Here is a 230,686-nt window from a genome sequence, read left to right as displayed (position 1 = left end):
AATCACTTTGCCGATTTCAGCCGGATCAATATCAATATGGGCAATCGTCGCATGCGGCGCAAACTCTGGCGGACAACTTGCCAAGCGATCATCAAAGCGACTGCCAATATTTAATAGAAAATCACATTCCGCTAACGCCATATTTGCCGCATAGCTCCCATGCATGCCACCCATTCCTAAAAACTCAGGTGCGCCATTTGGCAAGACTCCTAAACCAAGTAACGTCGAAACCGTCGGAATATGATATTTGTCAACAAACGCTCGGAACAATTCTTCGCCACCAGCCGCCGTCACCCCAGCACCTACTAAAAGGACTGGGCAACTCGCCTTTTGCAATTGCGCCATCAATTTATTGATTTGTCCCTCAGAAGGATTCACATTTGGTTGATAACTTTCGATCTGAATCGGCGCCACTTCACGCACTTTATCCGTCACTGCCAAGGTCATATCCTTCGGTAAATCAATCACCACTGGACCCTTACGCCCCGTCGTCGCAATATGAAATGCTTCTGCCACCGTTTGTTCCAAATCTTCAATACAGCGCACTTGATAATTGTGTTTCGTAATCGGTAAGGTAATTCCTAAGATATCCGCCTCTTGAAATGCATCCTTGCCAATCACTGGACTCGCCACTTGCCCCGTAATCACGACTAGCGGTGTTGAATCCGCCATCGCGTCCGCAATCCCTGTCACCACATTCGTCGCACCCGGACCACTCGTCACTAACACCACACCAGGCTTGCCAGTCGATTTTGCGTATCCTTGCGCCGCATGAACCGCGCCTTGCTCATGACGAGTCAAAATATTCGGAATCTCCGCATCATATAACGCATCGTAAATTGGTAAAACGGCTCCACCTGGATAACCAAAGATCATTTCCACGTCCTGTTGTCCCAAACAACGCAACAACAGTTGGGCACCGGAGTACGATTGTTGGGCTTCGTCTTTAATTTGTCTATTCTCCATCAAAATTCCTCCTAATTTTTAAGTAAACAATTCAATCTCTTCTATTTGTGTTGTGGAAATTCTCATCTACCAAAATACAAAATATCGAATAAAAAAAGAGCATCCTTCTATCAATCAGATAGGATACTCTTTTGCGAGAATCCCATTTCGTAACACGAATAGGACTCAAACAAGTGGATTGTAGCTCCCCTGTGTTCTAAGTCCTTTACCTAATAATAATGACTAATAAATATAGGTCATTCGTGAATTGCATCGAAATCGTCTCCTCTTAAATGAATTTGTTTTAATGTCTTTATAATATACAGTTAACTTTATTAAAAGTCAATTAGTTTTGTCAGAATATTTAAAATTTAATGGAGAAATGGAAAAACTGTCTAACAAATACTGTTAGACAGTCGAAATCGCAATAATCATTCTATAGGATTTATCCCATAGATAGCTAAAAACAATAATATAATATTAAAAATCTAAACAGCATATAAAATATTATGTGAAAACAGAATTATGATCACAGAAATAATTGTGAATTAACATCGATTTATTTTTTAACAATTTATTGATCGCATTCAAAAAAAACATGGCTCTAAAACTTACAGGGTGCATGGATTGAAATTTTATAGACGCGTTTGGAAGCATTCGAAACAGCATGGCTCTAAAACAGTCCTCAAAATCTTCGATACTGCGCTCTTCGTTTTGGAAGTTTTGGAAGCATTCGAAACAACATGGCTCTAAAACCGATTGCGTGGGCGTTTTCTGGATTGTGTAGTTTTGAAAGCATTCGAAACAACATGGCTCTAGAACTTATGAATGTACGCAGGACGGAAAATTTTAGTTTTGGAAGCATTCGAAACAACATGGCTCTAAAACGGTTATGCAGGGTTGACCGTCACACCGCCGTGTTTTGGAAGCATTCGAAACAACATGGCTCTAAAACACAGAACCAATTTTTATAAAAAAAGACACCGTTTTGGAAGCATTCGAAACAACATGGCTCTAAAACACATTATGCAGTAAGACTTCCCACCAAGCAGTTTTGGAAGCATTCGAAACAACATGGCTCTAAAACCACTGAAGTATTCATATGTGAAGTACAGGAGTTTTGGAAGCATTCGAAACAACATGGCTCTAAAACCGGTTGAAATATATCGAGGTTTAGTTATCTGTTTTGGAAGCATTCGAAACAACATGGCTCTAAAACTCGACAAGGCTTTTACCTTTTTTTCCTTCGGTTTTGGAAGCATTCGAAACAACATGGCTCTAAAACGGCCGCTCTACTTTCAAAGTTTTATGCCAGTTTTGGAAGCATTCGAAACAACATGGCTCTAAAACATGCCGATTGACACATCACCTGAAAACATTGTTTTGGAAGCATTCGAAACAACATGGCTCTAAAACACAACCAAAGCTTTTGAATTAAAACCGCTAGTTTTGGAAGCATTCGAAACAACATGGCTCTAAAACAGTCAAGTTTACGTTCTTGTAATTCTGCCAGTTTTGGAAGCATTCGAAACAACATGGCTCTAAAACGAAGTGGCAGACGTAGTTGAAGAAGTCACTGTTTTGGAAGCATTCGAAACAACATGGCTCTAAAACAACTTTGCGGTCTTCACCTGTTAAACGTTTTGTTTTGGAAGCATTCGAAACAACATGGCTCTAAAACGTGCAATTCTGTTTTTCATAAGTTTGAATAGTTTTGGAAGCATTCGAAACAACATGGCTCTAAAACACAGCTACGGTATAATCACTTTTCCCAACAGTTTTGGAAGCATTCGAAACAACATGGCTCTAAAACTACATTGAGTACGATATTTTAAGCTCTCGTGTTTTGGAAGCATTCGAAACAACATGGCTCTAAAACAACAACTACACGAGGTTTCCATACGCCCAAGTTTTGGAAGCATTCGAAACAACATGGCTCTAAAACGTATGATCCAGCTGACGATTTAAACTTTATGTTTTGGAAGCATTCGAAACAACATGGCTCTAAAACTGCCTAATATTCGTGCAGGATTTTCTTTAGGTTTTGGAAGCATTCGAAACAACATGGCTCTAAAACTGTTATATTAGTACCATTCACAATACCAGAGTTTTGGAAGCATTCGAAACAACATGGCTCTAAAACTCGGGTATCAAAGTAGTGTCCGTCCGATTGGTTTTGGAAGCATTCGAAACAACATGGCTCTAAAACAACCTCTGATAAACCTTGCCTAACTGTAATGTTTTGGAAGCATTCGAAACAACATGGCTCTAAAACAGAGCCAGGGAAGAATAGATTGCTTTTTGTGTTTTGGAAGCATTCGAAACAACATGGCTCTAAAACTGGCTTTTAGGTGGTTTTAGCGCGATCAATGTTTTGGAAGCATTCGAAACAACATGGCTCTAAAACTTTGGCAAAAGAGCGATAAAAACAATAAAAGTTTTGGAAGCATTCGAAACAACATGGCTCTAAAACTTTGGAATGAAGTCATGACTTGGTTGGGTATGTTTTGGAAGCATTCGAAACAACATGGCTCTAAAACACGAAGAAAATGATTAATGTCAGCTTACACGTTTTGGAAGCATTCGAAACAACATGGCTCTAAAACATATCATGTAGATACGCGCGATCACGATAAGTTTTGGAAGCATTCGAAACAACATGGCTCTAAAACAACACTACTAGGCATCAACATAGAAGCCCCGTTTTGGAAGCATTCGAAACAACATGGCTCTAAAACATGACCTTAGCAAGTATAAAGGGCTAATCGGTTTTGGAAGCATTCGAAACAACATGGCTCTAAAACGGTCGAATGCAGCAGGCGTTAGAACACATGGTTTTGGAAGCATTCGAAACAACATGGCTCTAAAACCTCGTAGAACTTAAAAAGGTTTCGTAATCGCGCCATTTACCCATAGCAAAGTTTCAGTTCTCGAATACTTCTGATGATAAATTCACAACTATTCTGTTTTCAAAGAACAATACTACGGCTTTATTTCAAACAAACAATAGTCTTCATCCATCACATATTGTTGGAATTGATAGACTTCGTTAGGTTCGATAAATAAGACTGAAATATTCACTAAAGAGATTTCCTCTAGCAATGTAGCCATTTCTTTTTCTGTTAAATAGCTACAAATATTGATAAATACGAGCAATTTCTTTTTCCGAAGATACTTGAATACATGGATCAACTCTAAACATTTTTCAAAAATACTTTGATAATAAGTGGCTATTTTTACATTATAACTTGCAAATAAACTTGTCAAAGTAGGTTCTTGACTTTCCAAATTGAGTTCATGTTGTAGTAATTGTGTGGTAATCAGATTGTTAATTTCTATCGTTAAGCGCTCTAGTTCTGATTTAATTTCAGGAACGTCATTCAATTGACTCTCTAAATCGGTATAAATTAATTTTACCATAGATGTTGAATGGAATGAATAGCCTAATATATCTGTAATTACTAGAAGCTGTGATTCTTTTATTGAAGTATATTTATGATCATACAACTTCAGTTCGTTATCTTCTGTATATTCAGCAAACAATTTCACTATGTTACTAAATATTTCAGTTTTTTTTAACACTAGGATTGTCGAACAATTAAGTTGGATAGACGAATCTAGTAACGGAAAATTAAGACTCAGCATCTGGCGCCTCCCCTAGATAAATAATCCGAGCATCCGAGATGGCTACTCTATCATCCTTTTCACCATTTAGATAGACCATTCGAGCGAATTGTTTTTCGGTCACGGTCAAAACAGTAATATGCCCTTTTTTAGGATTCTTCGCTTTTAACCGATTAATCATCGCTTTATTCGCACTGTCATTCAGCAGCAATTTACTATAAACCGAAAACTGATGCATAATAAAACCTTCACTAATTAAAAATTTTCTGAATTGACGATATACCTTACGCTCATCAGCGGTTTGCGAGGGCATATCAAACATGAGGACCATTCTCATAAAACGATAACTCATAACCTAAATATGGGTATACTTTCTTGTTCATGATTCAAAACTTTAATCACTTTTTTCGTATAATCGCTGATGATATTTGTTAAAAACATTTCTTTATTTCGGTAATAGTATGTGCTGTTAAATAATTCAAATAAGTTGCGTTTCATTTTGGTGAAATTTTGGTTTCTTGACTCAAATATAATCTGATCGACTAGTGGTCTAAATGGTTCCATTAAATCACTTGCTAAGTTAAATTCATTAAATTGATTGGCATGTTTCAAGCCAAATTGAGTCATACAGCCTGATTTCACAATTTCTCTAGCAAATATACTCATTAGCAAGGTATAACCATAGTTCAAACCAGCATTAACATCATTATTTTGCTCCCTCGAAAAGTCATTACCAAACAACGTATTAAAATAAATCCTTGCTGCATGCCCTTCTCTGTTTGTTGGATCAAAAGGTTCTAATGTTTCGTGTAATGTCATTAGTGCATATGCTTTTTCATCGAAAATCCGCTGCGTTAAATGCTGTGTTTGGTTTAATATCTTTTGAGAAATGATAGCTGTCCATACTTCAATTTTTTTCTGTTGAGTCCATTCGAGCTGTCGCTTTAGCTGTAAACTTGAATCGTGTCGGGCGTAAAAAGGTAGGAGTTTACCTATTGGTAAGCGTTTGTCATCACAAAATAATAGTAAAATATTCTCATCAATCAATCGCTTAATCAACATTGTTGTGATGATAATATCTGTTGTTTCCAACAAGATAATATCAATTTCAGACAAATGAATTTTTTCTGTTGTTCTTGTATTTTTAAAAACCAAGTGATTATTGGAATATGATAATTTCGAATGAGTATTTACAACGATGGTTCGCCATCCCATAGCTATCCCTCCAAAGTTATTCTTGTTTCATACATACCTGTAATTGATTGGTGAATCACCGTGCCTTTCCAAGCTTCAGTGATTGTTGTATAACGGTATCTAGGCATTGTCTGATCAAAGAATTTAAAATCTGACGGTGCGCCTTGTGACGTTAATCCTAACAAATTCACACATGACTCTGCAATTTTTTTGACATCGCGATTTTTATTTTTTTCATATATTTCTAAGATATTTTTTTGATTTTTTTCAGCTAAGATATATTTTTGAGAAAAGTTAATCACTTGATTGACAATTTCCGAAAATTGTTCTTTGTGTGTATTAACGTAATTATAGCTTCTTGGATACTTCAGTTTATCGTAACGTAACGAATGATAGAGTAACGCTACCAAATGATCTGGCAAGACTAATTGATTCGCTTTTTGTGCTTCTTTACCTCCTGATATCAATCGTCTTCTGCCGTCCGGTAGAACATACAAAGAATATTTTGGTAATATCAATACGATTTGAGGATTCAGATATCCAAGTTTTTCTAAAAATAATGTAGTATTCGTTTCAAAAGCTTGACGTTGCATGATTGTAATCCCTAGTATTTGTTGCGCTCTCTTTTTAGCTTTTCCTTTTTCGTACGTAAATGCCACAGAGTATGAAATAATCGGACTATCAAACCCACCATATTTCGAGGGATTCCACCCCGTTTTTCGTGGAATTAATTTATTAGAATCTCCTTTAGGTTTAATTGTTTCTTTCGAAAATCCGCCTTTTTGTCTCTCCACTTTTTTGACAATATTCATTTGTTTAGACTGTAATACTTTTTTGATTGTTGAGATATCCGTTTTTTTATTCCAAATAACTTCTCCACTTTCTTTGTTGATTACGCGTTCATCGCTAGCAAAAAACAACATAATATTAGTATAGGTATTTTTCTTAGCTGTTGCTTTATTAGCTGCAAATGAATTGTATTTTAGGTAATCCCCATATACAAATTCTGGTTTTAGCTGAGGATATCTTTTAATCAACACATTCGCAACAATCGTATTAAGATAGGCATCATGAGCATGGTGATAGTCATTTATTTCTCTAACTTTATAAATATCAAATTGTTTTCGGAATTGACTAACTAAACTAGATTTTAGTGTAATAACGTCCACTTCTCTGATTTTTTTTCCTTCATGATTTATTTTGGTGTTATATCTTTTATCTAAAATTTGAGCAACATGTTTGGTAATTTGTCTTGTTTCGACTAGTTGGCGTTTAATAAAAATCGCCTTATCTTCATCAGTTAACCCCCCTCGAAGTGCTTTCGTTAGGTGATCATATTTTCGTTGGCTTATAAGATTAGATTTTTTTAGCTCGTTCCAAAGTGGAAGCATTTTGTTAACTATCGCCATTTTAGGTACGTCATTTGACTTGTCTCTATTTGATCTTGCGCTAACGAGAACTCTATTATCTAGCGAATCATCTTTAATAAAACTTTGTGGAATAATGTGATCGATATCATAGGACGATAAGTTTTCTAAATCTAAGTCTTCTCCCGTATACATATCTTTCCCGTTTTGCAAATAATATAAATAGACCCGATCAATTTGCAATTTCTTGTTATCAACGGGATTACGTGTCAACAAGTTACTACCTAATTCTTTCATAGCATCTTCCAGCGACTTCAATCTTGGTTTAGCGTTCTGTTTTCCTCGCGCAGTTGTTTGGTTTTCGCGTGCCATTTCGATTGTAATATTTTTTGGGACACTCCCCATAATACTAACAATTTCGTCGACAATTCTGATACTCTGTAGAATCCCTTTTTTAATAGCTGGACTACCCGTTAACTGATATACGATTTCCTCAATCGGATCATCATCCCCGATAAATTGAGCTTCTTTAATGATTGCTTTAAATGATAATGTATCTTCATTAATTAGTTGCATGAAATTACGATTAATATTTTTATTTTGCGCATCATCTTCAATCAGAAAGTCTAAAATAGTTTTATTTGTTTCTTGATCACGAATTCCATTGATTAATTTATATGATAAGCGTCCCCAACCTGTATATTTTTTTCGTGCTAATTCTTTTATCATTTTTTTAGTCAAGATTGTATCAAATTCAGAAATTTGATTCTCTATCATTTTACGATCTTCAAATAATGTCAATATTTTGATAATTTCTTCAAATATCTCATCATTTTCAGCTTGATCGAGTAGTTCTTTTATACCCGAAATTTTGCTGAAATCATGATATGTTGCGTAGTTACTATTAAATTTATTTTCAATGCCATGAACCGTTGGAGTTTCAATATGATATTCATTTTGCAAAAATTTTTCTAATTTTTTTTGCGTAACTTGACGTTCTACTTTGAATAACTTATTGAAAACATCAATTTTTTCTTCGCTCGAAAAATTTAATACTTTGCCTCTATCGTCGGTGTAACTTACTTTAGTCAATTCATTAAAAATCAAAAATTTTTGATACATCAAACTCTGTTTAGGTAATACTTTTTCATCCGGTAAATAAGTATCATGGTTCGTCATTCTTTCGATAAACTTCGTCGCTGATGATTCAAAGTCGATAATTTCTCTGATGTTCCAAGGTTGTATTTTTTCATCTGTTTTCCGAACTAACCAAGAAAATTGGCTATTCCCTTTGGCTAAGGGGCCAATAAAATATGGGATACGAAACTTAAACATTTCGATAATTTTCATGCAATTATCTTTCAAAGCAGGATAAAAATGAGATTGATTTTCTAGTATTGCATTTAATTCTGCCAAATGAATTTGATGCGGAATCGCTCCGTTATCAAACGTTCGTTGTTTTCTTAAAAAATTTTCTTGTTCTATTTTCTTAAGAAAATAGTCCGATCCATCGATACCCTCAATCAATTTTTTGACGTACTGATAAAAATCACCCTGTGAAACACCACCATCAATATAGCCCGCATATCCTTTTTGGGTATTGTCTTTAAACATGGCTGAATACGTTTCAGGTAAGTGTATTTTAATGAATTTTTTTAATTTTTGTAAATCATTTTTGTGTTCATCATAGCGTTGTATCATCGACGCTGATAATTTTGCTCTCGTCGAAGTATTGTCCACTACCAAAATATTCGACAGCACAATAGCATCATAAAGATTTTTAGTTGCGATAAATAATTCTGTATATTCATCACCAATTGTTTCTAATAACGTAGACAGATCTTCTTCATAGGATTCTTTTGGAATTTCTAGTTGAATTTTCTCGTCTAATTCAAAAACAGTTTGGAAATTTCCTTTTAATCCGATAATCAGTTTTAAAAATTGAGCAAGTGTACCATTTCGTTTTTCATTTGGAAATAAAGCTAATATATTTTCAACTTTCTTGGTCCGCGATACTTTCTCTTTTGTGATTTGACCAATTTCAATCGAATTATCCAAATAATTAATTAAACTCCCATCTTCTTGTACTGTAAACACACGGTTATACTCTTGTAAAAATATTTTGAATAATTCTTTAACCGATGAATTAGCGGGGTCTAAATCACCTTCAATCAAAAAATGACCTCGATATTTTAAAATATGCGTGCACGCTAAATAGACTAGACGGATATCAGCTCTTTCAGTTGAATCTGCTAGTTGTTTTCGTAAATGATAAATTGTCGGGAATTCTCTATGATATCGCTCTTCTTCTTCTAAGGTTCCAAAGACTGGGTACTGTTCACGTCTTTTTTCTTCTTTCACTAAAAAACTATCTTCTAATCGAATAAAAAAATTGCGATCAACTTTTTCCATTTCTCCATGGAATATTTTTTGTAGTTCTTCTAACCTTTTCCTTCTACGTGTGTAGCGTCGGCGCGTGGTTCGACTGAGACGTCTTGCTTCAGCAGTCAGCCCTTCTTCAAAAAGACGGACACCCCAAAAGTTTTTCTTTATGACCTTTTTATCAGTGTTTCCTAGTACCTTCATTTTTTTCATTACTAACGTATAATCATCTTTAACCACTGCGTAGCCCACACTGTTTGTCCCAATGTCTAACCCTATCGTATACCCATTACTCATTTAATTACCTCCATTTCTTTCTCAAAAATTATTTTTTCAATTTATAAAATGAATCGATTTGTTCATCACTCTAGAGAAAAAACATTTTCCTCACCCAATAAACATTTTATAAGAATATAGATACACAAAAAAACATCAAAAATTAATAACTCCACCTGTACATGATGAGAATATTTTTTCCTAGTTTGATGCCTCCTATCGTAGGATATTGCTTGAACTTTGTTTTAAATTTGGTATAATGAAATTGTTGGTAGCATTCGAATCAACATGGCGAGTTAAAATAAGGCTTAGTCCGTAATCAACTCTACTAGAGTGGCGCTGTCTCGGCGCTTTTTTTTTTGCTAAAAATTTTATTAAAACGTTTTCTAAAACTAATGTTATTATATCATATTTTCTCATCAAATAATCATTTTTAGAAATTTATCACTTTTAATATCATTTAATTCTAAATCGTACTATATTAAATAAGACTACTCCAAAAATTAACGTGAAATTTTTGGAGTAGTCTTATTTCTCTATTATTCATCCATTCCTTATAAAAACAAAAGAGTTGCTCTTATAGAGACATGTTCCTCAACGCTAAAAGTTGTAGAACCAAAAAAACCGCTGAAACCAAACGGTATCAGCGGTTTTAAACACGTTCTATTTCACTGCGTCTTTAAGAGCTTTACCCGGTTTGAATGCAGGTACTTTGCTTTCAGGGATTTGGATCTCTTCGCCAGTTTGAGGGTTACGTCCTTTACGCGCTGCACGAGAGCGTACTTCGAAGTTACCAAAACCGATTAATTGAACTTTTTCGCCGTTAGCTAAAGCGTCTTGAATTGTTGAGAATACAGCGTCAACTGCTGCAGTCGCGTCTTTTTTTGTTAAGTTTGTTGCTGATGCAACTTTTTCGATTAATTCTGCTTTGTTTGCCATGGATGGTTTCACCTCCTGAAAATTGGTCTATTGAATGACATGTTCGCAAGATTGAGTGGTCCAATCATTGCGAATAAATATTGATTTACCTCATCAATATTCTGTTATAACGTTATCACAAGAACCCTATAATATCAAGGGTTTTAACAATTTAAAGGCTTTTTTTTAGGATAATAAAAATTCCTTTGTCAAATTATCGCAACTATGGTAAAATCTTTATTTTCTTCGACGCGCAATGATTCGAATCGGCGTTCCTTCAAATGTAAAGGCATTGCGGATTTGGTTTTCCAAGAATCGTGCGTAAGAGAAATGCATCAGTTCTTCTTCGTTCACAAAGATTACAAATGCGGGTGGTTTTACCGCAACTTGTGTCGAATAGAAAATCTTCAAGCGACGGCCTTTGTCGGTTGGTGTTGGGTTAATAGCCACGGCGTCCATAATAACATCGTTTAAGACGGATGATGGAATCCGCAAGTTTTGGCTTTCACTCACTCTTTCAATTAATTCAGGGAGCTTATTCAAGCGTTGTCTCGTCACAGCTGAGACAAAAATGATTGGAGCATAGTCTAAGTATTGGAATTCATCGCGAATTTCTTGTTCAAAATCACGCATGGAGTTCGTATCTTTTTTAACTAAATCCCACTTGTTCACAACGATGATCAAGCCACGTCCTGCTTCATGTGCGTAACCAGCAATTCGCTTATCTTGCTCGCGAATTCCTTCTTCGGCATTGATGACGAATAACACAATGTCTGAGCGTTCAATCGCTCGCATCGCCCGCATGACACTATATTTTTCGGTACTTTCGTAAACTTTTCCTCGTTTACGCATCCCGGCAGTATCAATCATGGTGAATTTCTGTCCGTTTTCCCCAACGAAATGGGTATCAACCGCGTCACGTGTCGTTCCTTCGATTTCTGAAACAATCACGCGTTCTTCGCCTAAGATTCCGTTAATCAATGAAGATTTACCAACGTTTGGTCGACCGATTAAACTAAATTTAATCACGCCTTCTTCTTCTGGTTCGATTTCGGTGCTAAAATGTCTAATGGCTTCATCTAAGACGTCTCCTAGTCCTAAACCATGACTCCCTGATACAGGGTACGGATCGCCTAATCCTAACGAATAAAATTCATAAATTTCATTCCGCATCTCAGGATTATCGACTTTATTGACCGCCAAAATCACCGGTTTGTTGCTCTTAAATAAAATACGTGCCACTAATTCATCGGCATCGGTTACGCCTTCTTGTCCACTTCCGACAAAAATGATGACGTCTGCTTCTTCGATTGCGATTTCGGCTTGGTGACGGATTTGATCCATGAATGGTTCATCGCCTAAATCAATCCCACCGGTATCAATAATACTAAATTCTTTGCCTAACCACTCTCCTGTTGCATAAATCCGGTCTCTGGTTACGCCTGGGGTATCTTCCACGATTGAGATACGTTCCCCAGCAATACGATTAAACAGAGTCGATTTCCCTACATTCGGACGGCCGACAATTGCAATTGTTGGATTTGCCATGTTATTCCTCCATTAGTCATTTATTTTTCACTAAAAGTTATCCGATTCACTCAGACAGCTTCACTTGACTTTCAACTAACCTAGTTTACCTAATGAAAAGGAAACTTGCAAGTATTCCCTGTGATAAAACCGCTTTTTTTAATACAAAGAACAAGATTGCGCTTTATTCTTCCTTTATGAGCCTCACTCGACTTTATTTTGACAAGGATAAGATTTGTGCATACAAAAAGAGTCTGCGATTTCTCACAGACTCTCATTCATTTATTCATTATTATCTTTTAAGGCATCGCCTAAAATATCACCCATCGTAAAACCTGTTGATTCTTCAGGTAACACGTAGGCTTCTTCGGCTTCTTCGATTTCTTTGGCAACTTCGCTCTCCGGTTTTTCTTCGAGGGCTTTAATGCTCAACGCAATTCGATGTTCTTCTGGATGCACTTCTAAGACTTTCACTTGGACTTTATCGCCTTCTGTTAACACTTCATGCGGTGTTGCAATGTGTTTGTGTGAAATTTGCGAAATATGCACAAGTCCTTCAACGCCAGGGAAGACTTCAACGAATGCGCCAAAGCTTGTTAAACGCTTCACGGTTCCTTCTAAGGTCGTGCCAACACTTGCTTTGTTTTCGATATCAGACCATGGTCCAGGCAACGTATCTTTAATCGAAAGTGATACGCGATCTTTTAATGGATCAACGGATAAGACTGAGACTTGAACTTTGTCGCCAACAGTTAAGACATCGCTTGGTTTTGCAATGTGTGTATGTGCGATTTCTGAAACGTGAACGAGACCGTCTACGCCACCTAAATCAACGAATGCGCCAAAGTCTGTTAAACGTGCTACCGTTCCTTCAATTTGATCGCCTTCTTTGATAGTTGCAAGTAATTCTTCACGTTTGCTTGCTTTTTCAAGTTCGACAACGGCTTTGTGTGATAAAATTAAACGATTTTCAGATGGTTCAATTTCAATGATTTTAAAGGTCATAGTTTGGCCTTTATAACTTTCGAAATCATCGACAAAGTGATCTTCAACCATTGATGCTGGAACGAAACCACGAACACCCACATCAACGACTAAGCCGCCTTTAACGACGTTCGTAACAGGTGCTTCAATAATTTTTCCTTCTTTAAAATCTATTTCAATCTCTTCCCAAACTTTTTTCGCGTCTAAGCGACGTTTAGATAGTAAATAACTGCCATTTTCTTTATCTTTGCCAATAGTAGAGATAACGACTAAATCTAGGACGTCTCCCACTTTAACAACTTCATTGATATCCTCTACGGGTAAAGTCGATAATTCCTTCGCGGGAATTACGCCCTCAACACCTGCACCTTCAATCCCTACAATCGCTTGACGGTCTTCAAGGGCTAATACCTCACCTTTGACAACGTCTCCCACATTTACTTCTTGGAAACTTTCCAATGCGGCTTCCATTGATTCATTTCCAGATTCTACCTGATTGTTTTCAAATTCTGTCATGACAAGCGTCCTCCTAACAACATTCATTCTAATTTAAAACGGTTCTACCTTAAGTGTATGCTATTCTGAGATAAAAATAAAGCGATTTCTCATCTTTTCATCAAAAAAACTCTTTTCTTTTTCATTTGAAAGAAAAGAGCTCAAAATATCAACGATTTTGGTTATTTTTTTTTGTTTCCACGATTTGTTCGATGACACTTACGACTTCCGAAATACTCAAACCAGTCGTATCGACTTTCACTGCATCTTCGGCTTGGCGTAAAGGGGATACTTCCCGCGTCGAATCCAGATAGTCTCTTTGTTCAATTTCTTGTTTTAATGTGTCAAAATCGGTCATGATCCCTTTAGCTTGATTTTCCTTAAAGCGACGTTCGGCTCTTTCTAACACACTCGCGACTAAAAAGATTTTGACTTCGGCAGTTGGTAAGACGGCCGTTCCGATATCGCGTCCATCCATGACGACGCCTCCGTTTTTCGCGATTGCTTTTTGAACTTCAACGAGTTTTTCGCGCACTTTTGACCACGCGGATACCTCAGATACCCCATTGGTGACATCGTTTTGGCGAATCGCCTCCGTGATTTCTTCCCCATTTGCGTAGACTTTTTGACCATCGCTTGTTTGTTCGAACGTAATTGGATAGCGATCAAGCAATGCCACCAGTTCTTCTTCGTCTGAAAATGGCACGTGATGTTTAATCGCTAAATAGGTCACTCCTCGATACATTGCGCCGGTATCGGTATAAATATAGCCGTAATTTTTGGCTAAAATTTTTGCCACTGTACTTTTGCCTGATGATGCGGGACCATCAATTGCGATATTGATTTCTTTCATGATTTAAACCCCTTGTTTGTGTTTTACGTGAAAAAAAACCGCCGCGACGGTTTTTTAACGAATTCTTAGTTGTTGGCCTGGACTTAAGAAATAGTTATCTGGAGTCATGTTATTTAAACGATAAAGTTCATCCACAGAAATACCGGCACGTGCAGCAACAGCATTTGGACCTTCACCAGCTAAAACTTCAATATAATCGCCTTCGGTTGCTTGGTTTTGCTCTGTTTCAGCGTCCGTCGGTGTTTCAGGTGTTGGTGTCACTTCTGTTTCTGGTTTATCAACAGGAGGTACAACGACTTCTTGTGATTCAACAGTGGTAGATTCTGTACTTGTCTCACTTGTTTCGAGACTAGATGATTCTACTGTTGAAGATTCACTGCTAAATGAGCTCGAGTCAACCGTTGAACTCATTGTTGTCTCTGTTGTTTTTGAGGTTGCTTCGGGATTATTTTTTGTGTATAAAGCCCAGACTCCTGCTGAAATGGGAATGGCTACAATTAAGAAAATTAAGATTAATACAGTCGTCAGAAAGGCTGTATTGCTTTTCTTTTTGTTGCGTTTTTGAGAACGACTATAAGTCTCTTCTCCTTCAGTATCGTAGATCGGTTGTTCCCATAATTCGTTTGTTTCTTCTTGATTATCGTTGCGTTTCTTTTTTCTACTCAATATCTTTGCCCTCCTAGTTCTCTTCGCAGTATTATACCATAGGAAAATACTTCCTGTCTTAATAATTTCATAAGCTTTTTTAATCTTTAAACATTCTTTGTAATATTTCTTGCCAGTCTTTTGTTCCCCGTTTTTCTTTTTGACTTGTGGGCGTGCCGAGGTCCATGGTGGCCCCGTGATAATCACAACATTTGGCTGGAAAACGCGTAACACTTTCGTCTAACGAGGCGAGCATACGTTGTCTGCGGCAGCCTTGCCAATGGATGTAATCAAGCATTTCGCTTAATTTTTGTTGTTTTAACGTTTCGTTTTTTTTCAAAGAAGTTAAAAAAGTCGTCATCCCTTCAATCGCTCCTTGTTGGCGCCATTTTTCTTGTAAGTCATCTAAAGGGAGTTCGATTTGATGTTCGACTTGATAGGCTAATTCTTGTCGTTTTAGGCGTGTATGTTGTTGAAAATAATAGTGAATTTGTTCATCGCCTTCTTGATACAGTAAAATGGCATAGCTTTGTTGTTGATCTCTCCCCGCTCGTCCAATTTCCTGCATATAATTTTCCATACTATCTGGTAAATCATAATGAATCACCAGGCGGATGTTACTTTTATTGATCCCCATGCCAAACGCATTGGTCGCAATTAAAAACTGTAATTGTTGTTCTTGAAATTGTTTTTGTAAAAAAGCGCGCTGTTGATAATCCAGCCCACCATGATAATATCCGATAGCATATCTTTCTTTCAGTTCATGATAAAGCATTTCGACGTTTTTTCTGGTAGCACAATAAATAATCGCTGAGCCTTCAATCGTAGCGAGACGACTGGCGAGACTTGCTTTTTTGTCTTTCGTCATTTCGACAAATAACGCAATGTTTTCGCGATTGGCCGACTCCCGAAAGAGTTGTGCGTCTTCTTTTAAGAGCAATGTTTGGATATCGCGTTGCACGTCTGCATTCGCCGTTGCGGTCAAGGCTAACGTGACGGGGTTTCCTAGTTGTTGTTTCGCAATCGATAAATTGCGATACTCGGGACGAAAATCAATCCCCCACTGCGAAACACAGTGCGCTTCATCCACGACAAATAAGGCGATTGTTTGTGTTTTTAAGGCGGCTAAGACAGGTGGTTGTAACAACATCTCTGGACTTAAAAATAAAAATTTTAGTTGGTGTAATTGTTTTAAGATAAATTCTTTTTCGAACGATTGCAGCGTCGAATTGAGTGCCACGACTTTTTTTTCACCAAAGGATAACAGGGCGTTGACTTGATCTTCCATTAACGAAATTAAAGGAGAGACGACAATCACTAAGCCTTCACTTAAATAGCCCGTCAATTGGTAACAAAGGCTTTTGCCATTTCCGGTAGGTAAAATCCCCAACGTATCCTTTTTTTCAAGCAAGGATTGAATGATTTCTTTTTGATTTTTACGAAAAGTGGGGTATCCAAAATAGTGCTGTAAGGCTTGTTCTAGCATTTCGTCCCTCTTTTCTCTTGAATTTGATATAAGCGTAGTTCAAAAAATGAAATTTCTGGTGGTAAGTGGAGTGTGCGATAAGGATACTGCCATGAATTTGCCGGTAATTGCTGCAAGCGAGCGTAGTGTTCAGCGCTCAAAAATACCTGAAATGGGAACTGTTCATCACTGATCGCCCATTCAATCATATGATCATGCAACGTGCCTTGTTTTAACCGTCGCTGCTGACTAATTTGCGCAAGCGTCATCCCTTCTTTGAATCGTTGGATCGATAAAACGGCACTTTTATTACGGTTTTCGGCAAACAAATCCGCGACAAATTGATACAATAAAAACTCTTGGTGTTGTTCGAGTTCAGAAAAAAACGCATGAAGGCTATTCGAAACATAAAATTTATCTTGCGGAAAGGCTTGATATGCTTCTGGTAATAATTGAAAAAAGGCTGATCCATTTTGTTGATGACCGGTAAAGCTTTGGCTGAGGAAGTCCGCTTGTTCTTTTTCGAGTGCCTGCAATAAGACGGTTAATTCTTGGTAAATGGTCGCGCGCAGCACCTTTTTATGTTGTCTGACAAAATAGCGCATCCGTGCTAACAAATAAGGCGAACTCTCGATGGGCAGATACTCCTTGCTTTTTCCTAGATAAGAAGCGACTTGTATGAGTAATTGAATCAAGCGCCAGACTTCTTTTTCTTTTTTTCCAAAACGAAAATAATTCAAGTGTGAAAAAGTGGGTGTTTCTTCCTTTGGCTTTTTGGTGGTAATCTCATAATAATGGGGTTCTAAAGGGACAGCTTGCAGCCACCCTTGTTTCGTTAACGTTTGTAATCGTTGTTGAAAGTCGTTTTCACTCAGTTCTGGAAAACTTCTAAAGTACGGCAATAAGTCATTGAAATAGGCATAGCATAAAACCGAAGACGTTTGGCGTCCTATCAAGACTTGAAAAAGTGTCGTTGACTTTAGCTTGTGCTTTCGTTGAAATAAAGCTAAAATAAATGCATTCATAGTCATCCTCCAGAAAGTAGTGATTCCATGCCTCAATTATGTAAATTGGAGCCTGAACGTTGTATTGCTTGCGGGCTCTGTGCGGTTTATGCACCGACCATTTTTGATTACGATGAAGAAGGAATTGTCCTCTTCGCCCAAGATCCAAGCGCTCATCAACAGTTTATTCAAAAGAACCAAAAAGAACAAGTCCTTTCTGCTTATAAGAAATGTCCCACACGAGCGATTCTACTTGAAAATTAAGGTTTCTGTCTGATAAATACGAAAAAAGTGGTCCGTTATTCCCTTTTCAGGTAATGATGGACCACTTTTTTTATCTTTTTATGTTAAAACGATTGGTTTTGACTAAAATGTTGCTTTTTTGCTAACCATGGCAATAATTTGGCATGAAGCGCTAAAAAGACGAGACTCACCATCGTTCCTTTAATTAAGTTGAATGGTAAAATACCAACGACAATATAATTTGCGAGTGACATGCCTAAAAATTGATCAGCCGTTACACCGAAAAATATGAGGTACAGCGGTGTAATCACAAAGTAGTTCGCGATGCTTAAAACTAAACTCATGCTTAGCACGCCAGTTACCATTCCTAAAAACTTATTAAGCGGCGATGTTCCTCGACGGAAAATATAATAAATCGGCAAGGTAAAGATTGTTGTTGCGACAAAACTTGCCACATCTCCTACTAAGTTTTGTGGCGATAATCCAGTCGTAATAGTATGCAAGACGGAGCGTAAAAACGCAGTAGCGACTCCAGCCATTGGACCATATAAAAACATACTTAATAACACGGGAATATCACTAAAATCGATTTTTAAAAACGGGAATACTGGTAGAATCGGAAACGCGACGAACTGCATGACCAACCCCATTGCTGCAAACATTGACACTGAAACCATTTTTTGAACTTTGTTACTCATTGTAAATCCTCCTAATTGTTTAGGAAACATCTTCAAACGTCTTTATTCGTCTTGCCACGGTCAACTTGATAAAAAAAGTACCCTATTTTTCTGCGCAGAAAAATAGGGTACTCGATTGATCGTTTTAAGACAACCTAAATACGCCCTATCTTCTTTCATCCAGACTGTACTGTCGGTATTGGAATTTCACCAATTCAGCCACTTTTTCTTGCGGAAAAAGCAGGTCGTGGACTTTAACCACCGGTCGGGAATTTCACCCTGCCCTGAAGACGAACCTTTTTTATTTTTTGTTACAAATCTATTATAACTATATTTGTGAATAAATCAACTAGTTTGTTTGATTTATTTTTTTTGACTACTTTTTGACAATTCCATCAATTGACTTACTTCTTTTTTAGACAACTCGCGGGATTGCCCCGGTCTTAGTTTGTCCAAGTTTAAATGGCCATAACGCTCGCGTTTTAGTTTTTGTACAGGCAGTCCGACTGCTTTTAACATATTTTTCACTTGATGGTTTTTTCCTTCGTGAATCGTTAATTCGACGATACTTGTGCCTGTTTTAATATCATTTGAGATGACAACACATTTGGCAGGGGCCATTTTTTGGCCTTCAATACGAATCCCACGGGTTAACGGTTGTAGTTGTTTGTCATCGGCTTTTCCTTTTACTTTCGCGACGTATACTTTATCGATTTGATATTTTGGATGGGTTAATTTTTGCGAGAATGCGCCATCGTTTGTTAGTAGTAATAATCCAGATGTATCATAATCGAGACGCCCTACAGGATAAATACGCTCAGAAACACTTGGGAAAAAGTCTGTTACAACTTTGCGCCCTTTGTCATCTGAAACAGCCGAGATGACCCCTCTTGGTTTGTAAAATAAATAATAGACAGGCTCTTCTTGATAGATCGGTACATCATCAAAATCGATTTGATCTTTGTGGCTGACTTTTGTGCCAAGTTCTTTTGTGACGACACCGTTAACTTTCACACGTCCGGCTAAAATATATTCTTCCGCTTTCCGTCTTGAAGCAACACCTGCATGTGCCAATACTTTTTGTAATCTTTCCATTATACGTCTCCTCTTAATTGCTTCTCAGCAATTTCTTTTTGAAATTGGTCCAAAAATAAATCTTTTGGCATTTCTTCTGCTAAATCTGCTTCCATTTGTTGAATATCTGGTAGTTCATTCATGGTTTTTAATCCAAAATAATCCATAAAATAGGGGGTGGTGCCGTACAGAATCGGGCGTCCTGGTCCTTCGACACGTCCTTGTTCTTCAATTAATTGTAAACCGACTAAACGTTGAATCGAACCCGATGATTTGACACCACGAATGTCTTCAATTTCCATCCGAGTAATGGGTTGTTTGTAAGCAATAATCGCAAGCGTTTCAATGGCCGCTTGTGATAGTCGGTTCGATAGTGGCGACTGCGCATACCGCTTTAAGAGCGGTGCGAGCTCTTTTTTCGTCGTTAAGATAAACTGATTGCCCACTTCTAAAATTTGTAATGCGCGCTGCTGATCTTGTTGATACGTTTCATTTAATTCTTGAATGAACGTATAAACTTGAGCGGTGCTTAATTCGAGTAAATAACTTAATTCTTCTAACGCGATTCCCTCATCGCCTACGACAAAAAGGAGCGCTTCAATTTCGCTTTGTTTATTCATGTAACTCTCCTAATCTACGGCATAGACCATCATTGGTTGGTCATTACCTGCTTGTTCCACACAAACTTTTTGCTTTTTCATTAATTCGAGTAAAGCCAAAAAGGTCATGACGATTTCGCCTTTTGTATACGTCGTTAAAAAAGTCGTTAACGGACGCCCTTCTTTTGGTTTGAGCGCTTGTATTTGGTTTTCTAGCCAACTCATTTTTTCGGTTATCGTCACTTCTTCCGCACTAATGGTGGTTTCTGACGGTGTTTCTTGGCGTTTTTTTTCAAGCATTTGATGAAATGCTAAAAATAAATCGATTGTTGTCAGTTGATTAGCTTTTAAAATAGGTTGTTCTTCACTTTTAAAAGCCCCCACATTCATCGGTTCCTTGGTAAAATATTGACTCCGTTCTTCCGCTTTTTCAGCTAAACATTCGGCTGCATATTTAAATTTTCGATATTCTAACAGTTGCGTCACCAATGTTTCGCGTGGGTCTTCTTGCTCATAGTCTTCTTCAAAATCATAATCACTGGTCATCGTTGGCAGCAATGTTTGACTTTTAATCGCCATTAACGTCGCAGCCATCACCAGATATTCACCGGCAACGCCCAGTTCAAAAGCTTTCATCGCACGAATGTATTTCATATATTGATCGGTCACAGCCGCAATGGGAATATCATAAATGTCAATTTCTAATTTTTGAATTAGATGCAGTAGTAAATCTAACGGCCCTTCAAAGACATCTAATTTAATTTGAATCTCTTGCATCGTCTCATCCTTTTTTCTTTAGGCTCTTGGGAAAAACTGCTTATAGACTTCTGTCATGCGTTTTTTCGTAATGTGGGTATAAATTTGTGTCGTCGAAATATCTGCGTGCCCTAACAATTCTTGCACCGTTCGTAAATCCGCCCCGTTTTCTAACAAATGGGTCGCAAAACTATGACGCAACGTATGAGGGGTGACATTTTTATGGATGCCTGCTTGACGGACTAAGCCTTTCAAATTTTTCCAGATTCCTTGACGGCTCAACCCTTTCCCGTGGCGATTGACAAACAAATGGGTTTCATCGGGTTGTTTAGCGGTTAGAGACGGGCGTGATTGCGCAAGATAGCATTCAATCCACTCAATCGCTAAATCACCGAGTGGGACGATACGCTCTTTGTCGCCTTTTCCGATTGTTTTGAGCAGTCCCATACTCAAATGTAAATCTTCTAAACGCAGTCCGACCAACTCACTCACCCGTAAGCCTGTCGCATATAAGACTTCTAAGATTGCCCGGTCGCGAATGCCTAATATTTCATTCGTATCAGGTGTTTCAATTAACTGTTCCACTTCTGATAAGCTTAAAATATCCGGCAATTTTTGCGCTTTTTTTGGTAATTCAATGTGTTGCATGGGATTATGATCGGTAAAGCGTTCTTGTCTTAAAAACTGGTGAAATTGACGCAAACTCGTGATCATTCGAGCGAGTGTTGCGGGAGATTTTTTTTCTTCTTTTAATTCTTGTAAAAAATCAATGACAATAAAACGATCGACAGCTTGCCAACTCGGTACTTGGTGCAAGGTCAAGTAGGCTAAATACTTTTCCAAATCACGCCGATAATTGGTTTTGGTGTTCTCAGAGAGCCCACGCTCAATCGTTAAATAATGTAAATAGTCGATGATTTGTTCATTCATTTTCTCCACCCCACTCTCAACACCCTATCATACCAAATTTTCGTCGCTTCGAATAGTTCGACAACCAAAAAAGCTGAACTTCTCTGGAAATGAAAAGTTCAGCTTTGATTCAACGCTTGGCAATGTTGGCAAATTCCATGAAACGTTAGACGATGATCTTTGACTAAAAAATGAAAATCTTTTTCGACAATCTTTTCGACGTCCCTTAAAAGATCCTCTTCAATTTCTTCAATGTTTCCACATTCAAGACAGAGTAAATGATGATGAAAATGGGCAGCTCCTTCTTTTCTTAAGTCGTAGCGTGCCACGCCATCATCAAAACTAATTTTATCTACGATTTTAATATCGGTTAAAATTTCTAACGTGCGATACACGGTTGCCAAGCCAATATCAGCATTTTTCTTTTTAACAAAAAAATAAATTTCTTCGGCTGATAAATGATCCTTTTCATTTTCGAGTAAAACAAGTAAGGTCGCTTCTCGCTGGGGAGTTAACTTAAAACCTGATTCATGTAATTGTTTTTTCGTCTTTTTTAAAGAATCGCTAATCGACATTGTATCCCCCATCTCTTTATAATGATTCTAATCAATAAATTAATTAACATAAGAATCATTATAAAGTAGCCTTACGAATTACACAAGGGGAACTAGTCGTTTTTCTTTACTAAACGCGTCACGCCGTCTTGTTGTTCGACTAATCGTTGTTTCATTAAATTTCCCATCGCGCGCTTGAATTGTCCTTTACTAATCCCAAACATTTTTTGGATTTCTTCTGGATCGGATTTATCGGTATAGTTCATTTGATTTTCAGGTGCTCGATTTAAAAAGGCTAACAACATCGCAGCATCATCGCTAATCGCTTCGTGCGCTCGTGGTTTTAACGATAAATTTAACGAGCCATCTGGGCGAATGCCGATTACACGTGCGGCTACTTTTTCACCTAAACGCGGTTCTTGATAACGTTCAGAAGGATGGATAAACCCTAAATGATAATCATCGGTAATCACAAACGTTCCGACTAATTTTAAGCGATAAACCGTTGCAGCGACATCTTTATTTAATAATTCTTCATCCGCTGGTTTCCCTAACGCATGAAAATATTTTTCATCTGCTAAATTACCCCATAAACGACCTTTTTCATCAACACTTAACGTAATCATCACGTGATCGCCTTTTTTAGGCCACAATTCACGCATCACAGGCAATTCATCCAGTGAAACGGCAACATCTTTGTCTGGTAAGCCAATATTAACAAAGACGCCTAAATCACGTCTAGAGCCAACGACTTCACCTAAACCGTATTGATTTTTGCGAATGGTTGGAATGTTCGTTGTCATACACCATTCTTCTTTTTGGTTTTGATAGCCAAACCCTTCTACTGCGTCACCTAAAGCGTGCACGCCTTCTGTTTTTTCTAATCGAAACGTGATGCCATTTTTTTGAACAAAGTATGCTTGTTCATTTTCATCGATAATCAATCCGCTAAAAACGGATGCGACTAATTCATTCATATCTTGTCTCCTCATTCCTTTTATTTCTGAGAATTATCCGACGAGGCGGATAAGCGCTATTGTTATAATACCTGTAATAACGATTTTCATCAAATCTTTTGTGTAATAACCAACAATTAATGTTGGAATACAAGCGAGTGTTTCTTGAATTTTAAGCGTTGGTATTTCTTGATTCTCCACGGAAAGCAAACTTTGTAATAATAAGGCTGCTAAAATACATAATGGCAAATAATCTAAAAATTGACGAAAACGTGGAGAAAACGTGATGTTACGGGAAAAAATAAAGGGTAAGACGCGTGGAAACCAAGTAACGAAGCCACATCCTAAAATTAATAACCAATAGCGTTGATCAATCATTTAAAGACCCTCCAATCAATGAACCGATTAAAGTCGCACCAATTACGGCTAGTTCCGGACTAGTCCACCACATTAAAACATAGACACTGAGAAAAACACTCGCTAATACTAGCAATGTTTTTTTCGTACTGCGCTTTAGTTCTGCTTCGGCTTGAAACAAAAAAAGACCTAAAAACATCGCAACTAAAGCAAAATCAAGGCCTAAACTCTCAGGATGCGAAATAAAGCGTCCTAAAACGCCGCCTAAGACCGTGGCAACCACCCAAACGGTATAAGCTAACAGATTCAGTCCATTCATCCAAGAGACACTGACAACCCGATTTTGACGTAAATACGTCGTTAAGACTCCGTACGATTCATCTGTCAGTAACGAGCCAATCCCGATGTTCTCCCAGAGCGTTGCTTTTTGAAAATAGGGCGCAACCGATAAACTCATTAAAAAGTGACGTAAATTAATAAAAAAGACCGTCACAATAATCGACGAAATCGGTGCTTGGATCGCAAGCATGCCACAAATAATAAATTGCGCACTACCGGCATACACAATTAATGACATGAGAAAAATTTGTAAAATACTTAACCCGATACCTTTACCGACGACACCCATCGCAAAACCAATCCCCAAATAACCTAAAATTGTCGGAACACAAGCTCTTACGCCATCAGAAAATGTTGGCGCTTGTTCGACTTTTTCCATCAAAAAACCCCCTTTTTTTCGATAAGTGTATACACCATCATATCGAAAAGCAGGAGGAGTCTCAAGTTTTTTTTAATTAGGTCCGTTTCCTTTAAAGAAACCGGTCTTCGCATTGACTGTCACGAGATAAAATGGCAGACTCGATGACGACACGCCACTTAGTAAGCTCGACTGATTGCTCGTTGCATAAAGGTGGTAATAACCTTCCCCATTTTCAATCCGAGCAGGTTCTAAATAAAAACCATTTTCTACTACATAACCACGGCTAATAATCGTACTGATAAATTGTTCATACACACCCGGTGCCCAGACCCATGCTGCGTTATTCACGTCATTAATATCACTTTGACGCGAAGCAATAATCGGTTGGTTCTGATTATTCGTCGGTGTTTGAGGGCTCAATACGGCTTGACCTTGGATCGCATTCGCACTTGCTTGTTGTTCAGCCGCAATTCGCGCTGCTTCAGCTTCTTGAGCGGCCTTTTCGGCAGCCAGACGTGCGGCTTCCTCGGCTTCGGCTTTTTCACGTGCCACTAATGCCGCTTCAACCGGTTCTAAAGCCGCTATTAAAGTTGCTTTATCTGAAATTTCAAATAACTCGTTGACTTGTTTTTGCGCTGCTTCTACGGTTTTTCTCGTTAAGTCCGCCGAGATTTTCCCATCTTGGTATAAACGCGTCACTTCAGCGACAGCATCCTTGGCACTTTGAACTTGTTGCAACTGAATATTCCCCAGTTGTACGGCTTCATCCGCTAAATCCCAAAAGGCGCCCTCTTGATTCGGTAATGTCACATCGATGGGTTGCATTTCTTTAATATGAACCGTCCGATCCAATGTGTCCCCAACAATCATTGGTGCTGTAAAATATTGGTTAATGTTCTCAAGCGTCGTCATTTTTTGATAAAGCGCCTGACTGAACGCTTGAACGTCTGCATAATTTTCTTGTTGCTTAAAGGTCGACACCTGTTCCATTAACGGTTTCAGTTGCGCTAATGTTTTTTCGGGTTTGATAAATTGTTGCTGTGCATCGAGATAAAAATCTTGTAATTCCGCGCTTAATTCAGCGAAATCTTGCGTCTGTTGTAACTGTGCTTGTTGCGCTGCTTCTGATTTTTGCTTGGCATCGACATATAACCAGCCACCTCCAGCTGCAAATAAGAGTCCAGCTGCTGTTAAAAGATAGATTTTTTTCTTGTTCGAACTTGAAAGACGGGCTGACTTTGAAACGCGTTGGGCAGCTCCCTCTTCTACCTGGACCATCTCTTCTGGTGTCGCAGAAGGACTTTTAACAGTCGATTCTTCTGTTTTATCTTGATTTTCTTCAAAACGTTGAATAAGGGCAACTGCTTTATCGACTTCGGAAATCGCTTCGCTATCATGAACTGGTGCTACTACTTCTGAATCTACCGGACTCGTTATTTCCGCTTCTGCTTCATTTTCTGATTGCGAGATTGCATCGGTTACGATTGGCGCAATGGTTTCTTCTTTTGATTGTCCCTCTAGTTGTTCTTCTGAGCGTTCTTCTGGTTGCGCTACTTCCTTTTCTTGCTCTTTTTCTGACTCTTGCTTATCGACTTCACTCATAGCCGTTTCATCAACTGTGAAGGCTGCTTCTTTTTTCTCTTTAATCGTCAATTGTTTTTGCTCATGTTGCTTGATTGCCTCTACTAACATTTCTTCAGCATCTGGCGTGCCATCGCGGTGACGGCGCAAATAAGCTTGTAAAATAGGATTATCAGATAGTTCGTCCGTCGTTTCAGGAGAATCTTCCTGTTGCGTCAATGGTTGTTCCTCCGCTTGTTGGATAGGCTGTTGTTCCTCTGTTGACTCCGTCGTTTTTTCAGCCGATTCCTCATCTGATTCTTCAATAACATCCTTAAACTGCTCCATGACTGAACCTAAAGAAACCTCTTGATAATTTGACCAATTAATATTGTCATTCGCATCTTCTATCGGAGGTAACGTTGCTTGATCTTCTTTTATTTGTTTGGAGATATTTTCTTTTAATTCTGAACCGCAATTAGGACAAATCAATTGATCTGTGATGGGTTCAAACTCACAATGAGGACATTTTTTTATCACTTTTTGGACTCCTTTTTATTTCTTCAAAGATAAATTTAACATAGTTTTCAACTTGAGCCAAGATTAATTGAATTACGTTTTTATTAAGTTTATGACTACTCCTACTTATCGGAGATTACTTAGGAGAAATAAAGGTCTTGTTTCACCCAAGGGCTCGGGATTTCCCAACCCCTTCATTCCATAGAGGGAACAGTGAGTACGATAATGACGATTTCTTGTTCTTCAAAGTATTAAAAAAGGGCGACAAATGAGCTTGTCGCACCTTTACGGATGTTATTCTAAGAAGTCTTTTAGTTGTTTTGAACGAGAAGGATGACGTAATTTACGTAACGCTTTTGCTTCGATTTGACGAATCCGTTCGCGCGTCACACCAAAGACTTTTCCAACTTCTTCGAGCGTTCTTGTACGGCCATCGTCAATTCCAAAACGTAAGCGTAAGACGTTTTCTTCACGATCAGTTAACGTATCTAAAACGTCTTCCAACTGCTCTTTTAATAATTCATACGCCGCATGATCGGCAGGGCTCGTTGCATCTTTATCTTCAATAAAATCACCTAAATGAGAATCGTCTTCTTCTCCGATTGGTGTTTCTAATGAAACAGGCTCTTGTGCAATTTTTAAGATCTCACGCACTTTTTCAGTTGGCAAGTCCATTTCGGCCCCAATTTCTTCTGGCGTCGGTTCTCTTCCTAAATCTTGCAATAACTGTCTTTGGATTCGAATCAATTTGTTAATCGTTTCGACCATATGAACCGGAATACGGATTGTGCGGGCTTGATCGGCAATCGCCCGTGTGATCGCTTGGCGGATCCACCAAGTCGCATAGGTAGAAAATTTAAATCCTTTACGGTAATCAAATTTTTCAACGGCTTTCATTAATCCCATATTTCCTTCTTGAATTAAATCTAAAAATTGCATTCCACGACCGACATATCGTTTCGCAATACTTACGACAAGTCGTAAGTTCGCTTCAGCTAGGTCTTGCTTCGCGAGTTGATCGCCTTCTTCAATTTTCAAAGCAAGCTCAACTTCTTCGGCTGCTGTTAAAAGTGGCACACGACCAATTTCTTTTAAATACATGCGGACAGGATCGTTAATTTTTACGCCGGTTGGTGCTGAAAGATCTTCATGGGCAGCGTTTTTTTCTTTTGATTCCACTTTTTCTTCTGATTTCAAACTATAAATCGATGGATCGCCATTTTCATCAACGACACTGATACCCGCGTCTTCGATTTTTTGAATGAGCGTATCCATTGCGTCTGCATCAAGTTCAAATGGTGTCGCGAGTTGGTTAGACAAGTCGTCGTAGACCACTTGGCCTTTACTTTTGTTTTCTTTGATAAAATCTTTCACTGCTTGATCGTATCCTACTTTTATTTCTTCTGCCATGAGAGAAATCCCCCTTTTATGTCAAACTGTTACGCTTGCTTTAGTTGTTTCGTTAAGTGAATAATTTCCATTGCTAACTCTAATTCTAATTGTTGATTGCCTTGTTGACTAGCGAGTTGTTGCTGGATTTTCTTTTGTTGAATCGCTTCAACGATTCCCGCTGATTGCAGTAAACGAATCAAATCGTTTGTTTCTTGCTGGCTACTTTCAATTGGCACATTTAAACTCGCAATTTGAATGACTAGTTGCCGTAAATGCTCGTCTTGTAAAAAATCTAAAAAACGTGCGACTTCAAATTCGGCTTCGGTTGCAACATAAGTATCAAATAAAACATATAGCTCTTGATAAATTTCGTGCGGAAAATGAATTGGAAGGCTTTTAAAGCGCTGATTGAACCCTTCTTCATGAAACAAGCGATAGAGTAATAACTCTTCTGCTTTTTCGATTTGTGTTTTTTTTCGTGGTGCGACTGGTCGAACCGGCGTCGCAACGTCCGCTGCTATTTGCTGATGTTGTTGCCTTCGTTTTTGTCTTCCTTGTTGTTTCAGTTGCCGCACTTGTTGTTGCAAGACTTCACGACTGATTTGAAACTCCGTCGACAGTTGGGTTAAATATCGGTCTTGTTCAATTAAGGAATCGACTTCAATTAATTCATTTAGCAACACTTCAACGTATTCCAGTTGATCATTCTCATTGGACAAATTGCGATTTAATCGATGGTAAGCCATTTTAAAGGCAAAGACCGTCGCGCGTCCATGATTGGCCAATTGTTGAAAAGCTTCCCCACCATATTTCCTGATATAATCATCCGGATCAAGGCGTTCTGGAAACTGGAGTACGGTGACTTTTAGCTGACTGGCTTCTTTCAACAATTCAATTCCACGATGGGTCGCTTCCACTCCTGCATTGTCGCCATCATACGCAAAAATCACTTCTTGAGCCATCCGTTCAATCATGGTTACTTGTTGTTGCGTTAAACTTGTTCCCATTGAGGCGATGCCGTTTTGAATCCCTGATTGCCAAGCTGCTAACACATCCATAAAGCCTTCAAACAAAAACACTTCGCCTGTTTTGCGAATCGCACCTCGCGCTTTATCTAAGTTAAACAAGACTTCACGCTTATTAAAGATGGCTGTTTCTGGCGAGTTCAAATACTTCGGTTGATTCTCTGCTGGAAAATCGGGCGTTTCAAACCAACGTCCGGAGAACCCAATTGTTTTGCCTTGCGCGTTGCGAATCGGAAAGACAATTCTTTGATAGAAACGATCCAGCAACTGCCCATCATCGCGAACAACAAATAAACCGGAGTCTGCAAAAAATTCTGCTGATAATTGTTCATTTTTGAATATTTTTTCAAGAAATTCCCGTTGCATCGGTGCAAACCCGATTTGATACTCGGTAATGAGCTCTTCTGTGAGTCCTCGTTTGAGCAAATAATCGAGTGCTTCTTGTCCAGCCGTCGTATGCATCAATAAATGATGATAAATTTCGGCTGCTTTTTCATGCAACGTGATGAGTTGTCTCGTTTTTGAAGATTCACTTTCCGCGGATGATAATTGTTGATACTTGTCATCGATGGGAATGTGCTCGATTTCCGCAATTCGATAAACCGATTCACCAAAACTCAGGCCTTCAATTTCTTCGATAAAGCGAAAGACGTTTCCTCCACGACCGCAACCAAAGCAATAATAAAACTGCTTATCTTCCGCAACTGAAAAAGAAGGTGTCTTCTCATTATGAAACGGACATAAACCGGTATAATTGTGACCGCCAGATTTTTTGAGTTGGACATATTGACCGATAATTTCAACAATATTTGTCCGACTTCGAATATCATCAATCGTTTCTTGTGGAATTTTCGCCACTATTGACTCACCTCCTATCAAAAAATAGCGTTTAGGAGCCTGTCTTTATCGGTAAAAAATCGCACTAATCGGAATCAGTGCGATGTTCAAATAGACATTTTTCTACGTATTCCATTCTAACACAATTCGCAAAAGTTTCAAGTACTTTGCACGATGCTCTTGCGAATCTTAAACAGTTATTTCACCAGAGGTTTTCTAAATAATGGAAAAACTGCATCTTTTGCTGATTCCACTTAACAGAAGGCGCGTAAAAGAAATTTCCCCCATTATAATATAAGTAGCCCCCGTTATGAAAAACGGGAAAAAGACGCCAGTAGCGATACTGTTCTTGGTCATGATTCCCAAGTTGCGGGGCTAAATAATCACGGGAATATTCTTCTGCCAGGGTTAAGTCATTCACGCCCCCACGCGATTCCACAAAGTAAATATAATCTAACCCAAAATTATACGCTTGGACGGCTGTCCAAAGATCGACTCCTTGATCTTGTGCTAATGCAATGCTTTCGGCCAAATAAGAAACTCCTTGCGCAATGCTTTCTGACGGGTCACTTGTCCTGCCAGCTTCTCCATAGGCACTTTCAGAGCTTTGCATTGGATCGTTGCCTAACCCTTTTGATTCCGTTAAGATCATACTCAATATCAATTCACGATATTCTGAGATACCGTTTTTTTCTGCTTGTTTCACTACTTCACTTTCTAAAGCCATCACTTGTTGATATTGTTGTTTCGTTCGATAAAAAAAGACAACAGCGCCACAAATAGTGAGTAGAAGGAAAAGAAACAAAGCGGTTTTTAATGGTTTTTTCTTTTTTCTTCGCATGTTTCCTCACTCCTTTTAGTCAAACTTCAGACTACTATTTGCATGACTTCCTGTCTATTAAAAAGAAAAAACGCAAGAAATTTTTAACGTTTTATAAGCGATTGACGATCTCTTCAACATTCTTAATCGTCACTGACAACGTCCCGTCCGGATGATTCACAAATTCAATGAGATCAGGGTTTCGATAGACGTCAAGGGGAACAATGAGTTCAATGCCATTAGATAATTTCAACTTTTGTTTGCCAAATTTTTTCTCTGAAATTTCTTTGACTTCTTTGACTAACGGTGTTTGTTCGATAACCCCTTTTTCAGTCATTTCTTCTTGAAAAGCCATACGCGCAGAAACATTTTCTTTAAAGACTTTTTGCGCAATCTCAGCGGTATCTAACGTTCCTGTCTCTTCAATCGTATCGTAAACCGCTTCTTGAATGTTCGCCAACACGTCATAAGTCGGGGTTTCGAATTTCTCACTCATTTTTTTCGCTGCTTTTTTAATCACCGAAAGATGATCATCTAATGAGGGACGAGGGACGGATTCGATCACTTGGGTTGAAAAATAATACCGTTTGTCACCAGAAAATTGGTATTTCTTTTCAATTAACTCATAATCGAGCGTCTTTAAATCAATTGTCATTCCTTCATCTGGTTTTTGCGCTTTACCCGCTAAAATCGCACGATTCAAAATCAAACGATTGGCTAATCCTTCTTCGTTTAAATCCGTAAAATGAGTGTACGCTTCTTTATAATTCACTTTAATAAAAGCGACTTGGGCGAGCGCGTCTTCCTCATATAAGACGATAAAAACATCACTATTTGGTGCATCTTCACTTCCTTGATACATTTGATACCAATGCTTCACAAATGCCTCACTAAACGCAATAAAATCGTCCGTCGCGGTGGCTAACATCCGACTAACGACCGAATCAGCTACTAATCTTCCGGTTTTTGTTTGCGCGCTTGAAAGTTTTTGGATTTTTTTGGTTAAATAATCGCGAATATATTCGGCACTTAGATCAAGTGGTACTTGTGAAAAAACAGGATCGCCTGCTTCACGATCAATTAAATGCAAAATCGCTTGTTTCAAATAAATTTCCATCTTTGTTTCATCCCCTTACCTTCACTAGTATACTCATTTTTACAGAAAATGAACACTAGAAATCCAACGACTATTTTCTTGTTTTTCTTGTTTGTAATGAAGTATGTTATACTAAAAATAGATTCTTAATTGATCAAAAAGGAGGTCCGGTCATGACTATTTCTGAACGCTTAGCCACACTTAGTGAAGAAGTGCGGATGACGTTTCACCCCGATTTTATCTTTCTTGTACATCCTGATTTGGTGCAACACTTTCCTGCTCGTCAGTGGCAAAAAGAGCAATTTCTAGAGGCACTTGCGTCTCGTTTAGGTCCAGATTATACGCTAGACGTATGGGAAGAAAAGGTTATTGCGATTTCTGAAAATAAAGAAATTATCGCGATTTTACCTAAATATCCTTCGCTCCATGCCTTTGAGAGCGAATAACTCTTACATTCCCTTCACTTTACTCATCATTTTTTAATAAAATCATCTTTTTTCATGAAAACATCTTCCCATTCTTGCATTTTTTGCCTATAATTTACCTTGTATCGAAAGGAGATCATCATGAAAAAGAAACAATTAGCAAAATTAAAAAAACAATTTCGTCCTTCCTTTAATAATGCACGGGCATTGCTGTTTAGAGAAATGGAAAAACAAGCAATGGCGATGTACGAATTACCCGTTACAGTTGGGATTAAACTTGAAACGCCCAATGAAATGTCGATTGAATTTTTAGGCGAAACAACGCGTGATCAGATTATTTCTGTGCCATTAGATGAACACTTTAACCTTGTCGTTAAACGAATTCAATCTTCTGAAACAGGATTACTCGAACGCTTTAGTCGTAAATTAGTCAATGAATTTGCGAACTACTGGGGTTTTACGGACGAATCAGCTGTTACTAGCGAGAACGCTCCTACGTCAGCACCAAAGGAAAGTCCTGCAACTGAAGTTGAAATTGAAGCGGCACAAGACATAGAAGTTCCAGCAGCTGATACTGAAAGCTCTTTTGACGAAGACAGTGCATTCGCTACTTTCAAAGAAGCAATCACGGCTTTTCCAAAATTTGAAGTGATTGAACACTCTGACTCCGTTCAAGTGGTGGAAAAAACGGCTAAAGAAGAACGTTTACTCGCGACGATTTCCACGTCAGAAAAGAACGTTTTTACAATTGAACCTGCTTTAGAACGAAAATACAAACTTAAATTAGAGGTCATTCCAGTGATTGAGGCCTTTGCCCAAAGCATTACACCCGCATAAATCGAACAGACTCAGGTCCTATCGCCTGAGTCTGTTTTTTTGTTTATACGAGCACGATTCCCTGATTTACCAAAGGAACTAGACAACTCAAAAAGAATCACACTAAAAGAACAACGCCTGCTAGCTAGAATTAATCGAGTTGACAGACGTTGTTTTTTTGGTAAAGACCATTTGATTCTTACTCTGAACGCAATGCCGCTAAAATCGCTTTGGCATGTTGCTCATTCATGACACCTTTTTTTAAGGACGTCGCCACCGCAGTGACTTCCTCCCCTTTGGCACCGACACTCAGCGCTAACGAACGCGCCTGCAAAGACATGTGACCTTTTTGAATCCCTTCCGTCACCAACGCACGTAACGCCGCTAAGTTTTGAGCAAGACCTACCGCTGCAATGACTTCTGCTAGTTCTTTAGCCGAAGAGACTTGTAGCAATGCTAATGCTGCCTGAGCTTTTGGTAAAACGCGCGTCGCTCCTCCAACCGTTCCAATCGTTACGGGTAAGGTGATTTCTCCTCTTAGTCCATCCGCCGTCATGGTCCACTGGCTTAACCCACGATATTGACCATCTCTAGCAGCGTAAGCATGAGCCGCAGCTGCCATCGCTCGCGTGTCATTGCCAGTTGCTAAAACAAGTGCATCAATACCGTTCATAATCCCTTTATTATGCGTAGTCGCACGATAAGGATCCAGCTGAGCAAACGTCGAAGCTGCCGCGATTTTCATCGCAACTTCTTCCCCATCTCTCCCTTTGGATAAAGCGGAAAAAGGCACAAGGCATGTCGCAGTGACTAAGGATTCTGTCGCGTAATTACTTAAAATACTAAATAAAATCGTTTCATCAAACCACTCACGGAATAAATTCGCAGTACCTTCGAGAATCGTATTCATGATATTGGCGCCCATCGCATCTTTTGTATCAACGATAAAATCAACAGAAAGAAACATTGGATTTTCAACAAAACGACGAATCTGCACTTCGGTTAATCCCCCACCACGTTGTACAATCGAAGGATAGCTTTCTTTTGCTCGCTGAAAAATTGCTGCTTTGTTGGCTTCAATCGTTTCAACAAGCGTATCTGCTGCTTGAACATTCATGAAGACAATTTGACCTCTGAGCTCTTTTCGATGCATGCTACTCGTAAACCCTTCTGACTGGGCAACCATCTTGGCACCATTACTACACGCAGCTACGACAGACGGTTCTTCCGTCGCCAAAGGAATGACATAGTCTTTTTGATTCACCTTAAAATGACGCACGACCCCTAGCGGAATGGAGACATCACTAATTTGATTTTCAATCAAATGATTCGCCACTTCTTCCGAAAGCGCGGTTTGTTGTAAGGCTTGCAACATGTCTGGTGTGAGTTTACCTTCAAGGCTTAACTGAGCCAGTCTTTCTTTCGGTGACAACTGATAAAATTTTTTCTCCATCCTTACTGCTCCTTTGTGCGTTCAATCAAAACAGCTAGGCCTAGCCCGCCGCCAATACAAAGAGACGCAATCGCGTAATGCCCTTTGATCCGTTCAAGTTGGTGAAGCACTGTCGTTACAATTCGAGCACCTGTTGCACCGATTGGGTGTCCTAAGGCAACTGCTCCGCCACAAATATTGACTTTTTCAGCCGGTAATTGAAGTTCTTTTTCCACGACAATCGACGTTGCCGCAAAAGCCTCATTAATTTCAAATAAATCAATGTCTTCAGTCGTTAACTGATTGCGCTCAAGCAATTGACGAATGGCCTCAATAGGGGATGTGCCCATCATGCTTGGATCAATTCCGACTTCAGTCACATCACGAATCACACCTAAATAAGTAAGACCTAAATCATCCGCATATTCTTTTGAAGCCAAGATTAAAGCCGACGCACCATCGTTAATCGTCGACGCATTCCCTGCTGTGACACAACCCTCTTCTTTAAAAACGGTTCTTAATTTCGCGAGTTGTTCTAAGGTGGTGCCTCGACGCACACCTTCATCTTGCGTATACGTGACACCATTGACTTCTACTTCGATTATTTCTGCATCAAAGTATCCTGCATCTTGAGCTTTTACTGCTTTTTCATGCGACTGTAAGGCGAATTCATCTTGCGCTTCACGTGTCACTTGATAAACGTCTGCGACTTTTTCGGCGGTCAACCCCATATGTTTTTCGCTGAAAGCATCAGTTAACCCATCATGGACCAAAATGGATTGGGCTTTCGTTGCTTGATCCGTCTCTTTATCGTAATAATGAAATAAGGGTGCTTGACTCATACTTTCAATTCCACCTACTAAGACGACCTCAGCTTCTCCAAGTTGAATGGTTTGGCGCCCTAAAGCAATCGATTTTAAGCCCGATCCACAGACTTCATTAATCGTTGTTGCCGGAACAGATACCGGTAAGCCACTTTTTAAGGCAATTTGCCGTGCCGGATTTTGACCCGTCCCCGCTTGTAACACATTCCCAAAGATGACTTGTTTCATTTCACTTTTAAGCCCTTCATTTCGGGCGATTAGTTTTTTTGATACTTCCACACCTAACGCTACCGCACTTAAGTCTTTGAATTGCCCACGATACTTGCCAATTGGCGTTCTCAGGGCATCAATAATCACAACGTCTCTCATGTAGACACCTCCAAATTGAACTATAGCATGCCCTACAAAAAAAACAACTCCTCTTTTTAAAATATTAACAAGTTTGGTTGCTTTTTTAATAAACTTTAATTTCTTTCTTTTTCTTTTCAAATATTGTGGAAAATGTGGTAAATTGTATAAGATAGAAATCTAAAGGAGAGTAATACTATATGAACGTTGGTATTGATAAAATAAACTTTTATGTTCCGCCCTATTATGTGGATATGACCGAGCTTGCCTTTGCTCGGAACGTGGACCCAAATAAATTCTTATTGGGAATTGGGCAAGAACAAATGGCTGTGAATCCAAAAACACAAGATATCGTCACTTTTGCCGCCAATGCCGCGAAAAGGATGTTAACTCCTGAAGACTTAGCGACAATCGATATGATTATCGTGGGTACAGAATCGAGCATTGATGAGTCAAAAGCTTCAGCCGTAGTCTTACACCGTCTACTTGGCGTGCAACCTTTTGCTCGCTCGTTTGAAATTAAAGAAGCTTGTTACGGCGCAACTGCCGGATTACAACTGGCTAAAAATCATGTATCTGCAAATCCTACCAGTAAAGTCTTAGTCATCGCGACTGATATTGCCAAATACGGGCTCCAGTCTGGTGGCGAACCAACACAAGGAGCAGGAGCCGTGGCCATGTTAATTAGCCAAAATCCTCGCATCTTGAAGTTAGAAAATGAAACCGTGATGTTAACGCAAGATATCTATGATTTTTGGCGTCCTGTTGGGCATAAATATCCGATGGTGGACGGTCCACTTTCAAATGAGACGTACGTTCAATCATTCCAAAAAGTTTGGACTCGCTACCAAGAAAAACACCAACGTCATTTAACGGATTTTGCTGCCCTTGCTTTTCATATTCCGTATACTAAAATGGGGAAAAAAGCCTTACTCGCTATTTTAGAAAATGAAACGGAAGGCGAACAAACGCGCATGCTGGAACAATATGAAGCGAGCATTACGTATAGTCGCCGCGTTGGGAATCTTTATACCGGTTCTTTATACCTTGGTTTGATTTCGTTACTTGAAAATTCAAACTCACTGCAAGCGAACCAACGGATTGGTCTTTTCAGCTACGGTTCAGGCGCTGTTTGTGAATTGTTTAGTGGCCTTTTAGTAGAAGGTTTTGAAACATATTTAGAAAAAGATGCTCATTTAGCCTTATTAGAAAATCGTCAACCTTTAAGTATGGCTGACTATGAAACCATGTTTGCTGACGATCTCGATACGTCGATTACGGCAAGTTTTGACGATTTAACGCCCTTCAGTATTCAACATATTGAAAATACGATTCGCGTATACCGGGAATAACCAATAAAAACGACTCCTCCGAAATTCGGAAGAGTCGTTTTTTGGTTTAATGATGAGGATGAAAGTTCTCTCGCTCACGTAAAGGAATTCGTGGTTTTTTTCCAATAACTAAAGGAACGGTCTCACGTTTGATTTCACTATACTCTAAACCAAACCAATTCTCTGGTGATGTGGTATGTTTTTTGATGAATAGCTTCGTCTGCATGACTTGACGTTCCCAGTGACTTAATTCACTGTCATTTGATAACGATTCTTGAATCAACACAAACTGAAAATCGCCAATTTCACGATTAGGAATGATTGAATACCTTTGTGGTTGTTTTTCTAAGCGTCCATCTTGCATTAAATCTTGAATAATTTGACGTAAATAAACATTCACTTCTTGGCTGACTCGAAACCCTAGGAATAATTGGACTTTCACGACAAAATCAGTCCCCATCGTATCGACCGTAAATTCTTGCGTGTAGGGCTCATCGGTTACCACCACATTCAAGAACCAATAAACTTTCGCTCGTTTTGGTTTCTTATCCAAAATGGAATATAAAAATTGCTTACCAATTAAATCCCCGTCCATCCGTGGAACTAAAAAGACCGCGTTCGTTTGAAATATCGGAACCGTTGGGTCTAGATGCAACTCTTGTAGTTGTGGAATAAAATCTTTAAGATCGACTTCAACCGATTCTCTTTCTTCAATCACATTCCCCCATTGCCAAACACTCATCACAAATAGAATCATCAATGCCATGATTACTGCAACAAATCCTCCGTGGAAAAATTTAGCCGCACTCGAGATAAAGAAAATCGTTTCAATGATGGCAAAAAATGAGGTGATGACTATCGCCAGCACTTTCGAGCGTTTCGATTGAATCAAATAAAAATAAAGTAAAAAAGTCGTCATTAACATTGTAACCGTAATGGATAGTCCGTATGCCGCTTCCATATGTGAGGACGTCCGAAACGTAATCACAATTAAGGAACAGGCAATCCATAAAATAAAATTCACAGTTGGAATATAGACTTGTCCAATTGAGGTACCCGGATAAACGAGCTTCAATCGCGGTAAAAAGTGAAGTTTAATTGCTTCAGAGACAAGTGTGAAAGAGCCTGATAGTAACGCTTGAGAAGCAATGATCGCCGCGATTGTCGCAAAGAAAACACCAAAGATCAGCCAAGATTCAGGTAAAATCATAAAAAATGGATTTAAATTTTCAACTTCTGTATATTCCCCGCTGTCAATGGCGCGATTCAACCATGCTGCTTGTCCTAAATAATTAAGGATTAAACAAATTTTGACATACGGCCAACTTAAATGAATATTGCGTTTTCCAACGTGGCCCATGTCCGAGTATAGCGCCTCTGCTCCCGTTGTTGCTAAGAAAATATTTCCTAAAATCAGAATTCCTAAACGATTTTCAGGATTAAAAAGTAAACGGACCGCATAGATCGGGTTTAACGCACGAATCACGGATAAATCTTGCCCGAAATTCATAATTCCGACCAGACCCAAAAAGCTAAACCAACAAAACATGGCGGGTCCAAAAGCTTTCCCAACAACATCCGTACCAAAACGTTGTAAACCAAATAGCAACAACAAAATTCCTAACGTAATATAAATGATTATCGATTGATCCATTCCGAATAACTGATAAAAGGCTGGAATCCCTCGTAATCCTTCAACCGCTGTCGTGACGGTAACCGCTGGCGTTAATACCCCATCAGCTAGCAACGCAGCGCCGCCAATCATCGCTGGAATAATTAAAAACTTTCCATTTTTGCGAACAAGCGTATATAAGGAGAAAATCCCGCCTTCTCCATGATTATCTGCATTTAACGCAATCAAAACATATTTGACTGTCGTAAGAAAGGTCAGTGTCCAAAAAATTAACGAAACGGTCCCGAAGACAAAATTTTTATCAAGCGTCCCGATTCCACCATTCCCTTCGACAATTGCTTTCATTACATATAGCGGGCTTGTACCGATGTCCCCGTAAACAACCCCCATCGCCACTAATAATCCAGCAGCAGATGCTTTCCCCTTTTTATTCATTTCCTTTGCCAATCCTCCAATTTAATGATTCACATTCACTATTTTTAGCTCTTTTCGACTAAAATTATCTGGTACTATGACAGACTACTATTCAGGCGAATGCAATGTATTATGCACTTTTCAAGCATTAGGGTCAACATGAAAAAAATAATCGTAACTTCGCTTTCGATTGGGTTTCGTAATGGATGGAAAATCTGCCAAAACACTCCCGATAAGCTATCCGCAATTGGAGAGTTCACCTGCTGAAAACAAATTAGCTGCAAGACAATCATCACCTAAAAAGCCTCAATTGTTCAGATCTTGCATCTGGACAACACTAAATTGTTACATCTTTCTTACTATTGAAAGAATCTTTCATCCGTGTTAGTACAAAAAATGATTCTCTTGATGGTCTTGGTCCTACTAGATTCGCTCAAAAACAATCTGTTTCATGGCTCTATACTAAACCTTTTGCCAAGAAATGAACAGCAATACCACGACTGTCCATTCAGCCTTTCTCTCATCCAAAATTTTCTCCACTCTTTAGTTAGTATGAAGAGAAAATAGAATTTGAACTCATTCACTTCAATTCTTTAGTAAGGACGTTGCCTACAACACTGATTGACTAAGGAGTAATATGACGTTGCTAGGTAGTCTTACACGGAATACAGAGAAAGGGGGAATTCACTTGATAAAATCAATCCGTCTAATCAGTCCCATCACGCTACTATCATATGATTGATTTTGGATTAGTTTAAATTTTTTCCGCTAAAAAATAACAAAAAAACTCTGACTAAGAAAAATATCTTAATCAGAGTTCGACAGTTATAACTGGGGTAGCTGGATTCGAACCAACGCGTGAGGGAGTCAAAGTCCCTTGCCTTACCGCTTGGCTATACCCCAAAGAAAAAAGGCGACTGATGGGTTTCGAACCCACGAATGCCGGAACCACAATCCGGTGCGTTAACCCCTTCGCCACAATCGCCATGACATTAAATGTTGTTTTTTTATTGCTTTAACTCTAACAACAATTAATTATTATACACGACTTTTAGATAAATACAACCCCTTTTTTACATTTTATTTATTTTTAAAATAACAAATGATAATTATTTTTTAAATCGCTTTCTTTCTCTATATTATGCTTTTTTATCTCAAAATCTCCCCAAGAAAAGATGTCATCATTTAAATATCTTACTAAAAAAATAATCGTCGTTTGGGCTTCTTACTAAGGAAGCCCAAACGACAATGATCTTTCTATTATTTACTTTTCATCTTTTTTCCAAAAATCTGTGATTGCTCCTTTAGAGGAACTTGAAACGATGTGGGCATATTTTCCAAGCGCACCACGTGAATGAAGCGGTGGAATGACTAATGATTCTTGACGTTTGGCTAATTCTTCTTCTGAAACTTTCATTGTTAATTCTTTCGTATCTTGATCAATCAACACAGTATCGCCTGTTTGTAAGAGGGCAATCGGGCCACCATCTTGTGCTTCAGGTGCAATATGTCCGACTACTAACCCATACGTTCCGCCTGAGAAGCGACCGTCTGTTAATAATGCCACTGTTTCTCCTTGACCTTTCCCGACGATCATACTTGAAAGAGACAGCATCTCTGGCATTCCCGGTCCACCTTTTGGTCCAACGTAGCGAACGACAACCACATCCCCATCGACAATTTCATCGGTTAAGACGGCTTGAATCGCTTCTTCTTCCGTATTAAAGACTTTGGCAGGACCTTCATGACGACGAACCTTCACACCTGAAACTTTCGCTACAGCGCCATCTGGTGCAAGATTACCATGAAGCACAATCAGTGGACCATCTTTTCGTTTCGGATTTTCTAACGGCATAATCACTTGTTGCCCTTCTGTTAATGACGGAACTTCTGCCAAGTTTTCAGCTACTGTTTTTCCTGTTACCGTTAAACAGTCACCATGGATATAGCCATTCTCATAAAGGTATTTCATAACAGCCGATACACCGCCGACCTCATATAAATCTTGGAAGACATATTGACCACTTGGTTTTAAATCAGCCAAATGTGGTACTTTTTCTTGAAACTCATTAAAATCATCCAACGTTAATTCCACATTTGCGGCATGAGCCATCGCCATGAGATGTAAAATCGCATTGGTTGAACCGCCTAAGGCCATTACAACTGTAATCGCATTTTCAAACGCTTTACGCGTCATAATATCTTTAGGGTAAATCTTTTTCTCTAATAAATTTAAAACAGCCTCGCCTGCTGCTTCAACATCGCGTAATTTCGCTTCAGTTGTCGCTGGATTCGATGACGAACCAGGTAGACTCATTCCCATTGCTTCAATCGCAGAAGCCATTGTATTCGCCGTATACATCCCTCCACAACCTCCAGGGCCTGGACAAGCATTACATTCAATGCGACGAACTTCTTCTTCGGTCATGTCATTGTTATTCCATTTCCCAATCGCTTCGAAAACTGAAACAAGATCAATATCTTTGCCATCTAATTTCCCTGGCGCAATCGTACCACCATATACAAAAATCGCAGGAATTTCAGTATTCGCAATCGCAATCATACAGCCTGGCATATTTTTATCACAACCGCCAATCGCCACAAAAGCATCACAGTTATGACCACCAACCGCGGTCTCCACTGAATCCGCAATAATATCACGTGATGGAAGCGAGTAGCGCATTCCTGGTGTTCCCATCGCAATACCGTCTGCTACGGTAATCGTGCCAAATTGAACCGGCCAGCCGCCTGCCGTCATAATTCCTTGTTTCGCCACTTTTCCTAAATCATGTAAATGAATGTTACAAGGCGTATTTTCTGCCCACGTACTAATCACACCGATAAGTGGTTGATTGAACTCCTCATCCCCCATCCCCGTTGCGCGTAACATCGCTCGATTAGGTGATTTAACCATACTATCATATACGTTACTTCGAATTCTGATATCTTTTTTATTCTCATTATTTGTCAATTGACTATACTCCCCTCAGCCCTATCGATTCAATGATAAGACACTCATTTTTAGCATTTGTTTATTGTTTATTGTTTATTGTTTATTCTAACATACATATGAGATTTTTCTAGTAATAAGATGAAAAAATGATTAAATATTCTGCTTGCTAAAAGAGAAATTGTATGGAAAAATAGACAAGTATCCATTTTTAAGATTGAAAGGAAGAAGATATATGCGTGATGACATTAAATTGAATGAGCGAGCTGCAATACTGAGTGAGCAATTAATCGAAAAACTCCAAACGGTTTCAGATCATGAGATTGGTTTAGATATTTATAATTTAGGCTTTATTTATGAAATTGATTTAGATGAAAAAGGCCATTGTCGCATTGTTATCACCCTCACAGGAATTGGTTGTGATTGTGTGGAGTCGATTCCTTCAGACATTAAAACAGCTTTACTAACAATTGAGGAAATTCAATCCGTTGATGTGCAAATTGTCTGGTCTCCCGCATGGAAAATGACTCGCATTAGCCATTATGGTCGCATTGCTTTAGGAGTGAATCCAAACTAAGAGTTAACATAAAAAACGGATGAACCAATGATGGTCATTCGTTTTTTATGTTGATGAAATTGAAAAATCAGCAAACATACCTCTATTTCGTCCTGACTTTATAAAGTTTCTAATTTCGTTTTTAAGCATTGTGTTATGTGGTCAGCTGTCTTATGATCATGACTCGATAAATTCTGATTGGACTTCTCGAATCAACGCTTTTTAAGAATCGTTCTTGGTAAGCTACCCATTTACCAAACAAAATCTAGTGGCTACTGTTATGTTAGATTAATATCTTTGATAATCATTTCAACTACGTCATCTTGAGTTTGTTTTGCTGTAAATATAGTCTCATTCGGAAAACCTAACATATCCTTTTCTAACCACCAACTCTTCATTCTTTCAGCCCCAAAAACTTTAGACAAGTCTCTTTGATTATGACGAGTAAGGGTTTCTTCAAATGAGATATCATAGTAGTACGTATGAACTTCTCCTTGAAAAGTCTCATATAAAGAGATGAACATTTCCTTGTAAATATGAGAACCTAAAATACCCTCAATAACAATTATTTCAAATTTCTCTTTACCAAATTCAGCGATCTGTTGGATTAGTCCAGCTGTTGGATTGTCTACTCTATCTTTGACATTTAAAATACCTAACCGAATTTCATCTTGAGAAATCCTCATTACGGTTCCTCTGGGGTAGTAATTTTGAATTGCTTTCGCTGTAATAGTCTTTCCACTAGCTGAATTTCCTCTTATAATAACTAATTTACTCATCCGTTTTTTCTCCCAACTGATAAAAGAAATTAAGTAGATCATAATATAAAAGCTTATATATAGTCCACTGCTCGTGTTGAAACAGACATTGATAAATTCTCCAAAAACCAAGACAAAAAAATAGCATCAACGTATATTTTACGTTGATGCTATTTTTATACCGATGGCCGGGGTCGAACCGGCACGATCTTGCGATCACAGGATTTTGAGTCCAGCGCGTCTGCCAATTCCGCCACACCGGCAAATAGTATTGAAAGGCGGTAACCGGATTTGAACCGGTGATGAAGGTTTTGCAGACCTCTGCCTTACCACTTGGCTATACCGCCATTATATACAATGTTAAAACTGGGGTAGCTGGATTCGAACCAACGCGTGAGGGAGTCAAAGTCCCTTGCCTTACCGCTTGGCTATACCCCAAAAAAAAAAGGCGACTGATGGGTTTCGAACCCACGAATGCCGGAACCACAATCCGGTGCGTTAACCCCTTCGCCACAATCGCCATGGCAGGGACAGTAGGAATTGAACCCACACTAGCGGTTTTGGAGACCGCTGTTCTACCTTTAAACTATGTCCCTATATTAAATTTTAAAAAATGGAGGAGAGTGGATTCGAACCACTGAACCCGAAGGAACGGATTTACAGTCCGTCGCGTTTAGCCACTTCGCTACTCCTCCATAATGGCGCGAGACGGAATCGAACCGCCGACACATGGAGCTTCAATCCATTGCTCTACCAACTGAGCTACCGAGCCAATACAAAGTATTCATTATTTATTATTTAATTATAATAAAACGGTCTGGACGGGACTCGAACCCGCGACCTCCTGCGTGACAGGCAGGCATTCTAACCAGCTGAACTACCAAACCAATGGGGGTTAACGGGATCGAACCGCTGACCCTCTGCTTGTAAGGCAGATGCTCTCCCAGCTGAGCTAAACCCCCATTATAATAAAACAATGATCCGTACGGGAATCGAACCCGTGTTACCGCCGTGAAAGGGCGGTGTCTTAACCGCTTGACCAACGGACCATTTAAGGTACGGAGAGTAAGGGATTCGAACCCTTGAGACAGTGTAAACCATCTACATGATTTCCAATCATGCTCCTTCGGCCACTCGGACAACTCTCCAGGCTTAAAGAAGCAATTTTACTCTTCTTTTTTTCTCTTATCGAGAACTCCGGCAGTAGGACTCGAACCTACGACATCATGATTAACAGTCATGCGCTACTACCAACTGAGCTATGCCGGAATAAGTGTTACTTTTTATCATTTCACTTTCAATAAATTGAAAATGAAATTTGCGTGGCGACGTCCTGCTCTCACAAAGGGAAACCCTTCACTACAATCGGCGCTAAGAAGCTTAACTTCTGTGTTCGGCATGGGTACAGGTGTATCCTTCTTGCTATCGCCACCACACTATTTGATTATTTGAGTAAGTGTTGCTCACTCAAAACTGGATTTGAAGAAAATCATTGTACCGTACCAAGTTTTTATTTTACCATTTTGGTTAAGTCCTCGATCGATTAGTATCAGTCCGCTCCGTACATCGCTGCACTTCCACTCCTGACCTATCTACCTGATCATCTCTCAGGGATCTTACTTTCTTAAAGAAATGGGAAATCTCATCTTGAGGTGGGCTTCACACTTAGATGCTTTCAGCGTTTATCCCTTCCCTACATAGCTACCCAGCGATGCCTCTGGCGAGACAACTGGTACACCAGCGGTAAGTCCATCCCGGTCCTCTCGTACTAAGGACAGCTCCTCTCAAATTTCCAACGCCCGCGACGGATAGGGACCGAACTGTCTCACGACGTTCTGAACCCAGCTCGCGTGCCGCTTTAATGGGCGAACAGCCCAACCCTTGGGACCGACTACAGCCCCAGGATGCGACGAGCCGACATCGAGGTGCCAAACCTCCCCGTCGATGTGGACTCTTGGGGGAGATAAGCCTGTTATCCCCAGGGTAGCTTTTATCCGTTGAGCGATGGCCCTTCCATGCGGAACCACCGGATCACTAAGCCCGACTTTCGTCCCTGCTCGAGTTGTAGCTCTCGCAGTCAAGCTCCCTTTTGCCTTTGCACTCTACGAATGATTTCCAACCATTCTGAGGGAACCTTTGGGCGCCTCCGTTACCTTTTAGGAGGCGACCGCCCCAGTCAAACTGCCCATCTGACACTGTCTCCCATCACGATTAGTGATGCGGGTTAGAGTGGCCATAACGCAAGGGTAGTATCCCACCATTGCCTCCATCGAAACTAGCGTCCCGATCTCTACGGCTCCTACCTATCCTGTACATGCGGTACAGACACTCAATATCAAATTACAGTAAAGCTCCATGGGGTCTTTCCGTCCTGTCGCGGGTAACCTGCATCTTCACAGGTACTAAAATTTCACCGAGTCTCTCGTTGAGACAGTGCCCAAATCGTTACGCCTTTCGTGCGGGTCGGAACTTACCCGACAAGGAATTTCGCTACCTTAGGACCGTTATAGTTACGGCCGCCGTTTACTGGGGCTTCAATTCGTACCTTCGCTTGCGCTAAGCACTCCTCTTAACCTTCCAGCACCGGGCAGGCGTCAGCCCCTATACTTCATCTTTCGATTTTGCAGAGACCTGTGTTTTTGATAAACAGTCGCTTGGGCCTATTCACTGCGGCTGTTCTTGCGAACAGCACCCCTTCTCCCGAAGTTACGGGGTCATTTTGCCGAGTTCCTTAACGAGAGTTCTCTCGCACACCTTAGGATACTCTCCTCGACTACCTGTGTCGGTTTACGGTACGGGCCGTTGTTTTCTAACTAGAAGCTTTTCTCGGCAGTGTGACATCAGAAACTTCGGTACTTAAATTTCCCTCCCCATCACAACTTGTCCTTAATGAATGAAAGCATTTGACTCTCACTCGGACTTATTGCTTGGACAGACATTTCCAATCGTCTGCATTTCTTAGCCTACTGCGTCCCTCCATCGCTCAAACAAAAACAACGGGTACAGGAATATCAACCTGTTGTCCATCGCCTACGCCTATCGGCCTCGGCTTAGGTCCCGACTAACCCTGGGCGGACGAGCCTTCCCCAGGAAACCTTAGTCATACGGTGGACAGGATTCTCACCTGTCTTTCGCTACTCATACCGGCATTCTCACTTCTAAGCGCTCCAGCAGTCCTCACGGTCTACCTTCGACGCCCTTAGAACGCTCTCCTACCAGTGTACATACGTACACTCCACAGCTTCGGTAATATGTTTAGCCCCGGTAAATTTTCGGCGCAGGGTCACTCGACTAGTGAGCTATTACGCACTCTTTAAATGATGGCTGCTTCTGAGCCAACATCCTAGTTGTCTGTGCAACCCCACATCCTTTTCCACTTAACATATATTTTGGGACCTTAGCTGGTGGTCTGGGCTGTTTCCCTTTCGACTATGGATCTTATCACTCACAGTCTGACTGCCAGATATAAATGTATGGCATTCGGAGTTTATCTGAATTCGGTAACCCTAGACGGGCCCCTAGTCCAAACAGTGCTCTACCTCCATCATTCTTAAAATCTGACGCTAGCCCTAAAGCTATTTCGGAGAGAACCAGCTATCTCCAAGTTCGTTTGGAATTTCTCCGCTACCCACACCTCATCCCCGCATTTTTCAACATACGTGGGTTCGGTCCTCCAGTGCGTTTTACCGCACCTTCAACCTGGACATGGGTAGATCACTTGGTTTCGGGTCTACGACCACCTACTCATTCGCCCTATTCAGACTCGCTTTCGCTACGGCTCCGTCTCTTCGACTTAACCTCGCAGATAATCGTAACTCGCCGGTTCATTCTACAAAAGGCACGCTATCACCCATTAACGGGCTCTAACTTGTTGTAGGCACATGGTTTCAGGATCTATTTCACTCCCCTTCCGGGGTGCTTTTCACCTTTCCCTCACGGTACTGGTTCACTATCGGTCACTAGAGAGTATTTAGCCTTGGGAGATGGTCCTCCCGGATTCCGACGGAATTCCTCGTGTTCCGCCGTACTCAGGATCCTCCTAGGTGCTTTTCAAATTTCGTCTACGGGGTTTTTACCCTCTTTGACGGACTTTTCCAAATCCTTCGACTATCTGAAAAAACTACCATATCGGAGTCCTACAACCCCAACAAGCAAGCTTGTTGGTTTGGGCTGTTCCCGTTTCGCTCGCCGCTACTAAGGGAATCGAATTTTCTTTCTCTTCCTGCAGGTACTTAGATGTTTCAGTTCTCTGCGTCTACCTCTAATCAGCTATGTATTCACTGAAAAGTAACATCCTATAAAAGATGTTGGGTTTCCCCATTCGGAAATCTCTGGATCAAAGCTTACGTACAGCTCCCCAAAGCATATCGGTGTTCGTCCCGTCCTTCATCGGCTTCTAGTGCCAAGGCATCCACCATGCGCCCTTATTCACTTAACCTTCTCAACCTTGCGGTTGGGTTTTTGACGTTGTTTCTAGCGATAGAAACGCAATCAAAGATAAAATAAATAAAGTAATTGGAATCATGTAACAATCATCCAACACAATGTTCTTGGTTTGTTATATTTCTTTTCTTCAATATCCAGTTTTCAATGAGCAAATTCTAACAATCATTTTGTTAGAAATGGAGCCTAGCGGGATCGAACCGCTGACCTCCTGCGTGCAAGGCAGGCGCTCTCCCAGCTGAGCTAAGGCCCCAGAGCAAGTTAATTATTAAATTGAGAGTAGACCTCTCAAAACTGAACAAAGAGCAAACGATGTGTAGTTTCCGTGATGTTTGATTGGCAAATGATGAAACATCATTGCGTCAAACAAATTCCTTAGAAAGGAGGTGATCCAGCCGCACCTTCCGATACGGCTACCTTGTTACGACTTCACCCCAATCATCTATCCCACCTTAGGCGACTGGCTCCAAAAAGGTTACCTCATCGACTTCGGGTGTTACAAACTTTCGTGGTGTGACGGGCGGTGTGTACAAGGCCCGGGAACGTATTCACCGCGGCATGCTGATCCGCGATTACTAGCGATTCCGGCTTCATGTAGGCGAGTTGCAGCCTACAATCCGAACTGAGAGAGGTTTTAAGAGATTAGCTCAGCCTCGCGGCTTGGCGACTCGTTGTACCTCCCATTGTAGCACGTGTGTAGCCCAGGTCATAAGGGGCATGATGATTTGACGTCATCCCCACCTTCCTCCGGTTTGTCACCGGCAGTCTCGCTAGAGTGCCCAACTAAATGATGGCAACTAACAATAAGGGTTGCGCTCGTTGCGGGACTTAACCCAACATCTCACGACACGAGCTGACGACAACCATGCACCACCTGTCACTTTGTCCCCGAAGGGAAAGCTCTATCTCTAGAGTGGTCAAAGGATGTCAAGACCTGGTAAGGTTCTTCGCGTTGCTTCGAATTAAACCACATGCTCCACCGCTTGTGCGGGCCCCCGTCAATTCCTTTGAGTTTCAGTCTTGCGACCGTACTCCCCAGGCGGAGTGCTTAATGCGTTAGCTGCAGCACTGAAGGGCGGAAACCCTCCAACACTTAGCACTCATCGTTTACGGCGTGGACTACCAGGGTATCTAATCCTGTTTGCTCCCCACGCTTTCGAGCCTCAGCGTCAGTTACAGACCAGAGAGTCGCCTTCGCCACTGGTGTTCCTCCATATATCTACGCATTTCACCGCTACACATGGAATTCCACTCTCCTCTTCTGCACTCAAGTTCCTCAGTTTCCAATGACCCTCCCCGGTTAAGCCGGGGGCTTTCACATCAGACTTAAGAAACCGCCTGCGCTCGCTTTACGCCCAATAAATCCGGACAACGCTTGCCACCTACGTATTACCGCGGCTGCTGGCACGTAGTTAGCCGTGGCTTTCTGGTTAGATACCGTCAAGGGATGAACTTTTTACTCTCATCCTTATTCTTCTCTAACAACAGAGTTTTACGATCCGAAAACCTTCTTCACTCACGCGGCGTTGCTCGGTCAGACTTTCGTCCATTGCCGAAGATTCCCTACTGCTGCCTCCCGTAGGAGTCTGGGCCGTGTCTCAGTCCCAGTGTGGCCGATCACCCTCTCAGGTCGGCTATGCATCGTGGCCTTGGTGAGCCGTTACCTCACCAACTAGCTAATGCAGCGCGGGTCCATCCATCAGTGACGCAAAAGCGCCTTTCACTTTCTCTCCAGGCGGAGAAAAAGATTATGCGGTATTAGCACCTGTTTCCAAGTGTTATCCCCCGCTGATGGGTAGGTTACCCACGTGTTACTCACCCGTTCGCCACTCTTCTTTTTCGGTGAACCGAAGTTCGATGAAAAAGAAGCGTTCGACTTGCATGTATTAGGCACGCCGCCAGCGTTCGTCCTGAGCCAGGATCAAACTCTCATTAAAAAGTTGAAACAATCTTTCGATTGTTAAGCTCAAAAATTTTGCTAGCTAAATTGCTTGCTTGTAATGTTCACTTCTATCGAATAGAAGCGTCCTACACTTTTGGTTCGTTTTGCTTGCTTTGTTCAGTTTTCAAAGGTCTACGTTTTGTTGTTTTAGCAACTCTTATATATTAGCATCTTCATCTCTTAATGTCAACACTTTTTATAAAATAATTTAAAAGTTTTTATTTCATATACTTTTAAATCCGCTCTTCACAACTTCTATATCATAACAAAGTGCTATGTTATTTGTCAATGTTTTTTTAAAACATTTTTACTTGATTTATCAAGCGTTATTGGCGCTTTGCTCAAGTTCGACTTTGTTATATTATCATTCTTTTTTCGTCTCGTCAACTATTTTTAAAAACTTTATTTATTTAACGTTTTTATCGCTTTCGAACAATAATTAATATAACAATTATTCATCAAAAAATCAACTATTTGTTCGACTATTTTAAAATAAAAAAACTGAAGTGAATGTTTCATTAACTTCCACTTCAGTTCGTTCGATTTTAGCTTGTTTTTCTATATTATTTGTCTATCTTGACTTTAAATGTTCGTCTACTCTTTTTCGTCCGTATTTTGAATGGGAATAAATATTCTGAAAATCGTTCCTTTTCCTAAGCTACTCTCCGCAAAAATCCGTCCTTTGTAACTATCAATTAACTTACTCGCAATCGATAACCCTAATCCATTGCCGCCTTTCGTTCGTGCACGTGCTTTATCGACTCGGTAAAAACGATGAAAAATCCGCGAAACATCTTCTGGTGGGATTCCTTCACCGAAGTCTTGAATCGCAATTTCTAATTCTTTTAAATTCGTTGAAATTGAAATATGGACTTCTTTACGATCGGTTGAGTACTTGACTGCGTTGTCCATGACGATAATTAAAATTTGTTCAAAATGATTACGATAGATTTTTAAGATTTTCTCACTATATAAATCATCATCTAGCGTAAAGACAAATTCAGGATAAATCATTCGGAAATTATTGACAATTTGGTGAACGACTTCTTTCGCATTGGTGCGCTCATTACTATAATGAATATTCACTTGTTCAGCTCGAGAAAGATCAAGCATTTCTTGCACAAGTATTTTCATTCTTTTGATTTCTTGCATGCTAGCTTCTAAGGATTCCGCTAAAATTTCCGGATCATCTTTCCCCCAACGGTTAAGCATACTTAAATGACCTTCGATCACAGCGACCGGTGTACGCAATTCATGCGATACATCTTCCACGAATTGTTCTTGTAGTTCAGTATAAGAACGCATGCGATCTAGCATCTCATTAAAAATATCAGCCAAATCGGCTAATTCATCATTTGTCTCTAGTTTCCGCATATGAATGTCTGATTGAGGGTCTTTACGGATTTTCTCCATCGTATCGCGTAATAGTTTAATCGGTTTTAAAAAATAGGCAGAGAGTAAATAGCCTAAAATGCTACTTAGAATCAAGGAAACAATTTCCAAAATAATTAGTATCGAGATTAAACGATTCCGAATTTCATAAAAATTGGTTAATTCGTAAAAGGTCTGAGCATAGCCAATTAACTCACGCGTTTCTTTAGAGTAGACAGGTTGCACTAATAAAAATCCTGGTTTACCGCCAATTGTTTCAATCGTTGCTTCTTTAACAGTATGTTGTGCTAAATCGATATTTTTATTGCCAGTCATCATCACTAATTCCCCTAATGGGTTATAAACAAATAAGTTTAAATCAGGATTTCCCAAATCAGAAATAAAGGGATCAATGACAACTTTGATGCCGTCGATATACACGAGTTCGCTATCTTGGCTGATGGCAAGTGCTTGATGTGAAGATGTTTGATTTAACGCACTATTTTCATTGGCTAAGCGGGAAGTGATTTGATAGGTAACTTGTTCAATCCTTCTTCTTTCCTTGGCAACATACAAATTAATCGATGATTTATACGTAATGACTGCAAAAATGGTAAAAACCACAAATATAAAGAAAGAACTCGCAAAAGCCCATTTTATTGTTAAAGATGGGCTCTTCAGTTCTTTCCAGCGGTTCTTATTTTTCAAGGGACTCATGAGCGCATCACATACCCGGTACCTCGAACAGTTTGAATGTAGCTCTCATCGCCAGCTACATCAATTTTATTACGTAAGTAACGGATATATACATCGACAACATTGGTTTCGACTTCAGTTTCATAACCCCATACTTTATTTAATAAGACATCGCGTGCTAAGACAACATTGATGTTTTCCATCAAGGTCAGTAATAACTCATATTCACGCTTCGTTAATTCAATCATCTCTGACCCACGGCGCACCACTCGATTTTCTTTTTCGATCGTTAAATCACGGTAAGTTAAGGTCGTTTGTTTGACAACATTTTTATCGCCTTCAATATCAATCCGACGCAGTAATGCCCGTAAACGTGCTAATAATTCTTCAATTGCAAATGGTTTAACGATATAATCGTCAGCACCATGATCAAGTCCTGACACGCGATCAATGACTGAATCTCTCGCAGTCATCATAATAATCGGTGTGTTTTTCGTTTGACGAACACGGCGACAAACTTCTAGCCCATTTAATTCTGGCAACATTAAATCAAGTAAAATCGCATCCCATTCTTTGCTTAGTGCAGCATCCAAGCCTGTGCGACCATTATAATGAACTTCTGTAACATAGCCTTCGTGTTTTAATTCTAACTCAACAAAACGAGCTAGGTTCTTTTCATCTTCAATAATCAGTATATTCCCCATATCGACCCATCCTCTTCCTCTTTTTACTTCTATGTCATTCCTAATATTAACATGGAAGAACAAATTTAAAAAGAGATTCGTATAAACCTCGTAAGGCTTTACGTCTCTCTTTTTAAAATTCACATTGTTTTATTTTTCATCGTACCATGAATAGTGGAAAATACCTTCACGATCAGTCCGTTCATAAGTATGCGCACCAAAGTAATCGCGTTGAGCTTGGATTAAATTAGCTGGCAAACGTTTTGAACGATAGGAATCAAAATAGGCAATTGCTGATGAGAATGTCGGTACAGGAACACCTGCTTGTACTGCTAATGACACAACATCACGAACGGATTGTTGATATTTCTCGGTAATTTCTTTGAAGTAATCATCGAGTAATAAGTTCGCTAAATCTTCTTCACGCTCGTAAGCATCGGTAATTTTTTGTAAGAAACGGGCACGGATAATACATCCTTCACGCCAGATTTTTGCAATTTCACCAAATGGTAGATTCCAATCATATTCTTTTGAAGCTGTTCTTAATTGAGCGAACCCTTGAGCATAACTCATAATTTTACTGAAATATAACGCTTGACGAATTTTCTCAACTAATTCTGCTTTATCACCTGTATATTCAAAGTTCGGTTTTGATAAAATCTCACTTGCTGCAACACGTTCTTCTTTATAAGCAGAAATGTAACGTGCAAAAACAGATTCTGTAATTAATGGAAGTGGCACACCTAAATCTAACGCACTTTGACTTGTCCATTTTCCAGTTCCTTTGTTGCCGGCTGCATCTAAAATGACATCGACAATTGGTTGACCCGTTCCTAGGTCATCTTTACGTGTCAAAATGTCCGCTGTAATCTCAATCAAGAAGCTATCCAATTCACCCTTGTTCCATTCAGAAAAAGTTTCGGCCATTTCGTCAACAGATAAACCTAAAATATTTTGCATTAAATCATAAGACTCAGCAATTAACTGCATATCGCCATATTCAATTCCATTATGAACCATTTTAACGTAATGACCTGCGCCATCAGGACCGATGTAAACAACACAAGGGGTACCATCTTCCGCTTTTGCAGAAATTTGTTCTAAAATCGGCGCCACTAATTCATATGCTTCTTTTTGTCCGCCCGGCATAATAGATGGGCCTTTTAATGCGCCCTCTTCGCCACCTGAAACACCCGTACCGATGAAATTAATTCCGGAATCTGCGAGTTCTTTACTGCGGCGAATTGTATCTTCAAAGAAAGTATTTCCACCATCAATTAAAATATCACCTTGATCTAAATGTGGTAATAATGATTGAATCGTTGCATCTGTTCCATGACCGGCTTGAACCATCATGACAATTCGACGTGGCCGCTCAATGGATTGAATGAATTCTTCGACTGAATAAGTCCCTAATAAATTTTTATCTGGATTTTCAGCAAGTACTTCTTCGGTCTTAGATCCTGTACGATTATATAACGCAACAGAGTAACCGCGGCTTTCAATATTTAAGGCTAAGTTTTTTCCCATAACCGCCATACCGACTACACCAATTTGTTGTTTCGTCATTTCATTTCCCCCTACTCAATCGATAGTAAATTGTGATTCTTCATTATTATAGCTCAAATTCATCGCTAATAAAACAATTGTCTTGAAATATTCAGAATTTTCGATTAAAAAATAAACCTTAGGCTCCATGGTTAGCCTAAGGTTTAAAATATCCCTTCTGGAAAAGGGCTATTATGCTTCTTTCGTAGATACGTCTTTACCGTTGTAATGACCACAGTTGCTACATACGTGGTGGTTTTTTCTCATTTCTCCACAGTTCGTACATTCGCTTAATCCGTTAATTGTTAACTTGTAGTGCGTACGACGTTTAGCTTTTTTTGCTTTTGACGTTTTGCGTGCTGGTACTGCCATTTGCTACACCTCCTTGTAAATGAAAAACAACCATAAGGCTGCAATATATTCCAATCTTACTCATTTTCTTCCTCTGTTTTTTCAAACAGACTCGTTAATTTCGCAAGACGAGGATCAATTGTTGATTCTTCTTTTGATTCCTTTAGTTGCTCGTAATCTGCTTCTGAATAGACAACCCAGTCATTACCACTTGGATAATGTTCAGATTCTTTTTCTTCCTCAGATAAGACTTGCAACGGAATCTGTAATAAGATGTTGTCAGCGACAGATTCATCTAAATCAAGTGTTTGATTTTCTAAAATCAGAATTTCTTCCGCCTTGACTAAGTCATCAATACGCTGAAATTGCTCAGTCGTCATAAAGACTTCATCCACTGTGAATGCCATCGGTAACTCAACAGGTTCTAATGAACGGGTTGAGGGTAAAGTAATCATCGTCTTCAACGAATAATGCAACAAATATTCTTTGGGCGTTACCGTAATCATCCCTTCAACTTCGATTGGGGCGATATCAATGATTTCTTTTTCGCGTTTCAGCAATTCTTCTTTTAAATTCAGTGTTTCGTGAAACACCAGTGGTTCTTCATGATACTTTCGTAACTCTAGTAAAGACCATTTCATTTTCATCACTCCTAAGCAACAAAAGCTATTATACAGGCCTTATTTTCCTTTGTCAATGAAATTTTCTTGACACCTTACAAACAATGAAAAAGAGCTAGCCAATCATTGACTAGCTCTTTTTACACAGTATTTTATTCGTTATTTACGAATGTGTTAAAGTAGCAATTAGATTGCTGTTGTTTCTCCGCGATAAACAATTCCACGACGAGAATCAGCAGTCACAACTTCACCATGTTGAATGATTGTTGTTGCATCTTTCGCACCCACGATAACTGGTAAGTCTTTCGCAATTCCCACAACCGCTGCATGTGAAGTTAAACCACCATCTTCAACGATTACAGCTGCTGCTTTTTCAATTGCTGGCATATAATCTTTATCCGTTGTTGGCACAACTAAGATCATTCCTTCGTGTGCTTTTTCGATTGCTTCTTCTGCTGTTGTTGCAACAACGGCATTTCCGACAACCGCACGGCCACCGACACCTTGTGCTTCAAGTAAACGAGAACCGATTAATTGAATTTTCATTACGTTTGTTGTTCCGCGCTCACCGACTGGAACACCAGCAGTGATTAAGATTAAATCGCCTTCTGAAGCAAAGCCTAACTCAACTGCTTTTTTAGATGCTAAGTCAAACATTTCATCAGTTGTTGATGGTTTTTCAGCAACCGTCGGATGAACACCCCAGTTTAATGATAGGCTACGTTTTGTACGCTCATCAAATGTTACTGCTAAGATGTTTGCATCTGGACGGTATTTTGAAATCATTTTTGCAGTGTAACCAGATTCAGTTGCTGCAACGATACATTTCACGCCTAAATCTTTTGCTGCACGAGCAACTGCTAAACCAATTGTTTCGGTAACATCTGATTTATTAAATTGATTGATTTGGTATGTTCCAAGTTTTAACATTGATTTTTCTGCTTCTCTGTCGATACGAGCCATCGTTGCAACAGATTCAACTGGATACGCACCATTTGCTGATTCCCCAGATAACATCGTTGCATCCGTACCATCAAAAATAGCATTCGCTACGTCAGATGCTTCTGCACGTGTTGGACGTGGGTTTTGTTGCATTGATTCTAACATTTGTGTTGCTGTGATAACGGCTTTACCTGCAGCGTTACATTTTTTAATAATGTCCTTTTGAACCATTGGCACGATTTCAGCTGGAATTTCTACCCCTAAATCGCCACGAGCAACCATGATACCGTCAGAAACTTTAATGATTTCTTCGATATTGTCGATTCCTTCTTGTGATTCAATTTTAGAAATAATTTGAACATGATTCATGTCCATTTCTTCTAAAATTTCACGGATCTCTAACACGTCTTGTGCTTTACGAACAAAACTTGCAGCGATGAAGTCAATATCGTTTTCTAAACCAAAACGGATATCTGCCGCATCTTTTTCAGTAATTCCTGGTAAGCTGATTGAGATTCCTGGTGCATTCACACCTTTACGTGAACCCAATACGCCAGCATTTAAGACTTTTGTTACTAATTCACGATTTGCGCTGTCTTTTTCAACAATTTCCATGTCGATTAAACCATCATCAAATAAAATATGGCCGCCTACATGAGCATCGTCGTATAAACCTGGGTAAGTCACAGCAATTTTTTCTTTTGAGCCAAGTAGTTCTTCGTCCATTGAAATACGGACAATATCATTAATAGCAAAAGCGATTTTTCCGTTTTCTGTTCCTTGAACAGTTGTACGGATTTCAGCACCTTTTGTATCTAATAAGATTCCGACACTTTTCCCAGTAATTTTCACTGCGTCACGAACTAAGTTCATACGCGCTAATTGCTCGCTGTGATCACCATGTGAAAAGTTAAAACGGAAGACGTTTGCTCCAGCTTCGATTAACTCAGAAATGATTTCAACTGTGTTACTTGCAGGTCCTAATGTACTAACAATTTTTGTTTTTTTCATGAAAAAAATACCCCAATTCGTTTATTTTTAATAGCATCACGCTTTTAAATTCATAGATAGTGGAAACGATTAAAAAGATAATTCTTTATTTAGTGCATATAAAGACAAGTCTGGTTTGTGTTTGCCCTGTTCGAGTGTTTCAACAATGCTTGCTGAGACCACTTCATTTTGAAGCATTCCCACACATAATCCACCTTTACCTTCAAGTAATAAATCAACGGCATGGCCGCCAAACTTACTTGCAAGAACCCGATCACGAGCAGTTGGTGAGCCACCACGGACAACGTGACCTAAAATCGATACACGTGCATGGAAATCGCCATGTTTGGAAAGTTGCTCAGCAAATTCATTTCCACCCATTACACCTTCAGCTAAAATAATGAGACAGTGCTTTTTACCGCGATCGCGGCCTTCTTTAATTCTTTTGGCAACAGAAGTCATATCAAAATCATGTTCTGGGATGATAATTTCATCTGCTCCGCCTGCGACACCCGCCCAAAGAGCGATATCACCTGCGTCACGACCCATTACTTCAATAATAAACGTACGGACGTGAGAAGTAGCTGTATCACGGATACGGTCTAACGATTCTAATACAGTATTAATTGCGGTATCAAAGCCGATTGTAAAATCAGTTCCTGGAATATCGTTATCAATCGTTCCTGGAATCGCAACAGCTGGAAAACCATGTTTTGTCAGTGCCATCGCACCATGATAAGAACCGTCACCACCAATCACAACTAACCCTTCAATACCGAATTTCTTTAGTTGTTCGATTCCTTTCAATTGCCCTTCTTGTGTTGCAAATTCTGGATAACGAGCAGAATATAAGAATGTTCCGCCACGTTGGATTTTGTCGCCAACATCAGCAATTTCTAATCGACGAATGTCTCCTGCAACTAAACCCGCAAAACCATAGTTGATACCGAATACTTCCACGCCATGAAAAATTGCTTTACGCGTTACCGCTCGAATCGCAGCATTCATGCCGGGAGCATCCCCACCACTGGTCAAAATACCAATGCGTTTCATATTGTTTTCACCTCATCAAATAATAATAATAATCGTACTTTTATTCGTTGGTAGTTCTTTACTTACAATTTCCTTATAAATTTTACCCACACTCTGTATTTTAACATTATTTACGCCAAATGTCTTGGGATATCTTAAAAAAAACTGAAAAAGTAGAAAGCGTTTTGTAAACTTCCTGAAAATTATTTAAAAACGACATTTTCTTCCCCAAAAAGCAACTGAAGTTCTTGCTTAAGTTCACTTGTCGCTTGAACCCAATATTCCGATTCTAATAAGACTTGCTTGTTCCTTTCTTCGTAAAATAAAATGACGGGGACATTTCCTGAATATTTTTTGACTAATTGGCGGAAACTTACGAAGTGTTCACTCGGATTTCGGTCCTTCACAATCTTAATGTAACACGTTTGTTCGGAAATACTCTCTTCCACTTCTCGCGCAGGGAATACGGCTGTTGGGAAGATTTGCAATTGATCATTGTAGCGATTTTTTTGAACCTTACCTTCGATATAGAGTACTTGATTCAACCCAATCGCCTTGCGCATTTTCCGATAATCTTCAGGGAACAATGTCATGCTGCTAGCTTGACTCTCATCATCGCCTTCCACAATGGCCATTAATTCCCCTTTTTTCGTCCGTATTTCTTTGATGTTTTTCACATAAAACAAGACATTTACCGTTTGATTTTCAGAAATCTCTGCTAGCGCATCAATTTTCTTGCGTTTTAGTATTTTGACAAATTGGCTACACGGATGACCGGAGAGATAAACGCCTAAATATTCTTCTTCAAATGCTAAACGCTCGGTTAACGGATACTCTTTAATTTCACGCTCTTTTAATTGGAGCATTGAGAGTAATTCTAAACTACCACCACTGTATAAAATATTTTGAATTTTATCTTCTAATTCTACCAGCAGTTGATGGCGATTCGGATGTAATTCGTCAAAAGCACCAACCAAGATCAGTGGTTTGATGTTTTCCTGTTTCAACCATTTACTATTGCTTGCATTCAATCGATATAAAAATTGTTCAAAAGAAGTATAATAACCATTTTCACGGCGTTCTTGTAATATCCCTTGGATGACGTCTCGTCGCACGCCTTTAATATTACTAAGACCAAAACGAATCTCGCTAGCCGTCTGCAAGCTAAAGCCATAATGACTTTGATTGATAGAAGGTGCGCAAAGTGTGAGGCCTCTTTTTTTGGCATCATGGATATATTCTTTCATCTTCAAGGTTTGATGTTGCGCTGATTGCAGTAACGCTTTATAGAAGGGTCCTGGATAGTTGGCTTTTAGGTATGCCATTTGAAATGCCACTACCGAATAGGCAAAGGCATGCGATCGATTAAAGCCATAGTTGGCAAATTTTTCGATATAGTGGTAGACCTTATTCGCCACGTCTTCTTCATAGCCTTGATCCATTGAACGTTTGATAAAAGAGGCACGTTCCGATTCTAATAATTGCGCATTCTTCTTACTAATCCCTCGGCGCAATAAGTCGGCTTGCCCTAAACTATAACCGGCCATCACTTGGGCTACTTGCATAATTTGTTCTTCATAAACCATAATGCCATAAGTGTTTTGCAAGACTGGCGCGAGACTATCTACCGGGTATTGGACCGCTTCTACTCCCTTTTTACGCTTCACAAAATGATCAATGTTTTCCATCGGTCCCGGGCGATATAAGGCGTTAACGGCTGCGACTTCCTCAATATTTTCCGGGACTAGTTTTTTCAATACTTTACGAATACCCGCGGAATCAAATTGAAAGATACCTAAGGTTTCACCTTTTTGAAACAACGCTAAGGTCGCTGGATCATCTAAAGGAATCGTTTTGATTGCGATGTCTTCGCGTTGCACTCGTTTAATGGTTTTTAAGGTATCATCAATAATACTTAAATTACGTAACCCTAGAAAATCCATTTTCAATAAACCGATTTTTTCGACATCTTTCATCGTAAATTGGGTTAACCACAAATCACTTTGACCTGCTTGCAAAGGAACTAAATCAATGAGTTTTTGATCGACAATCACAATCCCAGCGGCATGGGTAGAAACGTGCCTTGGTAATCCTTCCAAGACTTGAGCCACTTGATACATTCTTTGGTTACGTTCATTTGCTTGAACGAGTTCCTGGAAGGTTTTTGACTGATGATAGGCTTGTTTTAGTGTAATCCCCAAGCCCTTTGGAACGGCACTTGACCAACGATTGGCTTCACTTTGCGACATTCCAAAAACGCGCCCCACATCGCGTAACACCATTTTAGTGGCCATCGTCCCAAACGTCCCGATTTGCGCAACGTGTTCTTGCCCATATTTTTCTTTGACGTACTGAATCATCTCTTCCCGGCGATTATCTGGGAAATCCAAGTCAATATCGGGCATCGTTTGGCGTTCAGGATTTAAAAAGCGTTCAAACAGTAATTGATAGGCAATCGGATCCACATCTGTGATCGATAAAACATACGCCACTAACGATCCAGCTGCTGAACCACGACCTGCTCCTGTCACAATTTTTTGCTGGTGTGCATAATTCATGACATCCCATACGATTAAAAAGTAATCGTCAAAACCCATCTTATGAATAATGGATAACTCATACGCCAAACGTTCTTCGTAGACGGCGGTGACGTCTTTGACGCGCTGAGGCAATCTCTCTTGACACAGCTGTTGTAAGTAAGTTGCAGGATTTTCTCCTTTTTCTAATGGATAATGCGGTAATAATTTTTGATGGAGCGCTACGTCTACGTGACAATTTTGAGCGACGAAAAGACTTTGTTGAAGCGCTGCTTGATAGTCATTTTCTTCAAACCACGTTTCAAACTCAGTAGGCGAGACTAAATACCCTGTGGCTTGGTGGTCATGAATTTCTTGGCGTAAGTCTTGAATCTGTGTTCCTTCTTTAATATGTTTTGCGACGCGAACGGCAAAACTATCTTGCGCTTCAAGAGAAGTAATCGCATGATACGCAAGTGGTTTCAACTGATTCGCTTGGTACCAGGGCCAAATTTCTTGTGGTCCCATCCCTTGATAAGCAATCCCATAAAAAAGGTTTTCAATCCCAAATTTAGCGATCCAATCCTTCAATCGTCGGTCAGCTTTTACAGTTGCCTCATTGAATAAAGGGATCAGCTCATTTTTTTCGGGCAATAATATGACTAAATCTGAACTTAATGGCAATTCCTCCCAATCAATCGTGCCATTGATTTCTTTGGTACTAGAAATTGTCATGAGTTGTTTTAAGCCCTGATTATTTTTGGCATATAGATACATTTCATAGGAATCTTCTTGCTCACTGACGTGGTAATCTAATGACAAACCAATAATCGGATGAATCCCTTCTTTTTGGCAACAGTCGATGAACTCCAACATACCAGACAGATTACCTTTATCGGTCATTGCTAAATACTGGTACCCCAATTCTTTTGCACGGCTCACATATTGAGGAATTTTGATAATACTTTGTAATAATGAATACGATGTTATTGTTGTTAATTGTGGGATACTCATAGTTCCTCCTTATATAACGTCACTACCGCTATTAATTCTTTACATAAAATGATAGACAAGGATTCTTTACATTGTGAAAAAATGTGATAAACTAGACTCTAGGATATCAAGTCGTGAAAGAAGGTGTTTCAATGCGTTATATCATCACTTTATTGTGGAGCTTTGCTCTTGGCCAAGTCGTTGGATATTTAGGTTCTGCTCTTAGTAGCCAACCTTACAATTTCATCCAAACAAGTATTTTTTCGGTCATTTGCGGACTTATGATCATTGCCTTAGGACGACTCACTCCTACTACCGAAGAAAAAATATCCTAAACATCGAAAAATTCTTAATCAAAGGAGTTGCAACGCGATTTGTTGCAACTCCTTTTTTGATTGTTCTTTCACGTAAACGAAGTGACATGCCTGTTCTGGACATTTGATTTGTTTCCCTTACCCAATATCCTGATGTTTTAAATCATGGCGGAAATTAAATAATGAAAGGAAGATATTCAACAACACAAAGCCCGCGGTCACAAAGAATACCGCTGAATAACTGTAGGCTTGCGCAACAGCTGAACCGACTAACGGACCTAAGACTTGACCAAAATTATTAAACATTTGATTGTAGCCAAAAATACGGCTGACACCTTCGGGCGGGGTAATTTTACTAATCAACGTATTGACGGATGGCATGAGTGCACCTGTTGAAAAGCCTAATAAAAACCGCAAAACGCCTAATTGCCAAGGTGCAGTCACGAGTCCCATCGGAATGAAACAACAAAAAGAAAAGACTAAGCCTAATAATAAAATCTTGTGATTCCCGATTCGATCCCCTAATCGACCGAGATACGGAGAAGAAATGACTGCTGAAACCCCCGCTACTGAAACAATCAGCCCGCTTAAAAACAAAACACTTCCAGTATCGGTACTTAATTCACGGATGTACAGCGTTAAAATTGGGCTGATACTTGTCATCCCTAATTGTAAAATCAAAGACGTGAAAAACAAGCCGAATAATACCGAGCGGCGAGTAGACTGACCTAAAATTTCTTTTGTAGACATTAGATCTTTCTTTTCAATGGGTTCAAAAGTTTCCTTCACTAAAAAAATGGTTAATAAGAGCGTGATAAATAAGATCATACCAGTAATAATAAAGACATTTTTCATACCTAATAATTCAGCTAGAATCCCGCCCATTAATGGACCAATTAAATTCCCCGCAATCGCTCCTGTCGCTAACGTTCCAATCGCCCAACCACTTTTTTCCCGTGGTGCTTGATACGCAATTAACGCAGTCGCATTGGGAATATAGCCTGATAATACCCCTGTGAAAAAACGCATCACTAGTAACCAATAGACATTCGGGACAAACGCTAACGCCCCCATCGTCACCGTCATTCCAGCAGCCGCACGAATCATCATTAAACGCCGACCTTTTCGATCGGCTAAATTACCCCAAATCGGTGCAACGATCGCTGCCGCTAAAGCAGTAATTGAAATCGCTAAGCCGGAGAGTAGTGGCACTTGACTTGCTGGCGCACCCAATTCTTCGATGTAAAGTGGAATAAAAGGCATCACCAGGCTAAAACTTGCTCCCGTGAAAAAACAACCAATCCATGAAATCAACAAATTTCGTTTCCAATTAATTTCCATCTCGAACCTCGCTTTCTCTACAACTATAGCTCATTTTGGGTATTTTTCAAACAAAAAAAGTGGTGATTGACTATCACACCACTTTTTTTCATTTATTCTATTAACCTAAGATCGCCATAATAATAAAGTTTAAAATAAATAGAACATTGACAATCCATAAGACAGGCGATACTTCTTTTCCTTTACCTTTGACTACTTTGACAATTGCAAAGAAAATAAAACCTGCGGCAATTCCGTATGAAATACTGTAACAAAGGCCCATAAAGATTGAGGCAAAGAAAGCAGGTACCGCTTCTTCTAGTTGTGTCCAGTCAATATCTTTAAAGGAAGCCATCATCATCACACCAACTAAAATTAAGGCAGGTGCAGTTGCTTGTGCAGGGACAATGGAAATAATTGGAGAAAACAGGCTGCTTAGTAAGAACATGCCCGCAACGACTACAGATGTTAATCCTGTACGTCCGCCAGCCCCAATACCTGCGGCTGATTCAACGAAGGTTGTCGTATTTGATGTTCCAAAAACCGCACCAATTGAAGTTGCTACTGCGTCTGCAAATAACGCGCGGTCCATTTTTGTTGTAAAACCTTTACTATCTTCTAACGCATCCTCATCTTCTTGCGAGAAGATTCCTGTGCGACGACCAGTACCGATAAACGTGCCAATCGTATCGAATGTATCAGATAAACTAAACGCAATAATTGTCATGATCACTTGTGGGATTTTAGCAGAATCCGCAAATAACGACTGCATCCCTTCTGGACCAAATGCCGCTCCAAACGTAACACCTAACTCATTAATTGAATTTCCTAATGAATTAGCTTGCCAGTCAATGGCACTTAAATCAACAACACCCATTAAAATTCCGATAATCGTTGTACCGACAATCCCAATTAAAATAGCGCCACGAATATTCATCACGACTAAAACAGTCATTAAGACTAAACCAATAACAGATAAAAGTACTTCTGGATTATTAAAGTTGACTAAAGCAGGTACTACGCCACCATTCATCGTGACGTTGGTTGCGACATCGCCATCAACCATCGAACTCGTGATTGTCGCAGAATCTGCTGAAAAACTGATTAAGTTCGCATTTTTAATCCCGACATACGCGACAAAAATACCAATCCCGCCACCAATTGCATGTTGCATACTTTCAGGAATCGCATGGATAATTAACTTACGAATTTTTGTGACCGTAATGAAAATATTAATTAGCCCACAAATAAAGACCATCGCTAATGCTTGTTGCCAAGTGTAACCTAGACCAAATACAACCGTAAACGTAAAGAATGCATTTAAACCCATCCCCGGAGCTTGCGCATAAGGTACGTTAGCAAACAATCCCATAATCAATGTCCCTACCACAGAGGCAATGATTGTTGCTAAGAAGACTGCTTGAAATGGCATTCCTGAGGCAGACAAAATCGCTGGATTGACAAACAAAATATAACTCATTGCAAAGAACGTTGTGACACCCGCGATTACTTCAGTCGAAACCGTTGTCCCGTTTTCCTTTAATTTGAAAAATTTTTCCATGAAAATTTTCACTCCTATCGTTTTTTATCAAGGGAAAATGAAGGAATAAATAATATCTTAATATAATGTTCTTTTCCTTGACCAATATAGAATTATAAAGACATTTCTACTCTACATCAATCATTTGTTAACATATTATGAAAAAAAATCTATCAATGTTCGTCTTTTACTATGATTCATCCTGAATTATCAAGAGATCATTCTTGTCAATCCTCGAGAATGTGATACACTATTGCCATATTAGATATTTTCATGAACTTTTCATAGGATTTATGAAATAGATAGACGAAATAGATAGACGAGGAGAATACGATGACCAAAAAATTGATTGCTATCGATTTAGATGGCACTACTTTAAACAGCCACTCTTTGATTAGTCCACGCACGGCAAGTGTCATAAAAAAAGCGACGGCAGCTGGCCATTACGTGAGCATCGCAACGGGACGTCCGTATCGTATGAGTGCACAATTTTACCAACAGTTACAATTAGAAACGCCAATGGTGACGTTTAACGGAGCTCTCGTGCATAAGCCTAATATGGTTTGGCCTTACGAACGTGAGTTATCCATTCAAAAAGAAATTGCTTTTGAAATTTTAGCTCAAAAAGAAAAACTCCAATTAGAGTTTGTAGCGGCAGAAAACCGCGAAACGTTTTTTATTGATCGTCTAGATAATTTTGAAGGAGAGTTTTTTGCAACCGAAAAAATTACGGAAGCCAATCTATTCAAAAATTTGACCTCTAATCCCACATCCTTACTTGTGAAAACACAAAAAGAGGTGAGCAGTCTAGTATCCGCTTCACTTATTTCACAATTTAAAGATTCAGTGGATGTTCGAACTTGGGGTGGTCCAAATGCTATTTTGGAAATTGTTCCTAAAGGCGTTCAAAAAGCGATGGCCCTTTCCATTGTTGCTCATTCATTAGATGTTCAACCAAAAAATATTATAGCTTTTGGAGACGAACACAATGATTTAGAATTGTTGGATTATGCTGGTTGGGGTGTCGCGATGCAAAATGCTACGAATCAATTAAAAGCTGTCGCAAATGATGTGACACCAAAAACAAATGACGAAGATGGTTTGGCTGATTATTTAGAAGAATTTTTAGCGCTATAAAATAAGTAAAAACACGCCACACAAAGAAGAGATGTTCTCTTTGTGTGGCGTGTTTTGATTTATCTTGTCTTTTCAATTCATATAATCATGTTTTAAGAGTTTGTTTTTTGTTTATTTATTTCTAAGATACCGTCAATGGAGTGCTGGATAATCTCCACAATTTGTTGACGATTGGGTGTAATAAAGCCAGATGCCATCAAGGAGGCTACACCTGTAATGGTAATCCATGTACCATCATGTAAGGCTTCTATAAAGTCAGCTGGTAAGTCTTTATACGTTGGATCTTCTTTAACGACTTCTTTAAAATACTGGTAGGAGACATCGTACATTTTTTTACCCCCACCGGATTCATCAATGAACAACGAAATAAAAAGCTTTGGTTTTTTTTGAGAAAAATCAATATAGTTAATACAAACGTCTACTAGTTTATTGCCTGTATGCTCTTGAGCGAATACTTTTTGTTTCAATTCTGTAAAAATCTCATCAATCAAGGTATCTTTCAAATCTTGCATATTTTCAAATTCAAGATAGATTGGTTGGGTTGAAACCCCCATTTTTTTTGCCACGTTTCGTGCGGTAAAATTCCCAAATCCCTCTTTCTCTACTAATTCATAGGCAGATTTCAAAATATAGTCTCTCGTGTAAACTTTTCGTCTCATGATAAACCTCCTAGCCAGAATTTATTTACTAATGTTATTTTAACTTAAAACAACAAATATTAAAAGGATTTTAATCGATTTCTTAAGACTTTCTTCTTATTCTCTCTCGATAATCGCCCTTAGCGAATGATTCTTAGATAACATTTCGCTTATTTTCATTTATTCTTCTTGTCGCCTTTCCGATAAAAAGGTAAACTGAACGTATTCTATTTTACATCAAAGGAGGCGTACTTTGTGAGTACCGAAAATCGATTATTAGAAACGTGTCTTCTTGCAGGAAAAATTATGATGGAAAGTGGTTCTGAAGTCTATCGCGTAGAAGACACGATGAATCGGATTGCCTTGAGTGGTGGTCGGTCCGACAGTGTCAGTTACGTCACCGCTACCGGAATTTTCATTAGTTTAAAAGATAGTCATCAAACACAAATCGAAAATGTGAGCGAGCGCTCGATTAATTTGGAGAAAATCGTAGCCGTTAATCAACTCTCGCGAGATTTTTCAGCAAAAGTGATTACATTAGATGAGTTATCGCACGCTTTAAAAATCATTGATGAAAAACATATCGATTTTCCCCTATGGCTAAAAACTCTTAGTGCAGGAATCGTCAGTAGTACCTTAATGTATCTTTTTGGAGGAGGCTGGTTTGATTTTATCGCCACTTTTGGGATTGGCTGTTTCGGTTACTTATTGAAACATTATGTTCGCGTGTATTCTAAAACTTCTTACTTAGATTATTTTATCGCCTCATTAGGAATTGGGATTATGGCGATTTTAGCGGTTCATTATCATATAGCGCAATCAGTCGACCATTTAATCATTGGTTCTGTGATGCCCTTAGTGCCAGGTGTTGCCATCACGACTTCTTTTCGGGATATTTTAGCCGGTCATATGATCAGTGGCTTAGTGCGCGGAACCGAAGCCATTATTGTGGCAATCGCAATTGGTGTAGGGATTGCCACTGCCTTGATGACGGTAGGAGGAATGTTATAATGTTGATTCAATTTTTATTTAGTTTCTTAAGTACTATCGCTTTTGGTGTCATTACCAACGTCCCTCGTCGCACGTTGCTGGCAAGCGGTGTGACAGGTGCCCTGGGTTGGATGATTTATATTTTGCTAAAACAAGCGAACTTTCCTTTAGGTTTTGCTAATTTTGTTGCTGCTTTCATGATTGGGTGTGCCAGTATTTTCTTTTCACGTCAAAAGAAAATCCCGATGTTGATTTTTATTGTCCCTAGTTTAGTGCCCCTTGTTCCTGGAGGTCCTGCTTATTTAGCGGTCCGTGAGATTGTCTTAGAAAATCTCAGCCAAGGTATTCATTATATGACGGTTGTTGTTGTGACAGCTGGCGCAATTGCCGCAGGTTTTGTGATGACTAGCCTCGTAGAAAAAATCGTAGTGAATTGGGAAAATTTCCAAAAAAAATAAGAGAATGATAATTTTTTTTAAATCCGTCTCAAGTCGCATGACATTCTGATGGCTTCCTTGGTATACTAAAATCAAATGTTGCATTAAAGGAGTGGACTGCATGAATGTCACAACATCTAGAAGAATCATAAATTGGATTTCCATTATTGGAATGGGTTTTTCAGTCGCCTTAGCGATTTACTTTTTCAACCTTGGACTCTTTGATGATTTAAATGCTTTACAAAATCTAGTTGGAGGGTCATTGATTGTCGGACCACTTATTTTTATCAGTCTCCAAATTCTTCAAGTGGTCTTTCCGATTATTCCAGGAGGCGTTTCAACCGCTGCTGGGGTCTTCATGTTTGGTCCTGTTGCCGGATTCTTTTATAATTATATTGGCATTACAATAGGCTCCATGATTGTTTTCTTACTCGGACGCTACTATGGCAAACCTTTTGTCTTGAGTTTTATCAGTGAAAAACAATATGCTAAGTATGTTTCCTATCTCGATAATCAAAGTCGTTTTAACAAAATCTTTGCTTTAGCAATCTTCTTCCCACTTGCGCCAGACGATGCGTTATGCTTAATGGCCGGTTTGACAGACATGTCTTTTAAAAAGTTTAGTTGGATTATTCTATTAGGTAAACCGGCGTCTATCTTTATCTATAGTTTATTGCTCGTTTATGGCACGAATTTTATTACTCAATTTATGTAACATCACTAAAACACTTTGAAGAAAGCATTTTTCAAAGTGTTTTTCTATACTTCTTATTAGAATCGAGGGATTTTCATGCTTCCTATGTTAAAAGAAAACACAAGCCAATTGATCGGTTTTTTAAAGCAGACGACAAGATACTTCCGTGATGTCTTATTGATGCACGGACTGTTGTTATTTATAATCATTCCTCTCTTAAGTAATGGGACAAAATTGCTATTTCAACTCGCTGATATCCCTTCCTTTACGCTTGAACTTTTCTATCCTTTTATTTTCCAACATCCTTTTATCACTTTTAGCTTAATCATGATTTTACTAAGCGTTGTGGTTCTGATTTATTTTGAATTTACTTTTTTACTATTAAGTTTATATTTTATTTGTAAATTTCAAGTTTAAATTAGCCACCCTTGGTGACTAAAAAATTCTGTACCACTATTGATCGATTGTTATGAAAGGTAGTGAATCCTTGATAATGAGCTGAGGTATGGTAATCTGCCGATGGGATGGCCTCAGGTCAGCTCCCAGACAACAAGCCATGCCGAGGAAGGCTCGTTGTCAAGGGTTCACGGGTAAATCCGCTAATCGCTCTTGTTTGAATGCATGGGCGAACATATCATATGGTGTCGCGTATCCCAAAATTTTCCGAGGATAACCGTTCATCCAACGTTGGATTCGCAAAATATGTTTCTCGCTCACCTCACTAATTGGGCTACCCTTCGGGATAAAACGGCGGATCAACTTGTGTTGGTTTTCACTCGTCCCGCGTTCCCAAGAAGCATAGGGGTGACTGAAATAAACATCTGCCACATTCTGCAAGACTTCGTGTAACCCGGCAAACTCTGAGCCATTATCTGAGGTGACGGTTTTAAATAGCTGGTCAAAGGCATCACCAGCCCTCTCCTTCAGGCTGTGTATTGCTTGATCCACCGATTGAGCATCTTTCCCAGCCAATTTCAGTATGACTTCAAAGCGTGTCTGCCGTTCTGCTAGTGTCAGTAATACGGCATCCGATTTGGTTTTGTTTCCTATGACTGTATCGATTTCCCAGTGTCCGAAAGTTTCTCGGGTTTCAATTTCTTTAGGGCGTTCTTCAATTGATTTTCCGAGAATACGCTTGTTAGAACGATAGCTAGAACGAACCGTTTTGATTTTACGCGACAGTTTTTCGAGCAAATCAATATTCTTTGTTTTCATGATGCCCCGGTCAATCCATTGATAGAGTGTGGTTGTACCAGGAATGATGGGAAAATCGAATAGCTTATGTTTTCTGGCAAATCCGACTACGATGTCCGGTGACCATTTTTCATTTAACATTTTGTCATCTGCCCAGTCAATGAAAGCATCTGTTTTAGCCCATTTGGGGCGTCTACCACAATTCAGTCGTTGCTTTTCATAGAAGGCTTGTCCTGCGTCAGCATCATAAACAGAATAGTAAGTCTCATAGACTTTTCCATTTTGTATTTGGCGTTTTAGTTGGGTGATGGTCCCGCGACTAATCTCATTATTTATTGTTTGTGGAACACGCCCTAGGACTTTGGCGATCTGACGGTTGGAGTAGCTTTCTTTTTTCAAAATGGCAATTTGACAACGTTCTGAGTAGGAGAGATGTTTTCCCTTGCGTAAATTTGTGTTACTATAGGTTTGCGTCATGTGAAATCATCCTTGTCTATTGTTAGTTAGTGGTAACTTCAATATAACATGGAATTCACGTGGCGTTTTTTTTTATTTCAAATGGCTAAGTTAATTATATAATCCACCTTTATATTTTATTAAAAAAGAGCAGCCCATTAGCTTAAAGCAGCTTTTATCTTTGACCTTCATGCAAATCAAAAAATTACGTCCAGCAGTCATTCTTTTTTTCCTTTTTTATTTTTTCTTAGTCCTACCTCTTGGTGGATTTTCATTGCATTCAGAGTTGTTAGCGAAAATAAAACTCCCGGCATTCATCATTGATTTTATTTTTATCAATCGGTTGTTTGTCATCATACTATATTTGATGATTTATCTGTTATTGAGTTACATCGCGTTAAGGCTGACGTTTACATTACCGGCAATGATCTTATTGAATGCCTCATTACGACAAGCCATTCGTCATAGTCTCCTCTTAACACGCAAAAACTTTTGGAAAATCATCTCCCAGCTTGTTTTTATTACCATCGGGATTACCTTTCTTACGTCAGTCTCTTTTTCCCTCGTTTTAGGCATACAGCGGCTAATCGAACTATTTTTCCCTTCTAAAGCACTGCCTTTTGCCGTCGTCAGTTTATTAGCTTTACAACTAATTTATGTTATCAATCTCGTCTTATCCACGATTATCATTTTTTATCTCATCATCGAATGGCTGGATCGTGAAAATTATTTATTTCCTTTGCCATCGATGAATGCTTTATTCAAGAATCCAGACACAAAACGGCGGATGAGACTAAAATGGCCTTACGTGACACCATTCATTCTAATGTCAATGATCATTCTTTTGCATTACAATTATACGTACTTAACGAATGTGTCAAGTCAACCCATTGTCACGATTTCGCATCGCGGTGTCTCTCAAGCCAACGGTGTCCAAAATTCAATTGAAGCATTGCGCGCTACTAGTCAATACTATCAACCAGATTTTATCGAAATGGATATTCAAATGACGAAAGATCAGCAATTTGTCGTTTTTCATGATTTTAACTTACGATCGTTAACTGGACTGAATCAAATCGTCGAAGAAAGTACGTTGAGTGAGATTTTGCCGCTAACGGTGCGTGAAAATGACCAACAAGCAGCAATCCCCACCTTTGATGCATACTTAGAACAAGCGAAAATGAATCAGCAAAAGTTGTTGATTGAAATCAAAACGCAACGAAAAGATGAAGCGGTGATTGTGCAGCAATTTTTACAACAATACAAAACGCGTATTCTGGAAGAGGGACATCTTATTCAGGCACTCTCGCTTGGATTGGTCGAAACGTTTAAAAACGAAGCACCTGAATTAACAATCGGCTATATTATTCCTTTTCATTTTGTCGGACTGCCCGTTTCACAAGCTGATTTTTTTATGATGGAATATAGTACGCTTAACCGCAGCTTTATTGACGCGGCACATAACGAAGGAAAGTTTGTTTTCACCTGGACTCCGAATCAAACTGAAACGATGGAACGCATGATGTTCTATGGTGTCGAAGGGATTGTGACGGATCGGATGGATTTATTAACTGCTCAAAAAAGGCTGCCTGAGACGATGAGCTACGCAGACAAATTGGCTTATTTCTTAATTGGGATTGGATAATTCTACGCATTCTTCCATTGCAATCTCACTAAAAATGATTAATAATAGTGAAGTTAGTTTTTATTTAAATGGAGGTGTCTTTTTGAATACTGATCTATTGATCCAAATGACGAAAAAAATACCTGTCTTACCGGGTTTAATTCTTGCCATTACCGTAGCTGGTTTTGCTAAATTTCTAGCGATTTTTTTGCCGCAACTCGGTGGGGCGACAATTGCGATTTTATTGGGTATTTTTCTCGGAAATGTTTTTTTTAAGCAGTCCTATTTACAAATTGGGACAAAATACGCTGAAAGTCGCTTGCTTGAATTTTCGGTCGTGCTCTTAGGTTTAACCGTAACCTTTCAAACCATCGCTGAAATGGGTGTTCAAGGGATTCTTTATATCGCTTTAATCATGACTGGAACGATTGTCTTTGCCTATTATATCGGCTTAAAATTAGGATTTAATCAACAGATGTCCTTATTAATGTCCGGCGGTAATGCGGTTTGTGGTTCTTCTGCGATTGCCGCAATTGCTCCGTCGATTCACGCGAAAGAAGAAGAAAAAGGACAAATCATTACTTTAGTCAATTTACTCGGGACTGTCATGATGTTAACTTTGCCTTTTCTAGCAAATGGTCTCTTTGGTGATAACGTGCTTGCAAAAAGTGCGCTCATCGGAGGAACCTTGCAATCAGTGGGGCAAGTCGTCGCTGGCGCAAGTTTAATTGATGAGCAAGTCTTAAAATATGCGATGCTTTTTAAAATTATCCGGATTATGGCTTTAGCACTCGTTGTTTACGTCTTCGGACAAATAGCAAAAAAAGGGAATCTGGCGGACGCTGACGTGCAGGTTGTGAAAAAGAAAGCTCCCTTACCTTGGTATGTAGTCGGGTTTTTAATTTTTTGTCTTTTAAATAGCCTAATCGTTCTCCCACCTATTTTTGTGGATAGCGCAAAATGGCTTAGTTCTTGGTTTGAAACAACGGCTCTCGCTGCAATTGGTCTGCGACTTAATTTAGTGAAATTTATCCAAGAGGGACCTCGATTCTTAATCTACGGGTTGTCGGTTGGGACTTTTCAAACAATCGCAGCTGTCATTCTTATTTTTCTCTTTTTTAGTTAATTCATCAAAACGAACACTCGAGAAAGATTTTTTGGCTTGAGTGTTCGTTTTTCTTTTGAATCATGGAACGAACCAAAAAAAGCACTCAATAAATGAGTGCTTTTTTTGTGACGATTTGGTTAACGTGTTCGTTTATAGACGTTCGTTTAATTCTTTTGCTAATTCTTCAAATCCAGGTTTGCCAAGTAAAGCAAACATGTTTGCTTTGTAAGCTTCTACTCCTGGTTGGTCAAATGGATTCACGCCATTTAAGTAACCTGAAATTCCAACCGCAATTTCAAAGAAGTACACAAGGTAACCTAACGTGAAAGCATCCATTTCTGGTAATTTCACTAAGAAGTTTGGTACATTACCATCTGTGTGAGCCAAGAGTGTTCCTTCGAACGCTTTGGTATTCACAAAATCAATGTCTTTTCCTTCTAAATAGCCTAAGCCATCTAAATCGGCATCTTGTACAGGGATTGCCAATGATTTGCGAGGTTTTTCAACTTTAAGCACCGTCTCAAAGACATTGCGTTGACCATCTTGAATCGTTTGACCGATTGAGTGTAAGTCAGTTGAGAAGTTCGCGCTTGATGGATAGATTCCTTTTTGGTCTTTTCCTTCTGATTCACCGAAGAGTTGTTTCCACCACTCAGAGAAATATTGCATGCCTGGTTCGTAATTCACTAAAATTTCGATTGCTTTTCCTTTACGGTATAAAATATTACGAAGTGCCGCATATTGGTAAGCGCCATTTTTCGTTAAGTCAGGATCAGTGTATGCTACCTGAGCTTCAGCTGCACCCGCCATTAACGCGTCAATATCCGCCCCACTTACCGCAATTGGTAATAATCCTACTGGTGTTAAGACTGTAAAGCGTCCACCTACATCATCTGGAATCACAAATGTTTCCCAGCCTTCAGCATCGGCTTCGACTTTGACTGCCCCTTTCGCACGGTCAGTTGTCGCATAAATACGTTTGTTCGCTTCTGCCTGACCATATTTTTTAATTAATAATTCTTTAAAGACACGAAACGCAATCGCAGGCTCTGTTGTTGTTCCTGATTTTGAAATCACGTTCACAGAAAAATCACGATCGCCAATTAGTTCAATTAAATCAGCCAAGTAAGTTGAAGAAATTGAATTTCCGGCAAAAAGGATTTGCGGTGTTTGACGCGCTTCTTTTGGTAGTTCATTGTAAAATGAATGTTGTAAAAACTCAATTGCTGCACGCGCACCAAGGTATGAACCACCAATTCCGATAACAACTAACACTTCTGAATCTGCTTGGATTTTTTTTGCGGCTGCTTTAATGCGGGCAAACTCATCTTTGTCATAATTTGTTGGTAAATCAATCCAACCAACGAAATCATTCCCAGGACCTGTTTTTTCACGCAATGCTTTATCCGCTGCTGTTACTTGTGTTTGCATGTAAGCTAATTCATGATCTTGCACAAATGTTGATACTTTTGAATAATCAAATTGAATATGTGACATTCAATATCCCCCTTAACGCTCAATATTTTCACTACAATACTACTTTACTTTTTTTAGCGGAAATTATCAAGTAGAAGTTGGATTAGACCAGTCCTTGAATGACCATCGCTTCGGCCACTCGCTTAAAGCCAGCAATATTGGCACCTAGCATAAAATTGTTTTCTGCTTGATGTTCTTTGGCTGTATCACGACAGTTCTCATAAATATTTTTCATAATTTTATCTAATTCTTTATCAACTTTCTCTGTTTCCCATTGCAAACGTTGCGAATTTTGACTCATCTCTAAAGCAGAAACCGCTACGCCTCCTGCATTCGCCGCTTTACCAGGACAATAATACAGACCTTCCTCAATAAAATAATCGGCTGCTTCAAGAGAACTTGGCATGTTCGCTCCCTCAGCCACGATTCTCACGCCATTTTTTACTAACACTTTTGCTTGATCCAAGCCAATTTCGTTTTGCGTTGCACACGGGAAAGCTAACTCAGCAGCGACTTCAAAGTCCCATACCGTCTCGCCTGGAAAATACTTCGCGTTTGGCCGTGCTTTGACGTATTCCGTTAAGCGTTCGCGACGAACTTCTTTAATATCTTTTAATAGCGCTAAATCGATACCTTCTTCGTCATAGATAAAGCCAGAAGAATCCGAACAAGTGACAGGTAACGCGCCTAATTGATATAATTTTTCAATACAATAGGTCGCCACATTCCCACTACCAGAAACCATCGCCACTTTTTGATGGAAATCTTCATTCAAGTCGTTTAATAAATGTTTAACAAAATAAACAACGCCATAGCCTGTCGCCTCCGCGCGGCCTTTACTACCCCAAAACTCTAGTGGTTTACCCGTTAAGACACCCGCGTCATATTGTTTGATGCGTTTGTAAGTGCCGTAGAGGTAACCAATTTCACGTTTTCCTACACCAATGTCACCAGCAGGAATATCGGTGTTGGGGCCAATATATTTTGAGAGCTCTAACATAAAACTTTGACAAAAACGCATGATTTCTCCGTCAGATTTCCCTTTCGGATCAAAGTCACTTCCGCCTTTTCCGCCACCAATTGGTAGGCCAGTTAAGGCATTTTTAAAGATTTGCTCAAAGGCTAAAAATTTTAAAATACTAAGATTAACCGACGGATGGAAACGCAGACCGCCTTTATAAGGTCCTAAGGCAGAATTAAATTGAATGCGGTAGCCGCGATTGACTTGCCAATTGCCTTGGTCATCTTGCCACGGTACTCGGAATTGAATCACTCGTTCTGGTTCAGTGATGAGCGAAACAAGGTTTTGTGCAGCGTACTCTGGGTGATTTTCTAAAAAAGGAATGATCGTTGGTAAAAATTCATCGATTGCTTGTAAAAATTCGGTCTCGTGTGAATTTCTTTGATGAATTTTTTCTTGAACATTTTTAGCGTATTCTGATGCGTTTGTCATGAAAGTCCCCCCTTAATTTGGTAGTATGATTTTATCAGATAATTAGAAAATTTTCATTCATTATTACTGAAATTAATGAAAAAATTTTTAATTTTCACATTTTTTGCTTAAATAACTAGAAATTCGAGGTGTTCATATGGAAAAATCTTACGATGTCATCGTTGTTGGTGGCGGTACAAGTGGCATGATGGCAGCAATCGCCGCTGCTGAAGCTGGTGCGAAGGTTTTAATGATTGAAAAGAATAAACGATTTGGAAAAAAATTATTAATGACCGGTGGCGGTCGCTGTAATGTGACAAATAATCGGGATGTAGATGATTTGATTCGACATATTCCTGGAAATGGAAAATTTCTTCACAGCACTTTCTCACAATTTAACAATTTTGATGTGATGGCTTTTTTTGCCGAACAAGGTGTCGCCTTAAAAGAAGAAGATCACGGCAGAATGTTCCCAGTAACCGATAAGTCTATGACGATTGTCGAAGCACTTGTCAATCGGATGAAAACGCTCGGTGTCACTTTTGCCATGCAAACAACGGTTCAAAAATTACTGCGCGACGACAATCATATTACAGGCGTTGAAACAGAATTTGAGAACTTTTACGCGCCTTGTGTGGTCTTAACAACGGGGGGGCGGACGTATCCTTCGACGGGATCTACGGGTGATGGCTATCGCTTAGCTAAAAAAGTCGGCCACACCATCAGTCCCCTCTACGCGACTGAATCCGCCTTGCTATCAGATGAACCCTATATTATCGATAAAACGCTCCAAGGGATTTCGTTGCGCGATATTGTCTTACGCATTGAAGATGACAATGGAAAAATGGTCACTGAGCATAAAATGGACTTACTTTTCACCCATTTTGGTATTTCCGGTCCTGCAGCACTTCGCTGTTCTTCTTTTGTCAATCAATTACTCGAAAAACAAGAAAATGTTTCGGCCGTTTTAGATTGTTTCCCTGACGTATCAGAAGCCGATCTTTTGAAAAAATTAAACGAAGCGCTTCAGGATACCAAAAAAAACGTTAAAAATGCTTTAGCTTCATTTTTACCAGAACGACTCCTAACTTTTTATCTTGATCGGTTAGGACTGACCGATTGCCCTAGTCAACAATTGTCGCAAGAGCAAGTAGAAAGTATCCGTCACCTCTTCAAACACTTTACCATTAAGATTCATAAAACGTTGCCCCTTGAAAAGTCATTTGTGACAGGTGGCGGTATTCACTTAAAAGAAATTAATCCAAAAACGATGGAAAGTAAATGTTTGCCAGGCTTATTCTTCGCTGGAGAATTAATTGATATCAATGGCTATACCGGTGGCTTTAATATTACGGCCGCTTTTTGTACCGGACATAGCGCCGGCGTCCATGCGGCGCAAACCGCCAGTTACTTTTCCTACTAGGAATCTTTTATGAGCAGTCTTCCTACATAGAGAGACTGCTCACGATAAACAGTAAGGTTGCTTCACTCAAATAATGATTTGAACGGCACGCTTTACGATGCAAAAAAACCTTAGGATCAGTATCTCTGGCTCCTAAGGTTTTTCGCATTTTTTAGACAATTGTTCCGACGATTGCCTTGGTCAAACGGATTAATGCTTGGGGCGCTAGTCCCATCTGTATGCCCCGACGCCCTGCTGAGACAATCATTTCATCCCAGATTTCTATACTTAAGTCAAGATATGTAGGGAATTGCTTTTTCATTCCTACAGGTGAACAACCACCTCGGATATAGCCAGTCGTTTTTTCGAGTTCCGTTAAATGGAGTAGCTCCACTTTTTTATTTCCACTCAGTTTTGCTAATTTTTTTAAATCTGCTTCTTGATTACTTGGAATGACTGCCACGATTGGACCCGTGACGTTTCCTACAAAAAGCAATGTCTTAAAGATTTGTGCTTCTTTTTTTTCGTGCAATTGATCGGCGACATGATTCGCACTGACCGCGTCTTCTGACCAAGTATAATGATACAGTGTATACGGAATTTTTTGCTGCTCAACGATTCTTAGTGCATTCGTTTTACTTTCTTTCTTTTTTGCCATTTCGAATAATTCCTCCTATGAATAAGCAAGGATCTCCAGCGTTTGAGCGAGCTGTTCGACTGGAATTTGCCCTGGAGCCGACGCTTCTCCGATAGCACCAAAAGTCAAAACAGACCCGGTGACGGCGCCGCTCACCCGACTAATCTTGCCTAACTCGCCCATTGACATTGTAATGAGTGGCAGCTGATTAAAGCCTCTTGCTTTCGTAATTAATCCCATGAGCCGTAAGACATCATTCAAGTCTTGAGGCATCGTGGCAATTTTGCCGATATCGGCGCCCATTTGATTCATCACACCGATTTGAAAAATCAATGTCGCGTCATCAGGTGTTTTCTCAAAATCATGACTACTTAAAATAACGATAATCGAAGCGGCTTTCATTTCTTGAATCAGGGATCGTCCGAGAAATTCGATTCGTTTTAATTCAATATCCACCATATCGACCATTCCTGTTGGCGCAATCGTTTGATAAAGTGTTTTATATGCTGCTAAGGAGATCGCTTTTTCGCCACCTTCTTCTAACGTACGAAAAGTAAAAAGGAGTAATTGATCGACCAATTGCGCTTTAATCGCAGCTAAAGTAGCGCAGACTTTTTCAAGATCATCGCTCTCTTCAAAATAATCAACCCGCCATTCTACGACGTCTACCGGTGATTGATTAATGAGCTCTACTTGTTGTAAAAGAGCTTCTTGATTAGTAGCAGTTAATGAGACACATATTTTTGGCTTACCGTTTATTTGTTCTAATCTTTTCATTTAAAGTTCGCCCCTTTATTTTTTGACTTCATAACAATAAACTTTTAGATAATCCCCTTCTGGGAAAGTAGCCACCGTAGCAAAATCGCTTGGTAGGGAATAGTGCTTGATTTTTTGATAATGCACCTCTTTTTTAGCAAAGGCTTTTTCAATCATTTGTTGAAACTGGCGCGGTGAAACATTCGCAGCATTTGTTGAGGCGATGATGATCCCTTCGTCGGTCAATAGATCGACACTATCTTCAATTAACTCGCCGTAGTTTTTTGCGACACTAAACGTTTTCTTCTTATTTCGTGCAAAACTTGGTGGATCTAAGATAATGACTTCAAACGTTAATTCCTTGCGTTTGGCATATTTAAAGTATTCAAACGTATCCATGACATGAATTTGTTGTGTATCCGGATCAATACCATTCACTTCAAATTGTTCGCGTGTTTTTGGAACACTACGCTTGGCTAAATCGACACTCGTGGTTTTCGCTGCGCCGCCCATCACTGCTGCAACCGAAAAAGCACCAGTGTAACTAAACATATTTAAAACCGTTTTTCCACTCGCTAGTCCATCCACAAGTGATCCGCGGACTTCTTTTTGATCTAAGAAAATGCCGGTCATTAAGCCTTCATTCAAATAGGTCGCATACGTCACGCCATTTTCTTGAATGAGTGTAGGTTCTGCCGCTGTTTCACCATAAAGGTGTAGACTTTCGGGGTAGTCTCCTTCAAAGCGAATTTTTTCATACGCGCCTTTGATTTCAGGGAATGCTTGCTGAAAGGCTGCAACAATCGAAGGCTTCTTTTGGTATAACGTTTCGTTGTACCATGAAAACACAGCATGTTCGAGGTATAAATCAATAATTAACCCTCCTAGACCATCTCCTTCGCCATTAAATAAACGAAAAGCACTTGTCAGAGGATCTAAATAATACGGTTGTCGTTTCTTTTTTGCTTGTTCAAAAAGCGCTTGAAAAAAAGAATCATCAATCGGCGTTTTTTCGCGTGTGAGCACCCAACCAATCCCTTTATTTTGTTTTCCTAGATACCCAGTGCCGACGTACTCTCCTTGTGGATTCATCAGTTCTACCCAATCATTGGACCATTTGGGGTTCACAAGATCTTCCAACTGAATCAAAGGATACCCTTGCTTGATCTTTTTACTGCCATTTAATGTGAGTTGTATTTTCATAATTTCCCTACTTTTCAAATATTCTTTCTTGTTTTATTTCATCTTAACATAGCTTTTCCTCTTCGGATAGTTGCGAGTGAAAAGTTCAAGTAAAATTGAGATAAACATTGATTCATAAAGAAATAATTAAGATTCAATGGCATTTATTTGTGCATTAGTTGACAGTCATTTCGAGGATGAGTAGAATGATTAGTGTAGATTGAAATAAGTTTCATTATATTTCAAGAAAGTGAGGACTGTTTTTTGAAAAACTTAAAAATATCCAAATATCTAGACACACGCTTAGGATTCTTTAGTCTGTTAGCGGTCTTGTTTTGGCTAAAAAATATTTTCGCCTATTTTACCGCCTTTAATTTAGGGATTGAAAGCCCCTTTCAATATTTTATTTTATTGATTAATCCGATTGCCACGACTCTTTTCTTACTTGCAATTGCATTATACGTGCGACGAACCAAAACGTTTTACGTTACCATTATGCTGATTTATTTCATCATGAGTTTACTGCTATTTGCAAACGTCGTGTATTATCGTGAGTTCACGGATTTCATCACGATTAATACTATTTTAGGCGCAGGAAAAGTTTCAAGTGGTTTAGGAAGTAGTGCTTTGAAACTTTTTGATCCTTTAGACGCTGTTTATTTAATCGATTTCTTTGTTTTACTCTACGCGCTAGGGCGTCGGAAAATTAAACAAGATGAAACTGCGATTAAAGGACGTTTCGCTTTTGCGATGTCAATGTTGGCGGTCGTAATTTTCTCAGGAAATCTTTTCTTAGCAGAAACGGATCGTTCAGGTCTATTAACAAGAACATTTTCTCGAGACTATCTCGTAAAATATCTGGGAATCAATGCTTTTACCGGTTATGATGCGATTCAAACGTATAACACCAACCAAGTCCGAGCAGAAGCAAGTCCCAATGACATGAAAGAAGTCGAAGAATACGTCAAGGAACACCACGCGGCAGCAAATCCAGAAACATTTGGGATTGCTAAAGGAAAAAATGTCATCTATATTCATTTAGAAAGTGTGCAACAATTTTTAATTGACTACAAATTAGTCGATGAACTTGGCGTAGAACATGAAGTAATGCCTTTTATTAACTCATTGTATCATTCTGATAGTACCTTTAGTTTTGACAATTTTTTCCATCAAGTAAAAGCTGGTAAAACGAGTGATGCTGAAACGTTACTCGAAACGTCTCTTTTTGGATTGAATCAAGGAGCGTTCTTTGCTCAATTAGGTGGTAAAAATACGTTTGAAGCAGCACCTAACATTTTAGCTCAAGAAGCTGGCTATTCAAGCGCCGTCTTCCACGGGAACTCTAAAACGTTTTGGAATCGTAACATTACTTACACGCATTTTGGCTATGAAAACTTCTTCGATGCTTCTTACTATGATGTAAACGAAGAGAATTCTTTCCAATATGGCTTACACGATAAACCATTTTTCGAACAATCGATTCCTTATCTTGAACGATTGCAACAACCGTTTTACACAAAATTCTTAGCCGTTTCCAATCACTATCCTTATGCTGAATTTACAGATGAAGAAGCCGGCTTCCCAATGGCCACTACTTCAGATAATACGATCAATGGCTACTTTGCAACAGCAAATTACTTAGATACAGCCGTTGAAGAATTCTTTAACTATCTCAAAGCCTCTGGTCTCTATGAAAACTCGGTAATTGTTCTTTATGGTGATCATTACGGTATTTCGAATGGTCGCAATCAAACCTTATCAGAACTCGTAGGGAAATCAAGTGATACATGGACTGACTATGACAATGCACAAATGCAACGAGTCCCTTACATGATTCATATTCCTGGCCAAACAAACGGCGGCATTAATCATACGTATGGCGGTCAAGTTGATGCCTTACCAACGCTGTTACACTTGTTAGGCATTGATACACAAAAATACATTCAATTAGGACAAGATTTATTTTCAGAAGAGCATGAAGAACTCGTTGCTTTTAGAGATGGTTCTTTTATGACACCTGATTATACTTTTTACGGTGGTGTCTTGTATGACAATACAACCGGTGAAATAGCTGAAGAGTTATCCGAAGATGAACAAGCTAAAATCGATGGCTACCAAGAACGTGTCAATCGTCAACTAGGCGTTTCTGACCAAATTAATAATGGTGATTTACTTCGATTTTATACCGGTAGCGGGCTTGAACCGATTGATCCCGAAAGTTTTAATTATAAAGATAGTTTGACGCGCTTAGTATCGCTCGAACAAGCGTTGGGTAATGACTCGACTTCACTTTATTCTCAACATAAGCAACAATCAACGGTTGAACTCTATCAGTCAAAATCCTATCAAGAATATGTTGCCCCAAATGAAGCACAAGATACTGAAGTAACCCCTTCTTCTGAAGTTGTTGCTCCAGCAAAATAAGATCAAAAGCGAATTCCCTTGAATAAAATCAAAGGAATTCGCTTTTTCTTTAACTGTCCTTCATAATTAATTCAAACCTTTTCTTTATATTTAATGTCAGAGAAGGTGATTCGTACAAATGATGACGCATGCAGTAACTAGTCTTAAAAAACACATCATTTATAACTGCTTGTTTTTCTTACTACTAATAGTTCTTTTTACGACGCTTTATTTAAATAATACCTTAATTTTATCCTTAGCAACCTTAGAAACCCAACCACTGATTTCAGATTCTTTTCTCGCCTTTTTAACCAAACTCAATCAACGCTATTTAGCCTTTTACCAAGTCATGATATTCGTGATAGTTGTATTAGTATCGCTCTTTTGTTTCGGAAAAACAGCCTATCGAAAACAAGAAATACAACAAACAATCAAATCAGGTATCTCTCCTTTTGCTCTCATCTGGAGCCACCTGATTGAGAGTTTCCTGATTTTTTCTTCTTTGCTTGTTCTGTTTTTTATTTTTATCTTACTCTTCCAAGTCTTTCTCGAAAAAATAGTGATTCATTTTCATGTTGTCATGACGGAGTCGATTCAAGGATTTCCTTATGAGTTAGAGAAAATTATGAAAACCGATAGCACGGACCCCTTTGTTATTCGCATCACTAACACGAAACAAGTCTTTGAATACTTATTATATCTTTCTGAAGAAGGCTGGTCCCGTCTTTTCTTGATTGCCTATGTACAAACGACGACAGTGATTGGCGCTTGTCTTATCAGTAGCCATGTATGTTTCTCTTGGTTTTATATTTATTGGCAAAAGAAAAAATCTTAGAATGGCACAATGCCGGTTCTAAGATTTTTTTTTGGTATTCGTAACTAATCCGTTTCTTGACATTCAGTATTAGGAAAAGCAATCCGAAAAGTAGTTCCTTTCCCAAGTTCGCTAGTCACATCAATATGACCTTTATGCAAACGAACAAGTTGCTGGACAATTGGTAAGCCTAAACCAGATTCACCGAATTTGCGATTTTTACGCGATGGATCGACTTTGTAATAACGATCCCAAATATTCTTTAATTCTTCCTCTGCCATCCCTATTCCCGTGTCAGAAATAGAAATCACCGTTTCCAACTCTTCTTTTTCAATTTTCACTCGAATCTCGCCATTTTCCGTAAATTGAATCGCATTTTGTAAAATGTTGACCATGATTTGTACAAAACGATCATAATCGGCAAAAATATCAATTTCTTCTTGTGTTTCTAAAAGAAGTTGATTGTGCGAAACTTCCGCTTTGCTTTCCAACTGCGCAAGCAACTGTCTCATCGTCTCCGTGGCATTGAATTTTTTAATCACCATTGAAATTTGATTGGTTCGAATTTTTTCATAATCTAAATTCTCACTCACTAAACGAATTAAACGTTCTGTTTCATTTTTCATGAGACGAATGGCATTATCTTTTTGGCTTTCTGGAATCATCTGGTGCTCCATTCCTTCTAACAAGCCATTAATCGTCGTCAGTGGTGTCCGCATTTCATGGGAAGCATCTGCCATAAATTGACGTCGTCTTTCTTCTTGGCGGTCAATTTCTTCATTTGATTCTTTGAGTGAAATGGTCATTTTATTAAAATCTTCTGCGAGTTCATCAAACTCATCGCGATGATGAACGGGTAAGATACTATCAAAGTTCCCATTTGCGACCGCTTTTGTCGCTTTTTTCATGCGATTAATCCGCCGAACTTGGAACGTCGCAAACGCATAACTAATCACGATCGCCAAAATTCCAGACAAAGCAAAGCCCTTTAATAAGTTGACACTAAACTCACTAACGACTGCATTAATATTTTGGGCAGGTTGCGTCACAATTAAGGCCCCATAAAATTCCCGATTTAAATTAAAGGGCACTAGGGCATAAGCGGTTGCCTCCTTGTCGCCAAAAATATTTTTATTGGACGTCAGTTGTTGCTGTTGACCATTTTTTAGTTGCTTCCACGATTCACTCGGCAACTCGAATTTAATCGGACGCTCATTGGTTGCTGGATAGGTCACTTCGCCTAAATTATTTACAAAGACAAAATTTACTCCTTGTTGATTGAGCATCGTTTCTGAAATGGTCAACGCTCGGTGAATATTCAAGTCCCATTCATGCGCACTGGTTGCATTCGAACTCTCATTCAAATCAGAAGTAACTTTACTGACTGCCGTTGCATAGCCAAATAACTGACGGTAATTACTCGTCTCAAGTGATTGCTTTGTAAACTGGGTAAAGGCAATACCTGACGTCATCAAGGTCATAAATATGACAAACAAAAAAGCTAACAGCTGTTGATATAAATAGCGCATCAGGCAACACCTGAATCATCAAATTTATACCCGACACCCCAGACAGTCTGAATCACTTGCGGTCCCACTTTTTCAATTTTTTGACGTAATTTTTTGATATGCGCATCAACCGTTCGTTCATCGCCGAAGTATTGATAGTCCCATACGAGTTCTAATAACTGCTCACGAGAAAAGACTTGTCGTGGTTTTTTTGCTAACGTATACAATAAATCAAACTCTTTAGGTGTCAGTCCTTCAATCGCCTGTCCATTCAAATACGCTTCTCGCGTTTTCGTATTCATTTGAAAATGCTTCGTTTCGATATCAAACTCTTTATTTTCATTTTTTGATGGTTGAGCCACTTCTAGAATTTCACTCCGGCGATATAAAGCTTTCATACGCGCGATTAACGTCAGTGGGCTAAAGGGTTTCGTCACATAGTCATCCGCTCCCATTTCAAGACCGATGACTTGATCACTTTCTGAGTCACGCGCTGTTAACATAATAATCGGGACAACTTGCGAAACTTTCCGAATTTCACGTGCGACAAGCATTCCATCCATACTCGGTAAATTCAAATCAAGCGTGATCATATCCCATGCTGTTGGATCGGCTAAAAAGGCGTCTAGCCCTTCTTTCCCATCAAATTTAAACGTCGCATCCCATCCTTCATTCAAAAAAAACATTTGCATCATTTCCGAAACGGATTCATTATCTTCAATCATTAATATTTTCATTCAAACACCTCATCTATTAGGTTTTCTACCTTCTATTTAGTATACTCGAATTTACTCGTTCTACCAAGTTCTTCTCAAATAATTTAGACTTTATTTGCTTTTCCTTCACATTTTATTTGAAAGATGAGATTTGTTAGAACACATCCATAGACTATTGAAGTATAGACGGATATTCGATGAATCAGTCGTGTCAGTTTTTGTTTTGATGTATTGTTGAGGTGACATGTGCAGTAAAAACAACATTTCCGAGAAAAAAAAAGTGTATAAACGTTGTTTTAACAACATTTATACACTTTCATCCATCTTAGGAAAACCTAGTATGGAGACGGCGGGAGTTGAACCCGCGTCCAAACATATCGCTACCTAAAAGTCTACGCTCATAGTCAGTTCAATTAGAATTTCGCTTGGAAACTTGCCGAATGACAGGCCAATCTCTTCGCTAGTCTGATTATCTCTTCTGTGCTTTCCAGACGGAAAAGACACAGCGTATCCCACTTAATTAGGACCCTGATCTGGCACATGGGTGATGACAGGAGGATCTACGCTAACTGTTTTTAGGCAGCTAAAGCGTAAGAGTTATTATTGTTTGCAGTTATATTAACTGTAACGTTTTAACGTAGACGTAACCTACGGAGCGCAATTCAGGCTCAAACTATGCCTGTCGAATCCGTAACGTCCCCTTCATAAAAGGAAATTACTGGTACCAAAAGAGTATAACATAAAATAACTTTTGTGAAAAGCGATTTGATCAATAATGGTCAACAAATACGGACACAACTCTCTGGCTTGACAAGCATTTTGTAACATGCAGTTTTCGATTCAACTATGCTTTTCCAATGTAAAAAGGATTACTGATGACAAGACGCTTGTTTGAATGACCTTTCCCGCGACCAAATATTTCGATGCGTAAATAACCAGGTACTAGTTCTAAAGACAACTCTTTTTCAATCCCTTCCTCGATGGTTTCACAAGCAATGATTTGATCATTTTGCCATACCACAAGATACTCGCCGACAAAGTTAAATGCCTTTAATTTTGCCTGCTCTGTCGGTTCAAGTGTTATCTTTAACGTGCTGTCGCCCACACGTAGTTCATCGCCCATCACATACGTCTTCCCTGCTTGTTTCATGCTTAAATGGATCTTAGGACCTAAGGTGATATAGTAATTTCCTTTTTTTAAGTTCGCAAGTAACGCATCAGCATGACCCACACTTGCTCCTACATAGGTCAGCGCCGTCGTATCGCTCTCGTCTTCTTGGCGGTGCCAATCCCGACCAGCACTACAAGAAATTCGAAAGCCTTGATTTAATAAATCCACCCACATCTCATAAGCTTGTTGGCTACGAAAGTCTTCATCTGGATTGAGACGATTCCACACTTCAATAAAATCAATTAAGCCATAATCTTGGACATGAAAATCCCAATGACATCCGGTGCATATTGGACTTCCAATCGAAAATGGATGTGCGATTCCTGTCAGGCCACCTGCTGCCTTGATTTCTTCTAAAGAGGAATCAATCGTTTCAATCGTCGCCTTTCGCCAATCCACTACTTTTCGTGCACCAATAACGAGTAAATGCCCGAAAAAGGTCGTCCATTCCATTCCCGAAAGAATCACTAATTCGTTCGAGTCCCACGTTTTGGCCTCTTCTAACGGTGCCGTCGTATTATGATCTGTGATCACAATGGCATCATATCCAAACGCGAGCGCTGCATCTAATAATTCATGTGTTGTAAAATCCCCATCACTATGTTTAGTATGGGCGTGTAATTCGGTTAAATAATACTTCATGCCATTTCCTCTCCACTCACCCTCATCGTTACCGCAACATCCGAACGGACACTATGTAAATTTAGTTGTATCTCCCACTGTCCGGCTGTAATAGCACACGGTAGAAATCCCTCACTGCTTTCTTTTTCCGAAAGATAAATCACTTGTGCCGGCGCTTTATGGTGACGACACCCCACATAGTTTTCTTCTTGTGCGATTGAAATCGTCAATAAATTGATTAATGGTAAAAACGTTTCAACTTTAGGTAACTCTCCTGGAAAATAGCGTGGTAAAGCTTCTGCGATCCACTTTCTCGCTTGGATATCGGGGACAATTTGTGGATCATACCCCCACTCAATTGTGAGCGATTGATAGGATTTCTCTAAGAAGAGTGGCACTTTCACGTGCGTTTGATGGTCCATCGTCGTGAATATGATTTGTTTTTGCAACAATGGTATGATATTTCCTGCCATCGTCCCCCTCCATTCGCTTTTTCTTTTTGCCATTCTACTGTTCTTATCTTTTTTGCTTCAAATTACTCATAATATAAAACGTTGCTGCAACAGAACAAATTAAAAACATGATCACCGATAAGGCGGCTGTTCGTTCATAATCCATGTAGCTATTAAATTGATCATACAACGCAATCCCTAACATTTTAGGATGGTTTCCTCCCATTAAAAAAGGCGTTGTAAATGACCCCACATTCCCCATGAAGACAAAAGTCATGGCGACTAAGATTTCTTTATACGTCATGGGTATGATAATTTTTTGTAAAATCACCAAATTACTAGCGCCAATATCTCGGGCTGCCTCGATGGAAGAACGTTTGACATTGGAGAGACTCGCTAAAATAATGAGGGAGACAAATGGGATATTGAACCAAAGATTCATCAAGATAATCCCTATCTCATTAAATAACCAGCCTGGTTTAAAATCATAGCCAAAAAGTTTGCTGATCCGATTAAGAACACCGGAATCGCGAATAATCATCATCACCGAATACACCGCGACTAGCCCAGGAATAAAGCGTGGAACCAAATTTAATGTACTCATGATTCGACTAAATCTTGAGTTGCTGAAACGAATATAAAGGGCCAAACCATAACCGAAAAACAAGGCTAAAACAACGGTGATAAGCACAATTTTCAAAGTATAGATTAAATTGCTTTGTTGAATCGGGTCCATTAAGAAATAACGGTAATTTGCCCAAGTAAAGGCGTTGGTTTCACTATCTTGAAAGCTTCGCACAACCGTTGTAAAAATGGGATAAACAATAAAGAGTAAGACTACGCTAAAGGCGGGAAATAATAAAACATACGGTAAGAGCACTTTTTTAATGGTTGCGAAACGCCATTTTTTCGTCCGTTGTTGTACTTGCTCGTTTTCTTGTATCAACGCTTCTTTACTAATCATTGTCCCATCGTTCCAATCGTTTGATCCCATTCCTCATTCAACTCATTCGCTAATGTCCCTAAACTACTTGTCCGGAAAGAATCAATTTTTAAATCTTTTAAATAGATAGAGTTATCTGAAGAAATCAACGAGCTGTCAATTACTGGGATTGCCGCCATTGTATCGAGTAAAATTTGTTGCGCTTGCGTCGTTAACATAAAATCCATGACTGCTTGTGCCCCATCAATGTTTGAACCAATACTTGGAATCGCTAAACCATCCACATTGCCTGTAAATCCTGGTTCCACTTGAGTCATTTTAATATTTTCAGGCAACGTGCCATTGGCTAAGTTAGTAATCACCATATCGGCCCAAGCTGGAATCATATCGACTTCTTGATTAATCAATAAATCTAACGTTCCTTGGTTTTTATTGGGATAAATCGTTTGCCCACCGGTTTGATACATAGAAGAATGCAACGACTTTAAACGTTCAAATCCTTTTGACCACTCTGCTTTCCATTTTGCATCACTCGAAGTCAATGCTTCTTCTGGCAATTCATTGTATAAGACGGTCTGAACAAAGGAACTTCCTGCACCTCCAGATCCCGGAGTATTGTAGGCAAAGCGTCCTGGATTATCTTCAATCCACTGGTAGAGTTCCGCTGCTGTTTCAGGAACCGATGAAACATTCTCCGAATTGTAGGCAAGTACAACCGTCGTACCTCGATAAGGGACCAAGACGCCTTCACCACTCGAAACTTTTGTTTGAACGTTCGCTAAATTAGGAATCTGTGTTTCCTCATAAGGAACAAAAATATCTTCTCCGCCTTCTTGTAAATAAACGCCTACTTCCGCATCGGAAACTAAAATGAGATCGTAATCCGTATTTGACTCCCCCGCTTTTTTCGCAGCAATAATCCGATCTGATAAACTTTGAGACCCTGAGCCGGACATAATAAATTCTAACTTTAACTGATACTCCTCTCCTTTTTCACTCGCATTAAAAGCTTTCACAATTTGTTCCATTCCAACTTTGACATTATCCGAACCTCCCGCCCATAACGTAACCGTTTGTTGCGCTTCTTCACTGGCATCTCCTTGTTGACCACAAGCAGATAATGCTCCGAGTGTGATTGTTGCCATTGTGCCTACGAATAAGCATTTTTTCCATTGATTCATTGTCTTTTCCTCCTAGTAAACCTTAAATTTATTAATCGTAAAGTACAGTGATTCTTGTTTTTCATATTTTTTCGCTTCTTCTTTATTTAAATAGAGTTTTAATGACTGCTCACCATGTGCTAAATAAAGAATGGAATAGTGGCCTGCATTCATAATTTCTTGAACAGTCCCTTGATAGTCGCCATTTGACGAAGATAACGCCATATCTTCTGGTCGAAACGCTTTGACTTTGCCATCATGGGTGGGTAAAAAGTTCATTTCGCCAATAAACGAAGCCGTGTAGCGATTAATTGGATTTTCATAAATTTCAGCCGGTGTGTCTACTTGTGCGATTTTTCCTTTTTCCATCACGACAATCCGATCAGATAACGACATCGCTTCTTCTTGATCATGTGTCACAAAAACCACTGTAACATTCGTTTGTGCTTGAATCCGTTTCAATTCTTCGCGCATTTGTTGGCGAATTTTGGCATCTAATGCGGAATAAGGCTCATCCATTAACAACACTGCGGGCTCCAAAATCAGTGAACGACCGATAGCAATCCGCTGTTGTTGGCCTCCTGATAATTCACTTGGATACTTCTTCTCAATATTTGGTAATTTCAGTAGGTCTAACATCTCATGAACTCGTTGCTTTATTTCTTGTTTGGGATATTTCCGTAATTTTAATCCAAAGGCTAAATTTTCATAAACTGTCATATGATTCCAAAGATTATATCCTTGAAAAACCATACTGGTAGGACGTTTTTCGGGTGGCAAAGCTGTCACCTCTTGTCCATCAATGTAAATCCTTCCTTGATCTAGCGCTTGAAATCCACCTAAACACCGTAAAATAGTACTTTTCCCACATCCAGAAGGACCGAGTAAGGTTAAAATTTCACCTGCTTGAATCATCAAATCAATATTCTGAATGCCATCACCATTTTCATAAACTTTTGACATATTCCTAATCTCTACTTTTACTTTACTCAACGTTTTCCTGCTCCTTTATTGATTATTTTCGATTACATCGATATTCCACCTGAAAATATTTCTTTGCCAAATATCTTTTGACATCCCCACAACAAGAGAATCGTTGGAATGACAAGTAATATTGAAAAGACTGCACCAGCCATTGGTGGGTAATCCAAAATAATGCCATACATCGAAGTCGCCATTGTTTTGATTTCCGGAAAACCAACTAATAACGTTCCTTGCGCTTCTTCTAATGATCCTAAAAATGTATACATCCCCGATACAGCGATACCTGGAACTGCTGCGGGCATCGTAATCTGCATGAAGGTACGAATCGGTCCTGCTCCCATGTCACGAGCTGCCTCTTCTTGCTGAATTGGGATACTTTGAAAGGAACTAGATGGAATCCAAATCATAAAAATCATGGTATTTAAAATATGGACAATAATAACGCCGGCCAACGTTCCCATTAATTGAAACTTGTAAAACAAAATACCTAACGCGGTATACAACCCAATTTTAGGAAAGGCATTCGAGAGCAAAAAAGAGAAGAGAAAGAATCGCTTGCCTTTAAACTCAAACCGCGCCAGTGCATATGCAGCCGGTAAACAAATAATCATCGATAAAATGGTGGTAAATAAGGCAATCAAAAACGAAGAGAAAATCGATTGTAATAAATTATCTTGCGAAAGAATATACTGCCACCACTGAAAGCCAAACTTAGTCGGAATCACATGCGGTACTTGATATTGCTCCGCAAAAGCTAACATTAAGGTGTTCATTAAAGGCCCATAAAAAAAGAGAATAAAAAGAGAAAAAATCAGTGTTTCAAAAAAAAACTTCTTACCAAAACTACGATAGATTCGCCTTGGTTGTAAATATTTCATCTAAAAACCTCCTGTTGATTCAGATATTCCATTGCCCTTCTGGTTGTCACATTAAAAATGCCTTGGTCCTGATAGCGACGAATGTCGGCTAGATCATCGACTGTCCATAATGAGAAAGATAATTCCAATTCGTTGCCTTTTCTTGCTAAGCGTTCGGTGTAAAAGAGATGTGAGAGGTTAATCACTCGTGCTCCTTGTTGTCCTAACCATTCTAATTTCTCACACGCGTCGTCTTCTTCCCACATAGGTGACTGTCCTTGGTGACCGACAAAATTTTCAAGATTTATTAATAATTGTTCCGGCCAGTTTTTTAAATAGTTGAGGGATACGTTGCCACTTAAATAAATCTGTGACCACTGATTATTTTTTTGAGCTAACTGATAGACTTTTTGTTCAAGATTGGCTTCTTTCAAATCACAATTAAGCTTTATCGTGGTCCCTTCGAGTATCAATAATAGCTCCGACAACCGTACATACTCTTTTTTTTCGAGTGCATCATGACTTAGCACCAACTCTCCTTGAGGATTGCATCGAACGTCCACTTCAATCACATCGATTCCTTTTTTATCCTTAAAAAAATTGGCAAAGGCCAGACTATTCTCTGGCGTCTGATCACTTCCTGAATGCGCCGTTAAGTACATCACTTATTAACCACCTTCTTTCACTAACAAAGTATAAGGTCGGTTTATTAACTTTAGACAGATATTGTGTAAAGTAAGTGTAAACCAAAGATAATTTCTGTAAATTTTTCAAAAAATGATTTCATTCAAAAAAAAAAAGAAAAGACCGCTAAGTCTTTTCTTTTTTGAAGTGGCCAAACTGTCAGGCTCACGATTTATTTTGTTCGATTGCTACTAAGATCTGCATTGGATTATCACCACAAACGGAATTATCTTCTGATTTTTTCATAAAGAAATGATTTACTGCCATTTGGGTACTCTTTTTCGCCTACTTTTGCAAAATCGAGTTTTTCATAAAAAGCATGATTACGAGTAGAATATGCCGGTGTTTCTAGGAACCAGGGACGATGACCAAAGTGTTCTTCGATTTTTTTCCACGTTTTTGTCCCCAGCCCTTGGTTGATAAACAAAGGGAACAAGCAAAAATACTGTACTTCCCATTTTTGCGAATCGATCGTCAGAAAACCAGCGATTTCCCCCTGATATGAGATCAGCCATGTTTGACTCGTAGAATCGGTTAATATTTTGGTGGCTAATGAACCATCTGAATAACCTTCTGGCCCATCTGTCGCATCCTTCCCAAAATAAAAGGCCGTATCATAATTAAATGAAGCTGTCATAATTTCGGTAATTTTTTCTTGTTCTTCGATTGTCGCTTCGATTAATTCAATCATTATTTATCCTCTTTATTCTGGTAAAATTGACAATAAGATTTCTACATAACGTTCTAAAAATTCTTGATCGATTTCATCATAACTCGCTTTATTACCACTATCGATATCGAGCACACCAATTAACTGACCGTTCTTCACCATTGGCACCACAATTTCGGATTGAGCAGCAGCATCACATGAAATATAGTTTTGATGCGTCGTCACGTCATCGACAATCAGTGTTATTTGTTTTTCGGCCGATTCGCCACAGACACCTTTTCCTAACGCGATGCGTGTACAAGAAACACGTCCTTGAAACGGTCCTAAGATGAGTTCCCCGTCTTCAAATAAATAATAACCAGCAAAAACTGTTTCTTTTAATGTTTCATTTAGTAACGCAGAGGAATTACTTAAACTGGCAATCCAATTTGTTTCCATTTCAAGTAGCCCTTGCTGTTGCAGTAACAATAGCTCATAGGCTGCTCTTTTTTCTTCTTTATTCCACATATTTATTCCTCTTTCCTTCTATCAATCAATATCTCAAATAAAACAGAATTATTTCAATTAGATTAAATCTAACAATTTTCACCATTTTTTTCAATGTTTTTCTGTTTTTTTTTATAATATGTGTATAATTAACAATGAATCTAAAAACAAATTGCGAGGTAACTCATGTTTAATATAAAAAAAATCACTTTAATAACATTTAGTTCTCTTTTGATGTTTAGTCCTGTGCTAAGTATTCAAGCAGACGAATATGATGATAAAATTCAAGCACAAACTGAAAAAATTTCAACCCTTGAAAATGAACAGACAGCTGCAGAAAATGCGCTGAGTGCTTTAGAAACACAAATTAGCAAAACAGAAGCAGAAGTTGACGAGTTATTTGCTAAAAAAACACAAGAAGAAGAACGATTAAATGAATTGAACAGCGAAATTGCTGATTTAAAAGTTGCGATTGAAAAACGAAACCATCAATTAAAAGAACAAGCACGAGACGTCCAAGTCAACCAATTAAATAATAGTGTCGTTGAAGCGATCTTAACAGCTGACTCTTTAAACGAAGCAGTTGGTCGCGCAATGGCTGTCACAACCCTTGTCAATGCAAACAATGAAATTATTGAAAAACAACAAGTCGATCAAGCGAAACTAGAAGAGCTATCACTTGAAGCACAAGAAAAATTAGCAACAATCGAACAACAAAGTCAATTATTACAAGAAAAACAAGAATCGCTCGTGGAAGCTCGCTTGGATCAAGAAGTCGCAATTAATGAATTGCAAAGCATGATTACAACTGAGAAGAAACAAAAAGCGACCTTTGAAGCACAAAAAGAAGAAGCGATTCGTAAGCGAGAAGCACAATTAAAAGCCATCGCTGCGCAAAAAGCGAAGGATGAAGCTGCACGAATTGCAGCCGCCGAACAATTAGCTGCGCAACAAGAAGCTGCTAAAACAGCTACAAAGAAAGTCGAAACACAACCAGCTGTTTCCAATCCTTCTGTCGCAGATGTGCCTAACAACAATACTACTCCTACTACGGAGACGGTAACCCCGCCTGTCCAAGAAAGTAGCCCTGTTACTTCAAGTGGTTGGGGACTTCCTGTAAGTAGTGTTTCTGTTTCTAGTCCGTACGGTTGGCGTGCAAATCCTTGGGGCAACGGTCCTTCTGATTTTCATGATGGAATCGATTTAGTTGGTGCATCTGGTACTTCTATTTATGCTTCAAAAGCTGGAACAGTTGCTACATCTGGTTACGATGCAAGTGCGGGTAACTATGTTATCATTAATCACGGCGATGGTTACTACTCTTATTACCTACATTTAAGTAGCTTTGTTGTTTCTACTGGTCAAAGTGTGGGACAAGGCTCACTCGTTGGTGGTATGGGTACCACCGGTAATTCAACTGGTGTTCATTTACACTTTGGTATTGCAACAAGCGGCAGTTGGTCTGGATTTGTGGATCCTGCACCATTACTAGGGATTTAATTCAAAAAAGACCTGATAGCAGACACATACGTGTCCTTGCTATCAGGTCTTTTTTTCTATGATCTAGTTATATCCCCTTGATTTACTTCACTACTAAGACATTACATGGCGCATGGTTCACGACATAAGATGTTGTAGAACCGACCAACGCTTGTGTAATCGCACCCTTACCCGTTGATCCCATAATGATTAAGTCGATGTCATATTCATTTGGTACGTCGACACTGATTTTGCGCTTTGGCGAGCCAATTTCAATAATCGTCTCAATTTCTTCTAATCCTAATTCTTTGGCCTCTTTCACTTTTTTAGCCATAAAATCTTCTACAAACTCTTGCTCTTCCGTTAGAAGTTTCGCAAACGAATAGGCACTAGTTGTCAGTTCAATATCATTAATAATCCATGTTAAATATAACTTTGCATGATTACGCTTGGCAATTTCAACTGACTCCTTAAATGCCTTTTCTGATTGGACAGAACCGTCTATTGCCACTAATATTTTATTATATGCTGTTAACATAATGAAAACGCCTCCTTTTTCTTCATTATAACACGCTTTTTCTTATTAGAAAAATATAATCATTTTGAGCACTCAGCGCAAACTAGTATTCTCAAAGGAAGCATGATAAAATAAACAAGAATTGAAAAGAAAAGAGGTATAAATGTGACTGAATATTTAAACGTTGGTAAAGTAGTAAACACACATGGTATTCGTGGTGAAGTTCGAGTGATTTCTCAAACAGATTTTCCTGAAGAACGTTATCAAAAGGGAGCCAAACTCACGCTCTTTCGTGAGGGACAAAAACCATTGGAGTTAACGATTACTAGCCATCGAAAACATAAAAACTTTGATTTGTTAACCTTTGAAGGTTATCCTAATATCAATGATGTGGAAGCATTCCGGGATGGTATTTTAAAAGTTTCCGAAGACGACTTAACTGAATTAGAAGAAAATGAGTTTTATTATTATGAAATTATCGGTTTAAACGTGATTGACGAAGATGGTGAAACTCTTGGAAAAATCAAAGAAATCTTATCGACGGGAGCCAATGATGTCTGGATCGTTCAACGCAAAGGAAAGAAAGATGTCCTGATTCCTTATATCGAATCGGTCGTCAAAGAAATTGATCTTGATGCAGGTGTCGTACATGTGGAAATTCCGGAAGGTTTGATTGACGATGAGAATTGATGTTTTAACGTTATTTCCTCGTATGTTTGAAGGTCCGATGGGTGAATCAATCATCGGAAAAGCCCAAGAACGCGGCTTAGTTGATCTCCATATTTCTAATTTTCGTGATTTTTCAGACAATAAACACCAAAATGTCGATGATTATCCGTATGGTGGCGGCGCTGGAATGTTACTGAAAGTTCAACCCGTCTATGACAATCTTCAAAAAATTGAAGAAGCCTCACCAACTACAAATAAAAGAGTCATTTTACTTGACCCAGCTGGTAAACCCTTTGACCAAAAAATGGCCGAAGAATTTTCAGAAGAAGAACATTTAGTCTTTATTTGCGGCCATTATGAAGGTTACGATGAACGGATTCGTAGTTTAGTGACGGATGAAGTTTCACTAGGCGATTATGTCTTGACTGGTGGCGAATTAGGCGCAATGGTCATGATCGATGCAACGGTCCGCTTGCTGCCAGATGTTTTAGGCAATAATGCGTCAGCCCAAACGGATTCTCATTCTACTGGACTTTTAGAGCACCCTCAATATACGCGTCCGGCTGTGTTTAACGAGATGGAGGTCCCTGCCGTCTTAATGAATGGCAATCATCAACTCATCGCGCAGTGGCAACTTAAAGAGTCCTTGCGTCGCACATACCTTCGCCGACCCGATATGTTAGAAAAAATTTCGTTAACACCTGAAATGAAACAACTCTTAAATGAAATCAAAAGAGAAATTTCTTCCTGACAAGAAAATTATCTTTACAGAACATCAGCAGATATGGTATGATAACTCAGTGAGTGAAGAGCTCATCTATTACGATATTCCGCTGGGGTTTTATACTCTATGAATGTTTGGAAATTAGGAGAATGATCAAATGAATCCATTAATTCAAGAATTAACACAAGAGCAATTACGTTCAGACATCCCTGCATTCCGTCCTGGAGATACAGTACGTGTACATGCAAAAGTTGTCGAAGGTACTCGCGAACGTATCCAACTTTTCGAAGGCGTTGTAATTAAACGTCGCGGAACTGGAATCAGCGAAGCTTTCACTGTTCGTAAAATTTCTAACGGTGTTGGTGTGGAACGTACTTTCCCATTACACACACCACGTGTTGCACAAATCGAAGTTGTTCGTTACGGTAAAGTTCGTCGTGCGAAATTATACTACTTACGTGCATTACACGGTAAAAAAGCAAGAATCAAAGAAATCCGTCGTTAAGATTAATGACATAAACCCTTTAGAGCCAATGGTTCTAGAGGGTTTTTCTTTGGCTCTAAAAACGCCTATTACCTTCTAATGGAATAGGCGTGAAATAGGCGAGGCTTATCAATGAATATCAAAAATAATCAATACGCATTTGTTCCATTATTTTAACGTTAAATCACAAAAGGAACGAACTCAACGATAGTCTCATCAAGTTCGTTCCTTTTAATCCGGATCAGTTATTATTTTTTAAGTATTCGGTGTAGGCATAAATTAACGGTGCAATTCCCTTCGCATCATTTTCTACGATGGGCTCAGAAATATAATATTCATAGGTACCATCCCGTAATTTGTAACTCCCTTTACCAGGCATGCCACCTAATCCAGCAACTAAACAAATATCTTTTAAAACATAGGTTTCATCTGTCACAATTAATTTCATTTCACTAATTTTTCTTAAAATTTCTTCTCCTTTATAATAAAAACTTTTTGGTAAAACTCCGATTCTTGCGCCTTTCATTAATGTATAAGCAATCGCACTAGAACCACTTGTTTCAAGGTAGTTCCCTACACGGCCAGCTTGATTCGTTACTTGATAAAAAAGAGACGTTTCAATGTCTTCATAGACCAACAAAGCTTCAATTAATTCGTTCAAATCAATCATTAAAAGCTCTTTTTCTTCAGGATAATCCTCTTTTAATAGATCAATTGTATCTACGAGCGCCATTGCATACCATCCTAATGAACGCGTCCAAAATGATGAACTGCAACCAGTGTGAGGATCCGCCCAAAAAGCTTGCCTTGTCTCGTCATAGCCATGGAAATACAATCCTGTTTTTTCGTCTCGCATTTTTTGATTAACGTTCGCAAATTGTTGCATAATATCCGGTAAATTACGTCCATTGTTAAACAGTCGTTCATATTCTAAGTAAAAAGGTTGTATCATATACAATCCATCTAACCAGATTTGATTTGGATAAATCTTTTTATGCCAAAAACTTCCTGAATTTGTCCTCGGTTGCTGTTGAATTTGAGCATATAAATGATCCATTGCTTTACGATATTTTTCGTCTTTCGTTTTTTTGTATAATGTAAATAATACTTTACCTTCATTGATAGAGTCTGAATTCATCGCATCAAGATCATAGCCTAAAATATTCCCCTCATCATCAATGTAGTAATCAATAAATTGTTTTAAAAAATCAAAATACGTTTCATTCTTCGTACTTTCATACATAAATAAAACAGAAATCAGCATACAACCATCTATGTAGCTCCAAGAAGCTGGTTTTTTTTCTAAAATGGCTTCTTGATTCCAAACGGGTTGACTAGGAGTTGATTGCTTTAGTATACTCTCTAAAAAAACTGTTATCTTTTCCATTTTTTCTCCTCGCATAAAAAGCTAAAGGAAAGGATTCACTTTTCTTTCCTTTAGGCTTCCCTCATTTTTTTAAATCAAACTTGGACAATTTTTGTATGCGTTGCTTCTTCATGCCCACCGACTTTCCCTGCTAATAAAGGGATACAAATAAAATAACAACTCATCAATTTACATAAAATCTCTCTTTGAAACACCACTGCTACTGAGATATCCTTCCGAAATTTGTCTGTTGAGACGATTTTTAGTCGATAGAATCCTTTGCCTATCGTTTGTCCATTTTGCATAAAAGGATATTGAATGAAGAAATACAACAATCCAATAAGAAACATCCCTATTAACGTCCGAATGATATCATTTGGAATTAGTGGTTGAATCCATGGTAATACAAAACCAAAGATTAGAAATAACATTAAAATCCCAAGAACAAAATCAATCAATTGCGCCATTGCTCGTTTCATTAACAAAATCATGTTGTATTCCCCATTTCTTATTCTTTTCCACCTGTATTTGCAACACCATCAACAAAGTAACGGGAGCCCGAGAAGAACAAAGCAATCATCGGTAACAATCCTAGACATGATGCCGCAAACACTCGACCATAATTTACCATTGCTTCGCCATCCAATTGTTGTTTTAATACCACAGAAAGTACCGTCTTGTCAGGACTATTCAAGAAGATTAACGGACCTTGGAAATCATTCATCCCCCACATGAAACATAGCAATGCAACCGTAATTAAAATTGGTCGAATCACCGGAACAATAATCATAAAGAGGATTTGTAAATCATTACAACCGTCCATGACTGCTGCTTCATCTAATTCGCGCGGAATCGTTCGCATAAATTGAATAATCATAAAAACAAAGAACGAAGAAGAAGCAAAAATATCCGAAATATATAAGCTTGCAAATGTGTCTAATAATCCCATCTCACGATATAACAAGTATAACGGGATACGAAAAGCAAGTTCAGGCATTAACAGCGTCACAATTACTGCCGTAAAAACGAATTTCTTTCCTTTAAAAGACTTACGGGCAATCACATACGCTGTCACGAGACATGATAATACCGTAAAAATTGTTTTTGGAATTAAAAATTTTAACGTATTCCCAAAATAATATAAAATGGTGTGTTCTTTGGTAATTTGCCAAGCATCTTTAAAGTTCGTCGTGACAATTCGATCAGCTGGCGGGAAAATATTTAGTGTGCCAAAGATATCTTGATTTTGTTTAAATGCCGAGCCTACCATCCAAAAAAGTGGATATAGTAAAATAATACCTACAAGAATTAATAACGCGTAACGAATCATTTCATTAAATTTACGCCGTGAGCTACTCATTTCCATTGTTTTCCCCTCCTAATCATTATAGTAAACCCAGCGATCTGATGACTTAAAGATAATAATCGTAAATACGCCGACAAGAGCGAGTAAAATCCACGTCAAAGCACTCGCATAACCATAGTTTCCATTTTGGAAAGCTTGTTCATAAATGTATAGATTTAAGAAATAGGTTGATTTATTTGGTCCACCTTTTGTAATCAAATAGGCAGAATTAAATTCTTGGAATGCTTTTACCAACACATTAATCGCATTAAATAAAATGACCGGTGTAATAATGGGAATTGTAATGCTAAATAGTTGGCGAACTTTACTTGCGCCGTCCATTTCAGCCGCTTCATAAACTGTTTTGGAAACGCCCTGTAACGCAGATAAGAAGATTAACATGGTGGAACCAAATTGCCAAGTTTTTAAAATAATCAACGTAAAAACGGCAAAAGTTGGATCTTTTGTCCAGTTGATGGCGACATCTCCACCTAAATTAAAAATACTTAAAAATCCATTGACTGGACCGTTGACATCAAATAGCATTGTCCATAAGATCGATACTGCCACGTTCCCACCCAGAATGGAAGGGATATAGTATGCGGTTCGAAAGAAATTAACACCCTTTAATTTAAAATTCAAAATAGCTGCTACAATAAAAGAAACGATTACTACAGCTGGTGTGCCAATAAGTACGTATTTTAACGTCGCTCCTAATGAAGCACGAAATGTATCATCTTTTGTAAAAATCTCAATATAGTTTTGTAATCCTACGAATTCAGGATCACCTAGAATGGGATATTCCTGTAAACTATAAATAAATGAGGCGACAATTGGATACACTTTGAATACGAGAAACCCAATAATCCATGGTAATAGCATTAAATACGGCAGGTAGTTATTATGCTTTTTGTTCATATATTCTTTCCCCTCTTGTTCAAGATACCAATCAATTGTTATGACTTAATTACGATAGCTTGCCCTATATTAGTAAAAATGAGGCAATAATAAACGGTCATTGGATTATTCAAAAGAGCTAACGATATACGATAATTCTCATTCACCCCAAATGATTATAGGACTGAATGAGAATCACGGTAATCTTTGCCTATCTTCTGATCTCAATTGATAATCCCCAATGCCTCAGTGTATTGCTTATTCGTTATAATATTTATCTAATGCAGATTGTTGTTTTTCAACATATTGTTTCGCAGCTTCAGCGGCCGTTGATTTCCCTGATCTGAATGCCTCAATAGCTGTATATCGTTCATTTCGAACATTTTCATCTTCAAAATATGGGTCCATTACTGTCTGCTCGTATTGATCTAAGACTTCATATCCTTGTTTTACGGAACCTTCAATTAAGTCATTTTTATCTTGGAATTCATAAGTAACCGTATTACTTGAAACACCTAACGTATCCCCTGCAGCTTTGACTGCGTCTTCATTCGTAAACATAAAGTTAATAAAATCAGCAGCTACTTCTGGGTTTTTACTATTGCGTGATACCGCATAACCAAAGTTAGGTTTTACGTAGACATTTGGTTTAACATCGGCTGATTCTTGGAAATACTCGCCTACAACTAGATCTTCACTTGACTGACCACTTTGATAAGAGCCTACCCATTTACCTAATGAATTCGCCCATTCGTAAATTCCACCTGTGCGCCCATTTACCCATTCAGGATTGGATTCGTTCTCAATTGATGGATCTTGCGCAAAAGTCGGCATTGCACCCGCTTCTTCAAAGGCTTTATATTGAGTTAAGACTTCTTCTACTTCTTCAACAGTATAGTTTACTGTACCGTCTGTCTGCATTACTTTTCCAGTTTTGTTAAAGAGCATCTGTGCGATAAATAAATCTTTTGATACTTCTCCCATATTCGTGAAAGCATACTTATTTTCTGCCCCCGTAGCTGTATTATCTTTTGAAATAACTTTTCCAGCTTCAATTAACTCATCATAAGTAACAGGTAACTCTAAACTATTTTCGCTAAATAGCTTTTCATTCATTAGATTAACACGACCCGTCATTCCGTGAGGGACAGCAGCCTGTTCATCATCTACTTGCATCGCATTTAAATAGTTTTCATCCCAATTTGATAGATTAATAAAATCTTTCACTTCATCTAAATTATAAAAGACATTTTTTCCTCTACCATAAGAAAATAACCAGTTATAATTGACTTGCATGACATCAGGCTCTGTTTTTCCAGAAAGTTGTGTTAATACTTTTGTTTGCCAGCCATCCCAAGCACCATATTCAATTTCAACAGTGACATTAGGATTCGCTTCTTGATAAAGTCGAACTACTTCTTTCATCGCCTCATGCCGATTGTCTGCTCCCCACCATGAAAACTTAATCGTGACATCTTCTTTTGTCAATTCCGTTGATGTTGGACTCGATTCATTGCTCACCTTATCACTAGAATTAGAATCTGCATTACTACTTCCTGAACTACATCCTACTAAGAGTGTCGTAACAATTAACCCGCTTGCCAACATTTTGTTCAATTTGATTCTTTTCATTTACTATTCCTCCTAATCTTTCCTCGTGGATAAATGTCTAAACGAAATTTTTGTATCCGCTTACCATCAATATACATCAATGTTTTTAACCGTCAATGAAATAGAAGGACTTGCACAACTAAGTAGATAAAAATGACTATTTTTGAACTATATTGACTTTATTCTATTTATTTAATTTTTTAGATGCCATGACCTGATATTTTATCACTTTTTTCACAATTTTGATTCAATCGCATGAAAATCAGTTGATATATGTTCTTCTGTTAAAGGTTGAAAATACAAATAGAATAGCCATTTCCACTGAAAAAATTTTTTAAAGGAAGAATCCACCTTCACTCTTTCTTATATCTCGACGTATGCCAAAAAGCCACCATCCGATTTAATGGTAGCTAAAGGAAGTCGAATTGTTGTCAGAATCCACTTAATGATTATTTTTTTCTCTTAAACTTTTTTGATAGGCAATTTTTTTTTTTCGATATTGCAAAGGAGATGTTTCGACATATTTTTTAAATACACGATTAAAATAGGTGACGTTCTCGTAACCTATTTGGTGAGAGACTTCTGCAACTGGCAACCGGGAATCTTCTAATAGTCTTTGTGCTTGTTGTATCCGCTGAATATTTGTAAATTCCGTAATCGTATAACCTGTGGAACGTTTAAAAATCCGACTCAAGTAACATTTATCAAGATAAAACGTCTTAGCAATATCATCAAGCGAACCAACTGTCGCATAATTTTCACGAATATAGTGTCCGACTTCACTGACTAAATCGTTCATTTCAATTTCGGAAGCAGTTGGCAAAGCATGCATTGCCCCACTTATCTTTAATCGAATAAGATACGTAATTAGTTCTGCAAATTTCAATTTAACAAGGGTTTGATACAATACTTGCTTTTGCTCTAATTCTTCGGCTAACGCGATTAAAAAACTTTCCACCAAAGCTCGATCACCTTGAGGAATTTGAATGAGCCCACGATGCTCTTGTAAAAATTCATCTAAGTCTATCCCTAAACTATTGGTAGCGTTTTCAAACACTTGCTTCTCAAAATGAATCACTAAACGATCATGAAAAAGTTCTTTATCAGAATACGTATTATGAACCTGATTTGAATCAATCAGTACTAAACTACCTGATTTTACTGCATAGTGCTGTTGATCAACAAAAAAATGCCGTTTCCCTTGAAAAAAATATTGAATTTCACATTCAGGATGCCAATGTTTAATCATATTGTATTCCGCCGTTCGAGTAGCACGATCAACACTAACACCTTTCATTTGGCCGCTAATTACGATATCTTTCACGCTAAGTCTCTCCCCGTTTAAACTATTTCAAAACATCATTACTATCATATCCCTTTTATTTTACAACAGATGTTCGGAATTTGCACGTGAACATTATTAAAAACGCAATATTTCTAGTGATTTTTCTTGAAAATATGAAAAGATTATGGCGGTATAATAAGATAGCAATTCCTAGTTAGGCATCAATCTTCAATGATCGCAATCGCTCTAACCGGGGAACCATCGCCTGATTTGATTTTTAAAGGCAAGCCATAAAATATAAACGTCTCTTGCTTAGGTAAACATTCAAGATTTACTAATCCTGTATAGGTAACAATCTTATTTTTAAGGAGGGCTCGTTCTAGTTCGTCTGTTATCATCCCACCAATAAATGTTGGTTTCACGGAAAGAATTTTATCCAGTTCTGCTAATCCTATTTCCTCTATAAATAACAATCCCGTTTCTTTTGGCCACTTCTGATTCTTTTTAACGACTTCTGTCGGACCAAAAAAATTATTAAGTGGGATTTGATCGATTGTTTCTGCTCCGTCATCCATGTGTGAGAATGCATCGACATGTGTACCCGTATGTGTTCCCATAGTCAGTTGACGCAATTCCCATGTCTCCTTTTCATAAGTGTGTACCACCTTAATTTTCACTTCTGGATCTCCTGGATAGACAGTCATTCCACTAAATAGTGGTGTCGATAAATCAATTATTTTCATCTTCGTTCTCCTCTCGTTTCATAAGTATGTGAGTCGTAAAAATTACAATAGCTTCAGTAAGAAAAGGTAGCTAATCGTTTCTCATATTTTCATTTTAATTGTTAATGTTCAACAAGAGAAGACTATTATTCCTTTTCTTGATGATACATCTCCAATTTGAATTCCCCTCTTACGACTAGTCCTTCTCTTATCATATTCTATAAAAAAATTTTTAGGAGAATACAAAAATGCAATTGAGGAGGTTCGTAATGAACAAGGAAAATAGATGCAGATGGATTTCTAGGATAATGAAAAAGCTTGCACCCGTCATCGAGCGCAAGCTTTTTATTAAAACAGACTACTCAACCACTGTGATACATTTCTCCAGCTATCCTCAATGAAGCGAAAAAAGCGAGAAACCCAATGATTGACAGAGAACGTCCGACTTAATTGATCCAATTGATCGACAATTTCGTATCGAAAATACCAAAGAGCAATGATTAGCAGTCCAAAAGCGAGCACTTTGATGACGAATGAGCCGGCTTTAATGATAAAGCGAAATAATAAAGCTACGACGGCTAGAATAATGATGAGTTCCATTGAAATCCCCCTTTGATTCCTATCATTTTATGATTGTAGCAGATTTCGTTCCGATTCTCATGGTCCTTAAGACTGAAAAAAAACAAAAAAAGACTGAACAATAGACATTGCTCAGTCATCTCACTACTTCCCATCCAAGATATTTAGTCGAACTTTCTTTGGTCCTTCTGTCCGTACACCGTAAACAATGGTCCGAATGGCTTTAGCCACTCTCCCTTGTTTGCCAATGATACGGCCGATATCTTCTGGTGCAACAGTTAAGTTGTATTCATAGAAATCTTCTGACTCAACCACTTCAAGGACAACTTGATCTGGTTGAGCAACGAGTGGACGAACGATTGTCAAGACTAACTCTTTTAAATCTTTCATATCCAAGCTCCTTATTTCTTAGCGAATTTTGCTTCGTGATGTTTTTTCATAACGCCTTCTTTTGAAAGAATGTTACGAACAGTATCTGAAGGTTGTGCACCTTTAGATAACCAATCTAAGATTAAATCTTCTTTGATGGTAATTTCAGCTGGGTTTGTTACTGGATTGTAAGTTCCCACTGTTTCGATAAAACGTCCATCACGAGGAGAACGAGAATCTGCAACAACCATACGGTAGAAAGGGTTTCTTTTAGAACCCATACGTTTTAAACGGATTTTAACTGACATTTATTGACACCTCCATGTATTTGATCACAAAAACTAGTGTACCAAATTTTCATCAAGGTGTAAAGAGTTTTTTCTTTACACCTTCATTTTTTTATTTTTAAATTGATTGAGCGTTTCATTTGAATTTATTTCGAATTCGTACTAATATAGGTTTATCAAACAGATGGAGGTTTTACAACATGACAAAAAAAATTGGTTTTATTGTAGGTAGTTTACGTGAAGGATCTTATAACAAGAAAGTTGCGCAAACTTTTGAGAACTTATTCCCAGAAACAGTAGAAGTAGGATATCTAGAAATTGGTCAATTACCATTTTACAACGAAGATTTAGATACTGAAGGCAATGTTCCACAAACATGGACTGATTTCCGTAATGAAGCAGCTTCTTACGATGGATTTGTTTTCTTTACACCAGAATATAATCGCTCTGTTCCAGCTGTGTTAAAAAATGCAATTGACGTTGGTTCTCGTCCATATGGCGCAAGCATTTGGGATGGTAAACCTGCATTAGTTGTTTCAACATCAATTGGCGCAATTGCTGGATTTGGTGCAAATCACCACTTACGTCAATCATTAGCTTTCTTAAATATGCCTACACTACAACAACCGGAAGCATACATTGGTAACGTGTCGAACTTATTAGAAGAAACTGGTGAATTCCCTGAAGGAACAGTTGGATTCTTCCAAACCATTACGGATGCATACGTTGCATTTTTCAATAAATTAACTAACTAATACTCATTTACTCATATGAATGGCTTCATTGATGATCAAAAACAGCGGCCATTACAATAATCGATTCGTCGAAACAAAAAGGATTGTGGTTTTCATACCGCAATCCTTTTTTGTTTTACTATAATTGCTTTACTGCTGCGTTTAGTAATTCTCCTGTTAGATCAAGTGAATGCTCCCAATACATGATTCCTCGTAATTGACGGGCTTTGACATAATCTGCCTTTGCAGCCATGGATCGCACGTCATCATACGAGATAAATTGTTGTCCATCAAAATAATAAGGAGCAGAGGCTTTTTCATCCCAGAAGATATTTTCGGGATATTTAGCTAATAACTCTTTTAGTTGATTGTAATCAACTGTTTGATTGCCAAAACTAGTTGTTGCAACTCCCACAGGATCGATCACTCCTGCTGGAAATCCTGTCCAGTAACGACAATAAAAAGCGGCGCCGATTACAATTTTTTGGGGACTGATGCCTTTTTTTAGTAGATGATTCACCGACTGTTCAACACTTAATTCCCCTTCAGCTTTCGGGTACGGAAATAAGTTAGTATGATGACCTGCGATTTGCGTGAAGCTTCCGCGCATATCATACGTCATCACATTTACAAAATCTAAATAATCGATATAATCATATTTTCCATTGGGACTCATCGTTTCAAGTAATTCATCGGCCGCTCCAATCGCTGCCGTTAATAAATAGACTTCTCCCGTCTCATTCGTTAACAAATCCAGCTGCTCACGTAATTCTTGGACAAAATACAAGAAATTTTGCGCATCGTCTTTCGAAGCCGTAATCCCCGCTACATCCATTCCTGGATATTCCCAATCTAAATCAATGCCATTAAAGTGATAGGTTTGCATGTACGCAATGAGATTTTCAATGAGGATTTCTCTTGATTCTTTCGTAGAAACACCTTCTGAAAAACCTCCAGCACTCCAGCCACCAATACTAATACACGTTCTCAAATGAGGATGTTCCTCTTTTAATTCATTAATCAGATGAATTTTATTTAAGTCACGCACAATTTCTAATCCTATAATATTCGCAAACCCATAATTAATCAGCGTTAACTGCTCTGCTGGAATCTCCTTTTTTGTCCATTCCTTGTTATCATCTAAATAAGCAATTACTTCTACCATGCTGCCACCTCTATTTCTTTCTTTTCTTTAGCATATAGAAAGACAATTGATGAAACAATGGGATTTTTTATTTTGATTGAGGAAAAGCTTGCATTATTTTAGTGTACTAGGTATATTAGTACACATAAAGTGTATGACTTCGAATAGTACACCTAAATCATGTTTGAAAGGAGTCCCTATGGTTAAGATTGATAAAGACAGTCATCGTCCTTTTTATGAGCAATTAGTGATTGGGATTAAAGAAGATATCTTACAAGGTATTTTAGAACCCGGTGACCAAATCCCCTCAGTTCGTGAAATGGCCAAAATATTATTGATAAATCCCAACACCATTAGTAAAGCTTATAAAGTACTGGAATCCGAACAAGTATTAGTCACTGTCAAAGGAAAAGGTACGTTTGTCAAACAAGTAGAAAGTAGGCCACGTGATTTGAGACGAATTGAAGAATTGCAACAACAATTTAATGAACTGGTGATTGAAGCGAAGCATTTACAAGTCAATGAAACAGAAATCAAGCAGTGGCTAAAAGAAGCTGAAGCGAAGTTAGGAGGAAACGAAGCATGAAACTCAGTCAAATAAGCAAACAAATTCAAGGCAAAAAAATACTCGAAGAGATTCATTTTACATTAGCTAAAAATGAAATCATTGGACTCATTGGTCGCAATGGCTCAGGGAAAACGACGCTCTTTCGAACGATCAGTGGCCAGTACCTCCCTGATACGGGCGAAATCAGTCTCGATGGGATAAACGTCGCGACAAATCCTCGTGTACGTTCAGAGATTTTCTATATTGATGAGAAAGAAAATTTCTTGAATCTCTATTCTTTGAAAAAAATTAGCGAATTTTACCAACAGGCCTATCCTAAGTTTGATCAGGATTTGTTTACAGCGTTATTAAAACAACATCAATTACCTCCCCATTTAGGCTACCGCCAGATGTCTAAAGGGATGCAAGGATTATTTCAAATGATTTTAGCGATTTGTTCGAATGCTACTTATTTACTGCTTGATGAACCGTTTGATGGGTTAGATGTCATTGTACGCAAACAAGTCATTGGTTTACTACTCGAAAATTTGAGTGAAACAAACCGGACAGCGTTAATTGCTTCGCACAACTTGAATGAATTAGAAGGCTTAATTGATCGTGCTTTACTCATTAAAGGCCACACGATTGTCCAAGATTATCGTCTTGAAACACTCCGCCAACAAGCACGAAAAATTCAATTTGTATTTAAATCAAAAAAAGTTCCAGAAATCGTTAAAATGCATTCGAAAGTGATTGCGATTCAAGGCCGCGTTGTCACAGCCTTATTCGAAGACTTTTCTGACTCATTAGAACAAGAGATTCAAGCGCTTGAACCGATTTTATTTGAGGAACTTCCTTTAACGCTAGAAGATTTATTTGAAGCAAATCTCAGCCAAGAATCAATGACTGGAGGATTTATTTATGAATAAACAATTGAGACAGCTTTATACGACTCGTTATAAGACACCTTTATTGATTGTGCTACTGGTACTCTTTTCTCTTTATTTATTTAGTGGACTATCGACAATTAATAGTTGGAAAAATACCCAACGTTATTATCACTCGGAAGAATTTGTCACTGATTTTAACGCATTTCCTGAGAATTACGTCATTGGTTATGATGAAGAAAAAGATCAAGAAATTTATCCAATTGATATCGAAGAGTACCGAAAACACCAACTAACTGTCTTTACTAGATGGTGGGAAGAAGGGCCTGCTACTTTCTATCAAGTCGGACGGCACTATTATGATAAATATGATAGTTTTTATCTTCATTTAGTGTTCATTTTTCTCTTTGTCCTTGGTTTCTCGCTCTTTTTCATTGATCAAAAATCGAATTTCAATCATTTTTTATTCAGCTTAAGTTGGACCAAAAAAGAACTCTTTCAAGGGAAAATGACGACAGTTGTCCTACCAATCATCACAACTGTCGCTTTAGGGACCTTAAGTAATGTCCTCATTCGCTATTTCGGCATTCCAAGAATGTATGTCAACGCAACGTTCAGTCAATTTTTATATTCTGGATTTAGTCATTTCATCATTGGGATACTCATTTTAATAGCCGGAATCTTATTAGGGATTTTACTAGGCAATCTTATTTATGGTCCGATTGTTCTAATTATTGTCATGGTCTCGCTTTTACTTTTTTCTGAAGTCTATCAAGAGTATCTTTATTACATCGACGCACTCTTTGACTATCCAATTCATTATGATTGGCAGGCTCTTGTGGTGGTGACGCCAGGTATCGATGGTACCCCCTGGTTTATTCTCGTCTTTTACTTTGTATTGACGATCCTTTTTTACTTCTTGAGTCGTACGATTTTCCAACAAATTTCCTTAGAAAATAATGGCTGCATGCTAACCGTTCCAACGTTACGATTACCCGTATTCCTTACGTTGTCAGCTCTCTCGATTCTATGGTTCGTACCACTCTTTGCAAATTTATCCTTCTATTTTCAATATGAAGCTGTCATTCCTTTCCTACAAATCCTCATCACCACGCTTTTATGCCTGGTGACTAGCTATTTGATTGTCTATATCGATGACTGGCCTCGTGCTATCGGTCGTTTTTGGTATCGTAGCTTCAAAAAAGTTCATTAACGATTTTCTGACTCAACAATCAAAAAGGCATCCAAGTCAATGGATGCCTTTTTGTTATTTATCTTTTTTATCGAAAAATTCATTCACTTTCTTGCTTGCTTCATCAATGGCTTCTTCGGCTTTTTCTTTGGCTTTGCCGTATTCTTGTTGTAATTTCCCTTTTAACTCTTCGGACTCATCACCCGTTACTTTCCCTTTTGTTTCAGTGATTTTGCCTTTAAGTTCATCTTTATTTGTCATTGTACATTCCTCCCTTTTATTCATGATAACGCTTTTACTCGATTTTTAAAAGTAAAAAGGATTGGAAGACCTGATTTAGCCCTTCCAATCCTAATAAAACTTATTTTCTTTTTTTCTTATTTTTCTTTTTATTCTTTTTAACCATTTGATTCATGGCCATTTTTCCGAGCTTCCCTTTGATGCCTTTACCAAACATTTGATCCATGCCAGGGATGGCGTTCATGTTGCCTTTACTCATTTGTTGCATCATTTTTTGTGATTCTTTAAATTGTTTGATTAACCGATTGACTTCGACCACGCTATTGCCAGAACCGGCCGCAATGCGACGACGACGACTTGGGTTGAGTAATTCAGGATTTTCGCGTTCTGCATTCGTCATCGAAAGGACAATCGCTTTTTTACGTGCGACATCTTTTGGATCGACTTTAAAGTTTTCCATCCCTTGAACTTGACTCATACCAGGAATCATTTTTAAGAGATCCTCTAGTGGGCCCATACTCATTACTTGATCTAGTTGTTCAATAAAATCATTAAAATCAAACGTATTTTCACGCATTTTCGTTGCAAGTTCTTCTGCTTTTTTCTCATCAAAATCTTGTTGCGCTTTTTCAATGAGGGTTAACATATCCCCCATGCCTAAAATTCGGCTGGACATTCGATCGGGATGGAATACTTCTAAGTCGGTTAATTTCTCCCCAATCCCCGTAAATTTAATTGGTGCGCCCGTAACCGCTCGAATCGATAGCGCTGCCCCGCCTCGCGTGTCACCATCAAGTTTTGTAATCACAACACCCGTAATCCCTAGTTGTTTGTTGAAGCTCTCTGCCACGTTCACTGCATCTTGACCGGTCATCGCGTCGACAACTAATAGGATTTCATTTGGTTGGGCAATTTCTTTGATTTGTGACAACTCATCCATTAAGTGTTCATCGATGTGTAAGCGACCTGCTGTATCAATTAAGACATAGTCATTTTTCTTTTCATGCGCTAACGCCATTCCTTGACGAACAATCTCGACTGGGCTAACCTCGGTCCCCATATCAAAAACTGGAACGTCTAGCTGTTGGCCTAGGACTTTTAATTGATCAATGGCTGCCGGACGATAGACGTCTCCTGCAATCATCAATGGCCGCGCTTTTTCTGTCTTAATTAAATGATTGGCTAATTTTCCAGCAAAAGTTGTTTTACCGGCACCTTGTAATCCGACCATCATAATGACGGTTGGAATTTTTGGTGATTTTTCAATCCCGACTGTTTCTGAACCCAACGTTTTCGTTAGTTCTTCATCCACAATTTTAACGATTTGTTGCGCTGGCGATAAACTATCGAGGACTTCTACCCCAATTGCTCGTTCTCGTACATTTTTGGTAAATTCTTTCACAACTTGTAAATTAACGTCGGCTTCAAGTAATGCGAGACGAATTTCTCGCATCATTTCTTTGACGTCGGCTTCTGTTACCTTCCCTTTACGGCGCAACCGCCCCATCGCTTGTTGTAATCGATCTGTTAAACTTTCAAATGCCATTTTTTTGTCTCATTCCTTTATTCATCAATTTCTTGTAATTGTTTTACGTAACTGGCTAATGTTTCATCTTTGGGATAGTGTCCCACGAGGTATTCTTCGAGTTGACTTAAAATTTGCTCTCGCATGACATAATCCGAATAAATATGTAATTTTCGTTCATAATCCTCTAAAATTTTATCTGTTCGCTTAATATTATCATAAACTGCTTGGCGACTCACGCCAAATTCTTCTGCAATTTCTCCTAATGAATAGTCATCGGCGTAATACAGCTCCATATAATTCATTTGTTTCTCCGTTAGAAGCGTTGCATAACATTCGAAAAGGGCATTCATTCGATTCGTCTTATCTATTTGCATTTGATTGCCTCCTCTTGTAACCACTGTGTTTCAGAATATACGCGTAATCCTTGATTTAAAAAATAAGCAGTCGCGACACCCACACCTTTAACGGTCGTTCCTGAAAATGTGCCATCATAAATCCATTGACTCCCACACGAAGGACTTTTTTCTTTTAAAATAAGGATCTCGATCCCTTTTTCTTTGAGTTGTTGATAAGCGGTGATTGCGCCTTGTGTAAACATTTCTGTGACGTCTTCTCCAAGACAAGAGACAACGCGTGCTTTTCCTTGCCAGACTGCAAACCCGTCACCTCCTACAATTTCTGCAGGCGTCCGAGGAATCGGTAACCCACCAAGAACTTCTGGACAAACCGGAATTGCCCTTTTTTGTTTGACAAGGTCTGCGATTTCAGCGACCTTTTGATCTTGCCCATCATAACGTACCGGACAGCCACCAAGACAAGCACTCACACCAATCATTTTCTCACCTCTATTTTTACAGTCGCCTATCATTATACCATTTAATTGCCTAGTGCCATAGTGCTTATGACCAATTCATGCTAAAATAACAAAGGAAGATAAATTTCAAAAGGAGTTGCTTATGAAAAAAGTTTTAGTTGTTGATGATGAACCATCAATTGTGACTTTATTGACATTTAATTTAGAAAAAGAAGGCTATCAAGTTACTTCGGCAACGGATGGCGCGATTGGTCTGCAAATGGGGTTAAATGAGGCTTTTGATTTTATTATTTTAGATGTCATGCTACCCTCCATTGATGGGATTGAAATTATGAAACGCCTGCGTCAAGAAAAAATTGATACACCGATATTAATTTTAACAGCGAAAGACGATCCAATCGATCGCATCTTAGGATTAGAAATTGGCGCTGATGATTATTTAGCCAAACCGTTCAGTCCACGTGAAGTCCTGGCCCGTATGAAAGCCATCTTTCGTCGTATGGAACCACGACGGACAGAAACAACACCGCCAAGTGAAATGGAGAGCCAATTAACGGTGGGAGAAATCGAAGCCAATTTATCGAGCTATCAAGTAAAAGTAGCTGGTAAACCCGTCGTTTTAACCCCGAAAGAATTTGAATTATTGATTTATTTTATGCGTCGAAAGAATCATGTCATTGATCGTGATACCTTATTAAACCAGATTTGGAATTTTGATTTTGATGGCCAAACGCGGATTGTTGACGTTCATATTAGTCATTTGCGTGAAAAAATCGAAACGAATCCTAAAAATCCTCAATATTTACTCACGATTCGTGGATTCGGCTATAAATTCCAAGCACCAAGCAATGGTTAAAAAGAAACGTCCCCTTTATGGGAGTTGGCTAATTCTCGTTCTTTTCCTTTTTTCTTTTGGTTGGTTCTTTATTAATAAATTTTACGATCAACAAGTGATCTCGCAACAAGCGACCTATCTTGAAAAGAAAGCAGAATTATTTTTAGCGTTATCTAATGATGATTTGAACGCGATCGCCTCATTGGCTACCAGTGAGACCTTAGGGGAAGAAGAGCGAATCACCGCACTTGATGCGAATGGACAGATTCTCTTTGATACGTTTGATGAGAGCATCGCCGGAACTCGTTCTGACCGCCCTGAAATCCAAGCAGTGTTAAAAAACAATCCGATTGGTCGCTCGTTGCGGGAAAGTCCTACGTTAAATAAAAAATTACTCTATGTCGCCGTTGCGATTAAGCAAGACAAAAAACTCATCGGGATCTTACGGATTGCAGAGCCAGTCAATGCTTTTTGGCCAGAATCAAGACAGATGAAACAAGCCATTTTTCTCGTTTATGTGACCTTGTGTGCCTTAATTACTTTTTTTATCTTTAAATTAATGCGTCAACGAAATCGACCCGTCGAAACAATTTTACCTGTTTTAAAACGGATGATTCAAGATCCTACCCATGCGGAAACGATTATCTCTGATACTTCGCAGTGGGATGAGCTGTATCAAAGTGTCAATCAACTCAGTGAAGGCTTGAGTCGTACGTATCAATCTTATCGGGCCACGGAAAAACAATTTTATTTTCTCTTAGAAGAATTGACGATTGGGGTATTTTTACTTGATAATCAACACGACATCACGTTTATCAACCAAGCCATGAAAGAGCAACTAGGATTTTACCAAGAAATCCATGGTCATCAAGCATTTGAGAGTATTATTATGGAACCAGCACTCATTCAAATGGTCTATCAGTTAACGGAAGAAGTCCCCTTTATTCATCAAGAAATCGTCACGAATCAGCGAAAAAAACGGTTGGATATTTCACTTAGTTACTTTTCTGAAACCGAACAAATCCTTGGTGTTTCGTATGATTTCACACGAATTCATCAATTGGAAAAAATGCAAAAAGATTTTGTCGGCAATGTTTCTCACGAATTAAAAACACCGATTACTTCTTTAATTGGCTTTACAGAGACCTTGCTCGATGGTGCAAAAGATGATCCCGAAACCTTGACTACTTTCTTGGAAATCATGCAAAAAGAAGCACAACGCCTCGAAAGCTTGACGCAAGAAATTATTCAATTATCTAAAGGAACCGAAATGGTGTATGATGAAGAACAAATTCAACTCCGACCTTTTTTTAATCAATTAATCGCCGGGTATCGCCGCATCATTCAAGAAAAAAATCTTTCTCTTATTCTTGAGGGACCAAACGATGTTGTTTTTCAAACTAAAATGGAGTTATTTTATCCTGTTATCAAAAATTTAATTGAAAATGCGATTCATTATTCAATACCGAATGGAAAAATTTTGATTCATTATACCAATCAAAATGGTCTGCTAATAGCCATTCAAGATTTCGGTATTGGCATTAGTCAATCCGATTTAGAACGGATTTTTGAACGCTTTTATCGTGTCGATAAAGCCCGAACACGCAACACTGGGGGTTCTGGAATTGGTTTGGCGATTGTAAAAGATTATGTTGAACGATTAGGCGGAACGATTCAAGTTGAGAGTCATCTCGGTATCGGTACGACTTTCACCATTCATTTACCCAATCTTGAAGGCACTCATTAGGGCGACCAACGATTCTCGCTTACTAAAAATACGAATAAGATACGAAAACGTCCTCTTTCTAGGATACTGAAAATATCAGTTCTAGAAAGAGGGCGTTTAATTTTTAACATTTACACGGCTAATACTAGACCGTAAGCGATCCATCATTTCACGACAAAAAAAACACGGTCATCATCGTGGGGGCTTAAATGACGACCGTGTCTCAACATTATTTATTAGTAACTTCGCCTGTAGCACTACGTTCAACGTTCATATCTGTAATCGCCACATAACCTAAATCTTGGACTACACCTTGTTGGACTTCATCTGAAACTAAATAATCTAGAAACTCTTGCACTCCTGGAGCTGGCTCACCTTTTGTATAAACGTGTTGGTAAGACCAAATTACCCAATCATTTGTTTGGATATTTTCAATCGTTGGTTCTACTCCATCAATCGATAACGCTTGAAGCGAATCATCGATATAAGATAACGCTAAGTAACTGATTGCACCAGGTGTTTCCGCCACAATTTTTCTCACGGTACCAGAAGAGTCTTGCTCTTGTGATTGAATCCCAACAGCACCATTTAACCCAAATGTTTCAAAAGTGGCTCTTGTACCACTTCCTGAAGCACGATTCATCACGACGATTTCTTGATCGTTCCCACCGACTTCATTCCAGTTCGTAATTTTCCCAGTAAAAATATCAATCAATTGTTGTTGCGTAATATCAGTCACGCCGACTTCTTTATGAACAACAGGCGCCATGCCGACAACTGCGACTAAATGGTCCACTAGTTCATCTGCCGGAATGCCATCTTTTTCTTCCGCGAAAACATCAGAATTCCCTAATGTCACACTGCCATTAGCGACTTGACTAAGTCCTGTACCGCTTCCGCCACCTTGAACGGAAATCTCATAGTTCGGATTTTGTTCTTGGAAAGAAATAGCCGCACTATCGACTAATGGTTGTAAAGCTGTTGAACCCACGGCAACTATTTTAACCTGTTCAGGTGTTGTTTCTGTAGATGTCCCACTTGAGTTTGTCGCTGCACTACCACATCCTGCTGCAAATGCTGTAAGAGCGAATAACATAAAACTAATTTTTTTCATTGATTGTTTTCCTCCTTCTTGATTACTTCTATAGTCTACCAATCTCTTGTAAAGCTACTATCGATAATAGGTTAAGATTGTCTCCATCAATGTAAAGTTTAAGTAAAGTTATCATTTATTTCAAAAAAAAAAAAGCGAATGACAAAATCATCCGCTTTTTTTAGTCTTTAACGATTCATGTAACGGTCTAAACGGCGCATCGCTTCTTCTAATTTTTCGAAACTAGCGGCATAACTGATGCGAATATACCCTTCCCCTGCTTGTCCAAAAGCAATTCCTGGAATCACCGCAAGTTGTTTTTTCTCCGCTAAATCAATACAAAATTCCATGGAATCTTGAATGTAACCAGTCGGTATTTTAGCAAAAATATAAAAGGCTCCTCTTGGTTTCGCCACTTCAAATCCTAAACGCGACACTTCTTTAAACACAAAGTCACGGCGCACTTGATATTCTTTTTTCATTTCTTCGCCCGCATTCATGCTGGTTGTTAAAGCTGCATAAGCCGCTTTTTGTGAAATCGTACTAGCTGCGGTCACTAGATACTGATGAACTTTGACAATTTCTTTAATTAATTCTTTTGGCCCAAAAAGAAAGCCAATTCGCCAGCCTGTCATCGCATGCGATTTGGATAGTCCATTAATCAGAATCGTTTGATTTGGAATAAATTCCGCAATTGACGTATGCGTTTCATCATAGACTAATTCACTATAAATTTCATCACACATCACAAAAACGGGATATTTTTTTAACACATCGGCTAAGCTTTTCACTTCCTCACGGGTATAGGTAACGCCGATTGGATTGCTTGGATAATTTAAAATCACGGCTTTTACTTGATCGCCATGTTCTTCTAACGTTGCTTCTAGTAAGTCTGGGGTCAAAACAAAATCCGTCTGACTGGTATCCATTTGAATTAATTCCGCTTTCGCTAACGTAATAACAGGTTCATAACCGGAATAAATCGGTGTTGGTAACAATACTTTGTCACCAGGCTCTAATATACTTAATAAGGTTGCCGTAATCGCTTCCGTTCCGCCTACAGTGACAAGAACTTCCGTTTGCCAATCATAATGAACATTGTATTTTTTCTCAACAAACGTACAGGCAGCTTCCCGAACTTCTGGTAATCCGGCCATCCCCGTATAGTGACTAAAATTTTGTTCAATGGCTTCGATCCCCGCTCTTTTTACTTCTTCAGGAGTATCAAAATCAGGCTCCCCTAGCGTTAATTTTAAAATGTCGGGAATATTCGAGACACGCTCGTCAAACTGACGAATGAGTGAAACGGCAATTTTATTGACTTGTGGATTAAAACGATGTTGTAATGGATTCATAAAGGCCTCCTAAAAAGTTAATTGTTGTTATCTTACCATAAAGCCAAGACTTCTTGGGATATTTTTGTTTATAAAAAGCAAAAAAAGAGTAAAAGTCCCTCGATGCTATTCTCAGTCGGCCTTTTACTCTTTCTTATTAGTTTTCTCGTAAATGGATCCGTTTGACGATGAGTTTATCAAACAACTGACTTTGGTTATCCGGCTCACCAATCACCTCGGCAACAATCGTCTTACCTTCTGGTTTGCGCCGTAGATGGTAAATGATTTTCCCTGATTCTTTTAATTCCGTAATCATCCCAATAACCCCACCAAAACCGCTTTTTTTAGTGATAAAACCTAAAGCAACCATGCGTTCATCTAGATTTTTGGCAGAAACTAAACTTCCTGTCACAATCGTTTGGCGCATTTCCTGAAAGAAATCTTCTAAACCAGAAATGGTTGAATCTTCGACACTTGCATTTTCTGGTGCTAATTTCTCTGCAATCGACACACTCGCTGCTTGGGTGGCTGCTCCTTCAGTGAGTGCGATTTTTTGGCGACTCTCTTCTAATTCTTGTAATAAGGTTTCATATTGTTCTTGGGTTAGCATGACTCCCGCAATTTTTTCTCGGTTAAAGACATAGACTCCTGTGCTCGCATCACGTGCCTGTTGAAAAACATCCATCGGAGATTTTTTAACTTCTGTAATCGAGGTAGTCGGAACTTCTAATTTTTTTAACGTCATCCTTTTCACTCCTTCTTTCGCTCATTCATTATAGCTTGACACTCCACACGACTAAAGTCGTCGGATTCTTAGGTAGTACGCCCTAACGGACGCAAATTGACTAAGCTATCCCCGAAAGTCCTTCGGTTTTAATATTTATGCTTGCATTAATATCTCTGTCATGAATTGTTCCACAATTTGAACATACCCATTCACGAATATTTAGCTCTTTTTTGCCGTCATTATGACCACAAGAAGAACAAAGTTGTGAACTTGGGAAAAATCGGTCAACTTTAACTAAAGTACGACCTTTCCATTCACATTTATAGTCTAATTGTCGAACGAATTCACTCCAAGATACATCTGAAATTGACTTCGCTAATTTATGATTTTTAACCAACCCTTTTACATTCAAATCTTCAATACAAATGATTTGGTTCTCATCAGTAAGTCGTGAAGATAGTTTATGTAAAAAATCAGTACGTTGGTTGGCAATTTTCTCATGGATACGCGCAACTTTTACTTTTTGTTTTTGGTAGTTGCGACACTCATCTAATTTTCGATTGTGTTTTTTCGCAACTTCCAAACGCTTGGAAAGTTTTCGTTGTTCGCGTATTAACCGTTGTTCAAGAGAGCGATAGAATCGGTTATTATCGATTTTTTCTCCTGCGGATGTGATACAGAAATGAGTTAAGCCCAAATCTAATCCAATGTTATTAGCTACGGGTTCTTGTTGGAAATTCTCAGCATCAACTAAGAATGTCGCAAAATATTTCCCTGATTTAGTTTGACTGATCGTCACGTTCATTAATTTCCCTTTGAAACGCAATTCTTCTGCCATCTTGACCCAACCAACTTTAGAAACATAGAAGTATCGTCCGTTGACTTTCATGCCTACGGCAGTTCGATAGGATTTCTTTGAATATTTTTTACTCTTGAATTTAGGAAATCCGAATTTAGAGTTGAACGTATTTTTGTACGCTTTATTCAAATCCATATTTACTTGGCTTAGAGGTTGTGCTTCAACTTCTTTTAACCAAGAAAATTCTTCTTGCTTTTTCAGTCCAGCATAGGTCAGTTTGTTTTCAATATATTCAGGATTTTCTTTTTTCATCTTGTAATTCGTAATCCGTTGGTCAAGTAAAAAATTCCAGTAGAACCGAACACAACCAAAGGTTTTTTGAAATTGAATTTCCTGCCTTGAATTAGGGTAGATTCTGATTTTATGGGCTTTTTTCATTTCTGTACACCTCCTTAACGTAAACTCAATATCTTGTCCTTTGACTTTCTACATATCGTTTAATTGTTTCACTAGAAATATTCCCTGCTGTTGAAACAAAGTAAGATCGTGTCCAAACACTTGGCATTTTACTTAAATGTTCAAATGATTGTCTTAATTCTCTAGATGTTCTTACCTTAATCACCTTCATGATATCCGCTGGTGAATAGGTAGGTTGAACATTTACAAAAAGATGACAATGATCTTTATCTGTCTCTATAGCCATGATTTCCCATTCATTTTCTTTACAGATTGAATGAACAAGAGATTTAAAACTAGCGTCTACTTCGGAATTGACAAATATTTTCCGACGATATCTAGGACAAAAAACAAAATGATAGTTGAGTAACGATACAGTTGTTTTAGAATGTCTATATTCGTTATCCATGAGTTTATTATACACCAAAAAGTGTACTAATTAAATATCATTATACACAAATAGTGAAATTTTTTTGACTTTATCATGTGGAGTTTGTTCACACAGGTTCGCGACTTCCCATGCAGTTCTCTGATGAACTTCTTACACTTTCATGCAAGCACAGACTATATCTTATCCTTCAACTTTACTTGTTAAGGCGAAACCACTTCCACATGCTTGTGTGTACTTCCCTCAAGAGGAATAGTCGTTGAACCTTCCTATTTCTAGGCTTGGCTGCTGATGTTCGATTATGTGAACACTTAGGATTTAAGCTTATGCCATCTAACGAATTTTTTCTGTTTTTACCACGTTCACGCTTGGGTTTGATATCCCTACGTTGTCGTTTCGTTAGCTTTACGAGTTCCCAGCAATTCAGTTTCTTCATTGGACAATACGAGTGTTTGTATTGCCTCTTAATGCAAGTTTCTCTACATTCTTACAGTACGTCTACGGGCTATCATCCCACCATTAAAATAGTGGGTTTTCTCGCCTGCAAATTCTATAAATTGAAAGAAAATTAGTCCCTTACTCGAGTGACTCAGCAGCATGATGACAGTGACATTGCCCCGGTAAACAGTCGCATGGAATAATATTGGTGGCGATTTTTTTATCTAACGTTTGCCGAATCTGATCAATATCCGCTTGCGTTAATGGCACTTCTTCAATCATCTGATTCAATTGTTCTCCGACTCTCCTAGCACAAAGATGTGAAAATAATTCTACTTGCGCACTCCGAAACGTCTCTTCTTCACTGACATTAGCCGAATAAAGAAATTTTTTCCCCACTTGCTGGGTTCGTAGTGCTTCTTTTTTTACAAGCCGACCTAAAAGTGTTTTAATGGTGGCCAACTTCCACTGCATACGGTGACTGAGTGTTTCACTAATCGTTTGCGCATCCACTTCACCTAACGTCCAAACAACACGCATAACTTCCCATTCTGCCTCGCTAATTTTCATGGTCTCTTCCTTGGTCATCCGTTCTCGACTCCTTAATGATTCAATACTATCAATTTACACTTGTAATCTTTCTTTGTCAAAATTAAGGGGCTTACTCTAAAAAAAGAACCTGTGACAAAAGTCAAAGGCCCTTGTTTTAACGAATATCTGATGGCTCGACTGGTAACAAAAATCTGTTCTTTCGAAAAATGCACGACATTCGAGCAATTGAAAGAGCCAGTTGTTCGAATGTCTCGCCCGTTTCTCAGAGCAAAATGAGTTTTATCAGCCACGCTTTGATTATTTTAAAAAGTCAGGTGATAAACGGTTTCCGCATGATAAGGCGTCGCTGCATCCACTATGAAACTACCAAATTGCGGATATTTCTCTGTTCCTGGAATGCCTTGGGCTTCAATGGCGATACTTCCATGATGAACGAGTGTTCCTGTCTTCATCACTTCACCAGCTTCGCCTGCTCCCGTCGTGTATAGCACGATGCCTGGCTCCGTGGTTTTCACTGCGAGCGTCACTTTACGATCTGGACTCACTAAACGTAAATCTTCTTCCAGTCCATGATTTAAGATAAATGGTGTATCAAGGAAGGTCTCGCCGATTTGTTTTTCATTTGTAAAATCAAAAACGGTTTCAGTAACGGCAATTTTTTCACCTGTAGTAGTCGTGTCTTCTTGTGTTTCTGCAACATAATCAGCATCGACCATCAAATAGTGTTCGTCGATTGCTTGGGACGCTTCTCCTGTTAAATTAAAATATCCGTGATTTGTTAGATTTAAAATCGTCGCTTGATCACTTGTCGCTTCATAAGTAATTCGAAAGGCATTTTCTTCATTCAACGCATAGGTAACTGTCACTTTGATATTTCCAGGAAATCCACCTTCACCATCCACCGTTTCATAAGAAAAGGCAACACCGGCTTCTTCTTCTGTTTGAAAAGGAGTCGCTGCCCATTCCTTTGTATCAAAACTATGGGAGCCACCATGTAGGGTATTTCCTTTTTCATTGGGCTCAGTGTGATACGTTTTCCCTTCAAGTTCAAAATGTGCTTGCGCAATTCGGCCGGCAATCGGTCCAATCGTTGCCCCATAATACCGCGTACGCTGATGATCTTCGAGTGATTCATATCCCACTACGATATCGCGCTTTGTGCCATCAACAGGAATTAGGCACTCATACAAACGCGCCCCATGCGCAATCGCAGATAATTGAACCCCATTTTCATTTGTCATTGTATAAATCGTTCCGACTTTTTCCCTTGTTTCTACTGTTATTTTTACCATTATTTCAACTCTCCTTTTCATGTAAAGCCTTACAAATATCAGTATAGTCAATCACTAACCCATGCGTCAATTAGATTTTTTGATTTATGACGTGATTTCTCATAGGAAAAAATAAAAAAGCAGAAAGAGTATGAACACTCCTTCTACTTTTTAAACCTGTCATCTAGTCTCTTTGCCACTTACATAACCAAAAGGATAGGAGATCCAAGAGTAAAAATAACACTAAGCCAAAGCTACTCAAAATCAAGATCCCTCCGTACATCGCAGGATAATCCATTCTGGTCCAGGAATCCATAATGAAATAACCCATACCGTACTGTGTCCCATAATTTTCAGTGAAAAATAAAATCGAAATAGCCGTCCCCAAAGAGATACGCGCACCACTCAGTACACCTGGTAAAGTTGCTGGTAACGTAATTTGACAAAATTGCTGCCACTTGTTCGCTTTCAACGCGCGATAGACATCATAATTATTCTCTGGAATCTGACGAACAGCATCTCGCACCGAAATCGCGACTTGCGGTAAGACAATCAAAACAATCATCATAATTTTTGACGAATCCCCAAGTCCACCTAAAAGCATGACAATTGGTAACAGTGCCATTTTCGGAATCGGATAAGTCAAATATATCAGAGGATCAAAGAAATAACGCCATTTTGGTAATGAGCCCATTAATAATCCTAAAATAAAGCCTCCACTGAGCGCATAAAGCATCCCTAAAAAAATGCGATAGCCACTAACTTGGATATGTAGTCCCATCTCTTTTTGAAACAGAGATGGAATATTCACAAAGACGGTCCACGGCGATGGCAGTAATGTTTTTTGTAAAATCAAAGAAGCGAGCCACCAAACGCCCACAAATAGAAAAATCGCTCCGCTAGCACCGATTACACGTTTGCTCCATTCACGGTTCATGCCTCAATCTCCTTTCTGAGTAAAAGGATCATTTCAAAGAGCGCCATGGATTGCCGATTTTCAGCTAATCTTGTTTTATCTTTGAATGGCGAAGGAATAATTTTTTTGACTTCTCCCGGATTTGCCGATAACACAATGATTTCGTCTGCGATTAGGATAGCTTCTTCAATATCATGCGTTACAAACACCGTCAACGGCTGGTACACTTGCCACCGAGTTAAAAACAAAGCTTGGGCTTTTTCGCGCGTGAACGCATCGAGCGCGGAAAAAGGTTCATCCATTAGAAGTAAGGAACCTTGTGTGGCAAATCCTCTGGCAATCGCCACTCGTTGTTTTTGCCCCCCACTTAATTGATTCGGATATTTTTCTTGATGTTCAAGGAGATTCATTTGTTCAAGCAACGTGGTAATATCTTCTTGCTCAGCCTGAGTCAGCTTTTTCTTTTGACTAAGTTTTGCGCCGGCTGTCACTGCTTGTCTGACCGTTTGCCAAGGAAGTAACCCGTAATCTTGGGGTACTAGTGCGACAACGACATCCTCCATCGTCTGACCTTTGAACAAGCATTCACCTGATTGTACGGTTTGTAAGCCGCTAAGCAATTGTAACAACGTCGTTTTCCCGGCTCCAGAAGGGCCAATAATACTGTAAATCTTCCCATCTTCCATCGTTAAATTAATATCTTTTAAAATAGTCTGATTGTTGATTTGATGGGAGACATTTTTCACTTGGTAGAGATTATTTAAAATAGACATTGCTTAAAACATCTTTCGGATCGATTTCTTTTTCCAGTAAGCCTTTTTCCATCGCCCAATCGAAAGCACGTTGAATATCTGATTCTTTTGTTTGGAACGCTTCTTGGTATTCTGGAATTTGGATATTTTCTTTCAGGCTCTCGGGAAAACCAATTTCATCAATAAATAATTGAATATAAGCCGATTGATCGTTGGCTGCCATCCATTTTACTGCATCATTGTACGCCTCATACATTCCTTGAATCGCTGCTTCTTTTTCCTCAATTACTTCTTGAGTAAACGTCAATGCAAATAAGTTAATGTCTAAATCAAGCGTTGACCCTAGATTCGTCATCCCTTGGGCTGTCGTCATGGTCACGAACGGTTCTGGTAAAATGGCTGCTCCTGCTTGATCATTTGTTAATAATTCAACACGACTTGGGACTTGAGGAACATCGACCATTGACACATCGCTTGCAGATAATCCTGCTTGTTTGATAAACTCTTCTGCAGCAAATTCTGGTCCTTGATTTTTAAGAACTGCAATTTGCTGGCCTTTTAAGTCGGTAATATCTTGCACTTCAGAAGACGCAATTAAATCAAATTGTCCTTGGGTTGCACTGGTGATTTTGATATCCATACCACCTTGTAAATACATCGCAATTCCAACTAAGTCCGCATTAATCCCATCAACGGCTCCAGCTTGAAAAGCCGCATCGCGATCTTTTCCTGATTTAAATGCTTCAATTTGCAAATCGACGCCATGTTTTTGATCAAATCCTTGCTCGTGTGCCACGATTAGGGGAATATTATCCATTGACGGCATCACACCAATTTTCAAAGGAACCAATTGTTCTCCTTGCTCACTCGTTACATCAGTTGATGCATTGTTTGTTTCACTGTTACTACATGCGCTAAGTGTCATCAATAACAATGCACTTAAACTAAAAAAGATTTTTTTCATTTTACGACTTCCTTTCAAGATTCATACTGTTTGATTTTACCACTTTTAGAGTCGATAGCCATCCTTTTTTTATATTAGAAATACTTAGAAATAAGCTTTTTTTATTCATTTTCTAACGATTTGCCAATTATCATCAACTGTCATACTAAACTTCCAGTGACTCGGAGCATAGCGACCTTTTCAACACCTTTTTTATCCAAAAAAATAAAAACAATCGCAAGCGACGTTTTTATTTTTTGCGTTTTTCGAGAATTTCTTGTCGATATTTGCGGTTCCCGATAAATTTTAATCCTTTCATTAATGGCTGGCGATTTTCTCCCACTAAGCCAATCAACTCAATGAACAATTCCATCCCAATTAAAGTCGATAAGACTAATAAAACGGTCGCCCACGTACTCGCGTAATTCATCAATAAAGCAATAAAAGAAAAGACTAAAGCCATCGCATAAATGGTTAAAACCGCTCCACGATGCGTGAATCCTAAAGACAATAAGCGATGATGGAGATGCATTTTGTCAGGTGAAGAAATCGATTGCTTATTAAAAAAGCGACGAATCATGGCATAGACGGTATCTGTAATCGGGACACCCAAAATAAACATCGGCGTCATGACAGAAATAAACGTCGCATTTTTTAATCCTTGCAAAGAAAAAATGGCAATCATGAAACCTAAAAACAATGCTCCCGTATCTCCTAAATAAATCGTAGCTGGATAAAAATTGTACGGATAAAAACCGACAATTGCAGCAATAAGCGAGAAAATTAAAATGGCTAGCACAACACCATTTCCAGGAATAAAGAAATAACTAATTAATCCCATTGTAATCAGGGCAATGATTGAGATGCCTGCTGCTAGCCCATCCAGGCCATCAATCAAGTTCACCGCATTGGTAATCGCTAAAATCCAAATAATTGTCATCGGTAAACTCAGCCAACCGATTTCTACAACACCAATAAAGGGAATCGAAAATGTATGAAAGCCAATGTCTGCCCAAAAATAGATGACCAAAGAAGCCAATGTAATGCCAAGTGTTTTTTGGCGCGGATTTAATTCCTTGATATCATCGATTAAACCAGTCACAACCACAATCAACGCACCCAATAGCACGAAACTAAGGTTGGAAAAACCTAAAACAGAAGAAAATTCCCACAAAGCAAGCAAAGAAAAGGAAAGAAAAATCGCTAATCCACCTGCTGTCGGCATCGTTTTTTGATTAATTCTTCGTTCTCCTGGCGCATCCACGGCCCCAATTTTAAAGGCTAACAGTTTAATCAGTGGGGTTAAAATGGCTGACAATAACATCGTTAAAAATAATCGAATAATAAATTGAAAGGTAAATCCCATCTTTTTTTCTCACTTTCTTACGAATTCTTCTAGTTATCTTTCATGTGTTTTTGCAAGAAATTAATTGGATCTGCCCGTTCTTCTACTTTTCCGGCAATAAACTCTTCCGTTACCGCATTAATAATACCGCCTAGAATGATAATCATAGAGGCAAAATTCAACCACAGCATCAGAACGATGAAACTTCCAATAATTTGATACCCACTAATTCTCGTTGTAAAATATTTCGCGTAAATTCCAAAGGCTTGGGACAAAATCATCCACCCAACCGTAGCAAACACTGCGCCAGGGAAAATTGAACGTGCCCGAAGACGAACATTTGGAATAAAACCGTAAATAACGACCATTAAGGCCATTAAAATCAGCAAGGTAAGTGGCCATTTTAAGGTTTGGAAGGTTGAAATAATCGTGTCTGGGAATAAAAAGATTGGTTGAATTTGTTCTAAAATATATTTCCCGAATCCAACGACTAATGTGACACCAACAATCGCAAATAGCAAAATAATCATGGCAATGACGGAAACGGCGCGTACAACGATAAAATTCCCCCGACTCGAAACACCATAAGCCTTATTTAAGGCAATTTGAATGGCATTCATACTAGCACTCGCTGTCCAAATTGTCAGGATTGCCGATAATGACAACAATCCTCCCGAACCTTGTGTCAATAAATCTCCGATTGCAGGTTCTAAAAATTCATAGATGGTTTCCGGAATAAACTCCTGCAAGTAAGGTAAAACCGTATTAGGGTCAATATTTAAAAAAGGTAATAAGTTCCCAACTGCAATTAGTAGTGGAAATAACGATAAAAGCAAATAATACGCAATCACAATCGAACTTTGCGTCATTTGTGATTCTTTCACGCGTCTTCTCACCGTGTTGATAAATCGTTTCACTTTTTGCTTTTTAAAAAAGTTCCGCATATTCATCTCCTCCTCTATCAACTACTTCAGCCGATATCTTTAGTAAGTTCCCTCTTCTCCTTGAGACGTTAACAAGATTGGACCCTCGTTTGTAATCGCAATACTGTGCTCGTATTGACAGCTAATGCCGCCATCTAGTGTATAGGATGTCCAACCATTTGGATCCATTTTCATCTTCCAAGTTCCCGTGTTGATCATGGGTTCAATTGTAATAACCATTCCTTCTTTTAAGCGCAGACCTTTGCCAGCCTCACCATAATGCGGAACCGCTGGACTCTCATGAATCGTTGGTCCAATTCCATGGCCAATGAAATCACGTACCACACCATAGCCTTCTTTTTCGGCATAAGTCTGAATGGCATGACCAATATCACCTATCCGATTTCCCACTTTGGCTTGCTCAATTCCTAAATAGAGAGCTTTCTTTGTTACTTCCATTAAACGAGCAACTTCAGGCGTTGGCTCACCAACCGCATACGCCCAACAAGAATCCGAAATGGCGCCGTTTAAATCGACACACATATCCACTTTAATTAAATCGCCTTGTTTTAAGACTTTCCGACGCGGAAATCCATGACAAATTTCGTCATTAATACTACAACACGTCGCATACTTATAGCCTTCATAGCCGATTTGCGCCGCTACACCACCATGACTTTCGATAAAGTCACGAACAAATTCTTCAATATCCCAACTGGTAATGCCTGGTTGAATAAAGCTACGAAGTGCCTGATGAACACTTGCTAAAAGCGCTCCAGATTCAGCCATTTTCTCAATTTCACGTTTTGATTTTAATGTTATCATTGTTTACGATCCTCTCCTTTAAATCTTGTCTATTCTACCATAGTTTGCGCTTCTTTTCCAAATCTCCTTCTTCTTTCATTCGATAGTTTCCAATCATTCGTTCTTTTGCTATAATGACGAAGATAGATTTTATTTATAGTAGGGGGATAATCATGACTTTAGCCAAAATTGTTTATGCAAGTATGACAGGCAATACTGAAGAAATTGCCGATATTGTTGCGGAAGCCTTAGAGAACTTAGGACTTGAAGTGGAAATAAATGAATGCACGCAAGTAGATGCCAGTGACTTTGAAGACGCAGACCTTTGTATCGTAGCCACTTACACGTATGACGAGGGGCAGTTACCGGATGAAATTATGGATTTTTATGATGATTTAGGTGAGTTAGACTTAAGCGGGAAAATTTTTGGAGTCTGTGGATCAGGCGATACTTTTTATGATTTCTACTGTAAAGCCATCGATGATTTCGAAGAAAGTTTCTTAAAAACGGGTGCTAAAAAAGGTGCTAGCAGCGTTAAAGTTGATTTAGCTGCCGAAGAAGAAGATATCCAGAACTTAGAAGCTTTCGCCAAAGAGCTAGTAGAAAGTCTCAACGGATAAAAAAAAGCCAAGACAAGAAGCGAATATCTCTTGTCTTGGCTTTTTACGTTTAAGCAAAATTTCCTAATGTAAATAAGGTAGCACCGGCATTTTTACCTTCGCGCACAGATTTTAAAAAAGTCGTTAGCATTGTTCTTAAGTCTTCCATCTCAAAAGACAATATTTTCTCATTTTCCATCGCGGCTAGCCCTGAAACATAAATAAAGTATGCTAGGAAAAAAGACTCTTTCGTCTCATTGATCGCTTCTCCCGCTTTTTCTAACAAAGTGAAAAATACCTTTTTAAATGCCGCTTGCATTTTCTGAGCCCCTTCAACATCTTCGATATATAACGATTGATAAAGTTGCTGGTTTTTTTTAGCGAACAAAATGAATCGCAGTCCTAATTCGGTAAAAGGATCTTTCATCTCAGACTCTTTCAAAAAGTCATCTGAAAATTGATCTGCCATCACATTAAACAATTCTTCTTTTAAATCATTCATGTTTTTAAATTCCAAATAAATCGGTTGCGTCGAACAGTTCATTTGAGTCGCAATATTTCGGGCGGTAAAATGAGAAAATCCCTTTTCCGATATCACTTGATGAGCAGCAGTTAAAATTTGGTCTCTAGTAATCGTTTTTCTTCTTGCCATTTTCCTCATTCTCCTCCTAATGATTTTCAACTCTTTGTTTTATTTTAGCATTTTTTTTATAAAAAGAGTAATTTATCGCTTTGCTAAGAAGCCCTTTTTTAATTTTTCTATAAATTATCTTTGTTTTTTGAAAAAATAAATCAACAAGATGACTATCATCAAACGTAAATAATGCTATAATTAATATTCAAACAACTTTTAATGAGGAGGAAGATAAAATGGTCCTAAAAAACTTCAATGAAAACTTAGAAAAATATGCAGAGCTAATCGTCGCAATTGGCGTAAATGTGCAAAAGTCACATACCGTTATTTTACAAATTGATGTTCAACAAATAGAACTTGCGCGCTTAATTACGAAAAAAGCCTATGAATTAGGGGCAGCAGAAGTCATTGTTAAATGGAATGACTCTTTCATTCAAAAAGAATTCTTACTACATGCCGAGCAAGAACGTCTCGAAAACATTCCGCAATACCGCATTGATGAATCCGATGACTGGATTGAAAAAGGTGCGAGTCGTATCAGTGTCGTTTCCTCTGATCCAGGCGCACTTGCTGGTGTCGATTCTACACGAATTGCAGCATATCAAAAAGCTGCTGGAAAAGCATTAGCAAACTTACGTAAAGCAACACAAGCGAATAAAGTATCTTGGACAGTGGTTGCTGCTGCTGGACAAGAATGGGCAAATAAAGTCTTTCCAGATTTAGCACCTGAAGCAGCTCTTGACGCTTTATGGGAACAAATTTTCAAGACTACTAGAATTTATACAGAAGATCCCGTAGCTGCTTGGAAAGAACATACGGATACTTTACAAGGGAAAGCGGAAGAACTGAATAAAGAACAATTTGTAGCGCTTCATTACACTGCACCTGGTACTGATTTGATGGTTGGATTACCAAAAAATCATGTTTGGGAAGGCGTTGGTAGTTTAAATGCCCGTGGTGAGAAATTTAATGCGAATATGCCGACCGAAGAAGTTTTCTCAGCTCCCGATGCTAATCGCGTTGATGGTTATGTTTCAAGTACAAAACCATTAAGCTATGCTGGCAGTATTATTTCTGGAATGAAATTCACTTTTAAAGATGGAAAAGTCGTTGATTTTTCTGCCGAAGAAGGACAAGAAGTTTTGGCAACATTGCTCGACACTGACGAAGGCGCACGTCGTCTTGGGGAAGTCGCTCTTGTTCCAGATCCTTCGCCAATTTCACAATCAGGTATTACTTTCTTCAATACATTATTTGATGAAAATGCTTCAAACCATTTAGCTTTTGGTTCAGCTTATGCTTTCAATTTACAAGGTGGCACCGAAATGACAGAAGAAGAGTTAGCAGCTGCTGGCTTAAATCGTAGTCATACTCATGTCGACTTTATGATTGGATCTGCTGAAATGGATATTGACGGAATTCGAGCAGATGGCACAAAAGTACCTGTTTTCCGCAATGGTGATTGGGCGTAACGAGATTTTCGCTTAATAAAAAGTAAGAGGTGTGACATTCATCACTGTCACACCCTCTTTTTAGCTTATTACCTAAAAAACGCCCGCTTTTCTGACTTTTTTTTCTTTTATGTAGTAAAGCAATCGTTTTTTTGATAGAATTTACTTCATATATAGAAGGGATGAAAATAGATGACACCAAATCGCGAGGACTATTTAAAATTAATCTTAGAACTTGGTGGAGATGTGCAACAAATTAGTAATAAACAGATTGTGATTGGATTAAATATTTCTGCTGCCTCTGTCAGTGAAATGATTACAAAGCTCGTTAAAGAAGAACTCATTGATCACATTCCCTACAAAGGTGTACAACTAACGCCCAAAGGTTTATCGTTAGCAAGTTCCCTTATTCGTAAACATCGCTTATGGGAAGTCTTTCTCGTTGAGCATTTAGGTTATTCATGGAATGATGTACATGATGAAGCAGAGGTCTTAGAACATATCACATCCAATACTTTAGCCACACGCTTAGAACAATATTTAGATTCTCCAAAAACCTGCCCTCACGGTGGGATGATTCCGAAAGAAAATCAATTCGTTTATGAACAAAAAAGAGAACTTCTTTGCTCCTATGCGGTTCATTCGAAAATTCGCATCGCTCGTGTGATTGATGAGCGCGAATTATTAGACTATCTTGTGATGATTGATTTGCATTTACAAGAAGAATATGAAATTATTGATATTTCACCTTACGAAGGTCCGATTACCCTGACGAATGGGGAGAAAACCGTGGTGGTGAGCTATAAAGCCGCCAATTCCATTTTTGTTGATTTATTATAAGAGGAGTGAATGAAATGAATCAAAAGAAAGTCTTATTTACGATTTTTGGTGCTACGGGTGATTTAGCACAAAGAAAACTTTATCCATCTTTATTTCGTTTGTACCGTACAGGAAGTCTAGCGGAATCCTTTGCGGTGATTGGTACAGCTCGTCGTCCCTGGACCGATGAAACCTATCGTGACATCGTAAAAGAAACCATCGCTTACTTGAATCCAACTGAACAAGAAGCAGTTGAATTTGCTTCTCATTTTTATTATCAAGCACATGATGTCAATGATACCCATCACTATGACACGTTAAAAATACTCGCTAATAAGCTCGATGAACAATACCAGTTAGAAGGCAATTTGCTCTTTTACTTAGCGATGTCACCGAACTTCTTTGGAACGATTGTTTCCCATCTCGAATCACAAGGCATGCTTTCATCGGATGGTTACCATCGTGTGATTATCGAAAAACCATTTGGAACTGATTTTGAAACGGCGAATAAATTAAACGATGAAATCACAAGTGTCTTTTCTGAAAATGAAATTTACCGCATCGATCACTACTTAGGCAAAGAAATGATTCAAAATATTTCTGCCATTCGTTTTGCTAATAATATTTTTGAATCTATGTGGAATAACCGCTACATTGACAATATCCAAATCACGATTGCTGAAAACTTAGGTGTTGAAGACCGTGGTGGTTACTACGATAAGAGTGGCGCTTTAAAAGATATGGTTCAAAACCATATTTTACAAGTGTTATCATTACTCGCAATGGAGCCACCAGTTGCTTTTTCGGAAAAAGAAATTCGAGCAGAGAAAATCAAAGCTCTTGAAGCCGTTCGTATTTATACCCCAGAAGAAGTCAAAGAAAACTTTGTTCGCGGACAATACGATACTGGTCTCTTAAATCAAGAAACATATACCGGCTATCGCCAAGAACCGGGTGTTGACGAAGAATCAGATACGGAGACATTCGTCGCTGGTAAGTTTACGATTGATAACTTCCGTTGGTCAGGCGTACCATTTTATGTTCGTACCGGAAAACGCCTCACTGAAAAAGGGACCCGAATCAACATTGTCTTTAAACAAGTACCGATTAACTTATTTAAATCAGAAGTTGGAAAAACGTGCGAACAACCGACGTTGGAACCAAACATCCTAACGATTTACATTCAACCAACAGAAGGCTTCTCTTTATCCTTAAACGGCAAAGAAGTTGGCCCTTCCTTCGACATGTTACCAATTCAAATGGCTTACCGTAACAGTACCGAAACGATGGAAAATACACCGGAAGCTTACGAAAAATTATTACTCGACGCGTTAAATGGTGATGGCACCAATTTCACTCATTGGCATGAAGTGGCTCAATCATGGCGTATTGTCGATGTTATTCGTCAAACTTGGGATGAAAACACACCGGAATTCCCAAATTATCCAGCGGGTTCAATGGGACCAGATGCGGCATTTGAGTTACTTAAAAAAGATGGCTTTAAATGGATTTGGACACCCGATCAATGGTACCGTGATCGCAACTTACTTTAATTCATTGAGTGCGGAGGTCTGACAAAAGTCGTTTCACTCTGAAAAACTTCACAACATTCGTTCTTCAATTGTTCGAATATCGTGAAGTTTTTCGAAAGAGCCGACTGTTATCCCCCACATATCCATCAAACGTGTATATGACACGTAAGAGGCTGTGACTTTTGTCGCAGCCTCTTTTTCGTCTCTCCTTCGACTGTTAGATAAAACAAGCGTCTAGTAACGCTGGAAGCTGTAGAAAGTAAATAAAAAAAGATCAAGTAGCAAAGTACACTACTTGATCAAAATCTCTTGTTAAAACGACATTTTCTAAACAGTTGCTATGGAATTCTTACGCTTCAAAACCTTCAGCGACTGCTTCTGGATACTCTTTGGTAACAATTTGCGCGCAATGTGAACAAAGCGTTGGTAAATTCGTATCGGTACCAACATCTTTTTTCACTTGACGGCAACGATCACACGTTTCACCTTCTGCTTTTTCGACTAAAATGGCAACATCTTCAAATTGAACGGCAGATGCTGGCGCTGCTACGTGCGCTCCCATGATTTCAAAGGAATCAGGTGACACAATTAATAATTGTGGAATATTAGCATTCACAGCCGTTAAAAGAGTATGAATTTGTTCATTTGGATAAATCGTCACTTTTGCCTCTAATGATTTACCAATTAGTTTTTCATTACGAGCTGTTTCAAGTGCTTTTAAGACCTTGTCTCTGAAGTCTAAAAAGGCTGACCACGTATCTAAAAGTTCCTCTTGGTTCGCAAAATCTTGATAAGAAGGGAATTCTGCTAATTGAACATAAGCTTCTTCTTCTTTCAAATGTGACCAGATTTCTTCTGCCGTATGCGGAATGATTGGTGTTAATAATTTTGATAAAGCGACTGCAACGTCATAAAAGACGGTTTGCATACAGCGACGTTGGTAATCATTTTGCGCTTCAATATACACCACATCTTTCGCAAAATCTAAATAAAAGGCGGATAAATCAATCGTTAAGTAGTTCATAACCGTGCGATAAATTTGTAAGAAATTATATTTCTCATATCCTTCTTCACGAATTTCTTTGATTGTTTGATTTAAACGAATCGTCATATATTTATCAACGGAACGTAAATCTTCGTAGGCTACACGATCCGTACTTGGATTGAAGTCTTCCGTATTTGCTAATAAGAAACGCATGGTATTACGGATTTTACGATACACTTCGGATACTTGATTCAAAATATCCATTGACACACGAACATCTGCTTCATAATCCACACTGCTAACCCAAAGACGTAAAATATCGGCACCCATTTGTTTAATCACTTTATCTGGCAATATCGTATTCCCGATTGATTTACTCATTTTGCGTCCTTCACCGTCTAATACAAATCCTTGTGATAAGACAGCTTTATACGGTGCCACACCATTGATCGCGACACTCGTTGTTAAACTAGAGTTAAACCAACCACGGTACTGGTCAGACCCTTCTAAGTACATGTCAGCTGGGAACGTCAATTCTTCTCGTTGACGCAACACGGCTTCATGTGAAGAGCCTGAGTCAAACCACACATCCATAATGTCCGTTTCTTTCGTGAATTCGCCATTTGGTGACGCTGGATGCGTAAAGCCTTCTGGTAATAAATCTTTCGCTTCTTTTTGGAACCAAATATTCGATCCGTGTTCTTCGAATAACTGTGCCACATGTTCAATTGTTTCTGGTGTAATAATTGGTTCGCCATTTTCTGCATAGAAAACAGGTAGTGGAACGCCCCAGGCTCTTTGTCTTGAAATAACCCAATCACCACGGTCACGAATCATGTTGTAGATACGTGTTTTGCCCCAAGGTAATAGCCAATCAACATTTTCAACTTCATCTAACATATTTTGGCGGAATTTATCAATCGATGCAAACCATTGTGGTGTCGCACGGAAGATAACCGGTTTTTTCGTCCGCCAATCATGCGGGTAACTATGTGTAAAGAAGTCTAGTTTTAATAATGCATTTTTTTCCGCTAATAATTCGGTAATCATTGGATTGGCTTTGTCATAGAAGACCCCTTCAAACATTGGTGCTTCTTCGGTGAAACAGCCACGCCCGTCAACTGGTGAAAGAACTTCTAATCCGTAACGACGACTCACAATGTAGTCATCTTCCCCGTGTCCAGGAGCTGTATGAACTAAGCCTGTCCCAGCCTCAAGTGTGACATGATCGCCTAGCATCACTAATGATTCTCGATCATAAAATGGATGCTGAGCAGTCATTTTATCTAACTGATCCCCTGCTAGCTCTTGTAAAATTTCGATTTCTTGCCAGCCGATTGCTTCTTTAACCGTTTCAAGTAAATCTTTAGCCACGACAAATTGACGTCCGTCTGCTTTAATTTCTAAATACACATAATCTGGATTGACAGAAATCCCCATATTTGCTGGTAAAGTCCAAGGTGTTGTTGTCCAGATGACAAAAGCCGTGTCTTCGCTTAATAATCCTTTACCATCTTTCACTTGAAAGGCTACATAAATCGATGCAGACTTCACGTCTTTATATTCAATTTCAGCTTCTGCTAAAGAGGATTCACTCGATGGTGACCAGTAAATCGGTTTTAATCCTTTATAAATATAGCCTTTTTCTGCCATCTTACCGAACACACGAATTTCAGCTGCTTCAAAATCAGGTGTTAACGTAATATAAGGATTATCCCAATCGCCTGACACACCTAAACGTTTAAAGTCTTCTCTTTGCGCATCAACTTGTGTCATTGCGTAGTCATAACATTTTTGACGGTACTCCGCCATCGACATTTCTTTGCGTTTAATTCCTTTATTGGTTAACACTTGTTCAATTGGTAGTCCATGTGTATCCCAGCCCGGAACGTACGGTGCACGAAAGCCTGACATTGATTTTGAACGCACAATAATATCTTTACTAATTTTGTTCAAGGAGTGTCCTAAGTGAATATTCCCATTGGCAAACGGTGGTCCATCATGTAAAACAAAGCTTGGTTTGCCTGCATTTAATTCTTGACGTAAGCGATAAAGCTCTTTTTCTTCCCATTCTTTTTGCCACTCGATTTCACGCGTCGGTAAATTGCCGCGCATTGGAAAAGATGTTTTTCCTAAATGTAACGTTTCTTTCATTTTCATTTTTAGTTCTCTCCTTTAATTTTGTACAAAAAAAACGTTCCTCCCCTCATAAAAAGGGACGAACGTATCGCGGTACCACCCAAAGTTTAAAAATGACGAATCATTTTCCTTTGTAATCGATAACGAGATTAAACGTTGATTTTTACTCATTTCAAAATCAAAGTATCAATAGAGGATCTAATCAATGTCAGGGTTTATCGGACTTTCACTCTCACCGACTCGCTAAAAAAATAATCATTGATTTTTCTGTTCTATTACTTTTTTTATTCTACTTCTGAATCTGACACATGAACCACTTTTTCAGATGCTTCCACGACTGAAAAACCGTCTGCTGTTTCGAATGCTTCACTTGAGTTTACTTCAGAAACATTTTCGCTGTCAAGTTCTTTTGATAATACTTCACGAATCACTTGATGACTTTCTTGCACGTAACTTGAAAATGGTGCTAAAATCTCTTCCCACTCGGGTGTTTTGACCATTTCTAATTGCGATTGTAACATTAAGAGCATGTTACTATGGAAGACACGTGTTTTTTTCTTCAGGTCGTTCGTTTCAACGGCTAGTTGGCGCGCATTATTTGTCGCTTCAGTTAAGATCTCTTTGGCTTTTTCTTCCGCAGTTGTCATTAATTGATGCGCACGTTTTTCTGCTTTCGCAACCATTTCATCCGCTTTATTTTGTGCCGAAGTCACGATAACTTCAGATTCTTTACTTGCACTTGTTTTCACTTTATCGGCCGTATCTTGCGCGACAATAATCGATTGGTTAAGCGCATCTTTTAATTCATTGAAGTATTCTAATTTTTCTTCTGCATGTTTTAGAGCTTTTTCTAATTCACGGTTTTTTTGGACCGCATCTTCATAATCACGAACGATTAAATCGAGAAAATCATCGACTTCATCTTTCTCGTAACCACGCATTTTTACTGGAAAACTTTTATTTTGAATATCTAATGGAGTTAATGCCATTTTCTTCACCTCTGAGTTTTATTTTCTTAGGACACCTAAAGTTAACTTGATTTTTTCTTTTTTTGTTTTGCCTTCGATACTTTGAATTTGTAGTCGTCCAAAGCCGCGAATCGAAACAATATCTAAGAGATCAAGCATAAAATCTGGACGCTCACTTTCAACCCAATTGACCTTAATTTTTCCACTTTCAATCAATTGTTTTGAACGTTGACGAGAAATATTAAAGACAGTTGAAATAACTGTATCCAATCGTAAAGAAGAAACCGTTTCTTTCTCTTGCGTCCAACCATCTTTAGGTAGTAACAATTGCGTATAATTTTTGGGTTCTAAACGAACAGCCACATTTCCCATTTTAGTGACTTGTAATTGCACAAAGGAGGACACTTCATCCGCTACGAATACTTGCCAATTCTCCCCGTCTGAAATGATATCCCCAAACATTTCGCGTTTTACCCCTGAACCAATCAATGTCCCTAACACTTTTCCATGACTCAAATTTGTGAATTTCTTTGGATAGTTGATTTCAAATAATGAGATTCCGAAATCATCTCTCGTCGCTTCATAGTACTCTGGATAAATCATACACCGGCGTCTTTCAGCGGCTTCATATCCTCCGAAAAACTGAAATTTCAAATCCGATTCTTGTGCGACCAATGTTTCTACGATGTATGCTTGTCTAGGATCTAGAAAATCCGTTAGATAAGGAGCGTATTGAAAAGCGACTTGCTCAAGCCAATCCCCCACCAAATCAATAAAAGGATGCTCATCGTGGCGAAAATGTTGATAGACATTGGTATTCATCGAATCATACTCCTTCCTTTCAGTTTGTTACGCTTGTTTTATAATAATACTTGAATCAATCGTTGAAGTAATAAAACAATCGCTTGTGAAGCCAATTGAAGCACAATAATCGCAAAAGCAATATTGAAGTTCACTGGTCCAAAAGATAGATTTAAATGATCAAACAATCCTAAATAGGGTTCGCATATTTTACTTAAAATGCGGCCAAATCCAGATTGATAGCCCCCTGGAAACCAAGAGAGTAGCGCATATACAACCAGTAATACGGTATAAATTTCAATAGCTCTACTTAGAATTCCAATGAGCGTAATTAAAATAGAAATAATAAGTCCTTCCTCCTTTAAAGCGACATTTCGTTTAAGTCAAACATGTCATTTTGCATGAGTGACTTCGCTGCCCCTTCAATTTCGACTGATTTCGGCGTACATAAAAACATTTCGTTTGAGACACGTTTAATATCGCCATCTTCAGCATATACAGTTCCGGTTAAAAAATCAACAATTCGACGTGCTTGTGGTTCTTGCATTAAGTGAAAATTAACGATTACCGATTTCCCGCTCATGATTTGCTTGGCGATGGTCATCGCCTCAGAATAACTTCTAGGCTCTAAGACCATAATCGTATTAGAAGAATCATTGGCCTGATTTTGACTGCGAGTGGTTGATCGTTCGGACTGCATCGAAACGACTTTTTTCTCAGGTTTTGAAGGTTTATGTCCCGTAGTCGATGGACGATTGACTTGGCTCCTCGCCGACGCTGACGCCCCCGGATTAACAGTTGTTTTCGTTTGTGACGTCCGATTAGTCGCCGCAGCGTTTGCTTGTGACCCTGCTTGTGGTTTCGGTACGGATGTTGCTTGTGGCTTACTTCTTCGTGGAGGTTGCGTGAAAGCTTGTTCCTCGAAGATTTCATCATCCTCTAACCCGAAGAAGCTACCCATTTTGCCCAAAAAACTTGTTTTTGCCATGGTATATTCCTCCTTGATTTATTCTTTAAATAACGCACTTCCTACTCGAACATACGTTGCACCTGCTTGAATCGCTGCTGAAAAGTCATTTGACATCCCCATACTTAAATCAGTACAAGGCGCATAATCATACGCTAAATCGTTAATCATTTCTTGTAAAGACCGTAATTGATTAAAAATAGCGAGTTGTTCTACCTCATCTGCTTCAAAGGGAGCCATTGTCATTAAACCGACAACTTTAATTTTATCAAACGGTTGTAACGCTTGAATAAAAGACAACAATTCTGCTGGCGAAACGCCTTGTTTACTTTCTTCACCAGAAACATTCACTTCTACAAAGCAAGAAAGAACTTTAGTTGCTCTTTTTTGAATTTCCTCCGCTAACTTTAAACTTTCAAGTGCGTGAAAATAATCAATCGTATGAATCACTTTTTTTACTTTTCTTCTTTGCAAATGCCCAATAAAATGCCACTGAATTCCCGGGAATGCTTTTAAAGCTTCTTGCTTTTCAAGGAGAACATCTACCCGATTCTCCGCGAAATTCCTTTCTCCTAGTTGATAGAGTGTCGTCATTTCTTGCGTACCAACACTTTTCGTGACGACAACAAGATTAACTTCTTCTGGATTACGCGAAACAAGAGCACAGGAATTCTGTATCTCTTGCCTCACTTCCAGCAAGTTTTCAGAAATCATGTGCTCTGGCCTCCTTATCTTTTACGACGGAAAAAAGGCGGTGTGCTTAATTCATCGTCATTGGATTTTACTTCTTCACGGTTGAATGTATCAAATTCTTTTTTCTCAATTGTTTCGAATTGGGTGTCTTCAACCTTTTGGCGAACATTTTGATCTCTGCGAATATCCCAATCCCCAAAGGCATTGTCGTCTTCTGATTGAACCGGTCTTGCTTGGTCTAAGTCTAGAACAGGTCGTTGTGGAGTCGATTGGACTTGTGTGTTTCTCACGGGACGACTTGTTCTAACTTCCTTTTTTTTTGTAGGGTCAATTCCAGTCGCGATCACCGTTACACGGATTTCATCTCCTAGTTCTTCATTAATCGAAGTTCCTAAGATAATATTCACGTCACCACCTGCAGTTGCTGCAACAATATCAGAAGCATCTTGCGCTTCAAATAACGTCATATCTAAACCACCAGTAATGTTTAAGAGGACTTGTTCTGCCCCTTCAATGGATGTTTCTAATAATGGAGAAGCGATCGCTTTTTTCGTTGCTTCGATCACACGTTCTTCACCACTTGCCACACCAATTCCCATAAGTGCTGTCCCTTGGTTTTCCATGACAGTTTTCACGTCAGCGAAGTCTAAGTTCACGTAACCTGGAGCCGTAATTAAATCAGAGATCCCTTGAACCCCTTGACGTAACACATTATCTGCTTCACGGAAAGCTTCTAACATTGGTGTTTTCTTATCGACGATTTCTAGTAATCGATTATTAGAAATGATTAATAACGTATCCACGTTTTCTTTTAATTTTGCAATTCCTTCAGCGGCAAAACGACCACGCTTTGGTCCTTCAAATGTAAACGGACGTGTCACGACACCGACTGTTAATGCACCTAATTCTTTTGCTACTGCAGCAACGATTGGTGCTGCTCCAGTACCTGTTCCACCACCCATACCAGCAGTAATGAAGACCATATCTGCGCCTTCAAGTGCTTCACGAATGAATTGTTCACTTTCTTCAGCAGCTTTCTCGCCAACTTCTGGTTGAGAACCTGCTCCTAAACCACGTGTATATTTAGGGCCTAATTGAATGACTGTTTCAGCCTTTGAATTTTTTAATGCTTGAACATCTGTGTTAACGGCGATAAATTCTACCCCTTTAACATTTTCCTCGATCATACGGTTCACAGCGTTTCCGCCACCACCACCGACACCGATTACTTTAATTACAGCACCTTCATGGATATTACTATCAATTGAAAATTCCATCGTTTATTTTCCTCCTGAACTCATTATTCAAAAATATTTGAAAAGAAGCCTTTTACTTTGTTTACAAAGCCTTCGTCACTTGTCTCTTCATCTTGTGCTAATGGACTTTCTTGTGGCCCATCATAGGTTGTTTCATAATTGGTTTCTTGTTGATACACCACGGATTGTTCTGTTGGCATTACTTCACCTGTTACCGCACCTTTAGCTAGTTGGTAAACTTCGTTAAGGTTAGCTGAGTAATCGACAATACTAATCACGTTTGTAAAGACTGGGTTACGAAGCCCCATATGATTTGGCACGTATAATTTAACGGTTACACCAAAAATTTCTTGTGCTAAATCAACAATTCCAGGAATACTTGCCGCACCACCTGTTAACACGACGCCACCAGGTAATTCTAAGGCATCAATTTCTTCCAAAACTTCTTTGGATTTATTGAAAATTTGTTCCATGCGCGCTTCAATAATTTCTGATAAGTAACGCTCATCAATTTTGACAGGTTCAGATTTACCAATCACATCGACTGGGAATTCCTCACTAGCAGAAGTACGTGCTGGATACGCATCGCCATAGTTGATTTTTAAAGCTTCAGCGTTATTGAACGACGTGTTCAAGACGGTCGAAATGTCTTTAGTGACAAATTCGCCTCCTTCTTGATTCACATGCGTAAATTTCAATTGTTTGTCATGCATGACCGCTGTTGTCGTTTGACCGCCACCCACGTCGATGACAATCGTTCCAAAATCTTTTTCGCCATCGGATAAAATCGTTTCAGTTAAAGCAAGAGGTGCGATAACCATCTCTGCAACAACTAAGCCCGCTTTTTCAACGCATTTGCGAATATTATGAATAATTGTTTTCGGTCCTGTAAACACATGACCAAACATTTCTAAACGTACCCCAATCATGCCTCGTGGATCTTTAATCCCTTCAAAGCCATCAACCGTAAACTCTTGGGGTTGGATTGAAATAATTTGTCTTTCTGGCGGCACTGAACGAACAAGTGCTGCAGAAGCCACGTTTCGCACATCTTCATTGGAAATTTCTTTTGATTCGCCGCTCACTGCGATCATCCCTTGACAATCTTCTACTTCTAAAAGATTTGCCGGTACGCCGACACTGACTTGACGAATTTTAATTCCTGCTTTTTCTTCTGCTTGACCAACTGCTCGCTGAATTGCTTGAACCGTTTTATCGATATCAACGACAATCCCACGATTGATCCCTTCTGATTTTGCATTTCCTACACCAATAATGTTCATTTGACTGTCTACATATTCAGCTACAATTACTTTAACAGATGTTGTCCCAATATCGAGACCAACATACATTCCTGTTTTTGCCATGGATGGAATTCCTCCTACTTCATTTCCTTATCTATCGAATAAAAAGCATTCGTATTTCAATTCAATGATTCTTTTATTCACTGTTACTAATTTTACCATATTTATGCGGCTGTGAGGTAGAAGTTCCGAAAAATATCCGCAATTTTTATCAAAAACTTTCACTAGACTCGGTATTTTCTTCTTTTTCTGTCTCATTTGATGGATAAGGATAAGAGTAGATCCCCACTTCCATATCAATCACACCTTTTTCCGACATTTCTTTGGCAACTTGTAAATAATATTTCATATGATCAGCAAGCTTCGAAATCCCAACAATGACCTGATTGCCATCGTTCATAAAAATGGTGAGTAATTCCTCATTGTTTTTTGAAGGGGCATAAGTGATCTGGGAAATCGCATCTTGGATTTCTTCCGGTAGTTCTTTATATTGTTTTAACGTTTCTAAAATAAGCGTCTCATCGGTAAAATTTTCAACAATGACTCGCCCTTTTGTTACTTCTTTTTGTGGCTCTTGTAAGATTGTACCATTTTCTAAGATTGGCAAATAGTCATTGCCTTTAACGAGATACGCACTTTCCGAATATTCTTCTACGTGAAGATGAAGTTGATTCCATTGTTGTAAGGTAATCGTCGCCTTTTTCACCCTTGGATTCGCTTTTTCAATGGCTGTTGCGATTCTTTGTCGAGCAAAAAACTGCGGCCATAAACGTTCATTTTTAACAATTTGTGAACTTTCTATTAAGGCTTCCTTAGGCGTTAGCGGATGTTCTGCCACAACGACCGCCGAGACTTTACTTAACGGTGAAATATAATAAAGCGATCCCAGTAGTGGGACTAAAAAAGTCACAACGAGAATCAATAAGCGTTTCCTTAATTTTTTATCTCGATAGGCTTTAAAATTCGGCAAATGATCTGAAAAAGAAAATGGTTTATCGATGGTGGATTGACTGTTTCCTTCATCTTTTTCATTCGACGCGTCAAGAGCTTCCTCTTCAAAAGAATCAAGCATCTTATCTAGAAGTATCTCTGTTTCTGGTTCTTCTGCTATCTCCGGATCAATTCCTTGTGATTCAAGGTATAACAAGTGCTCCTTTTGCCAAGGCGTGAGTGCATCATGCTCTTCAGTAGAAGAAGAATTTTTTTCTTTGTCTTTCATATGATAGCGTTCTCCTCCTCTTTTACCTGTTATGATCGAATGCTTTGTTGAACAAGCGCATATAAACGTGTCGACGCATCAGGGATACCTTGTTTTTTTGCAGCTTTTGCCATTTTTTGGTGAACAGCTGGATCGTTCATAATCTCATCTACTGTAGCAACTAAGTTGATTTCTGTCAATTCACTGTCAGCAATCATTTTCACTGCACCTGCTTGTACTAAACATAAGGCATTTTTGGTTTGATGATCATTTGTCACGTACGGACTAGGTATTAAAATAGCTGGTAAACCAAGACTCGTAAATTCAGCGATTGAGGTTGCCCCCGCGCGGCCGATTAACAAATCACAATTGGCCATAACCTCTGCCATTTCATCGATGTACGGTTGGATGCTAATATTTTTCGCTGCATCTTTCATTATGCCAATCGATTCTTCGATTTCTTTGTAATAACGCTCACCAGATGCATATAAGATTTGATAATCCTTTGTCGCAAAGGCGGGTAATGCTTGAATCACTGCCTGGTTGATTTTTAAGGCTCCTTGACTTCCACCAAAAATCAAAACCGTTTTTTTATTTGGGTCTAAATGGTAGTTCGATAAAATCGTCGATTGATGCACACCACTTACTTGTTGCCCACGAGGGTTTCCAACAAGGGTTGTTTTGTCTTTAGGGAAATACGCGGCTGCATCTGGAAACGATATCCCAATATGATCCACGTAGCGTGCTAAAAACTTATTCGTGATTCCCGGCACGCTATTTTGTTCATGTACAATCGTTGGAATCTTTAATTTCGCTGCAGCATACATCACAGCGCCAGAAACGTACCCACCAGTTCCAATCACGACATCTGGTTTAAATTGTTTTAAACGTTTTTTTGCTTCTGATACACTCTTTAAAAAAAGATAGACAGTTTTCACATTTTCAAAAGAGACGCTTCGTTTAAATCCTTGAATTTGCAATGTCTCAAACGGGATATCCGTTTGCGGTAAAATCTTATTTTCAAGTCCACGAGTCCCACCAATATATAAAAATTCGGCGTCTGGTTGTACTTCTTTTACATACTGAATAAATGCTAACGCGGGATAAATATGGCCACCTGTACCACCACCGGTCACGACAATTTTCATTGTTAAAAACGCCTCCTTTTACTCTTTATTTTTATTTTTTATTTTCTCAAATGCGTGAATAAAAGCATCGCCTCGAGCTTCGAAGTTGGGGTATTGATCCCAGCTAGCATTCGCAGGAGACAATAACACGTTATCACCTGATTGGGCCAATTCATACGCAACTTCAAGCGCTTGTGAAGCGTCCTGAGCGTAAAGAATATGAGGCACTTGCGCTTGTTGGGCAGCCATGGCTAATTTTTGTTTCGTCTCACCAAATAATACGACTCCCTTGACACCAATCAACGAAGGTATAAGTTCATCAAAACCATTTCCACGATCCAAACCACCCGCTAATAAAATCACATTTTCTGCTGTAAAACCACTTAAGGCCATTTTAGTCGCTAAGATATTTGTCGCTTTCGAGTCATTATAAAACGTGATGCCATGCAATTGACCGACAAATTGTGTTCGATGTGGGACACCTGAAAAGCTTTTTAACGTTTTTTGAATTGCGTCATTACTTATCCCTTTGAGCTTCGCTACTGCAATCGCAGCCAGCGCATTTTCAACGTTATGCTGACCTGGAACACCTAATTCATCAATTGCTAAAATACACTCATCTAAATAATAAAAATAACCATCAAGTGTATACGCCCCCGCTACTTTTTCTTGTGTTGAAAAAGGGATCACTGTTGCTTGCGTTGTTTGTGCGAGCGTTCGAATTTCTGCTTGGTTCCAGTTCAAAATTAAATAATCTTCTGATGTCATCTCTTTTTGTAACGCCCATTTCGCTTGTACGTATTCGTCACGTGAAGTATGGTAATCTAAGTGCGCATCATATAGATTGGTAATAACACCAATCTCTGGATGAAACGTACGAATGCCCATCAACTGAAAACTTGAAAGTTCCATGACTAATACATCCTCTGGCGTAACTTCGCGTGCGACCGAACTTGCAGGATAGCCGATATTCCCAGAGAGATAAGCCTTTCCTTTCGATAATCCTTGGTTTAACAACATTTCAATCATGGTCGTCGTTGTCGTTTTACCATTTGTCCCCGTAATACCAATAATGGGTGCCTCCGAGATTTCATAAGCCAATTCCACTTCCGTAATGATTGGAATGTGCTTGGCAGATGCGGCTTGAAGTAAGGGGTGGCTATAGGGGATTCCAGGGTTTTTCACAAGTAATGAAAATTCCTCATCCAACAATTCAATCGGATGACTTCCCGTAATCACTTTTACTCCTAAAGATAGTAAGTCTTGAGCTTCACGATTTTCTTCAAAAGGTTTTCCGTCATTAACGGTAACAAGTGCGCCCAAATCATGTAACAATTTGGCCGCACTGAATCCGCTTTTTGCTAATCCTAATACTAGAATTTTTTTATTTTGATATTTTGTTATATTTTTCATGTTTTTCATCTCCACAAGGTAATTGTCTGCCTATTATGCGCTTATAAAAAATAGATGAATAAGGTAATGCCCGAAAATAGAAGGGAGATTAGCCAAAAAACACCATCAATCTTCCATTCCGACCAACCAACCATTTCAAAATGGTGATGAATCGGTGACATTTTGAAGACTCTTTTACCAGTTAATTTAAATGATGTGACTTGGATCATCACACTTAACGTCTCCACAATATAAACCAAGCCAATCAATAGCAACGTCCATTCTTGATGCAATAAGATAGAAATGGTTGCCAGTAATCCACCTAAAGCAAGGGAACCGACATCACCCATAAAAATTTTCGCTGGTTTGTGATTATAACCAAAGAAACCAATCAAAGCACCTACTACACTTAAACAAAGAATTAGGATGTCATATTGTTGTTGATTCCAAGCAATAATGGCGTAAGTTGCAAAGGAAATTGCGCCTAATCCTGAAACAAGGCCGTCAATGCCATCTGTCAAATTAACGGCATTTGAAAAACCGACTAACCATACGATTACAAACAATCCATACAAAAAGGAAAGATGCAAATCATAACCGAATACATTTACCGTATTCGTTGCGCCTTCACTTACAAGGACTGCATAAAATATAATTCCGCCAATGATTTGTCCAATTAATTTTTGTTTCGAATTAAGACCCATATTTCGTTTTCTGAAGATTTTAATAAAATCATCTAAAAACCCTAGTCCGCCATACACAAGTAATATAAACAAAGAAATCCATAAAGCCGGTGTGAGTGCTTGTTGCCAGACTGCCACCCAAAGCGCACTGATAATAATGGCGATTAAAAAAACAGTCCCGCCCATTGTTGGTGTTCCAGCTTTTGCTTGATGCCAATTCGGCCCTTCTTCCAAAATTTCTTGCCCGTATTTTTTTATTTGAAAATAGCCAATAAACAGTGGCATCGTCGCTACTGTAATACCAAAGCCACTCGCAATTGGTAAGATCATCTCTGTCCAGTTCATCTCTTTTTTCGCTCCTAAATCAATTTTCTTTTTTTAAGGTAAAGGTCAATGTGTCACCTTCGATTACTTGTCCCGGTTCAATACTTTGTTTTGCGCTATACCCTTCTCCACTAAACGAGACTTCCATTGAAAGCAGATTCGCCAACTTCAAAAGATCCGCTTTGGACCACCCGGTAGTATCGGGCATCCCTTTTGTTTTTGCATCCGTTAATAACAACACTTTTTCACCTGGTAACAAGACTGTATTGCTCGCACTGGATTGCTCGACGACTTTTTCGCCATCCCCAATCACAATCGGTGTTAGTCCGTTATTCGATAAATCTTGAGTGGCTAAGCTCGTCTCAAGATTACGATAGTCAGCCACTGTCACTTGCTCACTTGCCGTATCATCCATCCCAACGCGATCGACTTCTAATAAATCCATCGCACGTTGTAATAGTGGATTGGCAATTGAAGGAATCGTATCCGCACTATATTCTTTTGGTTTTTTCATGGTAATATATAACGTATATTCTGGATCTTCAGCTGGAAGCATAGTAACCACGGAATAAAGGTTCGTATTATCGCCTTCTAAATACTGGCCGCCTTCCGCTACTTGCGCCGTACCGGTTTTTGCCGCAATCGTATATCCATCTACTTGGTAACGATTGTAGGCTGTACCAAATTCTTCACTTTCAACGACATCACGCATGTATTCTCTTACTTGACGCGCGCTTTGTGCAGTAATTGGATTACCTACAACTTCTGGTTGGGTCACCATCTCTCCCTGTGTGCCACTTATTTTCTTAATGTAAGATGGACGAAGCATTTCGCCGTCATTGGCAACTGCTGAAAAAGCTTGTAACATTTGAAATTGCGTAACCGCAATCCCCTGGCCAAATGAACTCATCGCTTGACTGACAATATTATCTTCTGGTAATAATCCTCTTGCTTCACCAAATAAATTCGATTGAGTCGTCTGACCAAAACCAAATTCCTGTAAATATTGTTGCCAACGCTCAGGCATTCGTTGTTCTAATTTGACCATCCCGACGTTACTCGACCACGATAGTGCTTGACGCATCGTTAAAACGGGTTTTGCGCCAATATTAATATCCCAGTCGCGGATTTCTGCATCGATTAATTCCATTTTTCCGGGAGTAAATTGCTCATTTGGATCAAAAATCCCTTGATCCATTGCACCAGCTACCGTTAGAATTTTAATCGTAGAACCAGGCTCATATGTTTCTTCCACAAATAAGTTTTGCCACAAAAAGTCCTTCTCATTGATTCCATCTTTCGTCTCAGGATTGAAGGTTGGACGTTGTGCGAGCGAAATAATTTCATTCGTATCTGATTTAACTAAAACCGCCGTTAAATATTCAGGTTCCGCTTCTTCCCAAGCCTCATCCATTAACATTTCTAAATAACTTTGGAGGCGACTATCAAGCGTTGTCGTAATATCTTGACCATCTTGAGCGGGAATTGATTCCGCAACAGTTCCAGGTAACGGATTTTGGAAATTATCTTTTTGAAACACAATTTCGCCATCAGTCCCTTTTAAAATATCATCATAGGCTGCTTCTAAGCCAAATCCACCTTGAAGTTCTTCTTGGCCATCTTCTACTTGAATATCAGCAAAACCGATAAAATGAGAAGCAAAGATACCATTGGGATAAATCCTTGAAGGATGTTCATTAAAATCAATTCCTACAAGGTCTTGTTTTTCCATCGCCGCTTCAATTGCTTGTCTTTGTTGTAACGTAATTCCTTTGCCATTTGGAATATCGACTTGCCATTTATCGTTTTTCACGCCTTCAGTCAATACGTCAATAATCGTCGCTTTTTTGACTTTTTCGCCCAAAACATCGACTAAAATCGTCGCAATTTTTTCAAAATCTTTTTCTTGCGCGTAAAGTTTTTTATTGCCACTCATGTAAGACGTACTTAAGATTGCAAAGGCGGAATAAGAAGTTGCATCTTCTGCAATCACCACACCATTGCGATCATAAATGGTTCCTCGTTTGGCTTTGACTACTTTTTTCCCTTCATATAAAGAAGCAACTTTATCTTCTAAAGCTGTTCCAGCAACATCGCCTACAAGAACAATATAACTTAAGCGAGACACAAATAAAAAGAACAATCCAATACTCGTAGTAAAGAGAATAATTCCTACTTTTTTGCGATTGTTCTTGGGAGACAATTTATTATTGGTAAAATAACGTTTTATTTTTTTCATCATAGGCCTTTATTATTTCACTTTCCTTAAATTTTCACTTTGAATCGCCAACCCATTTTCCTCAGCAATTTCACGAATACGATCGCTCTTTGAAAGCTCGCTCTTCTCTTGTTCTAAGCGTAAAACATCGGCACTATCTACCACAACTTCACCTTGGATTAACGAAATTTCTTGTTCAACTTGCGTAATAGATGTTCGTAGTTGAATCATTAATAATCCTACGCCGACTAACGCAACAATAAAAATACTCGCAATCGTTTTTTCTAACTTGCTAATTCGTTGTAAATGACGAGCTGGAGATAGTGGAACGACAATGACTTCCGGTCTTTCTGGAGCAATCGGTGTTGGTTGATCCAATTGCTCTTTCATTTCATAAGAATATTCTTCGAACTTTAATTCAGCCACACACTCTCTCTCCCTTCTCGTCATTCATTTACTTTATTTTTTCAACTATTCGTAATTTCGCACTCCGCGAACGATTGTTTTCGGTTAACTCTTCTTCGCTAGGCGTCATTGGTTTTCTTGTAATTTGTTTTAACTCCGGTTGAAAAGCTTCTGGAATCATTGGAATCCCCGGTGGTAAATCCTTAGCAGTACTATATTCTTTAAAGATTGTTTTCACGATACGATCTTCTAAAGAATGGAAGGTAATCACACTAATACGTCCATGGAGATTCAGTAACGCAATGGCTTGTTCGAGTGTATCTTCAATCACACCGAGTTCATCATTAACCGCAATGCGAATCGCTTGGAAAATCCGTTTTGCTGGATGGCCTCCTTTTCTTCTTGCAGGAGCTGGAATAACATCTTTAATGATTTCGACTAATTCCCCTGTTGTTTCTATGGGTTTTTGTTGTCGAACTCGTTCAATTTCGCGCGCGATTTGTTTTGAGAATTTTTCTTCCCCATATCTAAAAAAGATTTTGACTAATTCACTATACTCGTATTCATTGACGACATGATACGCTGACAATGGCGCATGTTGATCCATCCGCATATCAAGCGGCGCATCTTGATGGTAACTAAATCCGCGTTGTGCTTCATCGAGTTGAGGCGAAGAAACTCCTAGATCGTAAAGAATCCCATCAACTTTTGTGACTCCTTGTTCTGCGAGCGCTTGGGCTAAATGACGGAAATTGCGTTTAATAAACACAACTTGGCCTTTTTCTACAAACGGCGCTAAACGAATTTTCGCATGATCAATTGCATGTTGGTCTTGATCAAACGCATAGAGACGCCCTTGTTCATTTAATTGTTGTAAAAGATATTCACTATGTCCAGCACCACCTAAGGTACAATCGACGTAAATACCATCTGGTTTAATATTTAAGCCATCAACAGTCTCTTTTTTCATCACTGTATAATGTTGAAATTCTGTCATTTTTATTCCTCTTTCTATAAACCGAAATCAATCATCGACTCGGCAATCTCATCAAAGTTTTCTTCTGCTTCTTCGGAGAATGCGTGCCAACGTTCTTCATCCCATATTTCAATACGGTTAGAAACCCCTACAATCACACAATTCTTTGTTAAGTTTCCATGATTTCTTAAAGAAATAGGCAGGTTAATTCGTCCTTGTTTATCAAGTTCACATTCAGTAGCAGCGGAATAAAAAAAGCGCACAAACGTACGAGCATCTTTTTTTGAGAGTGGCATTTCATTTAGCTTAGCCTCTAGTACAGCCCATTCGGATAACGGATAACCAAATAAACAGCCATCTAACCCTCTTGTTACCACAAACTTTTCGCCGAGTTTTTCTCGAAGTTTAGCTGGCATGATTAGTCGGCCTTTGGTATCGATTGTATGTTGGAATTCCCCCATGAACATCGATTATACCCCCATCTACCACTTGATATCCTCAGTCTACCACATCCCCCCACTTTCTACCACATTTTCTCTAGAATTCACTCTTTTTTTTTGATTTATTTTTACCAATTTCACTTGGAAAATCTTTTAAAAAACTTTTAAAAAACCTTGATTAAAAACGTAACATTAAACTCAGCACAATCAGTATAAATTGGGTAACCATCGAAAAAAGAAAGACAGAACGCCAATACATTTTGGCATAACGCGAATAATCAATTTCTTCGTAAAAATACGCGTGAAAAAAAGCTAAGCCAATTCCTAATAAGCTAATCGTAATCAAGAAATAAGGAAAAAGCGATTCCTTAAAAACAAGATAAGACAAGCGGTGAATCGCAATAAATAAAAAAGGCACCGCAATGTCTGGCGCTTTGATTCCATAGCGTTTTTTTAATGAGAAAAGGGATGTAACAAAGGCTGAAGCAAATAAAATGATAATCGGAGAAATAAACCAAAAAATAATATTAATCGTGATTGAAGGCATCTAAAGCCGTCCTTTCTATGAAGTAACTATCGCTACTATACTCTATTTTCTTTACATAATTGTTTCATTCGTTTTAAATATTCACATGTTCGTACTATAATAGAAGAAAACACTCAAAATGTGTTTCGATACTAAGGAGGCTAAGAGATGTTTTCTTATTTTACGATTTCTAATCAACAATTGGTCGAACAACCCGCGCGTGAGTCTTCCACAATTTGGACTCACATTTCTAACCCTAGCGAAAAGGTCATTCATCAATTGGCAAAAGAATATAATGTTCCACATTCGTATTTTACGTCTATTTTAGATGACGCTGAAAATTCACGCAGTGAGGGGCTTCAACAACTAACCTTTCATAAAGCAGTATTAGTCTTGTTACAATTTCCACACGAAGTCCTTAGTTCCAGCGGCTTTATCCGTTTTGACACCTATCCGTTGGCCTTAATTATTACACCGGATCTCAAAATCATTACCGTTTCCAAACAGCCTCCTTTATTTTTTAATTTTTTAAGAGAACATGTTTTTCCAGAAAACGATATCACACCAACGATGAACCTTTTCTTGCAAGTTCTTTGGCGATTAGTCACAGCGTATAACCATAGTTTAACAAAAATTAAAGCACAACTGGATGAGCTGGAAGGTCAAATTCAAGTCTCGACTGAAAATAAACAGCTCTATCAATTATTGAATTTGCAAAAAAGTCTTGTATTATTTGATGCAGCAACGGCCGCTAATTTCAAAACCTTAAAAGGACTTTCTGAAACCAAAATGTTTGAACAACAACACGCATACCATAATCATTTACACGATATTTTAGTAGAAGTTAGTCAAGCGATGACTTCCGTGCATATCCAGCTGCAACTCGTCCAACAAATGAACAACACTTTCTCGGCAGTCGTATCAAATAATTTGAATAATGTTATGAAAATCCTCACTTCTTTGACCATTGTCCTAACGATTCCGACAATTGTTGGAGGTATGTATGGTATGAATGTTCCCATTCCATTCGCCGAACACAAGAACGCCTTTTTATTTATTACGTTCTTAACAATTTTACTATGTGCATGGACGATTGCCTATTTAAAAAAGAAAAATCTTTTATAAATCTGCTATTCTACTCTTGAGTTATGATGAATTTGGTTGTACACTGTGCCTATCAACCAAATAAAGGATGAACGTCATGAAGGAAAACAAAAAAACAAGTACCTTTTCAAAAGTAACCAAAATCGTCGTTTGGATTATGCTAATTGTTATGCTTGGAACAACTGTCCTCACTGCGCTTTCTGCTTTACAATAATCAAAAAACAAACACAGAAAGGTCAACCAACCGCCGATTTAGGCTCTTGGTTCACCTTTTTTGTTTTATTTCTGTGGATTTTTTTGAGCCAATTGTAATAACTCCGTAGCATGTTCCATCGTTAAGGCAGTGATTTCAGAACCTGCAAGCATTCGAGCTATTTCATGGACGCGCATCTGATCATCTAGCTGGGTAATACTTGTTTGAGTACGACCATCTTGAACTTCTTTACTAATAAAATATTGATAGTCCGCTTGAGCCGCAACTTGTGGCAAATGCGTAATACACAAGACTTGTGAGTGGCGCGCAATTTTTGCTATTTTTTCAGCGATAGCCTGTGCGACCCGACCGCTCACTCCTGTATCCACTTCATCAAACACAATACTCGTCATTTCTTTCTCACGAGAAAAGATTGCTTTTAAGGCTAATAAAATACGCGACAATTCGCCGCCTGAAGCAACTTTAACAAGTGGCTTTAAGTCTTCTCCCAAATTGGTACTTAAATAAAAGGCCACTTGATCCATGCCCGTTTCATTTAACATTTCGGAATCTGTTTTAAAGCGAATTTCAAACCGAGTATTTTCCATGTAGAGCTCCGTTACTTCTTGCATAATTGCTTTTTCAAGTTGGCGCGCAATTTTTTGTCGTTCTTGATGCAACGTTTGTGCGTATTCAAAGACAATCGCTTGTTTTTCTTGCAATCGTTGGGTGTATTCTTCTAATTGATTCTCAAATCCCGTCATCGCCTCTAATTCTTCAGAGATTTCAGCGTAATACGTTAAAATTGCTGGAATAGACTCGCCATATTTTCTTTTCAATTGACGAATCGTTTCTAAGCGTAACATTACCTCATCCAGTCGCGCCTCATCTAATTCTAAATAATCTAATTGCCGCGAGGTTTCACTCGCAACATCTTGTAATAAGTAATAGGCACTTTGAAGATTCTCGCTAATTTTAAGATAAGACTCATCTAATCCTTCGATTTCTTGGATTTCGCTTAATGCAAGTCCCACACCATCAGTCAGGCTATGCGTATCAGCAGATAAAATTTCGTGCGTCTTCCCTAATGCATCAACGATTTTTTGAAAATTCACCAATTTCGCTCGCTCTTCCAATAATAACTCTTCTTCTCCGGGCTCCAGTTCAGCTTGCTCGATTTCTTCTTGTTGGAAACGAAGCATATCGATTCGTTGAACATAGGATTGCTCATTTTGTTTAATTTCCCGGGCTTTTTTTAGAAGTTTTTGATAGTCACTGTAGTGTTCTTGATAGACCTTTAGTTGCTGTTTGAAAGCTTTTGAACCAAAATGATCCATTAAAGAGAGATGTTTTTCAGGTTGCAATAATTCTTGATGCTCATTTTGACCTTGAATATCAACCAAGTACGTCCCTACCCGTCGTAATTGGACGAGCGGGATCGCACGACCGTTCAAACGACAAATATTTTTACCTGAGCGCGACATGTCTCTTTGCACAATCAGAAAACTTTCGGACTGATCGATGCCTAATTCTTCCATCAATGCGAAAAATTCTGGTTGTGTTGGCCATTCAAACACACCTTCTAGTAAACACTTCTCTTCACCATGACGAATATAATCACTGGAACTGCGCCCACCTGCAAGTAAGCCCATCGCATCGATAATAATTGATTTCCCTGCACCGGTTTCCCCTGTAAGAGCCGTCATTCCTTGATGAAAATCGATGTGTAAGAAAGGGATAATCGCAAAATTTTTAATCGTTAATTCTAATAACATTGGATTCGCTCCTAACGTTGATATTTCCGAAAGTTTTCGGCTAATTCGACCGCTTTTTCTTCCGTCCAAGTAATCATTAAGACTTTATCATCATCATTGAGACTACTAAAGAGCTCTTTTTGATAATATTTATCGACCAAGTTTCCTACTGCCGAAGCATTGCCGGGTAACGTCCGTAAGATGACGAATTTCTCCATTTGATCGACCGAAACAAGCGCCGTTTGAAGTAGCTTATTTAATTTTTCAATCACATCTTCTTGCGATTCATTCGGTAAGCTATAACGGTATCCGCCGTTGACTGAAGGAACTTTAATCAGTTTTAGTTCTTTAATATCTCTTGAAATCGTCGCTTGCGTCACTTCGATCCCTTGTAATTTTAAATAATCCACAAATTCTTCTTGTTTTTGAATTTCATGCTCTGTTAAAAAACGAGTCAATAAACGCTGGCGTTCTTTCTTTTTCATGGAATAATCCTCCTCGTTAAAGTCTTATCTATCATAGCTTATTTTTTGAAAGAATAAAAGTCGTTCATACGAGAAGCTCGCATAAAAAAAGAGAAATATGCCGCTTTTTTTATTTTTGATTCGATTTATTCTCCCGCCTTTAGTGCGGATACGCTCGGATATCGGCGTTTCAAAAAAACATTCATCAAAGTAACGATGACAAGCTTTTTTCAACCTTCAATCAATTCCACTAAAGACTAGGCGTATAGTCTCTCAAAAAGAAGATAAACCCTTTTGTTAGCACTCATCAGCAATAAAAAAAGAAGTAAAATCCTTTGACATTCGGATTTCACCTCTTACGGTTATCATTGAGCTAGATCAGTCATCATCCTTTTAAAACGCAAGGATGCTATTTTTAACAACGATTTTATTAAAAAAAGGCTTTAATCCTTGTCTTCAATCGTTTTTATATAAAAAACAAGCGCCATCTCTTCCTGAATCCATACGATTTCTCCAGTTTTTTGATAGCCCATTTTCTCATAAAAATGACATAATGTTGTTTCTTGTAAAATCGTACTTAAGCGCCACTCCTTCACTTCGGGAAATGTTTGCTCCACTAGTTGCATCGCTTGTGTGCCAATCCCTTGTCCTTCGACTAATGGATCCACTCCAATCGGCCCGATTTTCGCTGTAGTTCCCGAATCATCCATGACAACTCGAAGATAACCGATTCTTTTGTCCTGCTGCTTAATAAAAAAATAGCATTCAAGCGGTCGTTTAAATTTTGCAAGCAATGACGCTTGCGTTTGCTTAAACGGAGAACCTTCATCTTGGTATGTGTCATACAATGATTCAAAGGCTACCTTTTGCAAAAAATGAATTTGGGCTAATTCCGATTGCTGAACTTTTTCTAAAGAAATCATCCCGTCACCTCCTAAAATGATTTTTTTACAACAAATCGTTTAGACGACTCAGACAGCCGTAGATTCCTAAAAAACGACGAACGATTCCTACCTTTTCCTATCTAGCGTAAAAAGGACGCATTTCCTCGAAAAAGCATCGAAAAAAGCATCCTATCACTAGAACCAATTCATCATCGGAATCCTAGCGTCTCATGAGCACGTGCGACAACTTGTTCAATCTCAATCGCTGGATTTAAATGACCGACCGTCTCACTTTTTCGAAGATGAACAATAAATTCAATATTGCCTTCTCCACCAGTGATTGGTGAAAAATATAAATTTTCGACATCGTATCGTTCTTTTAAGGCAAACTGAACAATCATGTCAATGACGGCTTGATGCGTCTTAGGATCGCGAACAATCCCATTTTTGCCGATTGCCTCTCTTTGGGCTTCAAATTGCGGCTTAATTAAAGCCATCACTTCCCCATTATCGACCAAAATTTGATGGAGGGGCGGTAACATTAATTTGAGTGAAATGAACGACACATCAATCGTCGCCATTTCAGGTAAGCCATATAAAAAATCTTCTGGTTTGCTATAGCGAAAATTTGTCCGTTCCATCACGACAACCCGTTCATCTTGACGAATTTTCCAAGCGAGTTGATTGTAACCCACGTCAAGTGCATAACTTAATTTTGCGCCATGTTGTAACGCTACGTCCGTAAAGCCGCCCGTTGAAGAACCGATATCAAGAACGATTTTGTCCTTAAAATCTAAGCCAAAAACATTCATCGCCTTCACTAACTTCAGTCCACCTCTTGAAACGTAAGGGATTTTTTTGCCTTTGATTTCTAATTGAGTCGTTGTTGGGATTTTTTCACCAGGTTTATCTAACCGTTCATGTTTTTCAGTCAATACTAAACCAGCCATCACGCTGCGTTTCGCTTGATCGACATTGTCAAATAACCCTTGTTGCACCGCTAAAACATCCACTCTTTCTTTTTTCATCATTTCACACCTTTTCCTTCGAGCGCAAACCATTGGAATACCATAGATAATAAAACGACATCACAATTTACCTGTTCAAGCATCGCTAATCTTTGTTGGGCCTGCGCCATTTCATGCGCGAAGGCTTCCTTTGCGCCATCTAAGCCGAGTAATGCCGGATAGGTATTTTTTTCAAGCGAGGCGTCTTTTTGCGTTGCTTTGCCTAATTCTTCAGTCGAACTGATGACATCTAAAATATCATCACGAATTTGAAAAGCTAGCCCAAGATGCATGGCGAAAGCTTCCAAATCTGCTAACGTACTCGCTGATTGATTAGTTAAAATTCCTCCAGCAAGCACGGCAAAACGAATCAGTTCACCTGTTTTGCGCTGATGAATCGCGATAAGTTCTTCTAAAGAAACTTGTTGTCCTTCGCCTAAAATATCGGCTACTTGGCCCGCAACCATACCAGAACTTCCTGCCGCTTGACTAAGCAATTGCAGCAAGGTAATTTTTTTATCAGCATCAATCGACGCTTGACTCACCAATTGAAACGCCAATGTCAGTAACCCATCTCCCGCTAAAATTGCTAAGCCTTCACCAAAGACTTTGTGATTTGTCGGCTTCCCACGGCGTAAGTCGTCATTATCCATCGCAGGCAAATCATCGTGAATCAACGAATACGTGTGAATCATTTCTAACGCAGCGGCCACTTGAATCGTCCCTTGCTCAAGCGGATTTTTAAAAGCACTCGCAGTTAGACACAACAGCAAGGGGCGTAGGCGTTTGCCGCCCGCCTCAATCGAATAGCGCATGCTTTCTTGTAACTGCTCCTCGGTGACTTGTTCTGAAATAAAGCGCACCATTTCTGTTTCAACTGCGTCAATAATTTCTTGTTGAATCGCTTCAAAGGACTTCATGACTGCTCTCCATCAAATAGGATTAATTCATCTTCTTGTGTCATCATCTGGGTTAATGTTTTTTCGGCACTCTTTAACGTTCCTTCACATTGTTTGCTTAATTCCATTCCTCGTTGGAAGATCGTCAAGGCTTCTTCTAAAGGAACATCGCCTTTTTCTAAGCGCTGAACGATTGATTCTAATTCTTGTAATGATTCTTCAAATGTTGGTTTTGTCATTCATTTTCTCCTCCTACATCCATTACTTTCATGCGCGCTGTCCCATCTTGGTAGTGGACCGTCACTTGTTCCCCCACCGCTAGTGTCTTAACAGAAGCGATTAATTTCCCGGCCTCATTAACGGTATAACTATAGCCACGTCCCATAATGTTTAAAGGACTTAGCAAATTCAACGCTTGAACTTGTTGGGCAAAATCAGTTTGTTTTTGATTCAATAGACGAACCATTTGCTGGTTTAAGCGCTGATCTAAATGCTTCACATGCATGTTTTCTTCTCGCACTTGATGCAAAGGACTCATTTGCTTCAGACGATGGTGTAATTGGTTGCTGATTTTTTCTTTTTCATATAATTGATTTTGTAACGATTGTGATAATCGTTGCGTCAGTTGATCGAGCTTTTGGGCTTGCCCTTCATAAAGTCGTTCAGGTTGTTCAAATAAATACGAGCGAATGATCCGTTGATGTTGTTGCCTTTTTCCTTGTATCAGATGGAAAACGGCTTGTTGGATTCGTGCTTTTCTTTCTTGAATCCGTAAGACTTCTTCATTTAAAACCGGAACGGCTAACTCCGCTGCCGCAGTCGGTGTCGCAGCACGTACATCTGCGACTAAATCCGCTAAGGTTGTATCTGTCTCATGGCCAACCGAAGAAATCACTGGCGTATGGGCCGCAAAAATGGCTCGGACGACACGTTCTTCATTGTAAGGCCATAAGTCTTCAATCGACCCACCCCCTCGTCCAATAATCATCGTGTCAAAATCGCCCGATTCTTCCACGCGCCGAATATTACGAACGATATCATCAGCCGCTTGATTCCCTTGAACAATCGTTGGATAAAGGACAATTTGCGCAATCGGATAACGCCGTTCAATCGTCGTCATAATATCGCGAATCACGGCGCCACTTGGACTAGTTAACACCGCAATGCGTTTCGGATATTTAGGTAGCCCTTTTTTTTCACCAGCAAAAAGCCCTTCTGCCGATAATTTTTTCTTTAATTGTTCATACGCTTGGTAGAGAGCCCCGATGCCATCGGGTTCTATATGTTCGACATAAATTTGATAGCCACCGCTTGATTCAAAGAGCGATAAACGACCGACAACCAGTACTTTCATTCCTTCTTCGGGTTGAAATTGGAGTTTGCTAAAAGGTCCTTTAAACATGACGGCAGAAATCTTGGCATTCTCATCTTTTAAATTGAAATATTGGTGGCCCGGTCGTAGTCGGAAATTAGAGATTTCACCGGTTAGAAAAACCCTTTGTAAGTATGGATCGGCTTCAAATTTACGTTTTAAATACTTGGTTAGAGCAGTCACAGTCAAATACTGTTGCGCCATGTTCTCACCTAACTTTCTTTCCTATTTACCGTTTGCGTTTTGCTGCTTCTATCGTTTGTGCCATCAACATCGTGATTGTCATTGGACCCACACCTTTTGGCACTGGTGTAATATAACTTGCTAGTGGTTCGACCTCTTGATACGCGACATCGCCAATCAACTTGCCCTCTGCATCTCGATTCATTCCAACGTCAATGACTACCGCGCCTTCTTTCACAAATTCTTTGGTGACAAAATGGCCGCGACCAATCGCTACGACTAAGATATCCGCTTCGCTAGCGATTTTTGCTAAGTCTTTCGTACGAGAATGGGCGATGGTCACTGTCGCATTGGCTGCTAGTAATAAGTGTGCCATTGGTTTACCGACAATGTTACTACGACCAATAATGACCGCATTTTTCCCTTCTAAATCAATTTGATATGCCTCAAACATTTTCATAATCCCGTAAGGCGTACAAGGAATCATTTCCGGTGCACCCATAAATAATTTTCCGAGATTCATCGGGTGAAAACCATCGACATCTTTTGCAGGGTCAATGGCCAACAAGATTTTTTCAGAATCGATATGATTTGGTAACGGCAATTGCACTAAAATCCCGTGAAATGCCTCATCTTGATTATATCGCGCAATTTCAGCAAGTAATTCTTCTTCTGTAATCGATGCGTCATAACGTGAAACTTCTGAATGCAAGCCTAAACGCGTTGCCGCTAATTCTTTATTTTTTACATATGTTTGACTTGCTGGATTTTCTCCTACAAGCAAGACGACTAAACCAGGGGTAATCCCTTTTGTCTTCAGTTCTTTAACCTCTTGTTTCATATCCTCTTGCATTTTTTCTGCTAATGCTTTGCCATCAATCCGTATACCCATTGTCAGTCGCTCCCTTTAATCTTTATTCATTACCCGATTATTTTAGCATAACTTCAGTATAAATATAAAGAAGCTAGCTTATTTGCTAGCTTCTATTTCGTTATTAACATTCGAAAGGATCCCATTCACGAACTTTCTTGACTGATCGTCACTAAATACTTTCGTTAATTCTATCGCTTCGTTTAACACCACTTTATTTGGTACATTGTCAACATAAAGCATTTCAAACAACGCCAAGCGTAAGATGGTTACATCCATTTTGGATAACCGTTTTAACGTCCATCCTGTTCTTAAATACTTTTGAATGATTTCGTCTAGTTCTGCTTTACGTTCACAGACACCTGTGACTAATAAATCAAGATAGGCTGGAACAAAATGTTCTTGTTCTTCATCAATCATATCTTCGTGTTCTAACTCAATTGCATGCACGATGGCATCGTGTTTCGTTAATTCTTGATTAAAATCTAAAGGAAATAACGCTTGAATCGCCATTTGCCTAATTTCACGTCTTGATAATTCTTTATTCATTTTCAGCCTCATCATTTTCAAATAATTCTTCTAAATCCAATTGTTCTGTTTTTTCAGGAACTAATGATACAACGTGTATATTGACTTCGTCTAATTCAATATCCGTCATAAATAGCACTTGTTGCTTCACGCGACTTTGCACTTGCATCGCAACTTTTGGTACGGACACACCATATTTTAAATTGACATATAAATCAACTTTGATTCCCTCTTCATCAATGGTTAAGTGGACACCTTTACCATAAACAGAGCGGCCAAGTAATTCCGTCACGTTATTCGTAAAGCTTGCTTGCATACGGTGAACACCGTCAACTTTTGAAGCGGCAATCCCAATAATCACCTCGATGACTTCTGGTGCAATGACAATCTCACCTAATCCATGATCCGTATCTAATACTAAGCTCGTTTCATCTACCATTTTTCATTCCTCCATTTCCTAGTTATTTCTAGTGAAGCGTAACTCGTTCATTAAGCCTTATTATACAATATGTTTGCTGATTATTATAGTCGAAACCGTTTTACAAAGGAAAAAAAGATTATAAGATAATCAATTCCTTCGGTGAATGCGTTAAAATACGATTACCAGTGGTCGTAATGAGTAAATCATCTTCAATTCGAACCCCACCAATACCTGGTAAATAGATCCCCGGCTCATTCGTAATCACATTACCCGGTACAAATAATTTTGGCGATTTAAAAGAGACGTTTGGTCCTTCATGGATTTCTAACCCAATACCATGACCTGTTGAATGGCCAAATGCCTCGCCATAACCGTGAGAAGCAATGTAATCACGCGCAACAGCATCTAGTTCCACACCAGACATGCCAGCTTTGGCAACGGCATTGACCATGAGTTGTGCTTCTAAGACAATTTGATGAATCTCTTTTAATTTCTCACCTGGATCACCAAGCGCAAACGTTCTGGTCATATCCGAAACATAACCTTCATAGTAACAACCAAAATCTAATGTGATTAAGTCGCCTTTTTCAATCACTTTCGTACTTGCAACACCGTGTGGCATGGCAGAACGAACACCACTTGCGACGATTGTATCAAAAGAAACACTTGTTGCACCTAGCGAACGCATATAAAAATCAAGCTGATTGGCAACTTGAATTTCCGTCATTCCTGGTTTGATTTGCTCAAGAATATAGGCAAATCCTTGATCAGCAATCGCACATGCTTTTTCAATCAACGCGATTTCCGCTTCATCTTTCACTTCACGCAAGGACTCAATCAGACCACTAATTGGTAAAAGAGAACTTTCTTCCACGTCATCTTCTAATTGCGTATATTCCGCAAAACTCATGACCGTTTCTTCAAAAGCCAATACCTCGATTTCTTCTTGACGGCAAATATTCGCGACTTCTTCAAAAATCGGTCCAGTATGTTTGATAATTTCAAAGCCTAACGCTTGTTCAGCGGCTTGTTCCGTGTAACGAAAATCAGTCACAAAGAACGCTTTTGTTGGGGTAATAACTGCCAGCCCAGCCGTTCCCGTAAAATTCGCTAAGTAGCGTAAGTTGTAAGGATTCGTGACTAAAAAACCATCAATCGCTTCTTTGGCCATGGCGGCTCTTAAATTATTCACACGTAACATTTCTACATTCCTTCTTTCTTATTCCATAAACTTATTATAACAAAGTTTCTTGACTTTCAAATCGAATTAGTCATTTTTTCGACCAAAAAATAACGAAATCACTGCGACAAAAATAATCGCACCTAACACAGATGAAAGAATCGGCAGTCCACCGATTGTCGGTCCGCCTAAAGAAAAGAGACGCTCACCAATCACGGATCCCACAATTCCAGCAATAATATTAAAGATACAACCTCTTCGTTCCCCTGTTACAAAACTGGCTAAGATACCTATCACAGCACCCGCTAACATTGTCCCTAAAAAATCCATCGTCATCCCCCTCGTCTTGCTATTTCTTTTTCTAGTTTATCATAAAAAGAACACGGCAATCATTATTTTCTCCTAATAATATATTGTGTTTCTCAAAGAAAGTGTTGCATTAAAGACTGTGACGCAAGATATTCTCACGAAAGAACGAGCGACCAATCGGCTAGATCGGTCGCTCGTTTTGATTATTATTTTATTTTAGGACTTCTCTTTAACTTTTTAAAAGAAAAACCTTTGATTCCCCGGCTAACGACTTGGAAAAAGCTTAAAGAATGAACCATCCGATCGGGATCAACATAATGACGAATCTCTCTCAAGACTTTTTTAGGTTTTTTTGAAGAAAAGATGAACGTGCCATTTTTCTTCGTTTGAATGCCATAACGCGGAATCCATCTTCCTTTGAAAAAGACCGAGGCGACAACGTAATCGACTTCTTCCCACGGTATTTGAATAAATTTACGTGGATCACGACCATGATAAAATTCAAAGCCTTTATCGCCAATCATGATCTTTCCATAATCCGTTAACCCTGAAAAAGAGGTAGCGTCGATGACAAAGTCTACTTTCGTATTTAATGATTCGACCATTTTATCACTCCTTCAATTGCTTCATACCTCATTATAACCGATATTTTATAAAATACCGATAAGGTGACCAAGAATTCCGACTACAAATAGACCTAAGATAATCACGATTGGTGAAACTTTTTTCTTAAGTAACCACATACAACCTAATGTTAACAATAGGCCAGCTAATCCTGGGATTAATTGATCTAAGTTGGCTTGTAAAGTCGTTTCTTTAATATTGGATAACGCTTTTCCAGAAGAAACTTCTTGGAAAGCTTGTTGCAATCCTTGAGCGTTCATCGGAATTTTATCCCATTCAACATATGCTCCTTCAGATAACGTTACTTTAGAGACAACTGGGACAAAGGAAATATTTACCCAACGTTGAACTAAGGACGCTAGTACGAACATCCCTAAGATAGATGCCCCTTTTGTAACGTCTTGTAGTAAACCACCTGATAAGTCATCTGTAATAGCAGAACCTGCACGGTAACCAAATTCTTGTGTATACCACATGAATCCCCAACGGATAAGGTTCCAAGCGACGAAGAAAATAATTGGGCCTAAGATATTTCCACTAAGGGCAAGAGATGCTCCGAGTGCGCCTAACATTGGACGTACCGTGAACCAAAAGACAGGATCGCCGATACCAGCTAAAGGTCCCATCATTCCGACTTTTACCCCTTGAATCGCGACATCATCAACGGGTGCACCATTCGCACGTTCTTCTTCTAACGCTAAGGTTACTCCTAAAATTGGTGATGCAATATATGGGTGAGTATTAAAAAACTCTAAGTGACGTTGTAACGCCGCTGTACGATCTTCTTTTGATGAATATAATTTTTTAATCGCTGGAATCATTGAAAATGCGAAACCACCGTTTTGCATACGCTCATAGTTCCAAGATCCTTGGATAAACGTTGAACGCCAAGCAACTGCTAAACGATCTTTTTTCGTTAATTGAATTCTTTCTTCTACCATTGTTTGATTTCCTCCTTTTTTAGATTTAGTAATCGTTTAAGATGTCACCTAACGGATCACCTGAACTACTTCCGCCACCAGTGGAAGAACCACCCATTTTAGAAAGGTTTAAGTAAATTAATGCTAAAGCAACACCGATTGCGCCAATTCCGATTAACGTAATTTCAGAAATGGCAGCGATAACGAATCCTAAAACAAAGAATGGCCAAACTTCTTTTGTTGCCATCATATTAATTACAAGTGCATACCCTACTGCTACAACCATTCCACCACCGATTGCCATACCATCTGTTAACCATGCCGGCATCATTTCGAGTGTGTTTTTAACGGTTTCAGCTGGGATAAATAGTAACGCTGCAGCTGGAATCGCAATCCGTACCCCTTGCATCGCAATTGCGGCAACTTGTAATACTTCAATCTTACGGAAATTGCCTTCAGATGCTGCTTTGTCCATCATGTGAACGATTGGCACTGCTAATGTTCTTACTAACATTGTTAAGAAAAGACCTGCAACGGCTAAAGGAATCGCAATTGCGATTGCAGAAGGAATCCCTGCTTTACCTTGACCACCTAAAACTAAAATAATTGCTGCTGCAACCGACGCTAACGCCGCATCTGGCGCAACCGCTGCTCCAATGTTTGCCCATCCTAGAGCAATCATTTGTAGTGAACCACCTAAAATAATACCGATTTCTAAATTTCCTGTTACTAGACCGATTAAAGTACACGCTACTAATGGTTGGTGGAATTGGAATTCATCTAAAATCCCTTCCATACCTGCCAAGAAAGCGACGAATACAACTAAAATCATCTGGATTAAGTTTAAATCAGACATAATAAACCTCCTCAATTTCTTTTATTTAAGCTAATTCTTTCTTCGCTTTTTTCAATAATTCATCTAAGTTATCTTTTGAATCATTTGGTACTTTTCGAACATCAAAAGTCACACCAAGATCTTTTAGTTTCTCAAACGCGGCAACTTCTTCATGTCCCATTGATAATACTTTACTTACCACAACTTTTCCTGTGGAGTGTGCCAATGAACCCACGTTCACTTCTTTAATTTTCACGCCAGCTTCAACTACGCGTAAAACATCTTGTGGATTTTCAAAAAGTAGTAATGCTTTTGTATCGCCAAAGCGAGGATCTTTTGAAATTTCAATCATTTTACTAATTGGAATAACGTTCGCTTTCACCCCTGGAGGCGCCGCTTGTTCAATCAGTTTACGACGTAATTCATCTTTTGCTACCGCGTCAGACACTACAATAATCCGTGATGGATTGGTTGCTTTTGTCCAAGCTGTTGCGACTTGACCATGAAGCAAGCGAGAATCGACACGTGCTAACACAAATTTAATTTCGCCATCACCTAAAACCGTCCCTGCTGGAATCGCTCCTTGAGGTGCTGCTGGCGCATTTGCCACCACAACTTCTTCTGGTTCTAACTCTTCTGGTTTCACTTTTACGCCTTCTTTAGCTGTTCCCAAAATGGCTTTCGCTACGTCTTGCGCTTTTTCCATTGATAATCTTGCAGCATACGCTTCAATTAACATTGGTAAATTCATACCTGAAACAATCGCCCAATTTTCTTTGTGCGCTTCAAACAAACTATTCGCTTGATTGAATGGTGTTCCTCCCCATAAATCGACTAAAAATAATACTTCTGTTTGATCGTCAAAGGAATCGATTGCTGCTTGCATCTTAGCTTTGATATCATCTGGTCCTTCACTTGGATGCAACACACACGCTGCAACGTTTGGTTGTTCTCCAAAAATCATTGCGCCTGATTGCATCAGTCCATTAGCAAACTCTCCATGACTTGCGAGGATAATTCCTACCATTACCTTACCTCCTATATTCATTTTTCCTTACTACGTTTTTTTAGTAAGTCCATTAAAAAAATTTTTCGATCTGCTGGAACTTTCCGAACTTCCAAAATCACACCACAACGATCCAAATACTGAAACGCCGCGATATCTTTTTCGTCAACAGAAACAAAGTTCGTAATCATTTTTTTACCAGCGACAAAGTGCATGCCACCTATATTCACCGAAGAAATTTTGACTCCTCCTTGAATTAAAGCAACGACATCGTGTGGATTCGTAAATAAAAGCATCATTTTTTGATCCGTAAATAATTGACTGTTATAAATCGATAATAACTTGCCCACTGTGACTACATTGGCTTTGACTCCCGGGGGTGCTGCTTCCTGCAACATAAATTTTCGAAGAGGATCTTTGGCAACGTCATCACTAACGACGATAATTCGATTCACACCGGTTTCCTTAGTCCAAGCAGTTGCTACTTGACCATGAATGAGTCGGTCATCGATTCGCGCTAATTGAATCTCCACTTTCTTCGCCTCCTATTTCCACCTTATTCGCCTCCTCGTATAGTATATAAGCAAGTTCCGTGCCAACTTTTAATCAATACACTAGTTCACAAAACCTTAAGAACTCCTAAAAAATAATACACTAAAGAAAAACTGTTTCTTTAGTGTATTATTTGTGTATTATTTTGTGTATCGAGCATCACGAATAAATAGTATTTTTCGCTTAGCGGCACACTTAAATTAAAGGTCGTTTCTAACTCCGCCAAACACTCTGTTAATTGAAGAGAACGGGGATGAGCAACTGCTTGCTCCTCTTCTTCTCTTGTCGCAGACAGTGTTTGTTGGAGTAAAATACGCTCAATCATTCCTGCAAGATGTAAGGTGAAATTAATTTGAAAGTGCATCGATGAATTTTCACCATACCACAATTGGCATACCGTTGCGGCTACACCCCACAACACATCGATCACTTTCGCTGGATTTAAAAACAAGACATTTTCTTCTAAATACGACAAGCAAACTTCTCGACCGCCCGCTTCGTGTAGTTGTTGTGGAGAAGTGAAGAGTTCCTCTCCTAATAAGATGCTTTCTAACAATTCTCCTAAGTCAGCTTCTAAAAAAGTCTCAAGTGAAATAAACGGTACTTTTACGCCTGGATCCATCACACCTGTCGTCGCGATGAGCTGATAACTTTCTTGAATCGCTGGTAAGCGTTCCGCTAAATGGAGCATTGATTCCGTAATGACTTGAATCTCCGTCAAATTCTTCTCGGCGAGGACTTTTTCAAGCATCTCTTTCAATCGTTGCGCCGTTCCTTCCCCTGAAGCACAAATCGCCAGTATTCCTAACGGTAATTCTTTTTTCTTGGAAGATTGAATTTCCTTTAAGATTCCGTAACCTTGGAAGCCTTGGAGCGATTCAACGAGATCATCGAGCGTCGATCCCAATGTTTCTGCTTTACGTATCGCTTCTAATACAATCGGTGTACTAACCATATCAATCGTCCGCACACGAATACCCGTCTCTTGTTCTAATCGTTCATCAAAATGAGCCAACGAGCCCATATCAACTAATAATAAAACGCCACTTCCTTGATTAGCTTGTACGATTAAGGCTTTCAATTTTTCAAAAGCAACTTTTGGTGACATATCCAGTGGCATATCAAGCGCCAATACTTGCTCCATCTCTAATAACTGTCGGGCCACCTCTGCCATACTAGAGGCTGTACTATTACCGTGAGCCGCAATAATCAATCCAATTTTGCCTTCGGATTGACTGTACCGCAACGAAATCAGTAACGCCGCTAAATAGTAAATCTCATCTCTTGGAATTTGAATTGTAAAAAATGCGGCAATTTTTTCTTGAATCTCTTGGGCTAAGCGAAACTCCAGTGGATAATCTGAGACCATCAAACGAATATTCGAATGAATCGATCGTTTTTCTCCTAACTCAAATTTCTTTAAAAAGGAAGCAATGTGCAAACTCATGGCATAAATGAAGTTTTGTTGCGATTTTTCTGGAATATACTCTTGTACATGTTGGTATAGTTGATGCGTCACTTCAATGACTTTTGCATCCACAAATTCACTTAACTTATTTTCTGTTGAGAACGAAAACCCATGATCTTTATAAAACGATTGCAAATGGACATTAATATCAGTCGAAATAAAATGATTAATCGTTTCTTGATCGACCCCATCTGATTTTAGTAATGCTGCTTTATTTCCGATAATGTCATACAAATTATAAGGCAATTCGTAACTATCGGTATATGGATTGACTAGTTCTTGATTTGGATAGACCATTAACTTCGTCGGTAAATAACCAGCCAAGCCCATCGATAACTCGCGACGACTCGTTAACGAATGCAAACCAGCTCGAATACCTTCTGGTAAATCACCTAAAGTAATATCAATTTGCTCGCGGTGCATATGATTTAAAAATCCTCGCGCACAAACCAGCTGAACACTTGATTTTAATTGACCAATATTTCCAAAGGTCACACTGCCAATGAGTGCTTTAATGACTTCTTCCGTTAGCGAGATCCGCCGTTGAATGCGCGTCGCTTCTTGAGAAACCATTAATTGAATGAAATCAATTTTTTCTTGTGGCGTCCGTTTTTCAAAGGACGGTAATTGAATATGGATCGGAATACGGCGCAAAAAAGTATCAAGTAACGCCGAGTTAGGATTTTCTGTTGTGGCACCGACAATTCGAACATCTGCGTGTCGATTTTTCCCAACTTCACCTAAGCGATTATATAACCCATGATCCAACAAATAAAAAATCATCTCTTGGCCTTCTGGCGGCAAGCGATGGACTTCATCCAAGAATAACATCCCGCCATCCGCTTCATCAATCAACCCTGATTTTTCTTTATCCGCTCCCGTAAAAGCACCTTCGACGTAACCAAACAAGTAACTCATTAATAATTCGGGATTGTGCGCATAATCGGCACAGTTGAATACGACGAGTTTTTTCGTTTCTTGCACGACTTTATTTTCCTTGGCATATTGAAACATCGCATGCGCGAAATACGTTTTCCCAGATCCAGTTGGTCCCGTCACTAAACAATTCAGCCCTTTTGGAGGATATAAAATCGCAGCTTTCGCTTGTTCGACAGCATTTTTTAAACTCCCTCGACTACCAATTAAATGGATAAAAACATCATCTTTTTCACGTTGATTAAAAAACTCTTTGACTGGCGCTGGCGCCACCATTTTCACATTCAATATCGGCGGCACAACAGATGGCGCTTCCTCTGACACTTGTCCTGCTAAGCGATATTGAACTGGTCTACCGCCTATTTTCACTAACTTTCCTGCACGAACCAAGTCATTCAGATCTTTACTGACATTCGTTCGCTGAAAGTTTAGTTTTTCAGAAACTTCTTGTGTTGTCATCAAATAGTCACCATTCATCTTCTTTGATTGTTCCACTACATACGCATAAATCGCATCGATTCGTTTACTCAAAAAACTTTCCCCCTCTTCCAACGAATACCTTGCCTTCCGCCGTTTTTTTTATTATAACCACAATCTTCTCATTTTACCAATGATAGCCAAAAAAAGCCAATCACGACCCTCGTTGAACAAGGGCCTTGACTGGTTTATTCCTGCTCTTCACCAAAATACTGCTGACACTGTTCGATGGTTAACAGCGATAAATCACGGATAATCCCATCGGCTTCACGCAAGTCTTGTTTGGTAAATGCGGGATTTTCAAAACCAAGGCACACCATGCCTGCAGCTTTTGCGGCTTTAACGCCATTGACAGCATCTTCAATTACCAAGGCCGTCTCCGGTTTCACGCCTAATGCATCAGCAGCCTTCAAAAAGACATCTGGGAAGGGTTTTGAACGCGCACAGTCTTCTCCTGACACAAGTACCTGGAAATAAGGACGAATCCCTAATGCGTCGACTGCGAGAGCAATATCTTTATTTGATGAAGAAGAAGCGATTGCTAACGGAATCCCTGCTTCAAACAACCGTTGAATAAGGGTGATTGAACCCGGAATACTTTTGACAGGTAAATCTTTTCGCATTGCTTGACGAATCGCTTCACCACGCGTGATGCACGCATCAACACTGAGAGGTAAATTAAAATCAGCTTGAATTTTAGTCCACATCGTACGTAAGGTCATCCCAAAAAGTTGGTGATGATACGCATCCGGCACTTCAATCCCTTGTTCTCGTAGCATTTGCTGTTTTGACGCAATCCAAATCGGCTCTGAATCAACAATCACGCCATCCATATCAAAAATAACAGCTTTCATTATTGTGAACTCCCTTCTATTTCTAGCATATCGTTATAAAAAACGCTCCAAACTCTATCCTATCAAGAGTTTGGAGCGTTTTATTTTGTTTTTTAAGCTTCTACTGCTACTGGGTAAACTGATACTTGCTTTTTATCGCGGCCTTTACGTTCGAAACGTACGACACCATCGATTTTAGCGAATAATGTATCATCTCCACCAATACCTACGTTAGCGCCTGGATGGATTTTAGTACCACGTTGACGGTAAAGGATTGATCCACCTGTAACGGTTTGACCATCAGCACGTTTAGAACCTAAACGTTTTGATTGTGAGTCACGTCCGTTAGATGTAGAACCTCCACCTTTTTTCGTAGCGAAGAATTGTAAATTCATTTTCATTAACATGAAATGCACCTCCTACTGTTTTGTTAATGTTTCCACTTGGATCGATTCGCTATTCTCTTCTTGAACTGATTGGAGACCTAGCAATAAATTTTCTAATAAAATTTGTGTGATGTTTGTTTGCTCTTGCGTCATGTTACTTGGGATTTCAACATAAAGTTGACCCCCTTCAGTATCATCAGCGTCAATTAGCGGTTTTACTCCAGCTAAAGCTTCAATCCCATTAACGGTATTGATCGCTAAAGCAGAAACTGCGGCACAAACAATATCACTGCCATATTCACCTGCGTCCGCATGACCAGTTAGCTCAAATGTTTTGATCCGTCCTGAGTCATTGCGTTTAAATGTTCCTTTAATCATAGCTCGTCCTTACTTTAACTTATTATGCGTTAATTGCATCGATAACTACTTTTGTATACGGTTGACGATGACCTTGTTTACGGTGTGAACCTTTTTTAGGTTTGTATTTGTAAGTGACAACTTTCTTTTGTTTACCGTGTTTCTCCACAGTTCCCTCAACAGTTGCTCCTACGATTGTTGGCGCACCTACTTTTGTTGATTCGCCACCTACTAAGATTACCTCTTCAAAAGTCACTTTGTCGCCAGCTTCTACGTTTAATTTTTCAACGTAAATTGCTTGACCTACTTCAACTTTTACTTGTTTACCACCAGTTTTGATAATTGCGTACATGCTCTCAAGCACCTCCTTTTATTAGACTTAGACTCGCCATCCTAAGTGACTTACGTTCTTAATAACTTATTCTGTGCGGTTGTAGTTGTGGTGCTCACAATTACAACAATCCAATACTAGCAAAAAGTTACACCTGAGTCAACAAAAACTTGTTAAAAAAGGCATTTTTTTAGTTTGTTTGCCAATAACTTGGAATCGTTGCTTCATATGCGGTGATTTTATCAGCTTCCATTAAGGTTTCACCAATTTCATCTAACCCATTCACGAGACGGTGTTTCCAACTGCTGTCAATTTCAAAAGAATACGCGTGATCGTGTGTTTTGACGAGTTGATTCACCAAATCAATTTCAATGAGTGCTGCTGGTGATAGTTTTGCTAATTCAGCGACTTGTGCTTTGGATAATTCAATCGGGAGTAAGCCATTTTTCACGGCATTCATATAGAAGATATCACTATAACTTTCAGCAATGACTGCTTTAAAACCATAATCCATCAACGCCCATGCCGCATGTTCGCGCGAAGAACCCGAACCAAAGTTTTCCCCACTAATTAAGATTGTTGCTTCTTGGTATTCAGGGAAATTCAACACAAATTCAGGATTTAAACGCCGATCTCTTAAGTAGCGCCAATCATCAAATAAAAACTCACCAAAGCCTGTTTTCTCAATCCTTTTTAAATAAGTTTTTGGAATAATTTGATCCGTATCTAAATTATCATTCATAAATGGTACGGTTTTTCCTTGGTATTGTGTAAAAGCCTCCATCTATATCACCTCTTTCATGACTTGACGAACATCCACAAACTGCCCGTGAATCGCAGCTAATGCCGCCATGGCAGGAGAACAAAGATGGGTCCGCGAATTTTTACCTTGACGACCGACAAAATTTCGATTGGACGTTGAGGCACAGTGAATCCCCTCAGGTACTTTATCAGGATTCATTCCTAGACACATCGAACAACCGGGTTCCCGCCACTCAAAGCCTGCATCTAAGAAAATCTGATCTAAGCCAATTTTCTCAGCGGCTTGGCGAACCGGTCGTGAACCAGGAACGACAATCGCAGTCACGCCTTCTTTGACGGTTTTTCCTTTAATAAAACGAGCAGCTTCTTCCAAATCGGAAAGACGGCCATTCGTACACGATCCGATAAACACATACTCAATCGGAATATCCGACGCGACTTGACCAGGCTGTAAATCCATATAGTCATAGGCTTGTTGATCGTTATGATCTTTAATCGCTGGAAACGGCATTTCAATCGATACGCCCATCTCAGGATTGGTTCCCCACGTAATATACGGCGCTAATTGATCGGCTTCAAGAGTCAATACTTTGTCAAATGCAGACTCATCATCTGTGTAGAGTGTTTGCCAATCGGCTACAGCTGCCTCAAAATCAACAGGTGCATACTCTCTGCCTTTCACATATTCAAAGGTTTTGGCGTCTGGCGCCATCATGCCAATTTTAGCGCCTCCTTCAATCGACATATTACAAATAGTCATTCGTTCTTCCATGGTCAGATTTTGCACGGTATCACCATAAAATTCCACTGCATACCCGACCCCAAAGTCCACCCCATATGTCGCAATCAAAGCTAAGATAATATCTTTTGCATAAACGCCTGGTTGTAATTCCCCAGTAATTTTAACGCCCATGCGTTTTGGTTTTTTTTGCCAAAGCGTTTGCGTCGCCAGCACGTGCTCAACCTCGCTTGTCCCAATCCCAAAGGCAATCGCACCAAATGCACCATGCGTTGCTGTATGAGAGTCGCCACACACAATCGTTTTACCTGGTTGCGTTAAGCCGACTTCTGGTCCGACCATATGAACAATTCCTTGGCGCTGTGAGCCATTGTCACACAACGTAATTTTAAATTCCTCACAGTTTGTGCGTAAAGTATCCATTTGTTTTTTCGACACTAAATCCGTAATCGTAAAAATATCTTTTGTTGGCACATTATGATCCATCGTTCCAAACGTTTTATCTGGTCGACGAACTGAACGACCTGCCATTCGTAATCCTTCAAAGGCTTGAGGAGAAGTTACTTCATGAATCATTTGTAAATCAATATAAATTAATTGCGCTTCACCTGCTGCGCCATCGACAACATGTCGTTCCCAAACTTTATCAAATAGTGTTTTTGCCATTGTTATTTCTCCTCTCCTTGTATTCGTTGAATCACTGCTTGCGTAAACGCACTTGTACTTGCTGTTCCACCTAAATCACTCGTTAACAAACCCGCTTCCATGGTCGCAAAACAAGCCTCTTCGATTTGATCAGCCATTGTTTCTAACCCAAAAGATTGACGGAGCATTAAACTCGCCGATAACATCATTGAAACTGGATTGGCAATATTTTGACCCGCAATATCAGGTGCTGAGCCATGAATCGGTTCGTATAGCGCAATGCCCGTTTCGCCGTAACTAGCACTTGGTAAGACCCCTAATGTGCCCGGTAACACGGACGCCTCATCACTTAAGATGTCACCAAATAAGTTTTCTGTCACAATGACATCAAATGCACGCGGGTTTTGAATGATTTTCATCGCGGCTGAATCGACATATTGATGACTAAGCGTACAATCTGGAAATTCGAGGGCTACTTCTTCTGCTACGCGACGCCATAATTTACTCGTTGCTAAAACGTTGGCTTTATCCACTGATAAGACTTGTTTTTTTCTGCCTTGAGCAATTTTGAATGCTTGGCGCATAATTTGCCGAATTTCGTCTTCATGATAATAATTCGTGTCATACGCTTCTGTGTCTCCTAGAAAACGTGGTTCCCCGAAGTACATGCCACTTGTGAGTTCCCGGACAATGACAAAGTCTGTCCCTTTAATAATTTCTTCTTTAATCGGCGAGCGATCCAACAAAACATCTGGTACGGTAATCGGTCGAATATTGGCAAATAATTTCAAGGCTTTGCGTAGAGCGAGTAATCCTTTCTCAGGTGTGTTCTCAACGTTTTCCCACTTCGGTCCGCCAATAGCGCCTAATAAAATCGCATCTGCTGATTCACAAGCTTCAAGCGTTGCTTTTGGAAAAGGTTCGCCACAGGAATCAATCGCGGCGCCACCAAAGTCATGCGCTTCAAAGGTAAAAGTGACCTCGCTCTTTTGGGTGATGACTTCTAACACTTCTAAAGCACTCGCCATAATTTCTGGTCCAATACCATCTCCGGCTAATACAACAATCTTCTTTTCCATTATCTTTCCTCCGCTTCTTTCAATTGACTACTTGCCGTTATATAGGCTTTGGCGGAAGCTTGTAGGACATCAAAGTCAACCCCTACGCCATTCGTCTGTTTTTGTTTATTTTTATCTTCTAATGTCACATAGACTTCGGCTTGGGCATCTTCACCACTCGTTAATGCGTTAATTTCATAACGAACCAGTTGCGGTTTATGTTGAAAAATCTGATCGATTGCATTATAGATTGCCTGAATACTGCCCGATCCAATCGCCGATGACGTTAAAATTTCGCCTGCTTTTGTTTTGAGCGAAACAATCGCTCCTTGCAAGCCATTTGAAACATATTGTAGTTGGAGTGCTTCTAAGTGACAGTTTACCTTTTCTTGACGAATATCATCGACTACTAACGCCATCAAATCTTCATCACTCACTTGTTTCTTTTTATCCGCTAATTGCTTAAAGGATTTAAATAATTGCGCTAAATGCTCCCCTTCTAATTGATACCCGAGTGCTTCCATTTTTGTCGCAAACGCATGTCGACCAGATAATTTTCCAAGTGGCAACGAGTTGGTCTGCACACCAACTAATTGCGGCGTAATAATTTCATAAGTTTCAGGATTTTTTAACACGCCATCTTGGTGAATGCCTGATTCGTGGGCATAGGCGTTACCACCAATCACTGCTTTATTTTTTGGAACGTTAATCCCGGATAAACGAGCCACTAAATCACTGGTGCGCTTCGTTTCTTGTAATTGAATCGCTGAGTTCGCCTCGTAAAAATCTTTGCGAATGTGTAAAGCCACCGCGACTTCTTCGAGTGCAGTATTTCCTGCTCGCTCACCGATCCCGTTGACTGAACCTTCCACACGATTGGCACCATTTTCAATCGCTGCAAGCGCATTAGCCGTAGCCATGCCTAAATCGTCGTGGCAATGAGAAGAAAAGATGATTTCTTTTTCACTTTTGATATGACTAATTAAATAGGCAAATAATTCACCGTACTGCGTGGGATTCGAGTAACCCACCGTATCTGGGACATTAATAATTGTCGCTCCTGCATCAATCGCCGTTTGAACCGCTTCTAGTAAAAAAGCACGTTCGGTTCTCGTCGCATCTTCTGGTGAAAACTGAACTTTTTCAAAGAGCGTCGCGGCATAAGTGACGTGTTCTTTAATCGACGCTAAGACTTCTTCTGGCGTCATTTTTAATTTATCTTTCATATGAATAGGGCTTGTCGCTAAAAAAACATGAATTTGAGGGTGAACCGCCTCTTTTAGGGCTTCATAAGCCCGATCGATATCTTGTCGTTGACAGCGTGCCAGTCCTACGACTGTTGCTTTTGTCAAGACTGTTGCGATGCTTTTAACGGCTTCAAAATCGCCGGGAGAAGCAATCGGGAATCCCGCTTCAATCGCATCGACACCCCATTTTTCAAGTTGCAGAGCAATCTGAACTTTTTCTCTTGTATTAAAATTGACACCTGGCGTTTGTTCGCCATCTCTTAAGGAAGTGTCAAAAAATTGAATTGTGCGCATCCGTATCGTCTCCTTTTATTTTAAGTATAAAAAAAGCATTCCATAAAGATTTTTCTTTATGCAATGCGAACAGAACTCTTTTTTTAACCAGAAAAAAGAGTTCCCTAAAATAATAATAAAAATGAATTTTCGACTTGTACGTGAACGCTAACCTTTTCTTTTTTCATTTTCATCACCTAACCAAAGTTTTCTTAAGTAAGAAGATACCCAATTATACAAAAGAAGTCAACCCTTTTGTTTAAATTTTCTGAATATTCAATATATATCATCATTTTTTAATAATTAATACCGATTCAAAAGATAAAAAGACCGATAACCACATTGGCTACCGGTCCGTTCATTGATTACTACATTTGATATTTTACGCGTAAATTATTAAAACCAACTCCGATAAATGTCATCAAGCTACTAAAGATAAATAAAAACCCAATTGGTAGTAAGAAAAAGTTTTCGTGTAACACGCCTTGTGCATCGATGTATTCGACTGAAAGACTTTTTATGACCAAACAGCCAATCCCCATCAATAATAATACGGCACCAATACTAATTGAAATAAGATTCAATTTCGCCCGCCGTGTTTCTTTTCCATCATGAATTAATTTTTCTGCCATGTGTGTCATTTCGTTTCCTCCTAGAATCAATTCGTCCAGAGAAATATGAAATAGTTTGGAAATCCGGACAACCATTTCTAAATCGGGTAAGTTTTTGTTGTTTTCCCAATTCGAAATTGCTTGTCGCGAAACCATTAGTTCGTTAGCGAGTTGCTCTTGGGTTAATCCCCGTTCTTTACGAATCGTTTTTAGTTGTTCACTGAAATCCATCTGTCCTCTCCTCCTGACAAATCCTAGTGTAGAGTGCTCCTTCAAGACACACAAGCCAGACTCTCTTGCCAACACCATTTTGGTTCGCAAGTAACACTTGCATCGTTGATTTAACCACTCTTTTAATCATTTCCATCTAGAAAAAAATTGAAAAGCATTTAACGCTATTTCAGTACTTTACGATAACACTAGCTAAAAAAAAGCCAAGTCACCTACCATCTTACTTGGCTTTTTTGAATTCATTTCGTTCTTTTGCTAAGACTTCTTTAAAACGCTCAAAACTCGTTTGATAAGCATCTGCTTTGATTGGTTCTGGCGCAATGACGGTTAGTTCACTTTGCTTCACAGCAACAACCGATGGGCCAACCAGTGCCACCGCACCAAAAGCCGGTTCTGTATAGTCACTTTGAAGACATTCAGTGCCAAAAATCGCAGCTGTTTCTTGCGCCAGACTTGGAATCGCAAAGAAGCCACCGGATAAGGCAATCCCTTCCTTTTCATGAAGTCGCAAATCACTGTGAATCACCTTTAAATTAAATAAGATTCCTTCGCAAATGGCTCGAATAAAATCGTGTCGTTGATGAGCGAGTGTCATCCCCGCAAACACCCCTTGAACATCTTCTTGCCATAAAGGAGCTCGTTCACCGTTAATATAAGGTAAAAACACAAGACCATTGGCGCCAATCGGACTACTTAGGAGTGCTTTTGGTATCTCAGTAAAAATCTTAAATGGCTGATCATAAAATAACTCATTGACCCATTCGAGTGTTCGTCCTCCGTTATTTGTGGCTCCGCCAATCACCCACTGATTTTTTGCGAGATAGTAACAAAACGTTATTTGTCTATCAGAAATTTTCCGTTCTGAAGACAAATAACGAACTGCCCCACTCGTACCAACGGTCAAACTAATTTTTCGTCCCGTTCCAATCAAGCTTGCATAACTCGCTAATGTACCATCGCTCGCACCAATATAAACTTGAGTACCAAAAGGCAACCCTAATCGTTCAATCATTGTTGGTGTGATGAAAAATGCTTGATTCGTATCGACTACTTGGGGGAGTTGACTCTGATTAACAGATACATACGTCAATATTTCATGATCCCACTCAAACAAAAGCGTATTGAACAAGCCCGTTGCCGATGCGACCGAGTAATCGACTACAGTTTGACCGGTCAGACCTTGCATGACATACGCTTTAATGTCGAGCCATTGGTCTACGCTGGCAAAAAAAGCAGGCTGCTCTTCTTTAAAATAAAGCAGTTTGGCAAAGGGTGACATCGCATGGATTGGAGTGCCTGTATGGCGATAAAATCGTTTAGCCAATTCAGGCTGATTCTCTTTAAATTGCGCGATAATCGATGATGCTCGTTTATCAGACCACAAATACATCTGCTCTGCCTGCCCATTGACGACGGGTATTAAACTATGCATCGCACTACTCAAGACGAGCGAATCAATCCCATAGCGTTCACTGAGGGCTTTTATCCCTTTTAAAACGAGTTGCAAGACGACCTGGGGAACTTGTGTACTTTGGATTGTATCCGATTCATTCATAGGGACAGGATATTTAATCGCATCTAATATGACATAATCTTCTGATGAAAATAAGGTGAATTTGATGGCGGTGGTACCAATGTCAATCCCCAGAATCGTTTGCATGAATTACTCTCCTTTTTTCGTCATTGCATGCCCGCCAAATTGATTTCTGAGCGATGCAATCACTTTTTCTCCGTATTTTTCTTCATCTTTACTCGCATAGCGTGTTAATAACGACTGCGTAATCACTGGTGCGGATAACTCTAAGCGTAAGACTTCTTCGACTGTCCATTTGCCTTCACCAGAAGAAGCAATAACGCCTTCAATTTCGCTTAAATCTGCATCTTGTGAGAGTAAGTTTTGCGTCAACTCCATTAACCAGCTCCGGATAACCGATCCATGATTGAAGACTTTCGCTACCGCTTCTAAGTCATAGTCATATTCTGAATGGTGTAAAATATTAAAACCTTCACCTATTGCTTGCATCATACCATATTCAATGCCGTTGTGGATCATTTTTAAGTAATGGCCACTACCGGCTTCGCCACAAAAAACATAGCCATTGTCCACACATAAGCTCGCAAAAATCGGTTCAATCAATTGGAAGACTTCACGATTGCCACCAATCATCATACAAGCACCGTGTCGAGCACCTGAAACACCGCCAGAGGTGCCGACATCAAAAAAGGTAATCCCTTTGGCTGTAAATGCTTCGTTATGTTTTTTACTTTCGCTATATTTAGAGTTCCCCCCATCAATGAGGATATCGCCCGCCTTTAATAATCTTAAGCAATCATTCATGACCATTTTCGTGATTTCTCCAGCAGGTAACATTAACCAGACAATTTTGGCTTCCGTGTCATTTGATTTTGTTCTTGCCAGTAATGTTTCTAACGATGGAAAAAAGAGACCACCTTTTTCCTCTAACGTTTTGGCAACCGCTGTATTTTGGTCAAATGCTTTGACCGAGTGTCCTTTTTCCAGTAAATTGATGGCAATGTTTAACCCCATTTTTCCTAATCCGACTAAATGAATTTCCACGATAATTCCCCCTTGTTTTAAAAAGCGCTCTTCGTACATGTTATTTTAAGATACACTTCTGTACGCAACGTGTTCAAATTTAGCATAGTGTTTTTGAGGGGTCAATCGCTATTTGAGAATAAATTTTCAATTCTAATATAAGCTAGAAAGATTGATAATTAAAGTAAAAAACACTCTTTTTACCTCGTGAATTACATTAATTTTTACTATAATTCACAAAGATTGATAACTAACTCTTTTTAGAATTATAGTAAATTCGACATAAATACAAATGGGGTTCATTTTATTTTATAGTAGAAATGACTTTATTTTGATTAGTCGACAGCGAAAGATGAAAAAAAAATTAAAAAAAGATGAGGGAAGCTACGCGTTTTTGCATAAGACACTCCGTTTTGCATCTTTGCATCCCACAACGATCATTTTTTCCGAAAAGAATCGAGCAAAAACAGCACAACAAAAAAGCATCTCTCTCAGAGCAAGCAGGCTCTGTATGAGAAATGCATTTATATCTTAAAATCGTTAAATCTTTTTCGTTGAAATGAAAGTTGACCACGATCTCCGACGACATACTTCAAATAATCTTTTCGTTTCACCTCAAATGTTTTTCGCTCTTTTGTCGCAAGTTCAAACGTCAACGTATAATTGGTCCACGAAGAATTCATCCCATTTGAGTCCGTCGAATGATTCGTAGAGGTGACTTTATCGATTAACGTTGCTTGAACGGTTTCTTCTGATGCTTGAGAGTTCTTCACCCCCTCCACTAAACGATAACCGAGCATGCCAAATATAATCAGCAGGGTGATTCCGAAAAAAATGGGCACAACGAACGAAAAAAAATCAAACCCTGAAAAAGGATCAAAAAATAAAGCCATGCAAAACGCCCCTTCCGCTATTCATTTCTTCTAGTGTAGCAATGAAAGACTGACGTGTCTAGCTTTTTTAGCTTTACGTCAACTTTCGCAAAGCTAAAATAAACGGTGCTATGACAACTATCATAACACCGTTTATTAAGATGACGGGTGGGAGCTTAATGTAAAATTTTACCTTCATGTAACTGTTCATTTAGTTTTTTAAAGAATGGTCGAACTTTTGGATAGAGCCAAGTTCCGAGTATGCCAAAAATAAAGGTGATGCTTATAAGAATAAGAATCGGCTGCCACGTATTCGGCCAATAAATACCACCCACGCTTTCACGTAATAAATTAACAGCATACGTAAATGGTAGAAATGGGTGGATGAATTGGAAGAATTTACCAGACATTTCTACTGGATAGTTCCCACCACCGCCTGAAATCGATAAGACTAAAATAATAATCGCCGCTCCTTTTCCTAAATTGCCAAAGAGCGCAACGAGGACGTAAACCATCATCATAAAAGCGAGACCGATTAGTAAAGCAAATAAAACACTATAAAAAGGATTGACGTTGTACGTACCGAGTAACCAATGGTTGCCCACACTCACAATCAGCGCTTGAAAGAGCGCCACAACTAAGAACGTGCCCATCCGTGCGACAAACTGCTGACGCTTTGTATAGTACTTTTGCTCTTCCTTTGTTAATTCAAATTCCGTCGCCGCAATACTTGAAAACAAGACGGCTCCTACCCATAAGCAAAGTGCGGTGTAAAACGGTGCACTTGCGGAACCGTTATTTGGGACAGGATAAACATCCTTTTGATCAATGGTAATCGGATTTGATAGAAAATCACTTTCCATTTGCGCATCGGATTTAAGCAGTTTGATTAATTCATTTAAATTGACATCTTCTTGTCCTTGACGAACCAGATCGGCTACTTTATGAATCCCGGTTCGAATATTCGGCCAATCTTCTTCAATCATTGTAGTGGCTTGCGCTAACGCTTCCGTCACTTGTGGCATTTTTTCATTCATCATTTCAACGGTTGACACCAGATCTGCTTCAACACTAGGAAGATCATTTTGAATAAAAGTCGCCGCCTTTGTTAATTTCGCTTCTATTTTTGGCAATTCATTTTCATATAAATCGGCAGCTGTATGAATTGCCGCAATAATCGTTGTCATATTCCCATTTAAGAGCTCATTTGCTTGGTGAATTTCTTCTTTCACTGCCGGAAGTTGCGCTTGATACTTCTCTAGAAAAGTCATCGCTTGGGTGACCGTTTTTGTTGTATCCGTCAGTAACGTATCCAGTTGTTGTATAAAGGCCTCATCCACAACTTTTCCCGTAACTTTTTTGGCTGTCTCTAATATTTCTTGAAGTTGCTCAAGCATCGGCGCGACTTTTTCATTAATTAAAGTTGGCGTAATAGGTGCTAACAAGTTCGCTAAGTCCCCTGATTCTTGACTAATAATCGTCAATTGTTGTTTTAATTGTGCTAAAGACCATTGATCGACATTCGCACTCACAAAAGCAATGGTCTGTTGCAGTGTTGGAATCTCACTTTGAGCGGTCGCTAATAGCTGAATTAGTGAATCTAAAGAGGTGTTTTCCGTCATCGCTTGAAGCTGCTGCAACATCCCAATTGTTGAAGTGAGCATCTCCGATAAGGCGTTCAATTGATCATTTAAATGTGCCAAGGTTGTCTTGATTTCACTCTTTTGCGTGTCAGTCAACTCGTTATCGCCTAATAACTCCGCTAAACGTTGCGTTGTTTGTTGAATATCTTGGGCGATTGTTGCCACAATTTGAATCCCCGTTCCGATCCCATTCGCAATTTGCGGCAAGGCCGTTTGGATCTCTCCAATACTCGCAGCTATTTCTGGAATCATCTGATTTGCTGTCACCGCTAATTTTTGCACATCAGGTAAAATCATTTGTGCCTGTTCAATCAGCACCAATCCATTCGCTGCCTCTTGTAATGTGTCATCCAGTGTCTGCGCAATGGTATCAAAATCATCGTCAATCATTTGAATTTGCTTCCCTGCATTTTCAATTTCGGGAATTTTTTCTTCGAGCGTCAAAATGAGCTGACCCGATTCTTTTACTTTCGGCATCAGTTTGTTCACTTCAAGCACTTTTTCACCGATTTGATTGACTTCAGGGATAAAGGCCAACATTTCATTGGCTTTGTTCAACTTTTCTTGAAATTCGGGTAGTTTTTCATTCAGCGCAACCACTTCTTGCGTATACCCATCGATTTCTCCTAAACGATCATCCAAATCAAGGAGTTTACCCGTAATTTTATGAATGCTGATGAGGTTGTCATCCAAACTAAAACCAACCTCATTAAAAACCGTGAGTAACGTCTCACTGACCGTGCCAATAAATTCTTGACTAATCGTATCTTTAATCGTATTGGCACCTTTATCGGTGATTTTCGGTGCAATCGCGTTGATTTTTTGATTGACACTATAGTTGATCTCGGGTTTTTGAATCTCTCCATCCACAAAACTAACCAAGTTCGCAGAAAAATCTTTCGGTAAATAAATCCCGCCATAAAACTTTCCGCTCTTCACTCCTTGATCGAGTTCTGCCTTCGAATCAACAAATTGCCATCCGATCGTTTCATTCTCTTTCAGATTCTCGACAATTTGATCGCCAATATTTACTTTTTTATTCAATACGCTCACTGTTTGGTCGTCGGAATAGACCGCAATCGTAATATCTTTCGTATTGGCGTAAGGATCCCATAGCGCGGCAATATTAAACCATGCGTAGAGTGATGGGATGACCATCAACGCAATCATTAATATAAAAGTCAGTTTAGAACGAAAAATTCGTTGCCAATCTAAACAAAATAGTTTTAGTGTTTTTTTCATCCATTGAGTCATTTTTATCTTCTTCTTTCAACCTAGAGTTCATTCCAATTTTTAGTTGGAAGGGGAAATTCATTTTCAAACACTTTCTCCAATATTTCGTTCACCGAGACTTGACGCAGTCGTGCCTCCCAAAGGCGATCGGCTTCTGAAAAATAAGAGGAGATGATGTGATGACCGTTTTGCGCATAGTCATCAAAGCCGGTAAATGCTCGTTGCAATACTCCTTGATCAGGAAAAGAGAGGAACGGCCCTTCGATTGCTTCGACAATTTCTAACAGAGATATATCTGACGGGGCTTTTTCCAAATAGAAGCCGCCATTATTTCCCGAGACCCCACCAATTAAACGAGCCACGACTAACTTCCGTAATAATTTTTTGACATAACTTGGCGAAACCGCAAGTTTTGTATAAATCGTTTCGGAAGAGACTGGGATGCTTTGATGTTGAACGGCGAGCATCGCCATAATCGCAAGTGCTTGTTCAGTCGCGTTGGTTAGTTTCATTAAAATTCATTCCTTTCAGTCATCTTTATTCGCTTTTTCTTTTTTACTATTTATCAGCGATTTGCAAAATCCATTATAGACTTTTATTATCCCTTATGACAAATCAAACAACCTATTCTTAAGAAAAAAATTAAAAATTCGCCAAGTCAATAAGGATTGTGACAATGAAAAAACGACCATTTCTCCTACTTTTCACCAGGAGTAGATATTAAAAAAACACAAAAAAAACCTTTAGAAACCAACGTCTCTAAAGGTTTAAAGATGTACCAGGAGGGATTCGAACCCCCGACCGTTCGCTTAGAAGGCGAATGCTCTATCCGGCTGAGCTACTGGTACAAATAAGCTGAAATGTTCAATTGCTAATTTACCAACAAAAATGAGTTTATCACAATTTAAGCGCTAAAGCAATAGCATTTCAACTCGTTATTTTAACTTCTTTTACACAAAAGATGCTTTGCGAAGGAAATGCCTCCGCAAAAACAAGCTAATCTTCGGCAACAATCTGCACGTCATCTGCTTCTTTTGTAATTAATGCGACGCCATCACCTAATGGGACTAGACTCGTCGTTAAATCAGGATGGGTATTGATCACATGTAAGAATTTTTTTAATTTACGATGAATCGTTCGTTGACTACGCGGAATCGTTTCGATTGGATCTAATACCGTTCCCGCTTGGAAAATATCATCAACCATCAAGACACCGCCTTTGCGTAAGAGACGTAGACACTCCGGTAAAAATTCAATGTATTTGGATTTGGCACTATCCATAAAAATAAAATCATACGATCCGCTCAATGTAGGGAAAATATCCGCTGCTTGACCTTCTAATAGCGTGATTTGCTCCTCATTACCTAGACGCGCATACGTCGCTTTCGCATTGCGAATCATGACATCAAACCGATCAATCGTTGTCACATGAGCGCCTTCACCTGCATATTGCGCCATTAAGCTAGATGAAAAGCCGATTGCGGTTCCAATTTCTAAAATCTTTTTTGGTTGCAGTTGTCCGAGTAAAAATTGCATAAAGACAACCGTCTCATGGGGAATAATCGGTACCCCTTTTTCATTTGCTTCTTTTTGAATCTGTCCCAGTTCACCGGGTAATTGTTTTTGTTCTGTCCGTAAATAATCGACGAGTTCCGGTTTCACGACAGGACGATGCATCATTTCGTTTCGCATCTATTTTTCCTCCAGTTCTTTTCTCACTGTTTGCTATTATACGAAGTTCCAGCTTTTCTTGCAATCGAAAAAAACTTTACCTGTCAAGCGAAAGGTAAAATGTCCTAAACCTTAGGCTCACATTAATGCAAGCTTTTCCTTCGTAAAAACTTGCATTAATGTGACCGTATTTGGTAAAATGAGTGTTAAGCTGCTCGTTCAGCTTCGTATTCTTCGAGTGTTTTTCCGATGCTGCGAAGATATCTTTTGAAAGACTCTAGTTTCCACGGGTGAGATTGTGGGGGAATATACTGGCGTCTTTCTTTTTTTTGCTCTGGAATCGGGTCAAACTCTGTTGAATAGGCGTCATGTTCTTTCAGTCTCCTTGTTGTGTATATTTTTTCAGCGATATTTACATAGATTTCGCCGTTAAACGCTTCGATAACGAGGGCTTTTGATCCGCGTGTAAAGTACTGATCTTCGCTACCCTCCGTCGGTAAATAGTAGTTATTTTGATACCGAATGTGATGTCCACTATCGATTTTTCTATTTGCGACTCGTGCTAATAATAAATTCATCTCTGATTTCGTAGGTGCCTTCTCATAGATTGATTCCTTCGTCTTATTACCAAACTTCCTATTAAATGATTGAATCCATTTTGTTAAAAAATGATTGGCTTCCTCAATAGATTGGATCCCTGCTAATTCTAAATCTACAGGAAGTCGTGATTGAACCGTGCCGTTTAATCGTTCTACACGGCCTTTCGCTTGTGGAATAGAGGAGGTACGAATGTCAATACCGAGTTGATGGCAGGCAAAACCAAATTGCGTGAAGGTATCTTCCTCAACGACTTTCTTGGTTTTGGATTGATAGTCAAAAACGGTTCGTTTATCGGTTAAAAAAGCTAAAGGAATCCCTCGGTTACGGAGGATCTGATGGAGCACATGATAATAGCCATTGAGCGTTTCTTGCGTGTCGAAATACCCACCAACAATATCCCCAGAAGCGTCATCAATCGCTAAGTGAAGATGGGTGACGTCGTTCCCGAACCAATTGTATGAACTGGCATCCATTTGAATCAGCTCTCCTTGGTATTTTTTCCTAGAGCGGCTAGGATGGATTTTTTCGGGTGAAGCCAGTTGATCTTCGGCTCTTGGAAGCAGTGGATTATCAAGCTTTGTCTTTGCTTTCATTGATTGCGCTTTGATTCGAGCTTTTATTTTTTTTCGTGTCTTTCTTTGTGTTTTAGGTGAGATAATATTCGCTAGGTATAAAATATTTCGAATCGTTGTATCGGTGTAACAGATCGCATAATCCTCCTTTAATATTTCAGTAAAGTGCTTCACATTCGGTTTTATATTAAACTGTTGATAAAGCCCAATGATTTGTTTTTTTACATTCTCTGGTACGGCGTGTATCTGTTTTTTTCCTCTATTGCCGTGTGAAAAAACAGCCTTTCCTCCTTCTTGATATTTTCGAATTAATCGATTGACTTGCCTGATCGAGAGATCTAGTTCAACACAAGCTCTCTTCTTATCTTTTCTTTTTTCTGCGACCGCTTTTATTACGTTATATTTTTTATCTTCATTCATTGTTAGTATTATCCTTTTCATGGTTTGATTTTATCACGAAGGGACATTTTATGCTTCGACTACATTAAGACATTATCATGTTCGAACGATATTCTTGCAATCGAAAAAAACTTTACCTTGCTTTTTTCGCCTATTCTGATTAGTATATAGAAGTAAGATTTGGAATAGTAGCAAAAAAAATGTTTTTAGAGAGTTTACCCTTGGCTGAGAGGTAAACAACCCCTGTTTTTTGCGAACCTACCAATGGTAATGATTATGAAAGTAATCGGGGGAAAGCCCTTATCCTTTAAGCAAGAGGCCTTTTCAGATAAAGAAAAAGCAATCAAGGTGGTACCGCGAAATTCAAGTATTTCGTCCTTTTTTAGGACGGGATACTTTTTTTATTTTATAAAGGAGGATTTTTAGTAATGGTTGAACAAAAAAATGATTTTACACAGTGGTATTTAGATACCGTCCAAAAAGCAGAGTTAATGTCTTATTCACCGGTTCGTGGCTCAATTATTTTCCGTCCTGACGGTTATGAATTATGGGAGCACATTCAAGAAGAATTCAACAAATTTTTACGCAACGAAGGGATTCGAAACGCCTACTTCCCAATGTTAATTCCAAAACACTTTTTCATGAAGGAAGCCGATCATATTGAAGGGTTTGCCCCAGAATTACCATGGGTAACAGAGGTTGGAGATGAAAAATTAGAAGAGCCTTTAGCACTTCGTCCAACATCTGAAACGATGATTGGTTCGGCATTTTCAGACTGGATTAATTCTTATCGTGACTTGCCTTATGAAATTAATCAATGGGCGAACGTTTTCCGTTGGGAGAAAAAAACATTGCCATTCTTACGGACATCTGAGTTTTTATGGCAAGAAGGACATACAGCGCATCAAGATGAAGCAGACGCTCGTACGCGTACGCTCTCTGTTTTAGATGAGTATGCTCGTTTATGTGAAGAATTCTTAGCGATTCCTGTCTATAAAGGACAAAAAACACCTTCTGAACGTTTTGCAGGTGCGGTAGATACCTATTCTGTTGAAGCCATGATGCAAGATGGGAAAGCCGTTCAAGCTGGAACTTCTCACTACATGGGAACAAAATTTGCCGAAGCTTTTGATATCACTTATTTAAATAAAGAAAACAAACACGTCCATGCGCATACGACTTCATGGGGGGTGTCAACACGCCTACTCGGTTCTGTTATCATGACACATGGCGATGAAAAAGGCTTGATCTTACCTCCAACGATTGCGGCGCATCAAGTTGTCTTAATGCCGGTAGGTCCTTGGAAGAAAAATCCTGCCATCATGGAAAAACTCGATGACATTTACGCTGAATTAAAAGCACTCGGTATCCGCGTTCGTCTTGATGATTCAGATAACTCACCTGGTTATAAATTCAATGAGTGGGAACTAAAAGGCGCATGTATTCGGATCGAATGTGGCCCTCGCGACTTAGAAAATGGTCACGTGATGCTAAAAGTTCGTGACTTAGCAGAGAAAGAAAAAGTGAGCTTTGAGACGTTAATTGAAAACATCCAAGCAAACTTAACGGCGATGACTCCTCGCTTATTAGCAAATGCGAAAGCGCGTAACAAAGAAAACGAACATTTCCACATTAATACGTTAGATGAATTAAAAGCTCACATTGAAAAATGTAAGGCAGAAAATACCCCAACTGGTTTTGTGTTAGTTGGTTGGGATGGTACGGATGAAACCGAAGCGAAAATCAAAGAAGAAACAGGCTTCACCACTCGTAATATTCCATTTGAAGTCCCAATGGAAAAAGCAACCGATATCGTGACAGGCGAACCTGCCAAACATACACTATGGATCGCTCGCGCTTACTAATTTAATGAGGGTTCGTCGTCACAGAAGCGATTGTGATTGACTACCTTGTTAGTGAGTGAGACATCGTCAAATAGGATCAAATCATTTTTTCCCTATTGTTAAACCTCCGAGATTGATCACCATCAATCTCGGAGGTTTTTTCGACAGATTCAGAGGAATGCTATTTACAAATCGAAATCGATTCTTTTTAAGTTACGATTGAAAAAATTCGACTGTTTGACATTCAGTACGATACTGAATATCAAACAGTCGAATTGCTACGACAGCTTAAAACTACGAACTTTATAGATTACTTCTAGGATGTTGGCGCACAACCTTTCCCTTATTTTTTCGGCAATACAATGTTTTTATACAACATCACTGTGAGAACATAATAGAGGAAATAAATGACTAGAAAGCCTAAAAATGGCACGCCAATATGTTGATAAGGCTTTGGAATCAGCAGTTCAAACATTTTTAAGCCAAACAAGACATGTAACGTACCAAGCAATCCTGGGACAAAAAAGACGACGGCTATTTCTTGTGCGATTGAACGGGATAACAGGCTATTTGAGACGCCAATTTTGTGTAGCATATTGTAACGTTGGATATCTTTATACGCACTCGATAGCACTTTGAACATTAAGCAGCTCGCTAACATCGCTAAGAAGGCAATCCCTAAGAAAACACCCATAAAGACAAAGCCACCTACTAAACCATCAATCGTCGTGTACATCACGATTTTACTCGTAACCATCGCCGGCTCTTCTAGGCCCGCACTTTCGATTTGATCGATTGTTTTCAATACTGGAATAGCCTCTTGAAAGTTTGCCATCTGATAAGTATGAATCGTTCCAACTTCACCACTCAATTGTTCAAATGTCGCTTGATCAACGATTTGATATTCCGGCGCACCAAGATATGGCGTATATGGATCAGCTAATAAACCAAATCCTTGCATGATGTCATAATTGCCTTCTTCATCACTTTCGTAACTATACCTATCCCCTGCTTTTATTTTCGTATAAGGGACCACTTTATTCCCAAAATTACCGCCATCTTTCACAAAAATCGGCGCTTCTTTTAATTCATCTGCTAAAAAGAAAGAGGTTGTACCTTCCTGTTTGATATGGTACGTATACTCTTTCTCGATTGACAACGAATCCACTTGATTTAACGTTTCTTCTCCTGGATTGTATAAAACAAGATCATATGGCATTTGATTTAATAACGCTTCTTTGTAATTGTTAAAAGCATTCCCGACAGATACCGCACCTAAAGAAAGCGCAACTAACATCGCCACCATTCCCAGAACACGACTCAAGGCGCTGGCTTTAAAACTTAATTGAGATAAGGTAAACATGCGTAATTTTTTATTGGCGAAGCGACGGTGATTTTTTAAGCGATTGGTGACAAATGGAAATAACGCGCTGAAGAATAAAAATGTCCCAAAAGTAATCGTAAATAAGGCAATCACTAGACCTGTCACCCCAAGGGTCATCAAATTCCATAAAGAGGCGTACCCAACCCCTAAGAGAATGAGCGAAAAAAAGGTTAAACCACCTGTCAAAAGAGGAGAAGGACGAAATGTTTCAACGACGTCTTCTTCTTTCAAGAGTTGTAATAACTTCGTGCGAGAAAATTTCAAGCCATTCAAAAGCGCCGTGAATAGAAATAAGATGCTAAAAAATAGAATGGTGACGCCCATGGCCATCGGTGAGAAGGCTTGGTAAAGTTCACTAGTCACGTCTAAACGGGCCATTAAAGATTGCGTCATTCCTTGCGCGAGGCCCATCCCAATGACTAATCCGATCACTAACGAGACACAACCAATCACGAGTGTTTCGATAGCCATCATTTGTTTGATTTTCGTTTTCTTTGCGCCAAGCATTAAATACATACCATATTCTTTTTTGCGCATTGAAAGTAAGAAGGAATTGGCATAAAAAATATAAACAACCGTAATAATAGCAAGCAAAACTGTCCCTAATTGAAAAATGATTCCAATATCTGCGAGTGTTGGGATGACCTCTGCAAGAAAAGTTGAATTAAACGCCATTGTTTGAAAGAGATAAAAAATAGCAACAGAAATCACTAAACCGGCTAATAAAACGACATAATCTTGCCACCGTTTTTTGACACTAATAAAGGATAATTTCCAAGTCATGGCTTACACCTGACTTTCATCGAAATCAACGTGTGACAAAATAGCTAAGATTTCTTGGTAAAAAACTTGTTGATTGGCATTTCGAGTAATTTCTTTATAGATTTTCCCATCTTGAATAAATAAGATTCGTTTACAATAACTGGCACTCATCGGATCATGAGTCACCATTAAAATCGTTGTTTGGTAGTCTTCATTTAGGTGACGTAACGCTTCAAGTAAATTTTTGGCATTCTTAGAATCTAAGGCCCCTGTTGGTTCATCTCCTAGTAATAACTTGGGTTGATGAATCAAGGCTCTAGCAGCTGCTGCTCGTTGTTTTTGGCCTCCTGAAACTTCTGCCGGATATTTATCCAAGATTTCTGAAATTGCTAGTATCTTAGCCATTTTTCGAACTTGTGTCTCAATTTTTTTCGACGCAACGCCTTGTAATGATAAGGGCAAAGCAATATTTTGGAACATCGTTAAATTTTCTAGTAAATTAAAATCTTGGAAGATAAAGCCAATGTTTTGACTACGAAACTGCGCTAATTGATTTTCTTTCATCCCCGCTAATGGTTGACCGGCAATCATCACTTCCCCTTGCGTTGGTTGATCGAGGGCAGATAACATATTTAATAAGGTCGTTTTACCTGAACCAGAAGGCCCCATAATTCCGACAAATTCGCCTTCTCCGACTGAAAAGTCAATTTTCTTTAAGGCCTCATACTGCTCACTGCCCTTTTTTCCATAGACTTTTTTTACCTGATTCACTGTCACAACGTTTTGTTTCATTGCTTTTCCCTCCATATTTTGTGTCTTTATTAAATCTATCACAGGTTTTTTCGGAAAAAATCAGCCTTAAGTCCTTATCTGTTCTCGGTCTTTTGCCCCTAAAAAAAAAACACCGCGCCTAATTTCTTAGACGCGATGCTCTGGTGATTGACTGCTTAGTAAATCAATGTGAATAAATCTTCTGCTGTAATATTGCCAAAATATTTCGCAATATCAATCTTACTGATAGCTTCTTTTAAGGCTTCTTTTTCATATTTTGTGCCAATTAACTGCTCTTCCACATCTTTGATTTCACCTAATCCAAAGAAATCGCCAAAGATTTTTAAATCCGTGATGACTCCCTTTTGGACATTCATTTTTATTTCGACGGAACCAATTGGGAATCGTTTACGGCGTTCCAATTCAAACTTCGGCGATTTTCCGTAATTCCAGTCCCAATTAGCGTAGTATTTAGCGGAGATTTCGTTCACTTTTTGCCAATCCTCTTCGGTTAATTCATATGTTTTAATATCATCCATTGAATCAACCCCAAAAATTTTAAGCAAGATAGCTTGACGAAAATCTTTCGTGTCCATTGCTTCATGATGTTCATCTAAGAATGGTTTAATATTTGTCACACGTGAGCGAATCGATTTGATCCCTTTTGACGCAATTTTATCCGCACGTACTTTTAATGCATTTACCACTTCATCAATTTCACTATCAAACATAATCGTTCCATGCGCAAACATCCGGCCATTCGTTGCATACATCGCATTCCCTGAAAACTTCTTGTCCTCAATCACCAAATCATTGCGCCCTTTTAACTCGGCACCCGTCACCCCTAACTCATGTAACGCTTGAATAATTGGTTGCGTCACTTTGGCAAAATCACGGAATGAATTACCATCGTCCGGCATGATAAAACTAAAGTTTAAGTTTCCATAATCATGGTACACTGCGCCCCCGCCACTTAAACGACGCACAACATGGATTCCTTTTTCATCGACATATTCTTGGTTAATTTCTTCAATCGTATTTTGATTGCGCCCAATAATAATGGACGGTTCATTAATATAAAACAATAAAATTGGTTCATCTACCGTTAATTCCTGCAATAAAAATGTTTCTAAGGCTAGATTGATTCGTGGATCGGTTAATTCATTTGGCACAAAAATCATGTAAGATTCCTCCTAGAGTGTAAAAACTTTTCCGACTGCTGCGAGTGAGACGACCACGTCTTCCCCTGCTGCGAGTTGGGCTTCTTCTTGTAATTGTTGTAAATCCCCAAATTGAGGTAGGTGGGTTAGAGCTAACTGTTTCACACCCGCTAAACGCGCTAATTCACCGGCTTCTTGGGAAGTAAAATGTGCAAAATGCCGTTCATTTCCGGCAAATAAATACGTATCTGCTAAAAATAAGTCCGCTTCTTTTGCAAATTCGATAAATCCTTCTAAATAGCCCGAATCCCCCGTGAAGACGAATACTTTTCCGGTCGACTTTTCCACAATCCGCATCGCGTAACACACAACCGGGTGGATTGTTTTCATAAAGGTGATGGAAAAAGGCCCCATTTCAAGGCTTTCGTCTGCCAAGTAGTTATAGCCCTGTGAAACATTTGGAAGAGATAAGCTGTCAAAATGAACCGAATCTTCGTTATGACCATAGATCGGCAAGAGTTTGCGGTCACTTGTTTTTGGGTACAGTTGCCAGTAATACTGTAAAACGCCTAAATCTGCGATGTGATCATGATGATAATGACTCAAAATCACCGCATCTAACGCCAATGGATCGAGTACTTTTTGTAACTGAAGCAAACTGCCACTACCTGCATCAAGCAATAAATTAAATTCAGCTGATTGTAACAAAAAACTGGTCGTTCCCTCTCCTTGATAAGGATAAGCCCCTAGACAGCCTAAAGTCGTAATTTTCATTGGTCGACACCTCCCACAATAGATTATCATAGATTCAAAAAAATAGATGAAATGAAGCATTTTTTGAACAGCATTTTGCTGCCTATTCGCGTGCGATGCATCAAAAAGACCTGATTCATTTACGACTCAAGTCTTTTTGACCGTTATGTGATTAATAACTCAGTAATTCTTTCACCGCAGCGTCATCTAAACGACGAACGACTTCAGTCACTAATTTAACGGTATTTAAATAATCATCTTCATGCATCACAGAAGTGTGTGAATGTAAATAACGAATCGGAACTGTAATGGCAATCGTTGGAACTCCTTTACGATTTAAGTGCATTTGTCCACCATCCGTGCCGCCACCTGCAATCACCGTATATTGGAAAGGAATCTCTAGCTCTTCTGCCACATTCACGACAAAGTTCAATAATTTTTTGTGCGGAATTAAAGAAGCATCAAAAATTAAGACTTGCGGTCCTTGTCCTAAGACAGAATCGGCTTCTTTAGGTGTCATACCTGGTGTATCCCCAGCTGTCCCTGTATCAAGCGAAATCGCAATGTCAGGATTGACTAAATAAGAACTCGTGCGTGCGCCTCGAAGACCAACTTCTTCCATAACGCTACTACCGGCAAATAAACAATTATCGTGTCCCTCTTTGGCTAGATTTTCTAACACACGTAATGCAACAGCTGTACCCGCACGGTTATCCCATGCTTTTGCAAGTAAAAATTTACTGCCGTTCATGCGTTTGTACTCAATATACGGCGTAATCATATCGCCTGGACGAATGCCCCAAGCTTTTGCTTCTTCTTGACTAGAAGCCCCAATATCAATAAACATATCTTTAACTTCATAAGGTTGCTTGCGTGCTTCAACGCTTAAAACATGCGGCGGTTTTGACCCAATCACGCCATGAATAATCTGACCGTCTTGCGTTTTAATTTCGACTTGTTGAGCCAACATGACTTGACCCCACCAACCACCTAACGTTTGAAACTCGATAAAGCCTTTTTCGGTAATTTTTGTTACCATAAAACCGACTTCATCCATGTGACCACTAATAAAGATTTTTGGTCCGCCACCTTTACTGCCGGCGTGTTTGGCGATGACGCTCCCGATACCATCAAAGAAAATGTCATCTGCATAGTCTTTCGCATATGTCTTAAAGACTTCTCGAACTTCTTCTTCATTGCCCGGTACACCGCGAGCAGAAGTTAAATCAATCAATAATTGTTCTTCTTTTTGTTCTAACATGACTTGCCACTCCTTTAAGTTTGAATACGCTCTTAATTATAGCATTTCTAATCTTCTTTACTAGCCTTTCTCTTTTTATTTCTATATTTGAATTATACAATACAATCTTTTTTTATTCATTATGTGTAGAAAAAAACAAATGAAAATGCGATATTTCATCTGTTTTACGAACGTATATTTAATGCATAAACACTATATATGGTGTTTTCTTTTCCTTGTCAAGTCTTTTTAACACAATATATAGGTTGATTATCCTAAAGTTTTATCCTATTATAAGAGAGTAGAATTTAAAGGAGTGAGTACAAATGATGAACCTTAAGAGAAAAGATACACAAATGCATCGCGCACAAAAAGGATTAGATAGTATGAAGATTATCAAGCGTGATGGTCGTCTAGTCGATTTTGATGATCAGAAAATTTATGATGCATTAGTTAATGCCAAACGCCAAATTTCAGGTGAGCTTTCTCCTCTTGATCATCAACTAATTTTAACGATTGTTGAAAAAGTTGATCTCGAAATTGCCCAACGATTTGTTGATAATATTAAAATTTATGAAATTCAAAATATCGTCGAACATATCCTCTTAGAAAGCGGGGAGTATGCCCTAGCAGAACATTATATTAGTTATCGCACACGACGGGATTTTGAACGCAGTAAAGCGACAGACATTAATTTTACGATTGAAAAACTGATGAATAAAGATCAGCAAGTCGTCAATGAAAACGCGAATAAAGACAGTGACGTCTTCAACACCCAACGCGATTTAACCGCTGGAATTGTCGGAAAATCGATTGGCCTAAAGATGCTTCCACCACATGTCTCAAATGCGCATCAAAAAGGCGATATTCATTACCATGACTTGGATTATCATCCGTATTCACCAATGACCAATTGTTGTTTAATTGATTTTCAAGGGATGTTAAACAATGGCTTTAAGATTGGAAATGCAGAAGTCGAATCGCCAAAATCGATTCAAACTGCGACTGCTCAAATTTCACAAATTATCGCAAACGTTGCATCTAGCCAATATGGTGGCTGTTCTGCTGACCGAATTGATGAATTACTTGCGCCTTTTGCGAAATTAAACTATGAGAAACATCTGCTAGATGCCAAAGAATGGATTGACGGCGAGGAACGCCAACAAGCCTATGCGCGACAACAAACGCAAAAGAATATTTATGACGCCATGCAAAGTCTAGAATATGAAATCAATACCTTGTTTACGTCAAATGGCCAAACACCCTTTACATCACTTGGTTTCGGTCTTGGCACGAATTGGTTCGAACGTGAAATTCAACGAGCAATTTTGCTTAATCGTATCAAAGGGCTAGGTAAAGAAGGCCGAACAGCTATCTTTCCTAAATTAATCTTCTCAATGAAACGCGGTGTCAATGCGAATCCAGAAGATCCAAATTACGACATCAAACAACTCGCCTTGGAATGTGCAACCAAACGGATGTATCCAGATGTTTTAAACTATGACAAATTAGTCGAGCTGACTGGTAGTTTTAAAGTACCTATGGGTTGTCGCTCGTTCCTTCAAGGTTGGAAAGATGAAAATGGCAACGAGGTCAATGTTGGAAGAATGAATTTAGGTGTCGTGACGCTTAATCTCCCTCGAATTGCCTTGGAAGCAAATGGCAGTATGGAACGCTTCTGGAGTCTGTTAGAAGAACGCTTGAGTATTGTCAAAGATGCCTTGATTTACCGCACCGAGCGTTGCAAAGAAGCCTCACCAGAAAACGCTCCTATCTTATATATGTATGGCGCTTTTGGTAATCGTCTAAAACGCGGCGAAAAAGTCGATCAACTGTTTAAAAACCGTCGGGCAACGGTGTCATTAGGGTATATTGGTCTTTACGAGTCAGCTGCTGCCTTTTATGGTGGTGATTGGGAAACAAATAAAGAAGCCAAAGATTTCACCTTAGCCATTTTGAAATCGCTCAAAGCACACGTCGATGATTGGTCCAATGAATATGGCTATCACTTTAGCGTTTATTCCACACCGAGTGAAAGTCTAACCGATCGTTTCTGTCGTCTAGATACCGAAAAATTCGGCGTCGTACCTGATATTACGGACAAAGATTATTACACGAATAGTTTTCACTATGATGTTCGGAAAAATCCAACACCATTTGAAAAACTAGACTTTGAAAAAGATTATCCTGAATTTTGTTCCGGCGGCTTTATTCATTACTGTGAATATCCTGTCTTACAACAAAATCCAAAAGCATTAGAAGCTGTTTGGGATTATTCTTATGATCGTGTCGGCTATTTAGGCACAAATACCCCGATTGACCATTGTTATGAGTGTGGATTTGAAGGTGACTTCAATCCAACTGAACGCGGATTTGAATGTCCCCAATGTGGAAACCATGATCCAAAAACCTGTGACGTGGTAAAAAGAACGTGTGGTTATTTAGGGAATCCGCAAGCGCGTCCGATGGTTCATGGACGTCACAAAGAAATTTCAGCTCGCGTTAAACACATGAAATAAACAAAAAGGAAGGAGTAATAGGCCATGAGGAATCCCCAACCGAAAGAATGGGCAGCAAAAGATTATAGCCAAAACTACATTGCCGATTATAAAGCTTTTAATTTCGTTGATGGCGAAGGCGTCAGAAATAGTTTATACGTGAGTGGTTGCCTCTTTGCTTGTGAAGGGTGCTTTAATAAAGCTGTCCAAAATTTCCGATACGGCACGCCCTACACCGAAGAATTGGAAGAGCAAATTATCGCAGACCTCGCGCACCCTTCCGTCCAAGGACTCACGTTACTCGGCGGCGAACCTTTCTTAAATACAGCAGTCTGTTTAGCGGTCGTCAAAAGAGTCAAAGAAACCTTTGGCAATACTAAAGATATCTGGAGTTGGTCGGGTTATACATTTGAGGAATTATTACTAGAAACCGAAGATAAATTAGAACTCCTCGCTTCGATTGATATCTTAGTAGACGGTCGCTTTGAATTAAATCAAAAAGATTTAAATTTACAATTTCGCGGCAGTCGAAATCAACGAATCATTGATGTTAAAAAATCCTTGGCTCAAGGAAAAGCTATCATCTGGGAAAAATGCCATGATGCCGATCAAAAATTTGAACAAATTCAAAAATCAATTTAAACGAAAAACAGCGCACTCATAAAAAATGAGGCGCTGTTTTGCATTCTATTGAAACAGATTAGAACCATTTGTATGACAGCTATCGTGCTAACTGTCGACGGAATTCAATGGTTCGCATTTTCCCACAACGGTAAACGAATATTCTCATACGTAATTGGATCTAAATTCGTCAGCGTAATACCTAATAAACGAATCCCTTTTTCGATACCTAAAATTTCTTCCCAAATGGTGCTACTTTGCGAGAAAATTGCTTCTTTTGTATGAAGATAATCCGGTAACGTGGCGCGTCGCGTAATCGTCGTAAAATCGTCGTAGCGCACTTTTAATACAACCGTCTTCCCATGTTTCTGATGTCTCTTTAACGCACCCGCAACTTCTTCTGCGAGTTGTCGTAGTTGGCGTAACACTTCTTCTTCCGTCACTAAAGGTGAAGCATACGTATGCTCTTTCCCAATCGATTTTCTCTCGCGCGTCGTTTCAACGGGTGCATTATGAATCCCACGCACTTTACGATAAAGCGAGTACCCTCTTTTACCAAATTGACGAATTAACGCCATCTCTGATTTTTCATACAAATCTTGTCCCGTATAAATACCAAACTCATGCATTTTCGGTACTGTTTTTTTACCGACGCCATGAAATTTCTCAATCGGTAAGGGCAACAAAAAATCGAGCGCATCTTCCGGCGTTACGACAGTTAATCCTTTTGGTTTTTGAAAATCCGATGCGAGTTTCGCTAAAAATTTATTATAACTCACTCCCGCCGAACAGGTTAGCTGCAGTTCCCGCCAAATATCTCGTTGAATGAGTTTGGCAACTTTAATCGCTGAGGTACTATTTATTTTATTCGTTGTGACGTCTAAATACGCTTCATCAATTGACACCGGTTCAATGATATCAGTATAGCGGTGAAAAATTTTGCGGATTTCTTGCGAGATTTGTTGGTATTTTTCATAATTTCCAGGAACAAAAACGGCATGCGGACAAAGTTCATAGGCTTTTTGCGCACTCATTGCGGAATGAATCCCATATTGACGGGCTAAGTAATTGGCCGTTGTCACAACGCCTCTCCCTTTCGTGTCATTTGGATGGCGTGCGATTACTAGCGGTGCTTTGGCAAGTTCCGGCTGATCACGCTCTTCCACAGAAGCAAAAAAAGCGTCCATATCAATATGAATAATTTTTCTTGAGAGATCATTTTTTAATGGAAAAGTCATCTCTGTCATCTGTCTCACCTCATTATCATTATAATACAAACAGATGTTCTCATGCAAGGTTCGATGAACGACAAAAGAAAGACTACCGAGGAAACGTTAACTCATTCTTTGAGGTAGCAAGGGTTGTATGAACGAGGGTTTTTACGGTTATCGTCTCTTTCGAAGCACTTGTCATTTCCAATGTAATCTGTAACAGTTGCTCTCCGGCATCTAGATAACCAAATAAAACGTGTGATTCATTGTTAATCAATAGTTCAAGATGCGTATCCCCTTTGATTTCTTTTTCAGGTAACGGTATCTTAACTCCTTTAATGGTGGAAGCCTGATAAAGGAGACTTTCTTCATTTAAACCCACTTGCCGAATTTCAATTGGTAAAGCAATCGCTTCTTCACTTTTTATCTCGAGATAGTTCGCAACGCTTTTTTTAGGCCATAGTAAGCCTGTTAGCAACCCGAGGATAAAAATAAAGAGCAAAAAATAAAAAGTCCGCTTCTGTTTCATGGTCAAGTTCCTCCTGTTTTTAACGAATCGATGCACGAAAAACAGAAGCCTACCTCGACTTCTGTTTCCCTTATCCTATTTTCCTACTCAATTTCATGATACTCATTATAAACGACTTGTTTTTTTAATTGATTGCGTTTTGCGACTTCTTTAATGCTGTCATTTGGTTTAGAGCCGGATGCGATTAACGCTTCGACTTGCTCTTTTAAGCTGCGTGGATCGACGATGCCTTCAGCGACTTCTGTCGAGCCTGAAACCATCAGACAGCATTCCCCTTTAATGGTATGCTCCTTTAGATAGCGATTTAGTTCTTCTAAAGTACCACGTAAATATTCTTCATGGAGCTTTGTTAGTTCACGACAAACGACTGCTTGGCGGCTTTCTCCAAAGACTTCCATCATGACTTGAATCGTCTTTTGAATCCGGTGCGGTGATTCATAGAAAATGATTGTCGCCTCTTGTTCTTTAAATGTCTCAAGGGCGGTCAGTTGTTCCTTTTTCTTTCGTGGTAAAAACCCATGAAAATAATGGGGCTGTGGCATTAACCCTGAGGCAATCAAGGCCGTTAATCCGGCAGTTGGCCCTGGCAAAGCCACGACCTTGATTCCTGCTGCTAGACAAGCCACGACGAGTTCGTGTCCTGGGTCACTAATCGATGGCATCCCCGCATCGCTCACTTGCGCAATCGATTCGCCTCTTTGTAAGATTTCAATCAATTGGGGAATTCGTTCTTTATAATTATGTTCGTGGAAACTCCGTTGTGGGGTCGTTATTTCAAAGTGATTCAATAATTTTTGGGTATTACGTGTATCTTCACTCGCAATCAACGCCACTTCTTGCAACGTACGAACGCTACGAAACGTCATATCTTCTAAATTCCCAATCGGGGTCGGGACTAAATATAAAATACCCGATTCAACCCCTTTAAAACTCATTTGTACTTCCACTTCTTTCACCTCTTAAAAAAGACTGGTCACAATCATCTTGCACCAGTCTCACTTCTTCTTAGGATAGACCACTTTCGCGATAAATCACTTCTAAACAAAACGCACAAGGTTCATCATTGTCCCGTCGAGAGCCATAAAGATCATAACAGACATGAAACCCTTCTTCATAAATTTTTTCAAGATTTAAACGTGATTTCGATAGTTCTTGCTTCATTTTTCCGCTCGCATGTTGTGCGGGTTGATCCAATTCTCTTAAATGCTGACGTAATCGCTGATTTTCCATCTCTAACGTCGTATTTTTTTCGACAACTTCTTGTAAGGAAGACTTCATTTCAGCCATTTTTTTTAAGAGACCTTGCAATTCAGTTTCAAAATCATCCAAGCCATCATATAAAGAACGTTTATCCATGGACATGTTTGTCACCTGCTTTGACTACTTTTTCAATTTCTTCTGCATCATATTCCACCGGTACTTCTTTTCCAACTAATCGAACTTTTAAGACACGACTCATAAGATTCAACCCCACGACACGTCCTTTGCCGTCTGGTGTCATCACTTCTGTCCCATAGTCAGGTAATTCTCTTTTCGCCGCTTCATATTCATCATTTTCGTATTTCAGACAACACATTAAACGGCCGCACAATCCCGAAATCTTAGTTGGATTTAAAGACAAGCCTTGATCTTTTGCCATTTTAATCGAAACTGGCACGAAATCACCTAGGAAAGTAGAACAACACAACTGACGACCACATGGGCCAATCCCACCCAATATTTTCGCTTCATCGCGCACACCGATTTGACGCAGTTCAATACGCGTTCGAAAAGCACCCGCTAAATCTTTTACAAGTTCGCGAAAATCAATTCGTCCATCCGCGGTAAATTGAAAGACCATCTTACTACGGTCAAACGTATACTCCACATCCACCAATTTCATTGCCAATTGGTGTTGATGGATTTTTTGCTTCGCGATAATCAAGGCTTCTTTCGCCTCTTTGATATTATCTTCATGTTGCTGAACTTCTTTTTCTGAAGCGAGATGTAGCACTGGTTTGAGTTCATCAGGAACATCTTCTTCTGCCATTTCTTTATTGGGAATTGCCACTTGGGCCATGTATTTTGCTTGTTGGGATTCGACTAAAACGTAATCACCGTACGAAAACTGCGTCTTACCTGGTGAAAAATAATAGATATGACCGGCACTACGGTAACGAACGCCTATGACTTCAACCATGGGGTTTCCTCCTATCCATTGAATCTCATTCTTTGAACAGTATTCTTAAGCTCAGTTGCTCCGCTACTCCTTGAAAAGGGACATTTGCTGATAGTTTTTGTTGTCCTTGTAAAATAATTTCGACTTCACGGTTGGCTGCGACTCCAGATACTTGATGCTGCAACAGTTGGTTTCGCTCATTTTGAAAATAAAACAACAAAATCGCCAAAATATCTTGTTGCTGCTGTTTTTCTTTGGCGATTGTCATAATCGCTTTTTGAACGTAAATAAAAGCTTGGGAATCTTTCTTCTTTAAATAAAGAAACCACTGCTCAATAACATCCTTAGCACCATTAAACCATTCATCTTCCGAGATTTCAACTGCTTTGTGATAACTATTTGTTAGACTAGCTAAGAGATTGGCACTTTTTTCATTGATTCCATTATCTTGTAATTGTTTGACTAATTGTTGTTTGTTTAATGGGTTAAAATGAATGATTTGACACCTTGATTGAATGGTTGGCAACATCTTGCCTAAACTCTCGACTTCCAGAATCGCTAACATTTCCCCTTCAGGCTCTTCCAAAAATTTCAACAAACTATTTGCGGCACTGACATTCATCGTATCGGCTTGCTGGATGATAAAAATTTGCATCCCTTTTTCAAACCCTTTACGCGAAAATTCGCTTTGTAACTGACGAATTTGATCGACTTTAATCGATTGTCCTTCTGGTTGAATCACGCGTACGTTAGGATGTTCCTCCATCTCAATTCGCTTACACTGAACACAATTCCCACATGGTTCTTCTTCCCTTACTTGCTGACAAAATAAACGTTGGGCTAACCATAGACTCAACTCATGTTTCCCTGTTCCTTTGTCTCCTTCAAAAAGATAAGCATGAGCGATTCGCCCATGCTTAATATTTTTTTTCATTAGAGAAAAGACATGGGCTTGATTTGTCGTTAAAAAATCTTGCACAGACATTTCTTTCCTCCTCGATTAATATTGGTAGAAACCATCAATTGGCAACACAAACACCGTTGCGCCTCCCACTTCAACTTCAACAGGATACGGTACTTGTCCGTCCATCGAAACATCGAGTGACATCGAACTTGATAAATATTGTTTTCTTGATTGACACGTTTTTTTGATGACTTCCAACGTCTCTGGAACTCGAACTTCTTCGACTCCAATCATAAACGTGCTATTTCCTGCTTTTAAAAAACCACCGGTAGAAGGCAATCTTGTTGCACGAATATTGGCATCAATAAAAGCATTTGCTAAACGATTACTATCTTTATCTTGAACAATGGCCATCACTAATTTCATACACGTCCATCTCCTTTAAAATAATCTGGATAACTCGCAACAATCACATTAAAACTTTCATCGACAACTTCTTGTAATCCCGTTCGCGCATCGATTCGATGAATGCGTGACGGATTTTCTTCTAACAATTTTAAGTACGCATGACGCACTCGCTGATGGAATTCTAATCCTTCTGAGTCTAAACGATCAATTTGATGCGTCCGGTTTTGTTGAATCCGACGTAATCCTGTATCCGAATCAACGTCTAAATACAGGGTAAAATCAGGTTGGGTCCCTTCTGTTGCAAATTCATTTAGTTGGGCAATTTCAGCCATCCCAATTCGACGTCCCGCTCCTTGATATGCCAAGGAACTATCGACAAATCGATCACAAATCACGATTTTACCTGCATTTAAAGCAGGTAAAATGACTTCTACTAGATGCTGACGACGAGCAGCTGCATAAAGTAACGCTTCTGTCCGTTCATCCATTTCGCCATGTCTTGGATCTAAAATAATTTGACGAATTTTTTCGGCAATCTTACTCCCACCGGGTTCTCTTGTTTTAATAATGCCTTTTTTTGCAATCATTTGCAAGCGAGGATACAACTCATTAATGACACTCGTTTTCCCTGCACCATCTGGCCCCTCAATTGTTATGAAAATTCCACTCACGATTTACTCCTCCATCTAATCCTTCTTTTCGACCCCTATTAGTTAAAGCTCTCTGCGACCTTCAACCGCTTTTAGCAACGTCACTTCATCCGCATATTCAATATCACTACCCACCGATAATCCATGGGCTAAACGCGTCACTTTAATCCCGGCAGGTTTGATTAAACGAGAAAGATACATCGCTGTCGCTTCGCCTTCGGTCGTCGCATTGGTTGCGATAATCACTTCTTTCACCGTTTCGTTATGCAAACGACTAATTAAACTCGCTAAGTTAATGTCTTCTGGACCGGTTCCTTCCATCGGTGACAGCACCCCATGTAAGACATGATAGAGTCCGTGATATTCGCGAACTTTTTCTAAAGCCATCACATCTTTGGCTTCTTCCACCACGAGAATGGTTCCTTGATCCCTTGTTTTATCACGACAAATACTACAAGGATCTTCCTCGGTTAAATTCCCACAAATATGACAAAAACTTAAATCTCTTTTGGCACTTAACAACGATTTTGCAAATTCCGTCACGACTTCATCTTTCATTTCAATCGTATAAAAAGCAAGACGGGTCGCTGTTTTTTGACCAATCCCTGGTAAGTTCATATAGCTTGCAATCAATCTTGCAATCGGCTCAGGATATTGCACTCTTCATTCCCCTAACTTTTGATTAAAATCCAGGTAGCCCTTTGGTGTATTTACCCATGACAGCTTCCGTTTCTTTTTCAATTTTTTGAATGACATCATTCACGGCCATTGTCACTAAATCTTGTAACATTTCCGCATCATCTGGATCGATAATCGCCGGATCAATGATAATTTCTTGAATCCGTTTATCCCCTTTACCGTAAGCTTTGACATACCCATTCGTCGCTTCACCGACAAATTCGCGTTCATTTAATTCTTCTTGTGCTTTAACCATTTCTTTTTGCATTTTTTGTACTTGTTTCATCATGCCTTGCATGTTACCCATTCCTCGCATCATTGTGCCTCGCTCCATTTCTTTTCATTAAGATTCTTCTTCAATAATTGTCGCTAAATCGCCAAATAATTCTTGCGCTTTTTCAACGACAATGGCTTCTTGTTTTTCTTGTTGCATATGATCTATTGTACCACTTTCTTCTTCCGAAGGTTCAACCACTGACAATTGACTTGCTTGCGCCTGATAGCCACTTAAAAATTCTTGCCGGAGTTCTCCCCAATTTTCTTTCGGAATGAAGACAATTTCAGGTGCATAATCTTGAATTAAATTACTTAAATGATTATGTAAAGATAAGCTTAACGCATCATCGTTCGCGGCTCTTTGACAAATAATTTCGTATTCGAAGGCGATAATTAAGCCATTTGGACTTGCCGCCTTTGGTTCACTCGACCGTAACATTGCTTTATGCGTAGCCGGTAAAAACCCTAGCAGTTCTTCCCAAGCTAACTTAACTTGTTCTAAGTTCGGTCTAGTCGCCTCTTGTAAGACGCGAAATACTTTTTCTCTTGGCAAGCGGAAACTTGACGGTGTTGCTTTGACTCGTTTGGCTGATTGATCCACCGAATTAGTCGCTACTTGCACACCATTTGTTTTAAATGCCTTAACTTCTTGTTGCAATTGTTTAATCGCTTCTTTTAATTGCGTGATTTCTTGTTGATCAACAGGACTACTTTGCGCAAGCGTGGTCGGCTGTTTGGCCTGCGTACTTCCTAACTTCACCATCGCAACTTCTAAATATATCTTTGGATTCGTCGTTAAACGCACGTCATTTTGGGTTGCATTTAAAATATCAATCCATTGATAAATTTGTGTGGGATCAATCGTTTGGGCCATTTCTTTAAACTGATCCGTCAAGGTATTGGATTGATCCGCTAACAAAGAAGGGGCTTGTTGGTAAATTAATAAATCGCGACAATACGCGAGTAAATTTTCCAGTAAGCGTCGACTTTCTTTCCCTGAAGCTAAAATGTCATCCAACTGCTGCAAAGCAATCGCAACTTGTTGTTCATGCCAGGCTAACACGAGTTGATCCATTAACTCAAACGTTAAACTTCCCGTCACTTCAAAGGCGTCCGCTAACGTGATTTTACCGTCACTAAAAGAGATGCCTTGATCTAAAATACTTAACGCATCGCGCATTCCACCTTGTGCCGCTTGCGCAATCACTTGTAGTGCCTCTGGTTCAAACGCAATCTCATTAACCGTCAAAATATGGACTAAGTGGTCGACAATATCTTGCGTTTGGATTCGTTTAAAATCAAAACGCTGGGTTCTTGAAATGATGGTCGCCGGAATTTTATGCGGCTCTGTGGTCGCTAAAATAAAAATGACATTCTTTTTTGGCTCTTCTAACGTCTTTAATAACGCATTAAAGGCACCGGTAGAAAGCATATGAACCTCATCGATAATATAAATCTTATACGTTGCTTGGGTCGGTGCATAGTTAGCTCGTTCACGAATGAACCGGATTTCTTCCACGCCATTGTTACTTGCCGCATCGATTTCGATGACGTCTTCTTGCGTTCCCGCCGTAATTGACTGGCAAATCTCACACGTGTTACACGGTTCTCCGTCTTCTTTATTGGGACAATTAATGGCCTTGGCAAAAATTTTTGCGGCACTTGTTTTCCCTGTTCCTCTAGGGCCCGTAAATAAATAAGCATGGGATATTTGATTTTGCACAATTGCATTTTTCAATGTTTGTGTAATTGCCTTTTGCCCAACAATATCTTCAAATCGCTGAGAACGCCATACACGATACAATGCTTGATAAGCCATCTTCATCCACCTCATTTTTAAATCACTATCTATTATTATACGAAATATTTCCTGAAAAAACTACAATTTACCAAAACTATTCTTAGCCTCTCCTCCTTGCGCCGGATACTAAAAAGAAATGGACTTATGGTATAATAAATTTATAATCATATTTTCATCATAAAAATTGAATGGAGGATCTAACATGGGTTTAATTAAAGCAGCAACAAGTACAATTGGTGGTGGTTTTGCCGATCAATGGTTAGAGATTATTGAACCAAACGACATGAGTGATACGACTGTTTTTACAAAAGGGGTAAAAGTTCGTAAAGACAGTAAAAGAGGATCAAATCGCAAAGGCACGGATGATGTCATTACCGATGGTTCAGTCGTACACGTTTATCCCAATATGATGATGCTACTCGTCGATGGCGGGAAAATTATTGACTATACCGCAGAAGAAGGCTATTACACAATCAAAAATGATCTAGCCCCTTCCATGTTTAATGGTTCCTTAAAAGGAGCGATTGCTGAAACATTTGATCGCTTTAAATTCGGTGGCGTAACGCCCCAAAAGCAACAAGTTTTTTATGTGAACTTACAAGAAATTAAAGGCATCCGTTTTGGGACATCTTCGCCCTTAAACTATTTTGATAATTTTTATAATGCCGAGCTCTTCTTGCGCGCACATGGGAATTATTCGATTCGAATTACCGATCCGATTTTATTTTATACGAATGCGATTCCTAAAAATAAAGATCACGTGGACATTAACGAAATCAACGAGCAGTACTTATCGGAATTTTTAACTGCCCTGCAAGCAACGATTAATCAAATGTCAGCCAACGGAGAACGGATTTCGTATGTTCCTTCAAAAAGTATGGAATTAAGTCGTTACATGGGGACTGTCTTAGATGAAAGTTGGAACCAACTACGCGGGATGGAAATTGTCTCCGTTGCGGTCGCAAGTATTTCTTATACGGATGATTCAACCAAATTAATTAATATGCGTAACCAAGGAGCCATGCTTGGTGATCCAAGTATTCGCGAAGGCTTTGTGCAAGGTTCGATTGCCAAAGGAATGGAAGCAGCTGGTAGTAACGCAGCGGGTGCCACAACCGGTTTTATGGGTGTTGGGATGGGCATGAATGCCTCAGGTGGTTTCTTCCAACAAGCTTCGCAAACCAATCAACAGCAAATGGAACAACAAAAAGCGCAACAACAAGCACAACAAGCCGATCAGTGGACGTGTTCCGAGTGTGGCACTGAGAATACCGGGAACTTCTGTAGTCAGTGCGGCACAGCCAAACCCAAAGCGCAAACCGCGCCCGCAGTGAGTATCAAATTAAAATGTCACGCTTGTGGCCAGCCTGTCGAATTAGCAAATGGCGTTCCAAAGTTTTGCCCCGAGTGCGGCCAGCCGTTTCAAGGAGTACCCCTAGACTAGTAAAGGAGGATTCTGATGGATATTATTACACATAAATGTCCTAACTGTGGTGGTGCGTTAACCTTTGATCCAAGTGATCAAAAATTCCACTGTCCGTATTGTTTCAGTATTTTTACGGAGCAAGAAGTGACCGATTTTGAAGAAAAACAAAAAGAAGCCACAATGCAAAACGAAGCACCTCCTGTGACAGACGAACACAGCGAGTCACCACCTGAAAACACAATGAGTCTCTTTCTTTGTCCAAGTTGCGGCGCTGAGATTGTGACGGATGAAACGACAGCTGCTACCTATTGCTATTTCTGTCATAACCCAGTTGTCTTATATGGCCGTTTAAGTGGCGAGTTTTTACCAAATAAGGTTTTGCCATTTAAAATTGAAAAAGAAGAAGCCGTCAAACAGTTCCTTGCTTGGACTAAGAAGAAATGGTTTGTGCCGCCTTATTTCTTTGACCAAAGCCAAATTGAAAAACTCACAGGTGTCTACTTCCCTTACTGGGTCGTAAATGCGAATGGTCAAGGAGAACTCTCAGGAACTGGCACGACCTTGCGCATTTGGCGTGTCGGTGAGATTGAATACACAGAAACCAAACAATTCGCCGTCGAGCGTCAAGGGAACATTCAATTTAATGATTTAGTCAAGAATGCCTTGTCGAAAAATACGCAGCAAAAAATGGTGGAAAGTGTACAACCCTTCCCGATTGACCAAGCGATTGATTTTAAAAATCAATATTTAGCCGGTTTTCAAGCAGAAAAAAGAGATATTGAATACCAAACCCTTTCTGAGAATGTCAAAAAAGAATTAACAGAGTACGGCGAATCAATCTTACGAAATTCCGTTAATGGCTACACGAATTTCCGTAAATCAAATAGCCAGTTAACACTCGAAAAAATTGACAAGCAGTACATGCTATTACCGGTTTGGTTAGTGACGTATCGCAACAAACAAGACTCAGATACGATCTTTTACTATGCGATGAATGGCCAAACAGGTAAAGTGAGCGGTGTCTTACCGATTAGTTATAAGCGACTTGGTTTAGTGACAGGCGGCATTTTTGCCGTGATCGCGATCTTGCTGATGATTGGAGGGTATTTCATATGAACGTCAAAAAAACGCTCGTCAGTCTCCTATTCATTTTCAGTTTTCTTTTGTTCACACCAGCAGTCTTTGCGCAAGGCGTGACCGTCACAGACAATGCGGGTCTCTTTACCGCTGAAGAAATCGCAGAATTAACTGACTTAGCGACGGATATCAACCAAACCATTAAAGGGGAAGTCTTCATCGTCACGACGACTGACAATACGCAAGATCCTGAAACATTTGCCGATGATTTCTTACGCGAACAAATTGGCAATGACAATAACGGTTCCGTTTTACTTTTGGATATGGGACAAAGAGAAATTTATATTTCAACTTCTGGGAACATGATTGATTACCTCACGGACTCGCGGATTGAGCAAATCTTAGATAGCGTGTATGAAGGCATGTCTGAAGCAAATTATATTCAAGCTGCTCGAAGTTATTTAACGATGAGTCAATCCTTCATCGAAAGTGGCGTTCCAAGAGGTCATTATCGGGTTGATCGCGACACCGGGAAAATTACCTATTATAATGTGCTGACGTTTGGCGAAATCCTTTTTGCCATCATCACGGCTGCGATTATTAGCGGCGTCGTCTTCTTTATCGTCAAATCACGCTATCAAATGAAATCTGGGACGTACACCTATCCGTTCCTCGAGCAATCGAACTTCAAATTAAGTAAAAAAGAAGATCGATTAACCAATTCTTTCATCACGACTCGACGGATTCCAAAGCCACCAGCAAATACTGGCGGTGGTTCCGGCGGCGGAAGCACCACCCATTCAAGCGGTGGCGGTACATTTGGTGGCGGTGGCAGAAGTTTTTAATTCTGAAATTCGCCAAGCAGAAATGATGAGACTTTTTCATCGTTTCTGCTTTTTTACATTAATTGTCAGAAAATAATGACAATTAATTTCATAAATGCTATACTAATGAAAATTAAAAAGGGGATAACGCAATGGAAAATAAGATAAATTGGGAAGAGTTGGGTTTTAGTTACATCAAAACGCCGTGGCGGTTTACAGCGAAATGGCAAGATGGGCAATGGAGTCACGGTGCTCTAACGGGCGATAACCAGTTGACCATCAGCGAAGCTTCGACCGCTCTTCATTACGGACAACAGTGTTTTGAAGGCTTGAAAGCCTATCGGAGAAAAGATGGTGGGGTGAACCTCTTTCGACCGGACCAAAATAGTCAACGCTTAAATCGCAGTGCACGTCGTTTATATATGCCTGAAGTTCCAGAAGAGATGTTTATTGACGCGGTTGAACAAGTTGTGAAAGCAAATGAAGCATTTGTGCCACCTTACGGCACGGGAGGAACATTATATATCCGACCATTATTAATCGGGATTGGCGACATGATTGGTGTCCAACCAGCACCTGAATACTTGTTCACTGTTTTTTGTATGCCGGTAGGTCCTTACTTTAAAGGGGGACTCACACCAACGAACTTCATCGTTTCTGATTATGATCGAGCAGCGCCGAATGGAACTGGCGCGATCAAAGTTGGTGGCAATTATGCCGCAAGTTTATTACCTGGGCAAGAGGCACATGACAAAAACTTCTCTGATTGTATTTACTTAGATCCGCAAACTCATACAAAAATTGAAGAAGTTGGGTCAGCGAATTTCTTTGGGATTACCAAAGACAATGAATTTGTCACACCTCAATCTCCTTCCATTTTACCAAGTATTACAAAATATTCTTTACTGTATTTAGCGGAGCATCGTCTAGGATTAACTGCTATTGAAGGCGATGTCTTTGTCGATGACCTCGATCGTTTTATCGAGGCAGGTGCTTGCGGGACAGCTGCGGTTATTTCGCCGATTGGTGGCATTCAATACGGCGAGAACTTCCATGTCTTTTACAGCGAAACAGAAGTTGGTCCCGTGACTAAAAAATTATACGATGAACTAACAGGGATTCAATTTGGTGATAAAGAAGCGCCAGAAAACTGGATTATCGAAGTGTTATAAAAATAAAAACGAGCAACTTTCAAGTTTATCCTTGAAAGCTGCTCGTTTTTTGAATGATTCCGTTTCAATCATTTTCCTAAACCAATGATTTAACCGGCGTTCCTTCTGCATTCCCAACAACGACGTCAATTTGAATTAATGCCCCTTGTGGTAAATGCTTCACACCCACAACTCGACGAGCGGGTGTCGCTGTTTTGAAAAACGTTGCGTAGAATTCATCCACTATTGGCATATCGGATACATTCGTGACATAGAGATTCACTTTGACCACATCTTCTAAGACATGTCCGATACTTTCAACAATCGTTTGAATATGCGTCAAACACTGGGCGTTTGCGTTTGAATATCTTCGCCTACAAGGTGACCTGTCTTTGGATCAATTGGGAGTTGAGGGGATAAAAACATTCGAGTAAGCCTTTTCATTTTTACTGTTGACCTAGCATAACAGGTTTTTATTCAATAAGATAGCCTTTCAAAAAAGTTTTGATAGTTCGTTGAATCTTCCTTCCTCACTTTGTTCAATTCGTACAAACAACATTTACCCTAAAAATTCAAATCGAAAAGGGAACGAATTGAAGGGATCTCCTGAAACGGTTGATTAGAAATTAATCTTCAGGCTGTATAACTTTTAATGTTGATGACTAAAATCCGTCTTATTCCTCAACATTTTTTTCGGATCAATTATTTTTTTGATGCTAGACTCATCACTTAAACATTTTCTTTTATCATTTCTTTCATCGTTTGACGAAATAGACATCAAAAAGAGTTGAAATACTAGCGGATCGAAGAAAAATGCCTTGTGTCAGCTACGTTAAAAGACGAAATGTGAATGACTCTAGGACGTTCTTCAGCACGTATCTAGAGTTTGAAGCTTTCGAGCTGAGCGTCTCGCAGCCCCCATACAAGGCGATTTTTCATAGGGTAGCGCGAAATGTCATCCACATTATTTGGTGAAGAGACAATATTCATTTACAAAAAATAAAAAAAGAGCCAAAATCCTTATATAATAAGGATTCTGACTCTTTAACATTCAAAAAGAATTATTTAACAGTTACAGATGCGCCAACTTCTTCTAACGCAGCTTTCAATGCTTCAGCTTCTTCTTTAGCAACGCCTTCTTTAACAGCAGCAGGAGCGCTATCTACTAAACCTTTAGCTTCTTTTAGTCCTAAACCAGTTGCTTCACGAACTGCTTTGATAACTTTAACTTTTTGATCGCCAGCAGAAGTTAATTCAACAGTGAATTCTGTTTGCTCTTCAGCAACAGCGCCACCAGCAGCAGCTACAGCTACAGGAGCAGCAGCAGATACGCCAAATTCTTCTTCGATTGCTTTTACTAAGTCATTTAATTCTAAGATTGTTGCGCCTTTTAGCTCTTCAACAATGTTCTCAATGTTTAATGCCATTTTAAGTTCCTCCATTTAATAGATAATTTTTTTGTGTTTAAGCAGCGATTAAGCTACTTCTTCTGAATCTTTCTCTGCAACTGCATTGATTGCGTAAGCCACGTTGCGGACTGGCGCTTGTAATACAGATAAAAGCATAGATAAAAGACCTTCGCGGCTTGGTAATTTCGCCAAAGCAGTAACTTCTTCCAAAGTTGATACTTTACCTTCGATAATACCGCCTTTAATTTCCAATGCTTTTGCTTCTTTTGAAAATTCATCAATGATTTTCGCAGGTGCAACAACATCTTCGTTACTAAATGCAACAGCAGTTGGTCCTGTAAATACTTCATCCAAACCTTCTAATCCTGCTGCTTTCGCTGCACGTGAAAGGATTGAGTTTTTGATAACACGGATTTCAACATTTGCGTCGCGTAGTTGTTTACGTAATTTTGTTACTTCATCTACAGTTAATCCACGGTAATCGACGATCACCACAGATGCAGCTGTTTTGAATTTTTCTGTTACTTCTTCAACGATAGCGGCTTTTTTAGCAATAATTGCTTCACTCATTATTAATTTCACCTCCTGATTTTGATGGAAGAGCCTCTATAAATACAAAAAGCCCTATGCCACCGTAGACATAGAGGGACTATTGAATGTTCTCATCAATAAACGTCCTCGGTAGGAATTATGACTAGTGTCACCTACTGTCTTCGGTACAGTTAATATTTAACCTCAGTCATCGTATCACAGATACAATGACTGAGTCAAGTATTTATTGTCTAATTAAAATGAATCTGTTGCTACGTGAACACCAGGTCCAAAAGTAGTCGTTACTGAAATGTTTTTCATGTATTGACCTTTAGCTGCTGCAGGTTTTGCTTTGATTAATACGTCATGAATTGTTTTGAAGTTCTCAACTAATTTCGCATCGTCAAATGATACTTTACCGATTGGAACATGGATGTTTCCAGCTTTATCAACACGGTAAGTAACTTTACCAGCTTTTACTTCTTCGATTGCTTTTGTAACGTCCATTGTTACAGTGCCTGTTTTAGGGTTAGGCATTAAACCTTTAGGACCTAAGACGCGACCTAATTTACCCACTTCAGCCATCATATCTGGAGTCGCTACAACAACATCAAAGTCGAACCAGCCATCTAAGATTTTTTTAGCTAAGTCGCCTTCGCCAACGTAATCAGCACCAGCAGCTTCTGCTTCTTTTGCTTTTTCGCCTTTAGCGAATACTAAAACAGATTGTGTTTTACCAGTTCCGTTAGGTAATACTACTGCTCCACGGATTTGTTGATCTGCTTTCTTAGGGTCTACATTTAAACGGTAAGCAACTTCAACCGTTGCGTCAAATTTTGCAATGTTTGTTTCTTTTGCTAATGCTACAGCTTCTTCTACTGAGTAAGCTTTAGTAGCGTCAATTTTTTTCAATGCATCTTGCATTTTTTTGCTTTTTTTAGCCATTTTGTGTTTCCTCCTTATGTGGTTTTAACGGTAGAACCTCCCACGTATCCTATATCTTTCAACATAGTACGAACCGAGAAGCTACTTCGTTAGGGTTGTAGAAATTACTCTACTGTAATCCCCATGCTTCGTGCAGTTCCTTCAACCATACGCATTGCTGCTTCAAGCGATGCTGCGTTTAGGTCTTCCATTTTCAATTCAGCGATTTCTTTTACTTGATCAGCTGAAACTTTTGCAACTTTATCTTTGTTCGGTGTACCTGAACCTTTAGCAATGTTAGCAGCTTTCTTTAATAATACTGCTGCTGGTGGTGTTTTTGTAATGAAGGTGAATGAACGGTCTTCATATACAGAAATCACAACTGGAATGATTAGTCCTGCTTGGTCAGCTGTACGAGCGTTGAATTCTTTTGTGAATCCCATAATGTTTACGCCTGCTTGACCTAATGCTGGTCCTACTGGTGGAGCTGGTGTTGCCTTCCCTGCAGGAATTTGTAACTTAACGATTTTATCTACTTTCTTTGCCACGAGACATACCTCCTTGAGTCCGTGATGTGGTTAATTGGAGATACAAATTTCTCCTCCCACTTACTACTTCATATTGCGAGCATGCATGCACAGACACACACACTCCAAACATTATAACAAAAAAAATCAAAAACACAACACTTTTTACTCAATTATTCTGTTCCCATCATTTCTTTTGTTAAGCGTTGTGCCGTTGGGGTCATCGCTAGGCCCCCTTCTGCGGTCTCTTTAAAGATTGCCGGCATCTGCCGTCCGACTTGATACATCGCCGCAATCACTTCATCTGCCGGAATCACACTTTTGATCCCAGCAAGTGCCATATCTGCGGAAATAAAGGCTTGGGAAGAACCTAGCGCATTGCGTTTCACACACGGGACTTCTACTAAACCCGCGACCGGATCACAAATTAAACCCATCATATTTTTTAAGGTAATGGCAACAGCTTGGGCGGATTGTTCCGCACTGCCGCCTTTTGCCCAAACTAATGCAGCAGCTGCCATCGCACTAGCTGAACCAATCTCAGCTTGACAACCACCTTCCGCTCCTGAAATCGAGGCATTATTCGCCATGACTAAGCCAAATGCACCTGCAACAAATAAAAAATCAAGTTGTTGCGCACGAGTCAGGCCTAATGGTTCACGGCAAGCCATTAAAACTCCTGGAACAACACCCGCACTTCCGGCAGTAGGTGTCGCACAGACTAAGCCCATTTTGGCATTGACTTCATTAACAGCAATCGCATTACGTACCGCATTTAAAATGATTTCTCCGCTTAAAAATTCTCCCGCTGAAAGATAGGCATTCATACGCGCCGCATCCCCTCCGGTTAATCCTGTCACCGAAGTCACCCCTGCCACACCTTCAATTATTGATTGCTCCATTACTGTTAAGTTGCGCTCCATTAGTTGGAGGATTTCTTCACGAGAACGACCGGTGAGTGCAATCTCGGTCGCAATCATTAATGCTGCAACAGAATCATAATTTTTGCTTTGTACGATTAGTTCTTCGATTGAATGAAACATTTCTTTACTCCTCTACTCAAAATATGACGCGCTATATACCGCATCCATTTGTTGAATTTCTGCTAAAAAATCATCCCGGCGCTCATCCGTCTCAATAATCATAATCGCTTTTTCACCTTTTGATTCACGCGTGACCGTCATGGTACTAATATTGACATCCGCTTGCGAGAATAGTTGGGTGATTTTTGCAATCATACCAGGAACATCTTGTTGGACAATCACAAATGTCGGTGTTCCTAGCGACAAGGACAGCTTAAAGCCATTGACTTCAGAAATTTGAATATTCCCGCCGCCAATCGAGATGCCGGTCACTGTTAATTTATGTGCGCCTTTGCTAACTTTTAATTGCACCATATTCGGATGCTCCGCTTTTTCTTTTTTTGGAACAAAACAAACTTCCATTCCTTGTTCATGCGCAATTTTTAATGAGTCAGCTAAATGCTCGTCGTCGGGTTCCATTCCTAATAATCCCCCAACCAGTGCAATATCGGTACCATGACCGCGATACGTTTTTGCAAAAGATTCATATAAATAAATATCGACACTTGTTGGTTGTTCCCCAAAAATACGACGCACGACTTTACCGATTCTTGCCGCGCCAGCTGTATGGGAACTGCTCGGTCCCACCATGATCGGCCCAATAATATCAAAGACACTCCGATACTTTAATTGATCCATGATCTACTCTCCACTCCCTCGTATAAAACAATTAATCATTCTCCTTACATTACAATGTCAGCGAAGACAAAACAAGCGCTCTTGATGAATTTTATCAAATATTTTCTTTTATGAATCAACAAAAAAAAGAGCCACAACAACTCGCTGTTTAGACTCTTCTTTCACGTATTCAATTAATCAATTTTATCAATTTGATCGAAATCAAGTTCTGTACTGGTTTCACGACCAAACATTTCAATATTGACTTTTAATTTTTGTTTTTCTTCGTCAATTTCTGTTACTTGACCTTCTAAACCAGAAAAAGCACCTTCAATCACTTTGATGGTTTCGCCGATTTCTAAGTGAAGGTCATTATTCCGAACGTTCATTCCTAATGAACGTAAAATAGAATTAATTTCTTCTGGTAGTAACGGTGCAGGTTTACTTCCAGCGCCATGTGACCCAACGAATCCTGTAACACCTGGTGTATTACGAACCACGTACCATGATTCATCTGTCATCGTCATCTCAACTAATACGTAACCTGGGAATGTCTTGTTGATTACTTCTTTTTCTTTGCCATTTTTTACTTCTGTTGCTGTTTCTTCAGGGACAACGACACGAAAAATATAATCCCCCATTCTCATACTTTGAGCACGAGATTCAATATTTGCTTTTACTCGGTTCTCATAACCTGAATAGGTATGTAATACGTACCAGCTTTTTTCAAAAGATTCCATTTTTGATTGACTCCCTATCATTCTTTGTCTTTTATCCAAATAAAAAAACCTCAGACAATCCGAAGTTTTTTTCTCAAGTATGATTATACCATTTTTTCTAAGTTTCTGCTAGTGAAAATCATTTACACTTATTTCAAAATCCAGCTAAAAATGGTTTGGATGCCGGTATCCATTACATAAAATAAAAGTGCAAAAACAAGAGATGTTTCTACTACAATGATTGTATCTTTACGTAATTGTTTCCCACTTGGCCAAGTGACTTTTTTCATTTCTTCTTTGACGTTGCTTAAAAATTTCATACTTTCGGCCTCCTTTATTTCGTTTCGCGATGAAGTGTGTGTACTTTACAATACTTACAAAATTTCTTGATTTCTAATCGTTCAGTCTTTTTCCCTTGGCTTACTGCTTTTGCGTAGTTACGGGAACCACAGACGGAACAAGCTAAGGCTGATTTATTTACTGCCATTTCACGGCCTCCTTTGTTTCAAAAAAACGAGAGTCACTAATAGTAAATCTATCACGATTTTAAAAAACTGTCAATTCTATCTATGCCTTTCTTTATTTGTATGATATTATAATCAAGTTAGAAATAGATGAAATTTGGAGGAGTAAAAATGTTATTAGAAACTATCGTCACTCCCAAGAAAGACTTGACGATTGTAACCGAATCTCTGACTTTGGCAGAAGCACTCGAGATTTTAGAAGCGTCCAATAATCGCTGCGTGCCTATTTTAGATGAGGATCATCAATTATTTAGGGGAAATATTTACCGTATGCATATTTATCGCCACCTCGCCAGTCATGGAGACATGAATTTACCGGTTACTTACTTATTAAAAAATGCGACGAAATTTATTTATAGTGATTCTTCCTATTTTAATCTCTTCTTTTCAATGAGAGACTTACCATATATTGCCGTGTTAAATGAACAAAAAGAATTTCTTGGCATCTTAAGCCACGAAAAAATGTTGAATGCTTGGTACGATCGGATCGGATTGGATAATAGCAGTTATACATTAACCATCGAAACCAATGGTAAACAAACAGACTTGACGGCGATTACCAAAATTGTTTCAAAAGTATCGCCCATTCTCAATTGCTTGACGCTCAACCTTGTTCCAAGTGAGACGAAGCAAGAAGTCTTAATCTCATTGCCAGAAACAGTCGATGAAGAAACAAAAAATAAAATTATTTACCGTTTAGAAAGAAAGAAATTTCACGTAACCCGTGTTGATTCTAGACTACCCGAACCACGTGAATTTGAATATGAAAGCAAATCATATTAAGTCATAGCGTTGAAAGGATAAAATACGCTAAAAGAAGTTGTTCATTTAATCAGCCAAACAACGAGCGAAGCCAGCCAGGAATAAATTAAAGTAATGGCAGAATTCGTCTGTGTCTCACGTAATTTATCCCAAATTTCTGATCAATTACTTGCAAGTATTCAATACTTCCAGATTAAACAAGAGTAAAAAAACAAGCGAGCACCTTCTCATTATTGAGAGCGTGCTCGCTTGTTTTTCTATTATTAAACTCTTTGTTCAAAATCAACCGTTTTGTTAATCCAATACATGACAGGTGCGGAAATTGTCATAATGATAAACTCACTTAAAGCAGTCGTTGCAAACGTTGGCCAAAATGGTAAATCGGCCGTCATCATTAACATTAACGCAATCATGAACATGCTCGCTGTAAAAAAGAGAACGTTCAAGGCTAAGCGTGCTTTCATATTTGGAACGATTTTATGTAAACTTGCTGTCAAAAGAAGCGCTAAAAGCGTCTGTCCGCCACCAAAAACAACATCTAAAATCCCAAATCCAAAAAATAAATTATAAATAATGACGCCTCCAAAGACGCCCCATAATAGTTTCCGATTAAAAACCACTAAATGGTTTAAACTTTCTGATAACCGAAACTGAATGGCTCCTGATGAAAAAGGCAATACTAAACTTAATACCACGTATAGCCCCATGATAATCGCATTTGCGGCAATTACTTTGACTCCATTACTATTTTTACTCACTCTTTTTTCCTACTTTCTCCAAGTTTTTTTGACGCGGGATGGTTGATGAACCGCAAGTGGTATTATAGCATACCCTTCTCTAGAGTCAACCAACGTTTTTAGCCGTCAAATCCTTTTATCGTTCGAACATGATAATGTCTTAATGTAGTCGAAGCATAAAATGTCCCTTCGTGATAAAATCAAACCATGAAAAGGATAATACTAACAATGAATGAAGATAAAAAATATAACGTAATAAAAGCGGTCGCAGAAAAAAGAAAAGATAAGAAGAGAGCTTGTGTTGAACTAGATCTCTCGATCAGGCAAGTCAATCGATTAATTCGAAAATATCAAGAAGGAGGAAAGGCTGTTTTTTCACACGGCAATAGAGGAAAAAAACAGATACACGCCGTACCAGAGAATGTAAAAAAACAAATCATTGGGCTTTATCAACAGTTTAATATAAAACCGAATGTGAAGCACTTTACTGAAATATTAAAGGAGGATTATGCGATCTGTTACACCGATACAACGATTCGAAATATTTTATACCTAGCGAATATTATCTCACCTAAAACACAAAGAAAGACACGAAAAAAAATAAAAGCTCGAATCAAAGCGCAATCAATGAAAGCAAAGACAAAGCTTGATAATCCACTGCTTCCAAGAGCCGAAGATCAACTGGCTTCACCCGAAAAAATCCATCCTAGCCGCTCTAGGAAAAAATACCAAGGAGAGCTGATTCAAATGGATGCCAGTTCATACAATTGGTTCGGGAACGACGTCACCCATCTTCACTTAGCGATTGATGACGCTTCTGGGGATATTGTTGGTGGGTATTTCGACACGCAAGAAACGCTCAATGGCTATTATCATGTGCTCCATCAGATCCTCCGTAACCGAGGGATTCCTTTAGCTTTTTTAACCGATAAACGAACCGTTTTTGACTATCAATCCAAAACCAAGAAAGTCGTTGAGGAAGATACCTTCACGCAATTTGGTTTTGCCTGCCATCAACTCGGTATTGACATTCGTACCTCCTCTATTCCACAAGCGAAAGGCCGTGTAGAACGATTAAACGGCACGGTTCAATCACGACTTCCTGTAGATTTAGAATTAGCAGGGATCCAATCTATTGAGGAAGCCAATCATTTTTTAACAAAATGGATTCAATCATTTAATAGGAAGTTTGGTAATAAGACGAAGGAATCAATCTATGAGAAGGCACCTACGAAATCAGAGATGAATTTATTATTAGCACGAGTCGCAAATAGAAAAATCGATAGTGGACATCACATTCGGTATCAAAATAACTACTATTTACCGACGGAGGGTAGCGAAGATCAGTACTTTACACGCGGATCAAAAGCCCTCGTTATCGAAGCGTTTAACGGCGAAATCTATGTAAATATCGCTGAAAAAATATACACAACAAGGAGACTGAAAGAACATGACGCCTATTCAACAGAGTTTGACCCGATTCCAGAGCAAAAAAAAGAAAGACGCCAGTATATTCCCCCACAATCTCACCCGTGGAAACTAGAGTCTTTCAAAAGATATCTTCGCAGCATCGGAAAAACACTCGAAGAATACGAAGCTGAACGAGCAGCTTAACACTCATTTTACCAAATACGGTCACATTAATGCAAGTTTTTACGAAGGAAAAGCTTGCATTAATGTGAGCCTAAGGTTTAGGACATTTTACCTTTCGCTTGACACCAACGTTTTTAGCCGTCAAATCCTTTTCTAACGAGATAATTCCGGGTCATATTGATTGCCGTAAAGACAACTTTAGGGACTCTCTGATGATTCAATGGAGAGCCAAACTTTATGAGTTCAAACAGTTGTAAACGCTTGCATTTTGTCGAATATATGCTATACTACAAGTGTAAGGAGACATAGGAATTCCCAGTAAAGTAGCCGAAAAAGGTGCTACTAGAACAGAGTTGTTGTGAGTCTTTCAAATAAAACATAAAAGGAAGTGGGAATTTGAGCAACTCCTTACTAATTGAATAGGAATCCGATGAGTTTACACCCTTATGAAGTGGACATAAGAACCTTCTAGTGTAAAGTAGATGTAAAAGGTCTGAAAAGCATTTGAACCAGACAAACAGCGAAAAAACTCTCATCGGATTCTATTTTTTTGTCTTTTTTTCTCTTTTTCGTAATTCATGGTATAATAATAAGAAATTCTTAAGAGCTGATGAGGTTAAGCATGTTGACATTCCATTATCATATCATTATCAATCCTGCTTCTGGTGGTGGCAGTGGGAAACAAGCCGGTAATGAAATCATTGAATTATTAAAAAAGAATCAATTTCTTTTCTCAACTTATTTCACTCAATATCCAGGTCACGAGCGATTATTTGCCAAAGAACTCATTGAGTCGACTCTTGTCCCTTGGGAAGAAGAATCGATTCCTTCTGATCACCCTTTTCCCCTTCTGATTGTTTTGGGTGGTGACGGCACCTTACATCAAGTCATTGATGAGTGTCATCGTTTAGATAGCGAGGTTCCGATTGCCTATATTCCAGCAGGTTCGGGAAATGATTTTGCACGCGGTTTTGACCTTTCGCGTGAGGCAGTCAAAGCTTTTTGGAATATCGTCAAGACAAAAGAGCCCCAAACAATTTCTATTCTCTCCTACCATGAACAAATTTCAGGGACAACAGGGATTGCGTTAAATAATATTGGCATTGGGATTGATGGTGCCGTTATTCATCAAACAACTCAAAAAGAGACCAAAAAACACCTTAAAAAGTTTAAACTGAATTCAATGGCTTACATTGTTTCAGTTCTTAGTGTCTTATTTAAACAATCAGGCTTTCCCATTCTAGTTGAAGCAAACGGACAAGAGTGGAATTTTAAAAAAGCTTTTTTATGTACGATTACCAACCATCCCTATTTTGGTGGGGGCATCGCCATAGCACCTTCTGCTAACAGTAAGATTCCAGAATTCGAATTTGTATTAGTTGAGCGACACTCACTTTTTAAAATCTTTCTCTTAATTGGAATGCTCATCTTTAAAAAACAAGAAAAATCAAAGGATTTCGTTCATTTTGCAACGAGTAAATTACGGCTCACTTCGACCGTTCCTCAATACGGACAAGCAGACGGCGAACTATTGCCAGAAAGTTCATTTGACCTCGTGGTGACACCTGTCACGCAACAAATGTGGTTTTCTTGAGTACTCATTTTGAAATCAAATCAAAAACGCCAATCTCGTCGTTCAGCAAGCGACAACATTGGCGTTTTTTTGTCATTCTCTTTATGCATTCAATAAAAAATCAAACGGAGATATCTCGCCCATTCCAATCATCGGATCCACCTGTTCCTCTTCGACCATTTGAATAGTTAGAATCGTTTCTTCTACTGGCGTCTTTCTTGGCACATCGTTTGTACTGAGCGTCTCCTCAGGATCTTTTACAGTCGGTGTGTCGACCGTTTGTCCCTTTTGATGAGTATCAGGATGGGCGACCTCCGACTCTCCTAAGGTTGTTCCAAGAAGGCGTGATTTTAAAGCAGTCAACCGCACATGCGATTCTTGCTCAATACTTCGTTGATACGCAGAAGGTTCCCCGAGTAAAATTAACATTTCTTTGCTTCGCGTCACCGCCGTATAGAGTAAATTCCGTTGTAACATCCGCCGATATTGATGCACCATCGGCAAAATGACCATCTTGAATTCACTCCCTTGCGCTTTATGAATCGAACAACAATAAGCCAAGGTCAATTGTTGCCATTCGTTTCGCGTAAAACTGACTTCATTTAAATCAAAACGAATCAAGAGTTCATCGACTTTGTCTTCTGAATCTTTCGCATACGTAATGCCGACAATTTCTCCCATATCCCCATTAAAGACGTTTTTTTCAGGAATATTTTGTAATTGTAATACTTTATCCCCAATTCGATAAACAGATTCATTAAATTGGACTTCTTTTTTTCGTCCATCTGGATTTGGATTAAAAATCGATTGCATCATTTGGTTTAATGCGTTAATTCCTGCAACACCACGATACATCGGAGCAAGCACTTGAATATCTTGGGCGGTAAACCCTTTGTTTTTCGCTTTCGTCACGATGTTCGCAATCAACGGCTCAATCTGATGGGCTTCACAACGAAAATAAGAACGATCTTTTTGGTTTTCCAATAAATTTTTTGGCATTTGTCCATTTTTGATTTCATGCGCTAAGGGGATAATACTCGAACCATCACCTTGACGATAAATTTCAGTTAATTCTTGCTTTGGAATCATCGGGATTTCCAGCAAATCATGCAAGACTTGACCGGGTCCAACCGATGGCAGTTGATCTTTATCACCGACTAAAATGACTTGCATCCCGTCAGGAATCGCTTTTAATAAGGTATTGGCTAACCAAGTATCTACCATCGACATTTCATCGACGATTAACAATCGTCCTTCCACCTCTTTCGTTCCTTCTTCTGGCGCTTTTTCGTGACTATTTAAGCCTAATAAACGATGGAGTGTACCACTAGGTAATCCAGTCGTTTCGTTCATCCGTTTAGCCGCTCGTCCCGTTGGTGCGGCGAGTAAAATCGGAAAAGCTTCTTCGGTATTTTTTTTAAGATCGAGTTCAATGTCATGGAGTTCTGCAAAAATTTGGACAATCCCATTGATAACAGTTGTTTTACCTGTTCCCGGACCACCCGTTAAAATGAATAACGGCGATGAAACAGCTGCCTTAATCGCTTGTTCTTGTGAAGGACCATAAGTGATTCCTAATTGTTTTTCCGCTTTACGAATCAATTGATTTAATTTCTTTTCTGGATACTGAAGGGTGTCATTGTCATCGAGTAATCGCTGGATCTGTGTCGCAATCCCCATTTCTGAAAAATACAAACTATTCTCAAATAGATTGGTACCCTCTTGCTGAATTTTCCCTTCTTCTACCAACTCAATCACACAGTCAGCTAAAGCTTCCGCTTGAATTTCAACCGGGCGGCTATTTTCTAAAAGAAACATCGCTTGTTCTAATAATATTTGAGCAGGAACGTAAGTATGCCCAGTTTGTAAACAGTGATGCATGATTTGATACAAAATCGCTGCACGCAGCCGTTGTGGCGCAGTGGCATTGATTCCGATCTCTTCCGCAATTTGATCAGCTTTTTTAAACCCAATCCCTTCAATGTCCTCGACAAGACGATAAGGATTTTCTTCAATCATCTCAAGTGCTTCATTTTTATACATCTTGTAAATCGCAAAGGCAAGATGACTGCTAAAGCCATAACGATTCAACCCGACAATCACTTGATCCATCCCATAGTTCAGGCGCAACGTTTCCACGAGTAGCGTTCGTTTTTTTTCATTTAATGATGGAATTCCTTCAAGTAAAGTCGGATCTTCCAAGATGCGATCAATCGCTTCTTCTCCGAGCGTTTCAATAATTCGTTCTGCCGTCCGTTTTCCGATTCCTGGGAACTTTTCACTCGACAAAAATTGAATCAAGCCATTTTCAGAAGTCGGTTGCTCTTTTTGGTACGTTTCAACTTGGAGTTGGCGTCCGTACTTTGGATGCTCCACGAAGACACCAAAAAAACGATACAATTCATCTTCTTGAATATCACCAAAATTCCCCGTTACGACAATTTCGTCATCGGTATTATCGCTATTGGTATCGGTGATTTTAATCAAGATCACTTTATAAAAGTTCGACGGGTTTTGATAAAAAATAGCGACAACTTTGCCGACTATATACATTCTTTCAGACATCGTTGCTCGCTCCTTTCAATGTTCATCTCAATTAATCAAGTTTATCATTTTCGTAATGATGAGTGCGTTCTAAGTTCGGGAATCCTTGTTGACGTAACGCTTCATAAACAATCATACAGGCTGTATTCGATAAATTCAATGAGCGAACATGTTCATCATTCATTGGAATTCGTAAACACTTCTCGGCATTGTCACGCATGAAATCTTCTGGTAAACCAGTCGTTTCTTTCCCGAAAATGAAGAAATGATCTTCTCCATCTGCATAATTCATCTCACTATATGTTTTGTTCGCAAATTTTGAAATTAAATGTAACGGACGTTCTCCTACAAACGCTAAAAAATGTTCTAGGTTTGGATGGTAATGAATCTCCACGTCATGCCAATAATCTAAGCCGGCACGCTTCAATTGTTTATCATCGACAGAAAATCCTAAAGGTTCAATTAAATGTAATGGCGTATTGGTCGCAGCACACGTTCGAGCAATATTTCCAGTATTAGCTGGTATTTGTGGTTCAAATAAAGCGATATGATTCACGGTCTTCCCTCTTTTTCTGTAAATTTACATTTTGTCAAAAAAAAAACGTACCAACTCGGTGTCTAGCACGGCGAGTCGTTACGTTAGTGAAGTTCTTTTCACTAACTTTTATCAGAACAGGATGCTGATAAAAACCAATGAAAATTAACTTGTTCTTAATATACCACGTCATTGTGAGGAATTCAATAAGATTTTATAAGAATCTTCACATAATCTTCCTATTTTAGTCAGAAATCCGACCAATTAGGATGTCCAAATCAATGGTTATCCTTTTTAGCGGGTTTTTCTGTAATTTTTCTTTTATTTCCATCGAAACGCCCCATTCTAACGGTGACATTTCTAGGAGAGAAAGTTGACAGGATTCAGGGATATCAAAGACATAAGTTAGCGTTTGACGCTCACTTTCACGAAATGTTTCTTGAAACTTTTCAACGACTGCTTGATTCGAATAATGTTGTTTTTTCTCATCTTCGGGATAAAAAGCCGCGCGAAGTTCTTTTAAATAGCCACTTCTTGGAACAACTTTAATGAGTTGACCGCCATCAACTAGTACCCGTTGAAACTCTTGATAGTTTGAAGGAGAAAAAATATTTAAAATGGTTGTAAAACGGTCTTCTTGAAAAGGTAAGTTGGTTAAATCCGCTACACACCAAAAGACATTTTCTCCGTAATCTGAAGCTAAATAGATTCCTTCTTTTGAAATATCAAAACCAACACTCGGCAAAAGCGTCGCTTGCTCATTTAATTGCTGCAAGAAACTCCCTTCTCCACACCCTACATCTAAGATTCGTTGATTTTGACAAAACGGTTGTAATAAATCTAGAAGAGGTTGATACATGCCGTGTACGATTAATTTCCGACGATGTTCAAACATTTCTCGATCGTAATCTGTTTTTATCTGATGATTTAAAAAATAGAGGGTACCTTTTTTCGACACATCAAAACGATGGCCTTCAAGGCAAACGAGCGCTTTTTCCTGCGCATGCATCATTTGATGGCACGTTGGACATCGAAATAAGTCACTTTGTGTTTGAATAAACATCGCACCGCGCTCAATTTTTTTTAACATCTTTCTTCACCCACACTTTCTTTCTTACTTTAGCATATTTTTATGCTAAAATGTGAAGACAATGTAGAAAATATTGAAGGAGTTATGAAAATGCTAAAAGAATTTTGTGCTGAAAACTTTACAGATGTTCCCCAAGCCATTGCCAATGGAGCCAAAAGAATTGAACTTTGTGATAATTTGACTGTGGGTGGGACGACTCCTAGCGCTGGAGTGATTGAAAGTACTGTCGCCTATGCTCACGATCACGGGGTTCCTGTGATGACGATTATTCGTCCACGTGGTGGCGATTTTGTGTACAACGATTATGAATTAAAAATAATGGAAACCGATTTGATTGAAGCCAAAAAATTAGGAACAGATGGCGTCGTCATTGGCTGTTTAACAGCTGATGGTGACCTTGATGAAGAAGCGCTTGACGTCTTAATTGATCGCGCAATTGGCCTGCCTATTACGTTTCATATGGCGTTTGATGCGATGCCGGTAGAAAAACAGTTTACCGCGATTGATTGGCTCGCTGAACATGGTGTCGACCGCATTTTAACGCATGGTGGCCCAGCCGGGGTTCCAATCAGCGAACACTATGAACACTTAAAAGCGTTAATCGCTTATGCCAATGGTCGGATTTTGATTTTACCTGGTGGTGGCATTACGCATGAAAATGCAGCCGAAGTCGCACAAACGCTTGGTGTTCCAGAAGTCCACGGAACAAAAATTATCGCGCTCTAACGAAAGATAACTCAAATCAACAAAAACCGCCCCAAAAGCGATCAGTCCATGATGCTTTTGAGACGGTTTTTTGCAATGCAATAAAGAAGGAAACGATTTCCCTATAAGCGATTGATTTATTTTAGAATGGTCGCTAAAAAGGCTGTTAGGGCATCTTTTGTAATGAAGACGTCACCCATTTGTTTTTGCATGACTGCAAAGAAGATTTCCGAAACATGTAAGAGCACTTCTTCTTGCGTTTGAGCATCCGGTCGATCGGCCCAGACTGCCACTGCCACGCCTGGTAATTGCGTCGTATCTACCGCAACTACTTGTTCTTGTGGCCACATATCTGGTGTCCACGAATCGATTATTTTTTCATAAGTCGGATACGTATACCCCGCATGTTCACCTAACACATAATAAAAATAGTTATCATTAAAATTGATAACGGTATATCCTCGATCAATAAACGTCGAGACAGGTGCCATGTGTTGGTTCCATTTTGTCCAGTAGGTAATTTCGACTGCTTCCGAAAGTTTCACCACTTCTGCTCGATTCAAGCGGAAAAACCCGTCATTCCAAACTTGTGGAATAAAACCAAAACCATTGATTGCTTCAATAATTCGATTCACATACCCAACAAAGGCATCAATTCCTTCTGCAGACTCACCGTAAACTTCTTTGGCATAATCTTGAAGTTGCGGATAAGCTTCCATTTCATCAAAATCAACGAATTCATCGGCTCCAATATGAAAGTACGTGCTACTTGAAAAGAGGGCCGCGTATTCTTTGTAAATTGAAAGAATAAACTCAACCGCTTCTGGATTGGTGATATCTAACGCGGTGGGATTTTTTTCAAATTCCCCTTCTGCATTTTTCTTTTCGAGTTGCCACTCCGGCCGGTTTTTTAATAGTTGTTTTAAATGACCCGGACTATCAAAATCAGGAATAATCTCGATACCACAACATTGCGCATACTGAATAATCTCGATGACATCGGCTTTTGATAAGAAATCATCCGAAACAATTTCTGGTGCCGTATCGCACGCGATTCGGAAGCCTTCGTTTTCAGAAAAATGTAATTGAAGAAAATTAAACTGAGCAAAACTCAAAACATCAATAAAGCTGAGAATCGTCTCTTTCGAAAAGAACTTCCGCCCCATATCTAGCATAAAGATTCGACGCTCTTGAGCCATCTGAACAAGCGTTTCACCCTTATTTAGTTGATCTAAATGTTCTCGTAATAGAGCGTACGTGGCTGTTTGAAGAACCGCCTGCTCAGTTTTCCCTGTGATTGTAATGGTTTCATTTTTTTCGATCTTATTGTCTGTCGCTTGACGATCTAACTGTAAAGAAATTGCTCCTTTTGCCGTTGTTTGAGAAATTTTCCCTGGAACACCATTGATTTTTTGAATCAATTGGTTGAAACGTCGTGCAATGATTAATAAACTCGGATCATTGATTGCTAAGATCCACTCATTTTTTCTCGTCATCAGTACGCTCCCCTCTTGTAAAACCATGTTGATTAATCACGTTTTTCATCCAATAACTACTTGCTTTGTCTGAACGACGGTAGTGATCGTCGCGGTTAATTCGGTAATAACCATAACGATTTTTATACGCATTTAACCATGACCAGCAATCAGAAAACGTCCACATATGGTAGCCAAAACAGTTGCTGCCTTCCTCAATTGCTTTTGCGAGATATTCTAAATGCTCTTCTAAAAATTCGATCCGGTAATCATCTTGAATAATGCCGTTTTCGTCCATGAATTGTTCTTCGCCTTCTACACCCATACCATTTTCAGAAATAAACCACGGCATATTCCCATAGTCATTTTTCATACGCATCGCAATCGTATAGATACCTTCTGGGAAAATCTCCCATCCACGGTGCGGATTAATGCGTTTTTCAGGCCAATTATAACCACGTGCCCACGCTCCTGGTGATTGAGCTGGAAAGACTGGATTTTCTGGTGCTTGCACTCGTAGTGGTTGATAATAATTCACACCGACGTAATCGACAATATTATTTTCAAAAATCGCACGATCTCCTGCAATGGTTGTCGGTAATAAGTCACTTTCACGCAACATCTCGATCAATTCTTCTGGGAAGTAACCGAGTGCTACCGTATCGACAAAACTACGAATGTAAATTAAGTCTGCTTTATGGCGCGCTTCTTGATCGGCCGGCTCTTCACTTTTCGCGTAAACTGGTGACAAGTTTAAAATAATCCCGATTTTCCCATCATTATGAGGATTGGTTCGATAAGCTTCTACCGCTTTCGCGTGTGCTAACATCGTATGGTAACCAACTTGAATCGCTCGTTTGAAGTCACGAACTTTTGGCCAATGGGCATCTCCCATATAGCCACATTCAATGTGGACTAGTGGTTCATTAAAGGTTGCCCATGTCTTGATTAAATCACCAAATTGTTCAAAAGCCGTTTTTGCATAAAAAGCAAAATGATCAACGGATTCTCTCGCTTCCCAACCGCCTTTTTCCATTAACCACCATGGCATGTCAAAGTGGAATAAGTTGATAATTGGTTCAACGCCATTATCAAGCATTTCTTGGAAATAGTTACGGTAAAATTCAACCGCTTTTGGATTTAACGTTTTGCCATCTGGTAATAGACGCGTCCAGGCAATCGATGTCCGATATGAGTTCATATCCATTTTTTTCATTAAAGCGACATCTTCTTTATATTGGTAATAAACATTCGACGTGTCGTTTGGTCCTACTTGGTCAAAAAACAATTCTGGTTCCATTTCAAACCATTTATCCCATGTCGATGGACTCTTACCATCCGCTAATGCAGCACCTTCTGTTTGTGGGGCAGACGTTGCCGCACCCCATAAAAAATCTTTTGGAAATTTTATCATTAATCTCACTCCTCCTAATCGAATCTTATCTTCACTCTACTAAGAAAACGAATACATGACAATATGTGTTTCTCTTACAGCGCTTTCGCAAGGAATACACATCAGTGATTTTGCGCGATATCTAGCCCTTTTTGTTGCCGTTTAGCATCCCACGCTAACCATTTTTCTAAAAACCAAGCATAACTAACACTAAAGAGAAATCCCGTCAAAACCGCAAACACGCCATAGGTTAATAAGCCTAACACTAAGACGGAGAGGTTCAAATGACGAATCATCTTCGCTAAGTTTCGTTGCGGATTTTTTTGATAAAGCACGAGCGCAATCACATCCACACCGACTGTCGAAGAACCTTCTGATAAACAACAATAATAACCAAAAGAAATCAACAAACAAGCGAGTAAAAAATCGATGGGAAACGTCGTCATGAGCGTAAAAGGCAATTCATAAAACAACGTAAAGAAGAACATGTATGAAAGACTACTCACGATTGATTTCATTAAACTCGCTTTTCCTAAAAATAACCCACAAATCACTAACAATAACAGCGTTAAACCATTTGATAACCAAGGCAAGGGAAGCTGTGTGATTTTTTGTAAAACTAACGAAAGGCTCGTCACGCCTCCGTTGATAATCCCTCGTGGAACCATCCATTTCGCATAAGCTAAAGCTAAAAGGATATTCCCAAAAATAATTTTAGCCATGCCACGCACGCGTACATGCGATTGTATTTGTCTCATCTTATCCCATCCAATATCTTCCTTCATTCATTAAAACAGACTACTTCGTGACCGTTGATGCATAATCGATTTGGTAGACTTCGAATAACGCTTCATGATCCAAGGTTTGGTTCAGTGTTTCAAAAGAGACGGTTTCTTGCGTCGCTAACAAGCGAATATCTTTGATTCCGGCCGGTAGATCATGGATTTCTAAGGGTAGCATCTCCCCTTTTTCGTGGAAAAGATACAGTCTGTGCCCTTTTTTAGTCGCGTACCAGCCACGTGGTAATGGAGCGTCAACTGGGCGCGTTTCATAAATCCCAGCGCCAAATGTCGCCAGCCATGTACCTAATGGTTTTAAAATCGCTTTTGCCTCATTCGAAAGTGTCCCATCTGGCTTGGGGCCAAAACCTAAGATAATATTACCGCCCATCGCCACCACTTTTACCACACTCTTTAGTATTTCAGCGAACGTTTTAAATTCATCATTGGCACAAAATCCCCAATTTTTAGCTAAAGGGATATTACTCTCCCACGCCTTAGTCGGTGGCACATCTGGTATTTTGCGTTCCGGAGTCACATAATTTTCATGAATGCCCCCAATACTACGGTCAACCACTAAAAGATCCGGTTGGTTTCGGCGAACGTCCGTGACAATGCGCGTCATATCTAATTGCTCATGGCGTTTATTGACCCAACCATCATCGAGCCACAAAATATCTAAATCACCATAATTTCGCGTG

Annotated in this window: 215 protein-coding genes, 16 tRNA genes, 3 rRNA genes, 1 other RNA gene, 1 pseudogene, 1 CRISPR repeat array, 1 riboswitch and 3 other annotated features (2 of these 241 cut by a window edge); of the genes and pseudogenes, 43 read left to right on the top strand and 193 right to left on the bottom strand. The window is 39.2% G+C overall.

Annotated elements, in window-relative coordinates; genetic code table 11:
- The 12 genes from ilvB to IGI68_RS08810 form a co-directional block, all read right to left on the bottom strand.
- Positions 1-966, bottom strand: the 5' portion of a protein-coding gene (ilvB, locus tag IGI68_RS08865; protein ID WP_438732301.1) for a biosynthetic-type acetolactate synthase large subunit. 753 nt of this gene lie to the left of the window's left edge; only the first 966 of its 1,719 coding nucleotides appear in the window; it begins with the start codon at positions 964-966; its stop codon lies beyond the left edge, outside the window.
- A 623-nt stretch (positions 967-1,589) separates the two neighbouring features.
- Positions 1,590-3,815: direct repeats of the CRISPR family, unit length 36 nt; unit sequence GTTTTGGAAGCATTCGAAACAACATGGCTCTAAAAC.
- A 112-nt stretch (positions 3,816-3,927) separates the two neighbouring features.
- Positions 3,928-4,587, bottom strand: a complete 660-nt coding sequence (gene csn2 / locus IGI68_RS08860; RefSeq protein WP_438733259.1) for a type II-A CRISPR-associated protein Csn2 — start codon at positions 4,585-4,587, stop codon at positions 3,928-3,930.
- Entirely contained in the window at positions 4,577-4,921 is a 345-nt protein-coding gene (gene cas2, locus IGI68_RS08855) for a CRISPR-associated endonuclease Cas2 (protein WP_438732299.1), read from the bottom strand. Before cas2 ends, csn2 begins: the two co-directional genes overlap by 11 nt.
- The gene (gene cas1, locus IGI68_RS08850; RefSeq protein ID WP_438732297.1) at positions 4,918-5,784 is read right to left on the bottom strand and encodes a type II CRISPR-associated endonuclease Cas1; all 867 of its coding nucleotides are present in this window, start codon (positions 5,782-5,784) and stop codon (positions 4,918-4,920) included. Before cas1 ends, cas2 begins: the two co-directional genes overlap by 4 nt.
- A 2-nt stretch (positions 5,785-5,786) precedes the next feature.
- Positions 5,787-9,809, bottom strand: coding sequence for a type II CRISPR RNA-guided endonuclease Cas9 (cas9, locus tag IGI68_RS08845; protein WP_438732295.1), 4,023 nt, complete (start codon positions 9,807-9,809; stop codon positions 5,787-5,789).
- Positions 9,810-10,451: 642 nt separating this feature from the next.
- A complete protein-coding gene (locus IGI68_RS08840) occupies positions 10,452-10,727 on the bottom strand; it encodes an HU family DNA-binding protein (RefSeq protein ID WP_071873596.1) in 276 nt (91 codons plus the stop codon).
- Positions 10,728-10,943: 216 nt separating this feature from the next.
- A complete protein-coding gene (gene der / locus IGI68_RS08835) occupies positions 10,944-12,254 on the bottom strand; it encodes a ribosome biogenesis GTPase Der (RefSeq protein WP_071873595.1) in 1,311 nt (436 codons plus the stop codon).
- Positions 12,255-12,515: 261 nt separating this feature from the next.
- A complete protein-coding gene (gene rpsA, locus IGI68_RS08830; RefSeq protein WP_438732292.1) occupies positions 12,516-13,733 on the bottom strand; it encodes a 30S ribosomal protein S1 in 1,218 nt (405 codons plus the stop codon).
- 148 nt (positions 13,734-13,881) lie between these two features.
- Positions 13,882-14,565 carry a (d)CMP kinase gene (cmk, locus tag IGI68_RS08825; RefSeq protein ID WP_438732290.1) on the bottom strand — a complete coding sequence of 228 codons (684 nt, stop codon included), beginning with the start codon at positions 14,563-14,565 and terminating at the stop codon, positions 13,882-13,884.
- A gap of 54 nt (positions 14,566-14,619) precedes the next feature.
- On the bottom strand, positions 14,620-15,231 hold the full coding sequence (locus tag IGI68_RS08820; protein ID WP_438732288.1) for an SAG1386/EF1546 family surface-associated protein: 612 nt from the start codon (positions 15,229-15,231) through the stop codon (positions 14,620-14,622).
- Positions 15,232-15,310: 79 nt separating this feature from the next.
- Positions 15,311-16,696, bottom strand: a complete 1,386-nt coding sequence (locus IGI68_RS08815) for a RecQ family ATP-dependent DNA helicase (RefSeq protein WP_438732286.1) — start codon at positions 16,694-16,696, stop codon at positions 15,311-15,313.
- A complete protein-coding gene (locus tag IGI68_RS08810; RefSeq protein ID WP_438732284.1) occupies positions 16,690-17,700 on the bottom strand; it encodes a helix-turn-helix domain-containing protein in 1,011 nt (336 codons plus the stop codon). Before IGI68_RS08810 ends, IGI68_RS08815 begins: the two co-directional genes overlap by 7 nt.
- A gap of 27 nt (positions 17,701-17,727) precedes the next feature.
- Between IGI68_RS08810 and IGI68_RS08805 the strand changes: the two genes are divergently transcribed.
- Positions 17,728-17,943 (top strand): ferredoxin, encoded by a 216-nt coding sequence (locus IGI68_RS08805; RefSeq protein WP_071873589.1) that lies wholly within the window; start codon positions 17,728-17,730, stop codon positions 17,941-17,943.
- An 83-nt stretch (positions 17,944-18,026) separates the two neighbouring features.
- Here IGI68_RS08805 and IGI68_RS08800 read toward each other — a convergent pair whose 3' ends face one another.
- From IGI68_RS08800 to IGI68_RS08735, 14 genes are all read right to left on the bottom strand, one after another.
- On the bottom strand, positions 18,027-18,620 hold the full coding sequence (locus IGI68_RS08800) for an ECF transporter S component (protein WP_438732282.1): 594 nt from the start codon (positions 18,618-18,620) through the stop codon (positions 18,027-18,029).
- A gap of 143 nt (positions 18,621-18,763) precedes the next feature.
- A riboswitch (FMN riboswitch) is annotated at positions 18,764-18,895 on the bottom strand.
- Positions 18,896-18,962: 67 nt separating this feature from the next.
- Positions 18,963-19,694, bottom strand: coding sequence for a pseudouridine synthase (locus tag IGI68_RS08795; RefSeq protein ID WP_071873587.1), 732 nt, complete (start codon positions 19,692-19,694; stop codon positions 18,963-18,965).
- Entirely contained in the window at positions 19,694-20,293 is a 600-nt protein-coding gene (scpB, locus tag IGI68_RS08790) for an SMC-Scp complex subunit ScpB (protein WP_071873586.1), read from the bottom strand. Before scpB ends, IGI68_RS08795 begins: the two co-directional genes overlap by 1 nt.
- A gap of 9 nt (positions 20,294-20,302) precedes the next feature.
- A complete protein-coding gene (locus IGI68_RS08785) occupies positions 20,303-21,049 on the bottom strand; it encodes a segregation/condensation protein A (RefSeq protein WP_071873585.1) in 747 nt (248 codons plus the stop codon).
- A gap of 18 nt (positions 21,050-21,067) precedes the next feature.
- Positions 21,068-21,958 carry a site-specific tyrosine recombinase XerD gene (xerD, locus tag IGI68_RS08780; protein ID WP_071873584.1) on the bottom strand — a complete coding sequence of 297 codons (891 nt, stop codon included), beginning with the start codon at positions 21,956-21,958 and terminating at the stop codon, positions 21,068-21,070.
- Between the two features lie 98 nt (positions 21,959-22,056).
- Entirely contained in the window at positions 22,057-22,512 is a 456-nt protein-coding gene (fur, locus tag IGI68_RS08775) for a ferric iron uptake transcriptional regulator (RefSeq protein ID WP_438732278.1), read from the bottom strand.
- A gap of 92 nt (positions 22,513-22,604) precedes the next feature.
- Positions 22,605-23,468, bottom strand: a complete 864-nt coding sequence (locus IGI68_RS08770) for a CvfB family protein (RefSeq protein ID WP_438732276.1) — start codon at positions 23,466-23,468, stop codon at positions 22,605-22,607.
- 33 nt (positions 23,469-23,501) lie between these two features.
- Entirely contained in the window at positions 23,502-23,825 is a 324-nt protein-coding gene (locus tag IGI68_RS08765) for an AzlD domain-containing protein (RefSeq protein ID WP_071873581.1), read from the bottom strand.
- Positions 23,818-24,522, bottom strand: a complete 705-nt coding sequence (locus IGI68_RS08760; RefSeq protein WP_071873580.1) for an AzlC family ABC transporter permease — start codon at positions 24,520-24,522, stop codon at positions 23,818-23,820. Before IGI68_RS08760 ends, IGI68_RS08765 begins: the two co-directional genes overlap by 8 nt.
- Before the next feature lie 72 nt (positions 24,523-24,594).
- The gene (locus IGI68_RS08755; RefSeq protein WP_438732273.1) at positions 24,595-26,604 is read right to left on the bottom strand and encodes a cell division site-positioning protein MapZ family protein; all 2,010 of its coding nucleotides are present in this window, start codon (positions 26,602-26,604) and stop codon (positions 24,595-24,597) included.
- Positions 26,605-26,877: 273 nt separating this feature from the next.
- Positions 26,878-27,993, bottom strand: a complete 1,116-nt coding sequence (gene rpoD / locus IGI68_RS08750) for an RNA polymerase sigma factor RpoD (RefSeq protein ID WP_438732271.1) — start codon at positions 27,991-27,993, stop codon at positions 26,878-26,880.
- A 29-nt stretch (positions 27,994-28,022) separates the two neighbouring features.
- Positions 28,023-29,861: a DNA primase gene (gene dnaG / locus IGI68_RS08745; protein ID WP_438733257.1), complete on the bottom strand. Its 1,839-nt coding sequence runs from the start codon at positions 29,859-29,861 to the stop codon at positions 28,023-28,025.
- A gap of 178 nt (positions 29,862-30,039) precedes the next feature.
- Positions 30,040-30,678 carry a lysozyme family protein gene (locus IGI68_RS08740; protein WP_071873576.1) on the bottom strand — a complete coding sequence of 213 codons (639 nt, stop codon included), beginning with the start codon at positions 30,676-30,678 and terminating at the stop codon, positions 30,040-30,042.
- A gap of 91 nt (positions 30,679-30,769) precedes the next feature.
- Positions 30,770-31,774, bottom strand: a complete 1,005-nt coding sequence (locus tag IGI68_RS08735; protein ID WP_438732269.1) for a nucleoid-associated protein — start codon at positions 31,772-31,774, stop codon at positions 30,770-30,772.
- Between the two features lie 152 nt (positions 31,775-31,926).
- On the opposite strand from IGI68_RS08735, the gene IGI68_RS08730 reads away from it, so the two are divergent.
- A complete protein-coding gene (locus tag IGI68_RS08730; RefSeq protein WP_438732267.1) occupies positions 31,927-32,199 on the top strand; it encodes a hypothetical protein in 273 nt (90 codons plus the stop codon).
- Between the two features lie 120 nt (positions 32,200-32,319).
- Positions 32,320-33,015 (top strand): hypothetical protein, encoded by a 696-nt coding sequence (locus IGI68_RS08725; protein WP_438732265.1) that lies wholly within the window; start codon positions 32,320-32,322, stop codon positions 33,013-33,015.
- A gap of 178 nt (positions 33,016-33,193) precedes the next feature.
- Here IGI68_RS08725 and IGI68_RS08720 read toward each other — a convergent pair.
- A pseudogene (locus tag IGI68_RS08720) lies at positions 33,194-35,619 on the bottom strand (hydroxymethylglutaryl-CoA reductase, degradative).
- A 179-nt stretch (positions 35,620-35,798) separates the two neighbouring features.
- Here IGI68_RS08720 and IGI68_RS08715 point away from each other — a divergent pair.
- A complete protein-coding gene (locus IGI68_RS08715; protein WP_438732263.1) occupies positions 35,799-36,950 on the top strand; it encodes a hydroxymethylglutaryl-CoA synthase in 1,152 nt (383 codons plus the stop codon).
- Positions 36,951-36,996: 46 nt separating this feature from the next.
- On the opposite strand, the gene IGI68_RS08710 is transcribed toward IGI68_RS08715, so the two are convergent.
- From IGI68_RS08710 to ilvD, 4 genes are all read right to left on the bottom strand, one after another.
- Positions 36,997-38,997, bottom strand: coding sequence for a KUP/HAK/KT family potassium transporter (locus tag IGI68_RS08710; protein WP_438732261.1), 2,001 nt, complete (start codon positions 38,995-38,997; stop codon positions 36,997-36,999).
- 810 nt (positions 38,998-39,807) lie between these two features.
- Positions 39,808-39,879, bottom strand: a tRNA-Gln gene (locus IGI68_RS08705).
- A 9-nt stretch (positions 39,880-39,888) separates the two neighbouring features.
- Positions 39,889-39,961: transfer RNA gene (locus tag IGI68_RS08700), tRNA-His, on the bottom strand.
- A gap of 279 nt (positions 39,962-40,240) precedes the next feature.
- Positions 40,241-41,947, bottom strand: a complete 1,707-nt coding sequence (gene ilvD, locus IGI68_RS08695) for a dihydroxy-acid dehydratase (protein WP_071875820.1) — start codon at positions 41,945-41,947, stop codon at positions 40,241-40,243.
- A gap of 214 nt (positions 41,948-42,161) precedes the next feature.
- Here ilvD and IGI68_RS08690 point away from each other — a divergent pair, with 214 nt between their 5' ends.
- The gene (locus IGI68_RS08690) at positions 42,162-42,503 is read left to right on the top strand and encodes a metal-sulfur cluster assembly factor (RefSeq protein WP_438732259.1); all 342 of its coding nucleotides are present in this window, start codon (positions 42,162-42,164) and stop codon (positions 42,501-42,503) included.
- 257 nt (positions 42,504-42,760) lie between these two features.
- Here the strand turns inward: IGI68_RS08690 and IGI68_RS08685 are convergent, their stop codons facing one another.
- The 25 genes from IGI68_RS08685 to dnaE all read right to left on the bottom strand — a co-directional run bounded on the left by IGI68_RS08685 (position 42,761) and on the right by dnaE (position 61,388).
- Positions 42,761-43,261: a hypothetical protein gene (locus IGI68_RS08685; protein ID WP_438732257.1), complete on the bottom strand. Its 501-nt coding sequence runs from the start codon at positions 43,259-43,261 to the stop codon at positions 42,761-42,763.
- Between the two features lie 158 nt (positions 43,262-43,419).
- Positions 43,420-43,503: transfer RNA gene (locus tag IGI68_RS08680), tRNA-Leu, on the bottom strand.
- Positions 43,504-43,516: 13 nt separating this feature from the next.
- Positions 43,517-43,587 (bottom strand) — tRNA-Cys (locus tag IGI68_RS08675).
- Positions 43,588-43,606: 19 nt separating this feature from the next.
- Positions 43,607-43,678, bottom strand: a tRNA-Gln gene (locus IGI68_RS08670).
- 9 nt (positions 43,679-43,687) lie between these two features.
- Positions 43,688-43,760 (bottom strand) — tRNA-His (locus IGI68_RS08665).
- 2 nt (positions 43,761-43,762) lie between these two features.
- Positions 43,763-43,836: transfer RNA gene (locus tag IGI68_RS08660), tRNA-Trp, on the bottom strand.
- Positions 43,837-43,854: 18 nt separating this feature from the next.
- A tRNA-Tyr gene (locus IGI68_RS08655) sits at positions 43,855-43,935 on the bottom strand.
- A 4-nt stretch (positions 43,936-43,939) separates the two neighbouring features.
- A tRNA-Phe gene (locus IGI68_RS08650) sits at positions 43,940-44,012 on the bottom strand.
- A 41-nt stretch (positions 44,013-44,053) separates the two neighbouring features.
- Positions 44,054-44,127 (bottom strand) — tRNA-Asp (locus IGI68_RS08645).
- Between the two features lie 2 nt (positions 44,128-44,129).
- Positions 44,130-44,202: transfer RNA gene (locus IGI68_RS08640), tRNA-Val, on the bottom strand.
- A gap of 15 nt (positions 44,203-44,217) precedes the next feature.
- Positions 44,218-44,289 (bottom strand) — tRNA-Glu (locus tag IGI68_RS08635).
- A 10-nt stretch (positions 44,290-44,299) separates the two neighbouring features.
- A tRNA-Ser gene (locus IGI68_RS08630) sits at positions 44,300-44,388 on the bottom strand.
- Between the two features lie 47 nt (positions 44,389-44,435).
- Positions 44,436-44,509 (bottom strand) — tRNA-Asn (locus tag IGI68_RS08625).
- Positions 44,510-44,560: 51 nt separating this feature from the next.
- A 5S ribosomal RNA gene (gene rrf / locus IGI68_RS08620) occupies positions 44,561-44,676 on the bottom strand.
- 87 nt (positions 44,677-44,763) lie between these two features.
- A 23S ribosomal RNA gene (locus IGI68_RS08615) occupies positions 44,764-47,678 on the bottom strand.
- A 185-nt stretch (positions 47,679-47,863) separates the two neighbouring features.
- Positions 47,864-47,936 (bottom strand) — tRNA-Ala (locus IGI68_RS08610).
- 126 nt (positions 47,937-48,062) lie between these two features.
- Positions 48,063-49,620, bottom strand: a 16S ribosomal RNA gene (locus IGI68_RS08605).
- Together the 16S, 23S and 5S rRNA genes with 13 tRNA genes alongside form the textbook arrangement of a ribosomal RNA operon.
- A gap of 599 nt (positions 49,621-50,219) precedes the next feature.
- Positions 50,220-51,713 (bottom strand): HAMP domain-containing sensor histidine kinase, encoded by a 1,494-nt coding sequence (locus IGI68_RS08600; RefSeq protein WP_438732255.1) that lies wholly within the window; start codon positions 51,711-51,713, stop codon positions 50,220-50,222.
- Complete coding sequence (locus IGI68_RS08595) at positions 51,710-52,396, bottom strand: response regulator transcription factor (protein ID WP_438732253.1); 687 nt, start codon at positions 52,394-52,396, stop codon at positions 51,710-51,712. Before IGI68_RS08595 ends, IGI68_RS08600 begins: the two co-directional genes overlap by 4 nt.
- Positions 52,397-52,525: 129 nt before the next feature.
- Complete coding sequence (gndA, locus tag IGI68_RS08590; protein ID WP_438732251.1) at positions 52,526-53,944, bottom strand: NADP-dependent phosphogluconate dehydrogenase; 1,419 nt, start codon at positions 53,942-53,944, stop codon at positions 52,526-52,528.
- A 171-nt stretch (positions 53,945-54,115) separates the two neighbouring features.
- A complete protein-coding gene (gene rpmF / locus IGI68_RS08585; protein ID WP_071875560.1) occupies positions 54,116-54,295 on the bottom strand; it encodes a 50S ribosomal protein L32 in 180 nt (59 codons plus the stop codon).
- A gap of 56 nt (positions 54,296-54,351) precedes the next feature.
- On the bottom strand, positions 54,352-54,915 hold the full coding sequence (locus tag IGI68_RS08580) for a YceD family protein (RefSeq protein ID WP_071875561.1): 564 nt from the start codon (positions 54,913-54,915) through the stop codon (positions 54,352-54,354).
- A gap of 165 nt (positions 54,916-55,080) precedes the next feature.
- Positions 55,081-56,847 carry a pyruvate kinase gene (pyk, locus tag IGI68_RS08575; RefSeq protein ID WP_438732248.1) on the bottom strand — a complete coding sequence of 589 codons (1,767 nt, stop codon included), beginning with the start codon at positions 56,845-56,847 and terminating at the stop codon, positions 55,081-55,083.
- A gap of 69 nt (positions 56,848-56,916) precedes the next feature.
- A complete protein-coding gene (pfkA, locus tag IGI68_RS08570) occupies positions 56,917-57,879 on the bottom strand; it encodes a 6-phosphofructokinase (RefSeq protein ID WP_071875563.1) in 963 nt (320 codons plus the stop codon).
- A 182-nt stretch (positions 57,880-58,061) separates the two neighbouring features.
- The gene (gene dnaE, locus IGI68_RS08565; protein ID WP_438732245.1) at positions 58,062-61,388 is read right to left on the bottom strand and encodes a DNA polymerase III subunit alpha; all 3,327 of its coding nucleotides are present in this window, start codon (positions 61,386-61,388) and stop codon (positions 58,062-58,064) included.
- Positions 61,389-61,519: 131 nt separating this feature from the next.
- Between dnaE and IGI68_RS08560 the strand changes: the two genes are divergently transcribed.
- Complete coding sequence (locus IGI68_RS08560) at positions 61,520-61,702, top strand: YjzD family protein (RefSeq protein WP_071875565.1); 183 nt, start codon at positions 61,520-61,522, stop codon at positions 61,700-61,702.
- A gap of 117 nt (positions 61,703-61,819) precedes the next feature.
- Here the strand turns inward: IGI68_RS08560 and IGI68_RS08555 are convergent, their stop codons facing one another.
- Positions 61,820-63,022 carry a multidrug efflux MFS transporter gene (locus IGI68_RS08555; RefSeq protein WP_438732243.1) on the bottom strand — a complete coding sequence of 401 codons (1,203 nt, stop codon included), beginning with the start codon at positions 63,020-63,022 and terminating at the stop codon, positions 61,820-61,822.
- A gap of 100 nt (positions 63,023-63,122) precedes the next feature.
- Entirely contained in the window at positions 63,123-64,562 is a 1,440-nt protein-coding gene (locus tag IGI68_RS08550) for an NCS2 family permease (RefSeq protein ID WP_273231711.1), read from the bottom strand.
- A gap of 312 nt (positions 64,563-64,874) precedes the next feature.
- On the opposite strand from IGI68_RS08550, the gene IGI68_RS08545 reads away from it, so the two are divergent.
- Positions 64,875-65,678, top strand: a complete 804-nt coding sequence (locus tag IGI68_RS08545) for a Cof-type HAD-IIB family hydrolase (protein ID WP_438732240.1) — start codon at positions 64,875-64,877, stop codon at positions 65,676-65,678.
- A gap of 92 nt (positions 65,679-65,770) precedes the next feature.
- Here IGI68_RS08545 and IGI68_RS08540 read toward each other — a convergent pair whose 3' ends face one another.
- Complete coding sequence (locus tag IGI68_RS08540) at positions 65,771-66,337, bottom strand: TetR/AcrR family transcriptional regulator (RefSeq protein ID WP_438732238.1); 567 nt, start codon at positions 66,335-66,337, stop codon at positions 65,771-65,773.
- Between the two features lie 234 nt (positions 66,338-66,571).
- Here IGI68_RS08540 and IGI68_RS08535 point away from each other — a divergent pair, with 234 nt between their 5' ends.
- The 4 genes from IGI68_RS08535 (at position 66,572) to IGI68_RS08520 (ending at position 68,854) form a co-directional block, all read left to right on the top strand.
- Positions 66,572-67,327, top strand: coding sequence for a threonine/serine exporter family protein (locus IGI68_RS08535; protein WP_438732236.1), 756 nt, complete (start codon positions 66,572-66,574; stop codon positions 67,325-67,327).
- Positions 67,327-67,764, top strand: a complete 438-nt coding sequence (locus IGI68_RS08530; protein ID WP_071875571.1) for a threonine/serine exporter family protein — start codon at positions 67,327-67,329, stop codon at positions 67,762-67,764. The genes IGI68_RS08535 and IGI68_RS08530 overlap by 1 nt, the downstream gene beginning before the upstream one ends.
- 100 nt (positions 67,765-67,864) lie before the next feature.
- Positions 67,865-68,458, top strand: a complete 594-nt coding sequence (locus IGI68_RS08525) for a TVP38/TMEM64 family protein (protein ID WP_438732234.1) — start codon at positions 67,865-67,867, stop codon at positions 68,456-68,458.
- Positions 68,459-68,533: 75 nt separating this feature from the next.
- Entirely contained in the window at positions 68,534-68,854 is a 321-nt protein-coding gene (locus IGI68_RS08520; protein ID WP_438732232.1) for a glycerophosphoryl diester phosphodiesterase membrane domain-containing protein, read from the top strand.
- 159 nt (positions 68,855-69,013) lie between these two features.
- Here IGI68_RS08520 and IGI68_RS08515 read toward each other — a convergent pair whose 3' ends face one another.
- On the bottom strand, positions 69,014-70,108 hold the full coding sequence (locus IGI68_RS08515) for an IS30 family transposase (protein ID WP_438729333.1): 1,095 nt from the start codon (positions 70,106-70,108) through the stop codon (positions 69,014-69,016).
- Positions 70,109-70,226: 118 nt separating this feature from the next.
- On the opposite strand from IGI68_RS08515, the gene IGI68_RS08510 reads away from it, so the two are divergent.
- A complete protein-coding gene (locus tag IGI68_RS08510; protein WP_438733255.1) occupies positions 70,227-71,732 on the top strand; it encodes a glycerophosphoryl diester phosphodiesterase membrane domain-containing protein in 1,506 nt (501 codons plus the stop codon).
- Positions 71,733-71,838: 106 nt separating this feature from the next.
- Positions 71,839-72,837: a YeiH family protein gene (locus IGI68_RS08505; RefSeq protein WP_438733253.1), complete on the top strand. Its 999-nt coding sequence runs from the start codon at positions 71,839-71,841 to the stop codon at positions 72,835-72,837.
- Positions 72,838-72,969: 132 nt separating this feature from the next.
- On the opposite strand, the gene IGI68_RS08500 is transcribed toward IGI68_RS08505, so the two are convergent.
- Together IGI68_RS08500 and gdhA are read right to left on the bottom strand one after the other, a co-directional pair.
- Positions 72,970-74,316 carry a glucose-6-phosphate isomerase gene (locus IGI68_RS08500; protein ID WP_273230241.1) on the bottom strand — a complete coding sequence of 449 codons (1,347 nt, stop codon included), beginning with the start codon at positions 74,314-74,316 and terminating at the stop codon, positions 72,970-72,972.
- Positions 74,317-74,398: 82 nt separating this feature from the next.
- The gene (gdhA, locus tag IGI68_RS08495) at positions 74,399-75,748 is read right to left on the bottom strand and encodes an NADP-specific glutamate dehydrogenase (protein ID WP_438732229.1); all 1,350 of its coding nucleotides are present in this window, start codon (positions 75,746-75,748) and stop codon (positions 74,399-74,401) included.
- A 136-nt stretch (positions 75,749-75,884) separates the two neighbouring features.
- Between gdhA and IGI68_RS08490 the strand changes: the two genes are divergently transcribed.
- Entirely contained in the window at positions 75,885-77,150 is a 1,266-nt protein-coding gene (locus tag IGI68_RS08490) for an NAD(P)/FAD-dependent oxidoreductase (RefSeq protein WP_071875576.1), read from the top strand.
- A 151-nt stretch (positions 77,151-77,301) separates the two neighbouring features.
- Here IGI68_RS08490 and ybaK read toward each other — a convergent pair whose 3' ends face one another.
- The 3 genes from ybaK to IGI68_RS08475 are packed head-to-tail and all read right to left on the bottom strand — an operon-like array spanning position 77,302 to position 79,725.
- A complete protein-coding gene (ybaK, locus tag IGI68_RS08485) occupies positions 77,302-77,787 on the bottom strand; it encodes a Cys-tRNA(Pro) deacylase (RefSeq protein ID WP_438732227.1) in 486 nt (161 codons plus the stop codon).
- Positions 77,788-77,802: 15 nt separating this feature from the next.
- Positions 77,803-78,543 carry a type I 3-dehydroquinate dehydratase gene (aroD, locus tag IGI68_RS08480; protein WP_438732225.1) on the bottom strand — a complete coding sequence of 247 codons (741 nt, stop codon included), beginning with the start codon at positions 78,541-78,543 and terminating at the stop codon, positions 77,803-77,805.
- Positions 78,544-78,558: 15 nt separating this feature from the next.
- Complete coding sequence (locus IGI68_RS08475; RefSeq protein ID WP_071875579.1) at positions 78,559-79,725, bottom strand: class I SAM-dependent rRNA methyltransferase; 1,167 nt, start codon at positions 79,723-79,725, stop codon at positions 78,559-78,561.
- Positions 79,726-79,968: 243 nt separating this feature from the next.
- Here IGI68_RS08475 and IGI68_RS08470 point away from each other — a divergent pair, with 243 nt between their 5' ends.
- Both IGI68_RS08470 and IGI68_RS08465 read left to right on the top strand, forming a co-directional pair.
- Complete coding sequence (locus IGI68_RS08470) at positions 79,969-82,128, top strand: LTA synthase family protein (RefSeq protein ID WP_071875580.1); 2,160 nt, start codon at positions 79,969-79,971, stop codon at positions 82,126-82,128.
- Between the two features lie 118 nt (positions 82,129-82,246).
- Positions 82,247-82,942, top strand: coding sequence for a hypothetical protein (locus IGI68_RS08465; protein WP_071875581.1), 696 nt, complete (start codon positions 82,247-82,249; stop codon positions 82,940-82,942).
- 44 nt (positions 82,943-82,986) lie between these two features.
- On the opposite strand, the gene IGI68_RS08460 is transcribed toward IGI68_RS08465, so the two are convergent.
- The 12 genes from IGI68_RS08460 to IGI68_RS08405 all read right to left on the bottom strand — a co-directional run bounded on the left by IGI68_RS08460 (position 82,987) and on the right by IGI68_RS08405 (position 93,194).
- A complete protein-coding gene (locus tag IGI68_RS08460; RefSeq protein WP_071875582.1) occupies positions 82,987-84,450 on the bottom strand; it encodes a sensor histidine kinase in 1,464 nt (487 codons plus the stop codon).
- Positions 84,450-85,166, bottom strand: coding sequence for a response regulator transcription factor (locus IGI68_RS08455; RefSeq protein ID WP_071875583.1), 717 nt, complete (start codon positions 85,164-85,166; stop codon positions 84,450-84,452). Before IGI68_RS08455 ends, IGI68_RS08460 begins: the two co-directional genes overlap by 1 nt.
- A gap of 317 nt (positions 85,167-85,483) precedes the next feature.
- Positions 85,484-85,846, bottom strand: a transfer-messenger RNA (tmRNA) gene (gene ssrA / locus IGI68_RS08450).
- Positions 85,847-85,989: 143 nt separating this feature from the next.
- Entirely contained in the window at positions 85,990-86,958 is a 969-nt protein-coding gene (locus tag IGI68_RS08445; RefSeq protein ID WP_438732221.1) for a CehA/McbA family metallohydrolase, read from the bottom strand.
- On the bottom strand, positions 86,955-87,410 hold the full coding sequence (locus IGI68_RS08440) for a hypothetical protein (RefSeq protein ID WP_273229478.1): 456 nt from the start codon (positions 87,408-87,410) through the stop codon (positions 86,955-86,957). The genes IGI68_RS08445 and IGI68_RS08440 overlap by 4 nt, the downstream gene beginning before the upstream one ends.
- A 43-nt stretch (positions 87,411-87,453) precedes the next feature.
- On the bottom strand, positions 87,454-88,353 hold the full coding sequence (locus IGI68_RS08435) for an ABC transporter permease (protein WP_084131413.1): 900 nt from the start codon (positions 88,351-88,353) through the stop codon (positions 87,454-87,456).
- Positions 88,350-89,513, bottom strand: coding sequence for an extracellular solute-binding protein (locus IGI68_RS08430; RefSeq protein WP_438732218.1), 1,164 nt, complete (start codon positions 89,511-89,513; stop codon positions 88,350-88,352). Before IGI68_RS08430 ends, IGI68_RS08435 begins: the two co-directional genes overlap by 4 nt.
- A gap of 12 nt (positions 89,514-89,525) precedes the next feature.
- The gene (locus IGI68_RS08425) at positions 89,526-90,455 is read right to left on the bottom strand and encodes an ABC transporter ATP-binding protein (protein WP_438732216.1); all 930 of its coding nucleotides are present in this window, start codon (positions 90,453-90,455) and stop codon (positions 89,526-89,528) included.
- A gap of 62 nt (positions 90,456-90,517) precedes the next feature.
- Entirely contained in the window at positions 90,518-91,354 is an 837-nt protein-coding gene (locus tag IGI68_RS08420) for an ABC transporter permease (RefSeq protein ID WP_438732214.1), read from the bottom strand.
- Positions 91,351-91,998 carry a glycerophosphodiester phosphodiesterase gene (locus IGI68_RS08415; protein WP_438732212.1) on the bottom strand — a complete coding sequence of 216 codons (648 nt, stop codon included), beginning with the start codon at positions 91,996-91,998 and terminating at the stop codon, positions 91,351-91,353. Before IGI68_RS08415 ends, IGI68_RS08420 begins: the two co-directional genes overlap by 4 nt.
- A gap of 245 nt (positions 91,999-92,243) precedes the next feature.
- A complete protein-coding gene (locus tag IGI68_RS08410) occupies positions 92,244-92,708 on the bottom strand; it encodes a GNAT family N-acetyltransferase (protein ID WP_071875590.1) in 465 nt (154 codons plus the stop codon).
- A gap of 12 nt (positions 92,709-92,720) precedes the next feature.
- Entirely contained in the window at positions 92,721-93,194 is a 474-nt protein-coding gene (locus IGI68_RS08405) for a GAF domain-containing protein (RefSeq protein WP_438732210.1), read from the bottom strand.
- 165 nt (positions 93,195-93,359) lie between these two features.
- Between IGI68_RS08405 and IGI68_RS08400 the strand changes: the two genes are divergently transcribed.
- Positions 93,360-94,673 (top strand): murein hydrolase activator EnvC family protein, encoded by a 1,314-nt coding sequence (locus IGI68_RS08400; protein WP_438732208.1) that lies wholly within the window; start codon positions 93,360-93,362, stop codon positions 94,671-94,673.
- An 82-nt stretch (positions 94,674-94,755) separates the two neighbouring features.
- Here IGI68_RS08400 and IGI68_RS08395 read toward each other — a convergent pair whose 3' ends face one another.
- A complete protein-coding gene (locus tag IGI68_RS08395; protein ID WP_071875759.1) occupies positions 94,756-95,190 on the bottom strand; it encodes a universal stress protein in 435 nt (144 codons plus the stop codon).
- Between the two features lie 144 nt (positions 95,191-95,334).
- Between IGI68_RS08395 and rimM the strand changes: the two genes are divergently transcribed.
- The 3 genes from rimM (at position 95,335) to rplS (ending at position 97,067) form a co-directional block, all read left to right on the top strand.
- Positions 95,335-95,859: a ribosome maturation factor RimM gene (gene rimM, locus IGI68_RS08390; RefSeq protein ID WP_071875760.1), complete on the top strand. Its 525-nt coding sequence runs from the start codon at positions 95,335-95,337 to the stop codon at positions 95,857-95,859.
- Complete coding sequence (gene trmD, locus IGI68_RS08385; protein WP_438733251.1) at positions 95,849-96,589, top strand: tRNA (guanosine(37)-N1)-methyltransferase TrmD; 741 nt, start codon at positions 95,849-95,851, stop codon at positions 96,587-96,589. Before rimM ends, trmD begins: the two co-directional genes overlap by 11 nt.
- Before the next feature lie 130 nt (positions 96,590-96,719).
- On the top strand, positions 96,720-97,067 hold the full coding sequence (gene rplS, locus IGI68_RS08380; protein ID WP_071875762.1) for a 50S ribosomal protein L19: 348 nt from the start codon (positions 96,720-96,722) through the stop codon (positions 97,065-97,067).
- A 220-nt stretch (positions 97,068-97,287) separates the two neighbouring features.
- On the opposite strand, the gene IGI68_RS08375 is transcribed toward rplS, so the two are convergent.
- The 10 genes from IGI68_RS08375 to rpsP form a co-directional block, all read right to left on the bottom strand.
- On the bottom strand, positions 97,288-98,433 hold the full coding sequence (locus tag IGI68_RS08375; RefSeq protein ID WP_438732205.1) for a glycoside hydrolase family 88/105 protein: 1,146 nt from the start codon (positions 98,431-98,433) through the stop codon (positions 97,288-97,290).
- Between the two features lie 74 nt (positions 98,434-98,507).
- A complete protein-coding gene (locus tag IGI68_RS08370) occupies positions 98,508-98,903 on the bottom strand; it encodes an RDD family protein (protein ID WP_379952620.1) in 396 nt (131 codons plus the stop codon).
- A gap of 17 nt (positions 98,904-98,920) precedes the next feature.
- Positions 98,921-99,778 (bottom strand): carbohydrate ABC transporter permease, encoded by an 858-nt coding sequence (locus tag IGI68_RS08365; protein WP_071875764.1) that lies wholly within the window; start codon positions 99,776-99,778, stop codon positions 98,921-98,923.
- 12 nt (positions 99,779-99,790) lie between these two features.
- Positions 99,791-100,675 (bottom strand): carbohydrate ABC transporter permease, encoded by an 885-nt coding sequence (locus IGI68_RS08360; protein ID WP_071875765.1) that lies wholly within the window; start codon positions 100,673-100,675, stop codon positions 99,791-99,793.
- A gap of 237 nt (positions 100,676-100,912) precedes the next feature.
- A complete protein-coding gene (locus IGI68_RS08355) occupies positions 100,913-102,286 on the bottom strand; it encodes an ABC transporter substrate-binding protein (protein WP_438732202.1) in 1,374 nt (457 codons plus the stop codon).
- 421 nt (positions 102,287-102,707) lie between these two features.
- The gene (locus IGI68_RS08350; protein ID WP_438732200.1) at positions 102,708-103,589 is read right to left on the bottom strand and encodes a helix-turn-helix domain-containing protein; all 882 of its coding nucleotides are present in this window, start codon (positions 103,587-103,589) and stop codon (positions 102,708-102,710) included.
- Between the two features lie 182 nt (positions 103,590-103,771).
- Complete coding sequence (locus tag IGI68_RS08345; RefSeq protein ID WP_438732198.1) at positions 103,772-104,293, bottom strand: cyclase family protein; 522 nt, start codon at positions 104,291-104,293, stop codon at positions 103,772-103,774.
- Positions 104,294-104,620: 327 nt separating this feature from the next.
- Positions 104,621-104,872, bottom strand: coding sequence for a hypothetical protein (locus tag IGI68_RS08340; RefSeq protein WP_071875769.1), 252 nt, complete (start codon positions 104,870-104,872; stop codon positions 104,621-104,623).
- A gap of 123 nt (positions 104,873-104,995) precedes the next feature.
- A complete protein-coding gene (locus tag IGI68_RS08335) occupies positions 104,996-105,241 on the bottom strand; it encodes a KH domain-containing protein (RefSeq protein ID WP_071875770.1) in 246 nt (81 codons plus the stop codon).
- A gap of 11 nt (positions 105,242-105,252) precedes the next feature.
- Positions 105,253-105,528: a 30S ribosomal protein S16 gene (gene rpsP / locus IGI68_RS08330; protein WP_071875771.1), complete on the bottom strand. Its 276-nt coding sequence runs from the start codon at positions 105,526-105,528 to the stop codon at positions 105,253-105,255.
- 179 nt (positions 105,529-105,707) lie between these two features.
- Between rpsP and IGI68_RS08325 the strand changes: the two genes are divergently transcribed.
- Entirely contained in the window at positions 105,708-106,262 is a 555-nt protein-coding gene (locus IGI68_RS08325; RefSeq protein ID WP_071875772.1) for an NADPH-dependent FMN reductase, read from the top strand.
- Positions 106,263-106,380: 118 nt separating this feature from the next.
- Here the strand turns inward: IGI68_RS08325 and IGI68_RS08320 are convergent, their stop codons facing one another.
- Positions 106,381-107,406, bottom strand: coding sequence for a glycoside hydrolase family 18 protein (locus IGI68_RS08320; RefSeq protein WP_438732195.1), 1,026 nt, complete (start codon positions 107,404-107,406; stop codon positions 106,381-106,383).
- A 178-nt stretch (positions 107,407-107,584) separates the two neighbouring features.
- Between IGI68_RS08320 and IGI68_RS08315 the strand changes: the two genes are divergently transcribed.
- Genes IGI68_RS08315 through IGI68_RS08305 form a run of 3 tightly spaced genes read left to right on the top strand, consistent with a single transcriptional unit; the run spans position 107,585 to position 110,032 of the window.
- Positions 107,585-107,971 (top strand): GntR family transcriptional regulator, encoded by a 387-nt coding sequence (locus tag IGI68_RS08315; RefSeq protein ID WP_438732193.1) that lies wholly within the window; start codon positions 107,585-107,587, stop codon positions 107,969-107,971.
- The gene (locus tag IGI68_RS08310; RefSeq protein WP_438732191.1) at positions 107,968-108,861 is read left to right on the top strand and encodes an ATP-binding cassette domain-containing protein; all 894 of its coding nucleotides are present in this window, start codon (positions 107,968-107,970) and stop codon (positions 108,859-108,861) included. Before IGI68_RS08315 ends, IGI68_RS08310 begins: the two co-directional genes overlap by 4 nt.
- On the top strand, positions 108,854-110,032 hold the full coding sequence (locus IGI68_RS08305; RefSeq protein WP_438732189.1) for a hypothetical protein: 1,179 nt from the start codon (positions 108,854-108,856) through the stop codon (positions 110,030-110,032). The genes IGI68_RS08310 and IGI68_RS08305 overlap by 8 nt, the downstream gene beginning before the upstream one ends.
- Before the next feature lie 54 nt (positions 110,033-110,086).
- Here the strand turns inward: IGI68_RS08305 and IGI68_RS08300 are convergent, their stop codons facing one another.
- The 4 genes from IGI68_RS08300 to IGI68_RS08285 all read right to left on the bottom strand — a co-directional run bounded on the left by IGI68_RS08300 (position 110,087) and on the right by IGI68_RS08285 (position 112,614).
- Positions 110,087-110,272: a CsbD family protein gene (locus tag IGI68_RS08300; RefSeq protein WP_071875777.1), complete on the bottom strand. Its 186-nt coding sequence runs from the start codon at positions 110,270-110,272 to the stop codon at positions 110,087-110,089.
- A gap of 100 nt (positions 110,273-110,372) precedes the next feature.
- The gene (ffh, locus tag IGI68_RS08295; protein ID WP_071874943.1) at positions 110,373-111,797 is read right to left on the bottom strand and encodes a signal recognition particle protein; all 1,425 of its coding nucleotides are present in this window, start codon (positions 111,795-111,797) and stop codon (positions 110,373-110,375) included.
- A gap of 17 nt (positions 111,798-111,814) precedes the next feature.
- Entirely contained in the window at positions 111,815-112,153 is a 339-nt protein-coding gene (locus IGI68_RS08290) for a putative DNA-binding protein (protein ID WP_071874944.1), read from the bottom strand.
- On the bottom strand, positions 112,144-112,614 hold the full coding sequence (locus IGI68_RS08285; RefSeq protein ID WP_071874945.1) for a DUF523 domain-containing protein: 471 nt from the start codon (positions 112,612-112,614) through the stop codon (positions 112,144-112,146). The genes IGI68_RS08290 and IGI68_RS08285 overlap by 10 nt, the downstream gene beginning before the upstream one ends.
- A 121-nt stretch (positions 112,615-112,735) precedes the next feature.
- On the opposite strand from IGI68_RS08285, the gene IGI68_RS08280 reads away from it, so the two are divergent.
- The gene (locus IGI68_RS08280) at positions 112,736-113,449 is read left to right on the top strand and encodes a response regulator transcription factor (RefSeq protein WP_071874946.1); all 714 of its coding nucleotides are present in this window, start codon (positions 112,736-112,738) and stop codon (positions 113,447-113,449) included.
- The gene (locus tag IGI68_RS08275; protein ID WP_273229529.1) at positions 113,442-115,175 is read left to right on the top strand and encodes an ATP-binding protein; all 1,734 of its coding nucleotides are present in this window, start codon (positions 113,442-113,444) and stop codon (positions 115,173-115,175) included. The genes IGI68_RS08280 and IGI68_RS08275 overlap by 8 nt, the downstream gene beginning before the upstream one ends.
- Before the next feature lie 208 nt (positions 115,176-115,383).
- Here the strand turns inward: IGI68_RS08275 and IGI68_RS08270 are convergent, their stop codons facing one another.
- The 13 genes from IGI68_RS08270 to map form a co-directional block, all read right to left on the bottom strand.
- Positions 115,384-116,268, bottom strand: coding sequence for a phosphate ABC transporter substrate-binding protein PstS family protein (locus IGI68_RS08270; protein WP_438732185.1), 885 nt, complete (start codon positions 116,266-116,268; stop codon positions 115,384-115,386).
- Positions 116,269-116,435: 167 nt separating this feature from the next.
- The gene (locus IGI68_RS08265; protein WP_438732183.1) at positions 116,436-117,602 is read right to left on the bottom strand and encodes a pyridoxal phosphate-dependent aminotransferase; all 1,167 of its coding nucleotides are present in this window, start codon (positions 117,600-117,602) and stop codon (positions 116,436-116,438) included.
- Positions 117,603-117,738: 136 nt separating this feature from the next.
- Positions 117,739-118,326, bottom strand: a complete 588-nt coding sequence (locus IGI68_RS08260) for a prevent-host-death protein (protein WP_071874950.1) — start codon at positions 118,324-118,326, stop codon at positions 117,739-117,741.
- 100 nt (positions 118,327-118,426) lie between these two features.
- Complete coding sequence (gene tnpB, locus IGI68_RS08255; protein ID WP_438732181.1) at positions 118,427-119,545, bottom strand: IS200/IS605 family element RNA-guided endonuclease TnpB; 1,119 nt, start codon at positions 119,543-119,545, stop codon at positions 118,427-118,429.
- Between the two features lie 25 nt (positions 119,546-119,570).
- Positions 119,571-119,972 (bottom strand): IS200/IS605 family transposase, encoded by a 402-nt coding sequence (gene tnpA / locus IGI68_RS08250; RefSeq protein ID WP_438732179.1) that lies wholly within the window; start codon positions 119,970-119,972, stop codon positions 119,571-119,573.
- 555 nt (positions 119,973-120,527) lie between these two features.
- Positions 120,528-120,977 carry a CopY/TcrY family copper transport repressor gene (locus tag IGI68_RS08245; protein ID WP_071874951.1) on the bottom strand — a complete coding sequence of 150 codons (450 nt, stop codon included), beginning with the start codon at positions 120,975-120,977 and terminating at the stop codon, positions 120,528-120,530.
- A gap of 266 nt (positions 120,978-121,243) precedes the next feature.
- A complete protein-coding gene (locus IGI68_RS08240) occupies positions 121,244-122,233 on the bottom strand; it encodes an aldose epimerase family protein (protein WP_438732177.1) in 990 nt (329 codons plus the stop codon).
- 163 nt (positions 122,234-122,396) lie between these two features.
- A complete protein-coding gene (locus IGI68_RS08235) occupies positions 122,397-123,149 on the bottom strand; it encodes an ABC transporter permease (RefSeq protein ID WP_071874953.1) in 753 nt (250 codons plus the stop codon).
- Positions 123,146-123,901: an ABC transporter ATP-binding protein gene (locus tag IGI68_RS08230; RefSeq protein ID WP_071874954.1), complete on the bottom strand. Its 756-nt coding sequence runs from the start codon at positions 123,899-123,901 to the stop codon at positions 123,146-123,148. Before IGI68_RS08230 ends, IGI68_RS08235 begins: the two co-directional genes overlap by 4 nt.
- Positions 123,885-124,844, bottom strand: coding sequence for an ABC transporter substrate-binding protein (locus tag IGI68_RS08225; RefSeq protein ID WP_273230232.1), 960 nt, complete (start codon positions 124,842-124,844; stop codon positions 123,885-123,887). Before IGI68_RS08225 ends, IGI68_RS08230 begins: the two co-directional genes overlap by 17 nt.
- A gap of 229 nt (positions 124,845-125,073) precedes the next feature.
- Entirely contained in the window at positions 125,074-126,189 is a 1,116-nt protein-coding gene (locus IGI68_RS08220) for a glycosyltransferase family 4 protein (RefSeq protein ID WP_438732174.1), read from the bottom strand.
- Between the two features lie 29 nt (positions 126,190-126,218).
- The gene (locus IGI68_RS08215) at positions 126,219-127,118 is read right to left on the bottom strand and encodes a YihY/virulence factor BrkB family protein (protein ID WP_438732172.1); all 900 of its coding nucleotides are present in this window, start codon (positions 127,116-127,118) and stop codon (positions 126,219-126,221) included.
- A gap of 33 nt (positions 127,119-127,151) precedes the next feature.
- Entirely contained in the window at positions 127,152-127,916 is a 765-nt protein-coding gene (gene map / locus IGI68_RS08210; protein ID WP_438732170.1) for a type I methionyl aminopeptidase, read from the bottom strand.
- 152 nt (positions 127,917-128,068) lie between these two features.
- Between map and IGI68_RS08205 the strand changes: the two genes are divergently transcribed.
- Positions 128,069-128,515 carry a flavodoxin gene (locus IGI68_RS08205; protein ID WP_438732168.1) on the top strand — a complete coding sequence of 149 codons (447 nt, stop codon included), beginning with the start codon at positions 128,069-128,071 and terminating at the stop codon, positions 128,513-128,515.
- A 49-nt stretch (positions 128,516-128,564) separates the two neighbouring features.
- On the opposite strand, the gene IGI68_RS08200 is transcribed toward IGI68_RS08205, so the two are convergent.
- Positions 128,565-129,146 (bottom strand): TetR/AcrR family transcriptional regulator, encoded by a 582-nt coding sequence (locus tag IGI68_RS08200; protein ID WP_273231658.1) that lies wholly within the window; start codon positions 129,144-129,146, stop codon positions 128,565-128,567.
- A gap of 218 nt (positions 129,147-129,364) precedes the next feature.
- Here IGI68_RS08200 and IGI68_RS08195 point away from each other — a divergent pair, with 218 nt between their 5' ends.
- The 3 genes from IGI68_RS08195 (at position 129,365) to zwf (ending at position 132,951) form a co-directional block, all read left to right on the top strand.
- Positions 129,365-130,600 carry an aminopeptidase gene (locus IGI68_RS08195; protein ID WP_273231660.1) on the top strand — a complete coding sequence of 412 codons (1,236 nt, stop codon included), beginning with the start codon at positions 129,365-129,367 and terminating at the stop codon, positions 130,598-130,600.
- 171 nt (positions 130,601-130,771) lie between these two features.
- Complete coding sequence (locus IGI68_RS08190; RefSeq protein WP_071874962.1) at positions 130,772-131,419, top strand: metal-dependent transcriptional regulator; 648 nt, start codon at positions 130,772-130,774, stop codon at positions 131,417-131,419.
- Between the two features lie 14 nt (positions 131,420-131,433).
- Positions 131,434-132,951 carry a glucose-6-phosphate dehydrogenase gene (gene zwf / locus IGI68_RS08185; protein ID WP_438732165.1) on the top strand — a complete coding sequence of 506 codons (1,518 nt, stop codon included), beginning with the start codon at positions 131,434-131,436 and terminating at the stop codon, positions 132,949-132,951.
- A 328-nt stretch (positions 132,952-133,279) separates the two neighbouring features.
- Here zwf and ileS read toward each other — a convergent pair whose 3' ends face one another.
- The 17 genes from ileS to IGI68_RS08100 form a co-directional block, all read right to left on the bottom strand.
- Positions 133,280-136,075, bottom strand: coding sequence for an isoleucine--tRNA ligase (gene ileS, locus IGI68_RS08180; protein ID WP_438732163.1), 2,796 nt, complete (start codon positions 136,073-136,075; stop codon positions 133,280-133,282).
- A 263-nt stretch (positions 136,076-136,338) separates the two neighbouring features.
- The gene (locus IGI68_RS08175; protein WP_071874965.1) at positions 136,339-137,043 is read right to left on the bottom strand and encodes a DivIVA domain-containing protein; all 705 of its coding nucleotides are present in this window, start codon (positions 137,041-137,043) and stop codon (positions 136,339-136,341) included.
- 18 nt (positions 137,044-137,061) lie between these two features.
- Positions 137,062-137,844 carry an RNA-binding protein gene (locus IGI68_RS08170; RefSeq protein ID WP_071874966.1) on the bottom strand — a complete coding sequence of 261 codons (783 nt, stop codon included), beginning with the start codon at positions 137,842-137,844 and terminating at the stop codon, positions 137,062-137,064.
- A gap of 38 nt (positions 137,845-137,882) precedes the next feature.
- Positions 137,883-138,146 (bottom strand): YggT family protein, encoded by a 264-nt coding sequence (locus tag IGI68_RS08165; RefSeq protein WP_071874967.1) that lies wholly within the window; start codon positions 138,144-138,146, stop codon positions 137,883-137,885.
- Positions 138,147-138,184: 38 nt separating this feature from the next.
- The gene (locus IGI68_RS08160; RefSeq protein ID WP_438732161.1) at positions 138,185-138,811 is read right to left on the bottom strand and encodes a cell division protein SepF; all 627 of its coding nucleotides are present in this window, start codon (positions 138,809-138,811) and stop codon (positions 138,185-138,187) included.
- An 18-nt stretch (positions 138,812-138,829) separates the two neighbouring features.
- Positions 138,830-139,504, bottom strand: a complete 675-nt coding sequence (locus tag IGI68_RS08155) for a YggS family pyridoxal phosphate-dependent enzyme (RefSeq protein ID WP_438732159.1) — start codon at positions 139,502-139,504, stop codon at positions 138,830-138,832.
- Positions 139,505-139,518: 14 nt separating this feature from the next.
- Positions 139,519-140,760 carry a cell division protein FtsZ gene (ftsZ, locus tag IGI68_RS08150; RefSeq protein WP_071874970.1) on the bottom strand — a complete coding sequence of 414 codons (1,242 nt, stop codon included), beginning with the start codon at positions 140,758-140,760 and terminating at the stop codon, positions 139,519-139,521.
- 23 nt (positions 140,761-140,783) lie between these two features.
- Positions 140,784-142,106, bottom strand: coding sequence for a cell division protein FtsA (gene ftsA / locus IGI68_RS08145; protein WP_438732156.1), 1,323 nt, complete (start codon positions 142,104-142,106; stop codon positions 140,784-140,786).
- Between the two features lie 148 nt (positions 142,107-142,254).
- The gene (locus tag IGI68_RS08140; protein WP_438732154.1) at positions 142,255-143,262 is read right to left on the bottom strand and encodes a cell division protein FtsQ/DivIB; all 1,008 of its coding nucleotides are present in this window, start codon (positions 143,260-143,262) and stop codon (positions 142,255-142,257) included.
- Between the two features lie 29 nt (positions 143,263-143,291).
- Positions 143,292-144,389: an undecaprenyldiphospho-muramoylpentapeptide beta-N-acetylglucosaminyltransferase gene (gene murG / locus IGI68_RS08135; RefSeq protein WP_438732152.1), complete on the bottom strand. Its 1,098-nt coding sequence runs from the start codon at positions 144,387-144,389 to the stop codon at positions 143,292-143,294.
- Between the two features lie 18 nt (positions 144,390-144,407).
- A complete protein-coding gene (gene murD, locus IGI68_RS08130; protein ID WP_438732150.1) occupies positions 144,408-145,781 on the bottom strand; it encodes a UDP-N-acetylmuramoyl-L-alanine--D-glutamate ligase in 1,374 nt (457 codons plus the stop codon).
- 41 nt (positions 145,782-145,822) lie between these two features.
- Complete coding sequence (mraY, locus tag IGI68_RS08125) at positions 145,823-146,788, bottom strand: phospho-N-acetylmuramoyl-pentapeptide-transferase (protein ID WP_071874974.1); 966 nt, start codon at positions 146,786-146,788, stop codon at positions 145,823-145,825.
- A 19-nt stretch (positions 146,789-146,807) separates the two neighbouring features.
- On the bottom strand, positions 146,808-149,009 hold the full coding sequence (locus tag IGI68_RS08120) for a penicillin-binding transpeptidase domain-containing protein (RefSeq protein ID WP_438732147.1): 2,202 nt from the start codon (positions 149,007-149,009) through the stop codon (positions 146,808-146,810).
- A gap of 9 nt (positions 149,010-149,018) precedes the next feature.
- Complete coding sequence (gene ftsL / locus IGI68_RS08115) at positions 149,019-149,411, bottom strand: cell division protein FtsL (RefSeq protein WP_071875035.1); 393 nt, start codon at positions 149,409-149,411, stop codon at positions 149,019-149,021.
- A gap of 28 nt (positions 149,412-149,439) precedes the next feature.
- Positions 149,440-150,387, bottom strand: a complete 948-nt coding sequence (gene rsmH / locus IGI68_RS08110; RefSeq protein WP_273231726.1) for a 16S rRNA (cytosine(1402)-N(4))-methyltransferase RsmH — start codon at positions 150,385-150,387, stop codon at positions 149,440-149,442.
- Between the two features lie 14 nt (positions 150,388-150,401).
- Positions 150,402-150,833 carry a division/cell wall cluster transcriptional repressor MraZ gene (mraZ, locus tag IGI68_RS08105; protein ID WP_438732145.1) on the bottom strand — a complete coding sequence of 144 codons (432 nt, stop codon included), beginning with the start codon at positions 150,831-150,833 and terminating at the stop codon, positions 150,402-150,404.
- A gap of 151 nt (positions 150,834-150,984) precedes the next feature.
- On the bottom strand, positions 150,985-151,353 hold the full coding sequence (locus tag IGI68_RS08100; RefSeq protein ID WP_071874978.1) for a DUF3397 domain-containing protein: 369 nt from the start codon (positions 151,351-151,353) through the stop codon (positions 150,985-150,987).
- A 147-nt stretch (positions 151,354-151,500) separates the two neighbouring features.
- On the opposite strand from IGI68_RS08100, the gene IGI68_RS08095 reads away from it, so the two are divergent.
- Both IGI68_RS08095 and prli42 read left to right on the top strand, forming a co-directional pair.
- On the top strand, positions 151,501-152,457 hold the full coding sequence (locus IGI68_RS08095) for a magnesium transporter CorA family protein (RefSeq protein WP_438732142.1): 957 nt from the start codon (positions 151,501-151,503) through the stop codon (positions 152,455-152,457).
- A gap of 76 nt (positions 152,458-152,533) precedes the next feature.
- Positions 152,534-152,650, top strand: coding sequence for a stressosome-associated protein Prli42 (prli42, locus tag IGI68_RS08090; protein ID WP_071874980.1), 117 nt, complete (start codon positions 152,534-152,536; stop codon positions 152,648-152,650).
- A 65-nt stretch (positions 152,651-152,715) separates the two neighbouring features.
- Here the strand turns inward: prli42 and recN are convergent, their stop codons facing one another.
- From recN to IGI68_RS07915, 35 genes are all read right to left on the bottom strand, one after another.
- Positions 152,716-154,404 (bottom strand): DNA repair protein RecN, encoded by a 1,689-nt coding sequence (gene recN / locus IGI68_RS08085; RefSeq protein ID WP_438732140.1) that lies wholly within the window; start codon positions 154,402-154,404, stop codon positions 152,716-152,718.
- An 11-nt stretch (positions 154,405-154,415) separates the two neighbouring features.
- Positions 154,416-154,868 carry an arginine repressor gene (locus IGI68_RS08080; RefSeq protein ID WP_071874982.1) on the bottom strand — a complete coding sequence of 151 codons (453 nt, stop codon included), beginning with the start codon at positions 154,866-154,868 and terminating at the stop codon, positions 154,416-154,418.
- A gap of 422 nt (positions 154,869-155,290) precedes the next feature.
- A complete protein-coding gene (locus IGI68_RS08075; protein WP_438732137.1) occupies positions 155,291-155,770 on the bottom strand; it encodes a GNAT family N-acetyltransferase in 480 nt (159 codons plus the stop codon).
- Positions 155,771-155,940: 170 nt separating this feature from the next.
- Positions 155,941-156,759 (bottom strand): TlyA family RNA methyltransferase, encoded by an 819-nt coding sequence (locus tag IGI68_RS08070; RefSeq protein ID WP_438732135.1) that lies wholly within the window; start codon positions 156,757-156,759, stop codon positions 155,941-155,943.
- Positions 156,759-157,658 carry a polyprenyl synthetase family protein gene (locus IGI68_RS08065; RefSeq protein ID WP_438732133.1) on the bottom strand — a complete coding sequence of 300 codons (900 nt, stop codon included), beginning with the start codon at positions 157,656-157,658 and terminating at the stop codon, positions 156,759-156,761. Before IGI68_RS08065 ends, IGI68_RS08070 begins: the two co-directional genes overlap by 1 nt.
- Positions 157,655-157,876: an exodeoxyribonuclease VII small subunit gene (locus tag IGI68_RS08060; RefSeq protein WP_071874984.1), complete on the bottom strand. Its 222-nt coding sequence runs from the start codon at positions 157,874-157,876 to the stop codon at positions 157,655-157,657. The genes IGI68_RS08065 and IGI68_RS08060 overlap by 4 nt, the downstream gene beginning before the upstream one ends.
- Entirely contained in the window at positions 157,873-159,213 is a 1,341-nt protein-coding gene (gene xseA / locus IGI68_RS08055) for an exodeoxyribonuclease VII large subunit (RefSeq protein ID WP_438732131.1), read from the bottom strand. The genes IGI68_RS08060 and xseA overlap by 4 nt, the downstream gene beginning before the upstream one ends.
- A 25-nt stretch (positions 159,214-159,238) precedes the next feature.
- Positions 159,239-160,084, bottom strand: a complete 846-nt coding sequence (locus IGI68_RS08050) for a bifunctional methylenetetrahydrofolate dehydrogenase/methenyltetrahydrofolate cyclohydrolase (RefSeq protein ID WP_071874986.1) — start codon at positions 160,082-160,084, stop codon at positions 159,239-159,241.
- A 78-nt stretch (positions 160,085-160,162) separates the two neighbouring features.
- Positions 160,163-160,612, bottom strand: coding sequence for a transcription antitermination factor NusB (nusB, locus tag IGI68_RS08045; RefSeq protein WP_438732128.1), 450 nt, complete (start codon positions 160,610-160,612; stop codon positions 160,163-160,165).
- A complete protein-coding gene (locus IGI68_RS08040; protein ID WP_071874988.1) occupies positions 160,605-161,030 on the bottom strand; it encodes an Asp23/Gls24 family envelope stress response protein in 426 nt (141 codons plus the stop codon). The genes nusB and IGI68_RS08040 overlap by 8 nt, the downstream gene beginning before the upstream one ends.
- 118 nt (positions 161,031-161,148) lie before the next feature.
- Complete coding sequence (locus IGI68_RS08035; protein ID WP_438732126.1) at positions 161,149-162,213, bottom strand: M24 family metallopeptidase; 1,065 nt, start codon at positions 162,211-162,213, stop codon at positions 161,149-161,151.
- A 66-nt stretch (positions 162,214-162,279) separates the two neighbouring features.
- Positions 162,280-162,522, bottom strand: a complete 243-nt coding sequence (locus tag IGI68_RS08030; protein ID WP_071874990.1) for a GlsB/YeaQ/YmgE family stress response membrane protein — start codon at positions 162,520-162,522, stop codon at positions 162,280-162,282.
- Between the two features lie 185 nt (positions 162,523-162,707).
- Complete coding sequence (locus tag IGI68_RS08025) at positions 162,708-163,106, bottom strand: DUF956 family protein (RefSeq protein ID WP_438732123.1); 399 nt, start codon at positions 163,104-163,106, stop codon at positions 162,708-162,710.
- A 45-nt stretch (positions 163,107-163,151) separates the two neighbouring features.
- Positions 163,152-164,066 carry a PTS system mannose/fructose/sorbose family transporter subunit IID gene (locus IGI68_RS08020; RefSeq protein ID WP_438732121.1) on the bottom strand — a complete coding sequence of 305 codons (915 nt, stop codon included), beginning with the start codon at positions 164,064-164,066 and terminating at the stop codon, positions 163,152-163,154.
- A 25-nt stretch (positions 164,067-164,091) separates the two neighbouring features.
- On the bottom strand, positions 164,092-164,901 hold the full coding sequence (locus IGI68_RS08015) for a PTS mannose/fructose/sorbose transporter subunit IIC (protein WP_438732119.1): 810 nt from the start codon (positions 164,899-164,901) through the stop codon (positions 164,092-164,094).
- Positions 164,902-164,926: 25 nt separating this feature from the next.
- Entirely contained in the window at positions 164,927-165,907 is a 981-nt protein-coding gene (locus IGI68_RS08010; protein ID WP_438732117.1) for a mannose/fructose/sorbose PTS transporter subunit IIA, read from the bottom strand.
- A 17-nt stretch (positions 165,908-165,924) separates the two neighbouring features.
- Entirely contained in the window at positions 165,925-166,419 is a 495-nt protein-coding gene (locus IGI68_RS08005; protein WP_071874995.1) for a mannose/fructose/sorbose PTS transporter subunit IIB, read from the bottom strand.
- 140 nt (positions 166,420-166,559) lie between these two features.
- Complete coding sequence (locus IGI68_RS08000) at positions 166,560-169,373, bottom strand: sigma-54-dependent transcriptional regulator (protein ID WP_438732115.1); 2,814 nt, start codon at positions 169,371-169,373, stop codon at positions 166,560-166,562.
- Between the two features lie 134 nt (positions 169,374-169,507).
- Complete coding sequence (locus tag IGI68_RS07995; protein WP_071874997.1) at positions 169,508-170,173, bottom strand: HAD family hydrolase; 666 nt, start codon at positions 170,171-170,173, stop codon at positions 169,508-169,510.
- Between the two features lie 92 nt (positions 170,174-170,265).
- Positions 170,266-170,559 carry a 50S ribosomal protein L27 gene (gene rpmA, locus IGI68_RS07990; protein WP_071874998.1) on the bottom strand — a complete coding sequence of 98 codons (294 nt, stop codon included), beginning with the start codon at positions 170,557-170,559 and terminating at the stop codon, positions 170,266-170,268.
- 12 nt (positions 170,560-170,571) lie between these two features.
- Positions 170,572-170,916: a ribosomal-processing cysteine protease Prp gene (locus tag IGI68_RS07985; protein WP_071874999.1), complete on the bottom strand. Its 345-nt coding sequence runs from the start codon at positions 170,914-170,916 to the stop codon at positions 170,572-170,574.
- Between the two features lie 22 nt (positions 170,917-170,938).
- The gene (gene rplU, locus IGI68_RS07980) at positions 170,939-171,247 is read right to left on the bottom strand and encodes a 50S ribosomal protein L21 (RefSeq protein ID WP_071875000.1); all 309 of its coding nucleotides are present in this window, start codon (positions 171,245-171,247) and stop codon (positions 170,939-170,941) included.
- A 19-nt stretch (positions 171,248-171,266) separates the two neighbouring features.
- Positions 171,267-171,338 (bottom strand) — a sequence feature (ribosomal protein L21 leader region).
- Between the two features lie 78 nt (positions 171,339-171,416).
- Positions 171,417-172,010 carry a 3-isopropylmalate dehydratase small subunit gene (leuD, locus tag IGI68_RS07975; protein WP_438732112.1) on the bottom strand — a complete coding sequence of 198 codons (594 nt, stop codon included), beginning with the start codon at positions 172,008-172,010 and terminating at the stop codon, positions 171,417-171,419.
- Positions 172,011-173,393 carry a 3-isopropylmalate dehydratase large subunit gene (gene leuC / locus IGI68_RS07970; protein ID WP_438732110.1) on the bottom strand — a complete coding sequence of 461 codons (1,383 nt, stop codon included), beginning with the start codon at positions 173,391-173,393 and terminating at the stop codon, positions 172,011-172,013.
- A 2-nt stretch (positions 173,394-173,395) separates the two neighbouring features.
- Entirely contained in the window at positions 173,396-174,451 is a 1,056-nt protein-coding gene (gene leuB / locus IGI68_RS07965) for a 3-isopropylmalate dehydrogenase (RefSeq protein ID WP_438732108.1), read from the bottom strand.
- Entirely contained in the window at positions 174,451-175,971 is a 1,521-nt protein-coding gene (locus tag IGI68_RS07960) for a 2-isopropylmalate synthase (RefSeq protein ID WP_438732106.1), read from the bottom strand. Before IGI68_RS07960 ends, leuB begins: the two co-directional genes overlap by 1 nt.
- A 347-nt stretch (positions 175,972-176,318) precedes the next feature.
- A complete protein-coding gene (locus IGI68_RS07955; protein ID WP_438732104.1) occupies positions 176,319-176,792 on the bottom strand; it encodes a DUF3955 domain-containing protein in 474 nt (157 codons plus the stop codon).
- A gap of 220 nt (positions 176,793-177,012) precedes the next feature.
- Complete coding sequence (locus IGI68_RS07950; protein WP_438732102.1) at positions 177,013-178,452, bottom strand: gluconokinase; 1,440 nt, start codon at positions 178,450-178,452, stop codon at positions 177,013-177,015.
- A gap of 3 nt (positions 178,453-178,455) precedes the next feature.
- Positions 178,456-179,370 (bottom strand): phosphogluconate dehydrogenase (NAD(+)-dependent, decarboxylating), encoded by a 915-nt coding sequence (gnd, locus tag IGI68_RS07945; RefSeq protein ID WP_438732100.1) that lies wholly within the window; start codon positions 179,368-179,370, stop codon positions 178,456-178,458.
- 503 nt (positions 179,371-179,873) lie between these two features.
- On the bottom strand, positions 179,874-180,242 hold the full coding sequence (locus IGI68_RS07940) for a DUF2500 domain-containing protein (protein WP_438732098.1): 369 nt from the start codon (positions 180,240-180,242) through the stop codon (positions 179,874-179,876).
- Between the two features lie 155 nt (positions 180,243-180,397).
- Positions 180,398-183,118: a YhgE/Pip family protein gene (locus tag IGI68_RS07935; protein ID WP_438732097.1), complete on the bottom strand. Its 2,721-nt coding sequence runs from the start codon at positions 183,116-183,118 to the stop codon at positions 180,398-180,400.
- 20 nt (positions 183,119-183,138) lie between these two features.
- The gene (locus tag IGI68_RS07930; RefSeq protein ID WP_273229575.1) at positions 183,139-183,609 is read right to left on the bottom strand and encodes an Rrf2 family transcriptional regulator; all 471 of its coding nucleotides are present in this window, start codon (positions 183,607-183,609) and stop codon (positions 183,139-183,141) included.
- Between the two features lie 262 nt (positions 183,610-183,871).
- Positions 183,872-183,945, bottom strand: a tRNA-Arg gene (locus IGI68_RS07925).
- Between the two features lie 148 nt (positions 183,946-184,093).
- Positions 184,094-184,789 (bottom strand): O-methyltransferase, encoded by a 696-nt coding sequence (locus tag IGI68_RS07920; RefSeq protein ID WP_071875009.1) that lies wholly within the window; start codon positions 184,787-184,789, stop codon positions 184,094-184,096.
- Between the two features lie 185 nt (positions 184,790-184,974).
- A complete protein-coding gene (locus IGI68_RS07915; RefSeq protein ID WP_438730860.1) occupies positions 184,975-186,360 on the bottom strand; it encodes an ISNCY family transposase in 1,386 nt (461 codons plus the stop codon).
- A gap of 151 nt (positions 186,361-186,511) precedes the next feature.
- Positions 186,512-186,722: a binding site (T-box leader), on the top strand.
- 45 nt (positions 186,723-186,767) lie between these two features.
- Here IGI68_RS07915 and proS point away from each other — a divergent pair.
- The gene (gene proS / locus IGI68_RS07910) at positions 186,768-188,204 is read left to right on the top strand and encodes a proline--tRNA ligase (RefSeq protein WP_071875010.1); all 1,437 of its coding nucleotides are present in this window, start codon (positions 186,768-186,770) and stop codon (positions 188,202-188,204) included.
- A 322-nt stretch (positions 188,205-188,526) separates the two neighbouring features.
- Here proS and IGI68_RS07905 read toward each other — a convergent pair whose 3' ends face one another.
- The 5 genes from IGI68_RS07905 to IGI68_RS07885 all read right to left on the bottom strand — a co-directional run bounded on the left by IGI68_RS07905 (position 188,527) and on the right by IGI68_RS07885 (position 194,274).
- On the bottom strand, positions 188,527-190,350 hold the full coding sequence (locus tag IGI68_RS07905) for an FtsX-like permease family protein (RefSeq protein ID WP_438732094.1): 1,824 nt from the start codon (positions 190,348-190,350) through the stop codon (positions 188,527-188,529).
- A 3-nt stretch (positions 190,351-190,353) separates the two neighbouring features.
- Positions 190,354-191,121: an ABC transporter ATP-binding protein gene (locus IGI68_RS07900; protein WP_438732092.1), complete on the bottom strand. Its 768-nt coding sequence runs from the start codon at positions 191,119-191,121 to the stop codon at positions 190,354-190,356.
- Positions 191,122-191,276: 155 nt separating this feature from the next.
- Entirely contained in the window at positions 191,277-192,281 is a 1,005-nt protein-coding gene (locus IGI68_RS07895; protein WP_438732090.1) for a lipoate--protein ligase, read from the bottom strand.
- Positions 192,282-192,293: 12 nt separating this feature from the next.
- Positions 192,294-193,034, bottom strand: coding sequence for an MBL fold metallo-hydrolase (locus tag IGI68_RS07890; RefSeq protein ID WP_438732088.1), 741 nt, complete (start codon positions 193,032-193,034; stop codon positions 192,294-192,296).
- A gap of 151 nt (positions 193,035-193,185) precedes the next feature.
- Complete coding sequence (locus IGI68_RS07885; protein WP_438732086.1) at positions 193,186-194,274, bottom strand: M42 family metallopeptidase; 1,089 nt, start codon at positions 194,272-194,274, stop codon at positions 193,186-193,188.
- Between the two features lie 305 nt (positions 194,275-194,579).
- On the opposite strand from IGI68_RS07885, the gene nrdD reads away from it, so the two are divergent.
- Complete coding sequence (gene nrdD / locus IGI68_RS07880) at positions 194,580-196,772, top strand: anaerobic ribonucleoside-triphosphate reductase (protein ID WP_438732084.1); 2,193 nt, start codon at positions 194,580-194,582, stop codon at positions 196,770-196,772.
- A gap of 24 nt (positions 196,773-196,796) precedes the next feature.
- Positions 196,797-197,393 (top strand): anaerobic ribonucleoside-triphosphate reductase activating protein, encoded by a 597-nt coding sequence (gene nrdG / locus IGI68_RS07875; RefSeq protein WP_273230963.1) that lies wholly within the window; start codon positions 196,797-196,799, stop codon positions 197,391-197,393.
- Positions 197,394-197,497: 104 nt separating this feature from the next.
- Here the strand turns inward: nrdG and dinB are convergent, their stop codons facing one another.
- The 11 genes from dinB to dnaX form a co-directional block, all read right to left on the bottom strand.
- Complete coding sequence (dinB, locus tag IGI68_RS07870) at positions 197,498-198,619, bottom strand: DNA polymerase IV (protein ID WP_438732081.1); 1,122 nt, start codon at positions 198,617-198,619, stop codon at positions 197,498-197,500.
- A 73-nt stretch (positions 198,620-198,692) separates the two neighbouring features.
- Complete coding sequence (locus IGI68_RS07865; RefSeq protein ID WP_438732079.1) at positions 198,693-199,112, bottom strand: hypothetical protein; 420 nt, start codon at positions 199,110-199,112, stop codon at positions 198,693-198,695.
- A gap of 83 nt (positions 199,113-199,195) precedes the next feature.
- The gene (gene rsmI, locus IGI68_RS07860) at positions 199,196-200,047 is read right to left on the bottom strand and encodes a 16S rRNA (cytidine(1402)-2'-O)-methyltransferase (RefSeq protein WP_438733249.1); all 852 of its coding nucleotides are present in this window, start codon (positions 200,045-200,047) and stop codon (positions 199,196-199,198) included.
- Positions 200,048-200,117: 70 nt separating this feature from the next.
- A complete protein-coding gene (locus tag IGI68_RS07855; RefSeq protein WP_211272570.1) occupies positions 200,118-200,468 on the bottom strand; it encodes a DNA replication initiation control protein YabA in 351 nt (116 codons plus the stop codon).
- Positions 200,461-201,291, bottom strand: coding sequence for a PSP1 domain-containing protein (locus tag IGI68_RS07850; RefSeq protein WP_438732077.1), 831 nt, complete (start codon positions 201,289-201,291; stop codon positions 200,461-200,463). Before IGI68_RS07850 ends, IGI68_RS07855 begins: the two co-directional genes overlap by 8 nt.
- Positions 201,292-201,316: 25 nt before the next feature.
- Positions 201,317-202,255, bottom strand: coding sequence for a DNA polymerase III subunit delta' (holB, locus tag IGI68_RS07845; protein WP_438732075.1), 939 nt, complete (start codon positions 202,253-202,255; stop codon positions 201,317-201,319).
- A 15-nt stretch (positions 202,256-202,270) separates the two neighbouring features.
- Positions 202,271-202,600 carry a cyclic-di-AMP receptor gene (locus IGI68_RS07840; protein ID WP_438732073.1) on the bottom strand — a complete coding sequence of 110 codons (330 nt, stop codon included), beginning with the start codon at positions 202,598-202,600 and terminating at the stop codon, positions 202,271-202,273.
- Complete coding sequence (tmk, locus tag IGI68_RS07835) at positions 202,597-203,253, bottom strand: dTMP kinase (RefSeq protein ID WP_438732071.1); 657 nt, start codon at positions 203,251-203,253, stop codon at positions 202,597-202,599. The genes IGI68_RS07840 and tmk overlap by 4 nt, the downstream gene beginning before the upstream one ends.
- 42 nt (positions 203,254-203,295) lie before the next feature.
- On the bottom strand, positions 203,296-203,892 hold the full coding sequence (gene recR / locus IGI68_RS07830; protein ID WP_071875026.1) for a recombination mediator RecR: 597 nt from the start codon (positions 203,890-203,892) through the stop codon (positions 203,296-203,298).
- Between the two features lie 22 nt (positions 203,893-203,914).
- Positions 203,915-204,229 carry a YbaB/EbfC family nucleoid-associated protein gene (locus tag IGI68_RS07825; protein WP_071875027.1) on the bottom strand — a complete coding sequence of 105 codons (315 nt, stop codon included), beginning with the start codon at positions 204,227-204,229 and terminating at the stop codon, positions 203,915-203,917.
- Positions 204,230-204,253: 24 nt separating this feature from the next.
- Positions 204,254-206,005, bottom strand: coding sequence for a DNA polymerase III subunit gamma/tau (dnaX, locus tag IGI68_RS07820; protein ID WP_438732068.1), 1,752 nt, complete (start codon positions 206,003-206,005; stop codon positions 204,254-204,256).
- Between the two features lie 184 nt (positions 206,006-206,189).
- Between dnaX and IGI68_RS07815 the strand changes: the two genes are divergently transcribed.
- From IGI68_RS07815 to IGI68_RS07800, 4 genes are all read left to right on the top strand, one after another.
- Entirely contained in the window at positions 206,190-207,431 is a 1,242-nt protein-coding gene (locus IGI68_RS07815; RefSeq protein WP_438732066.1) for an SPFH domain-containing protein, read from the top strand.
- Positions 207,432-207,446: 15 nt separating this feature from the next.
- Entirely contained in the window at positions 207,447-208,529 is a 1,083-nt protein-coding gene (locus IGI68_RS07810) for a TFIIB-type zinc ribbon-containing protein (protein ID WP_438732064.1), read from the top strand.
- Positions 208,526-209,335, top strand: a complete 810-nt coding sequence (locus tag IGI68_RS07805) for a TPM domain-containing protein (protein ID WP_438732062.1) — start codon at positions 208,526-208,528, stop codon at positions 209,333-209,335. The genes IGI68_RS07810 and IGI68_RS07805 overlap by 4 nt, the downstream gene beginning before the upstream one ends.
- A 131-nt stretch (positions 209,336-209,466) precedes the next feature.
- The gene (locus tag IGI68_RS07800; protein WP_438732060.1) at positions 209,467-210,486 is read left to right on the top strand and encodes a branched-chain amino acid aminotransferase; all 1,020 of its coding nucleotides are present in this window, start codon (positions 209,467-209,469) and stop codon (positions 210,484-210,486) included.
- 76 nt (positions 210,487-210,562) lie between these two features.
- On the opposite strand, the gene IGI68_RS07795 is transcribed toward IGI68_RS07800, so the two are convergent.
- From IGI68_RS07795 to rpmG, 10 genes are all read right to left on the bottom strand, one after another.
- Positions 210,563-210,808 (bottom strand): RidA family protein, encoded by a 246-nt coding sequence (locus tag IGI68_RS07795; RefSeq protein ID WP_438732058.1) that lies wholly within the window; start codon positions 210,806-210,808, stop codon positions 210,563-210,565.
- A gap of 718 nt (positions 210,809-211,526) precedes the next feature.
- The gene (gene rplL, locus IGI68_RS07790) at positions 211,527-211,892 is read right to left on the bottom strand and encodes a 50S ribosomal protein L7/L12 (protein WP_071875712.1); all 366 of its coding nucleotides are present in this window, start codon (positions 211,890-211,892) and stop codon (positions 211,527-211,529) included.
- A 48-nt stretch (positions 211,893-211,940) separates the two neighbouring features.
- Positions 211,941-212,444 (bottom strand): 50S ribosomal protein L10, encoded by a 504-nt coding sequence (gene rplJ, locus IGI68_RS07785; protein ID WP_071875711.1) that lies wholly within the window; start codon positions 212,442-212,444, stop codon positions 211,941-211,943.
- Positions 212,445-212,480: 36 nt separating this feature from the next.
- Positions 212,481-212,609: a sequence feature (ribosomal protein L10 leader region), on the bottom strand.
- Between the two features lie 51 nt (positions 212,610-212,660).
- A complete protein-coding gene (gene rplA, locus IGI68_RS07780) occupies positions 212,661-213,350 on the bottom strand; it encodes a 50S ribosomal protein L1 (protein ID WP_071875710.1) in 690 nt (229 codons plus the stop codon).
- Positions 213,351-213,454: 104 nt separating this feature from the next.
- A complete protein-coding gene (rplK, locus tag IGI68_RS07775) occupies positions 213,455-213,877 on the bottom strand; it encodes a 50S ribosomal protein L11 (protein WP_071875709.1) in 423 nt (140 codons plus the stop codon).
- A gap of 152 nt (positions 213,878-214,029) precedes the next feature.
- Complete coding sequence (gene sdaAA, locus IGI68_RS07770; protein WP_438732054.1) at positions 214,030-214,899, bottom strand: L-serine ammonia-lyase, iron-sulfur-dependent, subunit alpha; 870 nt, start codon at positions 214,897-214,899, stop codon at positions 214,030-214,032.
- A gap of 12 nt (positions 214,900-214,911) precedes the next feature.
- On the bottom strand, positions 214,912-215,577 hold the full coding sequence (gene sdaAB, locus IGI68_RS07765) for an L-serine ammonia-lyase, iron-sulfur-dependent subunit beta (RefSeq protein ID WP_438732052.1): 666 nt from the start codon (positions 215,575-215,577) through the stop codon (positions 214,912-214,914).
- 173 nt (positions 215,578-215,750) lie between these two features.
- A complete protein-coding gene (gene nusG, locus IGI68_RS07760) occupies positions 215,751-216,296 on the bottom strand; it encodes a transcription termination/antitermination protein NusG (protein ID WP_071875706.1) in 546 nt (181 codons plus the stop codon).
- Positions 216,297-216,424: 128 nt separating this feature from the next.
- Positions 216,425-216,595, bottom strand: a complete 171-nt coding sequence (gene secE, locus IGI68_RS07755) for a preprotein translocase subunit SecE (RefSeq protein WP_071875705.1) — start codon at positions 216,593-216,595, stop codon at positions 216,425-216,427.
- 14 nt (positions 216,596-216,609) lie between these two features.
- On the bottom strand, positions 216,610-216,762 hold the full coding sequence (gene rpmG, locus IGI68_RS07750) for a 50S ribosomal protein L33 (protein WP_071875704.1): 153 nt from the start codon (positions 216,760-216,762) through the stop codon (positions 216,610-216,612).
- A 148-nt stretch (positions 216,763-216,910) separates the two neighbouring features.
- Between rpmG and cbpA the strand changes: the two genes are divergently transcribed.
- Positions 216,911-217,582 (top strand): cyclic di-AMP binding protein CbpA, encoded by a 672-nt coding sequence (gene cbpA, locus IGI68_RS07745; RefSeq protein ID WP_071875703.1) that lies wholly within the window; start codon positions 216,911-216,913, stop codon positions 217,580-217,582.
- Between the two features lie 242 nt (positions 217,583-217,824).
- On the opposite strand, the gene IGI68_RS07740 is transcribed toward cbpA, so the two are convergent.
- Positions 217,825-218,319, bottom strand: a complete 495-nt coding sequence (locus IGI68_RS07740) for a QueT transporter family protein (RefSeq protein ID WP_071875702.1) — start codon at positions 218,317-218,319, stop codon at positions 217,825-217,827.
- 207 nt (positions 218,320-218,526) lie between these two features.
- Between IGI68_RS07740 and IGI68_RS07735 the strand changes: the two genes are divergently transcribed.
- Together IGI68_RS07735 and IGI68_RS07730 are read left to right on the top strand one after the other, a co-directional pair.
- Positions 218,527-219,912, top strand: a complete 1,386-nt coding sequence (locus IGI68_RS07735) for an ISNCY family transposase (RefSeq protein WP_438730860.1) — start codon at positions 218,527-218,529, stop codon at positions 219,910-219,912.
- A gap of 604 nt (positions 219,913-220,516) precedes the next feature.
- Complete coding sequence (locus IGI68_RS07730) at positions 220,517-221,485, top strand: diacylglycerol/lipid kinase family protein (protein ID WP_438733247.1); 969 nt, start codon at positions 220,517-220,519, stop codon at positions 221,483-221,485.
- An 81-nt stretch (positions 221,486-221,566) separates the two neighbouring features.
- On the opposite strand, the gene recD2 is transcribed toward IGI68_RS07730, so the two are convergent.
- The 3 genes from recD2 to IGI68_RS07715 all read right to left on the bottom strand — a co-directional run bounded on the left by recD2 (position 221,567) and on the right by IGI68_RS07715 (position 225,633).
- Positions 221,567-224,029 (bottom strand): SF1B family DNA helicase RecD2, encoded by a 2,463-nt coding sequence (gene recD2 / locus IGI68_RS07725; RefSeq protein ID WP_438732049.1) that lies wholly within the window; start codon positions 224,027-224,029, stop codon positions 221,567-221,569.
- A 31-nt stretch (positions 224,030-224,060) separates the two neighbouring features.
- Positions 224,061-224,564 (bottom strand): tRNA (uridine(34)/cytosine(34)/5-carboxymethylaminomethyluridine(34)-2'-O)-methyltransferase TrmL, encoded by a 504-nt coding sequence (trmL, locus tag IGI68_RS07720; RefSeq protein ID WP_071875700.1) that lies wholly within the window; start codon positions 224,562-224,564, stop codon positions 224,061-224,063.
- 223 nt (positions 224,565-224,787) lie between these two features.
- The gene (locus IGI68_RS07715; RefSeq protein ID WP_438732046.1) at positions 224,788-225,633 is read right to left on the bottom strand and encodes a methyltransferase domain-containing protein; all 846 of its coding nucleotides are present in this window, start codon (positions 225,631-225,633) and stop codon (positions 224,788-224,790) included.
- Between the two features lie 90 nt (positions 225,634-225,723).
- Between IGI68_RS07715 and IGI68_RS07710 the strand changes: the two genes are divergently transcribed.
- Entirely contained in the window at positions 225,724-226,359 is a 636-nt protein-coding gene (locus IGI68_RS07710; protein ID WP_071875698.1) for a copper homeostasis protein CutC, read from the top strand.
- Positions 226,360-226,475: 116 nt separating this feature from the next.
- Here the strand turns inward: IGI68_RS07710 and IGI68_RS07705 are convergent, their stop codons facing one another.
- The 4 genes from IGI68_RS07705 to IGI68_RS07690 form a co-directional block, all read right to left on the bottom strand.
- Positions 226,476-227,834, bottom strand: coding sequence for a family 20 glycosylhydrolase (locus IGI68_RS07705; RefSeq protein ID WP_438732044.1), 1,359 nt, complete (start codon positions 227,832-227,834; stop codon positions 226,476-226,478).
- On the bottom strand, positions 227,818-229,227 hold the full coding sequence (locus tag IGI68_RS07700) for a glycoside hydrolase family 1 protein (protein WP_438732042.1): 1,410 nt from the start codon (positions 229,225-229,227) through the stop codon (positions 227,818-227,820). Before IGI68_RS07700 ends, IGI68_RS07705 begins: the two co-directional genes overlap by 17 nt.
- 101 nt (positions 229,228-229,328) lie before the next feature.
- Positions 229,329-229,964, bottom strand: coding sequence for a YitT family protein (locus IGI68_RS07695; RefSeq protein ID WP_438732040.1), 636 nt, complete (start codon positions 229,962-229,964; stop codon positions 229,329-229,331).
- Between the two features lie 40 nt (positions 229,965-230,004).
- Positions 230,005-230,686 carry the 3' portion of an alpha-L-fucosidase gene (locus IGI68_RS07690; protein WP_438732038.1) on the bottom strand. 170 nt of this gene lie beyond the right edge of the window, so the window shows 682 of its 852 coding nt (coding positions 171-852); its start codon lies beyond the right edge, outside the window; it ends in the stop codon at positions 230,005-230,007.

It is taken from the genome of Enterococcus sp. DIV1314a (assembly GCF_051713805.1).
In the GTDB taxonomy this organism is placed as follows: Bacteria; Bacillota; Bacilli; order Lactobacillales; family Enterococcaceae; genus Enterococcus_I; species Enterococcus_I aquimarinus.
The sequence above is the reverse complement of the archived record's forward strand: the minus strand, read 5'-3'. Positions and strand labels throughout refer to the sequence as shown.

What these genes read in the sequence shown, in the direction of transcription:
- IGI68_RS08580 (WP_071875561.1), bottom strand. Translation starts at nt 54,915, where the DNA reads ATGAAATGGTCTTTACTAGAGTTACGAAAGTATCATGAAGAACCACTG.
- IGI68_RS08560 (WP_071875565.1), top strand. Translation starts at nt 61,520, where the DNA reads ATGCGTTATATCATCACTTTATTGTGGAGCTTTGCTCTTGGCCAAGTC.
- IGI68_RS08120 (WP_438732147.1), bottom strand. Translation starts at nt 149,009, where the DNA reads ATGATGAAAAAAATAAAACGTTATTTTACCAATAATAAATTGTCTCCC.
- IGI68_RS08025 (WP_438732123.1), bottom strand. Translation starts at nt 163,106, where the DNA reads ATGGTCGAATCATTAAATACGAAAGTAGACTTTGTCATCGACGCTACC.
- IGI68_RS08435 (WP_084131413.1), bottom strand. Translation starts at nt 88,353, where the DNA reads ATGATTAGTAAAGAAGCGTTGATACAAGAAAACGAGCAAGTACAACAA.
- IGI68_RS08075 (WP_438732137.1), bottom strand. Translation starts at nt 155,770, where the DNA reads ATGATTTCTTTAGAAAAAGTTCAGCAATCGGAATTAGCCCAAATTCAT.
- leuC (WP_438732110.1), bottom strand. Translation starts at nt 173,393, where the DNA reads ATGGCAAAAACACTATTTGATAAAGTTTGGGAACGACATGTTGTCGAT.
- IGI68_RS07825 (WP_071875027.1), bottom strand. Translation starts at nt 204,229, where the DNA reads ATGATGCGAGGAATGGGTAACATGCAAGGCATGATGAAACAAGTACAA.
- IGI68_RS08815 (WP_438732286.1), bottom strand. Translation starts at nt 16,696, where the DNA reads ATGCTAGAACAAGCCTTACAGCACTATTTTGGATACCCCACTTTTCGT.
- tnpB (WP_438732181.1), bottom strand. Translation starts at nt 119,545, where the DNA reads ATGAAAAAAGCCCATAAAATCAGAATCTACCCTAATTCAAGGCAGGAA.
- IGI68_RS08370 (WP_379952620.1), bottom strand. Translation starts at nt 98,903, where the DNA reads ATGATTTTGTTAATGAAACGAGCAATGGCGCAATTGATTGATTTTGTT.
- IGI68_RS07800 (WP_438732060.1), top strand. Translation starts at nt 209,467, where the DNA reads ATGGAAAATAAGATAAATTGGGAAGAGTTGGGTTTTAGTTACATCAAA.
- IGI68_RS08515 (WP_438729333.1), bottom strand. Translation starts at nt 70,108, where the DNA reads ATGACGCAAACCTATAGTAACACAAATTTACGCAAGGGAAAACATCTC.
- IGI68_RS08445 (WP_438732221.1), bottom strand. Translation starts at nt 86,958, where the DNA reads ATGAAGTATTATTTAACCGAATTACACGCCCATACTAAACATAGTGAT.
- IGI68_RS08420 (WP_438732214.1), bottom strand. Translation starts at nt 91,354, where the DNA reads ATGAAATATTTACAACCAAGGCGAATCTATCGTAGTTTTGGTAAGAAG.
- IGI68_RS07865 (WP_438732079.1), bottom strand. Translation starts at nt 199,112, where the DNA reads ATGAAACAGAAGCGGACTTTTTATTTTTTGCTCTTTATTTTTATCCTC.
- IGI68_RS08040 (WP_071874988.1), bottom strand. Translation starts at nt 161,030, where the DNA reads ATGGTAGATGAAACGAGCTTAGTATTAGATACGGATCATGGATTAGGT.
- IGI68_RS08190 (WP_071874962.1), top strand. Translation starts at nt 130,772, where the DNA reads ATGACACCAAATCGCGAGGACTATTTAAAATTAATCTTAGAACTTGGT.
- IGI68_RS08540 (WP_438732238.1), bottom strand. Translation starts at nt 66,337, where the DNA reads ATGAGACGAAAAGTTTACACGAGAGACTATATTTTGAAATCTGCCTAT.
- IGI68_RS07920 (WP_071875009.1), bottom strand. Translation starts at nt 184,789, where the DNA reads ATGCGAAACGAAATGATGCATCGTCCTGTCGTGAAACCGGAACTCGTC.
- IGI68_RS08260 (WP_071874950.1), bottom strand. Translation starts at nt 118,326, where the DNA reads ATGACGTTAAAAAAATTAGAAGTTCCGACTACCTCGATTACAGAAGTT.
- IGI68_RS08080 (WP_071874982.1), bottom strand. Translation starts at nt 154,868, where the DNA reads ATGAAAAAGAAAGAACGCCAGCGTTTATTGACTCGTTTTTTAACAGAG.
- IGI68_RS07810 (WP_438732064.1), top strand. Translation starts at nt 207,447, where the DNA reads ATGGATATTATTACACATAAATGTCCTAACTGTGGTGGTGCGTTAACC.
- IGI68_RS07905 (WP_438732094.1), bottom strand. Translation starts at nt 190,350, where the DNA reads ATGACTTGGAAATTATCCTTTATTAGTGTCAAAAAACGGTGGCAAGAT.
- sdaAB (WP_438732052.1), bottom strand. Translation starts at nt 215,577, where the DNA reads ATGGATCAATTAAAGTATCGGAGTGTCTTTGATATTATTGGGCCGATC.
- IGI68_RS08530 (WP_071875571.1), top strand. Translation starts at nt 67,327, where the DNA reads ATGTTGATTCAATTTTTATTTAGTTTCTTAAGTACTATCGCTTTTGGT.
- leuB (WP_438732108.1), bottom strand. Translation starts at nt 174,451, where the DNA reads ATGGAAAAGAAGATTGTTGTATTAGCCGGAGATGGTATTGGACCAGAA.
- proS (WP_071875010.1), top strand. Translation starts at nt 186,768, where the DNA reads ATGGTTGAACAAAAAAATGATTTTACACAGTGGTATTTAGATACCGTC.
- rsmH (WP_273231726.1), bottom strand. Translation starts at nt 150,387, where the DNA reads ATGACAGAATTTCAACATTATACAGTGATGAAAAAAGAGACTGTTGAT.
- IGI68_RS08300 (WP_071875777.1), bottom strand. Translation starts at nt 110,272, where the DNA reads ATGACAAATAAAGATGAACTTAAAGGCAAAATCACTGAAACAAAAGGG.
- IGI68_RS08285 (WP_071874945.1), bottom strand. Translation starts at nt 112,614, where the DNA reads ATGATTGGTGTGAGTGCTTGTCTTGGTGGCTGTCCGGTACGTTATGAT.
- IGI68_RS08730 (WP_438732267.1), top strand. Translation starts at nt 31,927, where the DNA reads ATGACTATTTCTGAACGCTTAGCCACACTTAGTGAAGAAGTGCGGATG.
- rpmF (WP_071875560.1), bottom strand. Translation starts at nt 54,295, where the DNA reads ATGGCAGTACCAGCACGCAAAACGTCAAAAGCAAAAAAAGCTAAACGT.
- tnpA (WP_438732179.1), bottom strand. Translation starts at nt 119,972, where the DNA reads ATGGATAACGAATATAGACATTCTAAAACAACTGTATCGTTACTCAAC.
- IGI68_RS08595 (WP_438732253.1), bottom strand. Translation starts at nt 52,396, where the DNA reads ATGGGGAATATACTGATTATTGAAGATGAAAAGAACCTAGCTCGTTTT.
- pfkA (WP_071875563.1), bottom strand. Translation starts at nt 57,879, where the DNA reads ATGAAACGCATTGGTATTTTGACCAGTGGTGGGGATGCTCCCGGCATG.
- map (WP_438732170.1), bottom strand. Translation starts at nt 127,916, where the DNA reads ATGATAACATTAAAATCAAAACGTGAAATTGAGAAAATGGCTGAATCT.
- prli42 (WP_071874980.1), top strand. Translation starts at nt 152,534, where the DNA reads ATGAAGGAAAACAAAAAAACAAGTACCTTTTCAAAAGTAACCAAAATC.
- IGI68_RS08395 (WP_071875759.1), bottom strand. Translation starts at nt 95,190, where the DNA reads ATGTTAACAGCATATAATAAAATATTAGTGGCAATAGACGGTTCTGTC.
- trmD (WP_438733251.1), top strand. Translation starts at nt 95,849, where the DNA reads ATGAGAATTGATGTTTTAACGTTATTTCCTCGTATGTTTGAAGGTCCG.
- IGI68_RS07710 (WP_071875698.1), top strand. Translation starts at nt 225,724, where the DNA reads ATGCTAAAAGAATTTTGTGCTGAAAACTTTACAGATGTTCCCCAAGCC.
- mraZ (WP_438732145.1), bottom strand. Translation starts at nt 150,833, where the DNA reads ATGTTCATGGGGGAATTCCAACATACAATCGATACCAAAGGCCGACTA.
- nusB (WP_438732128.1), bottom strand. Translation starts at nt 160,612, where the DNA reads ATGAATAAAGAATTATCAAGACGTGAAATTAGGCAAATGGCGATTCAA.
- IGI68_RS08740 (WP_071873576.1), bottom strand. Translation starts at nt 30,678, where the DNA reads ATGCGAAGAAAAAAGAAAAAACCATTAAAAACCGCTTTGTTTCTTTTC.
- IGI68_RS08460 (WP_071875582.1), bottom strand. Translation starts at nt 84,450, where the DNA reads ATGCGCTATTTATATCAACAGCTGTTAGCTTTTTTGTTTGTCATATTT.
- IGI68_RS08305 (WP_438732189.1), top strand. Translation starts at nt 108,854, where the DNA reads ATGAATAAACAATTGAGACAGCTTTATACGACTCGTTATAAGACACCT.
- cbpA (WP_071875703.1), top strand. Translation starts at nt 216,911, where the DNA reads ATGTTATTAGAAACTATCGTCACTCCCAAGAAAGACTTGACGATTGTA.
- ileS (WP_438732163.1), bottom strand. Translation starts at nt 136,075, where the DNA reads ATGAAAATGAAAGAAACGTTACATTTAGGAAAAACATCTTTTCCAATG.
- IGI68_RS08760 (WP_071873580.1), bottom strand. Translation starts at nt 24,522, where the DNA reads ATGGAAAAAGTCGAACAAGCGCCAACATTTTCTGATGGCGTAAGAGCT.
- murD (WP_438732150.1), bottom strand. Translation starts at nt 145,781, where the DNA reads ATGAAAAATATAACAAAATATCAAAATAAAAAAATTCTAGTATTAGGA.
- IGI68_RS07930 (WP_273229575.1), bottom strand. Translation starts at nt 183,609, where the DNA reads ATGAAACTAACCAACGCGACTGAACAAGCACTTGCGATTATGGCGATG.
- mraY (WP_071874974.1), bottom strand. Translation starts at nt 146,788, where the DNA reads ATGAACTGGACAGAGATGATCTTACCAATTGCGAGTGGCTTTGGTATT.
- ybaK (WP_438732227.1), bottom strand. Translation starts at nt 77,787, where the DNA reads ATGGCAAAAAAGAAAGAAAGTAAAACGAATGCACTAAGAATCGTTGAG.
- IGI68_RS08225 (WP_273230232.1), bottom strand. Translation starts at nt 124,844, where the DNA reads ATGAAAAAAATCTTTTTTAGTTTAAGTGCATTGTTATTGATGACACTT.
- IGI68_RS08290 (WP_071874944.1), bottom strand. Translation starts at nt 112,153, where the DNA reads ATGCAAATAGATAAGACGAATCGAATGAATGCCCTTTTCGAATGTTAT.
- IGI68_RS08050 (WP_071874986.1), bottom strand. Translation starts at nt 160,084, where the DNA reads ATGGGTATACGGATTGATGGCAAAGCATTAGCAGAAAAAATGCAAGAG.
- IGI68_RS08310 (WP_438732191.1), top strand. Translation starts at nt 107,968, where the DNA reads ATGAAACTCAGTCAAATAAGCAAACAAATTCAAGGCAAAAAAATACTC.
- IGI68_RS07855 (WP_211272570.1), bottom strand. Translation starts at nt 200,468, where the DNA reads ATGGATAAACGTTCTTTATATGATGGCTTGGATGATTTTGAAACTGAA.
- IGI68_RS08355 (WP_438732202.1), bottom strand. Translation starts at nt 102,286, where the DNA reads ATGAAAAGAATCAAATTGAACAAAATGTTGGCAAGCGGGTTAATTGTT.
- IGI68_RS08140 (WP_438732154.1), bottom strand. Translation starts at nt 143,262, where the DNA reads ATGAAAGACAAAGAAAAAAATTCTTCTTCTACTGAAGAGCATGATGCA.
- IGI68_RS08725 (WP_438732265.1), top strand. Translation starts at nt 32,320, where the DNA reads ATGAAAAAGAAACAATTAGCAAAATTAAAAAAACAATTTCGTCCTTCC.
- IGI68_RS08205 (WP_438732168.1), top strand. Translation starts at nt 128,069, where the DNA reads ATGACTTTAGCCAAAATTGTTTATGCAAGTATGACAGGCAATACTGAA.
- IGI68_RS08770 (WP_438732276.1), bottom strand. Translation starts at nt 23,468, where the DNA reads ATGAATGAATTAGTCGCATCCGTTTTTAGCGGATTGATTATCGATGAA.
- leuD (WP_438732112.1), bottom strand. Translation starts at nt 172,010, where the DNA reads ATGGAGGCTTTTACACAATACCAAGGAAAAACCGTACCATTTATGAAT.
- IGI68_RS07695 (WP_438732040.1), bottom strand. Translation starts at nt 229,964, where the DNA reads ATGAGACAAATACAATCGCATGTACGCGTGCGTGGCATGGCTAAAATT.
- IGI68_RS08020 (WP_438732121.1), bottom strand. Translation starts at nt 164,066, where the DNA reads ATGGTAGAAGAAAGAATTCAATTAACGAAAAAAGATCGTTTAGCAGTT.
- IGI68_RS07950 (WP_438732102.1), bottom strand. Translation starts at nt 178,452, where the DNA reads ATGCAAACGATTCTGGGGATTGACATTGGTACCACCGCCATCAAATTC.
- IGI68_RS08240 (WP_438732177.1), bottom strand. Translation starts at nt 122,233, where the DNA reads ATGGTAAAAATAACAGTAGAAACAAGGGAAAAAGTCGGAACGATTTAT.
- rpsP (WP_071875771.1), bottom strand. Translation starts at nt 105,528, where the DNA reads ATGTCAGTTAAAATCCGTTTAAAACGTATGGGTTCTAAAAGAAACCCT.
- dnaE (WP_438732245.1), bottom strand. Translation starts at nt 61,388, where the DNA reads ATGAGTATCCCACAATTAACAACAATAACATCGTATTCATTATTACAA.
- IGI68_RS08280 (WP_071874946.1), top strand. Translation starts at nt 112,736, where the DNA reads ATGAAAAAAGTTTTAGTTGTTGATGATGAACCATCAATTGTGACTTTA.
- IGI68_RS08155 (WP_438732159.1), bottom strand. Translation starts at nt 139,504, where the DNA reads ATGATTTCTGAAAACTTGCTGGAAGTGAGGCAAGAGATACAGAATTCC.
- IGI68_RS08215 (WP_438732172.1), bottom strand. Translation starts at nt 127,118, where the DNA reads ATGAATATGCGGAACTTTTTTAAAAAGCAAAAAGTGAAACGATTTATC.
- ftsZ (WP_071874970.1), bottom strand. Translation starts at nt 140,760, where the DNA reads ATGGAATTTTCAATTGATAGTAATATCCATGAAGGTGCTGTAATTAAA.
- IGI68_RS08335 (WP_071875770.1), bottom strand. Translation starts at nt 105,241, where the DNA reads ATGAAAGATTTAAAAGAGTTAGTCTTGACAATCGTTCGTCCACTCGTT.
- recD2 (WP_438732049.1), bottom strand. Translation starts at nt 224,029, where the DNA reads ATGTCTGAAAGAATGTATATAGTCGGCAAAGTTGTCGCTATTTTTTAT.
- IGI68_RS08100 (WP_071874978.1), bottom strand. Translation starts at nt 151,353, where the DNA reads ATGCCTTCAATCACGATTAATATTATTTTTTGGTTTATTTCTCCGATT.
- IGI68_RS08545 (WP_438732240.1), top strand. Translation starts at nt 64,875, where the DNA reads ATGACCAAAAAATTGATTGCTATCGATTTAGATGGCACTACTTTAAAC.
- IGI68_RS08095 (WP_438732142.1), top strand. Translation starts at nt 151,501, where the DNA reads ATGTTTTCTTATTTTACGATTTCTAATCAACAATTGGTCGAACAACCC.
- ftsA (WP_438732156.1), bottom strand. Translation starts at nt 142,106, where the DNA reads ATGGCAAAAACAGGAATGTATGTTGGTCTCGATATTGGGACAACATCT.
- IGI68_RS08685 (WP_438732257.1), bottom strand. Translation starts at nt 43,261, where the DNA reads ATGAGTAAATTAGTTATTATAAGAGGAAATTCAGCTAGTGGAAAGACT.
- IGI68_RS07960 (WP_438732106.1), bottom strand. Translation starts at nt 175,971, where the DNA reads ATGCGCACAATTCAATTTTTTGACACTTCCTTAAGAGATGGCGAACAA.
- IGI68_RS08430 (WP_438732218.1), bottom strand. Translation starts at nt 89,513, where the DNA reads ATGAATCAATGGAAAAAATGCTTATTCGTAGGCACAATGGCAACAATC.
- IGI68_RS08440 (WP_273229478.1), bottom strand. Translation starts at nt 87,410, where the DNA reads ATGGCAGGAAATATCATACCATTGTTGCAAAAACAAATCATATTCACG.
- cas2 (WP_438732299.1), bottom strand. Translation starts at nt 4,921, where the DNA reads ATGAGTTATCGTTTTATGAGAATGGTCCTCATGTTTGATATGCCCTCG.
- rplL (WP_071875712.1), bottom strand. Translation starts at nt 211,892, where the DNA reads ATGGCATTAAACATTGAGAACATTGTTGAAGAGCTAAAAGGCGCAACA.
- IGI68_RS08765 (WP_071873581.1), bottom strand. Translation starts at nt 23,825, where the DNA reads ATGATTGATCAACGCTATTGGTTATTAATTTTAGGATGTGGCTTCGTT.
- holB (WP_438732075.1), bottom strand. Translation starts at nt 202,255, where the DNA reads ATGTCTGTGCAAGATTTTTTAACGACAAATCAAGCCCATGTCTTTTCT.
- IGI68_RS08455 (WP_071875583.1), bottom strand. Translation starts at nt 85,166, where the DNA reads ATGAAAATATTAATGATTGAAGATAATGAATCCGTTTCGGAAATGATG.
- IGI68_RS08345 (WP_438732198.1), bottom strand. Translation starts at nt 104,293, where the DNA reads ATGAAAATAATTGATTTATCGACACCACTATTTAGTGGAATGACTGTC.
- IGI68_RS07940 (WP_438732098.1), bottom strand. Translation starts at nt 180,242, where the DNA reads ATGGCTTTATTTTTTGATCCTTTTTCAGGGTTTGATTTTTTTTCGTTC.
- IGI68_RS08735 (WP_438732269.1), bottom strand. Translation starts at nt 31,774, where the DNA reads ATGGAAATTTATTTGAAACAAGCGATTTTGCATTTAATTGATCGTGAA.
- IGI68_RS07995 (WP_071874997.1), bottom strand. Translation starts at nt 170,173, where the DNA reads ATGAAAGCTGTTATTTTTGATATGGATGGCGTGATTGTTGATTCAGAG.
- IGI68_RS07985 (WP_071874999.1), bottom strand. Translation starts at nt 170,916, where the DNA reads ATGATTAAAGGAACATTTAAACGCAATGACTCAGGACGGATCAAAACA.
- rsmI (WP_438733249.1), bottom strand. Translation starts at nt 200,047, where the DNA reads ATGAGTTTTAAAGGGGTTGAATCGGGTATTTTATATTTAGTCCCGACC.
- IGI68_RS07840 (WP_438732073.1), bottom strand. Translation starts at nt 202,600, where the DNA reads ATGAAATTAGTGATGGCCATTGTTCAAGATAAAGATAGTAATCGTTTA.
- IGI68_RS08805 (WP_071873589.1), top strand. Translation starts at nt 17,728, where the DNA reads ATGCCTCAATTATGTAAATTGGAGCCTGAACGTTGTATTGCTTGCGGG.
- IGI68_RS08715 (WP_438732263.1), top strand. Translation starts at nt 35,799, where the DNA reads ATGAACGTTGGTATTGATAAAATAAACTTTTATGTTCCGCCCTATTAT.
- IGI68_RS08690 (WP_438732259.1), top strand. Translation starts at nt 42,162, where the DNA reads ATGCGTGATGACATTAAATTGAATGAGCGAGCTGCAATACTGAGTGAG.
- aroD (WP_438732225.1), bottom strand. Translation starts at nt 78,543, where the DNA reads ATGAAAAGATTAGAACAAATAAACGGTAAGCCAAAAATATGTGTCTCA.
- cas1 (WP_438732297.1), bottom strand. Translation starts at nt 5,784, where the DNA reads ATGGGATGGCGAACCATCGTTGTAAATACTCATTCGAAATTATCATAT.
- rplS (WP_071875762.1), top strand. Translation starts at nt 96,720, where the DNA reads ATGAATCCATTAATTCAAGAATTAACACAAGAGCAATTACGTTCAGAC.
- IGI68_RS08160 (WP_438732161.1), bottom strand. Translation starts at nt 138,811, where the DNA reads ATGGCAAAAACAAGTTTTTTGGGCAAAATGGGTAGCTTCTTCGGGTTA.
- rplJ (WP_071875711.1), bottom strand. Translation starts at nt 212,444, where the DNA reads ATGAGTGAAGCAATTATTGCTAAAAAAGCCGCTATCGTTGAAGAAGTA.
- IGI68_RS08070 (WP_438732135.1), bottom strand. Translation starts at nt 156,759, where the DNA reads ATGAAAAAAGAAAGAGTGGATGTTTTAGCGGTGCAACAAGGGTTATTT.
- IGI68_RS08175 (WP_071874965.1), bottom strand. Translation starts at nt 137,043, where the DNA reads ATGGCATTAACTCCATTAGATATTCAAAATAAAAGTTTTCCAGTAAAA.
- IGI68_RS08405 (WP_438732210.1), bottom strand. Translation starts at nt 93,194, where the DNA reads ATGTGGAATAAAGAAGAAAAAAGAGCAGCCTATGAGCTATTGTTACTG.
- IGI68_RS07915 (WP_438730860.1), bottom strand. Translation starts at nt 186,360, where the DNA reads ATGAATGAAGATAAAAAATATAACGTAATAAAAGCGGTCGCAGAAAAA.
- IGI68_RS07955 (WP_438732104.1), bottom strand. Translation starts at nt 176,792, where the DNA reads ATGGATTTCAGTGAACAACTAAAAACGATTCGTAAAGAACGGGGATTA.
- secE (WP_071875705.1), bottom strand. Translation starts at nt 216,595, where the DNA reads ATGAAATTTTTAAGCAACGTCAAAGAAGAAATGAAAAAAGTCACTTGG.
- IGI68_RS08795 (WP_071873587.1), bottom strand. Translation starts at nt 19,694, where the DNA reads ATGGAAAGATTACAAAAAGTATTGGCACATGCAGGTGTTGCTTCAAGA.
- ffh (WP_071874943.1), bottom strand. Translation starts at nt 111,797, where the DNA reads ATGGCATTTGAAAGTTTAACAGATCGATTACAACAAGCGATGGGGCGG.
- IGI68_RS08710 (WP_438732261.1), bottom strand. Translation starts at nt 38,997, where the DNA reads ATGAATAAAAAGGGGAAAGCATCTGCTGCTGGATTATTAGTGGCGATG.
- cmk (WP_438732290.1), bottom strand. Translation starts at nt 14,565, where the DNA reads ATGAAAGAAATCAATATCGCAATTGATGGTCCCGCATCATCAGGCAAA.
- pyk (WP_438732248.1), bottom strand. Translation starts at nt 56,847, where the DNA reads ATGAAAAAAACAAAAATTGTTAGTACATTAGGACCTGCAAGTAACACA.
- IGI68_RS07705 (WP_438732044.1), bottom strand. Translation starts at nt 227,834, where the DNA reads ATGACGAGAAAAAATGAGTGGATCTTAGCAATCAATGATCCGAGTTTA.
- cas9 (WP_438732295.1), bottom strand. Translation starts at nt 9,809, where the DNA reads ATGAGTAATGGGTATACGATAGGGTTAGACATTGGGACAAACAGTGTG.
- rpmG (WP_071875704.1), bottom strand. Translation starts at nt 216,762, where the DNA reads ATGGCAGTAAATAAATCAGCCTTAGCTTGTTCCGTCTGTGGTTCCCGT.
- IGI68_RS08555 (WP_438732243.1), bottom strand. Translation starts at nt 63,022, where the DNA reads ATGGAAATTAATTGGAAACGAAATTTGTTGATTTCATGGATTGGTTGT.
- IGI68_RS08505 (WP_438733253.1), top strand. Translation starts at nt 71,839, where the DNA reads ATGACGAAAAAAATACCTGTCTTACCGGGTTTAATTCTTGCCATTACC.
- IGI68_RS08840 (WP_071873596.1), bottom strand. Translation starts at nt 10,727, where the DNA reads ATGGCAAACAAAGCAGAATTAATCGAAAAAGTTGCATCAGCAACAAAC.
- IGI68_RS08010 (WP_438732117.1), bottom strand. Translation starts at nt 165,907, where the DNA reads ATGGTAGGAATTATCCTCGCAAGTCATGGAGAGTTTGCTAATGGACTG.
- IGI68_RS07935 (WP_438732097.1), bottom strand. Translation starts at nt 183,118, where the DNA reads ATGACTCAATGGATGAAAAAAACACTAAAACTATTTTGTTTAGATTGG.
- IGI68_RS08230 (WP_071874954.1), bottom strand. Translation starts at nt 123,901, where the DNA reads ATGTCTATTTTAAATAATCTCTACCAAGTGAAAAATGTCTCCCATCAA.
- IGI68_RS08375 (WP_438732205.1), bottom strand. Translation starts at nt 98,433, where the DNA reads ATGGAAAAGATAACAGTTTTTTTAGAGAGTATACTAAAGCAATCAACT.
- gndA (WP_438732251.1), bottom strand. Translation starts at nt 53,944, where the DNA reads ATGACGAAACAACAAATTGGTGTAGTCGGTATGGCGGTTATGGGAAAA.
- IGI68_RS08030 (WP_071874990.1), bottom strand. Translation starts at nt 162,522, where the DNA reads ATGGATTTTTTAGGGACAATGTTAGCGGGTGCTGTGATAGGTATCTTA.
- dnaX (WP_438732068.1), bottom strand. Translation starts at nt 206,005, where the DNA reads ATGGCTTATCAAGCATTGTATCGTGTATGGCGTTCTCAGCGATTTGAA.
- zwf (WP_438732165.1), top strand. Translation starts at nt 131,434, where the DNA reads ATGAATCAAAAGAAAGTCTTATTTACGATTTTTGGTGCTACGGGTGAT.
- IGI68_RS07885 (WP_438732086.1), bottom strand. Translation starts at nt 194,274, where the DNA reads ATGTTAGAACAAAAAGAAGAACAATTATTGATTGATTTAACTTCTGCT.
- IGI68_RS07700 (WP_438732042.1), bottom strand. Translation starts at nt 229,227, where the DNA reads ATGATAAAATTTCCAAAAGATTTTTTATGGGGTGCGGCAACGTCTGCC.
- IGI68_RS08235 (WP_071874953.1), bottom strand. Translation starts at nt 123,149, where the DNA reads ATGAACCGTGAATGGAGCAAACGTGTAATCGGTGCTAGCGGAGCGATT.
- IGI68_RS07890 (WP_438732088.1), bottom strand. Translation starts at nt 193,034, where the DNA reads ATGAAAATTACGACTTTAGGCTGTCTAGGGGCTTATCCTTATCAAGGA.
- fur (WP_438732278.1), bottom strand. Translation starts at nt 22,512, where the DNA reads ATGTCGATTAGCGATTCTTTAAAAAAGACGAAAAAACAATTACATGAA.
- IGI68_RS07715 (WP_438732046.1), bottom strand. Translation starts at nt 225,633, where the DNA reads ATGTTAAAAAAAATTGAGCGCGGTGCGATGTTTATTCAAACACAAAGT.
- IGI68_RS08270 (WP_438732185.1), bottom strand. Translation starts at nt 116,268, where the DNA reads ATGAAAAAAATTAGTTTTATGTTATTCGCTCTTACAGCATTTGCAGCA.
- IGI68_RS07850 (WP_438732077.1), bottom strand. Translation starts at nt 201,291, where the DNA reads ATGGTTGAAGTCATAGGCGTTCGTTACCGTAGTGCCGGTCATATCTAT.
- xerD (WP_071873584.1), bottom strand. Translation starts at nt 21,958, where the DNA reads ATGAATGAACAAATCATCGACTATTTACATTATTTAACGATTGAGCGT.
- IGI68_RS07735 (WP_438730860.1), top strand. Translation starts at nt 218,527, where the DNA reads ATGAATGAAGATAAAAAATATAACGTAATAAAAGCGGTCGCAGAAAAA.
- nusG (WP_071875706.1), bottom strand. Translation starts at nt 216,296, where the DNA reads ATGGAATCTTTTGAAAAAAGCTGGTACGTATTACATACCTATTCAGGT.
- nrdG (WP_273230963.1), top strand. Translation starts at nt 196,797, where the DNA reads ATGAGGAATCCCCAACCGAAAGAATGGGCAGCAAAAGATTATAGCCAA.
- rplU (WP_071875000.1), bottom strand. Translation starts at nt 171,247, where the DNA reads ATGTACGCAATTATCAAAACTGGTGGTAAACAAGTAAAAGTTGAAGTA.
- rpsA (WP_438732292.1), bottom strand. Translation starts at nt 13,733, where the DNA reads ATGACAGAATTTGAAAACAATCAGGTAGAATCTGGAAATGAATCAATG.
- rpmA (WP_071874998.1), bottom strand. Translation starts at nt 170,559, where the DNA reads ATGTTAATGAAAATGAATTTACAATTCTTCGCTACGAAAAAAGGTGGA.
- scpB (WP_071873586.1), bottom strand. Translation starts at nt 20,293, where the DNA reads ATGAATAAACAAAGCGAAATTGAAGCGCTCCTTTTTGTCGTAGGCGAT.
- IGI68_RS08365 (WP_071875764.1), bottom strand. Translation starts at nt 99,778, where the DNA reads ATGGAAATGAGTAGCTCACGGCGTAAATTTAATGAAATGATTCGTTAC.
- IGI68_RS08600 (WP_438732255.1), bottom strand. Translation starts at nt 51,713, where the DNA reads ATGAGTCCCTTGAAAAATAAGAACCGCTGGAAAGAACTGAAGAGCCCA.
- IGI68_RS08810 (WP_438732284.1), bottom strand. Translation starts at nt 17,700, where the DNA reads ATGAATGCATTTATTTTAGCTTTATTTCAACGAAAGCACAAGCTAAAG.
- IGI68_RS08200 (WP_273231658.1), bottom strand. Translation starts at nt 129,146, where the DNA reads ATGGCAAGAAGAAAAACGATTACTAGAGACCAAATTTTAACTGCTGCT.
- IGI68_RS07815 (WP_438732066.1), top strand. Translation starts at nt 206,190, where the DNA reads ATGGGTTTAATTAAAGCAGCAACAAGTACAATTGGTGGTGGTTTTGCC.
- murG (WP_438732152.1), bottom strand. Translation starts at nt 144,389, where the DNA reads ATGAAAATTGTCGTGACCGGTGGTGGTACAGGTGGCCATATTTATCCC.
- dinB (WP_438732081.1), bottom strand. Translation starts at nt 198,619, where the DNA reads ATGACAGAGATGACTTTTCCATTAAAAAATGATCTCTCAAGAAAAATT.
- nrdD (WP_438732084.1), top strand. Translation starts at nt 194,580, where the DNA reads ATGATGAACCTTAAGAGAAAAGATACACAAATGCATCGCGCACAAAAA.
- IGI68_RS08315 (WP_438732193.1), top strand. Translation starts at nt 107,585, where the DNA reads ATGGTTAAGATTGATAAAGACAGTCATCGTCCTTTTTATGAGCAATTA.
- IGI68_RS07895 (WP_438732090.1), bottom strand. Translation starts at nt 192,281, where the DNA reads ATGATTTTTGTGCCAAATGAATTAACCGATCCACGAATCAATCTAGCC.
- IGI68_RS08360 (WP_071875765.1), bottom strand. Translation starts at nt 100,675, where the DNA reads ATGAACAAAAAGCATAATAACTACCTGCCGTATTTAATGCTATTACCA.
- IGI68_RS08340 (WP_071875769.1), bottom strand. Translation starts at nt 104,872, where the DNA reads ATGGAACTCATCATTATTCTAGCCGTCGTAGCTTTATTATTTCGCTTT.
- IGI68_RS08525 (WP_438732234.1), top strand. Translation starts at nt 67,865, where the DNA reads ATGAATGTCACAACATCTAGAAGAATCATAAATTGGATTTCCATTATT.
- rplA (WP_071875710.1), bottom strand. Translation starts at nt 213,350, where the DNA reads ATGGCTAAAAAAAGCAAAAAAATGCAAGATGCATTGAAAAAAATTGAC.
- IGI68_RS08245 (WP_071874951.1), bottom strand. Translation starts at nt 120,977, where the DNA reads ATGACCAAGGAAGAGACCATGAAAATTAGCGAGGCAGAATGGGAAGTT.
- IGI68_RS08170 (WP_071874966.1), bottom strand. Translation starts at nt 137,844, where the DNA reads ATGAATACCAATGTCTATCAACATTTTCGCCACGATGAGCATCCTTTT.
- IGI68_RS08195 (WP_273231660.1), top strand. Translation starts at nt 129,365, where the DNA reads ATGGTCCTAAAAAACTTCAATGAAAACTTAGAAAAATATGCAGAGCTA.
- IGI68_RS08490 (WP_071875576.1), top strand. Translation starts at nt 75,885, where the DNA reads ATGGAAAAATCTTACGATGTCATCGTTGTTGGTGGCGGTACAAGTGGC.
- IGI68_RS08500 (WP_273230241.1), bottom strand. Translation starts at nt 74,316, where the DNA reads ATGTCACATATTCAATTTGATTATTCAAAAGTATCAACATTTGTGCAA.
- gdhA (WP_438732229.1), bottom strand. Translation starts at nt 75,748, where the DNA reads ATGACAAACGCATCAGAATACGCTAAAAATGTTCAAGAAAAAATTCAT.
- IGI68_RS08320 (WP_438732195.1), bottom strand. Translation starts at nt 107,406, where the DNA reads ATGGTAGAAGTAATTGCTTATTTAGATGATAACAAGGAATGGACAAAA.
- IGI68_RS08035 (WP_438732126.1), bottom strand. Translation starts at nt 162,213, where the DNA reads ATGTTACGTGTGAATAATTTAAGAGCCGCCATGGCCAAAGAAGCGATT.
- rpoD (WP_438732271.1), bottom strand. Translation starts at nt 27,993, where the DNA reads ATGGCAGAAGAAATAAAAGTAGGATACGATCAAGCAGTGAAAGATTTT.
- IGI68_RS07900 (WP_438732092.1), bottom strand. Translation starts at nt 191,121, where the DNA reads ATGAAACAAAACGTTGTGACAGTGAATCAGGTAAAAAAAGTCTATGGA.
- IGI68_RS08060 (WP_071874984.1), bottom strand. Translation starts at nt 157,876, where the DNA reads ATGACAAAACCAACATTTGAAGAATCATTACAAGAATTAGAATCAATC.
- IGI68_RS08425 (WP_438732216.1), bottom strand. Translation starts at nt 90,455, where the DNA reads ATGTCAAAAGTTTATGAAAATGGTGATGGCATTCAGAATATTGATTTG.
- IGI68_RS08275 (WP_273229529.1), top strand. Translation starts at nt 113,442, where the DNA reads ATGGTTAAAAAGAAACGTCCCCTTTATGGGAGTTGGCTAATTCTCGTT.
- IGI68_RS08015 (WP_438732119.1), bottom strand. Translation starts at nt 164,901, where the DNA reads ATGTCTGATTTAAACTTAATCCAGATGATTTTAGTTGTATTCGTCGCT.
- IGI68_RS08475 (WP_071875579.1), bottom strand. Translation starts at nt 79,725, where the DNA reads ATGAAAATACAACTCACATTAAATGGCAGTAAAAAGATCAAGCAAGGG.
- sdaAA (WP_438732054.1), bottom strand. Translation starts at nt 214,899, where the DNA reads ATGTTTCATTCAATCGAAGAACTAATCGTACAAAGCAAAAATTATGAT.
- IGI68_RS07805 (WP_438732062.1), top strand. Translation starts at nt 208,526, where the DNA reads ATGAACGTCAAAAAAACGCTCGTCAGTCTCCTATTCATTTTCAGTTTT.
- IGI68_RS08520 (WP_438732232.1), top strand. Translation starts at nt 68,534, where the DNA reads ATGCTTCCTATGTTAAAAGAAAACACAAGCCAATTGATCGGTTTTTTA.
- IGI68_RS08550 (WP_273231711.1), bottom strand. Translation starts at nt 64,562, where the DNA reads ATGGAAAAATTTTTCAAATTAAAGGAAAACGGGACAACGGTTTCGACT.
- IGI68_RS08265 (WP_438732183.1), bottom strand. Translation starts at nt 117,602, where the DNA reads ATGAATCCATTACAACATCGTTTTAATCCACAAGTCAATAAAATTGCC.
- IGI68_RS08410 (WP_071875590.1), bottom strand. Translation starts at nt 92,708, where the DNA reads ATGATTGAATTAATCGAAGCGACAATCGAAGAACAAGAAAAAATTACC.
- xseA (WP_438732131.1), bottom strand. Translation starts at nt 159,213, where the DNA reads ATGGCGCAACAGTATTTGACTGTGACTGCTCTAACCAAGTATTTAAAA.
- IGI68_RS08065 (WP_438732133.1), bottom strand. Translation starts at nt 157,658, where the DNA reads ATGAAGTCCTTTGAAGCGATTCAACAAGAAATTATTGACGCAGTTGAA.
- IGI68_RS08220 (WP_438732174.1), bottom strand. Translation starts at nt 126,189, where the DNA reads ATGGGATTTACCTTTCAATTTATTATTCGATTATTTTTAACGATGTTA.
- IGI68_RS08325 (WP_071875772.1), top strand. Translation starts at nt 105,708, where the DNA reads ATGACAAAAAAAATTGGTTTTATTGTAGGTAGTTTACGTGAAGGATCT.
- recN (WP_438732140.1), bottom strand. Translation starts at nt 154,404, where the DNA reads ATGTTATTAGAATTAACGATTAAAAATTTTGCGATTATCCCTTTCTTA.
- IGI68_RS08465 (WP_071875581.1), top strand. Translation starts at nt 82,247, where the DNA reads ATGATGACGCATGCAGTAACTAGTCTTAAAAAACACATCATTTATAAC.
- IGI68_RS08800 (WP_438732282.1), bottom strand. Translation starts at nt 18,620, where the DNA reads ATGAGTAACAAAGTTCAAAAAATGGTTTCAGTGTCAATGTTTGCAGCA.
- IGI68_RS08785 (WP_071873585.1), bottom strand. Translation starts at nt 21,049, where the DNA reads ATGCAAGAGATTCAAATTAAATTAGATGTCTTTGAAGGGCCGTTAGAT.
- IGI68_RS08400 (WP_438732208.1), top strand. Translation starts at nt 93,360, where the DNA reads ATGTTTAATATAAAAAAAATCACTTTAATAACATTTAGTTCTCTTTTG.
- der (WP_071873595.1), bottom strand. Translation starts at nt 12,254, where the DNA reads ATGGCAAATCCAACAATTGCAATTGTCGGCCGTCCGAATGTAGGGAAA.